177 protein-coding genes, 7 pseudogenes, 2 CRISPR repeat arrays and 1 riboswitch (1 of these 187 running past the window's edge) are annotated in these 216,979 nt (G+C 64.3%); of the genes and pseudogenes, 87 read left to right on the top strand and 97 right to left on the bottom strand.

The window, feature by feature from the left end:
- The 4 genes from AB0B25_RS07605 to AB0B25_RS07620 all read right to left on the bottom strand — a co-directional run.
- Positions 1–33: the 5' portion of a hypothetical protein gene (locus tag AB0B25_RS07605; protein WP_357176135.1), read on the bottom strand. It extends 345 nt beyond the left edge of the window; the window shows 33 of its 378 coding nt (coding positions 1–33); it begins with the start codon at positions 31–33; its stop codon lies beyond the left edge, outside the window.
- A gap of 575 nt (positions 34–608) precedes the next feature.
- The gene (locus tag AB0B25_RS07610) at positions 609–1,124 is read right to left on the bottom strand and encodes a hypothetical protein (RefSeq protein ID WP_357176137.1); all 516 of its coding nucleotides are present in this window, start codon (positions 1,122–1,124) and stop codon (positions 609–611) included.
- A gap of 828 nt (positions 1,125–1,952) precedes the next feature.
- A complete protein-coding gene (locus AB0B25_RS07615; protein ID WP_357176139.1) occupies positions 1,953–3,287 on the bottom strand; it encodes a tyrosine-type recombinase/integrase in 1,335 nt (444 codons plus the stop codon).
- A gap of 247 nt (positions 3,288–3,534) precedes the next feature.
- Positions 3,535–3,714, bottom strand: a complete 180-nt coding sequence (locus tag AB0B25_RS07620) for a helix-turn-helix domain-containing protein (protein ID WP_357176141.1) — start codon at positions 3,712–3,714, stop codon at positions 3,535–3,537.
- A 1,439-nt stretch (positions 3,715–5,153) separates the two neighbouring features.
- Between AB0B25_RS07620 and AB0B25_RS07625 the strand changes: the two genes are divergently transcribed.
- Positions 5,154–5,765: a hypothetical protein gene (locus AB0B25_RS07625; RefSeq protein WP_357176143.1), complete on the top strand. Its 612-nt coding sequence runs from the start codon at positions 5,154–5,156 to the stop codon at positions 5,763–5,765.
- Positions 5,766–6,045: 280 nt separating this feature from the next.
- Here AB0B25_RS07625 and AB0B25_RS07630 read toward each other — a convergent pair whose 3' ends face one another.
- On the bottom strand, positions 6,046–6,549 hold the full coding sequence (locus tag AB0B25_RS07630; RefSeq protein ID WP_357176145.1) for a hypothetical protein: 504 nt from the start codon (positions 6,547–6,549) through the stop codon (positions 6,046–6,048).
- An 847-nt stretch (positions 6,550–7,396) separates the two neighbouring features.
- On the opposite strand from AB0B25_RS07630, the gene AB0B25_RS07635 reads away from it, so the two are divergent.
- The 24 genes and pseudogenes from AB0B25_RS07635 to AB0B25_RS07750 all read left to right on the top strand — a co-directional run bounded on the left by AB0B25_RS07635 (position 7,397) and on the right by AB0B25_RS07750 (position 30,927).
- Complete coding sequence (locus AB0B25_RS07635) at positions 7,397–8,365, top strand: hypothetical protein (RefSeq protein ID WP_357176147.1); 969 nt, start codon at positions 7,397–7,399, stop codon at positions 8,363–8,365.
- Positions 8,353–9,174, top strand: coding sequence for a hypothetical protein (locus tag AB0B25_RS07640; RefSeq protein ID WP_357176149.1), 822 nt, complete (start codon positions 8,353–8,355; stop codon positions 9,172–9,174). The genes AB0B25_RS07635 and AB0B25_RS07640 overlap by 13 nt, the downstream gene beginning before the upstream one ends.
- A gap of 85 nt (positions 9,175–9,259) precedes the next feature.
- Complete coding sequence (locus AB0B25_RS07645) at positions 9,260–10,474, top strand: hypothetical protein (protein ID WP_357176151.1); 1,215 nt, start codon at positions 9,260–9,262, stop codon at positions 10,472–10,474.
- The gene (locus AB0B25_RS07650) at positions 10,462–11,214 is read left to right on the top strand and encodes a hypothetical protein (RefSeq protein WP_357176153.1); all 753 of its coding nucleotides are present in this window, start codon (positions 10,462–10,464) and stop codon (positions 11,212–11,214) included. Before AB0B25_RS07645 ends, AB0B25_RS07650 begins: the two co-directional genes overlap by 13 nt.
- A gap of 24 nt (positions 11,215–11,238) precedes the next feature.
- Positions 11,239–11,547: a hypothetical protein gene (locus tag AB0B25_RS07655; protein WP_357176155.1), complete on the top strand. Its 309-nt coding sequence runs from the start codon at positions 11,239–11,241 to the stop codon at positions 11,545–11,547.
- Positions 11,548–11,655: 108 nt separating this feature from the next.
- Positions 11,656–11,973, top strand: coding sequence for a hypothetical protein (locus AB0B25_RS07660; protein WP_357176157.1), 318 nt, complete (start codon positions 11,656–11,658; stop codon positions 11,971–11,973).
- Between the two features lie 5 nt (positions 11,974–11,978).
- Positions 11,979–12,230 carry a hypothetical protein gene (locus tag AB0B25_RS07665; protein ID WP_357176159.1) on the top strand — a complete coding sequence of 84 codons (252 nt, stop codon included), beginning with the start codon at positions 11,979–11,981 and terminating at the stop codon, positions 12,228–12,230.
- Positions 12,220–12,723, top strand: coding sequence for a hypothetical protein (locus AB0B25_RS07670; protein WP_357176161.1), 504 nt, complete (start codon positions 12,220–12,222; stop codon positions 12,721–12,723). The genes AB0B25_RS07665 and AB0B25_RS07670 overlap by 11 nt, the downstream gene beginning before the upstream one ends.
- A gap of 305 nt (positions 12,724–13,028) precedes the next feature.
- Positions 13,029–13,667 carry a hypothetical protein gene (locus AB0B25_RS07675; RefSeq protein WP_357176163.1) on the top strand — a complete coding sequence of 213 codons (639 nt, stop codon included), beginning with the start codon at positions 13,029–13,031 and terminating at the stop codon, positions 13,665–13,667.
- On the top strand, positions 13,654–14,583 hold the full coding sequence (locus AB0B25_RS07680; protein WP_357176165.1) for a hypothetical protein: 930 nt from the start codon (positions 13,654–13,656) through the stop codon (positions 14,581–14,583). Before AB0B25_RS07675 ends, AB0B25_RS07680 begins: the two co-directional genes overlap by 14 nt.
- Before the next feature lie 25 nt (positions 14,584–14,608).
- Positions 14,609–14,854, top strand: coding sequence for a bifunctional DNA primase/polymerase (locus tag AB0B25_RS07685; RefSeq protein WP_357176167.1), 246 nt, complete (start codon positions 14,609–14,611; stop codon positions 14,852–14,854).
- 136 nt (positions 14,855–14,990) lie between these two features.
- Positions 14,991–16,127, top strand: coding sequence for a site-specific integrase (locus AB0B25_RS07690; RefSeq protein WP_357176169.1), 1,137 nt, complete (start codon positions 14,991–14,993; stop codon positions 16,125–16,127).
- A 601-nt stretch (positions 16,128–16,728) separates the two neighbouring features.
- Complete coding sequence (locus AB0B25_RS07695) at positions 16,729–17,199, top strand: hypothetical protein (protein WP_357176171.1); 471 nt, start codon at positions 16,729–16,731, stop codon at positions 17,197–17,199.
- Entirely contained in the window at positions 17,180–17,953 is a 774-nt protein-coding gene (locus AB0B25_RS07700; protein WP_357176173.1) for a tyrosine-type recombinase/integrase, read from the top strand. Before AB0B25_RS07695 ends, AB0B25_RS07700 begins: the two co-directional genes overlap by 20 nt.
- On the top strand, positions 17,857–18,723 hold the full coding sequence (locus tag AB0B25_RS07705) for a bifunctional DNA primase/polymerase (RefSeq protein ID WP_357176175.1): 867 nt from the start codon (positions 17,857–17,859) through the stop codon (positions 18,721–18,723). Before AB0B25_RS07700 ends, AB0B25_RS07705 begins: the two co-directional genes overlap by 97 nt.
- A 578-nt stretch (positions 18,724–19,301) precedes the next feature.
- Positions 19,302–21,803, top strand: coding sequence for a DEAD/DEAH box helicase family protein (locus AB0B25_RS07710; RefSeq protein ID WP_357176431.1), 2,502 nt, complete (start codon positions 19,302–19,304; stop codon positions 21,801–21,803).
- 119 nt (positions 21,804–21,922) lie between these two features.
- Complete coding sequence (locus AB0B25_RS07715; protein ID WP_357176177.1) at positions 21,923–22,258, top strand: bifunctional DNA primase/polymerase; 336 nt, start codon at positions 21,923–21,925, stop codon at positions 22,256–22,258.
- Positions 22,177–22,593, top strand: a complete 417-nt coding sequence (locus AB0B25_RS07720; protein WP_357176454.1) for a hypothetical protein — start codon at positions 22,177–22,179, stop codon at positions 22,591–22,593. The genes AB0B25_RS07715 and AB0B25_RS07720 overlap by 82 nt, the downstream gene beginning before the upstream one ends.
- An 811-nt stretch (positions 22,594–23,404) precedes the next feature.
- Positions 23,405–24,927, top strand: a pseudogene (gene dprA / locus AB0B25_RS07725) (DNA-processing protein DprA).
- 145 nt (positions 24,928–25,072) lie between these two features.
- On the top strand, positions 25,073–25,309 hold the full coding sequence (locus AB0B25_RS07730) for a hypothetical protein (protein WP_357176179.1): 237 nt from the start codon (positions 25,073–25,075) through the stop codon (positions 25,307–25,309).
- A 121-nt stretch (positions 25,310–25,430) separates the two neighbouring features.
- Positions 25,431–27,110: a ParB N-terminal domain-containing protein gene (locus AB0B25_RS07735; protein WP_357176181.1), complete on the top strand. Its 1,680-nt coding sequence runs from the start codon at positions 25,431–25,433 to the stop codon at positions 27,108–27,110.
- 118 nt (positions 27,111–27,228) lie between these two features.
- Positions 27,229–27,777: a single-stranded DNA-binding protein gene (locus AB0B25_RS07740; protein WP_357176183.1), complete on the top strand. Its 549-nt coding sequence runs from the start codon at positions 27,229–27,231 to the stop codon at positions 27,775–27,777.
- A 1,081-nt stretch (positions 27,778–28,858) separates the two neighbouring features.
- A complete protein-coding gene (locus tag AB0B25_RS07745) occupies positions 28,859–30,439 on the top strand; it encodes a hypothetical protein (RefSeq protein WP_357176185.1) in 1,581 nt (526 codons plus the stop codon).
- A gap of 95 nt (positions 30,440–30,534) precedes the next feature.
- Positions 30,535–30,927 carry a hypothetical protein gene (locus tag AB0B25_RS07750; RefSeq protein ID WP_357176187.1) on the top strand — a complete coding sequence of 131 codons (393 nt, stop codon included), beginning with the start codon at positions 30,535–30,537 and terminating at the stop codon, positions 30,925–30,927.
- Between the two features lie 91 nt (positions 30,928–31,018).
- Here AB0B25_RS07750 and AB0B25_RS07755 read toward each other — a convergent pair whose 3' ends face one another.
- On the bottom strand, positions 31,019–31,852 hold the full coding sequence (locus tag AB0B25_RS07755; RefSeq protein WP_357176189.1) for a class I SAM-dependent methyltransferase: 834 nt from the start codon (positions 31,850–31,852) through the stop codon (positions 31,019–31,021).
- Positions 31,853–32,120: 268 nt separating this feature from the next.
- Between AB0B25_RS07755 and mobF the strand changes: the two genes are divergently transcribed.
- The 4 genes from mobF to AB0B25_RS07775 all read left to right on the top strand — a co-directional run bounded on the left by mobF (position 32,121) and on the right by AB0B25_RS07775 (position 40,521).
- Positions 32,121–38,138, top strand: coding sequence for a MobF family relaxase (gene mobF / locus AB0B25_RS07760; RefSeq protein ID WP_357176191.1), 6,018 nt, complete (start codon positions 32,121–32,123; stop codon positions 38,136–38,138).
- A 137-nt stretch (positions 38,139–38,275) separates the two neighbouring features.
- On the top strand, positions 38,276–39,049 hold the full coding sequence (locus AB0B25_RS07765; RefSeq protein ID WP_357176193.1) for a hypothetical protein: 774 nt from the start codon (positions 38,276–38,278) through the stop codon (positions 39,047–39,049).
- A gap of 12 nt (positions 39,050–39,061) precedes the next feature.
- Positions 39,062–39,853: an alpha/beta fold hydrolase gene (locus AB0B25_RS07770; protein ID WP_357176194.1), complete on the top strand. Its 792-nt coding sequence runs from the start codon at positions 39,062–39,064 to the stop codon at positions 39,851–39,853.
- Positions 39,854–39,918: 65 nt separating this feature from the next.
- Positions 39,919–40,521 (top strand): acetyl/acyl transferase, encoded by a 603-nt coding sequence (locus AB0B25_RS07775; protein ID WP_357176196.1) that lies wholly within the window; start codon positions 39,919–39,921, stop codon positions 40,519–40,521.
- Here AB0B25_RS07775 and AB0B25_RS07780 read toward each other — a convergent pair.
- On the bottom strand, positions 40,516–41,250 hold the full coding sequence (locus AB0B25_RS07780) for a glycosyltransferase family 25 protein (RefSeq protein WP_357176198.1): 735 nt from the start codon (positions 41,248–41,250) through the stop codon (positions 40,516–40,518). The genes AB0B25_RS07775 and AB0B25_RS07780 overlap by 6 nt on opposite strands.
- Before the next feature lie 11 nt (positions 41,251–41,261).
- Positions 41,262–42,458, bottom strand: a complete 1,197-nt coding sequence (locus tag AB0B25_RS07785; RefSeq protein WP_357176200.1) for a hypothetical protein — start codon at positions 42,456–42,458, stop codon at positions 41,262–41,264.
- Positions 42,459–42,833: 375 nt separating this feature from the next.
- On the opposite strand from AB0B25_RS07785, the gene AB0B25_RS07790 reads away from it, so the two are divergent.
- The 12 genes and pseudogenes from AB0B25_RS07790 (at position 42,834) to AB0B25_RS07845 (ending at position 53,099) form a co-directional block, all read left to right on the top strand.
- Entirely contained in the window at positions 42,834–43,613 is a 780-nt protein-coding gene (locus tag AB0B25_RS07790; protein WP_357176201.1) for an aspartyl/asparaginyl beta-hydroxylase domain-containing protein, read from the top strand.
- On the top strand, positions 43,556–44,479 hold the full coding sequence (locus tag AB0B25_RS07795) for a nucleotidyltransferase domain-containing protein (protein WP_357176203.1): 924 nt from the start codon (positions 43,556–43,558) through the stop codon (positions 44,477–44,479). Before AB0B25_RS07790 ends, AB0B25_RS07795 begins: the two co-directional genes overlap by 58 nt.
- Positions 44,476–45,078 (top strand): LOG family protein, encoded by a 603-nt coding sequence (locus tag AB0B25_RS07800; RefSeq protein WP_357176205.1) that lies wholly within the window; start codon positions 44,476–44,478, stop codon positions 45,076–45,078. The genes AB0B25_RS07795 and AB0B25_RS07800 overlap by 4 nt, the downstream gene beginning before the upstream one ends.
- The gene (locus AB0B25_RS07805; RefSeq protein WP_357176207.1) at positions 45,078–45,620 is read left to right on the top strand and encodes a phosphoribosyltransferase family protein; all 543 of its coding nucleotides are present in this window, start codon (positions 45,078–45,080) and stop codon (positions 45,618–45,620) included. Before AB0B25_RS07800 ends, AB0B25_RS07805 begins: the two co-directional genes overlap by 1 nt.
- A 32-nt stretch (positions 45,621–45,652) precedes the next feature.
- Complete coding sequence (locus tag AB0B25_RS07810; protein WP_357176209.1) at positions 45,653–46,297, top strand: HAD-IA family hydrolase; 645 nt, start codon at positions 45,653–45,655, stop codon at positions 46,295–46,297.
- Positions 46,298–46,459: 162 nt separating this feature from the next.
- Entirely contained in the window at positions 46,460–49,132 is a 2,673-nt protein-coding gene (alaS, locus tag AB0B25_RS07815; RefSeq protein WP_357176211.1) for an alanine--tRNA ligase, read from the top strand.
- 536 nt (positions 49,133–49,668) lie between these two features.
- The gene (locus tag AB0B25_RS07820) at positions 49,669–49,986 is read left to right on the top strand and encodes a hypothetical protein (protein WP_357176213.1); all 318 of its coding nucleotides are present in this window, start codon (positions 49,669–49,671) and stop codon (positions 49,984–49,986) included.
- Between the two features lie 78 nt (positions 49,987–50,064).
- Positions 50,065–50,450, top strand: a pseudogene (locus AB0B25_RS07825) (SIS domain-containing protein); the annotation flags it as partial.
- Positions 50,451–50,453: 3 nt separating this feature from the next.
- Complete coding sequence (locus AB0B25_RS07830) at positions 50,454–50,885, top strand: hypothetical protein (protein WP_357176433.1); 432 nt, start codon at positions 50,454–50,456, stop codon at positions 50,883–50,885.
- Positions 50,882–51,343 (top strand): hypothetical protein, encoded by a 462-nt coding sequence (locus AB0B25_RS07835; RefSeq protein WP_357176215.1) that lies wholly within the window; start codon positions 50,882–50,884, stop codon positions 51,341–51,343. The genes AB0B25_RS07830 and AB0B25_RS07835 overlap by 4 nt, the downstream gene beginning before the upstream one ends.
- Positions 51,344–51,643: 300 nt before the next feature.
- On the top strand, positions 51,644–52,276 hold the full coding sequence (locus tag AB0B25_RS07840; protein WP_357176217.1) for an HAD family phosphatase: 633 nt from the start codon (positions 51,644–51,646) through the stop codon (positions 52,274–52,276).
- A gap of 247 nt (positions 52,277–52,523) precedes the next feature.
- Positions 52,524–53,099: an NUDIX domain-containing protein gene (locus tag AB0B25_RS07845; protein ID WP_357176218.1), complete on the top strand. Its 576-nt coding sequence runs from the start codon at positions 52,524–52,526 to the stop codon at positions 53,097–53,099.
- A gap of 300 nt (positions 53,100–53,399) precedes the next feature.
- On the opposite strand, the gene AB0B25_RS07850 is transcribed toward AB0B25_RS07845, so the two are convergent.
- The 6 genes from AB0B25_RS07850 to AB0B25_RS07875 form a co-directional block, all read right to left on the bottom strand.
- Positions 53,400–53,789 (bottom strand): hypothetical protein, encoded by a 390-nt coding sequence (locus tag AB0B25_RS07850; RefSeq protein WP_357176219.1) that lies wholly within the window; start codon positions 53,787–53,789, stop codon positions 53,400–53,402.
- Positions 53,790–54,193: 404 nt separating this feature from the next.
- Positions 54,194–54,994, bottom strand: a complete 801-nt coding sequence (locus tag AB0B25_RS07855; RefSeq protein WP_357176221.1) for a murein transglycosylase — start codon at positions 54,992–54,994, stop codon at positions 54,194–54,196.
- A 54-nt stretch (positions 54,995–55,048) separates the two neighbouring features.
- Complete coding sequence (locus AB0B25_RS07860) at positions 55,049–56,116, bottom strand: hypothetical protein (protein ID WP_357176223.1); 1,068 nt, start codon at positions 56,114–56,116, stop codon at positions 55,049–55,051.
- A gap of 221 nt (positions 56,117–56,337) precedes the next feature.
- Complete coding sequence (locus tag AB0B25_RS07865) at positions 56,338–56,604, bottom strand: hypothetical protein (protein ID WP_357176225.1); 267 nt, start codon at positions 56,602–56,604, stop codon at positions 56,338–56,340.
- Between the two features lie 892 nt (positions 56,605–57,496).
- Positions 57,497–58,219: a hypothetical protein gene (locus AB0B25_RS07870; RefSeq protein WP_357176227.1), complete on the bottom strand. Its 723-nt coding sequence runs from the start codon at positions 58,217–58,219 to the stop codon at positions 57,497–57,499.
- 10 nt (positions 58,220–58,229) lie between these two features.
- The gene (locus AB0B25_RS07875) at positions 58,230–64,631 is read right to left on the bottom strand and encodes a PA14 domain-containing protein (protein ID WP_357176229.1); all 6,402 of its coding nucleotides are present in this window, start codon (positions 64,629–64,631) and stop codon (positions 58,230–58,232) included.
- A gap of 1,522 nt (positions 64,632–66,153) precedes the next feature.
- Between AB0B25_RS07875 and AB0B25_RS07880 the strand changes: the two are divergent.
- Positions 66,154–66,318 (top strand): annotated as a pseudogene (locus AB0B25_RS07880) (helix-turn-helix domain-containing protein); the annotation flags it as partial.
- Between the two features lie 234 nt (positions 66,319–66,552).
- The gene (locus tag AB0B25_RS07885) at positions 66,553–67,335 is read left to right on the top strand and encodes a hypothetical protein (RefSeq protein WP_357176456.1); all 783 of its coding nucleotides are present in this window, start codon (positions 66,553–66,555) and stop codon (positions 67,333–67,335) included.
- On the opposite strand, the gene AB0B25_RS07890 is transcribed toward AB0B25_RS07885, so the two are convergent.
- Positions 67,316–68,800, bottom strand: a complete 1,485-nt coding sequence (locus tag AB0B25_RS07890; protein ID WP_357176231.1) for a serine hydrolase domain-containing protein — start codon at positions 68,798–68,800, stop codon at positions 67,316–67,318. The two genes, AB0B25_RS07885 and AB0B25_RS07890, sit on opposite strands and share 20 nt — an antisense overlap.
- A 548-nt stretch (positions 68,801–69,348) precedes the next feature.
- Here AB0B25_RS07890 and AB0B25_RS07895 point away from each other — a divergent pair.
- Both AB0B25_RS07895 and AB0B25_RS07900 read left to right on the top strand, forming a co-directional pair.
- Complete coding sequence (locus AB0B25_RS07895) at positions 69,349–69,900, top strand: hypothetical protein (protein ID WP_357176233.1); 552 nt, start codon at positions 69,349–69,351, stop codon at positions 69,898–69,900.
- 602 nt (positions 69,901–70,502) lie between these two features.
- The gene (locus tag AB0B25_RS07900) at positions 70,503–71,429 is read left to right on the top strand and encodes a hypothetical protein (protein ID WP_357176235.1); all 927 of its coding nucleotides are present in this window, start codon (positions 70,503–70,505) and stop codon (positions 71,427–71,429) included.
- Between the two features lie 522 nt (positions 71,430–71,951).
- Here AB0B25_RS07900 and AB0B25_RS07905 read toward each other — a convergent pair.
- The gene (locus AB0B25_RS07905; RefSeq protein WP_357176236.1) at positions 71,952–72,149 is read right to left on the bottom strand and encodes a hypothetical protein; all 198 of its coding nucleotides are present in this window, start codon (positions 72,147–72,149) and stop codon (positions 71,952–71,954) included.
- 194 nt (positions 72,150–72,343) lie between these two features.
- Here AB0B25_RS07905 and AB0B25_RS07910 point away from each other — a divergent pair, with 194 nt between their 5' ends.
- The 3 genes from AB0B25_RS07910 (at position 72,344) to AB0B25_RS07920 (ending at position 75,771) form a co-directional block, all read left to right on the top strand.
- The gene (locus AB0B25_RS07910) at positions 72,344–74,707 is read left to right on the top strand and encodes a tetratricopeptide repeat protein (protein ID WP_357176237.1); all 2,364 of its coding nucleotides are present in this window, start codon (positions 72,344–72,346) and stop codon (positions 74,705–74,707) included.
- Positions 74,708–74,838: 131 nt separating this feature from the next.
- Positions 74,839–75,057: a GrpB family protein gene (locus AB0B25_RS07915; RefSeq protein ID WP_357176239.1), complete on the top strand. Its 219-nt coding sequence runs from the start codon at positions 74,839–74,841 to the stop codon at positions 75,055–75,057.
- Positions 75,058–75,234: 177 nt separating this feature from the next.
- Complete coding sequence (locus AB0B25_RS07920; RefSeq protein WP_357176241.1) at positions 75,235–75,771, top strand: hypothetical protein; 537 nt, start codon at positions 75,235–75,237, stop codon at positions 75,769–75,771.
- A 130-nt stretch (positions 75,772–75,901) separates the two neighbouring features.
- Here AB0B25_RS07920 and AB0B25_RS07925 read toward each other — a convergent pair whose 3' ends face one another.
- The 31 genes from AB0B25_RS07925 to AB0B25_RS08075 form a co-directional block, all read right to left on the bottom strand.
- On the bottom strand, positions 75,902–76,789 hold the full coding sequence (locus AB0B25_RS07925) for an integrase core domain-containing protein (protein WP_357176243.1): 888 nt from the start codon (positions 76,787–76,789) through the stop codon (positions 75,902–75,904).
- A gap of 38 nt (positions 76,790–76,827) precedes the next feature.
- Entirely contained in the window at positions 76,828–77,049 is a 222-nt protein-coding gene (locus tag AB0B25_RS07930) for a hypothetical protein (RefSeq protein WP_357176245.1), read from the bottom strand.
- 547 nt (positions 77,050–77,596) lie between these two features.
- Entirely contained in the window at positions 77,597–78,430 is an 834-nt protein-coding gene (locus AB0B25_RS07935) for an alpha/beta hydrolase (RefSeq protein ID WP_357176247.1), read from the bottom strand.
- Between the two features lie 24 nt (positions 78,431–78,454).
- The gene (locus tag AB0B25_RS07940; RefSeq protein ID WP_357176249.1) at positions 78,455–79,552 is read right to left on the bottom strand and encodes a cytochrome P450; all 1,098 of its coding nucleotides are present in this window, start codon (positions 79,550–79,552) and stop codon (positions 78,455–78,457) included.
- A 383-nt stretch (positions 79,553–79,935) separates the two neighbouring features.
- The gene (locus AB0B25_RS07945; protein ID WP_357176251.1) at positions 79,936–81,453 is read right to left on the bottom strand and encodes an NAD(P)/FAD-dependent oxidoreductase; all 1,518 of its coding nucleotides are present in this window, start codon (positions 81,451–81,453) and stop codon (positions 79,936–79,938) included.
- Positions 81,450–81,704: a hypothetical protein gene (locus tag AB0B25_RS07950; RefSeq protein WP_357176252.1), complete on the bottom strand. Its 255-nt coding sequence runs from the start codon at positions 81,702–81,704 to the stop codon at positions 81,450–81,452. The genes AB0B25_RS07945 and AB0B25_RS07950 overlap by 4 nt, the downstream gene beginning before the upstream one ends.
- A 57-nt stretch (positions 81,705–81,761) precedes the next feature.
- Entirely contained in the window at positions 81,762–82,196 is a 435-nt protein-coding gene (locus AB0B25_RS07955; protein WP_357176254.1) for a hypothetical protein, read from the bottom strand.
- Positions 82,197–82,444: 248 nt separating this feature from the next.
- On the bottom strand, positions 82,445–83,380 hold the full coding sequence (locus AB0B25_RS07960; protein WP_357176256.1) for a hypothetical protein: 936 nt from the start codon (positions 83,378–83,380) through the stop codon (positions 82,445–82,447).
- Positions 83,377–84,309: a hypothetical protein gene (locus tag AB0B25_RS07965; protein WP_357176257.1), complete on the bottom strand. Its 933-nt coding sequence runs from the start codon at positions 84,307–84,309 to the stop codon at positions 83,377–83,379. The genes AB0B25_RS07960 and AB0B25_RS07965 overlap by 4 nt, the downstream gene beginning before the upstream one ends.
- Positions 84,306–85,184, bottom strand: a complete 879-nt coding sequence (locus tag AB0B25_RS07970; protein ID WP_357176259.1) for a DUF4913 domain-containing protein — start codon at positions 85,182–85,184, stop codon at positions 84,306–84,308. Before AB0B25_RS07970 ends, AB0B25_RS07965 begins: the two co-directional genes overlap by 4 nt.
- A complete protein-coding gene (locus AB0B25_RS07975; RefSeq protein ID WP_357176261.1) occupies positions 85,181–87,058 on the bottom strand; it encodes a TraM recognition domain-containing protein in 1,878 nt (625 codons plus the stop codon). The genes AB0B25_RS07970 and AB0B25_RS07975 overlap by 4 nt, the downstream gene beginning before the upstream one ends.
- Before the next feature lie 43 nt (positions 87,059–87,101).
- Positions 87,102–88,346: a hypothetical protein gene (locus AB0B25_RS07980; protein ID WP_357176262.1), complete on the bottom strand. Its 1,245-nt coding sequence runs from the start codon at positions 88,344–88,346 to the stop codon at positions 87,102–87,104.
- A gap of 273 nt (positions 88,347–88,619) precedes the next feature.
- Positions 88,620–89,597, bottom strand: a complete 978-nt coding sequence (locus tag AB0B25_RS07985; RefSeq protein ID WP_357176264.1) for a hypothetical protein — start codon at positions 89,595–89,597, stop codon at positions 88,620–88,622.
- A 483-nt stretch (positions 89,598–90,080) separates the two neighbouring features.
- Complete coding sequence (locus AB0B25_RS07990) at positions 90,081–91,049, bottom strand: hypothetical protein (RefSeq protein ID WP_357176266.1); 969 nt, start codon at positions 91,047–91,049, stop codon at positions 90,081–90,083.
- Between the two features lie 32 nt (positions 91,050–91,081).
- Entirely contained in the window at positions 91,082–91,621 is a 540-nt protein-coding gene (locus AB0B25_RS07995; RefSeq protein ID WP_357176268.1) for a hypothetical protein, read from the bottom strand.
- Positions 91,618–92,073 carry a hypothetical protein gene (locus AB0B25_RS08000; protein ID WP_357176270.1) on the bottom strand — a complete coding sequence of 152 codons (456 nt, stop codon included), beginning with the start codon at positions 92,071–92,073 and terminating at the stop codon, positions 91,618–91,620. Before AB0B25_RS08000 ends, AB0B25_RS07995 begins: the two co-directional genes overlap by 4 nt.
- Positions 92,074–92,217: 144 nt before the next feature.
- Entirely contained in the window at positions 92,218–93,177 is a 960-nt protein-coding gene (locus AB0B25_RS08005) for a C40 family peptidase (protein WP_357176272.1), read from the bottom strand.
- Positions 93,178–93,369: 192 nt separating this feature from the next.
- Positions 93,370–95,013, bottom strand: coding sequence for a hypothetical protein (locus AB0B25_RS08010; protein WP_357176274.1), 1,644 nt, complete (start codon positions 95,011–95,013; stop codon positions 93,370–93,372).
- Between the two features lie 59 nt (positions 95,014–95,072).
- Complete coding sequence (locus tag AB0B25_RS08015; protein WP_357176275.1) at positions 95,073–96,545, bottom strand: SCO6880 family protein; 1,473 nt, start codon at positions 96,543–96,545, stop codon at positions 95,073–95,075.
- Positions 96,542–97,954: a hypothetical protein gene (locus tag AB0B25_RS08020; protein WP_357176277.1), complete on the bottom strand. Its 1,413-nt coding sequence runs from the start codon at positions 97,952–97,954 to the stop codon at positions 96,542–96,544. The genes AB0B25_RS08015 and AB0B25_RS08020 overlap by 4 nt, the downstream gene beginning before the upstream one ends.
- Positions 97,951–98,748, bottom strand: a complete 798-nt coding sequence (locus AB0B25_RS08025; protein ID WP_357176279.1) for a hypothetical protein — start codon at positions 98,746–98,748, stop codon at positions 97,951–97,953. Before AB0B25_RS08025 ends, AB0B25_RS08020 begins: the two co-directional genes overlap by 4 nt.
- 16 nt (positions 98,749–98,764) lie before the next feature.
- The gene (locus AB0B25_RS08030) at positions 98,765–99,397 is read right to left on the bottom strand and encodes a hypothetical protein (RefSeq protein ID WP_357176281.1); all 633 of its coding nucleotides are present in this window, start codon (positions 99,395–99,397) and stop codon (positions 98,765–98,767) included.
- 20 nt (positions 99,398–99,417) lie between these two features.
- Positions 99,418–99,609 (bottom strand): hypothetical protein, encoded by a 192-nt coding sequence (locus tag AB0B25_RS08035; protein ID WP_357176283.1) that lies wholly within the window; start codon positions 99,607–99,609, stop codon positions 99,418–99,420.
- 35 nt (positions 99,610–99,644) lie between these two features.
- Positions 99,645–100,646 (bottom strand): alpha/beta hydrolase, encoded by a 1,002-nt coding sequence (locus tag AB0B25_RS08040; RefSeq protein WP_357176285.1) that lies wholly within the window; start codon positions 100,644–100,646, stop codon positions 99,645–99,647.
- A gap of 3 nt (positions 100,647–100,649) precedes the next feature.
- On the bottom strand, positions 100,650–100,946 hold the full coding sequence (locus tag AB0B25_RS08045) for a hypothetical protein (RefSeq protein WP_357176286.1): 297 nt from the start codon (positions 100,944–100,946) through the stop codon (positions 100,650–100,652).
- Positions 100,943–101,593, bottom strand: a complete 651-nt coding sequence (locus AB0B25_RS08050) for a hypothetical protein (RefSeq protein WP_357176288.1) — start codon at positions 101,591–101,593, stop codon at positions 100,943–100,945. Before AB0B25_RS08050 ends, AB0B25_RS08045 begins: the two co-directional genes overlap by 4 nt.
- A gap of 3 nt (positions 101,594–101,596) precedes the next feature.
- On the bottom strand, positions 101,597–102,295 hold the full coding sequence (locus AB0B25_RS08055; protein WP_357176290.1) for a hypothetical protein: 699 nt from the start codon (positions 102,293–102,295) through the stop codon (positions 101,597–101,599).
- Between the two features lie 122 nt (positions 102,296–102,417).
- Entirely contained in the window at positions 102,418–103,878 is a 1,461-nt protein-coding gene (locus tag AB0B25_RS08060) for a cutinase family protein (RefSeq protein WP_357176292.1), read from the bottom strand.
- Positions 103,879–103,992: 114 nt separating this feature from the next.
- A complete protein-coding gene (locus AB0B25_RS08065; protein ID WP_357176294.1) occupies positions 103,993–105,135 on the bottom strand; it encodes a lipase family protein in 1,143 nt (380 codons plus the stop codon).
- The gene (locus tag AB0B25_RS08070) at positions 105,129–106,370 is read right to left on the bottom strand and encodes a cutinase family protein (RefSeq protein WP_357176296.1); all 1,242 of its coding nucleotides are present in this window, start codon (positions 106,368–106,370) and stop codon (positions 105,129–105,131) included. The genes AB0B25_RS08065 and AB0B25_RS08070 overlap by 7 nt, the downstream gene beginning before the upstream one ends.
- Entirely contained in the window at positions 106,367–107,200 is an 834-nt protein-coding gene (locus AB0B25_RS08075) for a hypothetical protein (RefSeq protein ID WP_357176298.1), read from the bottom strand. Before AB0B25_RS08075 ends, AB0B25_RS08070 begins: the two co-directional genes overlap by 4 nt.
- A 1,067-nt stretch (positions 107,201–108,267) precedes the next feature.
- Between AB0B25_RS08075 and AB0B25_RS08080 the strand changes: the two genes are divergently transcribed.
- Genes AB0B25_RS08080 through AB0B25_RS08095 form a run of 4 tightly spaced genes read left to right on the top strand, consistent with a single transcriptional unit; the run spans position 108,268 to position 111,321 of the window.
- On the top strand, positions 108,268–108,390 hold the full coding sequence (locus tag AB0B25_RS08080; RefSeq protein WP_357176300.1) for a hypothetical protein: 123 nt from the start codon (positions 108,268–108,270) through the stop codon (positions 108,388–108,390).
- A gap of 17 nt (positions 108,391–108,407) precedes the next feature.
- Complete coding sequence (locus tag AB0B25_RS08085; protein WP_357176302.1) at positions 108,408–108,764, top strand: hypothetical protein; 357 nt, start codon at positions 108,408–108,410, stop codon at positions 108,762–108,764.
- Positions 108,749–109,921: an MAB_1171c family putative transporter gene (locus AB0B25_RS08090; protein WP_357176435.1), complete on the top strand. Its 1,173-nt coding sequence runs from the start codon at positions 108,749–108,751 to the stop codon at positions 109,919–109,921. The genes AB0B25_RS08085 and AB0B25_RS08090 overlap by 16 nt, the downstream gene beginning before the upstream one ends.
- Positions 109,918–111,321: a cytochrome P450 gene (locus AB0B25_RS08095; protein ID WP_357176304.1), complete on the top strand. Its 1,404-nt coding sequence runs from the start codon at positions 109,918–109,920 to the stop codon at positions 111,319–111,321. The genes AB0B25_RS08090 and AB0B25_RS08095 overlap by 4 nt, the downstream gene beginning before the upstream one ends.
- On the opposite strand, the gene AB0B25_RS08100 is transcribed toward AB0B25_RS08095, so the two are convergent.
- A complete protein-coding gene (locus AB0B25_RS08100; protein ID WP_357176305.1) occupies positions 111,278–111,718 on the bottom strand; it encodes a hypothetical protein in 441 nt (146 codons plus the stop codon). The two genes, AB0B25_RS08095 and AB0B25_RS08100, sit on opposite strands and share 44 nt — an antisense overlap.
- Positions 111,715–112,350: an XRE family transcriptional regulator gene (locus AB0B25_RS08105; protein ID WP_357176307.1), complete on the bottom strand. Its 636-nt coding sequence runs from the start codon at positions 112,348–112,350 to the stop codon at positions 111,715–111,717. Before AB0B25_RS08105 ends, AB0B25_RS08100 begins: the two co-directional genes overlap by 4 nt.
- A gap of 555 nt (positions 112,351–112,905) precedes the next feature.
- On the opposite strand from AB0B25_RS08105, the gene AB0B25_RS08110 reads away from it, so the two are divergent.
- Positions 112,906–113,628, top strand: coding sequence for a helix-turn-helix transcriptional regulator (locus AB0B25_RS08110; RefSeq protein WP_357176309.1), 723 nt, complete (start codon positions 112,906–112,908; stop codon positions 113,626–113,628).
- 141 nt (positions 113,629–113,769) lie between these two features.
- A CRISPR array of direct repeats spans positions 113,770–115,935; the repeat unit is 28 nt; unit sequence GGCTCATCCCCGCGGGCGCGGGGAGCAC.
- Between the two features lie 40 nt (positions 115,936–115,975).
- Here the strand turns inward: AB0B25_RS08110 and cas2e are convergent.
- The 17 genes and pseudogenes from cas2e to AB0B25_RS08195 all read right to left on the bottom strand — a co-directional run bounded on the left by cas2e (position 115,976) and on the right by AB0B25_RS08195 (position 143,180).
- Positions 115,976–116,353, bottom strand: coding sequence for a type I-E CRISPR-associated endoribonuclease Cas2e (gene cas2e / locus AB0B25_RS08115; protein WP_357176310.1), 378 nt, complete (start codon positions 116,351–116,353; stop codon positions 115,976–115,978).
- Positions 116,347–117,297, bottom strand: a complete 951-nt coding sequence (gene cas1e, locus AB0B25_RS08120; protein ID WP_357176312.1) for a type I-E CRISPR-associated endonuclease Cas1e — start codon at positions 117,295–117,297, stop codon at positions 116,347–116,349. Before cas1e ends, cas2e begins: the two co-directional genes overlap by 7 nt.
- A complete protein-coding gene (cas6e, locus tag AB0B25_RS08125) occupies positions 117,294–117,980 on the bottom strand; it encodes a type I-E CRISPR-associated protein Cas6/Cse3/CasE (protein WP_357176314.1) in 687 nt (228 codons plus the stop codon). The genes cas1e and cas6e overlap by 4 nt, the downstream gene beginning before the upstream one ends.
- Entirely contained in the window at positions 117,977–118,684 is a 708-nt protein-coding gene (gene cas5e / locus AB0B25_RS08130) for a type I-E CRISPR-associated protein Cas5/CasD (protein WP_357176316.1), read from the bottom strand. The genes cas6e and cas5e overlap by 4 nt, the downstream gene beginning before the upstream one ends.
- Positions 118,681–119,793 carry a type I-E CRISPR-associated protein Cas7/Cse4/CasC gene (gene cas7e / locus AB0B25_RS08135; RefSeq protein WP_357176436.1) on the bottom strand — a complete coding sequence of 371 codons (1,113 nt, stop codon included), beginning with the start codon at positions 119,791–119,793 and terminating at the stop codon, positions 118,681–118,683. The genes cas5e and cas7e overlap by 4 nt, the downstream gene beginning before the upstream one ends.
- Positions 119,794–119,798: 5 nt before the next feature.
- Positions 119,799–120,455: a type I-E CRISPR-associated protein Cse2/CasB gene (gene casB / locus AB0B25_RS08140; protein ID WP_357176317.1), complete on the bottom strand. Its 657-nt coding sequence runs from the start codon at positions 120,453–120,455 to the stop codon at positions 119,799–119,801.
- Positions 120,427–122,085: a type I-E CRISPR-associated protein Cse1/CasA gene (gene casA, locus AB0B25_RS08145; RefSeq protein WP_357176319.1), complete on the bottom strand. Its 1,659-nt coding sequence runs from the start codon at positions 122,083–122,085 to the stop codon at positions 120,427–120,429. The genes casB and casA overlap by 29 nt, the downstream gene beginning before the upstream one ends.
- Positions 122,082–124,835 carry a CRISPR-associated helicase Cas3' gene (gene cas3, locus AB0B25_RS08150; protein WP_357176320.1) on the bottom strand — a complete coding sequence of 918 codons (2,754 nt, stop codon included), beginning with the start codon at positions 124,833–124,835 and terminating at the stop codon, positions 122,082–122,084. Before cas3 ends, casA begins: the two co-directional genes overlap by 4 nt.
- Before the next feature lie 1,492 nt (positions 124,836–126,327).
- Positions 126,328–126,905: direct repeats of the CRISPR family, unit length 29 nt; unit sequence GGGCTCATCCCCGCGGGCGCGGGGAGCAC.
- A gap of 441 nt (positions 126,906–127,346) precedes the next feature.
- The gene (locus AB0B25_RS08155) at positions 127,347–127,631 is read right to left on the bottom strand and encodes a hypothetical protein (protein ID WP_357176321.1); all 285 of its coding nucleotides are present in this window, start codon (positions 127,629–127,631) and stop codon (positions 127,347–127,349) included.
- Positions 127,632–127,633: 2 nt separating this feature from the next.
- Positions 127,634–133,051 (bottom strand): putative T7SS-secreted protein, encoded by a 5,418-nt coding sequence (locus AB0B25_RS08160; RefSeq protein WP_357176322.1) that lies wholly within the window; start codon positions 133,049–133,051, stop codon positions 127,634–127,636.
- Between the two features lie 12 nt (positions 133,052–133,063).
- Positions 133,064–133,666 (bottom strand): hypothetical protein, encoded by a 603-nt coding sequence (locus AB0B25_RS08165; RefSeq protein WP_357176324.1) that lies wholly within the window; start codon positions 133,664–133,666, stop codon positions 133,064–133,066.
- Positions 133,644–134,075: a hypothetical protein gene (locus tag AB0B25_RS08170; RefSeq protein WP_357176326.1), complete on the bottom strand. Its 432-nt coding sequence runs from the start codon at positions 134,073–134,075 to the stop codon at positions 133,644–133,646. The genes AB0B25_RS08165 and AB0B25_RS08170 overlap by 23 nt, the downstream gene beginning before the upstream one ends.
- Positions 134,076–134,234: 159 nt before the next feature.
- Entirely contained in the window at positions 134,235–134,429 is a 195-nt protein-coding gene (locus AB0B25_RS08175) for a hypothetical protein (protein ID WP_357176327.1), read from the bottom strand.
- Positions 134,430–134,695: 266 nt separating this feature from the next.
- Positions 134,696–134,836, bottom strand: a pseudogene (locus tag AB0B25_RS08180) (IS21 family transposase); the annotation flags it as partial.
- A 93-nt stretch (positions 134,837–134,929) separates the two neighbouring features.
- The gene (locus tag AB0B25_RS08185; RefSeq protein WP_357176329.1) at positions 134,930–139,816 is read right to left on the bottom strand and encodes an FtsK/SpoIIIE domain-containing protein; all 4,887 of its coding nucleotides are present in this window, start codon (positions 139,814–139,816) and stop codon (positions 134,930–134,932) included.
- A gap of 152 nt (positions 139,817–139,968) precedes the next feature.
- Positions 139,969–141,420, bottom strand: a complete 1,452-nt coding sequence (locus AB0B25_RS08190) for a hypothetical protein (RefSeq protein ID WP_357176330.1) — start codon at positions 141,418–141,420, stop codon at positions 139,969–139,971.
- Positions 141,420–143,180 carry a hypothetical protein gene (locus AB0B25_RS08195; RefSeq protein ID WP_357176332.1) on the bottom strand — a complete coding sequence of 587 codons (1,761 nt, stop codon included), beginning with the start codon at positions 143,178–143,180 and terminating at the stop codon, positions 141,420–141,422. Before AB0B25_RS08195 ends, AB0B25_RS08190 begins: the two co-directional genes overlap by 1 nt.
- A 424-nt stretch (positions 143,181–143,604) precedes the next feature.
- Between AB0B25_RS08195 and AB0B25_RS08200 the strand changes: the two genes are divergently transcribed.
- Positions 143,605–145,299 carry a TerD family protein gene (locus AB0B25_RS08200; protein ID WP_357176334.1) on the top strand — a complete coding sequence of 565 codons (1,695 nt, stop codon included), beginning with the start codon at positions 143,605–143,607 and terminating at the stop codon, positions 145,297–145,299.
- A 490-nt stretch (positions 145,300–145,789) separates the two neighbouring features.
- Here AB0B25_RS08200 and AB0B25_RS08205 read toward each other — a convergent pair whose 3' ends face one another.
- The 4 genes from AB0B25_RS08205 to AB0B25_RS08220 all read right to left on the bottom strand — a co-directional run bounded on the left by AB0B25_RS08205 (position 145,790) and on the right by AB0B25_RS08220 (position 146,864).
- Entirely contained in the window at positions 145,790–145,942 is a 153-nt protein-coding gene (locus AB0B25_RS08205; protein ID WP_357176336.1) for a hypothetical protein, read from the bottom strand.
- A 57-nt stretch (positions 145,943–145,999) separates the two neighbouring features.
- On the bottom strand, positions 146,000–146,134 hold the full coding sequence (locus AB0B25_RS08210) for a hypothetical protein (protein WP_357176337.1): 135 nt from the start codon (positions 146,132–146,134) through the stop codon (positions 146,000–146,002).
- Positions 146,135–146,271: 137 nt separating this feature from the next.
- Positions 146,272–146,514, bottom strand: a complete 243-nt coding sequence (locus AB0B25_RS08215; protein WP_357176339.1) for a hypothetical protein — start codon at positions 146,512–146,514, stop codon at positions 146,272–146,274.
- Positions 146,511–146,864 carry a hypothetical protein gene (locus tag AB0B25_RS08220; RefSeq protein ID WP_357176341.1) on the bottom strand — a complete coding sequence of 118 codons (354 nt, stop codon included), beginning with the start codon at positions 146,862–146,864 and terminating at the stop codon, positions 146,511–146,513. The genes AB0B25_RS08215 and AB0B25_RS08220 overlap by 4 nt, the downstream gene beginning before the upstream one ends.
- A gap of 614 nt (positions 146,865–147,478) precedes the next feature.
- Between AB0B25_RS08220 and AB0B25_RS08225 the strand changes: the two genes are divergently transcribed.
- Positions 147,479–147,598, top strand: coding sequence for a DEAD/DEAH box helicase family protein (locus tag AB0B25_RS08225; protein WP_357176343.1), 120 nt, complete (start codon positions 147,479–147,481; stop codon positions 147,596–147,598).
- A gap of 349 nt (positions 147,599–147,947) precedes the next feature.
- Here AB0B25_RS08225 and AB0B25_RS08230 read toward each other — a convergent pair whose 3' ends face one another.
- On the bottom strand, positions 147,948–152,207 hold the full coding sequence (locus AB0B25_RS08230; RefSeq protein ID WP_357176345.1) for a hypothetical protein: 4,260 nt from the start codon (positions 152,205–152,207) through the stop codon (positions 147,948–147,950).
- Positions 152,208–153,047: 840 nt separating this feature from the next.
- On the opposite strand from AB0B25_RS08230, the pseudogene AB0B25_RS08235 reads away from it, so the two are divergent.
- Positions 153,048–153,210 (top strand): annotated as a pseudogene (locus AB0B25_RS08235) (ATP-binding protein); the annotation flags it as partial.
- Between the two features lie 207 nt (positions 153,211–153,417).
- On the opposite strand, the gene AB0B25_RS08240 reads toward AB0B25_RS08235, so the two are convergent.
- The 3 genes from AB0B25_RS08240 to AB0B25_RS08250 form a co-directional block, all read right to left on the bottom strand.
- On the bottom strand, positions 153,418–154,218 hold the full coding sequence (locus AB0B25_RS08240; RefSeq protein WP_357176438.1) for an ATP-binding protein: 801 nt from the start codon (positions 154,216–154,218) through the stop codon (positions 153,418–153,420).
- Between the two features lie 71 nt (positions 154,219–154,289).
- A complete protein-coding gene (locus AB0B25_RS08245) occupies positions 154,290–155,489 on the bottom strand; it encodes an IS21 family transposase (protein ID WP_357176347.1) in 1,200 nt (399 codons plus the stop codon).
- Positions 155,490–155,533: 44 nt separating this feature from the next.
- Positions 155,534–155,824: a helix-turn-helix domain-containing protein gene (locus AB0B25_RS08250; protein ID WP_357176349.1), complete on the bottom strand. Its 291-nt coding sequence runs from the start codon at positions 155,822–155,824 to the stop codon at positions 155,534–155,536.
- 563 nt (positions 155,825–156,387) lie between these two features.
- On the opposite strand from AB0B25_RS08250, the gene AB0B25_RS08255 reads away from it, so the two are divergent.
- The 3 genes and pseudogenes from AB0B25_RS08255 to AB0B25_RS08265 all read left to right on the top strand — a co-directional run.
- Positions 156,388–157,380 (top strand): hypothetical protein, encoded by a 993-nt coding sequence (locus AB0B25_RS08255; protein ID WP_357176350.1) that lies wholly within the window; start codon positions 156,388–156,390, stop codon positions 157,378–157,380.
- On the top strand, positions 157,373–158,833 hold the full coding sequence (locus AB0B25_RS08260) for a hypothetical protein (RefSeq protein WP_357176352.1): 1,461 nt from the start codon (positions 157,373–157,375) through the stop codon (positions 158,831–158,833). The genes AB0B25_RS08255 and AB0B25_RS08260 overlap by 8 nt, the downstream gene beginning before the upstream one ends.
- 100 nt (positions 158,834–158,933) lie before the next feature.
- Positions 158,934–159,143 (top strand): annotated as a pseudogene (locus AB0B25_RS08265) (group II intron reverse transcriptase/maturase); the annotation flags it as partial.
- Between the two features lie 675 nt (positions 159,144–159,818).
- On the opposite strand, the gene AB0B25_RS08270 reads toward AB0B25_RS08265, so the two are convergent.
- Complete coding sequence (locus AB0B25_RS08270; protein WP_357176354.1) at positions 159,819–161,996, bottom strand: malate synthase G; 2,178 nt, start codon at positions 161,994–161,996, stop codon at positions 159,819–159,821.
- A 243-nt stretch (positions 161,997–162,239) separates the two neighbouring features.
- Here AB0B25_RS08270 and AB0B25_RS08275 point away from each other — a divergent pair, with 243 nt between their 5' ends.
- The 8 genes from AB0B25_RS08275 (at position 162,240) to AB0B25_RS08310 (ending at position 168,520) form a co-directional block, all read left to right on the top strand.
- Positions 162,240–162,980 carry a glucose 1-dehydrogenase gene (locus AB0B25_RS08275; protein WP_357176356.1) on the top strand — a complete coding sequence of 247 codons (741 nt, stop codon included), beginning with the start codon at positions 162,240–162,242 and terminating at the stop codon, positions 162,978–162,980.
- Positions 162,977–163,186 carry an alcohol dehydrogenase catalytic domain-containing protein gene (locus tag AB0B25_RS08280; protein WP_357176358.1) on the top strand — a complete coding sequence of 70 codons (210 nt, stop codon included), beginning with the start codon at positions 162,977–162,979 and terminating at the stop codon, positions 163,184–163,186. Before AB0B25_RS08275 ends, AB0B25_RS08280 begins: the two co-directional genes overlap by 4 nt.
- Positions 163,183–163,821 carry a TetR/AcrR family transcriptional regulator gene (locus tag AB0B25_RS08285; protein ID WP_357176360.1) on the top strand — a complete coding sequence of 213 codons (639 nt, stop codon included), beginning with the start codon at positions 163,183–163,185 and terminating at the stop codon, positions 163,819–163,821. The genes AB0B25_RS08280 and AB0B25_RS08285 overlap by 4 nt, the downstream gene beginning before the upstream one ends.
- 2 nt (positions 163,822–163,823) lie before the next feature.
- The gene (locus tag AB0B25_RS08290; RefSeq protein ID WP_357176362.1) at positions 163,824–165,113 is read left to right on the top strand and encodes an acyl-CoA dehydrogenase family protein; all 1,290 of its coding nucleotides are present in this window, start codon (positions 163,824–163,826) and stop codon (positions 165,111–165,113) included.
- A gap of 588 nt (positions 165,114–165,701) precedes the next feature.
- Entirely contained in the window at positions 165,702–165,836 is a 135-nt protein-coding gene (locus tag AB0B25_RS08295) for a hypothetical protein (RefSeq protein ID WP_357176364.1), read from the top strand.
- A 105-nt stretch (positions 165,837–165,941) separates the two neighbouring features.
- The gene (locus AB0B25_RS08300; RefSeq protein ID WP_357176440.1) at positions 165,942–166,436 is read left to right on the top strand and encodes an HNH endonuclease; all 495 of its coding nucleotides are present in this window, start codon (positions 165,942–165,944) and stop codon (positions 166,434–166,436) included.
- Positions 166,437–166,464: 28 nt separating this feature from the next.
- Positions 166,465–166,737, top strand: a complete 273-nt coding sequence (locus AB0B25_RS08305; RefSeq protein ID WP_357176365.1) for a WhiB family transcriptional regulator — start codon at positions 166,465–166,467, stop codon at positions 166,735–166,737.
- Positions 166,738–166,846: 109 nt separating this feature from the next.
- Positions 166,847–168,520, top strand: coding sequence for a VWA domain-containing protein (locus AB0B25_RS08310; RefSeq protein WP_357176367.1), 1,674 nt, complete (start codon positions 166,847–166,849; stop codon positions 168,518–168,520).
- Between the two features lie 73 nt (positions 168,521–168,593).
- Here the strand turns inward: AB0B25_RS08310 and gcvP are convergent, their stop codons facing one another.
- The 8 genes from gcvP to AB0B25_RS08350 all read right to left on the bottom strand — a co-directional run bounded on the left by gcvP (position 168,594) and on the right by AB0B25_RS08350 (position 177,117).
- Positions 168,594–171,404, bottom strand: coding sequence for an aminomethyl-transferring glycine dehydrogenase (gene gcvP / locus AB0B25_RS08315; RefSeq protein ID WP_357176369.1), 2,811 nt, complete (start codon positions 171,402–171,404; stop codon positions 168,594–168,596).
- A gap of 156 nt (positions 171,405–171,560) precedes the next feature.
- A riboswitch (glycine riboswitch) is annotated at positions 171,561–171,661 on the bottom strand.
- A gap of 100 nt (positions 171,662–171,761) precedes the next feature.
- Positions 171,762–173,141, bottom strand: coding sequence for a M14 family zinc carboxypeptidase (locus tag AB0B25_RS08320; protein ID WP_357176370.1), 1,380 nt, complete (start codon positions 173,139–173,141; stop codon positions 171,762–171,764).
- A 15-nt stretch (positions 173,142–173,156) separates the two neighbouring features.
- Positions 173,157–173,714 carry a MerR family transcriptional regulator gene (locus AB0B25_RS08325; RefSeq protein WP_357176371.1) on the bottom strand — a complete coding sequence of 186 codons (558 nt, stop codon included), beginning with the start codon at positions 173,712–173,714 and terminating at the stop codon, positions 173,157–173,159.
- Positions 173,715–173,899: 185 nt separating this feature from the next.
- Positions 173,900–174,373: a bifunctional nuclease family protein gene (locus AB0B25_RS08330; RefSeq protein ID WP_357176373.1), complete on the bottom strand. Its 474-nt coding sequence runs from the start codon at positions 174,371–174,373 to the stop codon at positions 173,900–173,902.
- 159 nt (positions 174,374–174,532) lie between these two features.
- Complete coding sequence (locus tag AB0B25_RS08335) at positions 174,533–175,336, bottom strand: MerR family transcriptional regulator (protein ID WP_357176442.1); 804 nt, start codon at positions 175,334–175,336, stop codon at positions 174,533–174,535.
- 91 nt (positions 175,337–175,427) lie between these two features.
- Positions 175,428–175,913 (bottom strand): FHA domain-containing protein, encoded by a 486-nt coding sequence (locus AB0B25_RS08340; RefSeq protein WP_357075405.1) that lies wholly within the window; start codon positions 175,911–175,913, stop codon positions 175,428–175,430.
- 169 nt (positions 175,914–176,082) lie between these two features.
- Positions 176,083–176,481, bottom strand: coding sequence for a glycine cleavage system protein GcvH (gene gcvH, locus AB0B25_RS08345; RefSeq protein ID WP_357176375.1), 399 nt, complete (start codon positions 176,479–176,481; stop codon positions 176,083–176,085).
- 42 nt (positions 176,482–176,523) lie between these two features.
- Positions 176,524–177,117 carry a CDP-alcohol phosphatidyltransferase family protein gene (locus AB0B25_RS08350; protein WP_357176444.1) on the bottom strand — a complete coding sequence of 198 codons (594 nt, stop codon included), beginning with the start codon at positions 177,115–177,117 and terminating at the stop codon, positions 176,524–176,526.
- Between the two features lie 220 nt (positions 177,118–177,337).
- Between AB0B25_RS08350 and AB0B25_RS08355 the strand changes: the two genes are divergently transcribed.
- From AB0B25_RS08355 to AB0B25_RS08365, 3 genes are all read left to right on the top strand, one after another.
- The gene (locus tag AB0B25_RS08355; protein ID WP_357176377.1) at positions 177,338–179,032 is read left to right on the top strand and encodes a GMC family oxidoreductase; all 1,695 of its coding nucleotides are present in this window, start codon (positions 177,338–177,340) and stop codon (positions 179,030–179,032) included.
- 49 nt (positions 179,033–179,081) lie between these two features.
- Positions 179,082–180,479: a DUF2252 domain-containing protein gene (locus AB0B25_RS08360; protein ID WP_357176379.1), complete on the top strand. Its 1,398-nt coding sequence runs from the start codon at positions 179,082–179,084 to the stop codon at positions 180,477–180,479.
- Between the two features lie 102 nt (positions 180,480–180,581).
- Positions 180,582–181,478 (top strand): nuclease-related domain-containing protein, encoded by an 897-nt coding sequence (locus AB0B25_RS08365; protein ID WP_357176381.1) that lies wholly within the window; start codon positions 180,582–180,584, stop codon positions 181,476–181,478.
- A 149-nt stretch (positions 181,479–181,627) separates the two neighbouring features.
- On the opposite strand, the gene AB0B25_RS08370 is transcribed toward AB0B25_RS08365, so the two are convergent.
- Both AB0B25_RS08370 and AB0B25_RS08375 read right to left on the bottom strand, forming a co-directional pair.
- Entirely contained in the window at positions 181,628–183,361 is a 1,734-nt protein-coding gene (locus tag AB0B25_RS08370) for an FAD-dependent oxidoreductase (RefSeq protein WP_357176383.1), read from the bottom strand.
- A 465-nt stretch (positions 183,362–183,826) separates the two neighbouring features.
- The gene (locus tag AB0B25_RS08375) at positions 183,827–184,201 is read right to left on the bottom strand and encodes a cupin domain-containing protein (protein WP_357176445.1); all 375 of its coding nucleotides are present in this window, start codon (positions 184,199–184,201) and stop codon (positions 183,827–183,829) included.
- A gap of 665 nt (positions 184,202–184,866) precedes the next feature.
- On the opposite strand from AB0B25_RS08375, the gene AB0B25_RS08380 reads away from it, so the two are divergent.
- Entirely contained in the window at positions 184,867–185,511 is a 645-nt protein-coding gene (locus AB0B25_RS08380; protein WP_357176385.1) for a phosphatase PAP2 family protein, read from the top strand.
- 123 nt (positions 185,512–185,634) lie between these two features.
- On the opposite strand, the gene AB0B25_RS08385 is transcribed toward AB0B25_RS08380, so the two are convergent.
- On the bottom strand, positions 185,635–187,566 hold the full coding sequence (locus tag AB0B25_RS08385; protein WP_357176387.1) for an acyl-CoA dehydrogenase: 1,932 nt from the start codon (positions 187,564–187,566) through the stop codon (positions 185,635–185,637).
- A gap of 101 nt (positions 187,567–187,667) precedes the next feature.
- Between AB0B25_RS08385 and AB0B25_RS08390 the strand changes: the two genes are divergently transcribed.
- The 4 genes from AB0B25_RS08390 to AB0B25_RS08405 all read left to right on the top strand — a co-directional run bounded on the left by AB0B25_RS08390 (position 187,668) and on the right by AB0B25_RS08405 (position 192,947).
- The gene (locus AB0B25_RS08390; protein WP_357176389.1) at positions 187,668–188,321 is read left to right on the top strand and encodes a TetR family transcriptional regulator; all 654 of its coding nucleotides are present in this window, start codon (positions 187,668–187,670) and stop codon (positions 188,319–188,321) included.
- The gene (locus tag AB0B25_RS08395; RefSeq protein WP_357176391.1) at positions 188,321–189,253 is read left to right on the top strand and encodes an ABC transporter ATP-binding protein; all 933 of its coding nucleotides are present in this window, start codon (positions 188,321–188,323) and stop codon (positions 189,251–189,253) included. Before AB0B25_RS08390 ends, AB0B25_RS08395 begins: the two co-directional genes overlap by 1 nt.
- On the top strand, positions 189,250–190,881 hold the full coding sequence (locus tag AB0B25_RS08400; protein ID WP_357176393.1) for an ABC transporter permease: 1,632 nt from the start codon (positions 189,250–189,252) through the stop codon (positions 190,879–190,881). The genes AB0B25_RS08395 and AB0B25_RS08400 overlap by 4 nt, the downstream gene beginning before the upstream one ends.
- A 158-nt stretch (positions 190,882–191,039) precedes the next feature.
- Positions 191,040–192,947, top strand: a complete 1,908-nt coding sequence (locus tag AB0B25_RS08405; protein WP_357176394.1) for a VWA domain-containing protein — start codon at positions 191,040–191,042, stop codon at positions 192,945–192,947.
- A gap of 30 nt (positions 192,948–192,977) precedes the next feature.
- Here the strand turns inward: AB0B25_RS08405 and AB0B25_RS08410 are convergent, their stop codons facing one another.
- Positions 192,978–193,832 (bottom strand): LLM class F420-dependent oxidoreductase, encoded by an 855-nt coding sequence (locus AB0B25_RS08410; protein ID WP_357176447.1) that lies wholly within the window; start codon positions 193,830–193,832, stop codon positions 192,978–192,980.
- Between the two features lie 233 nt (positions 193,833–194,065).
- Between AB0B25_RS08410 and AB0B25_RS08415 the strand changes: the two genes are divergently transcribed.
- From AB0B25_RS08415 to AB0B25_RS08430, 4 genes are all read left to right on the top strand, one after another.
- Positions 194,066–195,490 (top strand): threonine/serine exporter family protein, encoded by a 1,425-nt coding sequence (locus tag AB0B25_RS08415; protein WP_357176449.1) that lies wholly within the window; start codon positions 194,066–194,068, stop codon positions 195,488–195,490.
- 101 nt (positions 195,491–195,591) lie between these two features.
- The gene (locus tag AB0B25_RS08420; RefSeq protein ID WP_357176396.1) at positions 195,592–196,248 is read left to right on the top strand and encodes a biliverdin-producing heme oxygenase; all 657 of its coding nucleotides are present in this window, start codon (positions 195,592–195,594) and stop codon (positions 196,246–196,248) included.
- A 150-nt stretch (positions 196,249–196,398) separates the two neighbouring features.
- The gene (locus tag AB0B25_RS08425; RefSeq protein WP_357176397.1) at positions 196,399–198,099 is read left to right on the top strand and encodes a 5'-nucleotidase C-terminal domain-containing protein; all 1,701 of its coding nucleotides are present in this window, start codon (positions 196,399–196,401) and stop codon (positions 198,097–198,099) included.
- Between the two features lie 300 nt (positions 198,100–198,399).
- On the top strand, positions 198,400–200,433 hold the full coding sequence (locus AB0B25_RS08430) for an SDR family oxidoreductase (protein WP_357176399.1): 2,034 nt from the start codon (positions 198,400–198,402) through the stop codon (positions 200,431–200,433).
- A 48-nt stretch (positions 200,434–200,481) separates the two neighbouring features.
- Here AB0B25_RS08430 and AB0B25_RS08435 read toward each other — a convergent pair whose 3' ends face one another.
- The 9 genes from AB0B25_RS08435 to AB0B25_RS08475 form a co-directional block, all read right to left on the bottom strand.
- Positions 200,482–201,297 (bottom strand): SDR family NAD(P)-dependent oxidoreductase, encoded by an 816-nt coding sequence (locus AB0B25_RS08435; RefSeq protein ID WP_357176401.1) that lies wholly within the window; start codon positions 201,295–201,297, stop codon positions 200,482–200,484.
- Positions 201,298–201,348: 51 nt separating this feature from the next.
- On the bottom strand, positions 201,349–202,704 hold the full coding sequence (locus AB0B25_RS08440) for a cytochrome P450 (RefSeq protein ID WP_357176403.1): 1,356 nt from the start codon (positions 202,702–202,704) through the stop codon (positions 201,349–201,351).
- Between the two features lie 624 nt (positions 202,705–203,328).
- Positions 203,329–203,931, bottom strand: coding sequence for a hypothetical protein (locus tag AB0B25_RS08445; RefSeq protein WP_357176405.1), 603 nt, complete (start codon positions 203,929–203,931; stop codon positions 203,329–203,331).
- A gap of 199 nt (positions 203,932–204,130) precedes the next feature.
- Positions 204,131–205,027, bottom strand: a complete 897-nt coding sequence (locus AB0B25_RS08450; protein WP_357176406.1) for a hypothetical protein — start codon at positions 205,025–205,027, stop codon at positions 204,131–204,133.
- Positions 205,024–205,386, bottom strand: coding sequence for a hypothetical protein (locus tag AB0B25_RS08455; RefSeq protein ID WP_357176408.1), 363 nt, complete (start codon positions 205,384–205,386; stop codon positions 205,024–205,026). The genes AB0B25_RS08450 and AB0B25_RS08455 overlap by 4 nt, the downstream gene beginning before the upstream one ends.
- Positions 205,374–205,961 (bottom strand): YbaB/EbfC family nucleoid-associated protein, encoded by a 588-nt coding sequence (locus tag AB0B25_RS08460; protein ID WP_357176409.1) that lies wholly within the window; start codon positions 205,959–205,961, stop codon positions 205,374–205,376. Before AB0B25_RS08460 ends, AB0B25_RS08455 begins: the two co-directional genes overlap by 13 nt.
- Positions 205,962–206,515: 554 nt before the next feature.
- A complete protein-coding gene (locus tag AB0B25_RS08465; protein WP_357176411.1) occupies positions 206,516–207,013 on the bottom strand; it encodes an RDD family protein in 498 nt (165 codons plus the stop codon).
- Positions 207,014–207,627: 614 nt separating this feature from the next.
- The gene (locus AB0B25_RS08470) at positions 207,628–208,209 is read right to left on the bottom strand and encodes a hypothetical protein (protein ID WP_357176413.1); all 582 of its coding nucleotides are present in this window, start codon (positions 208,207–208,209) and stop codon (positions 207,628–207,630) included.
- A 65-nt stretch (positions 208,210–208,274) separates the two neighbouring features.
- Complete coding sequence (locus AB0B25_RS08475) at positions 208,275–208,751, bottom strand: hypothetical protein (protein WP_357176415.1); 477 nt, start codon at positions 208,749–208,751, stop codon at positions 208,275–208,277.
- Positions 208,752–209,405: 654 nt separating this feature from the next.
- On the opposite strand from AB0B25_RS08475, the gene AB0B25_RS08480 reads away from it, so the two are divergent.
- Positions 209,406–209,594, top strand: coding sequence for a hypothetical protein (locus AB0B25_RS08480; protein ID WP_357176417.1), 189 nt, complete (start codon positions 209,406–209,408; stop codon positions 209,592–209,594).
- A 158-nt stretch (positions 209,595–209,752) separates the two neighbouring features.
- On the opposite strand, the gene AB0B25_RS08485 is transcribed toward AB0B25_RS08480, so the two are convergent.
- A complete protein-coding gene (locus AB0B25_RS08485; protein WP_357176419.1) occupies positions 209,753–210,127 on the bottom strand; it encodes a hypothetical protein in 375 nt (124 codons plus the stop codon).
- A gap of 159 nt (positions 210,128–210,286) precedes the next feature.
- On the opposite strand from AB0B25_RS08485, the gene AB0B25_RS08490 reads away from it, so the two are divergent.
- The 7 genes and pseudogenes from AB0B25_RS08490 to AB0B25_RS08520 all read left to right on the top strand — a co-directional run bounded on the left by AB0B25_RS08490 (position 210,287) and on the right by AB0B25_RS08520 (position 216,504).
- On the top strand, positions 210,287–210,475 hold the full coding sequence (locus AB0B25_RS08490) for a hypothetical protein (protein ID WP_357176421.1): 189 nt from the start codon (positions 210,287–210,289) through the stop codon (positions 210,473–210,475).
- A gap of 892 nt (positions 210,476–211,367) precedes the next feature.
- On the top strand, positions 211,368–211,871 hold the full coding sequence (locus AB0B25_RS08495; RefSeq protein WP_357176451.1) for a DUF3558 domain-containing protein: 504 nt from the start codon (positions 211,368–211,370) through the stop codon (positions 211,869–211,871).
- 169 nt (positions 211,872–212,040) lie between these two features.
- Positions 212,041–212,262, top strand: a complete 222-nt coding sequence (locus AB0B25_RS08500; RefSeq protein WP_357176423.1) for a hypothetical protein — start codon at positions 212,041–212,043, stop codon at positions 212,260–212,262.
- A 12-nt stretch (positions 212,263–212,274) separates the two neighbouring features.
- A complete protein-coding gene (locus tag AB0B25_RS08505) occupies positions 212,275–213,402 on the top strand; it encodes a hypothetical protein (protein ID WP_357176424.1) in 1,128 nt (375 codons plus the stop codon).
- 1,494 nt (positions 213,403–214,896) lie between these two features.
- Entirely contained in the window at positions 214,897–215,562 is a 666-nt protein-coding gene (locus tag AB0B25_RS08510) for a YdcF family protein (RefSeq protein WP_357176426.1), read from the top strand.
- A gap of 335 nt (positions 215,563–215,897) precedes the next feature.
- Positions 215,898–216,329, top strand: a pseudogene (locus AB0B25_RS08515) (recombinase family protein); the annotation flags it as partial.
- Between the two features lie 94 nt (positions 216,330–216,423).
- Positions 216,424–216,504, top strand: a complete 81-nt coding sequence (locus AB0B25_RS08520) for a hypothetical protein (RefSeq protein WP_357176453.1) — start codon at positions 216,424–216,426, stop codon at positions 216,502–216,504.
- The last annotated feature ends 475 nt before the right edge of the window (positions 216,505–216,979 follow it).

Below are 216,979 nucleotides of genomic sequence, written 5' to 3' on the forward strand. Positions count from 1 at the left end.
CGGTGTGTATTCGGCCAAGGCGCTCACCCCCACCCGGCAGATCCCACTGACAGAGACCAACTAGAACGGCCTTTCCATCAGCAAACGATGAGCGCCTCACGGAACTCAACCTACTACCGAGTAGCTACTATCAATATCCGAGGTCAGTAGCATATTCTCCGAACTAGCGAATACCATTCACAGATTGCTCGACGATGACGAGTGGGCTACTATGCCACGATTAGCGCATTCTGGGAGCACGACGATCACCAGTGCGATCGCACACCGTAGCGGTCTACCGTCTGACGCGTGGCACGGCGGAGCAGATGTTCCCAGCCACCTCGACCAGCGTGCAGCCGGATACCCTCGGACGGCTGGAGGTTCGAACAACCGCGAGATGCCGAAACTACGCGGCCAGCACCTTTCGGCTTACGACTACCCGTGTAGCACTTGCTCCCGTAGAACTCCGCAGACGCTCGCAGGGCTGGTCAGCACACGCGCTGTGGAATCGGGGCGGCACATCACCGTACGAGATCGCGTGGTGATGTCACCGCGAATTCGCATTCGACCGGCGCAACCCGGCCGGAGAACTGTCGAGAGGCAGCGGTCTGTTCAACCGCTGAAAACGATCACGACTTCTCGGTGAACCGGTACCACTGACCCGCGAAAGTCTGGTACTCGATGCCGTGAGTGGGGGGTGCGCCGAGGTGAGGTGGAGCAGCAGCGTCGGAGAAGTAGGCGAATCCGCCTGTATTCGATTCGCCCGCTTGGGTATAGAACAGGCAACCGCCGTCACGGGAAGTGATGTAGGTGATGACGTAGACACCTAGCCGGGTGCGGTGACCGGGATTGACGCAGTCGGCTGCCTGATCCTCGAGAATGGCGCGCGACAGCCACCAGCCGGTGGTTTCCGGAATATCGAACCAGACCGACGCCAGCAGAACTGCGATGAGGGCGGGCGAGGCGAGACTATGGAAGACGGCGCGGTAGCGCAGCAGGCCGAGCAGTCCGAACAGCCACGCGATCGCGCTGAGCACACCGAGAACCAGCCACAGCACGACGATGGTCGGGAACGTTCCCGCAGCGGCCAGCTGCCAGAACAGCGCCAGACAGCACACCGCGACGAGCGCGATCAACAGCCCCATCCAAAGAACGAACCAACGAGGGATACGTGACCGTGTGCGAACGGGGCCGGTGGTGCTCACATGATCAAGATACGAGCTGGATCCGTTTCGCGGGGGGGTATCGAGCACGAAATCACCTTCTCCACGGACGATCACGAGACAACCGGACGTCGGCAGAAGCGACAAACGAGTAGGGCGAGATGCCCGCCGGCCGGTGTAATGCACAATTCCAGAAGACGGTCGTGCAGGCGATCAGATCGACAGCGGGAGCTTCGGCGTTGGACTGGCCACACAATCCGGCCACACGCGCTGTCGCCGCGCCCCCACCGCCTTGCAACCTGAATGCTTCGACACCGTTCCGCCCGAGCATGAACAGAAAAATCCCCCGGCCAAGAATCTGACCAGGGGATTCGACTATAGAAATCCATCGTTCACTGCACCACTCACAGCGGCGGGAAGCCCGCCGATCCGGTGGCCAGCCAATTCCAGAACATAGCTGCGCGATTGGCGAGCAGTGCCACGATGTCGAGCACAACGCTTCCCATGAATCTTCCTCACAAATTGAACGATCTCGTGCGACACCAAGAGTAACGGACTGATAAAGGGGAGTCGAAACTCGTCTGGCGCCGGAACGCGCATCTCCTGGCCCACCCCGGCCCACCAGGAAATGCGCGGCGCGGGACTACACGCAGGCCAGCGCCTTCGCCTCGCGGCGACGGCGATGCAGGATCGGCTCGGTGTAACCTCATGACTCTGTTTCCTCGCCTGACCTGCGGATTAACATAGCTTCAGATCTCCAGTGACCGTTTTGTGGCCGTTTTGGGTGGGTCAGCACCAACCACTTGCGCATCACCGGGCATCGGCGAGATCAACAACGTGGCGAGCCTCTGGGACGTAGTGCCTCGCGGTCACGGCCGAATCCACCTCGTGCCCCAGGATCAGCCGGGCAGCCGGAAGCCCGTACTTTTCGGCTACGCGCGTCGCACGGGTGGAGCGGAGCGTCTTTACCGTCGACCACTCGAGGTCCAGCCCCTTGACAATCGCCGCCCAGGTCTTGGACATCTGCTCCGACCGCACCACTTGGCCGGTCCGGCTTGGGATCACCAGTCGGTGACCGGGTGCCGCTGCTGTCTGTCGCCGGCGCAGCATTGCCATGCAGTCAGGGCCAACCTTAATCGTCCGCATCGATCGTGCGGTCTTCGTGAACGGCTGACGGTAGGCGACGCCGACAATGTCGTCATCGTCGTAGTTCGGCCACCCACGAGGCAAGACGATCTCGTCGTGAGGCAGCCGATACTGCTCGATGACTTCCTTGAGTTGCCGCACACGCAGTTCGGTATCGACGATAGTGCCAGAGACAATCACTTCATGCGTGTCGAAGTCGACGTCGTCGAAGCGAACGGACAAAGCCTCGCTCGGGCGAGCAGCGAGCTCGTACATCAGCTTCGTAAAATCCATGTATCGCTGTTCGAACACACGGGATTGGTTCGGGCGAGGGAAGTAGTCACGTTCAGCCTGCCAGTACCAGCTGAGCTCTTGGGGGGTGAACGGCTGCGGCTCATCGGGGAAAAACGGGTTGCGCACCTTTCTTGCGCGGCTTCCCGGCTGTTTGGCCCGACTTCCCTTGTAGCCCTTCACCGTGTCGACGGGATTGTCATCACGGAAGCCGTCGTCAACAAGCATCTGAAACGCGTTGCGCAGGATGGACTTCTGGCGGGCATTCTTGTACGAAAACCCGTTCAGTAACTCCAAGTGTATGCGGATGTGGAACGGCCTCGTCTCGGCCGCCTTCATCCTTCCCAGGACCGACCCAGCTAGCGTGATCTTGTCGGCTTTCGCTCGGCCCTTCGTGGCCGGTTCGATCTCGCGCCGATAATGCTTTGCGTTCTGAGGCCGCTTCTGCCTGTCGTTCTCATAGGTGCGGAGCCACGCTCTGCATAGAGCCTCGACGGTCACCTCCGGTGGATAAGTACCAACCGATTGGGCACGCGGTTTCCATGCAGCAAGCCGATTCTTGAGATTCGCAATGGCTTTCGGTTTGGTCTTTCCTGAGGCATGGACTTTCGATGGATCGCCATACGGCTCGCCAACGAGGCAATGAACCTGGTAGATCTTCCGAGCTTCGTTCCATTTGGGCTCGCTGAACCTCCCATGAGCTCCAGGTGTCAGCTCATACTGCGACATACGGCGCCACCTCGTTCTCGACCGCGCCGCCGACGTATCGCGGGCCTCCTCGTTCCGGCTTGTTTAGATAACCCAGCGTTAACTGTCCTCTATCCATATGCGTAGTCCTTCCTACTCGCTCGTTCTCAACCGCAGCGTGGCGCAATTCAGCTATGCAGCTCGGCGAGAAGCGTAGGAAATACCGAGGACAAGGTGAAGCCCCCTGACGGTAACTGATAGGTTGCCATCTACCTGGTGTGGTACAGCGTTACAGACTGCGGATCGTGTGCTCCTCCACAAACGTCCGCAAGGACTTCCACGGATAGAGAACTTTGCGGCCAAACTTCACGTAAGGGGGCCCGACGCCGAGATGCCGGTCGTTGGCGAGCTTGCCGACGGTGGTCCGCAAGTACTCCGCCGCTTCTTTCGGCGTTGCCAACTCAGCCATGGCGAGAACCTGCGATGTCGCGGAAGGGCACGCACATGCGCTGTGAGGCGCCAGATTCCATTGCCATCGCTGTGGAACCGCGTTCTGGCCGCACTCGCCATCGCGGGTGTGCCGGTGCGACAGCCGTTGTCACCGAAGCAGTTCCGATGGCATATCTGGCAGGTCGGCCGCTACAACGACACCCGATAGTCTCCCCAGCCAAGCGACCATCGCACCGATCGACGCTCACGCCGATCTTTCTCCCGGCACGGTCGTCTTCGACGACGCTGATCTGCCGACGCAGTTCGGCGATCTGAGCGTCGCGCTTGGTCTCGCATGCGGTGATCGCCTGCCACTCGGACAGATAGCGGCGCATCGCCGCGGCGATAGCGCGGTCGCGGGCGAGTTCACGGCGACGACGCACGCGCTCGAGTGAGCGTTGTACCCGCTGCGCCATTTCTGGTGACCGATCCGTTCGCGACGAGCGCGGCGGTCGACGTCCAATCATCAGCTGACCTCCAAGGTGCTGGCCAGCCTGCTGATCCTCCTAGCATAATGCTACTCCCTCGCCCACCCCTCAGCCCCGTCCGGGCAGTCCGTGGTCGAACGGCTCACGTTCGCAGGATCCCCTATCGGGGAGATACATAGCTAAATGCTTATAGCACAGTATCGCGATACTATGTCTGCTCGTATCAGCATTCCGCGCACATACGCGAATCACGGCCCACCCTCGTCGCGGAACTCTCTGAACATGCCTAGATACACGAACTCCGCATCCCGCCGCCCTGCTGCGATGGCGTTTCAACAGGTGCCGATTACGTCGACACTGAGGAGGCGCGTCTTAAACGGATTCACAGTGGTCTGAGAATCTCTGTCGATGCCGACTCGATCCGCTGCTGTTTCCGAGACCGGACGCGTGCACACGCCTTCCGACGCGGACGGAGCGCATCAGGACTTCACGGACTTGGCCATGCAGCTGTGCGCACGCGATCCGGCCCGTCGCCGCGACCCCGAGCTTGTCGCGCAGGCACTGGCACATCACCACCTCGACAGGTGGTCGACCACCCGAATCGCCCAGGAACTCAACAAAAGCCGATCGACAATCAGCCGAATACTCAGCGAAGCTGCAGCACTCAGAGACACGGGCGTGAGCCCGGAGGAGCACGCGTTGCGGAGCGAGGCTGATGCCAACGAATCGGACCACATCAGTGGCGAGGTCGCGGCCGTCCCTATGTCGGCGATGCGCTGTCTTCCCAGGCCGTAGCGCTCCCGTTGTCGACACTCACTAACCCTGTTAAGTCAGCTAGCTAGGCGAAAGGGACTGACCGATGCATCAGCTCACGACAACCTCTCGACAGCAGGTCACTGAAGGTGTTGGATACCCCACAGAGCTTTCGTTGCAGGTACCAGCACCACGGACACGCCACTACAGCACAGCGGCTTGGGAGGGGGACCCCCGCATGGACATCGGCATCGAGTGTCCGCACTGCCGCCAACTCGACTTGGTCCAGAGTGTGCCTGCCTTGCACGCGGATGGGGTATCGACTAGCTCCGAGACCAACGTCTATTCCGGCGTGGGAGTGGCTTCTACTGGCTTGTTGCCGGTCTACGGCATTGCGACGGTCGAACGCACTAACACCACCGCATTAGCGCGGAGTCTTGCACGCGAGCCCGCTCGTCGCCCTGTGGGACGGCTCACAACGCTCGGCCTGTTGTTGCTGCTGCCCGCATTGTTCGCCGTTGTGATCGGCGTTGCGTCCGTGGCCACGTCGGACAATCCTGAGACGACAAACTTGGGCATATTGGCTGGGGCGGCCTTGCTTGTTGGCGGGATCGCCGCGCCGGGCTTACTGGTGCTCGGTGTTGCTGCGTTTCGTGGCCGTCGCAACGGGCGCATTTCCCGTGGACGCCGCACCGCTCACGCTGTCTGGCATGCCGCGTTCTACTGCCATCGTTGTGGCGTGGCATTCTGGCCGATGTCTCCCGCACCGGCTATTCCCGGCAGGCAGGCGTTCGCACCGCAGCACTTCAGGTGGTTGGTGTGGAACGCTGGTGGTTACGCCAACATCTGACGTGGCCTGGGTTCGGCTGTCTGTCGGTGTCGTTCGCAATGTGCGTGCATTTCGACAACGGTGATCTCGTGCGCATCGGTAGCGGCGGGTTCAACGTGTTCCGCGTTATCGAGTCGGCGTGGACGGTGACCCCAGGCAAGACGTTGATTGAGGCGGTCAGGGATCCCGCGCCCGGCGTCTACCCGTGGCCGACCGAGTTGGCCTACCTTCTCCCCAGCGACCAACCTCACCCAAACCAGCGACGACAGCTCAGGGACTTCACTGCCACCGATCGCCTCTGCTACTCCGTCAGCCCTGGCCGGGGAGACTCGGCATCTTCTCGCTGTGCCGGAGGGTCTGGCGCGGGCGCGACTTGGCCGATTGATCTGCTCGTGGTTTCGGCCGCGGTTGTCGCTGAGCGCGCCGCGGTAATCAGTTGGCGCGCTTCTTTGAGAGTGATTTCGAGGAGTTCGGCGACATCGTCGTCGGTTTGATCCTGGTCACGGATCGTGGCGGCGGCCAGCGCCTGCTGAAGGCGATGGTCCGCGATGTCCTCGGCGGCACGCTCTTGCAGCACCGTGATCTGTTTGCGTAATGCCTCGATGTCGCTGTCTCGTCTGCGTTCCCGGGCCGCGATCACTTCCAAGGCCGCGAGGTATTGCTTGACCGCTGCGGTGATGGCTTGCTCGCGTTGACGGGCTCGGGCGCGTCGTGCCCGCACCCGCTCGCGCGAACGTTCCAGGCGTTCAAGGACTTCCGGGTGCTGTGGGGTGCGCGACGAGCGTTTCGAACCGGTGGTAGGCATAGCGGACTCCTCCTGCGGCCCGTCTGCCCGATTCTCCCGATCCCCAGCGTACCGAATCGGAGGTGTTGATGATCGCGACAGTTCGGACCACCAGCTACACGTGGTGGTGCGGCACGGGGGCCGCCGGCGCCGGATCAAGTGGAAGGGCTGGCGGGCGGGCGTGCGTCCCACCCTCCAGCCTGAGCTATTTGTAGCAGCACCGGGGTATTGGGCTGTCTCGGATCCCTGCCACTTGAAGGAGTTTTCACCGCCGCACCGAACTCGGTGTATCCCACGGTAGCGGCCGGGATCCGAGACCCGCTGGTACGGGCACGCCTATCAGCGGCTGCTCGTCCTTCACGACACCGCGCTCGCAATGACGACTTCGGTGCCAGACGGCGTGAGCAGGTTCGACTCGATCGATCTCCATCCATCCACAACTCAACCAACCCGCGGACGGGATTCGAACCCCCTGTTTCGCACAGGGTTCCGCCGTCATTGCCCACCCGTGGTTGATCACCCTGCGGCGGGCTTGTCGCGGTGATCCGGTGACGTAGCCGAACACCCTTTACTGACCGTGAACGCCAGGTCGGAGCGAAAGCTCTGGCCTGGCGTTCTTTCGTTCTGCGGAAGGTGCACTGCCATGCCCGGTATCGACCTCTATCCCCCATGCACGGTCTGCCGAACCCGCGATCCGGGTGACCGGTACCCGATCGAGGACCTGCCTGTGTGCGGCCGCTGCGTGCCGCTGCTGACGCGGTGCGGGAGCTGCCGTGACTTCGCGATCACAGTGACCGACACCGCCGACGATCAGCAGCTGTGCGGCCGGTGCATCGCCGGGTGGCGGCCGTGCGTGTCGTGTCGCAGGTTGACCGACCCGCAGGTGCGCACCAACACCGACGAGGCGGTGTGCCTGCACTGCGCTGCCGTCTTCTTCGACTTGTGCTTCCGGTGCAGCCGATACTGTGCCTCCAGCCGCTACGTTTCCGGCGGGCACCGCGCCTGCACACGCTGCGCCGAGCAGTTCGAGTCCTGCCCGGACTGCGGCACCCTCCTGCGCGGCGGCCGCTCCTGCGACTGCTGCGCTCGTCGCCCGCACGTGTGGAACTACAGCTACAAGCCCGACCCCCGTTTCCACGGGAAGGGTCCGCTGTATCTGGGGATGGAACTGGAGATCATCGTCCCCGACTACCGCTACGGCGAATGCGTGTCGGTCGCCGGCAACTACCTGGGGCACTTGGGCTATCTCAAACAGGATTCCTCGATCCGGCCCACCGGATTCGAACTCGTCACGCACCCCATGTCGTACCGGCATGCGATCGATCATTTCCCGTGGCCGCTGCTCGAAGCCCTCGAGGACCTGGACTGTGAAACCGATACCAGTGTCGGTTTGCATGTTCATGCCAGCAGGGCCGGGTTCGATTCCCCGGCGCACATCTACCGGTGGATGAAGTTGTTGTACCGCAACGAGTCCGCGGTCTCCACGATCGCGCGACGCCGCTCGCATTACGCACCGTTCGACCGGGCCGCACGCGCACGGGTCAAGGACACCTCCAAAGGCCCCCAGCACGCGCTCGGCCTGGACCGGTATCAAGCGATCAACCCTTACCCGCGCCAAACCCTGGAGCTGCGGGTCTTCGCCAGCTCCCTGAACGCCCAGCGAGTGCAGGCAGCGTTGGCTTTCACCGCCGCCTCCATCCACTACACCCGCACACTTCGCGTCGCCGATGTTCGCGCCGGCGGCTGGGAATGGGCGCGGTTCGCTGCCTGGGTGGCCGATCACCCCGACTACCAGCCCTTGTTGGCGGAGATGGAGGACCTCGCATGTGCCTGCTGACCTACTTCCCACCCAGTGTCATCCCTGACCCGGTCGCGCTGATGTTCGGGGCGTCGGCGAATCCGCATGGGCACGGTTTCGCGGTCATCGCCGGACGACGGATCCTCGTCGGCCGCGGGATGCGGGCGGCGACGGTGATCGACAAATTCACCCAGGTGCGCGACCGCTACCCCGACGGGGCGGCGTTGTTCCACTCCCGCTACGCCACCCACGGCACACACGGGCGCAGCAACTGTCATCCGTTCCGGGTCGGCGGAGACCCGCGAACGGTGTTGGCGCACAACGGTGTTCTTCCCAAGCGGGTGCATCCGGGCCCCTACGATCCGCGCTCGGACACCCGTATAGCCGCCGAGGACTATTTACCGCGCGAGCCGTTCGGGTCGATCGACACTCACCGGGGCGGACGGGGGCTGGCGTCGTGGCTGGGGTCGAGCAAACTGGTGATACTCACCATCGACCCCGCCTATCAGCATCACGCCTACCTGTTCGGGGAGCGGGCGGGGTGCTGGGTGGACGGGATCTGGTACTCCAACACCAGCTACCTGCCGCCGTCACAACGCTGGCCACCGCCGCGCCCGCGCCGGTATCTGTGCGGGCATTGCGAGCGCCTGGATCTGGACCACCAAGGTCGCTACTGCTCGCGCTGTGGCTGGTGCTTCGACTGCGAAACCGCCTTCCCCGACTGCGACTGCCTCACCAAACGCCGCAGTGCCTGCGGCATCTCATCACACAGCCCACCCTCCCTGATACCCGCCACGCGGCACCGCGCCGCACCAGGTAAGACGTCGCACCGCACGTCGACAAACTGATCTGTCCCTCGAGAACCCCGCGTCCAGCCCACCTTCGGCTGCGCGCGGGGTTCTTTTCGTTTTCACCGAAAGGTCGTGATCCGTCATGCCCACTTCCACGCTGATCGACCCTGCGTGCGAGGAATGCTCCGATCCCGTCATCGAGACCCGGGTGGTTTCCACCGTAGAGGGTGAGCGGTTGTGCCCGGCATGTGCCGAGAACCTGACTCGCTGCGATGACTGCACCGCCCCCACCCGCACCACAACCCGGACCGTCGCGGACACCTTCCTGTGCAGCGAGTGCTTGATCGGGTGGGAACAGTGCGGGGAATGCGACGTCTACACCCAAGACATCCACACCGTGATCGGTGCCGCCGACGTCTGCACCAACTGCGCCCAGGCCTACTCCAGCTGCGATGACTGCGGCCACCTGGCCGTGGACACCTACTCGGTCGATGGCGGCAACCGAGTCTGCTCCACCTGCGAGTACGACGACTACCGCGAATGCTCGGACTGCTTCACCCTGATCCGCCGCGAGGAAAGCTACTGCGAGTCCTGCCTGGACACGCATCCATCCCACGCCGGCGTGCACGACTACGACTACAAACCCGCACCCCACTTTCACGGCGACGGCCCGCTGTACCTCGGGCTCGAACTCGAAATCAAAACTCCCCCTCGCCAGTTCGATAACGCGGTCGACACCGCCCTCGCCCACCTCGGAAACCTCGCCTACCTGAAGGAGGACTCCTCCATCCGCCCGTGCGGGTTCGAATTGGTCACCCACCCTATGGATTACGCGTACGCACAGGCACGATTCCCGTGGCCGCTGCTGGGCCGGTTGCGGCTGCTGGGCTGCTACACCGATACCGACGTCGGCATCCACGTGCATGTCTCCCGTACCGGGTTCGACTCCCCCGCACACGCCTACCGGTGGCTGAAATTCGTGTACCGCAACGAGGACCCGGTCACGACACTCGCGCGGCGGCACTCCTCCCAGTGGGCGGAATTCTCCCCCTACGCACGCTCGCAGGCCCTCGACCACGCCAAGGGCGAGCGGTCCGCGGCACGCTACCAGGCCATCAACGTTCGCCCACCGGAGACCTTCGAGCTGCGGATCTTCGCCAGTTCCCTTGTCCCCCAACAAGTCCAAGCAGCACTCGCCTTCGCTGCGACATCGGTCGAATACACCCGCCACCTCTCAGCGGCTGATATCGCGCGCCGCCGCGGCTGGGAATGGACCGCCTTCACCACCTGGCTGCGTACCCGTCCGCAGTACTCGCCGCTTCTCACCGAAATGGAGGCCCTGAAGTGTGCATCCTGACCTTCGTCAAACCCGGCATCAGCCCCGACCTCGACGCACTACGTAACGGCGCCCTCGCGAATCCGCACGGACACGGCTACGCCCTCCTCACCGACGATCGCCTCACCGTCGGCCGCGGCATGGATGCCGCCGCGTTGATCACCGAATTCGCGCAGGTGCGTGAACGGTATCCGGATGCTCCGGCGTTGTTCCATTCCCGCCTGGCCACCCACGGACTGCGCACGACGGAGAATTGCCATCCCTTCACGGTCGGTGGGGACGAACGGACCGTGCTCGCGCACAACGGGATCCTGCCCGCAAATGTGCGCCCCGAGCCGGGTGACCTGCGTTCGGACACTCGTATCGCCGCCGAGGACTACCTGCCCACCGCGCCGTTCGGGTCGTTGGACTCCTGGGCCGGGCGGGAACGGCTGGAGCTGTGGCTGCGTAGCGACAAGATGGTGCTGCTGACCGTCGATCCCGCCTACAAGCACTCCGCCTACATCTTCAACGAACGTCACGGGCACTGGAGCGACGGAATCTGGTACTCCAACCGCTCCTACCTGCCTGACTCCTGGGCGGCCGAAGCGTACTGGGCGTACTGCGTGTACTGCGGCGAGTTCGACGACGCCGGCCTCGGCTCGCACTGCACCTCCTGCGGATTCTGCGCGGACTGCCTGCGCCCGTTTCCGAAATGCGAATGCCCGGCCTTCGACGGCGACGAACGCTACGCCGACCTGCTCGCCTACGAACACGCCTGACTCCCACCACACGACACCACGGCCGTGATCGCGTCGACGAAGAACTGCCACATCATCCCGAGAGGTCGAACACGCATCCCCTACACCTCGAATCTGGCCAGCATCCTCATCCGGCTGCGCGACATCGATGACCACCGGGTCATTGCCAGCACTGACGGTCACCGGGTCAGGCTGTTGATCCGCGATGCCGACAACCCCGACACCGACTGGCGTTACGCCGATCTCGACCCTGACGCCACCGACAGTCTCGCGGCTGCGCTGACGATCCGGCATCGGCCCCGCCCGATCCGGTGGGCTGCGCGGTGGTTGCCTGTGAGGAGCCTGCGCCGATGACCGACCCCACCAGCCCGACGCCGAGCGCGGGCACTGAGTCCGAACCGGAGTTCCTGCGCCGTGTCTTCGAGGGCATCGAGCGGAGGTTCGACGACGACACCAACCTCGATGACCTCGACCACTCCCGCGACCTGCTCCACCGCCGCATTGCCGCCCTCACCGCGACACCCCTATCGGGTGAAGACAGGGGGGATCAGCGGCGACCCGGTGATCGAGGTCATCGCCATGGAGCTGCACCGGCTGCGCCGCGTCGGTGCCGCGGCCACCATCCTCACCCGCGGCGGCTACCTCCACCAGCACGTGCGCGTCCACGCAGTGCACCGCCACCACACCGTGCTCGACAGCGACACCCATTCGACGGTTCTGCTGCCGTTGCGGTTCATCGAATCCGTGCAGCCGCTCGACACCCCGATCCGACAGGAGTGAGAATCATGAACGCTGCAGTACCCCTGGGCCGCGACGACATCGTCGCGGACCTGCTGCGTGCCCTCGGCCCGCACCTCGAGATGACCCACCGGATCACCGGCTTCGCCCAAGGCATGGCTGAGGCGATCGGCGGCGAACCCCGCACGGAGCTCAGCCACCTAATCGCCGAACACGAATCCGGCAACCGGCTGGTGCGGGTCTTTCACCGCGCACTGACCACCCCGCCGACGAGAAGCGGTGGCGCCGATGGGAACTGATTTCGACTCCTACACCGCCCGCCTACGCCTCGACTCCCGCTACGGGCCATACCTCCCCGACGCAATCGTGAGCACCGACTGTGTGCTCGTGGCCGGGTATCACGCCGCGTTCGCGACACCGCCCCGTCCCGGCACCGTGATTGCCGCCTTCCCCGGCATCAACCAGACGGCCGCCGCAGCGCGCGGGTACCCGGTGATGGCGTTGGTGCGCGTGGAGCACGCCACCCAGGTCGTCACCGTCCACACCGACGGCAGCCGCCAGATCAACTGGGAGACCGATCCTTTCGGTGAACTGCCAACCGGGATCGGATGGCGTTTGACCCCCGCCGCGGCGGACACGGCAGGCCGCTGGGTGATCACCGACGGCCGGTGGGCCGCCGGTGGCTGCGAAGCCGTGCTGGCGCGGTCGGTGACCGCCCAAGTTCCCGGCGCACCGGCGGTGGTCGCCGTGCATGAGCAGGACCCGCACACCAGGCGGCGCTGGCCATCGTGATCGGTCACGCCGCCGAGCTGGTGGCGTGGATCCAGGCGAACCTACCCGCGCTGGACGAGGACCGGTTCGAACCCTGGGTAGCTGAACCCCCAGTCCCCGGGGCGCTCTCGGCACGCATCGAGGTGTGCATCCGTACAGCCGGCACGCCCGACCGCGTCGTCAGCATCACCCTTGCCGCCGCCCCTCTCGAGGGCGATCCCACCAACTATCCGGAGCGGCTATCGCGCCGCCCTCACTGCTGATTCGAGGTGACCATGACCCGTTCGACACCCCTGCCCCCACGCCCATCGTCTGACCGTGTGCCGGTGCCGATCCCGCTCAGTCAGGCACCCCTCGCTCAGGGGATGGTGGTCCCGCACATCACCCTGGCTCATCGTGATCGGTCCCGCCCGGTCTGGGGAAAAATCGATCCCACCCGGCTGCTGGACACCTTCCAGCGCAAACTGTGCCAGATCTGCGGGCAACGTCTCGGTGACCGTGTCCTGCTCTACATTCGGCCCAGCGACTACCTACGCGGGCTCGCCGTCGAGCCTGGCGTCCACCCCGCATGCGGGTACTATTCGCGGCGCGTATGCCCTATGTTGGCCGGACGCGTCCACCGCTACAACCCCAACCCCAGCGACAGGTTCACCCGCTGCGATGATCCAAGCTGCGGCTGCGTGCGCTGGGTGCCCGCCGACCCTGATCCCCGTGAGGCACCGCGGTCGGGTAAGCCCGCCGATGCCTGGTACGAGGCATGGCTTGACCTCGACGACTACAGGATCGTCTCCGACCCGGGGAACGAACGCACCCCGGCCGCGGTCGGTGTCAACCTGCGCGACGCCCGGCTGCTGAAGCTGCGCAAGGTTCGTGATGCCGCCCCCGGCAGCGATCACCAGCAACCGGTGGATCTGCTGGCCGGGATCATCGCCGTACGCAAAATCTTCGGGGGTGATCGGTCGTGACCGCCTCGCGTGTCTGTCGGTGGAGCGGCGCGCGGCCTGTGTCAACTCGTTGTCGAGATACCTCAACTCCGTTCCGGTGCTCGGGTGGGTACGCGACCGCTACGACCATGCCGCGATCCCCATCAGAGTGCCCGAGCGCCGCGGTGCCGCCTGCGCGCACTACCAACCCGCCACCGCAGGGCACCGACCGCAGTTCTGCGCGGTCTTCTGCGAGCTGCTCGACGTGGTCATCAGCCCTGAACCCGAATGGCTGATGCGCACCACCCTCATCGACACCGGAGCCCGCCTCGGGCCCATCGCGCCGACACGGCAGGAAAGGCAGGTAGCCATGGATATCCTCGCCCTCACCCACGAGGTCGCCTCCGCGCTCGGGCCCGACTGGGTCGCCGACCGCGGATACATGGTGAAAGCCCATGCGGTGCTGTACGGACCCGACCAGCAGATCCTCTACGTCACCCACGACGACTCCCACCGCCGCAGCGACCACGGGGGCCTGCACATCCGCGCCGCCTACGGCGAGCTGGGCCGCAACCTCGGCCCCAGCGAGGGCAGCCACGTCATCAACATCGCCGCCACCCGACCCCCGGCTGCGATCGCCGCCGATATCACCCGATGGTTGCTGCCCGACTACGAACAAACCCTCGCGCTGTGCCGGACCCGCGCTCGCGCCGACACGCTACGGCTAGCCGAGCGTCGCCGGACCCTCGAAAGCCTGTGCCAGCAACTGGCTCCCGCGCAGATCCTGCGCGGTGACCGCGTCAGCTTCGGCCAATCCGGCGACCCCGTCCGCGGCGAGATCCGTATCCTCCACAGCGGCGAGGCCGAGCTCGAACTCCATGCCACCGGTGCGGCCGCGATGCGGCTGGCTCGGCACATCGCAACCCGCCGTTACCGTAGCGATCAGGAGCAGCCGTGAGCAGGACCCCCGCGCGGCCGACGGCATGCCTGGGCAGCCTCGCGCTCGGTCACGCCCGCCGCGGTTCCACATCTTCCCGCTGCACCCGGGCCCCAAGATCCCCGCGATCAAACAGTGGGAGAACGAGGCGACCTGTGACCAGGAGCGCGTCCAGCGCTGGTCGGCCCGGTGGCCCGAGGACAACCTGTTGACCGGACTACACGACGACACTCCGCGGCGAAGTAGCAGGTTGAGGCTGCGTTGTCTGTGGACCTTCTGCAATCCGCTTTGATCAGGAGGTTGAATGACAGATCCGCAGCAAGTCGACCGCTCCGATATCGGTGCGGTTGTCGTGCCTCGGTGGGGTCGGGTTGCGGCCAGTGGGCGGTGCCGTGCCGTGGCTGGTGGTCGATTCTGACGGTGTTCCGGTGGAGCCGATCCGCCGATTCCTCGCCGATTTCGTAGCTCGTGACAACAGGGCCGGTTCGGTTCGCAGCTATGCCTACGGTCTGCTGCGGTGGTGGCGGTGGCTGAATGCGCTCGAAGTCGCCTGGGACAGAGCCACTCCGGCCGAGGCTCGGGATCTGGTCTTGTGGCTGAAGCAGACAACCAAACCCCGAAAACGCCCGCGTACCACCTCAGCCGTGACAGCGGGCACGATCAACCCTGTCACCGGCAAGCAGCATCTCGATGACCGATACAAACCTCGCACGGTGCGCCACGGCAACGCGGTGGTGAGTTCGTTCTACGAGTTCTGGATGGAGATCGGCGAAGGGCCACTGGTCAATCCGGTGCCGCTCGATCGTGGCCGAGGTCGGCGTTCGAACGCCCATCACAACCCTCTCGAATCGTTCCGCCCGGAGGGTCGGGTCAAGTACAACCCGAAGGTTCCACGGCGCAAGCCTCGCGCAATTTCGGACGAGCAGTGGAGCGCCTTGTTCGCGGGGCTGCGTTCCAACCGTGATCGGGCGATCGTGGCGGTGGCCATCAGCAACGGGGCTCGAGCGGGCGAGTTGCACGGTGTGCGGTGCGGCGTCGATGTGGATTGGGGTGAGCAGCAGATTCGTGTGGTACGCATGGGCACCCAATGTGAGCAGTGGCTACCAGTGAGCCCGGAGGCGTTCGTATGGATTCACCTCTACCTGGCGGATCTGGGTGCGCCGTTGGAGCCGAACGAACCTCTGTGGCAGATGCTGCGCCGCCGTGATCATGGTGGCGGGCTGCGTCGGCATCCGTTGAACTACGAGGCACAGCGTGCGGTGTTCCGTCGGCTCAACGAAGCGCTGGGTACGAATTGGACGATGCACGACTTGCGGCATACCGCCGCGTTGCGGATGAGCAGGAATTCGGCCTTGTCGATGCGCGATGTCCAGGTCGTTCTCGGCCATGCGCATCTGTCAACTACCGCGGATATCTATCTGGTCGAAGACGACGCCCAGGTCGTTCGTCGCGTACACGAACACCTGTGCCGACAGCAGGAACAACTCGCGACTCCAGCTCCCGCGCCGGCGGCCGGATATGACGACCGCGATCTTGCCGTGCTCTTCGACGGTGGCATCCGGTGACCGCGGTCGAAGTGGATGCGGCTCAATCCGCTGTCGCTGCCACCGCCCCGGCAACGTCATCGTGCCCTGGTCACCCTCCGGGGCCGGCCGACCGGCAGCCTATCGAGGAGTCCCTGGACCGGCTGTTCGAGACTTCCAACTGGGACGACTGGTCGGACACCGCGCAACGGCTGCGTGTGCGAGGAGCGCACCGCGTGCTCACCTGGCTGCAATCGTTGCCTGGGACCGGCTGGCAACAACGATGGGCGGCTTCGGGCATTGATGACGGCGAAGACTGGGTCGGCCGACTAACAGCCACAGATCCGCGTTACGTCGGTATCAACCGTGACGAGCTGCGCTATGGCATGAACTGGCTGCTGCTCGCGCGTGTCGTGCAGCCCGGATATGGCTACTTCGTTCACAACAGATCGTTGTTCGTTTACCAGCACGCGCCGCGCATTATCAACCCTGAGATGTTCGCGGCGATCCGTCGACGATCCGCGGCCATGAACGTCAATGCGTCATCGCGTACGGGCGCCGAGAACGTGCTGGTCCGGGTCGCTCTGCACACCGGGAAGGGCGTTGACGCCATCACAGCCGAGGATCTGCTCGAGCTCCGCGAATGGCGACGCCGACGCGGTGGACAGCACGACAGCATTCGCCCCACGCTTCCGAAGTACTCGTCGAAGAGCTCGCCACCGGCAAACGCATCAACGTCAACCGCACTGAGGACGACGCCTTCTGGGCGTGGGCCATCATCGAAACCCTCCGCCACACCGGAGTACGGATCGAGGAACTTCTCGAACTCACCCACCTGGCCCTCACGTCCTACCAGCTACCCGACACCAGGGAATTCGTCCCGCTGCTGCAGATCGTGCCGTCGAAAACCAACGAGGAACGGCTGCTGCTTGTCAGCCCCGAACTCGCCAGCGTCCTGGCCATCGTCATCAGCCGCCTCCGCCGCACCAACGGTGGACTCGTACCGCTCTCAGCCCGCTACGACCCCCACGAACGCACCACCGGACCCGACCTGCCACATCTGTTCCAACGCCGCAACGCCCACCGATGGCAAGTTGAGCTACACGACAGTTAGCCAGCTACTCACCGAATCCGTGACACGCACCGGCCTGCGCGACGCAGCCGGGCAACCGCTCACCTACACCGCCCACGACTTCCGGAGAATGTTCGCTACCGACGCTGTCACCGCCGGGATGCCCGTCCACATCGCCGCCCGCCTGCTCGGCCACCGCACCGTCACCACCACCCAGTCCTACCTCGCGGTATTCCAACAGGACCTCGTCCACGCCTACCGAACCTTTGTCGATAACCGCCGCGCCTACCGGCCCGACACCGAATACCGCGAACCAACCGCCGACGAATGGCGCGAATTCCAGCAGCACTTCCACGCACGCAAGCTCGAACTCGGCGACTGCGGCCGCCCCTACGGCGCCGGCTGCCAACATGAGCACGCATGCCTGCGCTGCCCAATGCTCCGCGTCTCACCCGCACAACGCGACCGTCTACTTGAGATCATCACCAACCTGCGCGAACGCATCGATGAAGCCAAGATGAACGGCTGGCTCGGCGAAGCCCAAGGGCTCCAACACAGCCTTACCAAGGCCAAGGAGAAACTCCTCACGCTCGACCGCTGGCGGACGCCTCGCCAGTATCGCTCGCAAACCTCGGTATCCCCGTGCTGCGCACCCCACAACACGGGACACCAACATGACACCCGCGAAGGCGAAACGACATGCACCCCTATCACTTTCGCGATGTCGCGCTACGCGCGGCACGCTGCGGCTGGCACGTCTTGCCACTGCGACCCGGTTCGAAGATACCCGCGATAAAACACTGGCAGCGGGAAGCCACCATCGATGAAACGCAGATCACTGCCCTATGGCCCCGATACTCTGTGAGGAACGTCGGGATCGCCTGCGGCCCCAGTCGATTGCACGTCCTCGACCTCGATGAAGCCCACGGCCACTACTCGGCTGATCATTCCGGCACCTCTGCCAGTGGCCGCGCTGCCCTCTCGCAGCTCGCCGCAACCAGAGGGCTGCCTATGCCGCTACCGACCTATACTGTCGCCACTCCGTCCGGCGGCCTCCATCTCTATTATCAGACTTCCCAGAAACCGCTGTTGCGCAACAGCATTAGTCGCCTCGGCCCGCATATCGACACCCGCGGCGACGGCGGCTACATCGTCGCGGCCGGATCGGTCCTCACTACCGGCTGCTATCGGCTCATCGACGACCAGCCACCGATCCAACTGCCGGACTGGTTGGCCACCGCTCTGTGCTCACCCCCCAGGCAACAGCCGGTACCTCAAGCCACCACGCTGCACCATGCGACTGCGTACGCCACTCGGGCCGTCGATAACCAGGCTGCCCGAGTCCGAGCAGCAGCGACCGGCACCAGGCACTGGACGCTACTGCTGGCAGCCAACAGCCTGGGACGGCTCGTCGGCCGAGGCATCCTCAGCAGCCACGATGCCTACTCGGCCCTTTACAACGCCGCGAACATTCACATTGGGATCGATGAGCTCACCCACACCGAAGCCGATCGAACCATCCGTGACGGCCTCGACCATGGTGCGCGCCGCATCCACAAGAGATAACTCAGAAGGACCCGCCCCAGACGCTCCCCCATCAGCTCCGGTCCTTTGAGTCCGCTGAGTCCGCCGCCAGCGAGTGCCCAGATGTCAGGCGGAGCGGTCTACCAGGACATGGAGGTTCCGAGCGGCGGCCAAACCAGTTAGCGCCCCAGTTGCCGAGCCAGACACGAAGGCGACCGCGAGTGCAGGCGCGGTGCCGTAGCCAGCCGCGACCTTCAGTCCAGCAGCGATACCGGCGCCAACACCAGCACACAACCCCACCAGAATCGAAAGGCCGATGATCACCACGGATCGGACCGATATCAGTGCTGCGGCGCTATCGAGGGGCGCCTCACCAGGCCGGTCACTCGGTCTGCGGCGGAGCCCCGCTACTCTTGACATTCTCGTCCTTCCTTCTCAATCCAGGGGTTGCGACGAGGACGGCCCCTGTTCCCGCAGGGGCCGTTACCATTTCGGGCTCCAGCTCACCGTCCTCACCGCGATAGCCTCCTCGCCTCACCCGATTTGGTCAAGTCAAACAGAGTTGGCGATTTTCGCCAACAGGCGCTAGGGTAGCGTCCATGGCGAAGCAGGTCGGAGCGATGGGCCCTGCGGGGATCCGAGTCGGACAGCGGTTAAAGGATGTCCGACAGTCACGCGGCCTCACTCTGAATCTCCTGGCAACACGACTGAGTGACCTCGGTCGACCAATCGATCTATCCGCCTTGGCGAAGATCGAGAAAGGCCAGCGACGGGTTGACGTCGATGATCTGATAGCTCTCGCTCGCGCGTTGGACGTTTCCCCCAACTGGCTCCTCTTCCCTGAGACCGCCACCAACGACAGGGTTGATCTCACTGCCGCCTTCAGCATGGCGGGGCGGGAAGCGTGGCAATGGGCGGTCCGTGACCAGCCCACGGATATCGTCGTCGTAACAGCGCCCGCTACCGAAGTCGGCACGCAGCTTTCAAAGCGCTCCAACTTCTGGTTTCTCCAGGAGGAGTGGCCGGAACTTTACGATCAGGCTGTGCGCGCAGAGAACTGCGCCCACACCGATCCGCGAATATCGTGCGTCTACAGCCGATCGGCACTTGAGATGATGTTGACATTTCTCCACCACAACATTGGATCCGGCGACGAGCCCAAAGATGCGAACATATCTGCGATACTTTCCGACCCAGCCGTGGTCGGTGCGATTGGCCCCGTACACGCTTTGGCAAGAAAAATCTATCAACAGGGTAGTGCCGCTGTGCATGGGGCAGGGGCACTACCTCCCGCCGTTGGGCTCGCTACTGTCATCGATCTCTTTAATGTTATGAAATGGTTCGCTCGAACCTACACTTTTTACCCAGCCAGACTCCCAGACGTTGAATCCGATTTCAACTTCTCGGGCATAACTCAGCTCGATACAGCTAAAAATCAAACCCCCAGCCCCGTCGACAATACCGGGTTGCATGAATCTACAGATCTCACGAATTCCGGAAGAAAAGATTTCGAGCAAGTTCAAATCTTGACCGTAGATATAAATACAGGACCCGCATCCGAGAGGCAACGGAGCCGTGGCGATAGTGCATCTAGGACTATATTCGAGAGTCTTCTAGAAGAAACAGGGTGGACAGTGGGGCCGTCTTTGACGCGAGATTACATGCTCCCTGATTCCGAGGGCTCAGACCATCGTTTCGTTGATTACGTCCTGTGGGACGAAGATCAGAGTCCGCTTGCTCTTGTCGAAATAGACACGGATAATCTCGACCCCCAAGAGGCTTTTCGACAATTGCGAATGATCGCCAATGACTTAAAACCCGAATCTGATCGGTCACCGTCGCTCTTCTATGTCAACGGGAGCGAAGTGCTCATTTGGGATGAAATAATGTCCTCACCAAGACGAGTAAAAGGATTCTTCACGAAAGAAGAACTGTGGCGCAGGCTCGTTACACGCTCTCGCCGTCGAAACCTTAGCCAGACACCAATCGATGAAGGGCTCAAGCTACGCGATCACCAGAACAGAATCGTCCGCGATGTCTGCAACGCCTTTGAAATGGGGGGACGTCGCAATGCCCTCGTTAGTATGGCTCCTGGCTCAGGAAAGTTTGGCACCTACTCAGCTCTTGTTGAGCTTCTTATTCGTGCCGGCTGGGTTAGTCGCGTCCTTTTCCTCACAGATAGGCGAATTTTTGTAGATCAGGCGACCGAGGCACTCCGCCGATACCTTCCGAATCTGCCGATATCGAACGACTTGCGTGAATCCAATAGTGATGCCCGCATCTTCGTGGCATCTCACCATACGTTGACGTCAAAGGTCGGAGATGCCCACGAATTTGAGCACAGCGACTATGGCCATGCATTCTTTGATCTAATAGTCATAGATGAGCTTGCCTCAGCCGGCAATCGCGCATACTTTCGTATTATAGACTATTTTGACGCCTTGGTAGTCGGTTTTACCAGCTGGCCGACAGACGGCATTGACAATACGACCCTAGAACTTTTCACCGCTGAGGGTGGAGCAACAAGTATCTATAGCTTCCAGGATGCCGTCGAGAGTGGCCATGCCGTCGCCCCTGAAGTTATCAAAGTCAGGATAACGTCGGATAACGAAGATGGCGATCGCTCGGTCAGTTACCTCACAAGTGAAGATGCTGTGGATTCGGCGCTGAAGATCCTCCTAGAAAAGGGAATGAGCGCCAGCGACGGGCGGGTGGGTAAAACGATCATCTTTGCCCAGAATGCAGGTCATGCGCAGCTGATCGCGCATAGGTTTAGAATAAACTATCCGGATATGGAGAGCAACTTCCTCCTGCCCGTTACTTCCAGAACAACATCTAGGCATACTTCAGAAATAATTCAAGGATTTCGGGAGCCAGACGGCATGCCCCGTGTCGCAGTTTCGTCGGGCCTACTCGATACAGGCATTGACGTGCCGGAAGTTGTCAATCTTGTTTTCCTTAAGAGGGTGAACTCAACAGGAATGTTTTGGCGCATGCTCGCTAGAGGTGCACAACCCGCGCCGAACCTGCTTGTCGATGGCCATCCCAAGAATGCCTTTCGGATATTGGATTTTTGTGACACTACCAATCACCTATTCAATCCGATTCGAGGCACCGCCTAGGCCCATACATCGACGTAGTCGCCCAACTCTCCTTGCACGAACCAGCTACCCGGGTCCGCAACCAGTCTCTACCGGCATAGTCCAGAAAAAATATCGCTATCGCGAGCGGGCCCAGTGGTTTGCATGTACTGGACCTCGACACCAGCCACGGCCACCCCCCACCCGAACACTGGGGTCCGGTACGTAACGGCTGTGAGGTTCTGGCGCGGCTGGCGCAGGACGCGGGCCAGCCGCTGCCGGTACCGACCTTCGAAGTGTCCACGCCGTCGGGAGGTGTCCACCTGTATTACCGGGCACCGCGAAAACCGACCCTGCGCAATACGATCGCCCGGCTGGGCTGGCGCATCGACAGCCGCGGGTCGGCGGCTACGTCGTGGCTGCCGGGTCACAAGTACCCGAAGGCCGCTACCGCCGAATCGACGACCGGGCACCGATCCCTTTGCCCGACTGGCTGATCCACCTGCTGACCCCGGCCCGACCAGAACCGGACCGCCGTGGCGTCACCGCGGTCGGTCACCCCGACGCCTACGTCCAGGCGGCGTTGATCAACCAGAGCGCCCGAATCCGCGCCGCCTACACCGGCGTGCGCCACCGCACGGTGTTGCGGGCCGCCAACAGCCTCGGCCGCCTCGTTGGCGCCGGTCTGCTCGACCACGACCACGCCTACGCGGTCCTCTACTCCGCCGCACAGATCCATGTCGGCGTCGATGATTTCACTGCGGCCGAAGCCGACCACACCATCACCGACGGACTCACCTACGTCGCCGCGCGCACCACACGCCAGCTGTGACCTGGTCGTTGCGGGCTGATTCCTCCCCCAGGTTGACCGGTTGCGGGGAATTCTTCTCTGTTTTCCGTGGTTTCGGCGTGCGGGCAGCGTTAGGCTGCCTGGCAGGGTCGAGGGTTTGCGGTGGTCACGCACTATGTCCGTTCCCGTCGGTCGAACCCTGATGCTGCCCGCGTCGGTTGTTGCCCGCTGCATCAGCTGACGCCGAGGCGCGAGGTTGGATGCGCCCAGTAATCCCCTCCGGGCACATCCACCCTCCCCGTATACCGCGCTGTCCGCGCAACCCATATCCGACCGGCGCGTGCCGTTGTGGCCGCCACCGCGTCCGATATGCCGCTGCTGCGGCACCCGAGTTGTTGTCTGCGCCTGCCGGTCACGAGGACGCATACCCCCATGTGCCGTCTGTGTCAGAAGGTCCCCGTATCGTCTGCTGATGACCCTGGCCGGTTCATCGCTGAGGTGTTGGCGTGGCTCCCGAGCCCGCAGGGCCGGTCGTTGGTCGTGCTGGGGCTGCGCGAAGCGGCGTGCTGGCCCGATGCGTGTGTCGCGGTCGAACGGAATCGGCGGGAGGATCTGTATCTGGGATTGGCTTATCTGGCCGCCGTCCTGATCCTGGAACGCACGCTGCGGTGGTGCGCAGCACCACCCGGACGCGGTCGCTGTCGTGATAGTCAACGACCAGACTCCGGATCGGCGAGTAACGGGCGAGATGCACCGCGAACTGGTCACCCTGCTGCGAGATCGGTTGGCCGAGCACGGGACCGAGCTGATCTAGGCATGGGCGGTCACCGGCCGCGCGACGGGCCACCCGTGGGTGAGCCTATTCGGCACCGACAACGGTGTCCTGCCCTACCTGAGTCAGCGCCGAGGAGCTTCCGCTCGACCTGGTACCCGATACCGAACTGGCCTCCGACGTCGCCCCGCTGCTCACCGACCGCAGCACCGATACTTCCGGCCGAGCACGAGACCGGTTGCGGCAGCGACTGCGGTTGTTCTCGCGCAGGTGCGGGCGGTCCACGTCGAGGGCGCACTGTCGGCGGCCGAGGTGGCCGAGCTCGCCGACGCGCTGGCCGATGTCGTGGTCCGTGACAGCCTCTTCGCGTTCGCGTTCGTGATCGGACCGAACGGCCCAACTGCACAACAGTTGTGGGCGTTGCTCGTGCGGGCGTTGCCGTCGCCGCACCGGGCCAGCGATGTTGCTGGCGGTCACCGCTTACATCTGGCGCCGACCGCGACCGGGCCTTGCGGCGATCGCGATCGCTTTGACCGAGCAAATCCGGCAGGCCGAGCACGCCAGCCCTGGACGCTGGGATCGAGTACGCAGTCCCCATCGAGGTCTTTCGCGCCTCCATGCAGCTTGGGCGCTCGATCGCGGCCGAACTCGGCACCGACTGAACCCGCATCCGACGACCGCTTTGGAGGCGTCATGGATTCGTCAGCATCGCAGAGCATCTCGCGCCGTCTGGCGTGGGCGATCCTGGCGCGCGCCGCGCTCACCGCCGCACCGATGGTGCACGAGCTGATGCGCACGCTCGCGGTCGAGGAAGCCGCCGCCCGGCTCACCGCGGGCGAGGTCGCCGTCACCGTTCCGCGGGATCTGCGCGGGTTGTCCGCCCAGGATCTCGACCGCGCCGCCCACGTCGGCGCACGGCTGCTCACCCGTGATCACGCCGACTGGCCCGGCAGCGCCGGACTGTATAGCCTCGACGCCCCGGCAGTGGCGGCTGTCAGTCCGGTCGCGTTGTGGGTGCGTGGCCGTGCCCCGCTGAATCTGTTCGCGCAGTGCAACATCGCGGTCGTCGGTGCGCGCGCCGCTACCGACTACGGCGTGCGCGTCGCCTCCGACATCGCCGGGGATCTGGTCAAACGGAGCTGGGCGATCGTGAGCGGCGGTGCGTTCGGCGTCGATGCCGCCGCCCATCGTGCTGCCCTCAACCGCGGCGGCTCGACGATCGTGGTGGTCGCGGCCGGATTGGGTCACGCTATCCAGCCGCGCATCGCGAGCTGTTCGATCGGAGCGCCGAGCACGGGCTGCTCGTCTCGGAATACCCGCCGGATGTCCCGGCCGCCAAACGCCACTTCCTGCACCGCAACCGGCTGGTCGCCGCGTTGTCCCGCGCGGTCGTGATCCCCGAGTCCGGGCTCCGTGGCGGTACCCGCAACACCGCGGACTGGGCCCGCCAACTCGCCCGCCCGGTGTTCGCCGTGCCGGGCCCGATCCATTCGGTTTCCTCGGCGGGCTGCCACGAACTGATCCGCGACGGCTACGCCCGGCTGGTCACCAGCTCCCCACAGGTCATCGACGCCGCTCACGCCGCCCCCGAGACCTGGGTGTAGCCACCTGTCGCCCAGCGGCCGCCCTCGTTGTCGAGCAGTGGGTGTCCTCGTTTCCGGTAGCTGGTCTGTCCGGCTCCTTATCACCGCACCCACATGTTGCGGGCGGCGTTGCGTCCGCCCGCCCGTCCACAGGAGGTTGTCTGTCATGTCCGTGTCCACCGCCGCTGTGCAGTCCCTGACCCGTCCCGACTACGAGCGCCTCGCCCACCTCGGCTATGCCGGGGCCGCCCCGGCGATCCCGGATTCGGCGGTGCTGGATCGCTGGCGCGGCGACTACCCCGGCTGGCGGGGCCGGTACTGGGCGTTCCTCGACGACGAGCGCGCCGTGCTGCGGCTGCGTCCGGTCAACGTCGCCCGTCAGACCGCGCAGCGCGCTGCCTGACCGCTCAACCCCGTGGGCGTAGCACCCCGCGGTCCCGCACCCGCACCCGCACCCGTTCACGGCGCGGCGGCATCACTGCTGAGCGGTGATGTCGCCGCGCCGTCCATCGTTAGGAGCTGTTTTGAGTTCCACCACCCTCACCGTCGTCACCGACCCGGTTACCAATCCCGATACCGACCCCGCAGCCGTCGACGTCGACGAGACCGCTGAGACTTCCGGGATTGGCGAGCCGACCGCCGTCGAGGACACCGGCATTATTGACCTGCCTGAGCCCGAGGCCATCTATATGAACCCGGCGGAGTTGGTGATCGCCGACAATGTCCGCCGGAGTTTTGATATCGCCGACCATCCGAAGCAGGCCGACTCGATCCGTGAGTTCGGTGTGCGCGCTCCGGTGCTGGCCGTACGCGAGGCCGACGGATCGGTACACGTCTACGACGGACAGGTCCGTACCCTGATCGCCCGCGAGGTCGGTTGTCCGCGGGTGCCGGTGTGGATTACCGACGCCGACGCCGAGGTGGACGAAAAGGAACGGCGTATCGCGCGCACGATCGATCAGATCAACCTCAACGACCGGCGCATCCCGCTCACCGATTCAGACCGCGCCGCTGGGGTCGCACTCACGCTCGAGCTGGGTGCCTCGGCCACCCGAGTCGCGCGGGGGTTGCAGCGCAAACGCTCCGAGATCCAGAAGACCGCTGCCGTCGGCAAATCCGAGACAGCCAAGCAGCTGCTGGATGACGGTCAGTACAGCCTGGATCAGCTCGCGGTGATCGCCCACTACGAAAACCTCGGCGACACCGACGCCGTCGAGCGGCTTCTCGGGGTCGGTCGATGGAACTTCACCATGACAGCGAAGCGGATCGAGCACGACCGCGCCGAAACCCGCGCCCGCCTGGAAGCCTCGTTGCTCCACGGCGCGTACGGGTTCGGCGTTCTCGCCACCGAGCCCGACACCGCAAGCGCCGACCCTGAATACATTCCGGCCACCGAACTCGCCGCCATCGACGGTGCCCCAGTGAGCCAGGAGCAGATCTACACCGACCCGACCCGGTGGGTGGTGTACCTCGAGGTGGAAGAAAACGGCCTGCTGGTCGAGACCTGCAGCGGCGCGATCATCGACCCCCACACCATCGAATGGGACACCCAAGACAACACTGCGGCCGAACCCTCCGACGGGCTGCGTCACGCAGACCAGGTCGAACGGCGCGACCGTTGGACGCCTTCGTATTTCCTGCCTGCCGCGCTGCTCGCGGACAGCGGACTGCAACAGCGCACGCCCGACAACACCGACGACTCCGCGAATGCGTTGGCCGCCGCCGAGCAGGCGGCCAACGAGCGGGAGCAGGCGCGCGACGACCGGCGGCGGGTGATCGAGCTCAACAAGCGCGGTCAGGCGGCAAAGGAGCGTCGCGAGGAGTTCCTGATCAAGCTCGTCGCAGGACGCACCCCACCGGTGCAGGCCGCGGCGTTCGTCGGTGAGTCCATCGCCCGCAAGCTCGATCCCGCGGTGTTGCACAAGGTGACCAAGCTGCTGGGCGCCGGCGGGTCCACCGAGCAGTTGGTCGCCGCGATCCACGCCGCGCCGACCAACCGTGCCTGGATGATCGTGCTCGCCATGGAGATCGCCGCCGCCGAAGTCCCGATCGGTAAGAGCTTGTGGCGCGACGGATTCGGCTTCACCAAACGGTATCTGCATTTCCTCGCCGAGGTCGGCACCCGACTGGACTTCGCGCTGGTCGATGTCGAACAGGCTGCCGCCGCAGACATCGACTACCGCGACATCGACCTCGCCTTCTGAACCCCGCCCCGGTTATCAGGAGCTACTGACCACCTCTCGCCCGCCGGGCAGCCATGCCCGGCGGCAGCGGGGGCGCCGGTCCGTCCCCGTTCACCCACACCTGTGAAGGAGCACGCCCATGGCCGCAGACACGAGTATCTGCGTAATAGGAAACCTGACAGCCGACCCAGAGCTGAGATTCACGCCCTCGGGTCAAGCGGTCGCGAATTTCACCGTCGCCTCGACCCCGCGGTACCTCGATCGCAACACCAACGAGTGGAAAGACGGCGAAGCGTTGTTCCTGCGCTGCAACATCTGGCGCGACGCCGCCGAGAACGTCGCCGAATCCCTCACCCGCGGCGGACGAGTCATCGTTTCCGGGCGGCTCAAGCAGCGCAGCTGGACCACCCCCGAGGGCGATAAGCGCAGCGTGATCGAGCTCGAGGTCGACGAGGTCGGGCCGTCGCTGCGGTGGTCGACTGCCAAGGTCAACCGCACCAAACGCAGCACCAACGGCGGCAACGGCCAGTCCTCCGCCGCCGGTCGCCCCGACGGAGACGACCGCTCCCGGGAACTGGTCGGCGCGACCACAGTTGGTGGCGGGGATGCCTGGTCGGCCGACCCATGGGGTGTGAACACCGCGGGGTCCTTCGGTGGCAGATCCGGCGGCGACGAACCCCAATTCTGAATCCCCCGGCATCCCACATCAGGCTGGCGGGCTCGGCAACAGTCCTTGTCACCGAGCCCGCCGCCCGGCGCAGCCGTCACCACTTCCGCAGGTCGTAGCCCCGAACAATCGTTACCGGCACTCGCCGTTGAGCGGCCCATCGAACAATCAAGGAGCCGATGCGGACTCCGCGGACACCGCCATCGCACGGACTCTGTTCCTGACCGCGGTTGCCGACCGCGACGACCTCATCGACACCGACCCGAACCGGGCGGGTGCCGCCTTCCGGCACGCATCGAAACCGCTCGCCCCCGACGATTCGGCATTCCTCGTCCTCATCCACCGGGTCGTCGCACTCAGCCCAAATTCAGCACGGGCGCTGGTGGTCTCGATCGCACACTGCCGCATCGGCGCACCCGACACCGAACACGGCGAGATCAACGACGGCGATACAACGCCGACGCCGTCGAGGTACCGGTGGAGATCGAACTGGCCGTGTGGGCACGGACCCCGGTCCGTGAGCCCGCCGACGACCTGCACGTGCACGCGATCCCGACCGGGCCACCGACGAGGCGCGGATTACACCCGAAACGATCGCGCGCCGCAGCACCCGGCACACACCCCGGCCTGTGGGGCGGTGGTGTTGCGGCACTGCATCCGGAACGAACAGACCGCCGAACGCCGAAGCCGGGGCGATGCCGACGCCGACACCTACTTCGCCCAGCTCCCACAGTTGGTGGCCTGACCTTCTCGCGAAGGAGAAGAGAAAGCGGCTGGGTCGGGGTGTCCGGGGTGTTCGTCTGATCAGGCGCCCCGCCTTCCTGAAGGGCTACCAGGGTGGCGCCCGCCACGCCTGCGGGCCCGCGCCCTGTGCGTGCACGAATTTCCAGGCGCGACGACCGCCGCAGGGTGCGGGTTCGGTTGTGTGCGCGGGAAATTCGCGCCCACCCGTGATGGCGCGTTCCCTCCGGCGCGTCGTCACCACCCTGGTCGATCGCCCTTCAGGCGGGTCACCCGACCAGCCGCCCACCCCTCGTGCTGCGAAAAGCGCACGCTACTCCCGGGGTGAGTTCCTACTTCTTCGCGAGACAGGACATTCGTCATGACCGAACGCAGCGCCTTCCTCGACGCCCTCGCCCACCTCGACCGCATCCACCTCACCAGCCCGCAGACCGCACGCAAGCTCTTCCCCGATGTACTCGTCCTCGCCACACCGGACGAACGCGCGTTCCTCGACGAACTCGCCGACATCTTCACCCGCTACCCATTCGAGACCGCACATAAGCGCCTGGACGCGATGTGGAAAGCCCAGCCCGAACGCCGCGTGCTGATCAACGCGTGCGCCCCCGACACCGACCCCGGGCTGCATCACCGGGACCTGCCCGAGATCTTCGAGGTTTCCTATACCGCCGCCGAACTCCCGCCCATGCCGGTGCGCGACCGCTACCGGCCGCTGATCACCCAGCGAGTCCCCTCCCAGGCCATCGACGCCGCCCGCAACGACCGCGACCGGATCGCCGCACGCGCGCAGGCGCGGCCGGTGCCCGCGCCCGCCATCCCTGGTGATCACCGCAGCCACCTGCGGCCCTACGCCCTCGCAGTCGAGGCAATGGTCACCAGCTACGCGAACACCGCACTGTTCACCGACGCCACGACCGTGGCCGACTCGGACACGCAGCCCGAACCGTCGGCTGGCCGCGACCGTGGCGACGCCACCGCGCGGCCGGTGCGGCCACGTCCGCGCACCGGCCTGGTCCGTGACCACGCCGAGGCCACCGAATTGTGGGACCGCGCCTATGTCGACCACGTCGCCAACCAATACGACGACGACACCCGCGCCGCCTGGGACGACCAGCGCCGACACGATGCCGAGCACACCGACGACGGCGACGAGTCACTTGCCGAACGGACCCGCGACTTCTTCGACACCCATGACGACACCGCCGCCGCGCCCCGCACTCGGCGAACTCACCTACAGCGACAGGGAGTGCCCCGGCGGCGTAGCCGGATCACCGAGGCTGAACGTAGAGCCTTCGCCGAAGCCCGCACCGGGTTGCGGGTGCGTGACGACGCACGCCCCGAGATCCCCGAGCAGGGCAACGGATTGGACTACGACCACGCCGCAATGATCCTCGCGATGGGATGGCGGTGCGTGGGCTGCTTCATCGAACGCGCCATGTCCGACCAGCGACCCATCCACGCGCGCGGCACACAGTGGGTCTCCGACGACGGACTATGCGATTCGTGCCGCGCCGACGGACGCCCCGGTGTGCCGCCGCTGCCCGAACGGTTCACCGCCGAGCAGTTCGTCCACTCGCGCTGCGAATTCCTCGCCGCCACCTACCCCGCCACCGCGCACATCCTGATCACCGAAGTCTGGCATCGCGCGGCACCACACCCGGTCTGCCGCCACATCACGAAGTTCCTGACCCAGCATCCCGACCTGACCCCGAACCCGGTCAAGCCGCTGCAACGCGGCAGCGGCGCAGCCCCCGCCGACACCACGGGCCCGCGTCGCCGTGCGTCGGTGAAGTCGGGACGGGCGACGCTGGGCGCCGATCAGCGCCGCAGCCGCTGCGACGGCTGCACCCAGTACACCGTCATCAACACCGACGGCTACTGCCTCACCTGCCGGATCGACCTCGGCCTCGTCGCCGCGCGCCGCCGCCCGCAGGCCGCCTAACCGATCCCGCTCCGCCCCTGCGAACACCGGTCCGCCGTGGCAGCCTCGCGCCCACGGCGGACCGGTCCACCACCACCGCCTCGAGGAGCCCGCCGATGCACCGACCCCCAACCGGCCGCGCGCGATCCCTACTCACCCGCGCCACCCGAGTCTTCCTGACGCGCCCGCACAAAACCGTCACGGTCGCCGTATTCCTCAACACCGACCCACACGCCCTGCTCCACGGCTACACCCCCGGCACGCGACTGGTCCTCGCCTACGAATACACCCTCCCCGCCGCGACGGCCGGGAAGGACCCGCTCATGCTCGAACGCGTCTTCGCCGCGTTCAACGGATTTCCCGAACATCCCGACGACCACGCGCACGCTGACGCCTGGACCGCCAAGCGGCAGCGGTCGCTGTCGGTCGGCGACGTCGTTGCCATCGACGACCGCCACTACGCCTGCGAGTCCACCGGATGGGCGCGCACCTCAACCCCGCTCGCCTGAGCTTCCTCTGACCAACTGTCTGGCCGGGACCATCCCCAACGGTCCTAGCTCCTCACCTACCGCCTCGCACCACAGGAGCACCGTGCCGCTCTCAACTCTTCACTTCCACACCTGTCCGCACCTTCCCCATCCATCCACAGACCGCACTCCTCACCTTCTTCACTTCTTGTCTGCCGCCGCACGAACCTTGCGGAGCGGGGGCTGACATGCGGCCCGCAAAGTAAGTGCGGACGAAGGACATTCGGGTTGTTCGACCCTGGTTTGCGGAATGGGCGCCACGTCTGGAGGAGGCGTCGTAGACCAAGGTGTATCGCCAGAACAGGCGACGCCGGATTCGGGCGCCGGGCAGTTCCAGCGCGGCAGCGGCCCGGATGTCGGTCAGGGTCTCCTTCGGATCGGCGGTGGGTGCCGTCATGTGCGGGGGCGGCGCATCAGCGCGTGCCGGGTGCTTGACCAGTCCCATGACGGGGTTGGCGACTATGGCAGGTAGGTCGGCGAGCAGGTCGATTGGTCCGGCCTCGCGGTAGCAGCCGACCACCACGAGTCGCCCGCCCGGGGCGAGACAACCGCGCAGTTCGCGCAGAGTCGGCACCAAGGGGAGGTGATGCAGGACTGCGACGAGGGTGACGGCGTCCCAGCACCGCTGTGGGTCGCGCCCGGCGAAGTCGGCGTGAGTGATGGTCACCGCGTCGTCGTCGGCGAAGCGCTGCGCCGCCACGCGGACAGTCGCGGGGTCGGGTTCGAGCGCCGTGACTGTGGCCGCCCGCTGGCGCAGCCGGGCGACGAGGTTGCCTGTGCCGCACCCGACGTCAAGGACATGACGAGCTCCGGACGCTGCCACCTGGCCGACGACCCAAGGGCCGTAGTGGTCGTTGTGGCTCCACGGGTGTCGCTGGTTGAACCGGTTTAGTCGAGACAGCAGCATCACTCCATTCTCCCGGCATGGTCTAAGTCCTCAGAACCCGAAAACTATGTCCGAACTACGCAACCATCCACGAAAACTAGCCCCTAACACCGCAACCTATACTCGATCTACTCAGCCCACCTACTCCCCTTTCTTCCCTCTTTTCTCAAGCACACCTCTTGCATCTAGGGTAACTTTTCCGTAACGACCAGGGAGGTTGCGTCATCTAAACAAAAATAGGTAGTTGACGGCCCTGGAATCTTTTGCCACCTGGATGCTTGATAGATATATGACCGCGACTATCCATAAAGTCGTGGCAGGCAACGGATATCAGTACTATCTGCGCAATGTGGCTGCGCACGATGCCAGCACACGTGGCCGTTCCAGCCTGGCCGACTACTACTCGGCACACGGGGAAGCTCCCGGGTGCTGGCACGGCGCCGGGCTGGCCGCTCTCGGCATCGCCACGGGTGATGAAGTAACCGAAGAGCAGATGAAGTCCCTGTTCGGACTGGGTCGTCATCCCAACGCCGACCTGATCGAAACTCGGGTTTATGACGAGGAGATCCGGCTCGGTGCCAAACATAAAGATGCCGCGCGCGCGGCCGATCGAGCCTCACGTTTAGGCAACCCGTTTCGCATTTATGCCGAGGTTCCCAGGTTCCGGAAACGGTGTGCGGAAGCGTTCGAGCGACACAATATTGCGCACGGTGCAGATGCGCAGGACGCCATTCCCGATGCGGAGCGGGCGCGGATCCGTACCGGTATCGCGTTTGAAATGTTCACCGAACAGTACGGTCGCGCGCCTCTGAATGCGCGGGAATTGTCGGGGTGGGTGGCGAAGAATTCGCGCCCAAATACCACGGCGGTTGCGGGTGTCGACATCACCTTTTCACCCGTCAAGAGCGTGTCGGCGTTGTGGGCTCTCGCGCCGCGGGAGGTTTCGGACAAGATCGAGACTGCGCACCAGCGTGCGGTGCGCGACGCGCTGTCCTGGTCTGAGCAGCACGCGATCTTCACCCGATTGGGTCGCAACGGTGTGCGCCAGGTCGACGTGGACGGCATCGTCGCGGCATGTTTCACCCACCGTGACTCGCGTGCCGGGGATCCGGACCTGCACACCCACGTGCTGATAGCCAACCGGGTGCGCGCCCTCGATGGCAAGTGGCGCACCCTCGACGGTGCCGCGATTTACCAGGCCGTGGTCACCGTGTCGGAGGTCTACAACACCCGCTTGGAACACCACCTCGAAGATCTCGTCGGCGTGGAGTTCGCAGAACGCCCAACCAGTGACACGACCAAGCGACCGATCCGTGAGATTGTCGGCGTACCCATGCCGCTGATCGAGGCGTGGTCGCGGCGCGAAGCGGCGATCAAGATGCGCTTGGGCGAACTCGCCACCGACTTCCAACACCGCTTAGGGCGCGAACCGATCCCTGGGGAGATGTATGAGTTGGCCCAACGTGCCACCCTGGAAACCCGCCCGGCCAAACACCAACTACGGTCGCTGGCCGAACAACGCAACACCTGGCGGACCGAGGCGGTGGCGTTGCTCGGCGGCCGCGAAGCGCTGTCGCGGATGGTTATGGCGGCCTTGAGTCCGGTGCGTGCGCCCCGTGTTGCGGTGTCCGCGGAATGGATTGCGCGAACGGCCGCGCAGGTACTGGAGGTGGTGTCGGAGCACCGGTCAACCTGGCGGCGCAACAATGTGCGAGCCGAGGTTGAGCGGCAGGTGCGCGGCCGCATCCGAGGCCAGGATTGGGAACAGGCCACCGAAGCTACCCTGGCCGAAGCACTCTCATCGCCACAGTCGATTGAGCGCGGCGACCCCGATATCGCTGACGAGCCCGAATTGCGCACTGTGGGTGAGCTGTTGCGCCGTCGCGACGGCTCTAGCGCCTACACATCCTCCGGCTCGACGCTGTATACCTCGGCACGCACGTTGTCGGTGGAACAGGCCCTGATCGAGCTGTCAGCGCAGTCCGGTGCCCGCAAACTCCCACCCCACCTGGTGACGGCTGCGGTCAAAAACTACAACACTGCATTGCCGGACCGGCCGCTGAATGCCGGGCAGGTCAACCTCATCGAGGGCTTCGCCACCTCGGGGTTGCGGGTGCATACCGCCAACGCTCCTGCCGGTTCAGGGAAGACAACCGCGATGGCAGTGCTCACCGATGCCTGGCACGCCAGCGGCGGGCAGGTCCTCGGCCTGGCACCTACCGCGTCGGCTGCGGCGGTGCTGGGTGAGTCGATCGGGGCGCGGACCGAGACTGTCGACAAGGTCCTCGACGTCGTGGCGCGTCATACACCGCGCCTTGAGGATCCCGTTTTGGAGCGCGAGGTCCCGCCGTCGTTGCCGGAGTGGGTGCTGCAGATCGACTCCGACACGTTGGTGATCGTGGATGAGCATGTCAAGCTCGGCAACCTCAAACGCCTTCGGCTGCTGCGGTTTCTGGTCGATCGTGGGGCGACGGTGCGCTGTATCGGTGACGATCATCAGCTGCCCGCGATCGAGTCCGGCGGCGCAGGCGCCGACATGAATGCCGCCGCACTCGAACACGCCATCACCCTCAACCATGTCGTTCGGTTCGCCTCAGCAGCCGAGGCGACGGCCAGTTTGCAACTACGCGAGGGCGATCCCGCAGCGCTCGGTTGGTATCTGGACAACACTCGTGTGCATGCAGGCCACCAGGGCGCGACGCAAGACGACGCCTACACTGCCTGGAATATCGACCATCTCGCCGGCCGCGACAGCATCATGCTGGCACCGACGCACGCGATCGTTACCGCGCTCAACGCCCGCGCTCGCGCTGACCGCATCATCCGCGACGGTGGCGAATTGGACGCGGAATGCGTGCTCGCCGACGGTCTCGCGGCGTCGGTTGGTGACACGATCTGTACCCGCCGCAACAGCCCGCGACTGCGTATCGGCGCGCGCGATTGGGTACGCAACGGCTACACCTGGACCGTCACCGCCGTCCACGATGACGGCAGCCTGACCGCGACGCACCTGCGTTCCGGTGGAAAACAGGGCGATTGTGTGCGTCTTCCCGCCGAATATGTGGCCGCGCATGTGCGACTCGGCTATGCCACGACGATCGATTCCGCGCAGGGAATCACCGCAGACACCTGCCACGTCGCGCTCACCGGATCCGAGTCACGTCAACAGCTCTACGTCGCGATGACCCGCGGTGCGCACGCCAACCACGCCTACATCCCCACCGCGCTCGACGGCAGCGAAGGCTCATTTTGGAGCGAACCAGCGGTGTTCCCCCGCACCGCGGTCGAAGTGATGGTGCGCATCCTCGGCCGCGACGGCGCACAAAAGTCAGCGCACACGCACCTGCGTGACGCGCTCGACCCACACCGGCGGATCGGACGCGCGCTTGATATCTACCTCGACACAATCGGTGTCGCCGCCGAACACGCCCTCGGCCCCGACGGCCTGGATCGTCTCGACACCGCCGCGGAAACGCTACGACCAAACCTCACCGACAGCCCCGCCTACCCCGTGCTACGTCAGCATTTAGCGACGATCGCGCTATCGGGCCGTGACCCCATAGCTGCCCTGCACGCCGCCGCCAGCGCGCGGGAACTCGACACCGCTGATGATGTTGCCGCCGTATTGGACTGGCGTCTAGACCCTTCGGGTGCGCACTCGACCGGCACCGGACCGCTGCCGTGGGCGCCTGGCATCCCCCAAGGGCTGCGCGCCGATATCGACTCCACCGAACTCAAGCCACGCGCCCGCATCGTCGGCGACCTTGCGACCCAGATCGGCCGCGACGTTCAGTCCTGGACAGCAGTCACCGCACCACACTGGGCCCGCCCTCTGATCGGTTCCGATCCTGAGCTGCTCGGCGAGCTCGCGGTCTGGCGCGCGGCACTGCACATCGACGACCGCGATATGCGACCCACCGGTCCGCCCCGCTACAGCAGACTCGAACGTGACCACCAACATCAGCTCAACGCGCGGGTCACCGACGTGTTGGGCGATACTCGTCTGCCGGTCAATAAGTGGGCCGATACGCTCGAGCGTCTGGACGCCCGGGTCGTGCAAGACCCATATTGGCCGATCCTTGCCGACAAGATCGAGGTCGCATCCCGCGCCGGAATCGATATCGCGACCCTCCTCACCCACGCCGCCGCGCACCGACCACTACCCGATGAAATGCCGGCCGCTGCACTGTGGTCGCGGCTGGAACTGGAACCCTCCGCACTCGATGCCGGCATCGGACACCAGAAACTACGCCCGGACTGGATCACCGACCTGCACGCCGTACTAGGCGACGATGTCACCGACCGCGTCACCAGCGACCCCGCATGGCCGCGGGTTGTCGCCGCGATCGACCATGCAACCAGCACCGACTGGACACCACAGCAACTGCTGGCCACCGCCTACGAACTGCTCCTCGGCGCCCAACCCGACGACACATCAGGCCTACGCCCCGACCAACTCGCCAGCGCTCTCGCCTGGCGCATCGATGCACTCCTGCACCACACCCCCACTCCGCGCCACGGCAACGGCAACGGCAACGGCAACGAAACTCACATCGATACCCTGCCCGAACTTGCCGCGACACCCGGACCCGAACACGACCACAGCCCACACCTCAGGCCTGAACCTGCACAGATCCCGGAAGTCGAGCGTCGACTTGCGCACACTGACGCGGCCGCGGGCGACCTTTCCGAAGGCATCTGCGATGTGGCGCACCTGTTCCGCATCGGCCAAATCAGCGCTGCAGTCAGGGCGTTCGGCGACGTCACCGACATCGCCACCGAAGAGCAACGCGCAGTCCTCGAAGAAGTCGCGGCAACGCTCTACCGCCACAGCTTTCCCGTCGCACGCGCACGCCTACGTTGGGCCGGCGAACACTTCCCCCAGCACCGATCGCTCATCGAGTCGTGCACACCATCCGTCGATCCACACGTCTACCAACCCGACACCACCCCCGCCAAACCCGTCTACCGCCGCGACCGACGCCACGAAGCCGCCCGTGACCACCACAATCACACCGACCCGGCCGCACGCCACGACCCCCTTACCAATGCTCACATCGAGGCCCGCCGAGCCGAACAGGGATACCATGACACCCGAGCCGACGTCGACGACCAACCGTACGATAACCCGGTTCCTGACGGGGTCGGCCACCACTACGACCGCCCAGTGCTGCCCGACACCCGCCCGGCATACCGCCCACTCGACTTCGACTTCGCCGCTCTACCCGACGCCCGCGGACTCGACTGTGTCGCATGCGGCCTCGAACGGCCTCGCATCGACACCACTCCCATGCCGCCACGGCGCGCTGACGACGGGCTCTGCGGCGACTGCCGAGACAACCACAAACCCGCCATCCCCGACCACGATCCCGCCGACCACATCACCGCTCGCTGCGACCACATCGCGGCGACCAAACCTGCCCCCGCCGCCCGCGCGATGCTACGTCGCGACTGGCGCGCTACCCGAAACCCCGCGCATCGGGCCACGATCGAAGCCTGGATCAGAAACCACCCGCTGCCCGACACCGCGCAGGAGCCACGCTCCCACGACTCAACCGTCGCCGATCCAACCTCGAACAATCCGCTGTTCCTGCTCACCGACACCCAACTCGACGAGCACATCGATGAGCTTCACCAGCACCTCGCACTCGCCGACACAGACGCCTTCCTGTTCAACCCGCCCCAACACACCTCAAACAGCAAATTGGACGCCAACAATTTCATCCGCCAGCACACCGCAGCGCAACAGGCGATCCGCGACGCCCGCACCGCTGACCAACAACTCCACGCCGCCGCAAAAGCGGTCCACGCAGTCGCGACCAAACTCTTCGATGCCCGCGCAGCCCTCGATGCCACACCCAGCTACCGCCGCAACCAACGCCGCGAACTCCAGACCAGCATCGACACCCTGATCGCCGAACAAACCACCCTCAGCCGTGATCACAGCACCGCACGCGCCACTTCCCGCAAAGCCAACCGCGACGCCATCCTGGTCGCCGCAACAGCCGACGGCTGGGACCATCTGCTCGACACCGACCCCGAACAGGCGCCGGGCCTGCACCTCCCCCACACCGACGTGCGGCCCCGGATCGCCGAGGAAACCCGCACGCGGATCGCCGACACCCACCGACAACTTCACCAGTACCGCGCCGAACAACACCGCCGCCGCAACCTCAGCCCGGCACAGCTCGCGCACGAACAACAATTCCGACAGCACACCGAAGCCGCTGACGACACGGCGCATGCGGTCACCGACCAGCAGTCCGAGCCCCTCGACCGGCAGCCTGACAAAGACTTCGGACTATGAGACAGAGGCATCTTCGAGCACGCCACCACGAGTACAGCAGTTGGGTGTGATCCGCCGCGGCTAAAGTTGCAGGGCATGGACAGGATCCCATTGCTGATGCAGAGAACCTGGGACAGTCTTGCCATCCGGGAGTAGACGTGATTGATCAATTGCACGTAACGCGGCGCCGCCGGCCCGCCGCCGATGCGGTAGCCCTGGATCTTACGCAGGCGGTGTCCCCTGCTCAAGTCAGTCTAGCGAGACGTCAGCTGGGTCGGCGCGGTTGCGTGGTGGTGTCTGAAATTATCCCGCCATCGTTGCGGAATGCCGTTGTGACCGAGGCAGTTCAGTTGGCCGACGCGTTGGGAGTTCGACGAGACCTGGAGCTCGCGGAGACCGGGTTCAGCCCGCGTCGCATGTCCAACGTCATGCACGGCCTGATCGCCGAACAGGGCGTTGCGATTTCGCAGGTGTATGAGTCAGAGACGCTCCTTCATGTGCTTTCATCGATAGCCGGGGAGCCCCTCTTTCCCTGTCCATACGAACCCGAGCGGTTCGTGATCACCAGACTTGAGCATCCGGGCGATACGCACGGGTGGCATTGGGACGACTACGGTTTCGCGTTGGTCTGGGTTGCTGAGTGTCCCGATCCAGTGGATGGCGGGTTCGTCGAGAGCATCCCGGACACCGCCTGGGACAAGCAACGGCCGGGGATCGAGCAGATTCTTCGGGACCGCCGTGTGCATCGGCTGGACCTGAGCGCAGGAGATGTGTACCTCATGCGAACGGACACAACGTTGCACCGAGTGCATCCGATCCGGCGAGGCCGACGGACGATCGTGAATATGGCGTTCGCGCGACACGACGAGTTGTGTCGAACAACTACTCACGAGACGATGGACGCGTTGTGGTCGACGCCTGGGACTGAATGAACGGAGCGCCCGGTGGATCGTTTCACCTTGAAGTCAGTGGACGGCATCGAGCTCGACGCCGCTGCGCATTCCTCTCAGTCGAGTGCTTATCGCGGAGCCGTGCTGCTCGTGCACGGAATCACGGTCGACCTCGACGAAGGTGGAGGTATGTTCATCCGGCTGACCGAGCTGTTAGTCGCTGCCGGGTTCGACGTACTGCGGTTCTCCTTCCGTGGTCACGGGAACAGTGCCGGAACATCACGCGGAGTCACCTTGGCTGGTGAGTGCCTGGATCTGCAGGCGGCCGTGGAGGACATCCGCGGGCGGTTTCCAGGCCCGCTGTCCATCGTCGCCGCCAGCTTCGGTGCCGTAGCCACTGTTATGTCCCTCCCGTGGCTGGCTGGCAGCCTACATCGGTTGGTCTTGTGGAACCCAGTACTCGACCTCCACCACACATTCCTCGAGCCAAAATTGGACTGGGGTAGAGAGAACTTTGGCCCAGAGCAGCAGAAGTTCCTCGAGGCCAGCGGCTACCTCGTCGTCGACGGCACATTCGAGCTCGGTCGTGTGCTGTTCTGCGAGTTTGCCAACTACCTACCTCTCGATCACTTCGTGGCAAGCAAAATACGATCGCTGATAGTGCACGGGGACCAGGATTCAGCGGTGTCGTACGAGATCGCCGCTGATGCCGCGAGATCGCGCCCCGACACCGATTTGCACACGGTGGTCGGTTCAGACCACGGGTTCGACTCGCGTGAACGCGAGGACGAAGCGATTCACGCAACAGTTGACTGGCTGGTCGAACAGTCTGCACCCGGCTCGTGAATCCAGCCGATATGTACGGGCAGGTCCAATTCGGAGACGCCGTCATCGTGGGCGAGAATTGTGTCTTGGGCTACCCGAAGGAAGCCCGGCTGCGAGAAGCCCAAGGCGGGCGGCGAACAACGGGTGATACCGTCGTGCTCGGGGACCGCACGATGCTGTTCAACCAGGTGGTGATCCACGAAGGGACCACACTCGGCGCGGATTGCCTGGTCGAAGATCGCGCGCGCATCGGGTATGGGTGTGACATCGGCGAACGAACTCGCCTTGTCCACGGTGCCTACCTTTGCGACCGAGTTCGCATCGGAGTCGACGCCTGCGTGGCTGGATTCATCTGTGATGCGACAGCTATCGGGGATCGATCAACTGTGATGGGAGACTTGGTACACGAGTACACCCGCCCCGACCTTGGATGGTGGGGTGTCGATGAGGCACCGCCGGTCATCGAGTCGGACTCGGTGGTCGGGTTCGGGGCTCGTGTGGTCGGCGGCGTACGCATCGGTCCACGTAGCTATGTTGCCGCGGGAGCAGTCGTTACCCGCGACGTACCTGCTGAACACGTCGTGACAGGCATCAATACCCAAACCCCGATCGATAGCTGGCCCGGAAAGCGGCTAGCAGCCCTAATCCAGCAATGGACAAAGCCCCAAGGCGCCACGATCAGATCATGACCCAACGAACTGAGACTCCTCGGTATCGCTGCCAGCGTCGGCCTTGTCTCGTTGGGTAGCGAGGGGAGGATCGAACGCCAATGCGGCGAGTCTCGGAGGGAAGCGTCGCCGCATATCAGGGCGTGGGTGCGGCGCGTAGAGAGCCGGTAGGAACTCGTCGATCGGGACGATCGCCTTGGGAAGGTCGGTAGTCAGTGCGATGCGCAGGCCTTCGCGAGTGAGCAGGTAGGCGAAGCTGCAGTGGCTGTAGCCAGGCCGGACGATTCCGGGTACCGATGTCGGTGTGTCAGGATCGAGGCGGTATCGCCCAAGATAGAGCAAGTCGAAGGGCTCGTCGGAGTTGTTAAGTCGGCTCAGACCTTCCCGAAGGCGACTGCCTACCTCGGGAACGAGGAACGCGTCGTCTTCCAGAACAAGTACGTAAGGGCTGCTGCTGTTCTTTTCCGCATGCCGCCAGCAGGCGAGATGGGCAATGGTACAGCCGACTTCGCCGTACTTGAGAGGTCGATTCCACCAGGGATTGTCGGAATGGATCTGCCAATCGAACAGCGAGATGCCGAGGTCAGCGATGCCGGACCGGGCGATCTCGTGCCCGTCGATGGTTACGTCAAAGTCTGACGTGTAGGTGACCGGCGTACCAATCGGCAACCTGTGTTGGATCCACGTCCGCCGATCAACTCGGCGCGGCAGGTTCACTACATACGTGGAAATAAGGTCCGAGTCGATCACGATGCAACCCTCTACGAATACTGCCGGTGGCGGGTGAAACGTACGGTGTTGTCGACAACCACCTTCCAATGACCGCCGTATGGACGCGACATCAGGAGAAGCGGCTCCACGACGGCGAGATCGGCGACATCGGTGAGGCCACCGACGCGCCTGGTCTCCGTTACTACGACGAAGTCGTCGTCACCGGCGCGACCGGTGATGTAGTCCGCGTTTGTGGAGCCTCGGCCGGCATCTAGGAGGCAGCGTGCGGCACCGAGAACGCCGAGGGTCAGACACCCCCCGAGGAGGAACACAGTTGTGCCTTGCACTGTGATTCTGGTTAGGACAGCGAGGTCTTCGATCAACTCGCCGCCAGGAGTCCATCGTGGTGCCAGGGTTAGGTTGTCGAGATTCGGAACCACTAGTGGATCGTCCTCCCCCAGCGGATGCGAGTCGAAGCGAAAAGGCAACTGCGGCAGAAATTCTCGATACTTGGCGTTCCACGGCGGGCCCCCGATGACGACTAGTACGTCGGCATGGGTACCAAAGTATTCTGATGGAGCGAAGTCGCGTACGACCACATGGGGCGCCAACTGTGCGAGACGGGTACGGACGAAGATCAGCGTGTCGAGATCAGCGAACTTCGCGTACCGGAGGTAGTTCCGATCATGCGGCGATGCGTAGTCGGGCCGCTCTTCAGGTGGAATCTCCGAGCAAACGATATCCACACCGCCGCCACGCTTCAGACCCCAGAACCGATTAATCGACTCCTCGGCATTAGGTTGTTCCGCACCATGGGCCGATCGTTCAGGCTGAAGCTGTGGCGGGTTGGTCAACGAGGACGAACCGGTCAACAGCAGGTAGGCAAGGGTCTCCAGCGCGTAATCGGAACGCCGGCGCACAGTCTTGACCGCGCACTTCAACTGTTGGGCCAAGGATTCTTGCCGGTCGGTCAGCGTTGAGTACCTATGGTCAGGCCGCAGATTGAAGTCGACCTCGACGTAGATGCGCTCACTGTCAGACAACTGCTCGATCGTTCGACGTAGAACCCTCGCGAGGCATTCGACATGCCCCGCAGACCGGGGCTCGAACTCATAGCCGCGGGAAAGATAGGCCTGAACCGGATCGTCGATCGCCGTGAGAAGTGTCGTAGGGCGCGCCAGTCCCTGTCCTCGACGCAGCCGTTTGAGGCTGTCCTTCATCTGGTCAGCCGAGGGAGGTACGGGCATCTGTCCACCTTATGTCCACCAAAGATGGTTTCAACACCGAGTATTCGGCAGCGACGGCGACGAAGATGTCCAGAAATTGTCCTTTAGCGGTGGGGGGTCCACAAAAAGGGGACACGAGCGGGATGGCGGGGCTGCGGGACCGAGTGGAAACTCAAGCGTGAATCGAAGACCGGACGCCCAGGACCAAGGCACCTGGGCACATCGCGCAACTACTGCGGTCTAAGTAGAGGGACTTCGATGCGTTTGGCTCGCCCCGATTTTCCTCGGGGCCGAACGAGGAGGTGGATCGACATCCGGTCGATGACAGCAGGGAGCCGCACGTTGCTCGAACAGCTCGCATGCGTTCATGCGATCGACGGTCCAACCTTAGGCCGAATGCGACACGAGGCGCTGACCGTTCCGGCAGAGCGGCACTGGGTCGCCGAATACTCGCAGTATCAGTCAGGCGGTTGGTCCACGCTTTCGCTGATGAACAACTCGGGGTCGCCCACCGACGTGCGGATCGCAGATTGCGTCCCAGTCGAGACCACCTTGTTGCGGCAGATGCCGACCACGAGAAAGTTCCTGGCCTCACTCGGACTCCGGTACATGTGGGTGCGGCTCGCTCGACTCAGTCCGAATTCGTTTCTGTGGGAACACCGCGACTATGACGAGTTGGATGAGGTCGAGCGGCGGCGACTCCACGTCCCCCTGATGACCAACAGTTCCGCGACACTCGTGACCGGCGGCAAGCGTGTATGCCTGCGACCTGGGCATATCTGGCAATTGGCGCCGACTCACGTGCACGGGGCATGCAATCTCCTCGGGCCAGATCGCTATCACCTCCTGATCGACTGCTACTCCAACGACCGCCTGTCCGAACTCACCGCATCCAGGTGGCTCGACGATGCAGACGTCGTCGATCTACCCGTAGCGACGGACGATGAAATACAGCGTCACTTGGACAAGGCACTGACGCTAGCGCGCCTCGGCTACCTGCAGTCAGCGGAGAACTACCTCCTGCGGTTGTTCTATCAGCAGTCGCTGCCCGAGGGTCGAATCTATGACCTGATCGCTTGGTTGTACGACGAACTCGGTGACGACAGTGCCGCTCGTGAGTGGCGGGCAAACAAGATGGCGCGACTTGGAATCGACGGATCGAAGGGTGTGGCATGACGCTATCCGTGCTTACCAAGCTCGCTGAAGCGAATCGTCCTGAGCAGTTCGCGCTGCTCGAGCGTGTCGCGGAGAGACTGTCCAGCAGCGATGCTGTGACTGCCTTGCTGGTGCGAGGTTCCCTTGCCCGCGGAACGGCAGATCGACTGTCCGATATCGACTTCGTTGTCGGAGTCGAAGATTCGCGGTTCGAAGATTATGTATCGGTGCTCGATGCCCTGGCCACCACCGAACTCGGCAGCATTCTGCCGGGGTGGCGGGACTCCATCGTCGGCCACATGGGTGGGCTCGGCTTCGTCTACCTCATAGGGTGGGCGGGTCAGCTGCAGCAGCTGGATCTATACGTCGCTCCGGCGAGCTGTATCGGTCAAGTGCAGGAGCACACGGTCTGTCAGACGATCTTCACACGCGATCGGACCGCAGACTACAAACCGAAAGCCCAGACCACACGCTTTGTCTCCGACGAAACGAATCGACCGCGGTCATGTACAGATCTTTTGGTCGAAGTCATGGTCATCGGCTATTTGATTCGCAAACGGATTTCGCGCGGGCAACAGCTCATCGCTTACTCCGAAGTATTCCTGTTCAACACCGCGGCAAAGAACCTGATCAAGGCAGCACTGGCACCCAGGTCGACGTACTACGGTTGGTATCAACTCGAGGCGGAGGTCGGCGTGACTCCCATCGGGAGGGAGTGCCTTGCCCACCTCATGGCGTTGATCTCCGCACCCGGCATACCAACAGTCGCCTCGTTGACAGACGGCCTGAACCGAGTGTTCGCAGTTGCGGAAATGGCCACGCCCGAAGCGATCGGCACGATCAGAGATGCGATCGACGCCTACCGCCACTACCTGGAGCTGCCATGAGTCTTCAATCCGAAAAAACCAAAATAGCGAGCTTCTTCGGTGGCGTCGTACCGGCCTCCGAAGAAGAGGAAAGGCTGGCCAAAGACGTCGGGCGTGACCTGGCAGCAGCCGGGTTCGTACTACAGCATGGCGGCTACAACGGCTTGATGGAGGCCGCCGCGAACGGAGCATCTGGCGCAGGTGGTGAGGTAGTGGCTGTCACACTGTCCGACGTTGACTGGGGAGAGTTCAACCCCTTCGTTTCGCAGGTCGTCCGCCTACCCAAGATGGGCGATCGACTCCACCAGTTCCTTGACGATGTCGATGTGGTGGTAGCAATGGGCGGCGGTGTGGGCACCCTGCACGAAATTGCGGCCGCGCTCTGGTACGCAGGCAATATTCGCCCGGTGCCAGTCTGGCTAGTCGGCCAGACCGCCTTGCGACTGGCCGCCTTCCTGCGCTCGGAGCATTGGCTATTCGAGTCCCCTACGCGTCCGCTCGGCTTCCTCCGCGGAGTGGCCGACTCCATTGCGTTCCGCCGAGCACTTTCGGACTTGACTGACGATCGAGATACGAATCCGGCTGCAGTCAGAGGAGAGCCTCGAATGGAAGGCGACTAATGCTGCCGTTTGATCTGGCCGAACGCATCCGAGCAGCTGCAATCCAGCGCGGCAAGTTCATCTTGAGTTGTGGCGACACGCTCGATGAATATTTCGATGAGTACGGACTCGCCGCAGACCCCATCTTGCTGAACGATGTCGCCCACGCACTTGCCCGGAACCTTCCACGACGAACTGACAGCGTGGTCGCCATGGCGCTGGGCGGCGTACCCTTCGCGGTAGCTGTATCGGCAATCTCTGGCCTTCACACCAATTTCTTCCGGCCCTCACCAAAATCCTACGGAACGCGCAGACAGATCGAGGGCCGCTCAGTCGACGGTAGCAGAGTCGTTTTGGTCGACGATGTGGTCCGAAGCGGAGCTCAGGCCCTCCGAGCCGCAGAACTACTGCAGGATGCCGGCGCCACGGTCGTTGCGGCGTTGTGTGTGCTGGACAGGGAACTGGGCGGCCGGGAACGTTTGGCTCAGTGCGGAATAGAGCTGCACGCACTGCTGACACCGGCAACTCTCTATGCGCTGGGTTCGGAGAGGACAGCGAGTTGAGTTGGCGCAATCTACAGTCTCGATACTGTGCCGTGTTCGATCTGGACGGCGTCATTGTCGATACCCATGCTGTCATCAAGGAGGCGCTTCGAGCGCTCGCCTGCAACGCTGGAGTAACGATCGACCCGGACGTATTGGACGCCACTGTTCTGTTACCGCCGGTCAATGCCCTCCTCGCTCTCGGGGTCTCAGACGCACGCCAGATCTACGACAGCGACTACGACAAGGCCCTTTCGCTCGCGACCGGAGAGGTTCTGGTTTTCAACGAGGTCGTGGCAGGGATGGCGACTTTGGCGAAGGCTGGAGTCGGACTTGGCATCGTTACCGCCCAGGCCCGAGGTCGACTCCGCTACCTGCTCCCACCCGAAGTGGCGGAGTTGGTCGAAGTTGTCATCGCTCATGAAGACGCGCCAGCAAAGCCTGCCCCGGATGGAATCCTGGCCGCCTGTGCGCGTCTTGGAGTCCCCCCTGAAAGGGCCTTTTTCATCGGCGATCGAACTACTGATGTGAGGGCAGGGCGAGCAGCCGGAGTCACCACAGTCGGGGCAAGCTGGGGGATCGCCGGCGCGACCGCTCTTCAACGCGAAGGTGTCGACGTGCTCCTCGCTACACCTGACCAGGTTGGGCCCTCCATTCTCGCCCAGATCGACAGCCGACGCGGACATGCCGGTAGCTGACGGCACACCGGGAAACCCTGACCAGCAGAAAACCCCTGTTCGGGACACGTAAAAACCATTGGACCGACCAGCCTTGGCACTGACAGCATTACCCAGCATCCAAGGTTTCGGTGCTGCACCTATCGACTGCAGCAAACCCACACCCACCCTAGGAAGGCGTCCATGCATACGGCCGACATCAGTAGCCGTGCCCTTCGGTTCTTCGAGAATCGCGGTCACACGGTGGTGCCTTCTGCACCACTGATCGCTGAGGACCCGACCCTGCTGCTGATCAACGCCGGGATGGCACCGTTCAAACCGTACTTCCTGGGTGATGTGCCGCCACCGTATGCGCGGGCCACCAGCCTTCAGAAGTGTGTCCGAACCGTCGACATCGAGGAAGTCGGCAAGACGAGTCGTCACGGCTCATTCTTCCAGATGTTCGGAAACTTCTCCTTCGGTGACTATTTCAAGGAGAAGGCGATTCCGTTCGCCTGGGAGTTCATGACCACGTCGGCGGCCGACGGCGGCCTCGGGCTGCCCGACGACAAGCTGTGGGTGACGGTGTACCTCGATGACGACGAGGCCGAGCACATCTGGCGCAACGAAATAGGAGTGCCCGCTGACCGGATCCAACGCCTCGGCATGTCCGAGAACTACTGGTCCATGGGAGTGCCTGGGCCCTGCGGCCCGTGCTCGGAGATCTGTTTCGACCGCGGTCCCGCGTTCGGTCGTGATGGCGGCCCCGTCGCGAACGACGAGCGCTACCTGGAGATCTGGAACCTAGTGTTCATGCAGAACATCCGAGGCGAAGGACCCTCCAAGGAGGGATACCCGATCCTCGGGGATCTGCCCTCGAAGAATATCGACACCGGGTTCGGGCTCGAGCGTATGGCCGCGCTGCTCCAGGATGTCCCCACAATCTTCGACATCGACACGACCCGTCAAATCCTGGACCTGGCGGCTGCCCTCAGCGGCTCCGAGTACGGCGCCAGCGTCAAGAACGACGTCTCACTTCGCGTGGTAGCCGATCACATCCTTACCAGCGTGATGCTGATCGGCGATGGCGTCACACCGTCCAACGATGGCCGCGGATACGTTCTTCGGCGAATTCTGCGCCGCGCGGTCCGCATGATGCGTCTGCTCGGCTCCGCCGACCCTGTGGTCGATGAACTCGTCGCGAAAGCCATTCAGGTCATGGGACCTACCTACCCAGAACTCATCGGCGAGCACGAGCGAATCGACCGTATCGCTGTGGCCGAGGAAGCGGCGTTTGTCCAGACCTTGAAGGCGGGGACCACCATCTTCGATCTGGCGGCCTCCGAAGTACGCAACAGCGATCGTCTTGTCCTGCCAGGCGACAAGGCCTTTCAACTCCACGACACTTACGGCTTCCCGATCGACATAACCATGGAGATGGCGGCCGAGGCGGGCTTGTCGGTCGACGAGACAGGCTTCCGCAAGTTGATGGAAGAGCAGCGTGCGCGAGCCAAGGCCGACGCGGTGAGACGAAAGACTGGTGGACAGGGCGACAGCGGTGTCTACCGCGATCTGCTCGCCCTCGGCTCCACCGAGTTCACCGGCTACACCGAACTCGAATCCGAGGCTGTCGTCCGCGGCCTGGTCCGTGACGGCGAGCGTATTCCTGCGGCTACCGAAGGGGAGATTGTCGAGATCGTTCTCGACCGCTCACCGCTCTACGCTGAATCCGGCGGTCAGGACAGCGATGCCGGCCTCATCGTTGCCGACGGCACCGACCTGGAGGTGCTCGACGTACAGAAGGTCGCCCGCAAACTGTGGGTCCACCAAGTACGTGTCCGAAGCGGCGCAGTGACCGAGGGACAGAACGTCCTCGCCAAGGTCGACCCAGAGTGGCGCATCGGTGCCCGCCAAGCTCATTCTGGGACGCACATCGTTCACGCTGCGCTTCGCCAGGTCCTCGGCCCGACCGCGTTACAGAGCGGCTCCTATAACAAACCCGGCTACCTTCGACTGGACTTCTCCTGGACCGGAGCTCTCTCACAGGAGACCCGCAGCGAGATCGAAGAGGTGTCCAACCTGGCGGTTCGCCGAGACCTTCCGGTGGCAGTCGAGTACATGCCCCTGCCCAAGGCCCGCGAGATGGGCGCGCTCGCGCTGCTCGGCGAGGCCTACGACGAAGCCGTCCGCGTGGTGGAAATCGGCGGGCAGTGGTCTCGGGAGCTTTGCGGCGGAACGCATGTGACACATTCATCGCAGGTAGGTCCGCTGACACTGATCAGCGAATCATCGGTAGGCTCGGGTCTTCGGCGCATCGAGGCCCACGTCGGCATCGACGCGCTCCAATTCCTCTCTGCCGAACGGGCTCTCGCGGTCTCGGTGTCTGACCTGCTTCATGTACCCACGACCGAGATCGCCGATCGAGTATCGACGCTACTGAATCAGCTCCGAGACGCTGAGAAGGAAATTGAGCGTTTTCGCGCATTTCACCGCCGTCAGCAGGCGATGCAGTACGCGAACGATTCCGAGACCATCGGCGGCGTCAGCGTGGTCACCGAGGATCTGCCGGATCCAGCAAACGGCGAGGACCTCCGAAGTCTTGCGCTCGAGATTCGCGATCACATGGAAGGTCGACCGGCTGCGGTGATCTTGACAGCACTCGCCAACGGCAGGCCGATCGTCGTAGCCGCAGTGAGCGAACAAGGTCGTCAACGTGGGCTGAAGGCCGGAGATCTCGTTCGGACAGCGGTCAAAATCATGAAAGGTGGTGGAGGTGGTAAGCCCGACATCGCGCAGGGCGGTGGCACCGATCCGCTCGCCACAGCATCCGCGCTGCAGGAAGTTCGCCGTTTTATCGGTCAGATCCTCACGCCGTAGCGTGCACAGCGGAGTATCTCGACCGGACGTATCCACTCAACAGCCTCGAACAGCGCCTGCGCGTCCAGGGGGCTAACCGATCCGCCAGCAGGTTCTCAGGTCGGCTATATCTTGCCCGCGCGCCGACCATTTGCGTTTCCGGTTTGTCTAAAGGCGGCTACACCCGGGTTTGTCTCACGGCGTGCCGCATTTCCTAGAGGGAATCGGTCGGCCTCCCAGGCGGTGCGCGTCACCTCACATGGTCTTGAGTGCGAGCGAAACACCTGTCCGTTGGCCGGGCGGTTCTCCTCGTGGCGATTGCTTCGTCGACTGGTGAAAACCACACCAGGCGCTCAGTCGGGTTGACGGTGTCGGGATCGACGATGGGAGCCGGGTCGTGGGTCCTTGCGACCCGCGCGAATTGCCGTCGGCGTTGATCGCCCATCGGTGCGTCGTCGACTCGATCACCACGGGTCCGTCGCCGACGCGAGCGACGCTCAGCGCACTAATCAGGAGGTGGAGATGACGAGACTTGTTGATTTCAGACAGGACTGACGATGGACCGCGAATCGTCGTTGATGTTCGGGCACCTGCGCAAGGAACTGCTCGGCGACCACCAGACCGACGTCAAACGGCGGCTGCGCGATCTCGCCGGCCTGAGCGGATTCGACCTCGCAAATATCTTCTGCGAGACGGGCGTGGGAACCGGCGCACTGTGGCAGTTGACGCAGGCGATCGAGTCGACCTGCGCCCGCGACATCGTCGTCCCGTCCGAAGTTCACTTGACGGCGGGCAGAGATCTGGAGCGGGAGAGGTTTCTCCGCGACCTCGACGCGATCGAGGGTCTGCGGGTGTGGGCGCCTGGACCTGAGTAACCGATCGGTGATGTTGAGCGGATATCGACGCAGCATCGTTCTTAGCTTCAAATCAACTGACTTGCAGGGAGATTCGCTATGGATGATCGAGCTGGACAAACGCGCATACGGGAATCCGGTTTCGATCGGGTCGCGGCGTTGGCCGCGGCATTAGAGCATGCAGACCTGGAGAAAGTCAGGTTGTGGGGCCAGTTGCTGGCCAGCCGGTTACCGCAAGGCGGGCGGGTGCTGGTGGCGGGGAGCGGCGGGTCGGCGGCCCAAGCGCAGCATCTGGTGGCCGAGCTGGTGGGCCGGTCCGAGCAGGAACGTTGGCGGCGTTGGCGTTGACCGCCGATTCAACGGTAGTGACCGCGATCGCCGACGACGCCAATGGGTTTGACGAGGTTTTCGCGCGGCAGGTGCGCGGACACGGCCGCGAAGGTGATGTGCTGATGGCGATCTCAACATCGGGGCGCAGCAGCAACGTACTGGCCGCGGCGGTCGAGGCGAACGCGCTGGGGATGCTCACCTTCGCTTTGACCGGGCCGACCGGAAACGCGCTGGCCGAGGTATGTGACGAGGTGGTGGCCGTCGATGCTCCGACGACCTCGACAATCCAGGAGTGCCATCTGTTGATCGCACACGAACTGTGCGCGGCCATCGACGCCGCCATAGCTGACAATGCGCCAGCGCCGGGCGCAGCGCGGGCAGACGCCGGGGTGGCGTCGCCGCCGAATCGGGCTCGGCACCTGATGGTCAGTGACGTGCTCGCCGATGGAGAAATGCCGGACAAGAACCCTCCGTCGCCGCGAAACCTCGTCACGACTGTTCTTCTGGTCGTCGAGCTGTTCCTGCTGCTCATCAGGTCCAGGGGCAGGGTGAACGATTTGCGCTCGGCCCGATCCGGAGGCGAGCGGTGACGACCACGGTGTCTGCGGCTGACATGGTTCACGAGCTGGCCGCTCGTTACCAGGAGATCAATGGCATGGGCAGTGTCGAGGTCGCCTTCGGCGACGACCGGATCATCCTCCGCGCTGGAGCGGTCGCTGGGATTCGCATCCTTCGGCCCCTCGCCGACCTCGTCCGCGAAGAGTTGCGGCGGCGTGACCTCCGCACCCCGACGATCGAGCATGTGCGGACCGGGTCTTTGATGTTCATCACCAACGCCGCACCACCCAAAACCCCCTGGGACAACGCACTGTTCAAGCACTTCGCGGCGCGGACAGTGATTGGGTCGCTGATCGCGCTACCCGGCCCTGGAGATGAATTGCGCAACTGGCTCGACGCGTCGGACGGCACCCTCCGGGTGGATTTCGATGACCTCGCCCGGATCACGATCGAAGCGACTGCGACGGGGCGACAGCATGGAGGGCGATGAACCGAACCGCAGACCGCCGGATGACCATGTGCGTCAGTCGATCCGTCGCCGGGATTCATCACTTGAACAGTACGAACGAGACACCAGTGCGGGAAGCTGTCACCCACGTCGCGGGACACCGCTACCTGCATACCTACGGCGGCGCCATCGCAATTGCCGCAGGTGCCAAAACCTAGTTCTCCGCCGACTCATCGCCGCACAGGCCGGCAAACCCGACGAATAGGATGGAGTGATCTTCCCGTGCCTCGACAACATTCGAGCCGCACTCAGCGCTGGAGCAAATCTGGCTCGGTAAGTCCAATGACGCAATCCATCAGCTTCTTCCGCCAGGTCCTGACCGACCGGGAGGCAGTAATTCTAGACTGGGACGGCACCATCGTCGACAATCAGCTGCGGAATTACCGAGCAGTGTGCGACGCGTTGGCTCAACACCAGGTCACTATGGAACAAGACTGGTATCGCCGCCATTGCGGACTGCCGATCTACGAGTTGCTCACCCGACTCCCTAGCGCCGAGCACCTGCCGCTCCAACAGATCATCGCGGACAGCCGCCGGGCGCTACTCGCATCGACAACACCGGGCACGCTCAGACCGAACACCGCCGTCATCGGTCTTGCCGAATACGCCAACAGCATCGGCCTCCGATGCGCAATCGCATCCGGCGCGTCGTCCGTGCTCATCAACGCCGGACTCGACGCGCTAGCCCTGCGCGATCTCTTCCACGCCATCGTCACCCGCGACGACGTCGCACACGGCAAGCCAGCCCCGGACACGTTCCTCGAGGCAGCTAGACGACTCGACGCCAACCCTGCGGCTTGCCTCGCCGTCGACGACGCCTCTGACGGCATACAGTCCGCCCGAAACGCAGGGATGCAGGTCCTGACCGTCGGCGGCAACAACGAACTTGCCGAAGTTGCCCCCGTCGATGGGTGAACCGCAGATTTCCGTGATCGCTCTCCCCTCTCGTCTCTTTCCTCTCGATCCGAGTATTGACTCGGTCAACTCGCCGAGCACTTGGCGCGACGGCCAGAGGTTCTCACTCATGCGCTGGTCAAGCAATGGACGCAACGGGCGGACATCAACGAACTCAGTGAGGTTGTCGCGCACATTCGTCGGGTGATCGAGACCGGATAGCTGGCCCTTCGGAAGTTGTCAGACCCGACGTCTATGGTCCTGGGCCATGGAGCCCGCCACCGCTGTCGTCGCCGAGATCGTCCAGGGCATCACGCCGCTCGACGCTCTCGAACGGCAGCATCGCGATCACACGCTGGCTTGGCTCGCCGCGACCGACGACATCTTCCGGCGCCACAAACCCGCGACGCCGTCACCGCATTTGGTCGCCTACGTCGTCCCCGTCGACCCGAACGGTCGCGGAGTCCTCCTTGGGCGACACCGGCTTTCGCAGCTGTGGCTGCCACCTGGTGGTCACGTCGATCCCGGTGAGCATCCGCTAGCGGCGGCCCAGCGTGAGGCGCATGAGGAGATGGGCGTCGAAGCCGACTTCAGCATTGTCGGCACCGATCCGGTGTTGTTGACCGTGACTTCGGTCTTCGACAACCACGACGGCCACGTCGATATCTCCCTCTGGTACGTGATCCGTGGTGACCGCACCCAGGATTGCGACTTGGATCCGCGCGAGTTCGACGGCGGGCGCTGGTGGGACATCGACCGTTTCGGCCTACCGGAATCCGATCCGCATTTCGCACGATTCGTGTCCAAACTCGAAGCCGCACTTGCGCTGCGGACCACACGGTGATGCCGCTGGTCGTAATCCAAGGCACGATTGCCGCTGCCGCAACCGAACGCGCGTGCACGTCCAACCCAACGCTCGTACGCTCACTAAACACCGGGGCCTCCCACCACTGTCGGAAAGACCGGGCAGGCAACCTACCACTCGGTAACCCACGAACATGGGTGAGTGAGGCCCCAGCCCAACACCGGCAGCCATCCATACCGTCCAGCACCGGACTGACTCGATATCGGGGCCTCGCCACAAATGCTCGAGCAGCGCCGAGCGCTGGTTTGGGCGCTCCTCGTCGTCGGAGCGCCCAACCAACTACTTCACGCAGCCGGGTGTGGTTGGCGTGACGACACACAATGCGGAACTCCCAGTGCCCGCGCTGCCAGTGCCCGCGCTGCCGGTGGACAGCGGGGCCGCGGCGACGGGGCCGACGCCGACTGTGGCACCGCCACTGAGCGACGAGCCGGTCCCGGACGAACCAGCGTTGGACGAACCCGTGTTGGACGCAACGTTTTCCGTTACGGTCTTTGCCCCGTCAGCGCTTCCGGTGGCGAGCAGGCCGATCAGTGTTTTCGCCGAGCCGGTGCTGACGCTCGGCGTGGTCGGCGCCGGTTCCGCGGCCGAGGCCGAGGCCGCACCCGCTACACCGATCATCAGACCTGCCGCCGCCACAATGGCAGCGCCGACCATACGAAACTTGTTCATGAAATTTCTCCTCATCAAGAATGTCACGATCCTTTGGTCCCCACCGACGATCGCGACCCGGGAAATAAACGCTCCGGCAGTAAATTTCTAACACGATTCCGGGCGGTTGACAAATCAGACAGAGTGAATCCGCTTCACAGTCCAAAGTTTTTCGTAAACCGGTGGAAAACACTTCACATATAGTTTTACTAAACTCATGCGGCGATGCTTCGAACGAGGAAAGCCAGCAAGATGAACGGCCCTGCCTGATTCGATAAATCAGCCAGGTCGAAAACCCACGTCTCTTCGAAGATAGCGAGAGAGGATGTCGAATTCATCAGTGAGATGACGCTATGGCACCGCCGATCGTGGCGGTCGGCTCAGGGTTGTCGCTGTCAGGCGGTGGAGCGGCAGACTTTGCGGGGTCATCTGGTGTAGCTGGTTGCTGCTGCGTGGACTTGGCGGACATAGGTGGTGGAGTGGTTGTAGGCCAGGATGGCCTTTCGCCAGCCGCTTGAGGTTGCCAGGTCACCTCCGGCCGCGCAGAGGTAGCGGCCCGCCGCCAGTGCGGCATCGTCGATGTTGTCCGGGCTGCCCGATAACTCGCGCGACACCACAGGTTTGGCGTTCTTTACGGTGTTAGCCAGGGTTCGGTAGTCGGTGTCGGCGCGCACGCCCCAGCGTTTCCAGGTGTCGGGAATGAATTGGAACGGCCCCGCTGCCCGCGCGTAGACGGTGTGTCCGGTGCTGGCAGTGGCGTCGCGATCGACGATTCGTGCGGTGCCGTTGGTTCCATCGAGCGCGATACCCCGGATCGGTGGCGCCACCATACCGCCGGTCGCGATCGTCGCGCCCCGGTGTCGGCCGTGGTCACTCTCTACCTGGCCGATCCCGGCGAGGGTGGTCCACCCGAGGTGACAGGTGGGTTGCGTTCGCGCCAAGACCACCGCCGCGTATCCGTAGGCGCGCAGCGCCCGCACTGGAATCCCGTACTTGTCGGCGCGGTGCTGCGCCCAATCCCCGAGCGGGTCCGAGTGTCGATCGTCGGCGAGGAGTTGGATAGCCGGCAGCGGTTCACCGGCACCGGGCGGCTCCAACCCGGCCTCGTGATCCGGCCCGCCGCAGCCTACGACGGCAACCACCGCGAATGCCGGCACCAGCAGCGCGATTCGGGCTGCACTTATTCGCCGCCCACACGTGCCGGGCGTGTATGCGCTCTGCATCATCCCTCGAATCTCACCGTCGCCACCATGACAGGGCCGGCAGTTCACCTGCATCAGCTACCCACATGGGCGGACCGTCGTCGTGGTGGTCGGCCTTTTCGACGTCGGTGGTGGCGTCGTTGTGCGCTGTGGACGTGTCGTTGTCGGTGGATGCGCGATCGTCGTCGTCGAAGGGGGTTTCGTTGTCTTGGTGGTCGTCGTCGGACGACATCCAGGCGGCCTGGATGTCGGCGGCTTCGTCGGTCGTGGTGTCGTAGTGGCAGGCGGGGCGACCACGGTGACGGTGGACGGTTTGCCAGGCGTGACGACCACGGTGACAGTGGACGGCTGGCCCGCCGTAGCCTGCGAAGTATCCGGCTGGGCTGCTTGCACCGAGACACCACCGTTGATCGAGATATTGGGCCATTGCCCTGCGGGCGGCGTCTCGGTGATCGTGGTGGGAGGGCTGGTCTCGGTCGAAACCTCGGTGGTGGTCTCGGTCACGACCGGGTAGTCGCTGCCGGTCTCGACTGGGACCGTATCCGTGACCGTCACGGTGGTCGGGGAGATCGGCAACTCGAGATCACTGAACGCGGCGTTCGGGTCCTCACCCGGAAGAGGTACATCACTCGGTATCTCCGAAACGGAACTCGTCTCGCTCGTCGGAAGCGACGTAGTCTCACTCGAGCCGCCCGTCAACAGTTGCGAGATGTCGTCGAAGCTCTGCGTCGCCGACACTTCCGACGACGACGCGGCATCACTCACAGCGTCGGTCTCTTCCGTTCTGTTCACCGTCGCGAGCCACACCCCGACCACCGCGGTGATCACGACTGCCGCAACTGCTGCGTAAGGCAAGTGCCGACGCACATCACCGGTCGTGATATATGCGGTCAGGCGCTGCCATCGTCGGAGGAGCGGTGACAGCACCTCCTCATCGGAAGTCTCGTCGACATCGGAGACCTCGTCATCCGAAACCTCTTCGTCGTCATCGTCATCGTCATCGTCATCGTCATCGTCATCGTCATCGTCATCGTCATCGTCATCGTCATCGTCATCGTGGAAGGCATCTTCGGGGATGCTGATGGCTGTGGTCGCCTCGGGATCGTCGCAGGCGGGTTCAGGTTCGTTGTTATCGGATGGTCGCACTAGGTGTTGCTTTCTTCTCGGAGACGAGCCACTCCGCAGCCCGATGGCCTGCAAGGAGGGACCTGTCGTCGGCCCACACGGGCGTGTACTACAAATGACGAACTGACTGGTGTGCTGCGGCTCCGCGCAGCCATTCCGCTCAACGTGGTCGTTACACCGCCGGCTGCTCGCTTGCGGTCAGCCCCTGACAAACACCCCACGCAGTGGTGATGGTTCGGATATCAGGAACCGGTCACGACACCGCGGATGATCCGGCCGAAGAAACCGCCGACGGCACTTTCCACCGATCCACTGCCCTGCGCTTCGTCTTGCGACCCAGTGTTCAACGAGCCCGACGACCCACTGGTCGACGAACCCGAGAACCCCGGCCCGGAGAACGACGACCCACTATCCACCGGACCGGAATACGCGGACCCATCCGAGCCGTGATCGACCGGCTCCACGTAGGAGTGCTGCGTGAGCGGAATAGGTTCCGCAATCGCGGACATAGCCGGCAACCCAAGCGTTCCGAACAAAGCCCCAGCCACAATTCCGGCCGAGAATGCACTAAACTTGCCCATTGAGCGAACAAACCTTTCATAACAACCACGGCGCTACAACACCGGGAATATAGTCGTTGCCTGTCTGAAACGTAATTTACCGCTCCGGTATTCGCAATCCAGATCATCGACGAATCCAGTTATCGACACAACTACTCGGCCAAAACGCGAACGGGTCCAACAGAATTTCTGTCAGTCTTCGACACCGGAAGGTCTGGGATTATTCGGCACAGCTGCGAGTTATTCGCTATGCCACATAGGAGCTACTGAATGCATTAAGGTTGGCATAACCCCGTTCATCCAGATTGCCACTGACGAAGGGCTGACTCATCATCGTCAGCTATTGTCGAAAAACATTTTTGTTTCCTCGTTGAACCCGCCCACTCCAGACTGCTGAAGGAAAGTCTTCCGCGCCGACTTCTTCCCATCGATTAGGTCATCGTGGTGATAAGGATCTCGAATTAGTGCTGGGTATCCCCAAAGCGCGCAGACGGATCCCTCCATCCTCTCGACTGCGGCGAATTCCCATCCCGAAGGAATTTCACCATCGACAACAACAAATAGCTCCATGGGATACCATGTGGGCCACCCATGTTTGCTTACTACCATGACTGCCAAGCCACTAGTCCACAAGGCCATTGCTCGTACGGTGTACCTGGCACCGACGACAACCGAAAAAGCGGTGCTCGGTGTATTTCCAGAGTTTTGAATCCTTCTTTCTGGAAGGTCGCTGCCGAGCGACCCGATGCACATGACCTTCATCGCTTCTCACCCTCTCCTTGAGTGACGTCCCTCCGAGGCGCGTTCCTGGTGCACCGATGCCAGAACGCCGCACGAAATCTCACTCGCGATCCATGAACTCGAAGCTACTGTAGATGCCAGTCCGCGGATGGTAGAGATAGCGGATGATAACAGCTTCTTCCACGTACTCCATCCTGACCCATCCGTCATTCATAAAGGAATTCATAATCCCCATAACCACCGGGACTTCTTCCCCTCTATCCGGATGGGATTTGATCGAGTCGAGGGCGCCCTGTTCGGTAGAATTATTTGGCGTAATTCGACCCATTGGGTGTTTCACCGGAACGCGCTCCGGCATTCCGCCGGTCGCTCCTTGTTGCGTAATATCTTGAAACTCGGCTAGAGCATCTCGGATATCATCTGCAGGACATCCCGTACGATATAGCGCTTCGCTGTCTCCCAAGGCATGGAGAGCTGCGTCCAGCAAGGCTGGCCATATGTTCGCGATATACTCGGGCACATATCTCACAATATCGCCAGTGGGGTCTATTCTCCCCGCTGCGGCGGTGGTTCGCCCCTGTGGCATAGGGTCAAAGATCTCCTCAGGTACGATAATGATTCGTGCTCGGCTTTCCGGTCCGAGCGCTCCCGGCATTGACCGGGCGAGTCGCATTAGAAAATCCCTGGTCTCAGTATTCCAGCCTAGCTGGATTAGAGGCTCGGGCCGAACTTCGTCTAGCTGCCACAGAAGCTGTCGAATTATATTGAAGGATTTAGGGGTTAAAACAAATTCCCGATCGGACTGGTCTGGAACCATCTCCATCTCCTTAAGGTTATTGCAGTACATCCGTGAACCAGTCGTGCCCACCCTTTGGGGTAAATACACTTCCCCCTCCGTCTGGATGTTCCAGAACAACGGCGTCAGTATTGGGATCCCAATACGCAGACCGACCTTCATCCAGGTTGTGCCTTTCCTCTGTTTTAATCTCCCGATTCAGGACCTTATCAACATATTCGGGGAGATCCTCAGGTTTCACTCCGCGCACGTAGTGTGAGCCCTCTCCCTGTGCGGCTCGTTCATTCGCGTGGTCTGCGATTCTTTGCGCTTGCGGGTCGATTTGCCTCGACGTTGTAGGTGCTGGTGATTGCGCTGGCGGCGGTGGCTGGTCAGGCTGGGATTCGCTGTGGAACTTGGGCGCCCCCCCAATGCCCAATGTTCCTAGGATGCCGGCACCCACGCCTAAAAGGCTCGGAAGCAACATCCCCGCGCCGCCGCCCCCGCCGCCATTCTCATTGAATCCCGGGTGGGGTGTAGCCACTTTCCCCGTGAGGTCGAAGGTGTTAATCGGGTCGCTGTTGGCGTAGTCGTAGCTGTTGGCTGACCCGCCAGGGATGGGGTCGGTTTGGAGGAACCTGCCCAGGATTGGCAGGTAGGTGCGGGCTCCCATCTCGAGGGCTTGCTGGGTGGCGATGTGTTCGATTGGGATGGTGTGCTGGCCGAGGTATCCGAAGTCCATGCCGCCCTCGGCGGTGGCCGGGATGGGGATATCCGCAAAGGTGCCGGTGACGGGGTCGATGTTTTGGCCGTAGGGGTCGTAGAGGTGGATGGGGCCGGTGCGGGTGGCGGTGCCGTCGGCGGTGAACAGGATGTCGCCGTGGATATTGGGGTAGGACCAGTTGGTGGTGTTGTTCTGGGCGTAGTTTTTGGTCAGCACTGCACCGCCGGGCAGTTTGAGTACACGCTGACGCAGGTTGGCGGAACTGTCGAGGACGAAGTCGGGGCCGCCGGAGTCGAAGGTGTAGCCGTAGCGGGTCACCTCGGAGGGATTGGCGTTGTCCTTAACTGACCGCATCATGATGCGGTCAGTGATGTCGCGGGTGTAGGTGACCGAGCGTCCTGCAGTGGTGGTAGTGGTCATGTGCCGGAGGGTTGAGTCGTAACCGAGGGTGTCGGTGCCGACTTTGGTCGCGTTGCCGTAGTTGTCGTAGGTGAACGACAGGGTGGTGGCTCCGCTGGTGGACAACAGCCGGTCGGCGTCGTCGTAGCAGTAGTTGGTGGTGGTCGCTGGGGCACCGTCGAAACTGTCGGTGGAGGTGGTGCGGTTGGTGTTCGACCCTGCTTTCTTGTTCGGTCCGCAGCCGTTGTCACTGGCGAAGGTGTAGGTGAGCTGGTGGTGCGGGACGGTGGCCGCGACCAGGCGACCGATACCGTCGTAGGCGTAGGCGGAGTTGTAGTTGGGGCCTCCGTTGGCGGTGTCGGTGATGGTTTCGTCGGTGATGCGTTGATCACGGGAGCGGGTCACCGCACTTGTGACCGTGGAAGCGGGCACCTGCCAGGTGAAGGCAGCCGTCGAGCCGGCGTCGTTGTGGGTGATCGCGAGGTTGGATCCGTTGCCGTAGGCAACGCTCTGGAGGATTCCTGCGTTGTACCCGGGGGTGGCGACGGTGGCCCCGTCCAGATCCAGGCGGGTGAGGCGGGACGCGTCGTCGTAGTGGTAGTTCAGTGTGGAGGTGACACCTTTGATTGTGGTGGTTTCACTGGTCTTGCGCCCGGCAGGGTCGTATCCGGTCGCGGTGGTGATGCTGTTGGCGTCGGTGTAGGACGTGGTCCGGCCGAGCAGGTCGATCACTTTGGTGGTCGATCCGCTGTCGTCGCTGACCTTCAGTTTGAGTGGATCACCGTTGACGGCGTGGTCATAGGTGATCAAGCGGGCTGGTTGGTCGCCCATCGCTGGGAACGACTTCTTGACGGTGCGGCCACGGTTGTCGTAGCTCTCACATGACCACGGCTCAGTGTTGGTCCGAGTGGCGACAATACGTCCTGCGGCGTTGTACACCGTCTCGAGAATGTTGGCCGTCCCGTCTGCGTTCTTGGGCCCGCGGACGGTCTTGACCCGGCCGCCCTGATGCACGGCAGCTGAGTTCGTGTCACACGGGTTCGCGCGGGTTTCGCTGTCCCCGTAGTAGGTAGAGGTGCCGCGGTTGTCGGGGTTCGCGAGGTCGCCAGCGGGCATCGCTGCGGCCAGTTGGCGGAGGAACCCTTGGCCGGGCCGCTCGAACAATGCGCGGCTGTTCAGATTGATGCCGCCCGGGTCGGCTGTCTTGGATACCGCCAGCCCGAATACGGGGTCGATCCCGTTGGTCGGGTCGGAGTATCCGGTCGTGATCGCTTTCGACGGTGCGCGTTCGACATCGCCACCAGAGGTGTTTTCGCCGACCAGGCTGGTTTCGAGCCCGTAGCGGGGTGCTAGGTTCTGGCCCGGCACGGTCACAGTGGTGCCGGTACCCGGTGGTGTCCAGGTGAAATCGAGTGCACCGGTCGTGCCGCTGCGGTTGTAGTAGTCGACCCGAATGCGATGCCAGCTACCGGCTGCGGCATTGGTGTAGGCGCCGATAACGGCGGTGGTTGCCTTGTCGGTCCAGCTGTCCACGATCAGCACATCATCGATCCACAACCGGACACCGTCGACGACGGTAAAACCCAGCTTGTACTCACCGGAGTTGGGGAACTTGACCTCGCCGATGAATCGGCCTGACCAGCCACTGCTGTTCGCGACCGGCGGGGTCGCTCCCCAGACACGTGTCAGGCTGCCGTCGGCGGAGCCGACACCGGTTGACCATTCGTTCGGGACACCCGCCAGGAATGGGTTGTCATAGAAGGCGGTTTCCAACCCGACCAGGTTCTCGTCATACCCCTTGTGGGTGTGCGGCATAGTCTGTGCGCATTCCGGCTTCGGCAGTTGTCCGTTGAAACAATCGCCCGGAGCGGGACCATACCCGTCAGTCGGCCGGTCCGCGTGGTCGTAGATCACCGTCGACCGGCGCCCGGTCGTGTCGACGCTGGCGGTCAGCTTGTCTTTCGCATTCCACTCGGTGCGGACGGTGTCGGCGACGGCGTCGGTCGAGGTGAGTTGGCGACCGGCATCGTCCCAGGTCGTGGTGCGGACACCGACCTTATTGATCCCGGCGACATCGACATATGCCGTTTTGCCGGGGATGTCGTAGCGATAGCTGTGTGCGACTCGTGGTGCGGCGGTGCGGCCGTCTGCCGACGGTGCGGTGACTCGGATCGCTCGGGAATGTGGCGGTCTTTGGGGGTCGTCGACGAAGGCGTCGTAGTCGATGAGGGTGCGTTCGGTGTTGCCGGAGAACGATGCCTGCGTGGCTCGCCAGTCGACAGCCAAGCTGTCACGAAGCTCGTTGAGGGACCCGACCCGGTCCATGGCCTTCTGTTTTTTCTCGGTGTCGTTGCCGGCCTGGTCGTAGTCGAGTTTCGCGGCATCTAGGTTCAGGTAGCTGTAGTCGCGAATTTCTGAACCGGGGTTCTCGATTCGACCGAGAGCGCCGACGATGTACCAGAGCCGGGTTTCGGTGCCGTCCCAGTACTTGATTCGGCATAGTTTCTGAGCCGGCGCCGGATATGTACCTGGTGGGAAGGACGCCCCGCCATAGCAGTTGTTGCTGTTGTCGGTGTTGTAGTAAAGGGTGTGCGCACGGCCCGATACCGGGTCCTTGATCTGGGTCAACCGGGCTGGTGTGCCGCTGTAGAGGTACTGCAGTGATGCTGGTTTCTTGCTGTCGGCCACCGTCGATACCGCGGCGAGGGTGCCGTCGACGTTGAATACCGACACCACGCCGTTCTTGGTGACCGAGATCCGGCCACCGGCATCGATAGCGAGAACTCCGTCCTCATCCTTCGGTGGTGTGTAGCCGCCGGCCGAGGACTTCGCCCAGGTGTGTTTACCGCCCGAGGCGTCGGTGAGCACGACCGACCCGTCGAGCATCTCGGCGTCGGTGTAGTCGCTGCCCATCAACCCCAGCGTCCATCCGCCCGGCAGCGGCGCCGGGTCCTGGGCGAACAGCCAGTCCGTCGGCACGATCCGGGGATTCAGGTTGAGGGTGCGCTGAGTGCTGGCACCGGTGGTGCTCTTGGCCCACAACACCATTTGCGGCTTGCTGGTCGAGCGGTGATACAGCTCGATCTTGATCGGCACCCGCTGCCCAGCGGTCAGCGACACGTCGGTGCTCTTCTTGGCAGTTGCCTGGGCGAAATCGGTGCTGAGGGTGGCGGTGTTCGGGTTGTCGTAGACGAGGTTGTTGTCGATCCAGATCTTCGCGCCGTCGGCGTGTGAGCCCGCGAAGCTGAAGTCCCCGGTCACCGGTGCCCGGAAGTAGCCTTCCCACCGGACGACGAACCACTGCTTGTCCAGCGCGGCCGGCATCGGATCTTCCTTCCAGGGAAGATTGTCCGACACGTCGCTCCAGATATTGCCCCAGTCCAGATTCACCTGCGCTTCGCTGCGCACCATCACCGACGTCGGATCCGCGGCACCGTTGTGGTCGGCGTCGTTGAAGTAGGACGCCCGCACACCGTGCGCGTCTGCCGCTTGGCGGGAGTTGTACGCGAACGTCACTCCCGCGGAACCGCCGAGCGCTTCGAACACCGGCCCTGCGGCCTCGGTTTTGAGGTTGCCGTTGAACAGGTTGACCGTGACCGGCCCTACCGGGTCGGTCGGTGCGGGCCCCGCTTGACCGATGCGTTTGTTGACGGTGAAGTGCCCGACCCAGTTCGACGGTGTGGGAGTTGCGCCGCCGGATGGCACGGTCGCCGCGGTCCAGCTGTAGCGGCCGCCGTCGTGCAGCACGTACTCAGGAACCGTCCACTTCGGTGTGCTCAGGCAGCCGGAGTCGACCACGCTGCCGGAGCGGCCGTCGAAGCCGGTAGAAATCTTGAAGCAGTACAGGGTGCCAGCCGCCGCAGAACTGGCCTCCAGCGTGGGAGTGTCGGTCGCGATCACTGAGTCGTCGGTCGGGCCGACGAGGTTCACCTGCGGACCAGGGGTGGGGTTGGCGCCGTCGCTGTAGTCGATGATCAGCGCGGCTTGCAGCTGTTTGTAGGAGTAGGTGTCGGTTTCGGTGCCACCCGCCATGAACCAGACGTTCTTGTCGGTGGCTGCGGCACGGTCACTGACAAGCTTGGTCAGTGCCGGCGTAGCCAGGGAGCCGTTTTCGCCGATACTGGCTGAGGCCAACTCCGGGCCGAGCGCGCCGTAGCCGAGGGGGCTGGTGGCCTGGTAGAGGGTCAACTTGGAGGCGGGCTTCATCTCCGCCAGCGGGGCCAGCAGTCTCAGGTCCAGACGGGCGCCGGTGACAGTCTTGCCGGCCAGCGGCGCGAGGTTGTAGCGGATCGCCGAGCGCCAGAACGCGTTCTGGCCCAGTGCGGTCCTCGCGTTACCGGTCCGGATACCGCAGTCGTCCTCGACCGTGCACGCGGCTGCGCCCTGCCGGTAGGCGATCGCCTCGGCTTGCAGACCGAATCCGAACGTGTAGGTCGGATCGATGACCACCGGGAACTTCCGGGCAGGGTCATTCAACCATTTCTTGTCGACTGTCACCGTGAGCTGCCATGCGTCACCGTCACGGGTCAGGGCGTAGGCGCCGCCAGTACGTGCCGACGGCTTCATGTCCTTGGTGTTGCCGGAGGAATCCCACACCTGGATCGGTGGCAGCGAAGCCACCATTTTTCCGGATTTATCGGTGATCTTCACGGCATCGCCCACCACTGTCGGTGTCAACGCACCGGTGTTCAGTGTGAACACCCAGCGTCCTTCACCGACCGCAGACGCGGACTTCAGAATGATCGACTCTTTGATCGCTCCGCCGGAAACCTCGTAGGTCAGATCCGCGGCAGGCAGCGCGTCCGGATAGGTCGCGGTCGACCCGGTGACCTTGCGGCCGGCCTTGCCCGCCCCCCTCAACTGGAGCGTGACCGGGGTGCCGTTCTGGTTCACACGGAACAAGCCGGGGTCGTTGGCGTACTCGGCGAAATCGATCCCGACCCCCACCCGTGCCGCGGCGACCCGCTTGGAATCCTGCTGCGCCACGAGCCGGGTGTCGATCGGATCCCAACCACCACTGCTGTTGCGCACACTGATCGGTACCTGCGACAGCACCATCGTCTTGCTGCCATTGCTGTTGGTGAATTCGACCGAATTCTCGGTTCGAGCCGACTCCTTCGACGTCTTCGGATCGAGACCACTCGCCCCGGCAGCCTTAACAGGATCGAGCAATGGTGTGAAAACTGCTTCCGGAGCCGGTGACTGCTTGGCATTCACGGGAGTCTTCGAAACAGCCTTCGACAACATCAGCGGCATATCCCGAGGATTTTTCGCTCGCGGCGCCGCGGCGGCCTCCGGCGAACCAATCACCTGCGTCAGCGTTGCGATCAATGCCACAACTAATACAGCTGACCACGCAACCGCACGCAGGCAATGCCAACAAAAAGGCAGCCAACGCATCAAAGCGCGGCCGCTATGGCGAAACCTCATCACACTCCACCAATCCCGAGCCCACCAGTGGGCGTCACAAATCGGGCAAAGAGTAGCAACGGGACAAATTAGCTCAAGTTCAAGCGATTTATACCGGAGACAATCGCTATGTTAAATGCGTCACAACCGACGGACTCCTCCGCCCCTACCTGGACTCCCGTTCAGGATTGATTCTCCACTTTGACACCGGGGCAACCTGATTGAGGTTCGGTACAGCGCTGACATCACGGCTAGTGTGCGAAATTGTATGCAGCCCATCAAGATTCAATTAATTCGCCATCGCCCATGTAACAGCCCAAGGCGCTATGCGAGTGAAATGGTCCAATTCGCAGGACATCCCCCACCGACAGTCGCATGGTCAAGTGCGGCACTTGCGTCGAAGGTGGGCGTATGCGTCTGCTAGGCAGCTTCGATTTCGCAAACTGCACTTCACGCAAGATGGACTGAAGCGCATTCAGTCAGTGTGATTGCCTGAAATAAAACGACATTGAGGCGGTAGCGGCCATCCGGATGCAGTCCAATTTTGCTCTGATGCTGCGGAACTTTTCATAGGCACCTCAACCCCGGCTAACCTGCAGCGACGGTCGGCGACCCGGCTCTACAGTTACCTGCGACCGGGCGTCGGGGATGATTGTGATTGCACGATCGATTGCGGGACAACAGTTCTGGCGGCATGCCAATCGATGCAACCGGCAAGCACACGACTCAATCGGGCCGGCCGCACTACCGCCGGCTCCGCCGAGACTCATGACCCACCCGGTCGCCGTACTGGACCGATCTACCACACAGACAGGCCCTGGCGTAGCGCAATGTCGCAAAGTCTATGTATCGCAGGATATTAGGCGGATCCCGGCCTTCGGCAGCACTTGCGGGGCGAGCGCGGATACCTTGGTGCTGATGATTCCTATTACGCATGTGAATCACAGCAATCTATTCGCAAACCATGGGATAGATCACAGTTGCTGGGCGCTCCGATCGGCCTCTCAACGTGTGTCGCGACCCCTTGGAACCGGCGTCAGTCGACTGCCGGGACGATGCGATGGATTCGACGACCCGCCTACAGATAGCCTTCAGCAGCATCCATCTCGGGTTACTCGCATGCCGCCGATCTGCGCGGGCCGAGCCAATGAACACCCCGATTTGACCCACCTGCCAACTCCGCGGGCACTATGCCGCGTCCTCGAGCGACTCCAGGTCACTTCGAGGAGCAACCGCTGATGTGGGTCCATCTGCGCCAGTTTCGGTGGTTTGAGCTGCCCGCTGCTCCCACCCCCAGCTGCCGAACGTGGCGGTGGTCGATGGAGGCCCCTGGACGACGTCGATGACCAGTTCGTTAAGTACGGGCTTCTCCCCCCAAAAAATTCGGCCTGCTACACAGCCATGATCGTTGGTGCGCTGCGTCTTACCAGGTAATAATTGCGAAGTGGGTGTGGCCCTTCATCGATTCGATCCACGGGAGACAGCAGAGGCGCTGTTCGGAGCCGAGCTGCGCGCCCGTCGGAACGCAGCCGGCTTCTCGTTGCGGCAGCTTGCCCCGCTGCTGCTGGTCAGCCACGACCTTTTGGCGAGGATCGAGAAGGCCGAGCGTCGTCCTCAGCCCGACTTCATCGATCGGGTCGACCTGGTACTCGGCGCGGATGGTGAGCTGAGGAAGCTTGCTGAACCCTTTACTCAGGTCGCACGACAGCGAACGCTGCCGACATCGCTGGATCCTGATCGTGCTGGGCCGTCGCTCCGAGGTCTCATCGCCGATGTTCGCGCAGCAGACCACACCATGGCGGCCAAACAGCTTGACGAGCTTGTCGCGCACGCGGACGCTGCAGAGGCAGTGGTTTCGAAGGTCGAAGAAGCCGAGCGGACGTTACTGTTGCGCGCTATCGCCGAAGCGCATCAGCTATCCGGGTGGATGCTGTTCGATCGAGGCAGCGTCACGCTGGCCGAGCGCTCGTTCACCAGCGCTCGACGGATCGCGAATCGGGCTGGGGCATTGGATTTGGTCGCATTCGTCGGCGGTCCGAACAGTAGCTTCATGAGCACCTGGAGCGGTGATCCAGCCCAGGGCGCCGAGCAAGCCTACGCGTCGCTGTCGTGGGCACGTCGTAGCGGTAATCGGCGCTTGACGGCATTCGTGACAACGATGGCAGCCCGCGCCCACGCCCGAATGGGCGAGGCCGCGCTCTGCGAGCAGATGTTGGCCGAGGCAGAAACCGAGCTGTCTCGCCATCGTCCTGGCGAGCCGGACCCGGAGTGGCTGGAAGTATTCGACGACTCAGCTCTCGCCGGACACCGCGGCTCGTGCCTGTTGGATCTCGGACAACCACGGCAAGCGATTGCATCACTGCGGGAGCAGGACTCGGCCAGCCCGACGATGTTCGTGCGGAACCGGACGATCTGGCAGCTCGAACAGGCCGAGGCGCAGCTCCGAATGAGCGAATACGACGTGGCGGCAGCGATCGTAGAGCAGGCACTGGACTATGTGGCCGTCGACTCGATCACCCCGCGAGTTGCGCGAATGTTTCGCTCAATCGACCTCGAGTTGCGTGGCTGCGGCGACCCTGTGGTGTCTGTGACCACAGATCGACTGGAGGCATTCATCGAGGCATGCGCGTGAGCGGGTAAGTTGCCCAGCGCATTTCGATTCCCTTCGTGCCTTCGCTTACCAGGAGCACTTCGCCTGCCAGCCTGCCGTCAACGGCGCGGAACCGTCCGGAGGCTTCGGCCGCGAAACGCGTGTCGCTGTTGGCCGGGTCGGTGGCCAAGCTGGCGTGAAGGCCGTCGTGTTCCCATCGGAATACTGTCTCGTCGGCTTCCGCCCACCAGCTTCCAAGAAGCGGCCGGATCTCTTCCGGGCAGATGGGTGCGGGCTCCCAATGGCGGGGCGGTTGGGGTGGCAGGGAGACGAGGACTTCTTCGATGAGCTCGCCGGCGAGGTCAGCGAGCATTAGTCCCCGGGTGACGTTCGCCAGCGCCGCGACAACAACCGTGCTACTTCGATGCACGAACAGTGCTGACTGGAAGCCCGGCATCGCGCCGGTATGCCCGGCCAGCACACGGTCGCCGCGGCGTTGCAGGATGAGTCCCAGACCCCAGCCACGCGTCCACGATGAAGTGTCCGCCATAACTTGCAGAGTGTGCATGCTGTCGACGACAGCGACCGGAAGTACGTCGGGTTCGCCTCCGGCTAAGGCGTGTCCCCAACGCAGAAGGTCGCCTGGAGTGGACCACATCTGGCCACCCACACCGATCGCCGCCTGATCCATCACAGGCTCTCGATGTACGGCGTCGATGTGTGGATCGAGCCTGTATCCGACAACTGCATTCGCTGGTGGCGTCCAACTTGTTTGGCTCAGATCGAGCGGGCCGAGCACCGTTTGTTCGATCAGTTCTTGGCAGGGCTGTCCGCTGACGCGTTCCATGATCTGGCCGATCACGGCGTAGCCAAGGTTGGAGTAGTGCCAGCGCTGACCGGGCTCGGCGATCAGTTCGACGTGTTGGAAGGCTTCACGTAACTCGCTAGACGAAGGTCCTTGCATGCTCTCCCACATGTCCAGTGGGGCTTCCCGCTGTAGGCCGCTGCTGTGGGATAGCAACATCCGTAGCGGGATGTGCCCGAATGGCGTGCCGGGAAGGTACCGATCGACGGTCGCATCGAGGTTCAGCACGCCGCGCCGGGCCAACAGAAGCGTGGTCGCCGCGGTGAACGTCTTGGTAATGGAACCGATCCGGTAACGGCTGTGGTCCGTCGCCTGCGTCCGGTTCTCGACGTCGGCGTAGCCAGAGGCCGCGATTGCCATCGGGACGCCACTGAAGCCGACCGCGACGGTCAGACTCGGAATCCGCGCGGTGCTTTGTGTGTGCGCGACACGGGCGGTCAGCGCCGTCTGGAAGTCGGTATCCATGGCCCCTCTCCGTCCTGACCAGCATTCCACACAGCATAGGTGCTTCCTGTGGACAGATCTTTTGTCAACATTCAACTCCTTCCGCTCGTCATCGTCGCAGGCCAGGCTTGAATCGCACCTGGCGCCCGCCGTTGGACTTCGATCTGAGGCACCACGAATCCAGGCGGTCTCCCCCATCCGACCGGACCACAATCACGATGACTCTGGTCCAAGAGGGCGAGACCACCGCGTCGCCGGGCTGCCTAGAGACAAAGGAGGCGTTCTGATGCGCGACCTGCGAGCACCGCAGTCCGAGCCACTTAACGAGCCAGTTGCCGTACTGGAACCTGGGCCGGCACTAACGGCAGCAACCGCCCGCGAGGTGCTTACCCAGCAGTGCGTAGTGCCAACGGAGCTATGGGCGCACGCTGCGGCGCTCTTGTCCGCTGGACTCGACGACGACTAGCAGAGGTGGATGGGATGTGGTTTGGCTACGCCCGCTGTGAGTTGAGTCCCGACCAAGCGTGCGATGAGGTCCGCGCGGCGATGCATGACTACGCGTCAACGCTCGATTTCGTTCCTGGGCAGGTGTTCTTCGAACCCACCGCCCCGAAACAAGTACTGCTTTCGCTGCTCGAAGAAGTCGATGCTCGCGACCCAGTCCTTACATTCACACGTTGTACCCTGTCCGCGCAGTACAGAGCCCCTACGGGGACGGTCTCCGCCACATTCCCGGCTGTGCCGTGATGCCCAAAGCAACCGATCTCGACAGTCCGGTCACGGCCGCGACGGTGCTGCGAATCCAAGGCGGGTATGCAGTCGGTCCTGCGGAGTTGTTGTCGCCCGAGCAGCTGTTGACGGCGATCGCGGGGCACCTAAAGCATGGGTCGGCGTTGATTGGGTGGGCACGGGAGCTGGGTGATCTTCACGCAGCCTTGATTCCCGGGCATGTGGACCCAATGAGGCGTGCGACCGACTCGGACGAGGCCTCCATCCGCGCAGAGATCACGCGGCTGATCGGGCAGATCGATTCGTGGGCGGCGTTCCACCTGTCCCGTAATACTGCCGCGCGCAAACACACCCATTCTCTGGGGGAGGTAATCAGTCATGTCGCCAAGACATACGCCGACGCATGGTGGACGGTCCTCCACATTACAGACGAGCAACTACAGCACGAGGCGTGGTTTCACCTGGGGCAGGTCCGCGAAGGCTACGCCGACCTCATCGAGGATGTCCGCGCTTGCCGTGTGCAACTGCCGCTGGGATGGCGCGGGATCGGGAGCGTATCCGCAACGTGACGAGTCCGCCCACACACAAATGCCGATACGGCGACGGGAGCACGTCAGCCGTTTGCTGTGTGTCGCCGCCGGGTCTGCACGCCCGAGTCGAACGTGTAGCCGACATGCGACAGCTGCAGTGCGACAGAGAGGCAGTGTTCGGACAAGTGTGATGTTTCAACGACGCACAGTAGGTGGCGATTTCGGGGGTCGATATGAAACAGCCCACTGATGTGGAGTGGGGTGAACAGCTTCATCGATGGCGCGCGGAGCAAAACCTCTCGCAGCCGGAACTGGCTGAGAGGTTAACGGCCGCTGCGGCAGCGACCGGGGCGCAGATGGTCTGTGATCCTCGGATGATCAGGCGGTGGGAAAAGGGGGCGGTCCTGCCGCGACCCACATATCGTCGGTTACTGGCAACCGTGGGGGCGCCGGTGCCAGCTCAACAGTTGCGGAGAACTCATTTGGAGGAAGTCGATCCGATGCGCCGCAGCGCGTTTCTGGTCGCAGTTGCGTCCGCAGTGGCAGGGTCCCACGAGACATTGCGCGCGTGGCAGCCGAAACAGACAAGGCTGAGCTGGGGGCCCCTCCCAGAGCGTGTCGGCGCCGAGGAAGTGCGGCAGGTGCGACATCTGACTACTCACCTGCGCGACCTGGATAGTGCGTTCGGTGGCGGCGTCGCAGTGGATCCTGCCTCCGCAGCACTGGATTGGGGAATCGGGGCACTGAACCGAGGCGTCGGGCGCACTGTGCAACCTGATCTGCACGTCGCGCTGGCCGACTTGGCGAAGGTTGCCGGGTGGGCGCATCACGACAGTGGTCAACAGAGCCGGGCCCGCGAACGCTTGGCGCAGGGTCTGGAGTGGGCGTTGTTGAGCAGCACACGGGAAGGGGCCAGTTTGGCGGGCAACATGGTATTCGCGCTGGCGCGCGTTGCGCTTCACCAGCACGACCCTGTGTCGGCGCTGAAGCTAGTGCAGTTCGGGCAGATTCCTGCTGCTGAGGCCGGTGATGTCGGGGTGCGTGCACAGTTGCAGGCGACAGCCGCGTGGGCGTACGCGATGATGGGTCGACCTCGTGAGATGGCTGACAGTCTCAGCCGCGCGGAGCATGATATGCAGCTAGCTGCTGCGAACGAGCCGAGTGATCCGTGGATGCGAGTGTTCCACTGTCAAGGCGATTTTGCTGGCCACAAAGCGCTTGTGCACGGTGTAATGGCCGCGCACACCACCGACCGGGTTCTAGCGGAATCCAGTGCGACGACCGCACTCGAGCTGACCGATATGTCGTTGGCCGAATCCTCGCCGGATCGTCCGGTGCGGTCGCTAATATTCGATCGGATCGTGGCTGCGCAGAGCGCCTTTCGGACGGGTGATGTGGACACCGGTGTCAAAATGGCCGCCGAGACGCTGAGCGAGACGAGGGTGATCTCGAGCCGAAGGGCAGTCGAGCGACTGCCCCAGATCACGGCGGCGGCTGCACCGCACACCCGATTCAGCGCGGTCGCTGACCTTATACATGAGTTCGATCTGGCAGTAGACAGCGTCTAGATTCTGCCATTGTCGGATTCACGGGCTCGGAGTTACGTGCAGGATTGGCTGTGGTCTGCACAAGTCGGATTGGATCCGTCGGGTGCGAAGCTGATCAAGTGCACCAAGAGCACGGCAGACGCCTGCACACGCTGAGCACTGGAAATCATACCGGGTTGGCAGCCTCACCAGTAGCCGCGAGGGACAGCCTGGCGGCCGACCGACGGCGGAGGCGGACACCACCAAACGCCGCACACCGTGGGCACGGTCACCATCCTTGTAAGCGGACATTGTCGAAACCTCCTCCTAGTACCGAATTCAGCGAACGCGACGACAGCCCTCAACGATCTTGACGGACGACTGACTACCTGACCCTGGCATGCAGCGGAATGCGCCGCCGAAGACGGAGGGACCAAGGACTGCTGCACGATTAGATGACCGGTGCTGCGATGAAGACGGGTTCCACCAGCCCATCTAGCGGGTCAGTCCAGCACAAGCCAACGACGTCGCCGTCGTGTACGAACTGTGGGCTTTAGATCCCGATCACAGCACACCGAGGTGATCCAACAGGAGGATGGTGAGGCCGACCGTGCCGGCGAATCCGACTCCGCCGTCGCGGATTGCGGCGGCGGGGTGGGCGCCGCGGGAGTGAGCAAGTAGGGCGGTGAGAATGCCGCTGATGATGCCGAGCAGGACGGCGATCGTGATCAGCAGGGATTTGGTGATGTGGTTGTCGTGCATTGTGTTTCGCCTTCGCTCCGATGGGACTGGTGGGTTCCCATTGCGCCAGATCGGCGGGTGACTGAGGTCGGACGGCTCCGCTATTGTGCGTATGTGCGCATGTCAGAGCTGGTGTGGCGACTTTGGGACTCGCCGCGACTCCCGATGGTCGAGGGCGTCGGTCGGGGCTCGGCGCGGTGACTGGCGGGCCGGGAATGACGAAGGAGAGCTTTTTCGAAGAGCTCGATTGCCTGCACGTGGAGGCGGGGTCGCCAAGTATGCAAAGCATCGCCCAGTGGACAAAGCTCAACCATCCGCCGGGCGTCGCGCTCAGGACTCTGTCGGGGTGGTTCGCTGGCGGTGCGCGCAGGCATGTGCCGCGGTCGGGGTCGGAGAAGGACTTCGCCGTGGTCGTGGAGTGCCTAAGCGACCGCGCCGGCAAGACAACCACGATCAACGCCGAGGTCAGAAAGTGGGTTAGATGGCTGAACGAGGCGAATAAGACTCGGACGGCTCCGAATGTGGTAGTGGTGGGCAAGATCCCTGCCGAAGCCGCGTATTTCGTGGATCGCGATCAGCTGCGTCGGCTTGCCGATGCTTTGACGGGCTCGCGGGTGGTGGTGGTCGTCACCGGGATGCGGGGGGCGGGTAAGACACAGTTGGCTGCCGCGTATGCCCGCCGAACAGATGCCGCTGTCGTGGGGTGGGTCAACGCCGCAACTGACGGCACCCTTTTGGAAGGACTGGCGGTCATAGCCGAGCGGCTCGGCGTCGCGGATCCTGAGGGGAATTCGCAGCGTTCAGCGCACCTGCTACGGGATCACCTCGCCTCCCGCGCCGAGGAGGGCTTGCTGGTGTTCGACAACGCCAGTGACCCAGATCGGGTCAGTGAGTTCATTCCCACCCGGGGCGGCACACGCGTGATAATCACCAGCACCGACCTCGACTTCACCACCTTGGGCACCCGGGTGGGCGTCGAGGTCTACAGCCGTGCGGAATCGGTCGGGTTCCTCACCGCCGCAACAGGGCTCGTCGACGACCATGGCGCGGATCAAGTGGCAGAGGATCTGGGTGATCTGCCGCTGGCACTGACGCAGGCCGCAAATACCATCACCACCCTCTGTCCGCCAGATTACGCCAGCTACCGGCGATTGCTCGCCCAACCGTTGCCGCAAGCCTTCACCCGCCGGGCCGGTGAAGGCCACCCTCTGGTGGACAAGGCGATCCTGCTGTCGCTGGAATCCACCGAAGCTTCCACTGGGGATCCCGAACTCGATACTGCGGTGCGGGAAATACTCGAGATCATGGCGATGCTCTCACCCGCCGGAGTTTCGGTCGCAATCCTGCCCGATAAGACGGGGCGTCTTCGTGAGGCTCTGGCTCGGTGTGTCCGAGGATCACTGCTGACGCGCTCGACGACCGGCGAGTCGGTCGCAATGCACTGCCTTATCGCCCGGGTCCTACGTGAACGAGCCGGAACCGATTATGCATTGTCACAGCTTGCTGCCAACGCGCTCACGGTCATCGATGACAACCTGTTCGATAGAAGCCAAGCGTGGCAGCGTCGTGCAGAAGGTGCGCATCTCATCGACCAGATCGACGCCATCTGGAAAACCGAAGCACACACCACCAGCACAGAAGTCACCACACGGTTGTTCTTAGCACGCACCTGGGCCGGCCGTCAGTTGTGCGCAGCGGCGGACATGGCACGCGCAGTCACCTACGACAATCGCACGCTGACCGACGCCGAGCAATGGCTCGAACCCGACGACCCCCTCACTCTGGGCATACGCAACAACCTTGCCCACTCTTACTTCTCCGCTGGACGATTCCGGAAAGGCATTCGGCTATACAAACGCAACCTCAGCAAGGCCAAGCGCATACTGAAAGCCAACGACCCCCACACCTTCTGTGCCCTTAACAACCTCGCCGAGGCGTACCGATCGGTGGGCCGAGTTGCCGAGGCGATCGCGCTGTACGAGAGCAATCTCCCCAACGTTGAGCATCGGCTTAAACCCGGTGACCACAACATCTTCACCACCCGAAATAATCTCGCCAGCGCCTACGAATCCGTCGGACGATTCCCCAAAGCCATCTGGCTGTACAAACGCAACTTCGCCGAGGCCGAGCATTGGAGCATGACCGACAACCTCGTTACCCTCAACAACCTCGCGGGCGCCTACACACTCACTGACAATCCGCTTCGGGCCATCCGGATCCTCGAGCAAGCTCTCGTCGACGCCGGGCAGGTACTCGGACCAGACCACCGCGATCTTCTCACCATTCGTCACACCCTCGCCAACGCCTACGCATCTACCGAACAATTCCCCGAAGCCATCCGGCTCTACAAGCAGATCCTCCCCGAGCTTGAGGAGACGTTCGGAGCCAACCACCCCCGCGCCCGCACCACACGCGAAAACCTGGCCAAGACCTACGGAATGGTGGCCGAGGCCATCGACCGGTACGAACAGATCCTCACCGATCGCCAGCGGGTACTCGGACTAGAACACGCCGACGTCTGCGCCCTGCGTGACATTCTCACCACCCTCCGCAGAAGCCAGGACGACGAGTGTCGCTAAACGGTGGCGGGGTCAACAGTCAGTGCATCATCCCGTTCAGATGCTCAGCGTAGACCTGCGCGGGGCTGCGGTAATACGAGCAGCACTGGGCGCGCTGGTTCTGCGCATCGCAGCACACTGGCTCGACCTCTGTGCCCGGGCTCGCGGCCAAATCGATTGTCGACATCCTGTTGGTCATCCCGGACACCGCCGATGAAGAAGCATACGTTCCCGCTCTCGACGCTGCTGGGTACACGCTGCGCATCCGGGAGCCGGACTGGCACCAACACCGCTGCCTTATCCGGCGGACAGAAGATGGTGCACTGTCTTGCGTCAACCTCTTGGCAGGATCTAGCTGGCCGAAAGGATAACGCCCCGGATGGCAAGGTCACCTGAGACCGCACGGTAATGCCGACGTGAGGGCGGATCAATCAGACCCGCTCCAGATCGTGTGGCTGGCAGGCGCTCGGACGGATCGAAACCGGGTGGCTGACTGCCGCCGGTCGATGGCATGATCCAGCACGGCTGTGGACGGAACGGACGGTGGCTTGTTGGTAGATCTTGATCTGGACGCGATTGAGCGGTGGGCCGCGGAGGTTTCCGTCGCAGCAGACCAACACCTGTTCTCCCGGCATATCGATGAATTCGGGCTCAGCGTGGAGAGCTTGCGGAATCCCGCCCGGTTACTCGGGAGCAGCGCGAGCGCCTTTGACGCACTCTGTAAAGGTGTCGACTGGCCGAATCGGGCGGGTATCGCCGCCAGCCTGATCGTTCCTTTGGAGGAAACACATGCGCTGCCTTCACCGAAGTCCCTGCGCGCCGGGATCGACTTCCTGCGGAAGCATCTGCATCGGAACGAACCGCCCGGCCTCTACCTTCTGCCTGCGGGGAGTTTTAGCCAATGGTCGGATCACGACGAGGACTACCGATTCCCCTTCGACCCTCAAAGTGTTGTCGACATTCCAGTCGATTCGGCATTCGTCCGATACAGCCGGAGCGACGACGACATCTCGAACGACGACGTCTACTCCGCGGCAATCTATCTGATCCGATCACCCTCGGCGCAGCCGTCGTCGAGCGGGTAGCGACGTGGCTCACCCTCGCGCGAGGCAGCCGCCGGGCGGCACCGGTCAATCCGGAGATCCACTGATCGCCGTCGAATAATGGGTCGGGTGGCCCTAGCGACAACGCAAATGCCGCTTATCGGGCGCTTTTCTACTGGTCACGATCGGTGTAGGCCGTACTGGGTGTTCGATCGCCGAGCGCCTGGTACGGCCTGATCGCGTTGTAGATGATCCGGAATCCATGGATCTCCATGTCCAGGACGTCACCGTCGGTGATCATGCCGCGGAATAGGTGCTCGTATTTCAAAGTTCCGAAGAACCGCTCGATCACACCGTTCGTCTGGGGTGCCCGGACCCGGGTGCGGACGTGTCGCAGCAGCGAATCCGGTCCGGCGAACGCGGTCTTGAACACTTCCCTGCGGAAACACGACCCGTTGTCCGACACCACCGCGATCGGCTCGCGCACCATGCCGAGCACCTCCCCGGCCGGCTCGAGCACCTCGGCCAGCCCGCGATCCGCCCGCAAATCGTCCAGGTCGAGAGCCCGTTCGGCATCGGTGACCGCAAGCCGTAGGCGGGCCAGTGCATCGACACCGCGGGCCGTCGGCGTCACAGTGACGGCCAGGCAGTACTTCGTCGCATAATCGATCACCGCGCAGATTCGCCAGATCCCACCGCCGATCGTTTCGAATTCGCTGAAGTCCGTTTGCCACACACGATTGCGGTGCGCCGACGGATCGCGAAACACCTTCCGCCGCAACATTGCCCACGACTTGCGGTCAGCGCGATACCCACGCGGCAACAACAGGCCGCGCCGCCGCAGCGCTCGCTCCACGGTGGAGGTAGAAACCTCGTAGCCGTCGGCGCGCATCAATGCCGCGATCTTGCGATGTCCCCACGCCGGCCACTCCTCGGCGTACTTGGCCGCGATCGGCTCGAACCGCTCCACCTTCGGCGACGGCCACGGACCCTGAGGCAGCTCCCCGTGGCGAAGCCGTGCCAACCGTCGCTGATAGCTGTGCTCAGGGATGCCGGCCATTCGAGCGAACCTCGAAACCGGCAGTCCCTCTGCCGCTCTCAGGGCTTCGAGGTCATGGAAGGGACCTGATCCACCAGCGCGGCGCCGTGCTGCCACACCCGCAACTGCACCGTGGCCTCGGCCAGTGCCAGCTTCAGCTGCTCGTTCTCCATCCGCAACCGCCGCTGTTCCGGCGCGCCTTGGGCCCCGGCCGCGCCACTGGGAATCTCATCCAACGCCTTGGTCCCGGCCTCCAGGAGCGCCTGCTTCCACTTACCCACCGACGCCGTACCAACCCCACGCCGCCGCGCGGCCCGCAGCGCTCATCTCCCCGGACAGCACCACCCGCACCTTGTCCTCGACCGGAATCGTCAACCGCCGTGACCTCGCCACAGACTGGCTCCTTCCTGGCTCGATGTGCTCGGAGCGTAAACCGAGCAACCCTGCCAGAAAGTTTGACGCGCTAGAACGTGAAATACTCGAAACTATGTTCGATAGCCCGCGTCCGGTGTACCGGCTCAGCGACGGCCGGGTCGTCGAACCCGGCCGCTTATACCGCCTGCACAACGGAAAGTGGGCCGAACCATGGCCCTGCCGCTGCCCACAATGTGGGCAACAGTTCGGCCCGAAACAGATGCTCGTCGGATCGTTGGCCTGTCTACACGCCGGCGGCCTTCATCGCCTCCACATCTGCAGCGCCTGCGGCTATGTCATCTACACGCCGCCGATCACGCCGGACTGTCTGCACCCGACTACGTAGTCGATCTGGCCTGCGGCCTGGGCTGGCTGGAGGGCGAACATCTGGTTCCGACCGGATCGAACCCCATCTCAGACACCATCGGTGAAGGCGAACTGCTCATCCAGATGCCGCGCGACCGCCTCGCACTGTTCGAGGGCGGCGGAGTGGCCCGCGTGCTCGATCCTGACGTGGCGGCCGTGGCGGCCGACTGCGTTAGCGATGTTCTCTCCAGATATGTCGCCTGGGTAGGCATGGTCGTCGTCACCCCCGATTGCGAGCACTGGCACGGCGCAGTTGTGCAATTTCTCGACGATGCGCGGGCGGGTGATGACGCCGTGGCTGGCGTCGCCGATGCTTTGATCAAGGCAGTTGATGACTGCCCGCCAGGTGGTGGTGAGCGAGTGGTTGTTCTCCAGGGTCCAGTCGCTGAACATGATGTTCAGGATGGGGTCGACGACCTGCGTCGGACCGTGTGCCGTGAGGTGATCGACCAGCGGTTCGTAGTCGGCGCGCTTGTATTCCTCCTCCGCCGATGACCCGATTGCGGTGACCGTGCTGACGAGATCGGGTCGGAGCGCTGCCAGCCACAACGCGACGAAACCTCCGAGACTGGCACCGACGAAATGGCACCCTTGCAGCCTGTACTGCTCGATGAATGCCGCCGCATCCTCAGTGAGGGTGGCGATCGACAGATCTTCCCGCACTGCCCGCGCGCTCTCGCCTTGGCCTCGATGGTCGTAGGTGTACACAGGGTGACCGAGCTCGGCGTATCGCGCCATGAGCTCATACCACTGGGTCCGGTTGAAAAACAGCGGATGTGAGAACACCACTGGTCGGCGACGCCCCTCACGTGGGCCAGCCTGCGTGTAGGCCAGCGTCGTTCCGTTGACCGGGGCCTTGCCGTGAATCAGTGCTGTTGACATGACAATTCCTCCATTGGGTGTCCCCTACCTGAAGGTCAGGGGTGGGGATTCGGGAAAAACAACCGGTAGGGCCACGAGGGCGCGGTGGAAAGGTCCGGGCCGCCAAGACAATTCGTCGGCTGAGCAGGCAAGCCGCAGTTCAGGGAGCGCGTCGATCAGTTGGTCGATGGCGTTCTGGGCGATCAGGTACGCCGCGGCCTGGGCTGGGCAGGCATGTGGTCCTGCGCTCCATGCCAGGTGCGATCGGTTGCCGGTGTGATCCCCAGCGCTGATCGCGGGGTCGTTGTTACAGCCGGAAATGCTGATGACCACTGGCTGATCCGCGGGCAGCCAGACACTATCGATCAGGATAGGCTGACGCGGATAGCTGACGCAGTGGTTCGCCAACGGCGGGTCGGCAAACAACACGTGATCGAGCGCCGCGCGCGTCGTGAGGCTGCCGCCCAGGAGGTCACCAGCGAACCGTTCATTGGTGAGCATCAGGAGCAGGGAGTTGGCGATCAAGTTCTGCAGCGGCTCGATACCGCCGGCATACAGCGTGAGAAGTTGATTGACGAGCTCAGTATCGTCAAGCTGGGCTGGGTCTGCCAGCAGGCGCGAGGTAATGTCGTTGCCGGGCTCGACCCGCTTGCGGGTGATCAGGTCGAACAACGCAGCACAGAGGTTCGCGTCGACCGTGTCGGCGTCTTTTCCTTCGAACATCGCGGCAAACGGACCTACCAATCGCTGACCGATATCCGGTGGACAGCCCAGCATGGCGTTGAGCACGGCGAACGTGAGTGGGAAGACGTACTCGCTGATCAGTTCTGCCGAACCCCACCCACAGATGGCGTTGACCAGCGAGACAGCGATCTCCCTAACTGTGTAGTCCAGCGCATGCAGATCAACCGCACCGATGGCTGCGGTGTTCGGACGTCTGTAGCGCGCGTGCTCTTGTCCCGCGCTGCGCAATGCGTTCGGTCGCGCCCCTAACATGGGCAGGATCGGGCAGTCAGCTGGCATGTTCTGCTGCCAGCGGCGTGGATCAGCGGGAAAGTGCTCGGGGTCAAACAAGATTCGCCGCGCGGTGTTGTATCCGATCACCAGAGTGGCCGGAACACCGACCGCAAGATCCACCGGCACCAACGAGCCATACCGACGGCGCATCTGCCGATATGCCCGATGCGGGTCCGCGGCGAACTCCGAGGAATGCAGCGCAACGCGGGGAGTGTCGGTGTAGAAGGGCGACCCATGCGCCACAGGGCATGTTATGGATCGTGCGATGTCCGGTGGTGTGGTCAACGAAGTGACTCCAGAATGGAATAGAGATCGATGGGCGGATGCCCTTCTGAGAATGTCGAGCCGCCGCACAGCGGAGAAGGACATATCGACCGGACATTTCAACCGGACGTACGTCGAACACCGGACATTTCAACCGGACATTCACCGGAGTTTGCGATAGTCGCTTTCCTGTTGCGTCCGCGTCGGCAACGCATGTACTGACGAGGCCTGGAAGGTCTTCCCGTTCACGGGACCGCGCGGAAGCAGTCGGAGGGCGGGTGGTGGCGCAGAATTCGCTCGTAGGTCCGCGCGGAGGCGGGCCAAGGGTTGGTGATCGCCCCGCTGGAGTGCTTGTACCAGCTGGTCCCGGCGATGGGCCACACCGTCTTGCCGATTGCCTGCTCGAGCCATCGCTGGTGGAATCGCATCGCCTGCTCAGTGACTTCTATTGCGGCAGCACCGGTCCGCTCACGCCAGCGTAGGCACTTGATGATCCAATCGATTTGGTGTTCCTTCATCGCCGGATTGCTACCTGCCGGGTTGAAGGAATTCGGTCCCGCGATGAGGAACGCGTTCGGATAGCCCGAGACCGCCATCCCCAGAAAAGCTGTGGCACCTGCGTGCCATTGATCATGCAGCTGGACTCCCCCGCGACCACGCACGATGACCGGCATGAGGAACTCAGGTGCCTTGAAGCCGGTGGCGTAAATGATCGCGTCAGCGCTGTGGTGGCCGCCGTCGGCGGTCATGAGCCCATCTCTGGTGATGCGAGTAATCGGTTCGGCTATCAGCTCGACGTTCGCATGTGTCAACGTCCGGTAGTAGTCATTGTCGAGGATGATGCGTTTGCCGCCTATCGGATAACCGGGAGTGAGTTTGGCGCGCAACACGGCGTCATCGACCGCGCGACGCAGGTATCGGCGAGCGACCCATTCGGCAGGATGCGCCGACCAGCCGCGACGCATGATCGGGGCAAACAGAGCGTCGGCGCCGTAGTAGAGCGCTTGTCGGTAGATGTGATGAGCGCCCGGCGCCAGCAGCGCTGTACGCGCGAGCAATCCGAACTCAATGGTGGGTTTCGGAAGTACCCAGTGTGGTGTGCGTTGGAACACCCGCACTCGAGGCGCGGTCGCCGCGAGGGTAGGCAGGATCTGGGCCGCGCTGGATCCGGTGCCGATCATCGCTACATCCAGGCCGTGCAATTTCGTCTCGTGGTCCCATCGCGCAGTATGGAATGAGGGCCCGGCGAAGTCGGCTCGCCCGGGGATCTCGGGGAGGTTCGGGCGATGTAGCTGGCCGACGGCGAAAATTACGACATCGGCGACTACGCGCTGCCCGGCGGCGGTGATCAGCTCCCAACGTCCCTCGTCCTCGATGTAGGTGGCTTCGCTGATCGCCGTATCCAATTGGAGATGCGGTGCGAGACCCCGTTCGTCGGCGACGCGACGTAGATACGCGAGGATCTCCCGCTGTCCCGGGTATCGCGTGTGACGGTTGCGGTAGGGCGCGAACGCGAACGAGTACAGGTGCGAGGGGACGTCGCAGTTGCAGCCCGGGTAGGTGTTGTCCCTCCAGACGCCGCCGACCTCAGTGCTCTTTTCGTAGATCGCGAAGCGGTGGATGCCCGCGCGACGCAGCGCGACGCCCATTCCGATGCCACCGAACCCCGCACCTACAACGGCCACCTGAAGATCACGGATATCGGGGATCGGCGTGGTGACGTTCCTTTTTAACAGGCGCGCGGGGTTCTTTGGGGTGCTCATTGGTTCACCGCCTGGTCGAACAGGGTCTCCTTGGGTGCGGCTGTGACGACGGATATGTCGATGTGCATGCGGCGGTCTAGTGGTGCGCCGCGTTTCCCGATGTCGTTGGACTGGAGGTGGTTGCGTACGGCGCGGCGTGCGTACGGCAACCTCGCGAGGTAATGCCGTCGGCTGAATTCACGCAGCTCGGCGGGGCTACTGGCGGGGCGGACCTGGAAGGTCCCCCCGCCGGATCGGGGGAATGCTTGCATAGTTGTCTCCTGTCACAGTGGGGAGGCGAAGTCAGTTGATCGCGCTGGGTGCGCTGACTATTCGGGCTGCCAGACCAGTTCGCCGCAGGGACTGGTGGTGACTCGGCCTAGTTGGACGTCGGCGAAGTGCACTCCGACGCCGAGCGTGTCGTGGACGGCGAGGTCGTCGATCAGGCGGCGGCAAGTGGCTACGGATGCGGCCGGATCGTCATCAACGGCGGAGATCAGTTCGGGGTGGGTGATCTGCGACGGGGTCCGCATGGCGTCGCCGAACGAGATCAGCCGGGCGCCGGGCGAAGTGATGGTGTAGGCGAGGTAGCCGTCTGGGTTGATCAGATGGAGGTGTTCGGCCCAGACCTGGTCGGAGCCTGGCAGCCAGGCGCGAGGTTCGAGCAGCGCGGCGCCGTCGGGCAAAGAGGTGATGCGGTGATCGCCTAGTTGGTGGCGGCGGGACGCGGCGGGACGGGCAAAGTGATCGAGGCCAATGGCCATGGTCGGATCTCCAGATCTCAAGGGAGGCCGGGGACGTGCTTGGCGCCGCAGGTCGCTACGACGCAGCGTCTGCGGGCGAAAGTTGGGCGGGATGAATCGCGGCGGCTGGGCACCCTGGTCATAGCGGAACATGCATTTCGCTGTGATCGCCAGAGGTTGTGACGCGGCAACAACAGATACGCCGGGCTCGGGCGGATGCATAGACTCCTCGCACTGAACGCTGGAGGGGCAACAGGGTTCCCGGTCGACTACGGATCGGGCCCAACATCCGGGTACATTTCGGCGGCGGAATGGCCGCCGTGAACTTCCGCTGACATGTCCCAGCCGTGGGCCATCGCGTCCGGGATTGCGGCGGTAACTGCTGCGGCGATATCAGTTCCCACTTGGGATCCTCTGGCGCCTGCCGGGTTCAGGGCGTCGCGGGCTCGTTCAATCAAGATCTTCGGTCTCGGGGGCTGTTCTGCGTCGGAGTCCGCGGTGGTGATGTCTGCGCGGCGGCCAGCGCGGCGCAGGCTACCCAGCGACCGCCGCACACTGGCGGCGATGGTGGGGGTGGTGTAGCTGCGCCACTGCGCGTTGAGGTCGTCGAGGCTGTAGTGCAGGTAGGTCTCGACGCGGCGTTCGACGTCACTGCTGGCGGCATGGAACAAGCGGGCGCGTTCATTGCGGCCCATTCCGATCGACGTGGCGGTGGCCGCAGCGCGCGTCCACATCGCCTCCATGTTTCGTCGAAGCTGCCCGGCAGCAGCAGGTTCCGGCTCTGCGGTGACACCGTAGGTAGCCAGACAGTTCTCGCGAGCGATGGTGATAGCAGCCATGTCGGCCATCTGGCGGGTGTCATCGAGAACCCGTTTGGTATTTCGGCGGCTCGCCCGCGGGTGAGGTGCCATGAGCAGCAGCTCGTCGGTCCACGCCCGGCCGGATTGCCCAGCCGCTCGCGCCTGGTCGACCCAGGATCCGGGCACGCCGCCGCCACGGGCTGCGATCTCAGTCAAGTCCCGATTACGGCTGACCTCGCAGATCTGGTCGAGGATTCGCGCGCCGTCCGCAGAGCGCGGGCTGCTCGCCCGCATCGCCTGACGCAGCAGGGTCTCGCGCGCGGCCAGCTCGTGGATGCAATGTAGGGACGCGGCCTGCTCGGATGGGATATCACGAATTCGCAGCGGCGAGTTGAGATCGGTCATAGCTCGATCTCCTGCCAGAACGACAACGTGGTGTGTACACCAGTCGGTGACGGGTCGCTGGTCCAGAGGTCGTCATTACAGGGCGCGTCACTGAATGTCGGTGCCTCGATGACCGTTTCGACATCGACGCCGTAGGGCAGACTTGCGGCGCCGATCGCGGTTTCGATTTCGGGCCCCGGCGCGACGGGTGACTGGAACAGCGGTTGCGGGGGTGTGAGCGCGGCACTGATCGGGGGCCATAGTTCCTCATGCGATGGCAGTGCCACCGCGTCATCGATCGCGATTCCCGCCTCGGCGAGCGCCGTAGCCTGTAGTGCGTAGGCGCGGGTATCGTTGTGTGCTGCCTGACGCCAGCGTTGCGCAAGCCCCTCGATCGGAACACCGTCGACTATCGCCACCCCGACAGCCACCCAGTCCTTTTCGGTGCCCCACAACTGTTGGCCCTGCTCAGTGTTGAGGCCCAGCAGGTTTGTTACGCCTGCGGTCCGTGCCCGCAATATGCGCAAGTTGCGATCAAACGCGGCGCTGGCCCCGTCCTCGGCTCGCGCAGCGATCGGTCCGTAGGCCGCGGCAAGGGCGGTCCAAGCGCGCAGACGCTGCACCTGCGCGTCGAGGCCGCCCAGGATCTCGTCCCAGTTCAACGGCTCGGGAGTGCGTAGGTAGAGGTCCGGGTTCCAGTGCACTGCGCGGGCGCCGCGCTCGCGGACATGATCGATCCACGTGCGCGGCACTCCGCCGGCGAGTGCGACGTTGGTCAACTCTTCACGCAGGATCGCCCGGCTATGGAAATCCTCGTACCAGGACTGCGGCGGGCGCTGCCCGGTCTGCTGCTGGTGTCGGGTTGCGGTGGCCAGCATGCTGGTGACGGTCACCGACTGGTTCTGTAGGGATTTCAGCACCTGTACCTGCGTGCGCGTGGGCGTAATCACAATCCCGACCCTCCCGTCGCACCGTTGCCGAAGGCTCGGAAGTCGGGCCCGAATCCAAGGTGCTCGGTCAACGTTTTCGCGCTAGAGGCGCCGAACCATGCGGTGGGGATCGGTGCGGCCGGGAGCCCCGGGATCTCGAGGTGTTGGTCGAGCGTGCAGCGGTGCAGGGGGCCGTTGGCGGCGTCGAGGATAGAACGCATATGGGGATCGATGTGGCGGACGAACAGCCCGCTCATCGCGGACTTGTCCTCGGCGCGGAGTGCTGCTTCGAATACCGCGTGCAGGGCGGCGAAGCGGACCGCCACCGCGTGGTGGCGCCACCACTGCCGACACCACGTGTACTGGCCTTCGCGGTTGTTGCCAGCGATCCGAACGGCATTGACCGGTAGCAGCCAGTCCTGCACAAAGTCGCTGTAATGGGCGAACCGTGGCGGCTTCTTCGCCTCCTTCTCGCTCTCAGGTGCGGTACCGGGTGGACGGTTCGCGGAAGTGAACCACCCAAATGGGACGGGATCGAACGGCAGTGTCGGTGTGCTGATGTGGGTGGTGCGGGTGCAGCGGTGCAGTGGACCGTTGGCAGCGTCGAGGATGACTTTGAAGTGAGCGTCGACGTGCGAGAGCAGGAAGGTGCTGAGGCCGCTGCCGGTCTGTGCGCGGCGTTGGGCTTCGAATGCGTTGTGCAGGTGCGCGATTCGGACAGCGACGGGCCGGTGTGCCCACCACTTGCTGCACCAGGTGTAGGTGTTTTCCCGGCTCGCTTCGGCCAATCGGATGTTGATCGTGGGCAGCAGCCACTTTTCGGTGAACTCGGTGAAATGATGGTATGCCGCTGGCATCGGCGGCTTCTTGGCCGCCGATGCGGTCGGTGCGCTCATGATTGCTGACCACCGGTCGCCGCGTCGTCGTCAGCGGCCTCGGTGGGCAGCGCGATCTGGTGGGAGGCTTTCTCGAAATGCGCCAGCGATGTCCGGATGAGGGATGCGTATTCGGTGTCCTGCCACCAGATTTTGCGGACTACCACCGGCCCGTAGTTCGGGAGTCGCACCAGGGCTCGGTCTTTGGGGAGCGCGGCGAGCACGGCGACATCGAGGATAGGTTCGGCGCGCCAGGTCAGGGTGCGGTTGGCTCCACCGGCGCCGTGGCTGCTGGAGCGGTCGGCCACATCATGGGGGCCGGTCATCGCCGACCAATGTTCGAGGTAATCGACCGCAGCGATGCCGCCGCCGTAGACCTCGATCGACTGGGCGCGCATAGTCTTGAGACCGTTTGCTCCCCAGAGGTCTTCGCCTTGTTCTAGGACCTGCAAGATGGTCATGAGGACGATCCCGCAACCCCCGGCGTAGGTGTAGTAGCTCGGCAGTTCGGAGATACGTGCGCAGTTCGCTGCCTCGTCGAGCACCCCCAGCAGCGGCACCGCCAACCGCCCATCCGGCCGCGCTCGCGCCGCATCTAGAGCGGCTTCGAGAATCTGCCCGACCAGCGCCGAGGTCAACGGTGTGGCGCCGTCGGGTCCAGTCATCGACAGCGCATACAGCGTGTCCGGGGATGTCACGAACTCCGCCGGCGTGAACTCTGGCAGATCGTGAGTCGGGCCTTGTTCAATTCTCTCGACCACGACTCGGGTTCTGCCACCCTTCTTCTCTGCTTCCTCGTGCACCCCCAGCAGCCAGCGCCGCGGCGGGGTGACCATGCGCGCGTAGCCCTCATCCGAGAGCACGTTCAGGAACCGACGCGCCATATCGAACAGCCCGTCACGCTGCCGCGCATACAGAGCTTGGGACTCGAGGATTCGCTCGGCTGACCGGTGGTGCCCGCAATGGCGCAGGATCAACGCAGGGGTTTGGTCCTGGTCGCGGCCAAGCCATTCGGCCACGTGCAGCAGATCCCCACCCACGCACGCCGCCGCATACATGTACAGGCTCAACAGTTCTTGAGCGCCGCCGTCGAAATAGCTGTCGACCTTGGCATTGGCGGCCTGCGACGCCGACCCGGAGGCGGCAGAGACGAAGAACCCGGCCAGCTTGCGAGCCGCGGGCAAACCCGTGACCTGGGTGAGCAGGTTGACCCAGAACCCGCACTCCACCTTCCCGGTGACTGCTTGCAGATCGCACAACCAGATCCGCCCGCGCTGTTCACGCCCGTACATGGTGTGCCGATAGAGGTCCGGTTTATTCGAGGTAGCCAGGCACGGCCCCCATGCCGACAACACTGCCGGGATCGCCCATGCCATCGTCTTTCCGGTGCGGGTGCCCGCCGCGATCGTCACCCCCAGCTCGGCGGGCACGAACAACTCCACACCACCGATCACCGTCTCCCCGAGTGGCGGGCCTTTGCAGGCTTGAACTTCAGGGTCGGCGTCGCGCAACAGCCGCTGGTTGGCTAGCGCGTTGTCGCGGGCGCGGGCCATCCGAATCGCCGCCGGGCGTTGCATCGTGCGCGCTGCAGCGTCGATCTCACTGCCCACAGCAGCTGCCTTCCAGCACCCGACCACCAGCACAGCCCCCGAGGCGGTGAAGGCGATAGCCAGAACGCTGGCCTGCCATGGCCAGGGGTGCCGACCAGCAACCACCGTGAGCAGCGCGGTCACCGGATGGCTGGTGACTGGCAGACCAGCCCACCAGCTACCCAGACTCAACGCCGCCCACAACGCCAGCCCCATGGCCACCAGGCCTAGAAACGCCAGCAGCAGTTGCGTTTCCTCGCCCAGACCACGTTTGGTGCGGCGGCGCGTCTCTCGTGTCGAGAACATGATCACCTCCAGATAGGTGTGAAAAGTTGGGCAGGATGGGCTTTCACAGCGAAACCTCGGCGTCGACGACGACCTGACTGGATGCCATCGCGGGGGTTGCTTCGATGCCGTCGGTGGAGCTCCAGTCGCGGAGGTCGGCGTCGGGCAGAGCCGCATCGATGGCCTCACAGATATCGGCGCCACTCTGATCCGGAATCGGTTCGACCGGTTCGCGAGAAGGAGATGGCTGGCTCAGCTCCACCTGCGAGGTAGGCGGGGATGCGAGTTGGCGTAGATCCGCGACGACTTCGCGCAAGGTGTCGGCTTCTTCATTAGCGCGGTCTCGCTCTTCGACCAACCGCGCGATTCGACCCTGATGCGGGTTGCCGGGCTCTTCGTGCCAGTAAGTGCCATGGCGTCCAGCGCGGTAAACAGCCTCGATGTCAGACATCGCCACACCCGCTTGGGCTGCGTCGACACGGTAGGCGCGGGAGGCGTGGAGCAGGGATTCCAGGCGCGCGAGCTGCGCCTGATCGTGCTCGGGTGAACCCTCCCACCGCTCGGCCAGCCGGGCGTGCTCGGCGGTCAGATCTTGGAACTGCCGCAGTGCCGCGATCTGGCAGGCTTCGCGGTCGGCTTCGGCACTGTAGGTGTAGCCCACCGGAGCTGAGCGCACACGCTCGGGCAACAGATCGGCGTGCTCGTCTGCGCCGGTGTCAAGGTCGCCGAGTTCATGCTCGGCCGCCAGCAACCGATCGGTTTCTGCGATGATCGCATCGAAGTCGGCCACGCTGGCCAGTTCCGGGCCGCGACCGCCAAGAGCTCGGTCCAGTAGGCTGGCACGCTCGGCGTCCTTTTTGGCGGAGCGGTCGGTGGGGCGCCAACGCGCAGCGTCTTGCTCGGAGCCGGTAATGGTGGTTTCTATGTGTCCGGTGACTTCGGCGGCTTGGCGCAGGTTGCGCCATACCACCGCATCGACGGGGACGTCTCCGTCGACCTTGGCTTGGGCGATCCGGTCGTAGGCAGCTCGGGTAAATTCTGGGCGTAGTTCCCACCCGGAGACCGCGGCTTGCAGTTGCTCCCACAGTCTGCGGTGCTCAACGGATTCGTGGCGGCCCCACCGTGTGGCCAAAGCATCGGCCTGTGTGGTGAATTCCTTCTTTTGTATGGGTGTTTCAGCGAACGGTGAAAACAGTCGCAGCTGGTAGTAGCGTGTGAAATCCGCCCGTATCGAGGCTTCGGCGCTGCTGGCGGCGTCGTGGTAGTAGGCGGGATCGGTGGCTCCGCGTCGCGGGTCGGGCCAGCTCATAGCTCGGCTCCCCGGTCGCTGATGCGGCAGTGGGAGGGTTGGCGGTACTGCGAGCAAACGGGATCAGGTGTAGTGCTGGACATCGTCGACCTCCGGTAAGTGAAGGCGTCTGCCACGCACCGTCATCGACGGTGCGGCGTGATTCGGATGTCCCCTGGCAGTGCGGTTTCGACGTCCCGGTCAGTACCCGTGACCAGTGCGTCGACAAAGTGTGTGAAGTGAGCCGTCAGATGGGATCAGTAGCAGGCGATCCGTTCCTCTCACGCCATTTGGCTAGTACGCATCTGTGTCGAGGTCGATCGCGTGGTGCGGGTTCGTGGTGTAGGCGGCATAGTCGGGCTCGCTGTCCCAGCTCTGCTCGCCCGCGGGCAGGGCGGCGTCGATGGCCACGGTTATGGCGGTGGGATCGCCGGCGCGATCGAGTTCGCCGCCGCGGCCGATCGCGGCATCGACGAATTCCGCGCGCAGGGAAGCGGTTGCGGCGGCGATCATCTGTTGTGGTGTCGGTGGAGTGACCTCAGCGCGAGCGATGGGCGTATTGGTATCGGGGTCGGTGGGGATGTAGGGCGGGACCGCAAGGTCGCTGCGAGCAGTCGCATAGGAGTTCCATTCGTTGCCCAGTGCCAGTTCGTCGTAGGTTTCGAGGTGAACTGCCTGCTGTCGCCTCTCACCTTCCACACCTGCACCCCACAGCAGGTCGGCTTCAGTAGTGGTGATCTGTGCGGCGTGCGCGAGTACGGTTACGCGCTCGTGGTACAGCTGCATGTTCTTCGTGAACAGCGCTGCCGCGGCGTGATTCGTGCCGAAGCTCCACCGCCCAGTCGCGATGCGGTCCGCACGGGCGGCTGAGATAGCAGCCATCCGCTCCAGATGCCACATGTCCAGGGACAGCATGTCGACGTAGAAGTCCTGGGCGGCGTTGTCGCGAGACGGGTTCTGCCGCAGCCCAGCATCGACGCGCGGGCGGGTGCTGCGGCTGCCGAGCTCGCGAGCGTCCTCGATCCAGGCCGCCTCGATACCTGAGGTCAGCGCGGCCTGTTCGGCCTGCTCCCGTTGGGCCTCCAACCCATCCAAATGCGATTGCCAGGCCATCTGCGGACTGTCGTCTGCGGTTAGGGCCTCGAAATTTTCCCACCCCGCGTCCAGGATGCGGGTGTGTTCGGCAGCCAGCAACCGGATGCGCAGCAGCAGCTGCGCTTGCCATTGGACCACCGTCTGCGGTGGCGAGAATTCGGATTCGGGAGTCGTCATCGTCATTCTCCGTCACGGCTCGCGCACCGACGAGCCGGGTTCAGGAGGGCGGACATCGGGTTGGCTGTCCCAGGCCGCGGTCTTCGGTGCGGTCGGTGGCGCGGCCACATAGGTGGGTGCGCCAGGTCTGCGTCGGAATTGTCCCGACGTCGTAATGCAGCTGATGCGTGGGATAGCCCTGCAGCAGGACGCAGGCGCAGTCGGTCGAAGTGTCTTGGATACCTTCGAGCAGCCGCAGCTTTCAGCTGGCAGTTCCTCCAACTGCCGTGAATATTGCCTCATGGCTTGTCCGTCCTCTCGTGGAAGCTTCGTACGGCGGTAGGCTTTGATGTCCGGCGTGGCCGGATCACTCGAGGTGCTGGTGGTTGTCGTAGGCGCAGATCTAGACGGGTTTGAGCATGCGCACGTTTAACAGGGGCGGTACGTCCAACTCACCCGCCCCAGCTGGGGGGTGTCGCGGCACTGGCGCCCTGGTTTCGCTGGTCAGGGCTCGACCTCCAGATCCGGCGCCAGGGGAACGTGAAGCAGCGGTGCGTCGGCATCCAGGCCGAAATCCGCAGCCTCGAAAAGGCTTTCGCTGGTGACTCCGGTGGCGTCGATCGTCTCGCCGATCAATACCCTTTCGTCGGGGTCGTCGTCCGCCTCGCCTGACAGATCAGCGAACTCGTAGGTGAGGTGAGTAACGAAACTGAGCTCCTCGGTGAGACCGACGATGTCCTCGATCGCCACCAATGCGCTGGCCTGCTTCGCCATCCCCGCGTCGAGGTCATCCAGGTCGCCGAAGCCATCGACAGGGGTGGCGTCAATAGCATCGGTGAAGTCTCGGCCGGAGTCTTCGGCGAAACGCTCGGCGTAGTCATCGGCTGCGGCGGCGTGCTGCTCACACAAGCCCTCCGCCCCCTTCGCCGCGGCGAACGCGGCTACCGATGCCATCGCTTCGCCGGATCCGCCATGCGCGCTCAGGGTGTCACTGAAACCCGCTGCACGGCGGCGGATTTCAATCAGCAATTCTTTGAGTTCGACGTCGAATTCATGCAGCGCAGCAGCTCTGGCCTCCCGGTTCGTGTAACCGTCGATCTGTAACTTGTGGACTTCGATCTTGTGTTTTCGCTCGAGCTTTCCTGCCTCGTCTCGGCGGGCCAGGTCGGCATCAGCACGTTCCATCTGCCGGTTCTTCTGCTGCTGCTCCAGCTCGTGCAGTTCACCGCCGCGCTCGATCCGGGCACGAACTTCGTCGACTTTGGCAGCGTTGAGTTCCCGCGCGTGGCCCGCTGAATCCACAGCGTCGATCACGCGGAGTCTGTGCTCGATGAAGGAGCGCTGCTCTTTGCCTGTCGCATGACGCATCCGCTGCTCGGACTCCGCCTTGGACCGCGCTTCCCCGCCGCGCCCCCGCATCAGGGCTGCGGTGGTGTGCGAGGTCTGCAACGCCTGAACGAACCCGTTGCGCATCGCCTGACTGGACTCTTCGACAGGATCACCACTCACGACAGCACCTCCATTCCAGACAACAACCACGCCGAGGCGGCGTTTGCGCGGGTTGCGCGGGTGTACACCGCCCAGCTGATCGGGGGTTGGTCGCTGGGCTCGAGTTCGATGGCCAGAACGCGGCTGGCAGCGGTTGCGGTATCGGCGGGATGGTCGTCGCTGGTCACACGAGCGGCCGCGGTGATCGTGGTGACGTTGGTGCGCCACTGCTGCCACTGCGTGGCGCTCACCGGAGCCCACACCAGGGCCGCGTACTCGGCGTGCTCGGCGAATCGTGAATCCATCAACGGACGCGCGGCCCGGAATGACCCACGCTGATCGGCGCTGTCACTCGGCCGATAACTGAACACCGCGGACACCGCCACTGTCAGCACTGCTTCGACAGAACATGAGTCCACCTCGCCGAAAGACGGCACAAAACTCGTCGCCCGGCAGTGCTGTTCAGCGCTGGCCGTTGGAGACGGCGTATTCGTGGCACATCCTGAAGTCACGGCGGCGAGAGCGATCATGGTGGTGAGGAATGTCGTTCTGGTCATGCAGAATCCTGATGGTGGTGCAGCAGGTCGCCGAGGTCGGTTGCGTACCAGTCGATGGCGTCGCGACGGTTGCATTGCTCGGCACCCGGGCTGTGCATCGGGTCGATGGCGACATCCAGCACCGGCGCGGCGAAGGTTTTGACGTCGATGCCACGGCTCCTGGCCAGGGTCAGGTACAAGGTGGCCCATTCGGCACCGCACCCGGCCCGGACTTGCCTGGCTGACCAGATCGGATATCGCGTCGAGGTTTCCCCACTCGCCGAACCGCTGTCGAAGACGGTCTCTTCGGGGAGCAGGTTCTGCCAGATGACTGGTCCGCCCGCACGGCAGACGATGAAGGTGACCATGGTGTCTGCTGACCACAGCTTCAAGAGGGCCCCGAGAGCCGCCATCGCCGACAGCCGCCGGTACACGGTGTGGCCGTGCGCCCTTGGCTTGCCGCAGACCTTCATAGCCGATCCCGGCTTCGATCAGTGTGCTTAGATATTCCGCTGTGGTGGACGCGTCAGTGAACCTTTGCACCTCGGCTACGCGGATGCACACGACCATCTCGGGCGTGACGCCGGAAGGCGGGGCTGCAACGGTGGGTGTGATTCTCATATGCGGCTGCCTGCCATGCTGATGTCCGGGATTGGGATATTGGGGCTGGTGTAGCGGCGGACATCCATGCGTTCGCCGTCCCAGGCGCTCAGCGGAGTGATGGTGATGGTCTGGCCGGTTTGCGGTGCATGCAGCAGCAGGTCGCGGCCCTGGGAGTCGCGACCGGAATAGATGCCGACGTGATGCGAATCCGTGTCGCCCGGCGCGGTGAAGAAGATCAGATCCCCAGGTGCCCGCTCGGCGAACGGCACCATTTGCGCGCTGGGGTGGTCTTGTTGGGCTTGGGTGTAGTGCGGCAACCGGATCCGCCCGCCGGACGCGTGATAGACGGCGTAGAGGGTCAACCCGCTGCAGTCGAATCCGCCGCCGGTCGGGCCGCTGGTGTCGCCGCCGCCCCACACGTACGGGGTGCCGATCCAGCGGCCGGCCTGCTCGATCACCGCGCGTCCGAACCCACTCTCTTCCGCCGGCAACGGCGTCCCGGACTCGAGCGGCCCACACCCGGCCGCCGGTGACCCAGCCGACGTGCGGTGCATCGAGGCGACGTCGATGTCGGCGAACAATGCGTACAGTCGCTGCGCCAACTCCAGTTGTGCCCCATAGGCGTTCGGCAACGAGCGCTCGATGGCTTGAGCGAGCTCGGCCGGCGACATCTGTTGCGCTGCACCACTGAGCTGTTCGGCGTGATCGTAGAACCAGTTGATCTGGTAGATCGGGTCCATCAAGGTGGCGATGCCGACGGATCCCCAGACGCTGGCGCGCATCTGATGCGGGCCAAGCGAGTCGTGGTCGTAGCCGAGTCCATCGTTGATGTAGTTCAGCGATTGGGGCACCGCCGGGTTGGCCAGGTTCCTGAAGGTCGATTCGGTGGCTTGGGCAGCCAGTTCGGCGATGATCACTGACTGACGCATCCGGCGTTGTTTGCCGATCGCGACCCCATTGCGTGCCAGCTGCAACTGCCGCTCCGACAACCCCGCCACCGATTGATCGGTCGGGCCACGCACCCCGGTCACACTGCCTGCTGAGAGCGAGCTCGTGCAGGTCAGCGTCGGCTCGGCACCGACGATTACCAGCAACAGCAAGATCAGCGCCACCGGAAGACCGAGTGCCGTCGCCACCACAACCCGCGAGGAAGTGCCCATTGGTCATCACCTGCTCGCTTTCCCTGCTGCAGGCAGGTTGTCGAAACGCCGGTTGGTGTTGTGGACATCTGCGGCGCGCTCGGTCGGCGTGAACACCAGCCGGAACGGGATGCCGGGTTCGTTGGCTTCGCCGGTCTTGAGGAGAAAGCACCCTGTGCCGGGAGGGGTTTCGCGGCGGGAAGGGTCGAGGTCGTCGTCGCTGGGTGGTCGTGGCGCCGCCCAGGAGGTCACGAGGAGTTTCTCGGTGTCGGTGACACCCACCGCAGCACGAATGCGGTTGATCTCCTCTGGGCCGACCGGTCCGATCAGCTTTGCGCGAGCCCGTTCGAAGAACCCGAGGGCTTTGGCTTGAGCGGCAGGTGAGTCGAAACTGGCAAGGTCCTTAATGGTGTGGCTGCACATGATCAGCCCAGTACCCAACGTGCGATTCAATCGGGTCAAGGCGTCGACGCGGTCGACCATGAACTCCCCCACGCCGAGTACACGCCAGATTTCGTCCATGACGACCTCAAATGTGCGCGGCGGCGCGAGCCCGGCGTCGGCGAGTGCGTGGGCGGCGGCGACCGCGCCGAACCCCTCGCTCCAACAAACCATGAGGACAGCAGCCAACAGTTTGGTATCGCCTTCGGGGATACGGGAGACGTCCACGCATACCGCAGGACTGACGAGGTCGAGACGGGTGGTGGTCGGTCCGTTGAAAATCGCGCCGAACGGGCCTTCGACCAGGGCGCGCAGGGAGCGGCGCAGGGTTTTGGTGCTGGCTCGATAGCTGGCCTCGTCTTCCTCGGCAAACTGGCGCAGTTGTTCGCCGCCGCCGGAAATGACCTCCAGCAGGTTCGACAGCAGCGGCGGATGTTCATAGCTGAATCCGCCTGAGGGGCTGGAGAGTTCGCGCAGCCCGGCGGCGAGGAGGACTTCTTCGTAGTCGGCCACCCGCGACCCACGCACCAACTCGATCAGACCGGCGACGATGTTGACCTGCCCGGCTTCGACACGGGCGGTGACCTGACGTCGCTGATCGCGGTCGGTGAGCCGTTCGACGACCGCCCCGAGGGCGCCGACGTCGAGGGGGTTGATGGTGCCGTGTCCGTAGCCGACATCGACTACCTGACCACCGAGCCTGATCACCAAGTCGCGGTAGTCGGGTTTGGTGTCGCCCATGCACAGCACTGTTTCCCCCGACGCTACCGCGCCGGTGACCATCCGCCGGATCAGGCTGGATTTGCCGAACCCATTGAGTGCCAATACGAACGCGATCGGGGCGGTGATGAAACCACGCAGAAACCACGACATCGGATCGAAATGCACTGGTGCGCCTGTGATGTAGTGCGTGCCGACCGGCGTCCCGACCGTGGGAGCGCTGGCACCGACGGTGAACGGCCACAAGCCGGCTACCTGCACGGTGGTCGCCCGCCACTCAGGCGTGCTGGGCACCACCGTGGCGCGGCCGCCGCCGAACTCGCGATATCCCCGGTCGGTCAGTTGCAGCATCGGTCGGTCGAAGCCATCGTGGCTGCCGTCCTCGGCACGCTGCGCGGCGCTGGCCAGGCGATGATTATCGCTCGATATCGCCAGCCGTGCCCGCCACCCCCTCAAACCGGGCTTGGCGGCGTTCGCCTCCTCAGCGGCTCGCCCCTCTGCCGTCAGCACTCGCACACCTGCAACCGTTTCGGTGCGTGCGGACTGAGAAGGTTTGGCGAGCCGGGTGTTCATGCCGAGACCCGCTTCGAGATGGAGGTGTGTTCGGGCAGGATCAATCCGATCCCGAGGCTGGCGGCGAACGCAGCAGCTTGGGTGCCATAGCAGCGGCGCACCCCCAGCCGCGACGCGGCAGCCATGCCCTTGACTGACGCCTCAATCCCTGGCAGGTCCCCATCGAAGTGATCGGTGACCGTGATCAGCGCCCCGAACCGTGTAAGCCCCGCGCCGCGGGCTTGTTCTTCGCGGGCGGCTTGGGTATTGCCGATGCGGATACGTGCTGAGGCGGTGGCGATGCCGCGTTCGGTTTGCTCGGCGGCGATGGCGTCGCGAAAGTCGGAGTCGACCAGGGTGGTCGCCTCGGCCGCCGAGTGCAGCCGGTACACGATCGCCACGCGCTTGCGTGGCACGTCCGCGCGGGGTCGCAATAGCTCCTCGAGCACGGTCTCCATGACTGCGCCGCGCGGAGCGGCGTCCATCTCCCAGGTGATCGAGCGGGCGCCGTCGTGCACGTAGTGATCCCACCGGTCCTGATGCGCGATGGGGCCGACTGAGTCCCACGACTGGGTGTCGGTTATGTCCGAGTCCGCGGCTTCGACGTCGCGTTGGGATGCCAGGTCGTAGCGGCTGCGTACCAGGCCGAGGATTTCCCACGCTTGCAACGGCGTTGCCGGTAGACCGGCGCGGGCAAGCTGGGAGAGGACTCCTTGGAGACGTTGCCCGATCTCGCGAGCCTGCTCGGCCTCATCGCGGCGGATTCGGCCTTTGCCGATAGCACGGTAGGTGATGGCGATGCGCGCCTCGATCCGCACGCCAACCCCGCCGATATCGGCGGCGGCTTCCCGCATCACCGCCTGGGCATAAGTCGGGGCGTCGGGCCGAACCAGCCGGGCGACCTCACCGGCTTGCTTGAGGTGCGTTTCGACGACGTTGTCGAGCACCGCGGTCACCGCGACGACTTCCCCACCACGGCTCTGGGCCGCTAGGAACTCGCCGTATCCCTCTACCCAGGAGTCGATCTGGGCTTGGTCAACGAGTTCCTTGCCACGTGGAACCACCCGCAACACTGCGGTGTAGTGATCGCCGCGGCGGATATGGATCATGGCGAACCGTTTCCCGCCCGCCGTCTCGTACTCTGACAGCCGCGAGTCCGCCAAAAGACCGGGCAATTTGGCAATGCCGGGGATCCTGGAGAACCGGCCGGCGCGGTAGACGTGCTCCCCGCGGGCGCGGGCGGCGGCGAACTGGACGCGCAGCAGGGCGATTTCCCAGCCTGTGCGGCCGTTACGTGTGATCGCCAGCGGCGTGAACACCAGCGCAGCAGCCGCGACCAGGCTCGTGGCGACCGATATCGATCGGGTGGTCATGAATCCGACCATCACGGCGACGATCAGACAAAGCCCGAGCATCGACACGCCCCAGGTCAAACCGAAGAAGCCAGCGGAACGGGGGCGTTCCCAGCGGCCATACATCCGAGCAGTCATCGCCGAACCTCCCCAGGACCCAACGCATCCGGATCCAACCCACCTGCGGTCGCATCCTCGGTGTGGCTTTCGAACGCTGAAATACCCTGCTGTGCAAGACCTGTGGCTATCTGCGCGCCCATCGCGACTGAACCCCCGCCGCCAGCAGCGCCGGCTGCCTCACCACCGCCGTCCGCGCCAGCCGCACTAGAGGACTTCGGCGCTCCACCGCCAGTCGCGGCATCACCTGATCCAGCGCCGCCGGTCACCGGACTACCGACCACTGCTGTCCCGGTGCCGCTATCCCCGCCACCGCGCATCAGACGGCCGCCGCCGACACTGGGCGATCCGCCAGGCGTTGGTGGTGATCCGCCGCCGGGGTCATTCTCGCCTTCGCTGAACTTGCGTCCTCCCGAACGATCGCCCATCGCCGCCATCGCCACACCTGCCGCACCACCGGCCAGCACGGCCGCACCACCGCCGCCGCCACCTAGGGTCGCTACGGCGGGTGCGACCAACCTGATCAGCGCGGGCAGAACCACCACGCTCATCACCAACAGGATCAGTCCCAACAGGACCAGCTGCGGATCTCGTTGTTCGTCCCGCCCGATCACGGTGAACGCCATTGCGTAGACGAGCGCGCCAACCGGTTTGAATAGCACAAACGCCAGTGACCAGCTCAACAGCCTTTTGTATCCCTGCGAACCCGGCCCGGTTCCCGAGGCTGCTGCGGCCAACGGGATCACTGCCACGACCAGGATCAGCAAGGCGTGACGGACGACCAGCATCACCAGTTGGATCAAGGTGCTGATCAGACCGAGCAGACAAACCAGCAAGAGCAACCCGGTCCCCAGCCCGGATCGAGTGTCCGCGTCGAACCCGATCAGACGGTCTACTACGCCGTCCAAGTCGCCACGGCTGGCGTCGAAAAGAACCCAGTTGGCGAAACTATCCCCGGCACGTGTTCCAGCGGCGATCACCACAGCGAAGGCCATTGACGCGAACACCGCCCGTGCCAGCATCAAAAAGCTCTCTTGTGCCTCGCCCGCGACCCCGCCCCTTTTGGCCAGTGCCAACCGCGCCGCGGCGAACATGATCCCGGTCGTCAGAAACAGCACTTGGAGCCCGCCGCTGTATTCGCGAATCGACGACAGCGCTTCGCCCGGCTCGCCTCCCGCGCCCGTCAGTTGTGGTGAGGGAATCGTGGTCCACCAGGTCATGGCAATCCGTAGAGCGTTGGTCAGACCTTCGAGAAGGGTGTCAGCGAAGTCATCGAGTGCAGAGCTTGCCGCCCTGGTTGCGGCCTGACCGAGTTGTTCACATGCCTGTTGGGGTCCCAGCGGCATATCGCAAACATTCGGGATGGGCAGCTGTGCCACCCACATCCTCGTGGCGGCGACCAGATGATCAGCGAGGGCAGTTTCGTTCATGACGCGGCCTTCCATGATCCGAACCCCGCCAAGTAGGAGGCGGAAGTGCCTGGGCCCCAGAATGTTTCGAAATCGCTTGGGACTCGGACGTGCCAGTCTCCGTCGATCCACGTCATCGGCCAGGTTGAAATCGTGTAGCCGATGTCGTCGTGGGTGGCGAACTGCACCAAGGCGAGGTCGTCGCGGTAGTTGGGCTGAATCCGGACGCCGTCAGGGACCACGATGTAGCGAGCGGCGTCGCGGGTGCGCATACGGGAGCGGGCGAATCGATCGAGTAGCGCCTGGCCGCCGCCGTAGTAGCGTTCACGTACCGCCTTCTGCCACACGCCGTCGGGCGCGGCCATCGCACGGGCGAGCGCGTCGGACGCGGCGAGGGCCGCGCCTTGCGGAGTGCGGGCGAATCCGCTTGCTATTCCATCGTGAATGCGGGATGGTCCGTCGCTGCCCGAAATCGGTAGTGCAGCGCCGCCCCAACCACGCTGCCACTGCATACGCGCGGGTGGGGTCGCCAAGTAGTCCGGACGGGCAGGGTCAGGCCGAGTGCCGGCGTCTTGGGCAAGAACGACACCGGATTCTTCGGACGGCACTTCCAGTCGGTTGCCGAACAGGTCGGTCATCGGTGGTAGCGGGGTCGGCGTCAGGTCGGGGAACGAGTGCTCGGTCGGCTGAGGGGTTCCGCCGGTATCGACCGGGAGGTCGCGAGGACCGTTGTCGGTGATGGTCAGCACGAATGTGGCGATCACAACGGCGGTGATGATTGCGAGCAGAATGATCAGCAGGCGATAGGATTTCATGATCGGATGGGTCTCCTCAACGCGGTGTGAGCGCGACCAACTCGGCCGGGGGCACTGAGACAGTGGTGACTGGGGCGGTGGTCGGGTTGTCGGGCAGATGCAGGCGCCAGTCGTCGCCATGCCAGAGGACGTGGGTGCTGTTGCAGGTGATGGAGTCATCGGAGTGGATGGTGTAGATGTCGACGTCGGTGGCGTCGAGGCTGTAGCGGGGAATCACGTAACCGAGGACTTTCGGCGCGGCGCTGGTGATCGGGGCAGTGATCGAAATTCGGACGCGGGCGGTGGCCCAGCTGTCACGGCCCGGTCCCGGCGCGAGCATGCGCTGTCCCACCGTGGGCCATTGGTTGTCGGTGGCGATCGACATCCGCACCGTCGCGTGGATCGCGGCAAAGGCGGCACCTGCCGGTGACCGGTCGAAGCCGCTGGCCACCGGTCCCTCGGTGCGGCGTGGGCCTTGGTCAGCGACCGGGAGGTCTACACCTTGGAAGGACTGCCACCGCAATCCGATAGGCGCGGTGGCGGTGGCGCTAACCTGCGCCGATTCGCTGGTGTTGGCTACGCCGCAGCCGAGCAGGCCAGCCGCAGCAATCGGACCGCTGAATGCGAGCACAGCCACCGAGCTGATGCGACGTACACAAGAGACGTTCACGTAGGTCTCCTCAACAAGGTTCAGGTGGGCAGAACGGCGATAGCAATGGAGCTGGCCGATCCGAGCAGGGCTGCGCCCGCGAGCACGCCGAGAAGTCCTTCGACGCTTTCTTCGCGGTACATTCGGATCGCCAGCAGCCCGCCGATCCACACCGCGCGGGCAATGCACAGGAGCAGAACGAACCACGCCAGGTAGCCCAGCAACTGGGTCAACGGCGAAAGAACCTCCGCAGGAAGCATTTTGGGATTCACAGCGGTCCGCCGTCCCGCTGTTGGGTGTGGTATGCGACCTCGAGTGCAGCCAGAATCGGCTCGGATGCCTTGGCAGGCTCTACATACGGCAGGGAATGCCCGGCGGCAGGGACGCTGTCGTAGTCACCCCAGATGCGTTCGGCCAGATGGTGGGATCTGCTCGGCGCAACGACTGGGTCGAGTTGACCGGTCATCACCCAGGTCGGGATGCTGCGCATGACGGTCGCCGTCTCGCCGTTGAGAGCAGCGCCACAATATGCGGCAAGGGCAGCCAGGGCTGTGGGGAGGTTGTCTCTCCGCACCCTGCGCCGGACGGTGTCGAACAGGCTTCGGCGCGGCAATCCGTAGTGGGATGGCGACTCGTAGAGGTAGGTGCTGAGACCCTCGACGAGCTGACGCTCGCAGACACGCGATCGTCTCCCAGCGGTGCGGGCATCGGAGCTTGGAAGCCAGGGGAATTCGGAGCAGCCGTTGAACAGAACGATGCCCGTCAAAGCTCGGGCACGGCATGGGTACTGTTGGACCCATGCCCCCACCAGCAGCGATGCTACCGAATGCGCCACCAAGACGACCGCGCCGTGGGTGTGCGCCAAGACCACGTCGAGATCAGCGACCAGCATCGGTAACGTAGTTCGGACCCCTGGCTGTGAATGCTCGGAACTGCCGTGCCCGCGCTGGTCGTAGACGATCTGGGCGATACCACCGTCCAGATGTTGGTGTAGGTGTTCGGTCAACGGCGTCCAGTAGGTGGAGTCGGTGAGCATGCCGTGGACATAGACCACGCTCGCCGGCGGCGACGTAGGGCCGAGGCGTGCAGCCGATATCCGGATCCCGTCCGAGGCGACGACGGTGAACGGGCTCAGGCCAGAGTGGCTGGTCGTGCACCTGCCGAGCGGAGCAATCCGTGCAGACGGGAATCCACTCTGCGCGGTCCAGGCATCAGGACTGCCGGTCAGTGTGACTGCGGAAATTTGAGGGTGAATTCGGAGGCGGCGCATGGACTATACGCCTCCAGTGACAACGGCGTTCATGATCGCTCCAGCGCTGGTGGCGATGATGCCGCCCACCAGCGCGCCGAGGATGATCTTTGGTGATTCGACCGCGCCGCCATGGAATCGCTCCCACCCGAACTTGCCGCCGGCGTAGATCAGAGCCGCGATCCCGGCGAGCATGACGATCCAGGACAAGTAGTTGACGAGATTGATCAGTTTGTCCGCACCCGGCGGTGAGATCGGGGTGATCATTATTTCCTGGGCGAGCACGGTAACCGCCTCGCCGACCACGTAAGCGGTGATCATGGCGTTTGCTCCGAATCATGTTGTGCCGCAGCACTGCTGTAAGAGTCTGCGAGGCGGGCGATGATCTGAGTTCCAGCACGATGGACGTCTGCGGGAACCGCCTCACATAGCCGAGATCGGCGGCGTGGGGCAGGGTCGAACGGCACATATTCGGCGAGTTCGGCGAGTTCACAGACGACAAGTTCGTCGTGCCAGCCGATGTCGTAGATGTGGTCGACCAACTCGGCGACAACAGCGCGATACCGCCGCACCATCGCGGGAACCCTCCCCGGGCGCGACTCCGTCAGCACCAGCCCTATCACCGTCACGCCGTCGGGTGCCAGTCCTGCGTGCCATTCGCGTAGCCGATCGGCGGCCGCCGCCAGGCCGGACATACAGAGCCGGGCGGCGACGATCACCTGTTGGGTGGTGAGGGGTGAGCCTGGCCAGGCCAGACCGCTGTCAGCTGCCGGGGCCCACCAGCGCGCCAGTGTCGAGGTACCGGCGCCGCCATGCGCACCGAGCACGGCGAACAGCGGGGGATGCGCTCCCGTGGTCGGCAACGGCGTCTCCCACACCTGCGCCAACCGTTCCGGCGGGGGAACGGCAACAGTGCCCGGGTCGAGGCGGTGTTCTAGGTCTTGGTGCGAGTGCAGCGGTGCGGCCATCGCTCAGCCCTGCTTCTGGATGTTGGTGATGACGGTATTGCTGGGGTCTTGGCGGATGTTGATCAACTGCAGGTAGTCGATGCGCAGTCCGTCGGGGTGCCGCTCGACCAGGTGCACCTCAGCGGCGCCCTCGGCGATCGGGGTGATCCCGACACAGTGCGTGGTGCCGGTCGGGATGGAGGCAATGCCCGCTGACACGGCCTCGGAGGAGAGACCTGCCTCGGGGGCAACCAACTGCATCGCGGCCTCAGAACTGCGCTGCACGTAGTAGGCGTGCTCGAACGCCGCGATTACACCGGCCATGCTGTGCGTGTCGCCTGCGGCGTAGGTGACGGTATGTCCGGACAGCCCCGCACACGCGCCGCCCGATGGTGGTGTTGGAGGGCCCGCGGTCAGGGTCGGGATCGGCATGGCGGTGTCTGGGCGGTCGGTAGCCGAGTTGATTCCCGCGCCTATGAGCACGGCGGCCACCACGAGTCCGGCAGTAAGCCCGACCCATACGCGCCGAGGCACCTGCGAGCGTCCCGATCTTGTGGTGGACGGGGGTGGTTGCGGTGTGATCCACTGCCATCCGATACCGCCGTCGAGGTCCGCATCGTCGGTTACAGGCGGGACAGGTTGCAGGGCAACGGGTTGTGCTGGATGTAGCCAGCCTGAGCCGTGCTCACTGTTGATGTCGGGTTCGGCTCCTACATACGCCATATTGTGTTCTCACCTCCTCGGTGTAGTCGCGGAAAGTGCAGGCCCTTCGGGCGGGAGCGCCAGGGGAGAATCAGCAGACAGGTGTGGGTACATCTGCGGAATCGGGCTCCGCCCGAAGGGGTCTAGGGACCGTCGCTCGACGACGGGGCCGTCGGCGCGGCAGGGCCGCTGCGGGACCTCGCGGTGGGTACTGCAGTCGACGAACTCGTGACGGAAGATGTTGGGGCCAAGGATGGCCCGTTGGTAGCGAGGTCGCGGGCGAGCGCGGTGAACCAGTCGGCTACAGCGGAGAGGGCTGAGCGTCCAGTCGGTGTAGCGGGCACAGTGCGGTAGGAACCGTGGCGGCCGGAGGTGTCGCTGTACTGAGCAGAGCTGGCCAAGGTGTAGAGCTCGCTGCGGTTGGTGATGGTGCTCGTGATGGCGTCGAAGGCTTGGTTGATCCATCGGCTGGTTGTCTGCGGCGGCACCAGCTCGACGACAGCGGTCGCTAGCTTGGTGCCCAAAGTCGCGACCGCCGCCCACGGGTTGGCCATACCGACGGTCGCCAGTTCGGCAATCGTGGTCGGGGTGAACACCTTCTGCACAACCGATACCACCGCGTTCAAGCCGATGGTGCCGAGTTTGAACAGCGCCGCGAGAGCATCGTTCGGGCCGGGAAGGGCGGATTTCGGGTCGGAGGCTTCAGCCAAGCGCTGCCCGAGTGGTTTGGAAGGCTGATAGGACAGCTGATCGAGGCTGGTGCCGGTCAGGTCCCCGTTGACCACGTTCACCGCGGTGGTGTAGACCGTCGCCGACAAGGCTTGGGCAATCGTTGACACCGCCGCGATCGGGTCACGCAGATCTGAGCGGCCGGCGATATTGGCGGCAATGGTCGCCAGAGAACTCCCAGCCGGGGCATCACAGATCGCATCGCCCGCGACGCAAAGGTCAGCGACTCTGCCGGTCAATGCCCCGAAGCCGCTCGACGGCAGCGAGGTAACGGCGATCCCAGCCCCGGACAACATCGGGTTGAGCAGCGAGATCATGGCGACCTTCTCCCCCGAACTACCGGGTGCAGCCGACGGAGTCGTGCTGTTGGGGCGGCCGGGCAGCACTGTGGTGTCGACCCCACGGTTCGGGTTGGCCAGCAACGCGATTCCGGCGACTTGATCGGCGCCGATTCGTGCGTTCCCGGCTCCAACCCGATCAGCGAACCGCGAGACCGCCGATGCGCCGTGGGCGTATCCGGCCGCGGCGATTTTCGTGTTCGGGCATCGAAGTACAACCTCGGTGGCCATCTGTTCCAGGCGCTCGGTGGCGGCGACAATCGCGACGTCATATGGCAGTTTCGTCCCGTCAGGTGCGCGGCCGTAGGGGACGTAGGCGCGCTGCACGAGATCCCCTGCTGCGGCGGCCAAGGCGCCGAACATTTGCCCGAGTGCACCGGAGTCGCTGGTGATCATGGCGTCAGAGGTGGCTTCCTCGCTGCCCTGCACCCCCAGCACATACAGGCTCGGGCACTTCGCGCCGAGCGGGACGTCGACGTCTGCGTGCACGGTGCTGACACCTGACATCGACACAATGACCAACGCCAGCACCGTCACAGTGACGCGCCTAGACGTCCGAGTCCGGGCGGTGTTGGGATACATCGGATTCACCTCGATTTGGTTCGGGGCCTGCCCGCACCACGTCGGGGGTTCGTGGTGCAGGCAGGCGATTCAGGTGGTCTCAGGACTTTGTGGTGTCCATCTGGCGGCGACACCGGGTCGGCGCAGCAGGTAGCTGGCCAGCCGGGCGACAGCTTCGGCGGCACCGTCGGCCACGGCACCGTTATGGCTGGTCGAGTATTCGCGCCAGCTCGCATCGATTCCGAGCGACCGGTATCCGGCGAACAACCCGCGTCCCATCGCCACCGGCACGAGGGCGTCTTCGGTGCCGTGATAGAGGTGTATTGGCACCTGCGGGGCTACGCGACCGCAGGTCTCGTTGGCCAGGATGTACCGCCAGAGGGGGTCGTTCCACGGGTCGGACCGCTCGCACCAGCATCCCAGCGGCTGGTCGCGGTAGGTGACCAGCAGCGCCGCCGCGTCGAGTTCTTGGGCTTGCTCGGCAGTGCGGTGGCCGTCGGCGGTGAGGATGTGGCCGACCGGCAAATGCGCATAGGCGCGGTTCAGTCCGATCAGCCCGGCCAACGCCAGTCCTGACCATGGCCCGCCATCGATCTCAGTTATCAATGCACCCGGGTCGGCGACGACAGCCCCCGCGGCGACCCCCCGCAGATCCAGATCTGGGGCATACTGCGGCTGTTGTTCGGCGGCCCAGACCGCGGCGCGTCCGCCATCGGCATAACCCCATACCGCGCATGGCGCCTGTGGCGAGTCCAGTTCCGGCAGCGCGCGCACTGCGCGAGCGAGGTCGAGCACCGCGTGCGCGGCAGCACGGCCGGCCAGGAACTGGTGCGGTCCCAACCCTGTCATGCCCAGGCCGTGCCCGTCGGGCACGGCCACCGTCCACCCGTGTTCCAGAGCGGTGGCGATTAACCCGATTTCCGGTTCGGTCCCCTCCCCCGCTAGCAGTTGCGACGGAGCACAGCGACCGCCGAGGCCGTGAAATGCAGTGCAGTAAACCAGGATAGGACTCGGTCCGGCGAATTCCGTCGTGTGCGGAGTGATCACGATTCCGGAGGCCGGGATGGGGGCGCTAAACGCAGTCCGGCTGGCGTAGGCGAGCTGCCATGCAGGGCCGCTATGTAGACGCGGGGCGGAGACGGCACGGCAGCGCAGGATATCCCCCGGACGCGGGGTGAAGTCGAGCGCGGGGCTTCTGTAGAAGTGATCAAGGGCTGCGGGATCGGTCACCATCGGCTCCCGGCGATGTCGTGCGCGAGTGCGACCATCCAGGCGATGCCGGAGTTGAGCTGGCCGGTGATGGCGTAGTTGTTGTGGCGAGCAACGGTGTCCGCGTAGTGCAGCCAGATCGCGGGATCGAGTAGGTCGGCGTTGTCGGCAACCAGCTGCCCCCACGCTGCACCCAGTTGTCCAGCAAGTTTGGGCAGCAGCTCAATCGGGTTCGCGATGACGGTGGTGGTGATCTCGTTCCACCGCGCTGCCGCCGCACCGATCTCCTCGGAGCCTGGGACGGGGATGCGAGGGTCGGCCGCGTCGATCAACCGACCCGCCAAACCCAGCTGCGGGGCATAGTCGACCTTGCCGGCGCTGACCTGGAAGTCATTGAGCACCAGCGTTGTCCAGGCATTGCCGAGGGCGGCGGAAAGTAGGGCGTTGAGTGATCCGATCGCGACCAGGGGATCACGTAGGTCGGCTTGGGCGGCGATCTCCGCACCGACCCGTAGCAGCGCGGCCCGCGTCGGTGCCGAACAGGCCAGATCCCCGTCAGCACATATGTCGGCAACCCGGCCCGTCAGCACCCCATAGCTGGTCCCGCCGTCAGCGATGCCCCCGCCATCGGCAGGAAGGTTGCCGATTCGCACGGCCGACACTGCAATCCCACCAGTGCCTGGCGCAGGGTCTGGGACCGTCTGGCCCGGCCGGCCGGGGAAGATCGGTGAGCCGACTGCACGGTCCGGGTCGGCGTACAGCGCGATTCCGGCGATACGCTCCGACCCAACCGGACCGGAGCCTGCACCCACATCGTGTGCAAACGACGACATCACCTGCGCACCTTGGGAATACCCAATGCCCGCGATCATGGTTGCGGGGCAGGTGTCGGCAATCTCGGTGACCGCGGCGTCAAGCCGGTGGCGGGCGGCGGCCACGGACACCACATACGGATCCGTGCCACCACCTGGAACCGCACCGCCGAAACCAGCGCCATAAGGGATGTAACTACGCTGCACAATGTTGGGGGCTGCGGACAGAACCGGAGCGACCAGCGCGCCGACGACGCCGGTATCGGCCAGTGGATCAGCGCTCGGTGACGACTGGCCAGTGCCCTGAATACCCAACACATAGAGCGCGGGGCAACCCGGCCCGATCGGCACCGTCTCCGCACTACCGATTCCCGCTGTTCCGCCGACTACTACGGTCGAGACCGCGACGGCGGCCGCGACGGTGCGCGCCTTGGTCGAGGAGGTCATGGCTGGCCCACCCCCACGCCAGCGCCGAATCCTGCACCGACCGCGCCACCGGCAACCGCGCCGGCAACCGCCGCCGGGACACCGAGAAGAGCCGCACCCGCCGCGGCTCCCACGGTGGCGCCGATTGCGGTTCCGGCAACGCCAGAGGTGACCGTGCCGATCACGGGTACGGGTACGACCGTGCCCAGAACGGCACCCACGATCCCGCCGATCGTTCCGCCGATCAGTCCACCGACCACTGCTCCGGCCACCGCGACCGGAGCACCCGCGACCGCCGCGCCCGCCGCCCCACCGATACCTGCGCCAGCCAACGTGGCTCCGCTGACACGGTCGGATCGACCTGCGGGGATGCCGATCGAGTCCAGTGCAGTGGCGACTTGGGCTTCACCGCCGGCGGCGACGTCGTTGATCGCATCCGCGCATTCCGGGGGTAGCCACTCCGGTCGCGGGGCCTGCCACTGCCCGATGCGAATCATGTTTTCCGGGACCTCGATCGGTGCGACCGACGGCACTGGTTCGGGCAGATGCAGCTCTTCGAGGTGGATCGGCTCCACCGGCAACTCCGGAGGCGGCGCCGGACGCGACGACGCCTCGTTGCGGATCTTTCGCGGCTGCTCGTAGTACACCGCCTCTGATGCAGGAGAAGTTCCGAGTTCTGGGGACGGTTGTGGCGCGGTCGTGCCGGGCTGGGCGGGACTGGTGATGCCGGGCTGATCAGCGACCATTTCGGGGGAGGCGGCATCGGCCGCTCCAGCTGCGGCGATCACCATTGCCACCGGGACCGCCCCTGCCAGTAGCACGCGGCTGCCGCGTCCGATGGCAGGAATCAAGCAGATTCTCCAATTTGCGGTCTTGTGGCGCTGCTTTTCGGAACCAAAGGCACCGATCGGGCAGATGTCAGCCCTTCTCGATTTGGGCATACCGAATAAACCTTTCGGCCTGAAGGAAGAAATGGAGATAGCGAATGGGGACGGCTACCGAGCCGGGCCGAGAGTCTCCCAGAAGCGGGGTTACTCCTGGGAGAACGCCTCTCAGGGCGACTGCGTCAGATGAAGGGCAGGATGAGGGTCAGGGCCTGCGCGGCCACAGACAGGCCGTGAGACAGTATCGACAGACCGGTATTCACCCAACCCAGAATCACAAAGGGGTCCAACGCTTCTTCCTTTCAATAGTTTTGGACTTGCTCCCCCATCCAAACTGCGAAACATGCAGGAAAGCCAGAGTTTCGACTCATCTAGTTTTATGTACATACAGAATCGTGAGATTGCCAATTCCCGGCTGAACAGGGAGTTTGTTGGCGGGCTAACGAAAAAATATTCACAGGATGCCCTTGCCGGAAGCCGTTGCTCTACAGTCACTTCCATGTGTCACCCGGCCACACGCGCCCGACCGGCGGCCAGCTACCTGCGTGCAATCGCTGACAAGATCGACTTTGCCGTCTCGCGCCCGCTCCAGTAAGAACGGATCAGCCGGGCTGGCGGTCCCCTGGCCCGCTGGACCAGGCCCATGGACAGCTCGGGCGATCTCCGGTCGACGGGGCTCGAAGTGTCGGTGTCTTGGACTGCGCCTGAAGTTCTATGCGGCGACATGCGGTTTTGGATCCGTCGCAGAGGGCGTCGCGTGAGGGTGTGGGTTCGATCTGAGACGCAGCTTCTTCGCGGGCAGAATCCCCACGAGCCTTCAAGGGAACCGAATCGCCCGCCGCGACGTCCAACTCTGTAGGCGCCTACCTAAGTGGCGATAAATTTCGGCGAAACACTAAATGACACTGGAGGAATCATGCCACCCGTGCAAGGTGATCAACCGCGACGCGACTCGGTGCCCTCGGCGTCCTCGACTGAGTTACGTCGTGGCTCTGCTCAGACTTCGAGGTTTGCCGCGAGGTGATGGAGTGTGGATGACTCGACCCGACGAGTATTCGACGCACGAGCCGAAATTGCGCACCTGGTTCCGTCGCCCTGGAACCGGGAGAGGTTTCTGGCCGCGCTGGGAGCATGGCGAGGTCGTCGGCTTCAGCTGATAGCGGTGGAATCCAGTGTGCTGCCTGATGTGCGGGATCTCGGGCGAGGTGCCCCCTGCGGATTGTGGCTCGACACCGACGACGGGGATGTGGTGGCGTACGCCGCCGGCACCACCGATTTCCATGTTGATCAGATCCTGTGGCACGAGGTTGGTCACATGGTGCTCAACCACAACGCAAGCGCCGGAGACCTCGCTGGCTTACGTCTGCTGTTGCCAGGAATCGACCCCGCTACGATCCGGCGGGTGCTGGGGCGGGGCGAGTTCGCAGACAGCCAGGAGGATGATGCGGAGGTGTTCGCCGATCTGATGCTGTCAAGCACGTCGCGGTGGCGGGCGAGCGCACCGATGACGTCACTGTGGGGCGAGCATTGACCTCATCGGCACCAGCGCCAGTCGCTTGGACGGTCCTCGCATTCAGTCTGGTGACGTTGATGTTTCGACTGCTGTGGTTTTCGTTTGGTGCAAGACCGAGTGAACGTCTGATCACTTACGGCCTACTGTTCGGAACGGCGTCGGGGTTGCTGCGTGAGCATGTGGTGCAGGACTGGTTCGCGCAGGAGGGCGTGTTCGACGTCGCGTTCACCCGGCAGTTGTCAGCGGCAGTCATGGTGGTTATGTTCGCGCCGTTGCTGCTGCTGGTGGCCTCATGGTCGGAGCGCACGTGGGCGTATGCTGCCCGTTCGAGCCGCCTGGTGTGGGCCACCGTCTGCGTGTCGGCTGCGCTGATGCTGGTTGTTGGGACTCACTCGCGGGCGTTGGGTGATTACATCGATCGAGCTGAGGGCTGGCAGACCCCGCTGTACTTCGTGATTTTCTCCACCTGGTGCGGCGTGCCCGGCATACTGATGGTGACGACGAGTGTCAAGGAGCTGCGAGCCGGTGATCTTCGGCCGATGCACCGGCTGACTTACCTGATGATCGTGATCGTCGGCGCCTGCGCGGTGGAAGAAGCGCTGTTGATCGTTGTCTCCTCAATGTGCGCGGCGACCGGCACCGGGAGTGCTTACGTCGAATTCCGCATCCGGGCAAACGAAAACAACTACACCTACATACTTGGAGGCGGTGCCCTCGTCGCTGCGGCCGGCGTGGCGACCGAGTTCATGCGGCGGCTTCGGCTCGATCCCGCCTCGCGGGCAATTCGGCACCTGACTCCGATGTGGGAAGAGTTGGTCTCGGCATGTCCAGAAATCCCGCGCCCGACAAGGCAAGACGAAAACATGAACCCTCGGCGGTACGTGCACCGGATGACCGTCGAGATCAGAGATGCGCTTCTGGTGCTCGGGCGCTACGTCGGGCCAGGCGCCGATAACGCTACTGGGCCAGCCGGTGAGTCGCTTCAGATCGCACGGGCTCTGCACCGCAAGCAATCCGGTGCTCAGGCCGGGCAGTACCGTCGGCTGCAAGCATCGGCGCCGGGCAGCGACATCGTCGATGAGACCCGCGCCTTGCGCAAAATCGCCTCCCACTGGGAGGAGTCACGGAGCCACGTGCAAGCCACCCCGCTATTGGATGGAGACCCAGCAAAGTGACAACAACACCGGCCCTACCGCGGATTCGATCCAGTGATCGGGTGCTTCCGCATCCGCCGTACCGGATCCCGTTCCTCGGCGATGTATGGGATCTGCACGTGACGGATTCAAGCCAGTGGGGTATGCGTGGTGCGCAGCGCTATGGCGATATCTACGAGCGGAATATCTTCGGTACACGGGTAACCTATGTGTGCGATCCGGAGCTGCTGCGCGAGATCAACGATGACACGCAGTGGGCCAAATTTCTCGGCGTCCCGATCGGCACACTACGGACGGTGGCTCGCGACGGGCTGTTCACCGCATTCAACAGTGAACCGAACTGGGCCAAGGCACACGCGATCTTGGCACCCTCGTTCACTGCGACAGCGATGCGCAGCTACCACGCCACCATGCAGGATTGCGCGAACGAGCTGATCAAACACTGGGCAGGCCGCAGCGATACGTGGCTCGACATCCCCCACGACATGAACAAGGTTGCACTCGAGGTCATCGGGCGCTGCGGCTTCGGATATTCCTTCGGTTCGTTCGATCGCACAGACCCCCATCCGATTGTGGCCGCAATACTGCGAATTCTCACCTACGTCAACCGCTCCGCCTACAGCCATCCGCTTCTGGAGCGGACGCTTCACCGGGAACAGCGGATTCAGCATCTGGGCGACATCGACTACGTCAACCGCGAGGTTGACTCAGTGATCGAGCAGCGGCAACGAGAAAGCGCCGGCGAGCACAGCGACCTGCTGGACCGGATGCTCATCGCAGCCGACCCTGAGACCGGTCAGCGACTGGACCCGGAGAACATCCGCTATCAGATTCTCACTTTCTTGGCGGCAGGCCAGGAGACCTCGGCGGGGGTCCTGGCCTTCGCCCTGCATTACTTGTCGATTCATCCGGAGATCGCCAACCGCGCACGCAAGGAGATCGATCAGATTTGGATCGGTGACGAGCTGGCGTTCGAGCAAGTCGCCAAACTGCGCTACGTGCGCCGAATAGTCGACGAGACCCTGAGGTTGTGGCCCACCGCGCCGGGTTATTTCCGCAAGGCCCGCCGGGACACACTATTGGGCGGCAAGTACCCGTTCCAGCGCGGCGAGTGGGTGTTCATCGTGCTGTTGCAGTTGCACCGCCATCAGCTGTGGGGCGATGACCCGCAGAACTTCGACCCCGACCGGTTCCTACCCGAACGGGTGCGTGCCCGCCACCCGGAGTTGTACAGGCCGTTCGGGGTAGGGATGCGTGCCTGCATCGGCCGCCAGTTCGCCTACCACGAGATCGTGCTCATGCTGGCTACGATTCTGCGCAACTACGACCTCACACCTGACGCCGCCTATAGGCTGAAAATCAAGGAAACGATTACCCTCAAGCCGGATCGGTTGCGCCTGAGGGTATCTCAACGCAGCTAACCTCGATCTCGTGCCATTGGCACATACCTAGCGACTCGGTCAGCGCTCTTCGGTCGGAGGTGCCCGGGCTACCGCGCAGGCGGACCCGACGCACTCCGGCCTCACGCAAGGCTCGCAGCAGTTCCAGCTGGACGTACGCGTCGACCACTCGTTGAACGTCCCCGGAATCGGTCAGATACCACGATTCCTGGTTGAAATGCTGGGCCACCGAGGTGAGCACATCCGGTGACGGCACGGGGCCAGCACCGGCACGCAACGCGGTCAGGTCGTCGGCTGACACCGCGATACCTCGATCACGCAGCGCCGCGGCAACGAACTCGACGGTGGGTTCGCCTTCGTCGGGGCTGTGCAGTGCACGGAATAGCACATCGACACGTTCGGCCAGCGACAGATTCATGTATCCCCCTCTGCCAAACGAGTCTCGAACCGCTGTCTCATCGACTTATCGAGGTCGAGATGTAAGCCAGCCAGCCACCGTCGGTACAACGCTTCCTCCTCGTCATCACCCTGGTCGATTACACGATCCAGAAACGGGCCCAGAACCGCCACCAGCGGACCCAACGCCCCACCTTGTCGGCGGTTGGCCTCGAGCAGTTGGGTGACGTAGCGGGCGTACAGCGGCTGAATCGCAGCGTCGAGTCGCCCGGACGCCGCCCGCATGGCCGGAGAGGCCGATTCGGCGAGATCGCCGATTTCATGCGCGACGGAAATCAGCTGAGTAACGACTGGGCCCTCGACAAACACCCCGCGAGGACCGATGGCGATCCCCGATCTGCCCGCCACCGGTCTGGGCTTGCCGCTGTTGTAGTAGACGTCCTCCGCCGATCCAGGCTCCCAGTCCAACCCAATGTTGAGCTTCCGCAGTGTTTTCGGCTTCACAGTCCGAGCCTCAGAACGCTCGATCGCGAGCAGGGTCGGCTCGGTCGGACCGCCGTGCAGGTACACCTGCCTCCGCGATCGAGATGGTGTGAACTCCGCCATGCGCGCGAGCACCGCATCGGCCAACCGCCTCGCACACGCGTCATCCATCGAGCCACCTCCCGAGGTAGGAGCGTACACAGACACCGGCGCCATAGGAATACAAAATTATGCGCAGACTATCAACACGGTTAGCGGCATAGCATCCGAATGCTGCCTCCTACAAAGCTATTTAGCGCGCAGCGGCTTCGGACAGCTGTTGACTCCGTCTCAATTTGCGTATAATTTTCGTATAGTTGCGACCGGGTAGAGCATCGCCGGACGTTCGTTGGCGGGAGTCTTACCGGCGAGAAGGGGGCCAGGACAGTGATCAATGGGAGGGACATGGTTTCCGCTTGCGCTTGTTGAGCTCGCCAGAACGAACAGAGGTCGGTGTTCACCCGCCATGCGCAGAAGGAGGATTGCGGCACCTCCCGCGCCATCGCCACCAACAGCGTGGAGGCACAAGGGGCTTGAAACCGTCCAGAACGCGACGGTCGTCGGCCAGCAGAAATCAGGAGAAAGGGGGGAGCCCGATTGCGTCGGAATCCCACAAACCGTCCGTCCGACCACTTCAAACCCGGGCCAGCAGTCCGCATCCCGAAGCTCTCCAGCACCTGCCGATCGATGAGAGAAGACCTAGGCCTATCCAGAGCTGAGGCAAGAGACCGGACCGGGCTCAGCGAGGGCTACCTGTTCGAGATCGAACGAGGCAAGCACGTTCCCAGCCTCGAGGCGCTGGAAAAGCTAATCACCGGCTACAGCCTCAACCTTATGCAGGGACGCCATCTCCGCGAACTACGCGCTCCTACCCAGGATCTCCTCCCGACTGCCCAGCTGCGAGAGTCCCTCATTACGAACGACGTCCTGATGTCGTACCTTCAAGCGCTCGAGAAGCGGGGAGTGCTCGGAGCCTACACAGACCCGGTATGGAACGTGCTTGCCTCCAACGATTCTTTCAGAGCCGCTCTGCCCAGCTTAGAAGAACACGGCGAATCCATCCCGGCCTGGTTGTTCAGTCCGACCGCCAAACCCATCGTCATCGAATGGGAACGAGAAGCCGCCCACGCCGCAGCGATACTGAAGGCGATCTTCGGCCGCTACCGCGCCTCCGAGCAAGTCCGAAACCTCATGCGACGCCTGCGCCCCAACCACGACGCCGAGCAGCTATGGGGATCTAGCACCAACGTCGCGTACGGGCGCGACGCCAGCGATCCGCTGCACTGGCGAAACCCCTCCTCCGGCCAGCCGAACTCTTACGTCATGACAGTCTCGGGGGTGAACCAGAACCAGGACGCCCTTCTCGTCACCGCACTACGGAGGCCTTATTGCGGGCCCAATATCGCCTAGCTACACCATGATTCGTTGCTACGAGCCCTGGCACGCCGAACCAGCCGCTGGCAGTGCGTTCATTCCGTGTCGTCCCACCAGATTCAAATGCCGCGGGAGCGGGGAGCACAAGCCCACGCTGTATCGCGGTAGAGTCAATGCGGGCTCACCTCGGCACCCGCGGGGAGCACGCCGTGGTTTTCGTACTACCAGCTTGCTCGTGGGGCTCATCCCCGCAGGCGCGGGGAGCACCTCTGACTGATCGCGATGCGGCGGTTGCGCATAGGCTCATCCCAGCGGGCGCGGGGAGCACCGGTTGAAGCCGTCCGGCTTTGTCCATGTCTGGGGCTCATCCCCGCGGGCGGGGGGAACACCATCGAGGAATCGCGGAGATTCCGCGAAACCCGGGCTCATCCCCGCGGGCGCGGGGAGCACATGGCCGACCTCGCGGAGTCGATCGGCGGCATGGGCTCATCCCCGCGGACGCGGGGAGCACGGTGGCGCCGCGTTCGCGGGCGGCGGCGAGGAGGGCTCATCCCCGCGGGCGCGGGGAGCACCTGGATCCGATGCTCTGCTGACTCGATGAGGTCGGCTCATCCCCGCGGGCGCGGGGAGCACGCCTCGACGCCGATGGGCAGGGTGATCGCGGTGGGCTCATCCCCGCGGGCGTGGGGAGCACCTCGGCATCGGCATCGGGCTGGCTGCTGAGAAGGGCTCATCCCCGCGGGCGCGGGGAGCACACCGGCGAATGGCCCGCACCCGATCCCGAGACGGGCTCATCCCCGCGGGCGCGGGGAGCACGTCCCCAGGGGGCTCGTTTCGGCCCCCTGGGGGGCTCATCCCCGCGGGCGCGGGGAGCACGCGGCGATGAACAACCTGCGCAACAGCGTCGGGGGCTCATCCCCGCGGGCGCGGGGAGCACGGGCTGAAGGTTACCCAAATGCCGAACGGTGAGGGCTCATCCCCGCGGGCGCGGGGAGCACTGCGTTGCAGTCCTTCGACGTCACCCTGACTTGGGCTCATCCCCGCGGGCGCGGGGAGCACCCGCTGCACACACAGCACAGCAACCACGAACTGGGCTCATCCCCGCGGGCGCGGGGAGCACGTGAGACCACCGGTCACCGGCTCGGCCTCGATGGGCTCATCCCCGCGGGCGCGGGGAGCACATCGCTTCCCGGATTTGCACGTCGGACGCGCCGGGCTCATCCCCGCGGGCGCGGGGAGCACCCAGTTGCTGGGGTGTATGCCGGTGGGTGGGTGGGCTCATCCCCGCGGGCGCGGGGAGCACCCGTTGTCGTCGACACCGATCGGTACCCGCTCGAGGGGCTCATCCCCGCGGGCGCGGGGAGCACGCCGAACTCGCCTCGAGCGTGACTGGGTTGCCGGGCTCATCCCCGCGGGCGCGGGGAGCACCGGATGGAAGGGCGCTGGAGATGTGCCCGTGCGGGCTCATCCCCGCGGGCGCGGGGAGCACTCGTTCCATTGGAAGCCGGCGACCGATACCGAGGGCTCATCCCCGCGGGCGCGGGGAGCACTGCTCATCGGCGCCGGCCTCGTTGCCGGGTTCGGGCTCATCCCCGCGGGCGCGGGGAGCACCACACCCCCCGAGCTTTCACAGCACCAACGCAAGGCTCATCCCCGCGGGCGCGGGGAGCACGCCCACCGGCCCGACCACCCCGCCGCCCCCTTGGGCTCATCCCCGCGGGCGCGGGGAGCACGAGCGTTTGGACTCGCTCCCGGCCTTCGTCGTGGGCTCATCCCCGCGGGCGCGGGGAGCACTCGTCCAGGCCGCGCTGCTCGTAGTCGGCCATGGGCTCATCCCCGCGGGCGCGGGGAGCACCGAGGCCGGGACCAACTACTGCACGCACAACCTGGCTCATCCCCGCGGGCGCGGGGAGCACGCCATACGTGGTAGGCGGCAAGCCGACCGGTGTGGCTCATCCCCGCGGGCGCGGGGAGCACTGGGTGTTCAGGTTGATCTCGGCCATCGAGTCGGGCTCATCCCCGCGGGCGCGGGGAGCACCGGAAGTCCCCGGAGCCGATGTGCGGCCCGGCGGGCTCATCCCCGCGGGCGCGGGGAGCACCCGGGCAGCCGTGAGCCGTGCCCGATCTATCTGGGCTCATCCCCGCGGGCGCGGGGAGCACCTTCGACGCCAAGCTCAAAGATCGGCGTAAGCGGGCTCATCCCCGCGGGCGCGGGGAGCACGACGACACGATGGTGAACAGCACCGCCTGGTAGGGCTCATCCCCGCGGGCGCGGGGAGCACTCCTTCGTAGATCTGGGTGATCTGTCAGCCGTGGGCTCATCCCCGCGGGCGCGGGGAGCACACTTTTCGACCTGCGGGTTCTTGAGCAGATCAGTCGATTTTCATTCACTTTCGTTTGACTGTTCGTGGGTGCGGCGTTGTGCTGCGCGGTGGTATCGGCTGGCTTTACTCCATCCGGCGCGGGCTGCTCCTGGCTTGACGTCGCTGGTATGCGGTCGGCGCATCAGGTGGATACCGTCGAAGTCGGTGGGTTGCCAGTCGTGGCGGTGAACTTTGAATGCGAGTCTCTGTTCGCCTCTGGTGGAGTGGATCATGATGGCGCGGCCGTCTTTTGAGAGCTCAACGACTCGTTGCCAGGCGAGTTCGCGGACACGGGCGCTGGCGATCCCGACGAAGACTCCCGGGCTTATTTCGAGGAACCAGCGGGTGAGGTGTCCGCGGAGGCCGACGGGGCACGCGCTGAGTACGAGTATTACCACGGCAGTTCCTCATCGCTGTAGGAGGTGCCGCCTGCCACGTTGCCTTTGCGGTCCCACAACTCCACGATGTCTGTGTCCCATTCTGCGGCACCGTCTGGTTCGTCGGGTAGCAACAAGGTGTAGATGTCGGCACAGCAGCGTTCAAGGAGGTGGCCTGTGTGGACTGCGTCTCGGACTGCTCTTCGGGTCGTGGCGGGAATGTCGTCGCCGCCGTCGGCTGCGGCGTCGAATGCTGCGGGAATGGCGAATTCGGCCTTGTAGAGATCGGCAAGGTCGAACACGAAGGACCGTTCATGTCCGGTGTGGACGAATCCGAGCCCGGGTGAACAGCCGAGCGCGACGATCACTGCGTGCACGATCCCGTACAGACAGGTGGTAGCGGAGGAGAGTGCTTGGTTGACCGGGTCGCCTGCGGCGAAATCGGTGGGGTCGTATTGCCGTCGGTTCCATTCGATGCCAGTACGTTCTGCGTGGATCCGGTAGAGGCGTCGGATGCGTGCGCCTTCGCGCCCGCGGAGTTGTTGCATCGTCAATCCGGCGACATCTTCTCCCGGGAACCGCATTTCATACATCGCCCGCGCCACGCGCAGTTTGGATGTCTGGTTGGTGACGGCGGTTGCTTGTGCTTCGAGCAGGCGTGAGCTTCTGGCCAGGCTGCGGCCGTGTGCGTAGTAGCGCACCCCACGTTCGCCGACCCACACCGCTGTGGATCCGCTCTCGGCGAGCAGCATCATCGCCTGGTGAGTGACCCGTGTTCCTGGTCCGAGCAGTAGTGCTCCGATGGTGGCGGCTGGGATGTGTACGACGCCGCGTTCGTCGGTGGCGGTAACGGCGTTGCCGTCGCGGTGCACAGTTGCGCGTTCGAGGTAGATGAACGACAGCCGGTCGCGGGCGCGGACGAGTTCGCCGATGCGGATCGGGTGCGCGGCAGGTGTGTCAGTCATGTGAGTGGGGCGAGGGTCAGCAGGCCGCAGCCGTATCCTTTCGCTCGACCGATTCCGTTGGTCAGTGCGCTGCGTAGTTTCTGGGGATCGGTGACCTCGAGGATTCCTTCGTAGGTGGCAGTCGACAGGGTGATTGTCGCGGGGCCGCGCCGGAATCGCAGGGTTGATCGATCGATGATCGTGGCGTCGGGGACTTCTCCTTGGGGACTGCGGCAGACTCCGAGCCGGAAGCCGTTGTCGTCGGATCTCCGATGCAGCCATGACATTTGGTCGGCCGGGGTGAGTCCGCTCGGTTTGCCGCGGGTGAGGGGAACGTCAGCGGTCCTGTCCATCGCGGATCGGATGGGATTGGCGGTCAGCCGAAAGTGCCACTGCTGTTCGTCGGCTAGGGTGTCGAGCAGGGGAGAATATTTCCGGGTTGCCCATGCGGTCGTGGTCGGCCAGCCGGCTTGTTCGACGATGTGGGTGAAGTCGGGTTCGGCCGGGCTCACCACGTACAGGTCGATGGCGGTCTCGCGGCGGTCGATGCGCCACAGCACTCGACCGGATCCGTTTTCCGCCGCCGTGATGTGTTCGGGCGGGAAGGCTGCCATGACCGCAGCGTGGCCAACCTGAGGAGACGCCAAAACCTTTTTGGTGCCGACTCGTGCCGGGTTGAGGGGCACACGTGACAGGAACATCATTCTCCTCCCAGTGCCGCCAGGGGCTGGTGGCCTGTGCGTCCGTCTGGGTTGGTCACCGTGGTGAAGTCCTCGACCACTGTTCGCCAGCCGTATTCGCGGCGTACCGGGTCGAAGCTGAGCGGCAGGTCGCGGACCCGCTCACGAAGTTGCCCTTCTGGATCGTCATCAAGAAGGTCGCGGTAGATCGGTAGGCGCACCCGCGTGTGCTGAGTGTGTCGATACCAGCACGCGGCTTGCCAGTGGGTTTCGTGCAGTGCCTCGCCGAGGGCCTGTTGCGATGGTTCTCCCACGATGAGTGGTTCGGTGACCGGGCAGGAGCGGCGTCCGAGATACAGCGGGAACTCGGGTCGGCGCAGGGCTTCTCGAATGCCATCGATTAGTTGCTGTTCTCCCTCGACGGCGGCAAGAAACACCGCATCGGCCAGGTAGTAGCGCTGCGACAGCGGGAATTGCTGCTTTTTGTCGATGCTGAGGGCGACTTGGAAGTCACGGACGAGTCGCCCAGGCTGGTCGATGCGTACTCCGAACGCCAGTCCCTGCAGTGCCTCTTCTATCGGGTCGGTCCTGCGGCGTCCCTGAGCAGCGGCGATCAGGCCGAGGATTCCGCTCTTGGACGGGTACTGCTGTGTTTCCCGGCGAGCGAACCGGCTGGCGACACCCCACGACTGCAAGGGTGCGGCCAGCCTCATCAACAGCACCGTCACGACGAGACACCCAGCGCGGCGCGCACACGCCCGGACACGCCATCAACGGCGGCAGCGAATGACACCGGCGTGGCGATCTCACCGAGAGCGTCGGCGCCGTCGCCGGTGCCGACCACGAAGTTCGTTGTGCCACCATCGCCGAACGCGGACTCGATCGCAGAATAGCGGCTGACAAGCGCTTTGGCGGCTGCGGTGGCGCGTACTGCGCCGAGGGCTTCGACCGGTTCCTCGAAGGCTGTGACGAGGTTGACCGGTTGGTCGGTGCGCACGCTGAGCACGACAGCATCGGGGAGGGTTCGGTTGGCAAAGGTGTTCTGCTTGCCGCTGGGCATACTGCGCACGAACGCCTTCAGGAACGTCTCGATGGCGTGAACAGTGGCGGTCCGATCGCCGAGGTTCTTCTCGAGCATCCCGACATTGACGGTGGCGTATCGATAGAGAGTGGAGGAGTTGAACTCGACAACGCCGATCATTCCCGCACCGGCGTTGTCTTCGGGGGCGCGGTCGTCGACGGCGGTGTAGTAATCGAATTCGTTGTTCACCGCGTGGACGCTGATCGCATGCGCGACTTGCGCAGCGGCATCGACGTTGAGGTCGGCCGAATCAGCGACCATCCGCCCGAACAACGCCACATCGATGCTGTCGGCGCCGTTTGCGGCGGCTTTCGCCGCACTTTTCTCGACTTTGGCGCCACCGACTGTGGCGACGGCCAGCTGCGCGAGCCGATCTATCTGGTTGGCGCTCAGAAACAGCAGGTACTTGGATTGTTCGACGGCGTCGTCAGCGTCCTCTTTGCGTTTTCGCGGCTTCTCCAGGACGATGCCGGCGTCTTTCAGCACCTGGATGGCTGCCGCGTGGCGGGCGTCGACGTCGGGGATGGTGCTTCCGATTCGTTCGGCGATGAGTTCGACGACGCGCTTGGTCCGTACACCGAGGCTTGCCGGGTCGATGAGTTCACGGAATTCCGTGCGGGTGGCACGTTTCCATGCCTGGCTGGACACGCGTGCTCGACGCACGCCGCCGTAGACGGCGGTCTTGGGGCTGCCGGTGTCATCTCGGTTGATGTTGCTCGGCGGCACGGTTTGCAGGACGTGAACATCGATGAACATTCTGGTCACAGCGGGTCTCCTGGTGCAGGTGCGGTGTTGTCAGTGTTCGAGGTGGTGGCGGGTCTTCGGTGGTAGTCGCGGCCCCATGCCAGCAACACCCGGTCGGCGTAGGTGCCGTCGTCGAGTCGGCAGAGGTCTACAGCGAGGCGGGCGTAGTCGAGGGGAATGTCGTAGCCGCGTAGTTGCGAGATGAGGCCTCGCAGGTGGATCAGCCGGGCGTCGTGATCGGAGGCGGTACCGAGGGCATGGAATCTGGCGCGTACGGCGTCCTGGGCGCCGGCTCGCGCGCCGAGCACGGCGGTCGCCGTCCCGATCGTGGTTCCGCGGCGGTGCATGCGGTCGCTGCGGGATTGTTGGTGCAGGGCGTGCAGGGTGATCGCGTCGTAGGCCGCGCGCTCCCATACCGTGGACGCGCCGTCGCGCTCGTCACGGGTCATGACCTCGCGCGCGGTGATGTGCTCGGGCATCTCGGCAAGGGTCAGTCCCCACAGTGCGGGATCTGTTCCAGGTTTTCCGCCGACGCCGCGGCGCAACTTTGCCATTGCCGCCAACGCTGCACTGTCACGGCGCCGATACCGGTCCTGCAATTCTGCGACCTTGTCGCCTACATAGTCGGCGAGCGCGGTTTCTCGTTCACCATGCGACGTCGGCGCGTTCGCCATCCGTTGTTTCCCCTTCCTGGGTGGGAATTCGCTGAGTGAAAACCGACGGCAGCAGGTTCCGCAGCCGCTGGAAGAAGCGTTCGTCGGCGAGGCTGGTGTCCATCCATCGCTCGCGCACTGGGCGACCGACCCAGGCCTGCTGGCCGGCCGAGGCGATCAACTCGTCACCGAGGCGACGGACGATCGTGAAGACCGTCTGCTCCCACTGGCTGGACGACGGGTCGTAGTCGATAGCTTGTGGGTCGAGGCCGCGCAACCAATTCCGGTAGGGCGCTTCGAGTGCGAAGAAACCCTCCTCGCGCGCTCGCCCGCGTGCGCCATCGGGTACGCCACCAGACGCCAGGGTGATGTTGGCTGCCAGCGCACCCAACTCGTCCACGACGGCCTCGGCGACCTGGATAGCGTTGACCGCACACACCCGCAAGCGAGGATCCGAAGCCAGCAACGCTACCGAGAAGCCGATGACGTCATCGACGATGTCACCGACGATCGACTGATTGTTGATGTAGTGCATCCCGACCGCGTGCAAACGGATCGGATGACCATCCAGTAACGCCCCCCGGTCGAGGAGCGTGCCTACCCATTCGACAACACCCGGGGCGATCCCCCGCCCGCCCGTCGGTGAGGAGCTGGCAACGTCGCCGAGAAGAGAACGCAATCCACGCCACAACGCCTTCTCCGGGTCATGCGCCGTCGGATAATGCCGCGGCTCTCCCGACTTCTTCGACTGAACCTCGCTGTAGCGCCATCCGGTCATCGGCTCAAGCAGATGCTTGTTGAACGGTTCGAGTGCATCCCCGTTGCACAGCACGACACCGGTCACCTCACGACTCGAGGCGACGAGGCGTATGCGTCGGCTCTGCCAGGTGAACAAGTCGACCGGTCCGCTGGGGCTGTTGACGTCGCGGATGCCCGCCCTGTCGGGATCTCGTTCCCACGGTGGAAGGTCTTCGCTGCTGTAGCGAACGTTGTTGGGGTCGGCGAGAACCAGGTTCAGCAGTAGCGTTTCGCGCAGATTCGCGCCTTCTAGATACACCCCGCCGAGCCCACCGGCCCACGCAACCCCGATCGGGTACCCTCTTCCGCCTTTCACTCGTGCGTCGCCGTTGGCGCCGGTCTTGATTCCGGACGGGTCGAAGGCATGCGCATGCACCAACCACCGGGCTGCCTCGGCGAAGCTGATCCGCTCTATTCCACGCCCGGCGCGGGTGGCGAAGTATTTGGCGCCGTTGGGGACATCGGCGATGAGCTTGTCCAGCGAGCTCACCGCGTCCTTTTCCGAGCGTAGGCCGGGAACCTGGAAGAACGGTGTCGCGGAATGGAACAGTTGGAAGCGGTCGCGGTGCTCGACCAGATAGTGATCAATGCCCTCGCCCGGCCATTGGTCCCACAACTGGGACCAGATCTCGACCGCGGTTCCTCGCCGGTGTTGGATGCTGCGGTGCAGGATGGCCAGCAGCAGCCGCAAGATCGCGAACTCCTGGGTCGGCACCTCACCACCCAGCGCCGCAAAGCTGTCCGCATGGGCGAACACCTCACGCAAAGACAGCTCCTGCGCGACCCCGGAATGGTCGGTGACCGTGATCCATTGCTCGTCGAGCAGGTCGAAAGCGGGTGCGGTTGTGGTCATTGCATGTCCCGGGTCGATGTCACCAGCAATCCCAATCGAGAGTCATATTCCAGGTCGTGCCCGGCCAGGCTCGTACGACCTTCCTCGTTCAACTCCAGCACCAATTCCCCAGCCAGCCAGTGCGATTGCTGCCAACCCGGATACCAGGTGTCTTCTAGCGCACGAATTACCCGCTCCTTGCGGCCATACCGCGTCAGATGCGCGGGCAGGCGGATCATGCAGGCCGCCACCTGCTTCGCCAGCTCCGGCGGTGGCTCGATCTCGGTCGGCACGACCATTCCTCCGATCTCAGGAATATCGGCAAGTACGCGTACTTCGTCACCGCAGCGTTGGACGACGATTGCTTCGATGGTGTCCTCCGCATCCCGCACCTGCGCCTGCCCACCGGCACCGTCGGCATCCTCAGGAATCCCCGCCACCAGCCATCCTTGTAAGGTCGGGTTCTCGCTGTCGGGGGCCGACAGGAGATACGACTGCGCCCTCCGCTGCTGATCGTCGACGTGGGCTTGCCACTCGTTGTCGGCAACATCCAACGCAGCCGCCCACGAGCCGGGCACCGTGATTTCCTCACTGTATGCCTCGGCGACCAGCCCCGGCACGTCGTCGGGCACAGTCACAGTCGATCCCTTGCGTGCTTCAAGTACCGCAGCCGACCGCAGCAGACGAGCACGGCCGTACACTGCTTGCGATCCGGTCACCGGCTGCGGCGGCACAGCATCCCAATCGACTCCCCGAAGCAAGCACCGGGGTGCGTCAACCAGTGCCGGACGCTGCTCTCGCTGGTGCCGGTGCAGGCGCCCGATCCGCTGAAGCAACAGATCCATCGGCGCCAAATCGGTCACCAATAGATCGACGTCGATGTCCAGTGACTGCTCGATCACCTGGGTACCCACTACGACAAATCGCTCAGGCCGCACGCTCGTCGTCGGCGGTCCCAGCGCTGACCGCAAGCGTGACTCCAGCGCCATCCGATGCGTGGCAACGAAACGCGAGTGCACGAGCAGCAACTCGTCGTCGGTGAACCCAGCTCGTGTCAGAGCCTCGAAAATTTCCTGCGCGCGAGCGACTGTATTGCATACCACTCCCACCACTCCCCCACCCGGAACCACTGTCCCTGCAATCGTGCGGGCCAGCCCATCAGGGTCGTCACAAATCTGTCCGATCTCGATCCCGTCGATCACACGACCCGACGCCGCCACCGATACACCAAGCTGCGGACTCGGCCACAGCGTGATGGACGGATACCCGCCACCAGCCGTGCAGGCCGTGTCATCGCTGTCACCGCGGCCTCGACGGTACGCCTCGACCAGCAACTCACGCTGTGCCGGCGGCAATGTCGCGGACAGCAACACGACAGGAACACCGTATGCAGCAAGCCATTCCAGGCTTCGGCACAAGTAAGTGGACATGTAGCTGTCCGCAGCGTGCACCTCATCGATCACCACGACCTTGTTCGCCAACGCCAGATGCCGCAGCATCACATGTCGCGTCTTCAAGGCCAACCGCAGCACCTGGTCGATGGTTCCGACTACGACATTCGCCAACGGCCCTTTCTTCCCGACATACCACGCATGCGCGGCGACGCCGCTGTCGGCGCAATCGGCGCCGATCGAGTCGAAACCTCTCCGCCGCAACGCGGCGAATTCCGGATTCAACGACGCACGACCATGCGCGAGGAACATCGACGACGGCGAATCCGGCAGATTCTCCACCCACTGGCGCACCCGAGCGAACATCGCATCCGAAGTTGCCATCGTCGGCAACGCCACAAACACACCACCGAATCCGAATTGCTGCGCCAAGACCTCCGCCGCAGCCAACGCCGCCTCCGTCTTCCCCTCCCCCATCGGCGCTTGTACCACCATCAATCCCGGCACATCGATCGTCGCGGCAACCCGCACACACTCCAACTGCAGCGGACGAACCACCGTCGACTCCGGCCACCCGAAACGACCACGCACGAAATCTCCCCGTGCCGAATCACTCGAAACAGCAACCAGTGTCGGCTGCCAAGGACTCGGCAGCCCCAACAGGTTCCACGCCGCAGGCGCCGTGACGCTCGATACCCGGTCCTCGTCGAGAGGGAACAGCTCCTGATTACTCGCGATCCAATCCGTCACGATCACCGCAGCCGTCAACAAGCTCTGCTGCACCAGCGACAGTGACACAGCCTGCCAAGCGCCCAACCGAGCCACCGCACCGGTCCGCTCAGTCACGAAGGTCAACAGTTCCTTGCGTGAGTTCTCCCACTGCCCCAACCCGAGCAAGGTGGTCTGGGAGTCAGCATTGCGAGACTCGAGAACGGTGGGTGGTACGCCATGATGACTTCCGACCACCACTGCATATGTAGCGGCGACCTCGCGTTCCCAGCCAAGTCCGACGAGAAACTCGATGACTGCCAATTGACCTGCGAGATTGTGAGGCAGCATCTTTCGATTACCCACCGCACTCGGAATACGTAAGCCTCTCGCATGCATGGCATCCGCTAACACCGCCACTTGGCACGCAAACGCCGGCGTCAGCTTCCCGACATCATGAACAGCGGCCAGCCAACACAGCAACAACCGCCCATCGCCCTCGCCACCAGGAAGCCCATGAGAGATCACTTCCCGTGTATGGCGCGGCAACCACCGATCCCACACAGACTTCGCAACCTCAGCAGAATCAGCCAGGTGGCGAAAGAGGGACAGACTTCCGCCATCACGATCGCTTTTCGCCCACGCAGACAACGTTGCCGTACTCAGCACCACGACCCCCGCAAAAGATCAGCTCCTAGACGCGCCGAACGATACAACCCACCACCGACAACTTTGGCCACCCGAACCCCGACGCCGAGCTACACCCATACCGAAGGTAGCAACCCTTACCCACTTTCGCGGCACTTCAAACCTTTTCGTCGACTTCGCGGCGGTCACTCGACACCCAGCAACAGGTCACTCAACGCGACTTAAGACGTCCTCGTCGGAGAGGCGCAGAGGCGGATGGCCTGCTATACCGCTCCCTCTCCGACTGGAGCGACTGCGTCCCCATCCAAAGCCCTGACTACCGAGATCCCGCCCCACGGCGTCCATACCTACCAGTCGGCTTCCAATTTACCTGCAGCTCATCGCCTTTCGTGATCAGCCCATTGGCGGCACATCCATTTGCAAGTTATAGTCGAACAGCCCTATCCGATAGCTAAGACAAATTCTAGGGAGCCTGAGTGCGGCCCAGCATCCACGTCGATGAGAGCAAGGGCCGCCCTTTCCTCTTGGTCGCAGTCATCGTCACACCCCAGCAGCGACCTCTGGTTACACGCATCCTGCGAGCCCTACTGATGAGGGGGCAACACCGTGTGCATATGAGCAAGGAACAGTCGCAGCGTCGGCGACAGATCGTCACCACCCTCCTCAGCCTCGGTGTGACATGTGAGATCTTCGAATCCAACTCCAGGTCAGACCTCGACGCCCGAACCCAGTGTCTCTGTCAGCTCGCCAAACGCGCAGTCGTGCTGAGGGCACAGGCAATCCACATCGAACGGGACGACTCAGTCGTAGCGTTCGACCGCGTACAACTCAAGTCCGGACTCGCGGGAACCGACATCGAATACCGGCACCCCCGGGGACGAGAAGATCCCCTGCTCTGGATCGCCGATGCCGTCGCCTGGTGCTGGCAACGTGGCGGTGACTGGCGACGTCGGATCCAGCCGATCGTGTCCCGAGTTCATATCATCGCCCCACACGGCTCGATCGATGAGCCTGACAACGATCGAGTTGCATGATGCCAATACCCGTCTCGTAGCGTCGTTTACGAGAACATTTCCCCGCAACTGCGGGGATGAGCCCAGCCCGATCCGATAGCTGGAGAATCGGCTCACCCCCTCCCCGCGCTTGCGGGGCAAGGGATAGCAGGGGATACGTCTGTAAACATCCCCTGCTGTCCCCACCAAACCCCACCAGCTCAGGGGCGAATAGAGTCTCGTGTCGCATTTGACATCTCGAAACAACACGAAGAACGTCCGCAGTCACACCTTCTGCTGACAGGCCACCAGACACGCGAAACCCGGCTCACCAACCGTCCGGATGGCTGCCGGGTTCACTTCAGAGGCGCTACTGCACCTTGCACCGACCAGTCTGCCGCAGATGCCAGCGCCAGTCCAATGCAGACCGCTGTATGCACCGAGGCGCACGCAGTCACCAGCAGTGACCCTTTGGCGGGTTCGGCATCTCCCCGCGCAAGAAGAAGCAGCCACGGGTACAAACCAGGCGCACCCTTGCAGGCGCGGGAAGCACCTGCAACAGGTACGCGACCGATTGCAGCCGCTGGGCTTATCCCCGCAGGCGCGGGGAGCACGTCGATCCGCTCGGCGGCTGCCATCCGCCGCGGGGCTCATCCCCGCGGGCGCGGGGAGCACCTGGGCCGCGCGCACTCGCACCCGGTCTTGCGGGGCTCATCCCCGCGGGCGCGGGGAGCACGCCGACGGGCCGGACTTGGGTGACCACCCGGAGGGCTCATCCCCGCGGGCGCGGGGAGCACTGGAACACCTTCTCGAAGAACTGGTATGAGGTGGGCTCATCCCCGCGGGCGCGGGGAGCACCCTTCCCCGAGCGTCAATCCGTAGCCGAAGTCGGGCTCATCCCCGCAGGCGCGGGGAGCACCTCCGGCACGTCGATGCCGAAGACCTTGCACAGGGCTCATCCCCGCGGGCGCGGGGAGCACATTTTTCACGGTGTGTGCGCGTGCGTATCGGGGGGCTCATCCCCGCGGGCGCGGGGAGCACCATCCACCGCGACAGGTAGTAGCGTGCGGGAAGGGCTCATCCCCGCGGGCGCGGGGAGCACACTTTTTGACCAGCGCGTTTTGGCTGGGTGAGCTGATTTCCATTCACTTTCTGGAGTGGTCGATGGTGTATCTTGAGCGCGGCAACTATCCGGCGTCTGCCGGCCTTGCATCCTTGGCATACTCCATCGACCTTCTTTCCGGACAATCGGAGCAGCCTATAGGACACATTTGAGGTAAAATGTCTACGCTCTTCAACACGTCACGCTCGGTCATGCAGGGCCAACTCGGGACAAGTGTTTCCCCCGGCTGAATCGTGGAAGTGCTGCAGAACGCCGTGGTACTCGGTCAGTTACTGAGCGAATTCGGTGACGGGCTGGCCATATCGGTCACTTCTGGGCACGCCGCGAGGAGTTCGCAAACGCGAGTAGAACCCGGGAAGAACTGCCGAGCAGGTCATGATCCACGTTCGAGCGCTGAATCAGCGCTACGCCGCTATCGGCTCATGGTCGTGGCTCTCGTGCCCGTACCCACTGCTGTTCGAACTCTTCCTGTGAGATGTGTACGGCCTCGAACTCGGGCTGGCCTGCTATCTCTTCGGGAGGTGCGATCGGTATCTCGGCGACGCCGGCGCTGGCTGTTTCGTGGGTTTCGTCGGCCCATTCGGAGTGGCCGTCGCGATAGGTTTGGACTCGGCGTGTTTCGTAGTTGTCGTCGCCGACTTCGTGGAAGTAGTAGACGGGCTCGTCATCGAAGTCGTGGTGCCAGGTGACTTTCACGTACCGCATGCTCAGTTCCTTCCCGATCGGATAACCCGCCCCGCGAGGTCGAGGGGTTCGGTGTTGGGGACTACGAAGACGCCAGGTCTTCCTTGGACGACAGTGAGTCCGGAGACGTCGATTTCCAGGAAGTGCGAGAACTTCTGCCCGGCCCACGGTACGCGCAGGAAGGCTGCGGACAGTTGGGCAGGTGTGCGGGTCCCTGGCTGGATGTCGGTGAGGTATTGGCCATCACCGTATCGGGCGTCTTTCGGGTTGTGTTCGCGCAGCGATGGGCGCAGCTGTTGGCTTTCCACGATCGCGTCGTGGCCGTCCTGATTGGTGTAGTGGTAGAGGCTTTGCGGAGGCGCTCCCCCGGGTTCGGTGCCGGCGGGTGCTGGGTTTTGAGGGTTGCTGGTCGGGGTGTTTGTGCATTCGTTGGGGATGAGGCCCAGAGGGTCGGACCAGGTGGTGGGGTTGTGGGGGTAGGTGCTGGGGTTGGGTGAGGCGGCGAGCCCGAGGGGGTCTTGGGTGAGGAAGCGACCGGTAGCGGGGTCGTAGGTGCGATGGAGGTTGTAGTGCAAGCCGGTTTCGGGGTCGTGAATCTGTCCGGGGTACCGCAGTGGCGTGTTTGCTGGTCCACTCCAGTGGGTGTGACCCCATAGATCGGTGGTCGCGGTGGCGACGGTGTCGGTGGTATCGGGGTCGATAAGTTCGGTGGGGGTGCCGACGAGGTCGGTGATGATGGTGTAGAACTCGCGGTCGACCGTGGCTTGGTCGGTGGTTTGGGTGATCGGGGTGTGTGAGTTGGGTTGGTGTTCCCAGCGGGTGGTGGATTCACTGGTCGTTTGTTCGATGAGTCGGGTGTTTTCCCAGGTGTAGTCGGTGCGATCGAGGACGGTCCCGTCGGTGTCGAGGCGTTGTTTGGTGGTGCGGCGCCCGAGAGCGTCGTAGGTGTAGTGCCACCATTGATGATCAGGAGTCCCGACATCGACGAGCTGGTCGAAGCTGTTGTATCGGTAGTGCCAGACATCGGGTTTGCGAGAGAGCCGGGTGGTGGTCTTGCGGATCAGCCGACCGGCCTCGTCGTAGTGGTAGCGGGTGCGGCCATCACGAATGAGGAGGTTGCCGCGATACTCTCGTCCCACCGATTGGTCGGCAGGATATGACGGGGTGGCTGGTGATGCCGCGACTACAGACGGTGCGGGATCGGCGACGCCTTCAGGGTGGGATCGCGGTGCGCTGGTGATGTTGCTGAGCGGATCGTAGGTGTATTGCTCGGCGATCGTGTCGTCGCGGGTGATCGAGGTAACTCGCCCCATGGGGTCGAGGCCATAGCCGTAGTGTTGCGGTGCTTCTGCGGTGTGGTGGAGGGTGTGGTTGGTGAGGTATCCGTCTGGGCGGTAGGTGTATTCGTCGAGGCGCAACAGCCGAGGATTTGGTCGTGTTGCTCCGACAGGACCCAAGTCCAGGGAGGTGCTCGGGAATCCTGTCACCGCTTGGTGGGCGAGACGACCGCCGGGAGTGAAGTCGAGCGAGACCGCAATTTCGCCTGTGTGCCAGCTGGTGAGACGGCCGAGCTGGTCGTAAGAGAAGCTGAGGGTGTGGTTGCCCGTTGTGAGGGTGCGCACGCGGCCGATGAGATCGTGCGTCCAGCTTGTTGTCGCGCCGGTCGGGCTGATGCGGCGGACTCGGTGACCGAGTTGGTCGTATTCGTGACGTGTGACCGACTGGTCGTCGACCCGTTGAGTGGCGAGTGCACCGGTCGGGGTGTAACCGAACTCCAGTGTGTGGATGGTGTGTTCGTTCGAGCCGGTGACTGCGGTGAGGATTCTGCCTGCGGGGTCATGGGTGTAGCGGACCCAGTCGCCGGAGTCGGAGGCGATTTCGGTGAGGCGACCGAGTACGTCGTGGGTCTGGTGCCGGGTGACGCCCGTTGGGGCGATGATGGTGGTGACGCGCCCTGCTTTGTCATGGGTGTATCGGGTGGTGGCGCCGCTGTAGTCGGTTTCGGCGACCAGCCGTCCTACACGGTCGTAGGTGTAAATCCATGATTGGCCGAGTGGGTTGGTGACGGTGGTGAGTCGTCGTTCGGTGTCCCAGGTGTAGTGGGTAGTGGACCCGTCAGACTCAGTCCTTGTCGCCAGCAGGTCGAACGCTCCGTAGGCGAACCGCGTGATGTCGCCGGCACGATTGGTGTGGGCGAGGACGTTACCTTCGCCATCGTAGGTCCAGGCGTCAGTGTGGCCGTCGGGATCGGTGCGTTGGAGTAGCTTGCCTTCCGGTGACCATCGGTAGTGGGTAGTTCCCTCGAGAGAGTCGGTCACTCGCGTGGGGCGTCCGAAGTCGTCGCGGTCGATACGGGTGACCGTGCCGTGCGGATCGGTCACTCGTATGGGAAGTCCAGCAGTGTCGACTTCGATGATGGTTCGGGCGCCACTGGGCTGTGTGACCGTGGCGAGCGCACCGTTGGGGTGGTAGCAGTATTCGGTGCGATTGCCGGCCGGATCGATGGTGGCAGCGAGATTGGCGTTACGGTCCCATTCCTGCCGCCACACCGTGCCGTCCGGGCGGGTGATGATGGTCGGACGGTTGCGCCACAGATATTCGACCGTGAGGGATCGCCCGTCCGGACGTATCGACTGCGCGATGTCGCCATCAACGGTGTACCGGTAGCTGGTCTTCCCGCCGTCGGCGGCGGTGACTTGCAGGGGTTTGCGGTCGGCGTTGTACGCGATTCGGGTGCGGCCACCTGCCGGGTCGATCAGGTCTCGTAATTGCAGGTCGCGGTCGAAGCCGTGGCTGGTGACCGCACCGAGGGAGTTGGTGACGGTGGTGAGCCGACCGGTGCCATCGGCGAAATCGAGGTAGGCGAAATCGGTGTTCAACACCGCTCCGGTGCCACGCTGGAAGATCACGCGCCCAGACTGGTCGTAAGTGTTGACCATCTCGTTGCCGTTGGAATCGGTCCACGATGTCAGGCGGTGGGCGCCGTCGTAGATGTATCGCATCGTCGCGCCGACACCGTTGGTCACGGCGACCAGGCTCCCCGCCTCATAGACGAACCGCCTGACACGCGTCGCCACACCGTCGGCAGTGATGGCGTGGACTGATAGTGCAGTGATTCGCCCGGCAGTGGTCTCGATCTCGATCTGGTAGCCGCCCGAATGCGACACCGCGACCGGTTCGGCGTCGGTGTTGTAGTGGAAGCGAATACGGTTCCGGTGGCGATCGGTGATCGCTGAGATGGCGTAGTTGCCGAGCCGCGACTCCAAGCCCGCGAGGACCGGCTCACGTGCGAAGTGCCATATCAGTTCTCGCCGCTGATCGTGGACACGATAGCCGCCGGTGTCGGTGCGTGTCAGCGTCCAGCGTTGTCCGCCAATGACCGGCTCTACCGCGACGCCGGGTTCGGCATGCGGGTAGGCGAGCATAATCCCGTCCTCACCCACAAAGGTGACACCCTCGTGTTCGGCGACGATCCGCATGTCCAGGGTCGATGACCACGACGGGCCGAACCAACGACCGAATCGGTAGTTTGAACGGTGCGTTCGTCGCAACACCATCGGTAGCACGCCGGGTAAGTCGACATCGGTTTCGGGCAGCAGGAACTCGCCGGTGGCGATGTCGACTGGGTCGTCGGTACAGGTCTTCTGTTCAGGTGTCCGATCGGAATCATGGCTGGAGTCCTGCGCGCTTTCATAAGCGTCATGATCGGCTGCAGCCCGCTGCTGCGGTGTCGGATCCCCAGGGGTGCTGTCGTGGGGTTCGTTGTGGGTAGGTGGTTGGTCGTGGCCGCCGGGATGGGTGTCGGTGTCGCCTACCTGATCGGCGGGTGTCGGTGATTCATTGTGCGGTGCTGGAGGGCTGGTGTCGGAGTCAGGATGGAGACCCGTCTCTGGATCCGGGTGCGCCGTTGGGGGCCGATCCGAGGTGGTGGGTGCCGGGGTGTCGGGGTTGGCATGCTGTGGTGCGGGATCAGAGTCCGGGTGCGGCGTAGGCGCGGAATCCTCAGCTCGACGTGGAACGGAGGAGCCGGTGTCGTCAGGGTGCGCGGCGGGATCCGCGTTTCGGTCGGCGCGCTGCGGCGCAGCGTTGGTGTCCGGTCCGGTCTCTGTGTCCGGATGTGGCTGCTGCGATGGCGCTTCCGGCTGTCGAGGTTGGGCCGACATGTCGGTGGGGCGATCACTCGCGGTGTGGGGTCCTGGCGCGTCAGGTTGGGGGTGGGGTGTGGTGTGGGTGTTGGGTGCCGGTGAGTCGTGGCCCGGGGTGGGGATCTCGCGGGACGGGGTCGTTAGTCGGGGTGTATGGGTGCCGAGTTCGGTGGCGCGGTCTGTGATCCGCACGGCGTCTTCGACTTTGTTGATCGCGGTCGCAGCTGTTTTCGCGCCGCCCGCGCCGCCGGTCGCGACGGTCAGCAACGCATCACCGGTGATGCTGCCGGCAAACTCGAACGGACTCCTGCGTGCGTCCGCCACAACCGACGACACGACCGCGCCCGGATCGGCCGCGGCTACGACCAGACCTGTACCCAAACTCGACATGCTCGACAGGTATTCGGCAGGATGCGTCAAATTGTAGGTATCAGCCGGATTAACCGCCCGTACGAATTGCACCATAGAGGTGAAGCTTGTCAACAAGCCGGAGCCGAAGCTCTCCTTGCCATGTTGATAAATGTCGGCGAGATCGCTCAGATTGTCCGACCAGCGTTCGGTGAACGGCGGCTCCGTGGGCGCAACCGAGGCAGCCTCGAGAAGGCTGTCAGCTGCAGCGGCCGCCGCGTTATCGCGTTGCGAACGTGCACCGCGCAAAATATCGCGGGCAGCATTGCGGATCGGGGTCCAAGTGTCAGTCAGTGTTCGGCCGGATTTTGCTCTGTCCGACAGTGCATTCCACTCGTCCTTCTTCCTGCGTTCCTCGGTGTCGGCGTCGTCCCACGTCGCGATCGCATCGGCGGCTTTGCCCTGCGCGGCAACGACTTCGCTGTACCAGCTCTCCAACGCGGTCGCGGCCTTACCCATCGCGTCGGCGCCGTCCCACCACAACTTCGGCTGCCTGTCGAAGACCGCGTTGAAGCCATCCGCGGCAGAACCGGTCCAGTTCGCGGTGTCGATCGTGCGCAACGCATCACCGGTGGAATCTATGTTGGTGCCCATCGTACGCAACGCTTCGGCGGCGTCGTGGATAGCGGCGGGCTCCCCGCGTATCAGTTCTTTCGGATCGTGGGTTTCACCCAGTTCACGCTCATCGACGTGGCCACCTGTCGCCGCAGCTATCCGGTCACCCAGATCATCGAGTGACTCAGCCACACCATCAGCGCCGACAGTGAGCGCACCGGCGGCGAGCGCGTCCAAACCGGCGTCGGCGGCTTGTCCTGCCGCCTCGACACCGGATTCGACGACACCCTCGACCGCGTTGCCGACGCTGTTAATGAAGTTGTCGAACCCCATCCCCACCTACGATCATCCCCCTGGTTGCGTGATGGCAGCAGCCTGCTGCGCAGCACCGGTATTCCAACCGGCCTGTTGACCGGTGCCGTAGTTGCCGAGATTCGCCAGAGCCTGCGGCCCGACCGCTCGAACGACCTGCATATTCGTTCCCATCGCGGCCATAGCCTGATCGAGCGAGTCGCTCGAGTAGTCGGCGTTGCAGATCTGATTGATCCCGTTGTCGGCCAAAGTGTCTGCCCACGACCGCGACGTGATCTCGTCTCCCGACAGATGTGGATTGCCCACCAAATTCGTCCACGTCTGCTTCATCGTGTCCGACGCCAGCTGATCCATAATGTGATACCTGCCGGCGGCCAAACCCAGCACCTTGGCGATCTCATTGCCTGCCTGCACCAGATGCCGAACACCCCACGACCAACGTTCCGCGAACCGCTCCATCGCCTGCTGCACGTTCTGCCGACCGGCCTCCAGCGGCGACAGCGCAAACAACGAGAACCCGCGGCCGGACGCGCCGGTTTCCTTCACCCCCAGATCGGATAGCTCGCCGATGATCCCGCTAATGCCGTTGGCTGCCTTCACCAGCACCTGCGGATCAACGTCCAGGTTGTCGCTCACTACCCACCTCTTCCCTGTCAGGTAGGTTCGGCGGGAACGCTATCGGCGCTACACCTGCGATGTCGATGGCTATCCCCGTCGGTCGCGCACACCTCGCCGTGATCTCGTCCATGATCCGTCTACCCAGCAGTGCGTGGTAGCGGTACTCACCGTCCAGGGCCACTCCCCGCGCGACTTGGTAGTGCGCAAACTCCTCAACGCTGGTGAACGCACACACCCAATCCACACCGCCGAACTCACTGACGAGCAACCGATCATCATCAGTTAACGCCACAACAACCACAGCATCCGAGAAGGCCGCCATCAACGCTTCGGGTTGCCCGAAACCTGCATAGAACGCAGCGATCTCCGATCGCAAAACCGCACAACGGTCCGCCACCGCTGGCACAAATGGGGTCGCATTGCTCACGGCGATACGGCACCCTCATCCGAAAATCCTGTGATGGGCATATCAGTCCACTGATCTTGAACGCGATAAGTGGACTCGCGCCACGCCCTGCGTGGTCCTCGGTCGATCCGCAGCTTCCAGGACACGCCATCACTCCTCTCGGTCCCGTTGACGGATTGCCTACGAACTATAGGACGCGCCGAAGACCCCACCGGTTCCACCGAAGACGACCTCGCCGAGCGGACGCCGCGTCCAGAACCGATCGGGCTCGGCCCATACTCCGTTGATCTCCCACGGCACCAGCTGATGGCCGGCGGCGGCGCTCGTCAGGCGCCGGAAGTCGGCCATGCCCTCGCGTTCTTGCTCGGCCGGCACCACACTTACTTACGTCCGTGCATCCATCGAGTAGTCACCGCCGTCCTCCTGACCTGCTAATCACACGCCCTTGCGCCTACACGAAAGCTCTTGCGCTGCTCGCACGTTCACAGTCAGCCAGTCTGAAAGATTGTCCGATCCAGTCGTCATCACGACGGTCGACGCCAGCAGCATTGATTGACCAGCACCTCATGGTGAGACGCGGGAGAAACTCGCCCACAGCTCCCGCACGTGCGCCTCGAACGCCGACGGCCCGACACCCGCGAATACTTCGGCGGCGACTCCGCCCGCACCGCCCGTGCCACCATGTCCCGCGAGAAACCCGTCCGCCTCGCGATCGCCCTGATCGACAGGCCCTCGCTCTTGTGGAGATACCGAATCTCCGCCCAGTCCTGCAACTTGATCACCCGTCCAATACTGGTTGGGTGGCCTACTTTTCAAAGAACGCCAATGGCCGGGTTTTGGAAGAGCGCCGACACAGCCGCGGTCTTCGGGCCTGGTCAGCTCCCGTCGTAGGCAACCTGCAGTCGTATGGTGCCCTTGGCGGTGTGCAGGAAGGCGTCGCCTTGTCCGGCAAGAGCTTCGGCTCCGGTCTCGTCTAGAATGATGCGGCTGTCGGTCGCGGTCTTGACCCGCAGGGCGAGTTGGGCTGGGAAGTTGGAGCGGATAGTCGTCGAGATAACGTCCGCGCTCGGGCGCTGGGTGGCTGCGATGACGTGGATGCCCGCTGCGCGGGCCTTCTGCGTCAGGCGTTTGAGTAGCGCTTCGATGTGCTTCTTCTCGTCGGGATCGCTTGTGAGGTCGGCGTACTCGTCCAGGACGATGACGATCCAGGGCTTTCGGTCTGCTTTGTCGACCTTGGCGTTGTACTCGACGAGCTTGCGTGTGCGGATCGCCTTCATGTCCTGGTAGCGCACAGCCATCTCTTCGACGGTTTCCTCGAGAATCTCGATGGCGTCGGCGGCGTCCATGCCGATCATGCCATCAAGGTGAGGGTCGTCCTCGAAGTCGACAAGCTCGGTGCCCTTGGGATCGACGAGGCGGAGTCGCAGGGTGTTCTTGTCGTACCGGACCAAACCCTTGAGGATCGTGTCCAGGGCGACGGACTTTCCTGATCCGGTAGTGCCGGCCACCAGCAAGTGCGGTGAGTCTGCGGAGGACAGGTCAATGGTGACTGTGTTGCCCTCGATGTCGGCGCCCAGCGGGGCGATGAGGCTCTCGGGATCTGCCGGGCACCGCTGCCACAGCGCTTTGGCGTCGACCCCGTACTTCTCGTCGTCGATCTTGGGGATCTCGAAAAGCACGGAGCCGCGGTCGCTGCGGGTGCGAATGCTGAACCCCGAGGGCAGTGCCAGGGCCAGGAAGATCTCGTCGCGTCGGTTGATCAGCTTGTCTACGGTGACCCCGGGATTGGGGATAAACCGGAAGATGTAGAAGCCGGGTCCTTCCTGCCACTTGTCGACCTCCGGTGCGGTGACCGCGACCTTGTGGTGGGCGAAGACGTCGATGACCTTGTTGTATCGAAGCCTCAGCTCCTCCTCGGGGAGCCCACCGTGGTGAGCCTTCAGAAGGACAAGATCTACCTCTGCGGCAGGGTGACGGGCAGCTACCGCTCTCGGCGCGTTTGTCGCAGCGGTCGCTCCGAAAACCTCGACAGGTGCCGTCGTTACTTCCGCAGTGGGCAGTTCGGCGGAAATGCCTGCTGAGGAGGTCTTGACGACAGTGTCAGGAACCTTCACGGTCCCACTGAGGCCCCCAGAGACAACAAGGGGGTCGGCAGTGCTGGGGTCATGGTTGGCGCGCAGAGCGCCGATGAGGTTCAGCAGCTCGTGCTTGTTCAGCCTCACCAGGGTGTGCTTGCCGAGGCTTCCGACCGCAGGCGCTGACTGATCGTCCTCGGCTGAGATGGCCACGGCAACGCCGGTGACTTGACCGAGCTGGACCTCCTCGGAGCGCAGGGCGTCAAGGACCTTTGCCTCGACCTGACGGTGGTCGTCGTTGCCGATCATGGTGCGGGCTGGAAGGTCTGCGGCCTGTAAGGCATTTCCACTGGTCTGAGTGATCGCGGCGGCAAGCTCGTCCAGCCAGAAGGGACGGTCATGGCGAGCCTCGCCGTCCGAGCGGAAGGCATCCGCGCACAGATCGGTGGTGCGATTGAGTTGTTCCTCGGCCGAGCCGACGTCGAAGGTCTGGCGGAACTTGGACTCGGCGACCAGGACATCCAGTTGGACCGTGCCGTCGTCCTGGACGGTCAGCACGAACCGGCCCAGATCGGCACGGGTTTTGTGTCCTCGGCCGAACCAGCGGTGGTGCTCGTCGAAGCTGATCCAGGTGACCAGGCTCATGCCCTGCTGAGGGACGGGGAACTGCTGGTCGATGACAAACCGGGTGGCGACCAAGCCCACGACTTCGTTGACGGTGGTGCCGATGCCGAGGGAGCGCAGCACGGCGCCAGGGGCCACATTGCGGCCGACCTCGTAGATCCGCTTGGCAGTGCCTTCGGCGTCCTGCGGGGTGACGACCCCGATCTGCTCCAGCCGACGCCGCAGTCGCTGGACGACGAACTGCTGACCGGTTTGCGAGCTGACAATGAGCGTGTAGGACTCATTCTTGCCGACATTGGGCTTGACGAGGATGACGTCAGGGCGGTTACGCAGCGCATCGATCTGCTCACGGCCGATGAAGCTGTCGAGGGTGACGACCCAGTGGGCCACGCAGTGCAGGGTGGTGAACAAGTCCTGGTGCTGATCGAACTGCACCTGCATCTCGAAGTAGTCGATGCCGTCGACGCTCTCCCGGGAAACCGGGGAACGGCGGTCGTAGCGCACGCACAAGGTCGACCAGGACTCGAGAGTCTCGTCAGCGGTCTCGGGCAACAGTGCTCTTACGACGTTCTCGCTGGTCTGAGCCAGGTTGTGTGAGGCCGGGTGTTTCCAGGAGTTGAAGGAGCCGGACAGGGATTCCTTCTTGGTGCTCTCCTTGATACTGGTCTGGGTGCCGAACAGTGCAGGAGCCAGAGCGAGGTCGATGGTGTCTTCCAGCCCTGACAGGTCTGCTTCCTGGTCGGGCTCCCATGCCTGCAGTATGAGTTGGACGTCGGGCAGGAAGCTGTCCTCGGACATCTCCGCGCCGGAGAACTGCAGGTCGAAACCCTGGATGATCTCGTAATGGGTGGATTGGGGAGCCAGCACGACCAGATCAACCTTCAGGCGAGGGTTCTTGGCCCGCATCTGCTTTGCCACGCGCATGGGCAGGACAGGGTCGCCGTTGCGGTCCAGAAGCAGTACGCGTAGGCCGTCGAGCTTGTGGGGGTAGGTCGTCAGGTATTCGGTGATGACGCGGACCATCTCATCGATCGCGGTCTCGTCCACGCTGGAGAGCCAGTCCTTGGACTCGTTGCCGCCGTAGCGGACCGGCACGTACTCCTCGTGCCCGGCCGATTCCCGCATCGGAATGGCGATCGTTCCGCCGGGCCCGACGAGGACCGCCGGAGTCCCATGGGGGGAGATACGGTCGATGGCGTCGAAGAAGAGGTCCTCGTTCTCCTGATTGAGGCTAAGACCTCCCTCCTTGTTCAGGGCGGTCTCGATGCTGCCGGCGGCCTCCTCGTAGTTCTTTGCCAGCCAGCGCAGCTTCAGCGGGTGGGTGGCCAGCATCATCATGCGGTGATCGGCCAGTCTGACGACATCGGTCAGCACGACGGACTCGAGGTCTGCGTTCGGAGCGTTGTCGGGAACCAGGGTGGTGCGAACTTCGCGGAGAATGCTTTCCCACTCGCGTACATAATCTTTGATGTTGCCGGCGTCAAGCCCGTCGGAGAATCGCTCGAAGTGCTCCAGCTTGAGGCGCTCCAGCTGGCCGGCGAAATGTGATGCGGGGACAGGCGGCACAGGTTCGACTATCTGCCACAGCCGAGGGTCATTGAACTTTGCGAGGAAGGTGTCGAAGGTCAAATTGCTGGCATGGCCAGGTGGGTTTCGCCAACCGTGGATGAGGGCCGCCAGTGCGATCTGTCCGGGGATGCCCAGGGGGTCCCAGCGAAAGCGTCGCTGGGCGGCGCCGTCCATCTCGACCAGGATGCGCAGCGAGGCCCACTCGGCGTTCGGGTCAAACGGCTCGTCCTCCTCCGGCAGGGGCGGCTTTGTCAGGTCCAGTAGGCAGTTCTTGACCTCCAGGGTCAGCCGAAGTCCGGTGGAGTCCTGGACATCACGCAGGGTACGTGCGTACAGGAAAGCGAACAGCCATCGGCTCCACCGCCCGGCTTCCTGGTTGCCTTCAAGTCCGACGACGACGGAGCCTTCCTCTTCGTCGGCGAAGTAGGTCAGCTCGCGCAGCAGGGCCCGCAGTGGGTCCCGGACGAACTGTGAGTCCGGAAAGGCAAGCTTCTCGACTTTGCGCCGCGACCCTTTGGACAGCAGGTCTGCCAGCGCTTCGGCCCCATCGGCGGGAGCCTCGTCAAGGAAGCGCTGCGCGGATTCCTGATCTCCACGGTCGAGCGCGTCTTCGATCAGCATGGCGTCGAACTCGTCGACCCGGTCTGTGGCGGTCCTTTCGATCTCCTGCCGGACCTGCTGGCCCAGGCCGATCTTTGTGGACTTCTGCTCGAATACTTCAAGCCAGAGAGTCAGGTCCTGCTCGCAGCGCAGCTGACGAGGATCCTGCGGGTTAGCACCACTGCGATTGAGGTCGAGTACGAGGCTGCGCATGCGCGTTTTGGCAGTCTCGGAGTCCGTACCGATGTGGTCCAGGGACTCCTCGCTGAACTCGGTCGTGGCGATGCGGTCTATCAGATCGTCTTCGGTGATCTCCTTGCCGGTGGGCTGTTTGAAGGCACTGACCGAGACGTTCTTCTTGATCCGGGCGGGCAGCGCGGCGGGTTTGATGAAGAGTCCTCGGTCCGGGAAGAGGTCAAGAGCGGGCAGGGCTGCAGAGATCTCGCGGTAGACCACGTCAGGGGTATGGACCTGAGTTGCTGCCACCTTTTGCGCGGTCTCGACCAGGAATGCTGCCCAGCGGTGCAAGGACCGGGGCTCCTCATCGGTGATGGCACACCAGATCTCCGGCAGAAGTTTGGCCATCAAGGCTGGAACGGTGCCGATGCCACCTGCCTCCTTCCATACTTCTGCCATGAATCTGTCGAACCCGCGCTCGCCGGCGGCATCGTGGTAGTCGCCAAGGATTGAGGCATCGTCAAGGGCGTTCATGGCCGCCAGCCCCTGTGCGTCTGGCGACTCCCCCCACTCGAAGAGCAGCACCGCCGTACCCTGTCCCGAATTTCGCCACTTGGTCAGCTGGTCCTGCGGATCCAGCAGGTATTCAATAGGTACGCCTTCGATCGGCTCTGAGGTGCCGACCTTGACGACAACGTGAAGGTCCGGCGACTCCAACAGACTCTGGGCCGTCCGACGGAGAGCCTCGGCTACAGTCAGCTGATCGAACCCGCTGACTCGCAGGACGGCACGGGCTCCGCTGATCTCAGTGACCTTGCGGAGTGCTTCGTCGGCGACGAACCGACCGAGGGCTCGGACACTGCTGACGGTCACTGGGGCTCCCCTCGGACCATGCTGGTTGCATCTGAATATTGAGTGAGCAGACCGATAGCGGCCAGCTTTTGCCGGAACGCCTTGCCGTTGTGGTCAAGAACCGATGGGTCGACCTCGTAGGCCAACGGGCTCGCAGCCGCGACCTTGTTTTCCACCACGAGCCCGTACTTCTCGTACAGCAGTGCGCAGAACTGGTCGAACTCCATCTCCGTGCCCTGCGGGACGGTGGCAGATACCAGGCCCTCGAGCATCGGGGGCTTCATGGTGAAGTGTCGACGCCCTACCGTCGCGTTCAGGGCTCCCACAGCAGCGAGGGTCTCGCTGAAGAACGCTCGGGGCGAGACGACCGCGTTGCCGACCTCCTTGGTGAATCTCTCGTAGCGGCGCTTCTTGACCTCGTCGCCTTCGGCTTCGATTTCGCCGATCATTTCCCGAGCCTGGACGTTGATCGCGTTGACGATGTCATTGCGGCAGCTGGTGAGGTTCTTCTGCGACTCTCTGCGCAGCGGGGTTGCCTCGTTGCCGAAGTCCAACAGGATCGACTCGCGCTCGGTAGCGCCGAGCTTCGTGCGTGCCAGGTGCAGCTGGTGGCGTGCCAAGCAGTAGGGAACCCAGTGCATGAGGCTCTCGGTGCGCTTGGCCCTGGGGACCGTCGCAATCCGAGTGACGACGTTGCGGGTCCCTGCCCTCAGTAGATCAGGCCACGGGCTGATATCCCCGTGCAGCTCGATTCCTGCGTCTGAGCCCTCCACGGGCGCTTCGTCGTAGTCGAAGTCGTGCGCGCTGAGTGCCTTGGCAAGGTTGCCCAGCGGGGTGCCGCTGTCCTGTACTAGGTCGGTCAGGCCCTGTCGGGTCGCTTCCTTGCGGTCAGGATCAGGGTCGCTGCGCAGGACTTTGTAGGCCCAGCCCCCACCATCGCGAAAGAGGTAGCGCTCGATACTCGGAGCATTGATACCAGCAGTGACCTTGCTGGCCTGCGTGCGCTTCTTGGCGCTCTTCTTGAGGGAAGCATCGCTTTGCTTGATTCGTCGTTCGACTGCGTCGTAGTGGATGAGTTCACCGACGAACGGATAGATGTGCGCGCCGAACCAACTGGGTTGGCTACGACGGCCAGGGATCTCGACCAACAGGGACGAGAACAGGGCGTGGAGCGTTTCCGACGTCTCGGGAGAGTCAAGCTCGACGGCCTTGCCGAGTTCCTCGTCGCCCTCGACGATGCGGGTCTCGGTCGCGATCCGCCGGGCCAGGTCGTGCGAGATCCTCTTGTAAGCCGTGTCGGCTCCGTCATCCAGGAGTCCTGCGAACTTCTCCGGGTCTTCCTGATGCGCCAGGTAGACGCCGCGGGCGATCGCGAGCATCTCGAGCGTTACGTAGAAACCGCGGCCTTGCTGTTCGAGATTCACCCCGAAGAGGCGAAGGACGACCTCGGCCTTGGAACGATCAGCCATCACGCACGCACCGACCTGATCTTGTCGCCGACGTCGATCATGAGCTTTCTCATGACGTTGCCCACCAGCACCTGGATCTCGTCATCCTTGTTCGACGAATCAGCCAGTTCCGCCAAGGATCCACTCAGGCCGCGGATCTCCGCCTCGTGCTGGACCTCGCTACGCAGGCCCGCGGCCCACCGAGTCAGCAACTCGAAGCGCAGAAGGTCCGCCTCCACCGAGACTGCGCCACGGTCAGGGGCGACGGCCGGGATTCGGATGTAGATGGCCCGGTTGAGCCACTCGACGGCGTTCTGCATCTCGGGGGTGACGCCCGTCCGGCCTTCCTCCTGCCACTGGGTGACCTGGTCGACGACCTCGACACCCTTGCTGGGCACGCGCCGAGAGATCACGGCCGCGCGGGCGCGGTGGGTGAAGAAGGCCGGGTCAAGTACGAAGAAGTCAGGGTTGCTCCCCGCCCGGTGGATGCCCTGGACGGCTTCCAGGCCCTTGAGGAAGCGGTCTCGCACCCTGGTGTCTGCCAGGTCCCGGTTCTTGTCCTGGACACTGACGAAGTCGTCTCCGGCCTGCAGGCCCATGCGGGCGAACCGGTCCTTGTTGTCGTCGCAGTTGAAGAAGTCAGCTCGGCGCAGGAACGTGTACAAGCCCCGCAACTGTTCGGCCTGCTTCTGAACGTCCCGACTCGTACGGACCTTCTGCAGGTAGCTGCTGGCGTCCGTGGGAGGGAAGTCGCCAGCCGTGTCCGGGTCCAGTCGGTCGTCGACCTGGCGACGGGAGACCTTGCCCGGGTCCAGCTTTCGTAGCGCGAAGAAGGCGGGAACCAGGTGACGCTGTTGCTGGGTCAGCCGGTCACCGAAGAGAGCCTGGTGGTACAAGTGGGGAGCCTGCCACAACCTGTTCGAGTGCGACCGCCGGTATTTCTCATGGACGTTCTCGCAGGACAGGCCACCCGTGAGCATGTAGCTGGTCACCGACAGCGCCTGACGGGTCGTGACTACAGCCCCGGTGCGCTCGGCCGCGGCGAACACGTCCCGGATCGCGGCCCGCCGCTGAGGCCCGCAGGTGGGATCGCTTAATTCGTTGCGGTTGGCCAGGATTGGGCAGACCTTCTGTGCATCACAGGCCTCGCAGGGCTTCCACCGCGACCATTGCGTCGTCGTCCACTGCTTCAGGACCCAAGGGATGAGGCCGCCGTTGGGGCTGTCGGCCGCTACGGACTGGTAGTTGAGGTTGATGACAGTGACCGTGCCATCGGGGTCGCTCACCTGCCCGCGGACGATGCCGTCCGCGAGAGTTGTCACCAGAATCTTGGCGCGCCCGGTGCCGCCTTTGTCAAGGTTGTCGTCTTCGGCGACGCACTTGCGTAGCTGGCCCTCGTTTGCGCAGATGATCGCGACGCCCTCGTCCGGAGGATCAAGCAGCTCCACGAGCTTGTGAGCGCCCGCCGGCACGCTGAACTCGCTGAGATCCCTGATGATGTACAGCGGGCGTCCGCTACGGGTCCGGCCGATAGGACGGCTGGCGTTGCCGGCGTCGGACAGCTCGCGAAAAACTGCCTTCCGGACATCTGGTGTGTCCGACTCGGCATCGATCCGCAGCGCGGTCAGAAGGCTGGCGCACAGGCTCGTCTTGCCATGCCCGGCGTCCCCGGTCAGGACGATGGTTTTCGTGGTCGGTCGCTCAATGGCCTCCAGCAGGTAGCTGAGCGTCACGACGGGGAACAGTGACTGCGTCCACTCTGCCTGCAACTCGTAGATCATCTCAGAGGTGTCGACATCGAACGGCTGGTAACGGCGTATGCGTTGGACGTGTTTGTTGACCTCTAGCGGCATACTGTTGCCCTTCGTCGACCGAGTCGGGAGCGCTGCGAAATTCTAGCTGTCCGCGCCCTGACGGAAGATCAAATTCCTTGTCACAGCGCTGAAGTGAGCCTTTCCGAGCAGCGGTCTGCCATGACCGACGTGGTTCTGACGACTTGATGATGTAGCAACAGCGTGGGCACTGCTGTCGAAGCTGGACGGCCGAACCTGGGAGAAAGCCGCGACGCACGTAATCGTCCTCTGACGTCATGGGCAAACCCTGTAACGGTCCCGTGGGCAGGTCGATATGGTGAGGCAGTTCAGGGTTGGAGGAGAGTAGCGTGGTCGAGCCAAGATCAGTCACGGGCGTGACAGGCGCGAATACATGAAGCTGACACCGGGGGCCAATGCCTTCGTACCCACATCGGAAATGGCCGTCACCCTCACGTGGTCCGCGGAATGTGCGGTGGATCCACAGGCACTCCTGGTCACCGAGACGGGCAAAATTCGCGACGACAAAGACTTCGTGTTCTACAACGCACCCCGCCATCCTTCCGGAGCGGTGTCGCTCGCTGAGGGGGCGGCGGTTCGCGCGGATGTGACTGTCGCACTCGCCGACGTCGAGCCGGAGATCTCTCGGATCGTGATCACCGGATCGGTTGAAGAAGGATCGTTCCGCGATATCTCTGGACTCACCGTATCTGTACGAGAGCAAGGCAGCGGAAATGTGTCTCTCTCGTTCGACGTCAACCAGACCGAAGCCGTGACCGCGATCGTCCTGGGCGAGTTCTACCGGCGAAACGGCGGGTGGAAGTTCCGCTGCGTGATGCAGGGATGGAGCAGCGGTCTTCGTGGACTCGCTGAGGAGTTCGGTGTGCAGGTCGACAACGAGCCCGAACCGCCGCCGGCTTCCGCGCACGTCCCGGGGCTGGCGGCGTCTGTCGCGCCCGCGCAGCACGACCGTCCGTCAGGTGCAGCCTCCTCGAGCGCGCCTCCCGCTCAGCCGAATATGAAACCCGGCTGGTACGCCGACCCGGACCGCCCTGGCTGGTACCGATGGTGGCAGAACGGCTGGAGCGAGGACCGTCGCCAGATATTTCCCGCTGGACAAGGGGTATGCGAACGATGCGGGCGTCCTGTCCAGCAGTCTCGGTTTCGCGGGACTCGGCCGTGCCGCTGGTGCGAGAACGATGTTTGGCAGATTATGCAGGGCTGGCGCGCCCAAGCATCGCAGGTACTCACCACAACTGGACCTCACGGGCCGGAGTGGGACACGCTGTGGGTTTCGCTGATGTTCCACCAGGTGCATGCGGGTACCGGCAGGGAAGCGTTGACCCCGTTGGCAATTGCATACCTCGAGCGTGTAGTGACTTTCGCGTTCGCCGACAGCCAGATCGAGGAACGCGAACTCGACGAGTTCGAACGTGCGGTGGCCACGCTGAGCGCCGTGACCAACCTAGGCACCGCACAGCGCCATATCGACGAGCTCCGTCGGCGGATGCTGCGCGGCCGATCCCTTACGCAGGTGCGGGCCGGGGAACTGCCTCGGGTGCAGTCGCCGCGCGTACACCTGGAAGCCGGCGAGTTCATCTACCTCGAAGTCGACGCCTTGCACGTCAAGTATCTAGCCAACGGTCCTAAGCGCACGCCTGGGCGAATCATCGCGAGCAACAAGAAGGTTCGGTTCGTCGGTTCCGGCGCGGGCAGCGAACTCCCGTGGGCCAAGATCGTGTCGGTCACCAGCGAGTACGGCAACGTCATCGTGTCCGCGACGACCGCCCGCGGGGGCGGTACCTACCAAGTACACGACCCCGAATGGGTCGCCGCGGTTCTCGAGGGTGCGCTGCGCGTTGCCAAACGCTTGGTCCTCGCACCCGGGCAACGCGACAGCCGCTCGATCCCGCCGCACGTCAGGGCCGAGGTCTATCAACGCGACGGCGGCAAATGCTGCCAATGCGGAGCCATCCACTATCTGGAGTTCGATCATGTGATCCCACTCAGCCGTGGCGGGGCCACCAGCGTGAACAACCTGCAGATTCTCTGCCGCCAGTGCAACCTCGAAAAGGGAGCACGGTTGTAGAAGTCGGCAACGATAGGACGGGACCGGGTTCCCGACTGTCCCGCCGGCGTTCTGCTCCGGGAGGCAGCCCCGGACCGGTTTCCCTGGGATTGACTGTATGCCCGGTCGCGTAACTTGGCGATTCGGTATTCGACCGTCCGGCGGGTGTTTTGGGGGGCTTGTGTCACCGACATGTCACCGGGACGACGCCCCAAAGTGGGCACAAGTGTGGTGGCGAAAGGCGCTCAAGCGAAATGAGCGCAGCCAATTCCAATGCCACGGCATCGGCGGTCAGCGCGCCGACCTCCAACGCGGTCCCGAGTCCGGCGATGACCCGGTCGTGGGCATGTGCCGATGCGGAAGTAGCACCTCGATGAGGGCGCGGGTGCCGTCGCGGTCGCCGTGGGCCTTGCGGGCCGCGGCCCACCACGCGTCATGCGCGATTGTGAATCGGCCAGCTGCGCGAGCTTGTTCCAACGCGGTCGCCCCAGCCAGTGCGCCGGGCTTGCGATCAGCCCTTCCAGGTAGTGATCCAGGTCCATGCGGTCTGTGCCTTGCCCGCGATCCGTTCGTGCCGGGCGACTTCGGTCCGGCGGTCGTAGACAATCAGCACCGACGTGTGCAGCAGCACCCGCAGTTGGCAGCCGATCAACCGGATCGGCACGCTGTAACGATTGGTGCGAACCGTGACCAGTGAATACCTATCGACTCGCGGGGTGAATCACAGACCGGTCTCGAATTCCTCGTCCGGCAAACGCTTCAACAGCGCCCTCTCGACCTCGAAATGCTCCCCGATCGTGCGGGCCCGGGCACCGATACGGCGCGCGTCATCGGCGTCGTCGAACTCATCGATCATCGCGTCAGCTCATCGACCGAGTTCACGCGAGGCACCGGCACAAGGTGGTTGCGGCGGAAGAAGCCGATATCGCCTTCCACGCCGCCCTTCTCGTGAGCCCCGGCTTGTCCTGGCTGGCAGTAGAAGACATCCAGGTCTCAGTGAGACCGGAACGCCGTCCACCGATCGGTCTCGACCCGCAGACGGGACAACCCGATCACCCGCGCGACCGCCGCGTTCAGATTATCGTAGCGCACCTTCCCGAACGGCACCCCGCCCAGCCGCCGGAACGCATGAACGTGCCCCTCGAAGAACGCCTCCTGCCCATCCGAGGTGGACATCCGGTGAATCGCTCTGCCGGAGAACGAGAACCGCAACGAGAACAAGAACATCGTGATCATCTCACCGCGCAGCTCGACGGCGACTTCCCCGAAGTCGACCTCCGCTTCTTCACCGGGCCGGTGGGTCTGCGGAATGAACACTTCGGCCGGGCCGCGGCCGGCAGCGACACGGATCTCCGGCTGCGCTTCGACACGTACTCGCGCACGGTCTCGTAGCTGACATCTGTCATGCGCTGCTCGTCGATCAACCGGGCGAAGATCCGCCGCACCGTGTGCCGCTGCTTGTGCGGAGCGTCCAGGTCCGCCACCAACCACTCATCGATGACCGGCTTGAACTCATCCAGCTTCGACGCCCGCGACGGGTACTTCTTACGCTCGGCCGGCCACGCCGACCGCAACGCCGCCCTCACCGTCTAATACCCGACGTTATACTTGCGCTGCAACTCCCGGCCCGACAGCCCCGTCCGCGAATCCCGCCGGATGGCGGCATACAGCTCCACCTTGGACTGACGACGCGGCGGCAACGCGGCTCCTACAAGACAGGTTCCGGGCCTCGGACAGAGGACACAGAACGTTGCGGCGCAGCCTGCCACCATCACGACCAGGTGACGCCGAAATTCCTCTGTACCAACATCTTCGGATCAGAAGCGATGTCCAGATCCATCTGTAAGTGGTGTCGCAGATGACCTGTAGAACCAGGCAGATGCTCCAGATCGCACAGTCACCAGGAACGATGCGAACAAGTTCCTCGCCGATGTCGCTTCCGGACTTCTCCTTCCGACTCCTGATCGCCACTAGCGACAAGCTGCACCACATAGCTCGTCGAACGACGATCAACGACCAAGAAAGGCATGTCAGCTTTGTGGGTTTGAGTGACCTGCTGACATCAGAGGTGAACTGGCCGAGTCGACGAACCCGCGGCCCTCGCCACCGTCCAGGCTGGCCAAGCCGCGTGACTACCAACGGGAAGCGATAGGCAACGTCGTCAAAGGCTTTCAGGCTGCCGACAGGGAGGCCGCTCATCATGGCGTGCGGCACCGGCAAGACCCATACGTATTTGTTCATCAAGGAGGAGCTCGATGCCGAGCGGACCCTCGTCCTGCTGCCGTCGCTGTCACTGCTCAAGCAGACGATGCAGATCTGAAGGGTCCATGCCAAGAAGTCGTTCGAGTCCCTGCCGGTCTGCTCCGACGAGACCGTCGCCCAGAATGCCGACGAAGCGGTCATCCACACGAGTGAGCTGGGTGTGCCCGTTACGACCGAACCCATCGAGATATCGGCGTTCCTGCGTCGGCGGTCGGCACCGCGTGTGGTCTTCCCTGCCTATCAGTCATCTCCGCAGATCGCCGCAGCCTTCGCACTCGGCCGCCTGTCCGCGTTCGACCTAGTGGTCGCCGACGGGGCAAACCGGGTCGCCGGCGACAACTCCACTGTTTTGCAACGGTTCTCGAAGCTGACGCCATCAAGGCAGTGTGTGCTCCATGTCTCCGGGATTACTCGCGTTCGCAGTCATCGGCGTCTGCGGTCGGCGTCGCACCGTCGTGAGGTAGTTCGGTGTGCAATTCGGACGGCATCCTCGCGGGCTGGCGTACTCGCAGGTGCGGTTTGGTGCAGCTCAGCGATTCCCCCGGAGACACCCGTGCGACATACCAGATGTCCGAGGAGACAACGCTGTCGCGGTCGTCTCCCCGCTGCACGATCTTTTCACTCAATGTGCCGATGATGAGTTCGGAATCTAGTTCACGCAGACGCTCGTCGAGCCAATCCGGGTCCACGAGCAGGACATCCTGCCCGTTCTCCCCGTCATCGATTTGAATTGCCTTGGCTACGACAGTGTCTCCTTCGCGCCATTCCGCAGTATGGCCCTCCCACACCGCAGAGCCGAGCAGTTCTGCTGTCGGAAGATGGAAACTCACCGATTCATCGAGTGAGCAGTCGAGGGTGCTGCCCTCCCACACGTACTGCTCGATCGCGGGCCGCACCTCAAGGGCACGCTTCCTCAGCTCGTCTGGAATATCGTGGTCGCTGGCCTCCGGAACCGCGGTGGACACGATCGGCGCCCAGCCCTGCTCGCCGAGGTATTGGGTATAGGGGCGGCCCTTCGGGTCGGGCATCCATCGCCCGCTCAGCCCGCGCTCTGCCAGATAGTCATAGACGTGGATTCCGTGGTCGCGGGGAGTGAGCCAGGAGAATTGGAGAAAGAAGACGTCCAGTTCCCGCTTGGTGATCCCTCGACGCCGAGCATTGTCACGATCCCAGGTGGAGTAGCGCTGTAGCGCGATCCAGGCGCGCCCCTCGGCATCCGTCGGAGCGAACAGCTCAGTAGCGCCCGGAAGGTCACTGAGGTCTGACACCCACTCGTGCCCCGGACAGGAAGGGTCCAGAGCGGGCGAGTTCAGGGCCGCCCAGCCGTCGAATTTGCTTCGCGCCACCGTGCAGATGTTCGACTCGTCCTCGCGGACGCTCGGCGGTAGGGTGGGGTCGAAATCGCGGCCGTACCACGACCAGGGGCCTTGGTAGGTCATCGAATCTGAATTCCACGTCTCGTAGGCGGGGTGACGATTGTCCGCCAGGCGGGCGAGCAGTTCGTGCAGCGCGATCCACTGATACTTCTTCCCGAATCGCTCGGCTTTGTGCGCCTCTCGGCCTTTACGTAGATCGTGGAGCTGCTCGAACTCCGCGAACCGCTCAGCCGTCCAGCCGAGTCTGATAGCGCGGTAGGCGATCCACCGGCCAGCCCAATCGGCCTCAACGACGCCTTCGGGGTCGCGGTATTTCTTCGCAGCCGGCGCGGGCCCTGACAGCGGGTAGCCGCTGAAGAATCCCACGTCGGATTTGACGACGTACTTGTTGAAGTCACCCATCCAGTCCAGGCAGGACAGCAGGATCGTCTCAGCTCGCCAGCCACCGATGCCGTCGCCGCCTTCGATGTGGCCGTATCGCTGCTGGAGTTCCTCGGCAGTGGGTGGCTCGTCGGGTGCCTCGGTACCGTAAGGTGGCGCGAAATGCTCTACCAGCTCCGCTGTCGCTCGGCCCCGACTGCAGGCCCACGCCACGGTTCCCCGCGCCGAGTCACGAGCGATGTCATGGACCGGAAGACCACTATCGAGCCAGCCTTCCAGCGACCCCACGATCTGTCCCACTGCATCGAGATCGTTGTCGCCGCCCACTATCACTGCGCCGTAAATAGAGGTCAACATCCGTTCCTGTACGTAGAGGTCGTCCACCTCCCGGGCTGCGGAAATAAGCGGCACTGCTGCGGACAGATTGCGTGCCAGCAGCGCGGCCAGGCATTTACTCGACCGGTCGCGCAAAAACCGGTTGGGTGAGGTCAGCAACCACATCAAGGCCAATCCAGCGAGCCGCACCTGTTCAGCGCTCGCCTCAGCAGCACCGCTCTCTGCCCACGCGGCAAGGCGCGCGAAAGCCGCGGAATAGTCGTCGACGTTGAAGGTGTCGATCGACCAGGACGCGTCGCGCTCGGCCATGGGAATCGCCACCAGTCGCTTGTGGAGCCAGTCGGCGTTGGCTGGGTGATCCACCCGGGGCGCCAGCGACAGCACCGCATCCATCCACTCAGGCTCCCGGGTGCGGATGCCGGCGTCGAGGAGCTCGAGCGCCCGCGGCCCGAACGACGCGGGCGTGCGATCGATCAAGCTTTCCCGGTTTGCCTCACCAAGCAAGTATTCGTCCGCGAGCTCCGGGAGCAGATCGATGAGCTCGACCTCGCCGCGTTCGGGAAGCAACACACTCATCGCCGACCACAACCATGAGGCGTCACGAAGGCGCCGGACGAGCGCTCGTTTCCGGTGCACGCTTTCACGCTGCAGAACTCGCACGATCCACGAAGGGCGCTGACCATCGAGGACTTTCAACATTCGTGCTGCGAGTAGCTGCTCCGAGTAGGCCTGGAAAGGGAATGCGACTGACTCGATCCTGTCATAGTTCGGCTGCACTTCGAGCAACCCTTCGCTGACGAGCCGGTGAAACAACGTCTCGGGCCACTGTCGGCCGGGGACCAACTCGTCGATCACAGGCTCGACCTCAGCACGAGGTACCGCTCGCCCATCGTTGGCTAGCAACCGAACGGCCATCAGATCGAGCGCGTCGGAAACTACGGCGGAAGTCGGTGGCAGCCCCATGCGATCGCGCACCTTCCGGGACTGCATCTCGGCGAAACGCGCGAACAGAGACGTGCGCGTGGGCAACTTCGCCACCTTGTCAGCACTGTCGGCGGCGACAGCGCAATACATGCGCAGGAACAGGCCGTTGCTGAACGCCGAATCGAGCTGCGCGTGCGCCGGCACCGGAATCCTGTACAACGCGCAGTAGGCCGTCAACGCTTCGGCTTCGCGACCAGCGAGCCCGGGATGCACCACACGCGCCAAGTCCTGCGGTGCCGCGATGATCTCTCGGTAGTCCGTGCGATAGGACACGATCAGCGCGATATGCCGGTACTTGCGTACCTGCGTCAGCAGCGCGGGCAGTTCCTCTCGCCACATCTGTGGGCGTTGTGCCTCGTTCAGGGCATCTACCAGGATCACCGCGCGACACGACTTGGCCTCGGCAAGCGAGTCCAGCGCCTGAAAGAACTCATCACACGTAACGGGCAGCCCACCAAGCACGTCGGTGAACGCGGCCCACCAATTCGTATCCCGGACCCGGGGCCCCATGATCGCAATCGCTGGCACGCCCCGGTCCAACAGGATCTTTGCCGCGTGCACCAACGCATGGGTCTTTCCCTGCCCCGCGACGCCCTCGATCGCGACAGCACGAGCCTCATATACGTCGCGCAACCGGCTCATCGAGAATCCGAGGAGCGCGTCCACTGCCGACATAGCGCGGCCATGCCCTCGCCTCTGATCGGACCTAGAACCAGGCCAGCGCTGTTCCGCCAGCGTGGACAGGGCCTTTGTGGACTCGTGGATTTGCTCGAAGTCGATGTCGAGACTCGCTAGGTGCAATATCTCGCTCCCCGCTGACCCGATGGACTTCTCGCGCGCAGCTTGCAAGGTAGCGACGTGTTGCTGCACTTCCGCGAAACTGTCATCCCACATCCCGTGATCCTGCAGGCATGCGATGCCGGTCTTCGAAATAAGCGAATCGAGGTTGTCCAAGAACGGGCTGGCGCCGCACACGGCGTCGAGGACTGGTTGGATTCTCGACGCCACATCGGCCTCCGGCGTGTAGCGGTCACCAGCTACATTGCGGGCTTCCTCCCACCGTTGAAAGAACCAGTCTTCGGTGAGCTCAAGGGCTCCGAACCAGTATGCACGTCGACCGACATGCTCCGGGTGCATCAGCACATCGACTACATCACCAGCACGTATCACAGCGAAGGTGAGGCGATCGGCTCCGACGATGTCCGTCTTCCAGCTCGCGACTGCGTCGTCCCAGCGATCCTGGTCGGACTTGGACTTAGCCGACGCACCGTCGGTGAAATCGTAGGGAACGACGAAGGTGAGACGAGTCATCTGCGAGCGTTTCGTCGCGACCGCTTTTACCGATTCCCGCATCCCGCCAAGAGCATCCGCGAGGTTCGCGTTGAACTTGGCTTGAAAACCTTCTTGGTGGCCGTCGTCGTACAACTCATACCACTCCACCCCGCCATCGGGCGCCCGCGTCTTGCGGGTCTCGACATGGCCGGGATCCGTCAGCGGCCGCAACTGGTAGGCGAGTTCCTCCCAGGCGCGCGCTTGATCACCCTCGTGTGGTCGAATCTCGCGGAGCCGCACCTCAGTTCCCGAACTCACCGCTGCTCCACTCCTCCAGTACCGTCACCACTGCAAACGCTGGCCCAACCACCCCTACTGCTGTTTGCACCACGGACGGCAAGAAATACTAGCCCCTGCGAACCCGTGCCGAGGGACTGTCGGAACTCCGGCTCTGGCTCAATTCCGGTGATACAGCGTGACCGGGTGAGGGCACGATGCCTCGAATGGGTGAGGCGAATGTTGCTGTGGATATGATGTTCTCGGGTTTGTCAGCGCTGGCTGCCGACGATGTCATCGATGAGGGCTTGCCTCAACGCGTCCTTGTAGGCGTGCTTGACTCCGATGAGCAGGCCAGCGCCGAGCCTGAACGCTCGGCGAGGATCTCATCATCGCGACGACACTCCCGGCTCGCCAAGCCCCGGATCTGGTGGCCGGGATGTGGTCGTTGATCGAGGGGCAAGTTGGGTGCGGTGCCGCGACGACTGTTGTGGAACAACGAGTCCGGAATTGGCCGCAGCGGCCGGTCGGTGGCCGGGGTGGTCGGGGTCGATCGGGATGATCGCGACCCGGATGGTTGCAATGCCGCCCGTATAATCCAGAGTCCAAGGGTATCGTCGCACGCGCCAATCAGTCTCTGAAATCGTCGTTTCTGCCCAGTCGCTGGTTCACCTCACCTGCTGATTTCAACACCCAACTGGGTGACTGGCTGCAGTAGGGGAACTGCCCGCGGGTTCGCAGCATCGAGGGGTCCGGGCCGAGTTGGTCGGCCCCATCACCCGCAGGTAGTAATCCCGCGGACCCCGGGTCCGCGTGCCGAACCCGACCGTCGGGGCTATCGACGGCAACCCGCCCATCGCCACACGATCCGCGGGCAAAGCCTCGACGATCATCACCAGCAACCGGGAAACCCCCCGAGATCCTGACCATGATGGCCGACCCGCTACTGGCCCAATCCGCGATGGACCGGCTGCAATCGGCGGCCTACGGACTCGTCGTCGAGGGCGAGTCTTACCGGCAACGGCAGAAACCCCGCCGCGGCTAACCAGCCGAGCCAGCTGGCTCGGTTTGACCCAGCGGTCCAGTGCTGGGCACCATCACCACACGGTCTGCCCCCAGCACGAGCTGATCACTGTGATGGCACAGCTGCGGCACCGACCGGGGAAGGGATACCGACCGGGGAAGGGATGAAGACCACGATGCAGCGCCGCTACAGCACCGACACAGCCGATCAATGCGCAGGATGGTCGTACTACGGTGCTGCCCACCGATACGACATCCACGACACACCCGAGTCCACCTCGGCCTGCACGCAGGCAATGGACCGGCTCGAAACCGCCGCCGATGAGGCACGGTTACGCGAACTCGCCCACGACGGCGACCGATGCGCCTTCATCCGGTTGATCGAGATCATGGTGGACGCAGATCGTGTCGATGACCAACGGCTCCTGGCATGCGGCGGGGATGACCGCGCGTTCGCGACACTCATGGAATATCTGGTCCGAACCAGGTGGCGTTCGACGATCAGCTCGTAGAAATCGCCTGTCTCGACCGCTTCGAGCCGGTGCAGAGCCAGGTCATCGATGATCAGCAGGTCGACGCGGTGCAGTTTGCGCATCTCGTCTTCGTAGCTGCCGTCCAGGCGTGCACCACGCAACCGTTTGAACAGTTTGTCGGCGCGCTCGGTGTGAACGGTATGGTGGCGGCGGACCGCGATGTGTCCTAATGCGTTGGCCAGGAACGTCTTTCCGACCCCGACCGGCCCCATCACTAGGATGTTGTAGGCGTCGGCGAGGAACCGCAGCGAGGTCAGCTCGGCCCAGAGTTCACGGTCGAAGGTGACCGCTGTCGAATCGTCCCATGCCGCCAGGTGCATCTGCGGGTCCAGATGGGCCGTCTTGGCGCGGCGTTGCTCGGATTGCCGGTCACGGCGGGCGACCTCGTCGGCGAACAGCATCTCCAGAAAGTCGTGGTGCGGCAGCCGATTCGACCTCGCCAGGGCCAACCGTTCCGGGAGGGTATCGAGCAACTGGCCGAGCTTGAGCCGCCGCATCAGCGACTTCAACTCCGGGGTGACCTCGATCGGTTTGACCGCCGGGGACGCAGCGGGACGACGGGTGGTGCTCACGAGGGCCTCCTGACAGAGAAATCGGTAGTGGAGCGGACGAACCGGGACGGTGCAGGCGGCGGCAGCAGCGTCAGCTGCTGGCCGCTGGTGCCGCGGGCGAGCATGCGATCGATGACACCGACGTCGACGACCTCGGCGTCCAGAGCACGGCGGCAGGCATCATCGACCGCGCCGGCGCCGTGACGGCGCACCAGTCCCAGCAGCCGGTAGACCTGCCGCATCTTCGTCCAGGGCAGCGGATGCTCGAGCACCGCCGCGGCATAAGCGCCGACATGCGGGCCGTCAGCTTCTGCCTTGCGCTGCAACGTATTCAGATCCCGCATCGCATAAGCGGTCAGCTCACTGGGCAGATCCGCCGGATCGGTCTGCCGACGACCGGCCTCGACCCGGGCATGAACTTTGATCAGCTCACCACGGAAGTAGAGCTTGACCGTGGCCGTGTCGATGCGGGCGGTCAACCGCTGCCCGACCAAATCGCCGGGAATGCTGTAGAGGGCCTTGGCGATCTGAACATGCCGATCCGGCGCAACCTTTGGATTCGCCCAGGCCGGGACATCGAATACGGTATCGGGTAACGGTTTGAGTTTCGGACGCTCGTCGGTGGCGAACACTTCGGCCGGACGCAGCCGCGTGGTGCCATGTATTCTCATCCCCGCGGTCTCCCGGCACCACCGCTGCGCGCGTTCCCGGCAGTCCTGAAGGTCCCGGAATTGTTCTCCGGCAAAGAAATTCGACCGTGCATAAGGAACACAGCGTTCCACGCGCGGCTTGTCCTGCGGGATGCGGACCCGGGCCGGATCCACCACGAATCCACGAGACTCGGCATATTCACGGAACGATTCGTTCAACCGGGGATCGGTCGCGTTCGCGCGGTCCACGATCGCCTTCATGTTGTCCGGAATCGCGACGGCGAACACGCCATCGAAGAACACCCACGCGGCTTCGAACCCCGCGATGACGTCGTTGAGTGTCTCCCGGTAGGTCGGGAAGACGAACATACGCCGCGAATACACCGCGGTGAAGATCAGCCCCTTCACCACCCGCCGCCTGCCCTCGACATCGGTCAGCAGGCCCAGCCGACCGAAGTCGACCTGCACCTCCGCGCCAGGTTCACAGTCGGCCACCCGCACGGTCGTGCGCCGCTGCCCGAACCCCAATTCCGCCTGCGCATAACGGTTCAACGTCCGATACGACACCACCACACCACGGCGGGCAAGCAGAATATGAACCTTGGTCAGGGTCAGGCCTGCTTGATCTGCTCGGACTGACCGGCGAGAGTCTCCCACACATCGCTCTTACCATTCGGTCGAGACCTACGAACCCCGGCGATCACCGCCGCCAGCAGCTCATCGGTCAACTGCTCCACACCCTCGTCGCGGTCCACGCCACACGACTGCGCTCTGTCGATATACCGGCGCACCGTCTTGCGGTCAGTGCCCGACAGCCGGGCCACCTCCCGCAAACCGCGACCCTGCAGCCATAGCCGCAGCATCTCCCTGATCTCGATCACCGAAACCTCCCGGTAGCTCATCTGGCCAATACAGCGGCCGAGCAACCGGAAACCCCGAAGCCACACCGGGTGGTCCCATAACTGGCAAAACCGCTAGTCAGGTGGTCCCATCAGTGGCAAACGGGTGGTCCCATCCTCATGGCAAAACCGGCTCCGAAGTGGTCCCATCCCCCTGGCAACCGACACCGAACTCGACAGCGTCAACACCCTCGCCTCCGCGATCCTCAGCCCTGCCTCCAGAGCACAGAGCCTGCCCAACGGTTGATGTGGTTCGGTTCGCTGCTGAAAGTATCGACAGCTCAGGGGGTTCGGGCCTGTTGGTGGCGGGGTCGCTCGGATCCTGGTGGGAGTGTGGTCGGGGTTCTATTGTTGCGGCGGTGTATATCTCGATTCGTTCGTAGGGCACGCCCGGCGGGGGCTGGCCCTACGAGGGGGAGCCGTGGAGCGGATTAGCAGAGGCACTCGGTGAGTCAACCCGGGGGCCGCCGCCCTGGGTGGATCGGCGTGTGCATCCCGTCCAATCTGTCACATGTGGTCGATTTTCTCCGTTATGTAGTTGAGCCGCAATGGTCTTGGAGGGTGCGATGGTAGAACAGCTCAACGTAGGCAACACCAAGGAGGGCATCGGCAGGACCGTCGACGGGATCGGCAAGGCAGCGCGAACCGCTTCATCACAGTTCGCCGGGCAGGTCGGCAACGTCAAGGACGCTGCCAGAGGCAGAGTCGAGAAGCTGACCGCGAAAGGGCCGGACCCCTACGAAGCGGCCGTAGCGGAATACAACAGCGTCTTCACGGCGATGGCCGACAAGGGCCAGTCTCTGTTGCGTCAGCGCGAACGCTCGACGGACCTGATCGAGCTGGTCGAGCAGTTGGTGAACAGCATCGCCAACACCCCGAAATCATTCGATACCGACTTCGACGAGATCGAGGTACATCGGAAACGGTTCCTGAACGCGGAGGATTTCGCTCAGAAAGAGCTGGAAGCGGCGCGGTTGTCGGCTGCCGGCGCCGGCGCCGGGTTCGCGGCGGGCACCGCGGTAGCGGGCCTGGCGCCGTCGGCGGCGATGTGGGTCGCCACCACCTTCGGGACAGCGTCGACCGGCACCGCGATCTCGGCTCTTTCCGGGGCGGCAGCCAGCCAGGCAGCACTGGCGTGGCTCGGTGGCGGCGCACTGGCCGCCGGTGGCGGCGGCACTGCGGCAGGCACCACACTGCTCGCGCTTGCCGGCCCGATCGGCTGGACAATCGCGGGCGCAACCCTACTCGCGTCGATCGCCCTGTTCGCGAAGAAGAAGTTCGAGAATCGAGAGGCGAAGCACGAAGCGCTGACTGCGATAAAGCACAACACCACCCTCGTCAAAGGCATGGATGCTCAGATCGACGACCTTCTCCAGCGAACGACCTCGCTCCGCGAAGGGCTGGTAAAGAGTTACGGCGAAGCCTTGGTGCACTTCCGCGCCGATTTCCACGCGCTCGCCCCTGCCGAGCGGTCGACACTCGCTACGTTGGTGAAAAACACGAAGTCGTGCGCGACCATGCTGAGCATGCGCATCGAACAGGATGCCGATAGTGAGTGACGCTGCCGAGTTCGTCACGGGCACCCAGGAGCAGGCAGTTGCTTCCTGGGTGAGCTATCTCAACCAGCTCCGCATAGACAACCTTCTGAGCGTGCTCGGCCGGCAGGACGAGCACCTTCGGGACGCGCTCACCAGTGTCGATGAAGCCGTCGGGAAGATCGATCTCGAGGTGGTCGCCGCCAACCGCGGCGGACAGCATGGCATGCACGGCTTCATCGCCGAGATCGCCGAGGTCGGGATTGGCAACGCCCGAAAGCAGATCCTTGGCGACGAGGCCGACTACCAGTGGGTCAACGACAACGGACCCGTCGACCTGATGCGCGGAAGTGTCGAGATCCAGCAGAAATTCGTCGCAGCGGGTGGCCGCTTCTCGCTGGGCGCGATCGCCGAGCACCTCCAAAAGTATCCCGAATACGTGCGCAACGGTGGGAAATACCAGATCCCCCGTGACCACTTCGAGGTGATCCAGCGGCTACATGCCTTGTCGCCCGAGGAAGCGAGCAAGCTACTGTCACGCAGCGGCGACGGACCTTCCCTCAGAAACTGGCAGCGGGTCCAAGCGTTCTTCCAAGACAGATCGGTCGGCTTCGAATCGCTCGAACCCTCGACGCTCGAATACAACGAAGTGCAGCGCGATGTCTACACCTCGACCATGGCGGCCGAAAAGGGCTCGCTCCACGCCACAGACCGGTCCCTGCGCGACGATGCCTACCAGCGTAGCCGTCCGACGCTGCGAGAAGGAGGCACGGCCGCACTCACGGCCGCCGCGACCGCGGGCGGGACCGCGTTCGTACTGGCCGTGGTCGCCAAGCGTCGGGAAGGCAAGCGGCTCAACGAGTTCAGTGAGCGCGACTGGATCGACCTCGCAGGCGAAGCCGCCTCAGGTTTCGGCAGGGGTGGCGTCCGAGGACTGAGCATCTACGCACTCACGAATTTCACCGCGACCTCCGCAGCCGTCGCCAGCTCGATCGTCACCACATCCTTCAGCATCGCAGAGCAAGCGAACAAGCTCCGCCGGGACCAGATCGACGAACTCGAGTTCATCGAGAACTCCGAGATCATCGCCTTGCAGGCCGCAGTACGCGCGCTGTCCTCTTTCGTCGGCCAGGCGACCATCCCCATCCCGGTCCTCAGCGCCGTCATCGGCACCACGGTCGGCACTGTGATGTACAAGGCCGTCGCATCATCGTTGACGAAGCGAGAGGCGGCGCTGATCGAGCGTTACCTCGACGAGCAGCGCACCCTCGACGAGCAACTCGCCGCAAAGTACCAGGCGATACTGGAAAAGCTGGACCAGAGCATGTCGGACTATCTCGGGCTGCTCGAACGAGCCTTCTCGCCTGACGTACAGGTCGCGCTCGTCGGATCGGTCGAGCTAGCGGTGGAACTCGGCGTGGCTTCGGACGAGATCCTGGAATCCGATGAGAAGGTCGACGCCTACTTCCTCGATTAGCTAGAGGGAGGCCACAGCCGACACGGCAACCTATCCCCCTCAACTTGCGTCTGCCATCTTGCTATGGAATCCGTGCCAGCCCAACTGGACCGCGACCGATCGGGTCTGAGTAGTTGTCCGCTGGTGGAAGCGGCTGCACCGCTGGAGATGGAAGGACGTCCACCGACACCTCGCCGACCACACCGGTCGGTGGCACAAACCATCGGCGGACGGGATCGAACTGTTCAACCTCGCCAAGGTGCCGATCACACGATATCGGTATCGCGGCAACACGATCCCCAACCCCTGGACCCTGGCCGACCACGCCTAACGGCAGACACCGTGGAGAGCCCGGTGCATGGAGACACGCATGCCGGGTTCGGCGAGCGGCTCGCAGAAACGGACCGGTGGCAACACCACACCGCGCTGCGGGCCGACTCAACCAAAGCTCGCATCCGGCCAGACTGATTCGCCGAGTGGTTGCTGGACCGGCAAACTGGCTGGCGTGTCGGTCGGGGACACGCCGAGGCGGCCATCGCTGCGAACGTGCTCCCAAACATATCAATCCTGAAGGTCCGTGCAGCCGACCTCTGCAACGGTCGGGATCCTCGACATCACAGCGATGGTCGAAATCTCGCAATCGCTTGCGACCACGATCGCGCCGTCTCGACCTCCGCAGACCGCTGGGCGTAGCTCGACATGACGCCGGGCCCATAGCCAACGCGAAGATTTTGGTCGGCGGCCTCCTGATTTATCACGACACTTTGTGTCCGCACGCCACGACCGTACTCATCAAGGAGGCAGCCATCGGCGCTGGTAGGGCATCGTTTTCTGACACCGACTGCATTTCTCGCGTGTGACCGTTTTTGTGACCGTTTTGACCGTGACGGGCCGGTATCCAAGCTGATCTTCAGTGATTACAGAGGCCCCTCGCCTGGTGTTCCTGGTGAGGGGCCTCAATTCGAAAAGAGCTGTCAGAAGCTACTTTTCAATCACTGAACATCACTCACTTGTACGTGCCCTTGGCCTCCCGACGCCGCCGGTGCAGGATCGGCTCGGTGTAGCCGTTGGGCTGCTTGGCGCCCAGCAGGATCAGTTCCTTGGCCGCCTGAAAGGCAATGCTGCCCGGGAAGTCCGGTGCCATGGCGCGGTAGTTCGGATCACCAGCATTCTGCCGGTCCACGACCGGCGCCATCCGCTCCAGACTGGCCACCACCTCGTCGGCGGTGACGATGCCGTGACGCAGCCAGTTGGCCATCAGCTGGCTCGAAATACGCAGGGTCGCACGGTCTTCCATGAGCGCGACGTCCTTGATGTCGGGCACCTTGGAGCAACCGACGCCCTGGTCGATCCACCGCACGACATAACCGAGGATGGATTGCGAATTGTTGTCCAGTTCCTGACGCTTCTCCTCGTCGGTCCAGGTCGGCGCGGCGGCCAGCGGGATCTCCAGGATCTGATCGACAGTGGCGCGACGACCGCCCTTGGCGATCTCCTGCTGCCGTGCGAACACATCGACCAAGTGGTAGTGGGTCGCGTGCAGTGTGGCCGCGGTCGGCGAGGGCACCCAGGCGGTGTTGGCGCCCGCCTTGGGGTGGCCGATCTTTTGCGCCAGCATGTCGGCCATCAGGTCCGGCATGGCCCACATCCCCTTGCCGATCTGCGCCTTGCCGGGCAAGCCCGCGGCCAGACCGGTGTCGACGTTGCGGTCCTCGTAGGACAGGATCCACTGCTGGGACTTCATGTCGGCCTTGCGGACCATCGGCCCGGCCTCCATGGAGGTGTGGATCTCGTCGCCGGTGCGGTCCAGGAAGCCGGTGTTGATGAAGACGACGCGCTCGGCAGCGGCCGCGATGCATGCCGCGAGGTTCACTGTGGTGCGTCGCTCCTCGTCCATGATGCCGACCTTGAGCGTGTTGCGCCGCAGTCCGATCACGTCCTCGATCCTCGCGAAAAGCTCGTCGGTGAAGGCGACCTCGTCCGGGCCGTGCATCTTCGGCTTCACGATGTAGACCGAGCCGGTGCGGCTGTTCTTCAGCACGGTGTCGTCACCGAGACTGTGCTTGGCGATCAGCGAAGTGATCAGGCCGTCCAGGATGCCTTCGGGCACCTCGTTGCCCTGAGCGTCGAGGATCGCGTCGGAGGTCATCAAATGACCGACGTTGCGCACGAACATCAGCGAGCGGCCGTGCAGCACGAGTTCGCCGCCGTCCAACCCCGTGTACACACGGTCGGGGTTCATCGTGCGGGTGAAGGTCTTCTCACCCTTGGTGACCACCTCGGTCAGGTCACCTTTCATCAGTCCCAGCCAGTTGTGGTATCCGAGCACCTTGTCCTCGGCGTCCACGGCGGCAACCGAGTCCTCGAAGTCCATGATCGTGGTGACGGCCGATTCGAGTACGACGTCGCGCACACCGGCGGTGTCGGTGCTCCCGATCGGCGATCGTGGGTCGATCTGGATCTCGATGTGCAAACCGTTGTGCTGGAGCAGGACCGAACTCGGAGACTCCGGGTCGCCGAGGTAACCGACCAGCTGCGAGGCGTCGGCGAGGCCGATGCTGGTGCCGTCCTCCAGGCCGACCTCCAGTTCACCGTCGACGATCTTGTAGAACGTCGAACCGATGTGCGATCCGGTGATCAGGGTGACCGAGTCGTCGAGGAAGTTGCGCGCCCACTCGATGACTTTGTCTCCACGCACCTTGTTGTAGCCGGCGCCCTTCTGTGCGCCGTTCGCCTCGGAGATGGCGTCGGTGCCGTACAGCGCGTCATACAGCGAGCCCCAGCGGGCGTTCGCGGCGTTGATCGCGAAGCGGGCGTTCATCACGGGCACCACGAGCTGCGGGCCCGCGGTGGTGGCGATCTCGTCGTCCACGTTCCGCGTCGCGATCTGGAACTCGCCCGGCTCGGGGCGCAGGTAGCCGATTTCGGTCAGGAACTGCTTGTAGGCGGCCCTGTCGTAATTCGCGCCGGGATGCTCCGCGTGCCAGGCGTCGATCTTGCCCTGGATCTCGTCGCGTTCGGCCAGCAGAGCACGATTGCGCGGCGCGAGATCGGCAAAGATCTGCTCGGCGCCCGCCCAGAACCCGGCGGAATCCACGCCGGTACCGGGAAGCGCCTCGTTCTCGATGAACTCGTGGAGAACGCTGGCAACCTGCAGCCCGCCGACCTGAATCCGCTTTGTCATCTACTGCCTCACTTCTGAGAAAGCCGGGTGGAAAGACGCAACCATGTTACCCGTCGGTAGATAAGGTCCGCGTCGGGCCGACACCTCGTCTGCCCATTCTGTGTCGTGACGCCGTTCGTGAGCTGGTCGTTCATCCGGCGGATCGTGTAGGTGTCGGCGGTCGGCCGGACAACCCCTTGATCGTACCGCGCGGTACGTTTAATGTACTGATCGGAACATTTCCGACGCGCAGCGGGAGTCCGGGTGTCGCTCACAGACAAGGTCGTCGTTGTCACCGGAGGTAGCCGGGGCCTCGGTAAGGAGATGGCGCTCGCCTTCGCGGCGGCCGGCGCGGATGTGGTGATCGCCAGCCGCAAATTCGACGGCTGCGCCGCCCTCGCCGAGGAGGTAACGAACCGGCACGGACGCCGCGCCCTGCCGATAGCCTGCAATGTCAGCGACTGGTCGCAGTGCGATGCGCTGGTCGAGGCCGTCTACAGCGAGTTCGGCCGGGTCGACGTGCTGGTCAACAATGCGGGCCTCTCGCCGCTGTACCCGAGCCTCGACCAAGTCACCGAGGCGTTGTTCGACAAGGTGATCGGGGTGAATCTCAAAGGACCGTTCCGGCTCTCGGCGCGGATCGGCACCCGCATGATGGTCGACGGCGGCGGCTCGATCATCAATATCTCCTCGATCGAGGCCACCAGACCGGAACCATTCGCCATCCCCTACTCCACCGCCAAGGCGGGACTCAACGCGCTGACCGGCGGGCTGGCCCAAGCGTTCGCGCCGACCGTCCGGGTCAACACGATCCAGTGCGGCCCGTTCGCCACCGACATCGCCAGAGCCTGGCCGGATGGACTCCGCGACGCCCTCACCGAACACAACGCGCTACACCGGGTCGGCGAACCGGACGAGATCGTCGGCGCCGCACTGTTCTTCGCCACCGATGCCTCGGCGTTCTGCACCGGGTCCACTCTCGCAGTAGACGGCGGCTGGCGATGAAAGCACTGACCGACGCAGGCCTCCGGCAGATTTCGTACTCCACCCGTGCCGCACCCACACTGCCCGGACCCGACGGCGCGACCATCCGGGCCACCGCCGCGGGCATCCGCGGCGACGATCTGCACATCTACGCCGGACAAGCTTTCGCGCCGTGCTGGAGCCACACCGGACACGAGGCGGTCGGCGTTCTGGATCCGGCGCGATGATCGCCCCGGGCCGTCGACGCGGTCGCCCGCCCGCCGCCGAGTCGACCGCGGGCGACACCAGGCGACGGATCGTTCGAGCCGCGATCGATCTGTTCGCCGAGAAGGGCTTTCACGGCACCGGCGTGGCCGAGATCGGCGAGCGCGCCGACGTGCAGCGTGGCGCGCTGTACTACCACATCGGCTCGAAGGAAGAACTGCTCTGGCAGATCCTGCGGGACTACATCGCACTGATGCTGGTCGAGGCCGAGCAGATCGCCGAGGGCGCCGACGATCCGGTCACCAAGCTGCGCACACTGATCCATAGCCATGTCCGGCTGATCATCCGTCACCAGCGCGAGGTCACCATCCAGTTGCGCGATGTCGGCGCGCTGACCGGCATGCGCGAAACCGAACTGCAGGACCTGCGCGACCGGATCCAGTACTGCTGGCAACGTGTCCTCGACGCGGGCCATGCTGAAGGATTGCTGCGCACCAACGACCATGTGGTGACCAACGGCATGCTCGGCATGCTGAACATGGTGACGTTCTGGTACCGCCCGCACGGCGGCCACTCCCCCGGCGAGATCGCCGAGATTCTCGCCTCCACACTCCTCGACGGCGTCGTGCGCGCCACCGACCGCGGCATGGAAGGCTGACCATGGCTTGGGATTTCGAAACCGACCCCGAATACCAGAAGAGGTTGGACTGGGCGGCGGAGTTCGTCCGGACCGAGGTGGAACCGCTCGACCTGCTGTATCCGAATCCCTACGACCGCACCGACCAGGAAGCCATGGCGCTGATGCGTCCGCTCGCGGAGCAGGTCAAGGAGCAGGGCCTCTGGGCCTGTCATTTGGGACCGGACCTAGGCGGTCCCGGCTACGGGCAGATGAAGCTCGCACTGCTCAACGAGGTATTGGGTACCTCGAAGTGGGCGCCGTCGGTATTCGGCTGCCAGGCACCGGATTCCGGCAACGCGGAAATCCTCGCGCACTACGGCACGCCGGAGCAGAAGGCGACCTACCTGGCGCCGCTGCTGGCCGGGGAGATCGGCTCCTGCTATGTGATGACCGAACCGGCCGGTGGCTCGGACCCCACGCTGTTCACAACTCGCGCGGTGCGCGACGGCGACCACTGGGTGATCAACGGAGAGAAGTGGTTCAACTCGAACGCGCAGTTCGCCGCGTTCCACATCGTCATGGTGGTGACCGACCCCGACGTCGGTCCCTACCGGGGCATGTCGATGTTCATCGTGCCCGCCGGCGCCCCCGGCCTCGAGATCGTGAAAAACTTCCAGGTCGCGGGCTTCAGCGAGCACGAGGGCCACCTGCGGTTCACCGACGTCCGCGTTCCCGCCGACCATCTACTCGGCGCCGAAGGGCATGGCTTCGTCGTCGCGCAGACCCGTCTGGGCGGCGGCCGAGTTCATCACGCGATGCGATCGGTCGCACTGGTGCGCAAAGCGTTCGACATGATGGCCGAGCGCGCGGTATCTCGTCCGATGCGCGACGGCCCGCTGGCCGGGCTGCAGATGACCCAGGAACGCATCGCCGACAGCTGGATCGAGATGGAGCAGTTCCGGCTGCTGGTGCTCCGCACCGCGTGGCGCATCGACAAGGAGCAGGATTATCGCAAGGTGCGCAAGGACATCGCTGCCATCAAGGTCGCGATGCCCAAGGTGATGCACGACATCGCCCAACGCGCGCTGCACCTGCACGGTGCGCTCGGCGTCAGCCAAGATCTGCCGTTCGTGGACATGCTCGGTTACGCCGAGGTGATGGCCATCGCCGACGGCCCGACCGAGGTGCACAAGATCACCCTCGCGAAGGAGGTCCTGAAGGACTACACGCCTGCCGACCCGGTGTACCCGAGCGGCTATCGCCCCGCTCTGCGGGAGAAGGCGCGTGAACTGGTCGCCGAGCGCTTGGAGCGCATCGTCGGGAATTTGTGACATGCCGTTTCGCCCGCGCGCCAGCTACCGTCTCGCCGGTCGTCGTGCCCATCGATACGCGCACACCGGCGGCTGGCGCACTGAGCGATGACTGGCACAGGACAACTGGGGCGTCGACAACGAGCTGTCCGTCGATCGGTACGCGAGTCTGCCCCTCAGCCGCAAGACCGCTACGGCGGTCGGGTTCTGCGCGGATACGCACCGATCGATGGACACCGTCGCCGCGTGCCGCACTCGTCCGATCGAGGTATGTAGCCCGTCCCGGGCCGCGACCGCTCAGTACCGCTACCGACGACTTCCCGAGTGGGGCCGCGGCGTCCACAGACACGATCACGCATGGACCGACCTCGGCAGCCCGAGCACTCCGTCCCCGGTCGATACCGATGGCGCAGCTCACCGGCGGCGCATCCGATGCGATCTCTTGTTCGACGCGGCAGCACTACGACCGAGTCGGTCCGCGATCGGCGGGTCTGGTCATCGCACCGCCGAAAATGACCCGACAGCGACGGGGGCGTTGTGCCACCATGTGATTGACGATGACCATCGCATCGAAGGTGGTCGCCCGAGCAGTGGAGAGGAGGGGCGGCAGTGCTTCCGGAACAGACGAATCGAAGGTATCCCGACATGGCGCCGTGGCTGTCGACCGCGGGCGACGCGTTCGGCACGCAGTTGTGCGTCATGCACGACGGGCCGGACGACAGCCGCCTCGACGCCCTCGGCTGATACCGCCGCCGTCCCCCTCCTCACTCACTTTCCGTACGAAACATGGTGACTCCCATGCCGTCCCGCCGTGCCACCGATCAGGTTGTGCCGACCACCGACAACTGGATGAACACCGGAGTGGTCGTCCTCAACGCTTCCTACGAGGCGCTGGATGAGATCACTGCCGACCGGGCCGTCGTCCTGCTCATCGCCGGTGCGGCGGAGACGGTCGTGGTCCGCGATCCCCGCTTCCCGATTCGGTCACGGCACCTGGAACTCGCTCTGCCGGAGACGATTCGGTTGCTGCGCTACGTGTATATCGAGCACAGCCCGCTGCGGTACGACGATAGTCGCGCGACGCCGGCCGGCGTGCTGCGCCGAGACAACCACCGGTGCGGCTACTGCGCGCGGTGGGCCCGCACCGTAGACCACATCCGGCCGCGATCACGGGGCGGCCCGAACACCTGGAGCAATCTGGTGGCCTGCTGCGCGCCGTGCAACACGGCCAAGGCCGACCGCACCCCGGAAGAGGCGGGCATGCGCCTGCTCTGGGAGCCGCGGGCGCCCAACCACCGAGTCAGGCAGCAACGGCGAATCTGGAAGCAACTCGCCGCCACCTGACCACGATCCGAGGAAGGAGAAGATCGCGATGACCTACACCGAGACCACCACCGTCGCCGAGTCGACCCTGGCCGACCTGCTTCCACTCTCGGATTCCCGAGCGTGGCACCGCGCGGCCTGCCGTGGCGACCCGAACCACGATGCCTGGTTCCCGTACCCGTCGCAGGATTTCGACTACGCCCGCGCAGTCTGTGCGGCCTGTCCGATCCGAGACGCGTGCGGCGAGTTCGCCGCCCACACCGGACAGTCCGGGGTCTGGGGCGGCCACGAGTTCGACCGGGGACGCGTAATCCGCCAGTGACACTCCGCCCGCGCACGACAGCAGGTACGCCGATGAGCCGCGCACCGACCGACTGGCGGAACAGGGAGCCTCGCCGAGCCCGCCTCGCCGAGGACCATACACTGAGCGCGTGGGCACTCATCGCAGCGGAGCCAGGTCCCGGGGCGTCAGCAAAGGTCCGGTTATCGCAGTGGTTGTCGTTGCGTTGTTAGCTGGGATCGTTGTCGGCTGGTTTCAACTGCGCGATCGGGCAGCCCATCAGGACAGCGCTGCGGCGGCCGAGTGCGTGGAGGGGCCCGCGACGCTGTACGTGACCGCCGATCCGGAGATCGCGACGCAGGTCAGGGCCGCCGCGGACGGCTACAACTCGACCAAGCCTCGGGTGCGCGACCACTGCGCGCAGGTCGCGGTGACCACGCAGCCCTCGGCCGCCGTCGTCGCCGCGTTCACCAGCGGCAAAGCCTGGGAACCGGCGCTCGGCCCGCAACCTGCGCTGTGGATCGCCGATTCGTCTCGCTCCATCGAGGCGATGCGGGTACCCGGGCTGATCGAGGGCACTCCCGCGCCGGTCGCCGGGAGCCCGATCGTGCTGGCAGTGCCGGAGGAATTGCGCCGCGCGCTGGAGCAGGCACAGATCAGCTGGGCGGATCTGCCACGGCTGCAGCAGGGCTCGCTCGGCGAACTCGGACTGACCGGTTGGGGTGGCCTGCGAATGGCGCTCCCGCTCGGGGACGCCACGCTCGCCGCGGCCACCTCGGTCGGCAGCATGGTGTCGGGCGCGGATCCGCTCACCACGGCGGAGGCGCAATCCGGTCAGGTGGTCGCCGCCGTCTCGGGGCTCGCCGTGGGTGCCCCCGAGGCGTCCGACACCGCTGCCGCGCTGTCCGCCATCGCGGGGACGCGACAGGCATCGATTCATGCGGTAGCTGCTACCGAACAGCAAGTGAAGACCCGGCCCGAGGTGACCGCGTTCCGTCCGACCGGGGCCGCGCCGACAGCGGATTACCCGGCCGCACTGATGTCCGGCCCATGGGTGGACAAGACTCAAAATCTCATCGCGGGGCTGTTCCGCGATTATCTGCGTGCCCCGAGTCAGGCGCAGAACTTCCTCGCCGCCGGATTCACCACCGCACCGCCCGACGCGGTCGCCGCGCCACCACGCGCCGCCCTCGACAAGGTGGTGGCCACGCTCGCAAAGCCCGTTCTCGGCGTGCAGTCCACGGTTCTGATCGACGTCTCGGCCTCGATGGCGACCGCCGAGGGTGCCACGACACGGCTGACGAATGTGATCGGCGCTCTGAACTCCACAATGACCGTCATGCCGCCCGACTTCGGCCTCGGTGTCTGGACCTTCGGTAAAAACCTCGAAGGCACCACCCCGTATCAGGTGCAGGCCGCCACTGCGCCGCTCACCACCGACCAGCGCACACTGATCAGCACCGCCCTCGGCGCCGTCCACGCCGGCGAGCCACGGGCCGATCAGGCATACCCCTCGTTGATCGCCGCTTTCAAGAGCGCTATCGCTGGATACAAGCCTGGCCTGACCAACTCGGTGCTGCTGATCACCGACGGACCCGATGACGATTCCACGGTCACCGGAGCCGAACTGGCGGCCGACATCACCGCCGCGATCAACCGCGACCGCCCCGTTCGGATCGACATGATCGTCATCGGCGGCAATGGCAGCAGCAACCAAACCCTGCAGGACCTGACGCGGCAGACCGGAGGCAGCTACACCCGCGTAACCACCTCCGACGACATCAGCTTCGGCTCCGCCGTCGTCAAGGCACTCACTACTCCCTGACCGACCGTGCCAGCGCGAGCGGGGCGGGCTCGATGCCGACGTCGCGCCCGCGGACGGTGCGAGCCGGCCATGGTCAATCGGCGTAAGCCTCCAGCGGCGGGCACGCGCACACCAGGTTCCGGTCGCCATAGGCACCGTCGATCCGGCGTACCGGCGGCCATACCTTGGCCCTGGCATGCGCGCGGCCGCGTGGATAGACGGCGATCTCACGACTGTAGGGATGCTCCCATTCGCCCACCAGTGATGCCGCGGTGTGCGGCGCACCGCGCAGCGGGTTGTCGGTCACCGGCCACACGCCCGTGTCCACCTGATCGATCTCCGCGCGGATGGCGATCATCGCCTCGATGAAATCGTCCAACTCGGCCAGATTCTCGCTTTCGGTCGGCTCCACCATCAGTGTGCCTGCCACCGGGAAACTCATGGTCGGCGCGTGGAAACCGTAGTCCGCGAGTCGCTTGGCCACGTCGTCGACCGTGACGCCGGTCCGTTTGGTGATCTCGCGCAGATCGAGTATGCACTCGTGCGCGACCATGCCGTGCTCTCCGGTGTAGAGCACCGGGAAGTACTCATCCAACCTGCGGGCGATGTAGTTCGCCGACGCGATCGCCGACAGCGTGGCCCTGCGCAAACCGTCGGCGCCCATCATGCGGATATAGGCCCAGGTGATCGGCAGGATCGACGCCGAGCCGTACTCGGCCGCCGAGACCGCGTGCGATCCCGCCTGCAACGGATCGCCAGGCAGATACCGGGCCAGATGCGCGCGCACCGCGACCGGGCCGACACCAGGACCACCGCCACCGTGCGGAATGCAGAAGGTCTTGTGCAGGTTGAGATGACTCACGTCGCCACCGAACCGGCCCGGACGGGCGAGGCCGACCAGCGCGTTCAAGTTCGCGCCGTCCACATAGACCTGACCGCCCGCATCGTGCACGAGCGCGCACAACTCGGCGACCTCGTGCTCGTATACGCCATGCGTGGACGGGTAGGTGATCATGATGCAGGCCAGCCGGTCGGCGTGGTCGGCGATCTTGGCGCGTAGGTCGTTCAGATCGACGTCCCCGTTGTCGCGGCACTTCACCATTTCGACGCGCAGCCCGGCCATGGCCGCGGAGGCCGCGTTGGTGCCGTGCGCGCTGGACGGGATGAGGCAGGTGTCGCGGTGACTGTCGCCGCGGTCCAGATGGTAGCGGCGGATCGCCAGCAGGCCGGCGTACTCGCCCTGGCTGCCCGCGTTGGGCTGCAGACTCACCGAGTCGTAACCGGTGATATCCGACAGCCAGCCCTCCAGATCCGCGATCACCTTCAGCAGACCAGGCGCGTCATCGACCGGCGCGTACGGGTGCATACGAGCGAAGCCGGGCCAGGTGATGGCCTCCATCTCCGCGGTGGCGTTGAGCTTCATGGTGCACGAGCCGAGCGGAATCATGCTGCGGTCCAACGCGATGTCTTTGTCGGACAGCGAGCGCAGATAGCGCAGCATGGCCGTCTCGGTGTGGTACTTCGTGAACGCGGCGTGGTTCAGGAACTCCGATGTCCGGGTCTCTATCGCGGCGACCGGAGCCGGCGCGCCCTGCTCGGAGGACATCGCGGTGCCGAAGGATTCGAGCACGGCCGCGACGTGCGCATCGGTGGTCGCCTCGTCACAGGCGATGCCGACATGGTCGGCGTCCACCAGGCGCACATTGATCCCGCGTGATTTCGCCTTCGCCACCACGGCTTCCGCGCCACCGGGCACATGGGCGAGCACAGTGTCGAAGAAGGCGTCGTGCACGACGGCGCCGTCCAGCCCTGCCGCGATCGCGGTGGCATGCCGGTGCACCCTGCGAGCGATGGCACGCAAGCCGTCGGCACCGTGGTAGGACGCGTACATCGCGGCCACGATCGCCAGCAGCACCTGCGCGGTGCAGATGTTGGAGGTCGCCTTCTCACGACGGATGTGCTGCTCGCGGGTCTGCAATGCGAGCCGATAGGCCACGTCGCCGTCCGCGTCCACCGAGACGCCGACCAGGCGACCGGGTAGCTGACGGGCCTGCTTCTGGCGAACGGCCAGATACCCGGCGTGCGGGCCACCGAAGCCGAGCGGAACACCGAAACGCTGGGTGGTGCCGAAGCACACGTCGGCGCCTTGCTCGCCGGGCGGCGTGATCAGTGTCATGGCCAGCAGGTCCGCCCCCACCGCAACCAGCGCGCCGCGCTCGTGCGCCGCGCTGATCAAGTCGGTCCAGTCCACGATGCGGCCGGAGGCACCGGGCGTCTGCGCCAGCACACCGAAGAACTCACCGTCGGGCAGCGCGTCCGCGGACAGGTCCGCCTCGACGATCTCGAGGCCGAGCGGCTCCGCCCTGGTGTACAGCACGGTCCTGGTCTGCGGGAACAGATCGGTGTCGATCAGAAGGCGCGTGGACTTGGACCTACTCGCGCGATGCAGCAGCGTCATCGCCTCGGCCGCAGCCGTGGCCTCGTCCAGCATGGATGCGTTGGCGACATCCATCCCGGTCAGCTCGGACACCATGGTCTGGAAGTTGAGCAGGGCCTCCAGCCTGCCCTGGCTGATCTCCGGCTGGTAGGGGGTGTAAGCGGTGTACCAGGCCGGGTTCTCCAGCACATTGCGCACCAGTACCGGCGGGGTCAGCGTGTCATAGTAGCCGAGGCCGATCATCGAGGTCGCCACGGTGTTCGCCTGGGCAAGCGCCGCCAGTTCGGCGAGTGCCTCGTGCTCGGTGGCCGCTGCGGGCAGTCCGGCCAGGCCGGTGCCGTCCAGGATGCTGGCCGGCAACGCCTTCGCGGCCAGCTCATCGAGCGACGGTACGCCGATGACGTCCAGGATCCGGGCGAGTTCGCCTCGGTCCGGTCCGATATGACGATCGGCGAATGAGCGTGTCACGACAAAACTCCCAAGGTCGGGCGGGGTCGACCGCGTGGTCGACGAGTACCGGCCCTCCCCCTCTGTCGTGGCGCCTGAGAGATTCGGGTGCCGCGACCGACGCGAACCCTTTCCCCATGGGCGGGCAGCTCGAAGCCACCGCTTTCCAGAGGCGTCGAAGCCCGTACGGTCCCTGTTGCCTGAGAGATTGACGGGGAGGTGCTGCTCCTTCGGCGCCCGGACTCATGTCGAGACCGGGACTCTCCCGCACGGCGGCGACGCACCGTCAGTTTATGCCGACACCACACCGCAGCGCGCCGCGAGACCCACGCAGCGCCATGTCGTTCTCGTCACTCGCCGACCGCCCGCAATCCGGCATCAGATCGCCAACCCATCGCGCAACCGGGTCGCCGCGAGCATGATCACCTCCGCTTGGATCCCGACCAGGCGCGGAAGCGGCACCGGCGCGCCGGGCGCGTTGTGCTCGATCTCGGCGCACCACCCGTCGAAGACCGCGGCGAACCGGTCACGTTCGGCCGCCAGTACCGGCGATCCGACGCGCCGATATTCCGTGTCGAGCAACCGCAACAGCATGCCACCGAGCCGCAGGCGCATCATGGCCGTCCAGTCGTACTGGTGGACGAAGATCTCGCCGCGGGTCGCGATCCGGTTCCGGCTCGCCACCACCTGCCTGCTCACCGCGAGACCGGGAAGCCTGGCGACCAACGCGCGTACCGACCGCTCGAACGGGCTGCTGCCGCTCAGCCAATCGGAGACCCGGGCAAGCACATCGGCCACGACGTCGGCCAGGGCGGCGAAGTCCGCGGCCGTGGCGTCGAGCAGGTCACCCAGAACACGATCGCCCGCTGCGCCGTCGCCGATCCGCGGATCGACCCACAGTGGCAACTCGCACACCAGAATCGCCGTGCCGTAGCGCGCCACGTAGTCCCGGCAGCCACCGCCCCCCAGTGCCGCGACCGCGTCGACGCCCTGTCCTGCTAGTCGGTCGGCCATCGCGTCGAACCGCGGCAGTTCGAAAACGCCGCGCGCCAACATCCGCGCACCTGGTGTGTCGGGCTGGCCGCAATAGATCGGCACGTCCGAGGCCTCGAGTCGGTCGGTCAGCCCCGACCAATACTCCGGGTCACCGCCGGTGGTGTAGAAGAACCCCCCGCCGAATTCGGCATTGTGTAGCGAAACGATCAGAGCGGGCCGAGTGCGGTCGATCAGCGTCATCAGCGCTCTCGTCTCCGGCAGGGGTACGCCGACTCGAATGCCACGCCACGCGGTCGGAAAGCACCACTCCGGCTGTTCTACCGCGGGCGGGCGGTAGAAACCGCGCGCAACACCCGTTCTGGTGTGCGGACCCGCGAACCAGCCTTCGTTGAGCCGGGTCCCGTCCGGATCGACACACAGCACGAAGTGCCAGGTGGCATCGACCGTGCTGGCATCGTCGCGCGCCATTCTGCCGAGCAGATGACGGATCGTGGCCATGCCGATCGGCTCGTTCGGGTGCGGATTGCCGAGCACCAGGATGTGACGCGGTCCCGATCCGACCAGCACCTCGCGGATCGGATCACCGCCGCGTGATCGCCCGATCTCGGTAATCGATATTCGGCCCGGATGAGCGGCGGCCAGCACGTCAGCGAATCCGTTGAGTTCGTCGACCGTCGGGAATGCTTCGATGGGGTCGATCGGCCCCACCAGCCCGGCGATATCGTGGCTGCCTTGCACGGCGCGACGCTGTATCGCGCTCATCGAGCAGCGGTCGACCTAGCCCGTTTTCCGATTCATCCGCGCCTTACGACGGAAAGACAGCTCGTCCTCCGGTCGTTCGGTGACAGCCGACGCCCGTTCGGCCGGGAAGTTGGCGATCGCGCCGGTCAGCTCACGCATGGCTCCGCTGACGGCGATGCCGAAGACCCCTTGTCCGCCCTGCAGTAAATCGACGACCTCTTCGGGCGAAGTGCACTCATACACGGAGGTCCCGTCGGAGAAAAGGGTGATGCCGGCCAGATCCTTCACGCCGCGGCTGCGCAGGTGATCGACGGCGATACGGATGTTCTGCAGCGAAATGCCCGCGTCCAACAACCGCTTGACGATTTTGAGGACCAGGATGTCCTTGAACGAATACAGCCGCTGACTACCCGAACCCGCCGCGCCGCGGACCGAAGGCACGACCAAACCGGTGCGTGCCCAGTAGTCGAGCTGCCGGTAGGTGATCCCGGCCACCTGGCATGCGCTGGGGACGCGATAGCCGACTAGGTCGTCAGGCACCGAGTCGTCCGGGAACAGGCCTGGCTGTACCACATCCTGCGATTGCTCTGCCACTGACCACTCCCTTGCTTCGCCGACGCATTCAAAGCCTCATCGATGACCCGGCTCCGTTGACCGAACCGTTGGCGGATTCGGCCGAAACGGGCGTGGCCCAACTGTCGAGATTACTCCCCTCGATTGTCCAGGGAGCGCCCTCATCGAGCCAAACGCGACGCGCGGTAAAAGTCTCGACCTCTACTTCAGCTATCGGTTGCCTTGAAGTCGTCGGGGGATACCGACTCGAGAAATTCCTTGAACTTTTCGACCTCGTCCTCACGCTCGTCCGGCATGACGAGCCCCGCTTCCTCCAGCACCGACTCCTCGGCGTAGATCGGGCAACCCACCCGCAAGGCTATCGCCACCGAATCGGACGGGCGTGCCGAAATCCGCAAATCGTTGTCGAAAACCAAGTCCGCGTAGAAGGTGCCCTCCTGGAGATCCACGATCCTGACTTCCTTGAGCGTGTGTCCGAGTTCGGTGATGAGAACCTTGATCAAGTCGTGGGTCAACGGGCGGATCGGGGTCACCCCCTCCTGCTCGAGCACGATCGCTGTCGCCTCGGCCTGCCCGATCCAGATCGGCAGATACCGGTCTCCCGCCACCTCGCGGAGCAACAGCACGGGCTGGTTCTGTGGCTGTTCGACACGGATGCCGATCACGCGCATTTCGCTCATCGCACTGCCTCCCATACTCGCCGGCAGCCCGACATGACCGCTGCAGAACTCGCCGTACCACGAGTCTAGGCGAACCAGCACGGGTCCAGCGATCGGTGTGCACCGCCGCAATCGGCGTGTTGGATCGACGAAACCTACCGGCCGCGAGCCACCAGAGGCTCAACCCCCCAGCGAACTCCGGACCGAAGCCTTCACCAGACAGGTGTGCAGTGTCAGCGACAGCGCCGCGAGTTCACGCACCATCTCCTCGGCACGAGCCCGGGCCCCCGCATCGCGGCTCTTCGCGATCGGGGCGGCAATCTGCGCGACGAGCGCGGCCTCCCGATCGGCGGCCAGCTTGAACGCGCGCAGATGCCGTGCCTCCAAACCGAATTCGGCCATCGCCCGCGCGGTCTTCGCCAGAGTGACCGCGTCGGCGTCGAAATACCCTGCGGCACCTGGCGTGATCAGGTTGGCGCGGATCAGATCGTTGAGGAACCTGTCATCGATCTGGGCCTGGTCGAGCAGATCCGACCGAGTGAGCCGGATTTCGTGATCGAATCGCAGATCATCCGGAGAGACCGCACTCGGCACGACACCGAGCCGACGCGGCGGCGCCACGGGGCGCCCGCCGCGTTCGGGACCGGCGGCGGACTGCTCGGACTCCACCGGAACACGCGCGGATTCCGCGACAGCGCCGTGACCGGGGTGCGCTCGGGCACGGGCTTCCCGCACACCGAGCGTTGCCGCACCGCTGTCGATCGCCTCGAGTTGCTCCTTGATCACCTTCAGTGGCAGGTACTGGTCGCGTTGCGCGGTCAGTACGAACCGGAGCCGTTCCACATCCGCGACGGAGAACCGACGGTAGCCCGAGGGCGTCCGCTCCGGCCGGATCAGGCCCTCCGCTTCCAGGAAACGGATCTTGGAGATGGTGACGTCCGGAAAATCGGGACGCAGCAGGTCGAGTACGGAGCCGATCGACATGCCTCCGCGAGCCCACTGCGCCGCACCGGTCACAGCGCCAGGTCCTTCATGACCCTGAGCCTTTCATGAGTGAGACCCAGCGCCGACGTGGTCATAGACTGCCCGCACCCGCCGACGTATCCGTAACTTGTGCGCGCGGTCCCGTGAGGAACACCAGCCGGAACTTGCCGATCTGCACCTCGTCACCATTCTGCAACTCCGAGGAGTCCACCGGCTCCCGGTTCACATAGGTGCCGTTCAGGCTGCCCACGTCGACGACCTGGAACGAATCGTCGTCCTGACGGAACTCGGCGTGCCGACGACTGACGGTGACGTCATCGAGAAAGATGTCACTGTCGGGGTGACGACCCGCCGACGTGGTCGGCTGATCCAGCAGGAACCGCGAGCCCGCATTCGGGCCGCGCTTGACGACCAAGAGGGCCGCGCCAACGGGCAGACCCTCGACCCCTTGGACCGGCTGCTCGCCGGTCGGCTCCCCGGAGCGCGACGCGTCGACCTCGTTCAGGAAATCCGCGCGGAAGACCGACGTTGTCTCGGCCGCGGTCTCCCCGTAACCCGGGTCTTTGTTCTCGCTCACCGTTTCTCTCCTCCTCGAACCTGATTATCACATGCAAGCAGGTGATGTTTGTGACATCACGACCTGCCGTCGAGTCCCTAGATTCCCGGCACAACCGCCGGGTGCATCTGTTGGCATTGACCGTACCCTGCCAGGCCGCACCCGTGCAGGTGGAACTGGCAAGGCTGCTTCAGCCCCCGATAACTGCTTGATAACCTGCGGCATCCAACAGTTCATCGAGCGTCGCATCCAGGCTCACCGCGTCGCTCACCTCCAGCTCGAACAGCCATCCCTCACCGTAGGGGTCGGTGTTCAAAGTCTCCGGCTCCGAGGTCAACTTCTCGTTCACCGCAACGACTTTCGCGCCCATCGGCGCGTAGATGTCGGACACGCTCTTGGTCGACTCCACCTCCGCGATGCTGGCCGAGGCGACCACATCCGCGTCCGTCTCGGGCAACTGCACGAACACAACGTCACCGAGTTGAGACTGGGCGTAGTCGGTGATGCCCACCCGGACCCGGGTCGGGGCGATCCGGCGCACCCACTCATGCTCCTCGGTGTAGCGCAGATCCTCGGGGGTCTGGGTCACAGGCCGTCCTTTCGTTTGAACGTTGCAAGCAAACTCTATCGGCTATGCCGTTCGGTGTGACACTGCCGGTATCGCTCTCGCGACCGCGACGGCTCTGCCGGTGTACAGCATGCCGGTCCACACGTAGACCGCCGTACCCCAGACCAGTAATGCCCCGCCGAAGGCCCGCCCGAAACCGTCGCCCGCCCAGTCCATCTGCCCGGCCAGTAGCCAGGGCAGCGCCGACATCAACGCGAAGGTGGCGGCCTTGCCCAGGTAGATCACCTCCGGCGGGGGCAGGGCGCGACGTTTGTACACCGACAGCGTCACGGTGAGCACGACGTCTCGCCCGACCAGGATCACCGCCACCCACCACGGGATCAGTCCGCGGATCACGAAGGCAGCCAGCGTCGTGACCAGAAACAGCCGGTCCACGAACGGATCGAGCAGCGCGCCCAGTCGCGAAGACTGGTCGAGCAACCGCGCGAGTTTGCCGTCCAGGAAGTCGGTGACGCCGCTGGCGACCAGCAGTGCGAATGCCCAGCCGTCGGCCCGCTCGACCAGCAGTAACCACAGGAAAAGCGGAACGCCGAGCAGTCGCAGCACGCTGAGCACATTCGGCACGGTCAGGATGCGGTCGGCAAAGATACCCTGCAACGCGCCGTCGGCGCCGGCGCGCTCCCCGGGTTCCGTCGTGCCCGATTCGGTTGTCACGACCCCGTGCATACCGCACCAACCCGGCCGCCGCCATCTCCGGCGCCGATTTCCGCGCGATCCGCGCCCCGGACGCCCTACTCGAATGGTTTTCGCCACAACCCGACAGTGACAGAATGAGTATGAAATCATCTCACCCATCGCGGGTGTGCGAGAGGAAGTCATGTCCACATTCGACTATGACGTGGTGGTGATCGGTTCCGGCTTCGGCGGCAGCGTCAGCGCGTTGCGGCTCACCGAGAAGAATTATCGGGTCGGCGTGCTCGAGGCTGGTCGGCGGTGGAACGACGACGACATCCCCGCCACGAACTGGAATGTGCGTACATCGATCTGGGCGCCCCGGCTCGGCTGCACCGGGCCACAGCGGATCAGCCTGCTCGGCAAGTGCGCCGTATTCTCCGGGGTCGGCGTCGGCGGCGGCTCGCTCATCTATGGCAACACCCTCTACGAACCGCTACCGAACTTCTATACCGACCGGCAGTGGAACCACATCACCAACTGGCGCGCGGAGCTGGCGCCGTACTACGACCAGGCCAAGCGCATGCTCGGCGTTGCGCCCAACCCGCGCATGACCCCGGCCGACGAGGTGATCCAGCAGATCGCCGAAGACCTCGACGTCGCCGACACCTTCCACCCCACCGACGTCGGTGTGTTCTTCAACGAGAGCAATCCGGGCACGGAGGTCGACGATCCCTACTTCGGCGGCGCCGGGCCGCGCCGCAGCGGCTGCGTGCACTGCGCACGGTGCTTGACCGGCTGCCCGCACAACGCCAAGAACACGACCACCACCAACTACCTCTACCTGGCCGAGCAGGCGGGCGCTCAGGTGCATCCATTGACCACCGCCACCACCGTCCGCCCGCTGCCCGACGGCGGCTACGCGGTCGAGACCCAACGGTCCGACCGCTGGATCCGCAAGCAGCGCAGGACCTTCACCGCCGAGCAGGTGGTACTCGCGGGCGCCGCCCTCGGCACCCAGAAGTTGCTGCACAAGATGCGCGACGACGGCGTGCTTCCCCGCCTGTCGCCCCGACTCGGCGAGCTGACTCGCAGCAACTCCGAGGCGATCCTCAACGTGGTGAGCCGCTCACGCAACGATTTCGCCGAGGGCGTCGCGATCACCTCCTCGATCCATCCGGAGGCCGACACCCACGTCGAGGTGTGTCACTACGGGAAGCGGCAGAATGCACTGTTCCCGATGTCGGTGCCGATCGTCGACGGCGGCGCGTTCCGCTTCCTCCGGTTTCTGCTGGCAATCCTGCTGCACCCGCTGGTATTCCTCCGCAGTCTCAACGCACGGCACGCGTCGGAGAAGTCGGTGATCCTGCTGATCATGCAGTCACTGGACAACTCCCTGACCTCGTTCCGACGGCGCGGACGACTCGTGACCAGGCCGGGTACCGGTGCGCCGAACCCGACCTGGATCCCGCTGGCACACGACATCGGCCGCCGCTTCGGCGCGAAGGTCGACGGCGACACCCACGGCCTGATCATGGACGTGTTCGGCATCCCGGCGACCGCTCACTACATCGGCGGCTGCGTCATCGGCGACAGCCCGGAGACCGGTGTGGTCGACCCGTATCAACGGGTGTATGGGCATCCCGGCCTACACGTCGCGGACGGCTCCGCGGTGACCGCCAACCTCGGCGTGAACCCGTCGCTGACCATCACCGCGCAAGCCGAGCGCGCGATGGCGTTCTGGCCCAACCGGAACGAGCCCGACACCCGGCCGGAACTGGGATCGGCCTACCTGCGCATCGCACCGGTGCCGCCGGCCCGCCCCGCGGTGCCTACCACCGCGCCCGGTGCGTTGCGACTACCGATCGAGCCCGTCCTGCCCGCGATTCCCGCCGAGTGAGGCCGACGCCACATCGGTTTCCGCCCGCCAGCCGCTAGCGTGATTCGTCATGTCCGACAGTGGTATCGACCTACGCTCCTATGCACCCGCGGAGCAGATCCGCGCCAGGGGGCGCGCGCTGCGCCAGCGGGTGGCGCCCCTCGCGCGTGACCGGGAGGCGACCAGTGCGCACCGTCCCGGCGTACAGGAGTTCGTCGAGGCGAGCAACGCGGGCAGACTGCCGCATCTGAGGCCCCTCCGTGTCGGCCGGATGATCGCCTCACCGTTCACCTTCTACCGAGGCGCGGCGGGGTTGATGGCGGCCGATCTCGCGGGTGGCCCGCACAGCGGGCTCGCCGCCCAGCTGTGCGGCGACGCGCACGCCGCCAACTTCGGCCTCTACGGCACCGCGCGCGGCGAAATCATCATGGACATCAATGATTTCGACGAGACCATCGCGGGCCCGTGGGAGTGGGATCTGGAGCGACTCGCGGCCAGTCTGGTGCTGGCGGGCCGCGAGGGCGGTGCCGACGAGGACGATTGCCGCGCGGCGGCCCGCGACGCGGTGCGCGCCTATCGCGTGGCGGTGGACGAACTGGCCGCCATGCCGTTCCTGGCATCGTGGACCGCGCTACCCGACGAGTCGGTGATCACCCAGGCCAAGGCCGAGGCCCTGCTGGACGATTTCGAGAAGGCCGCGAAGAAGGCCCGCAAGAACACCAGCGCCAAGGTGGTGGCCAAGTGGACCGAGCACCTCGACGACCAGGAGAACGGCATCCCCAGACACCGATTCGTCAGCGACCCACCGATTCTCACCGCCGTCGAGGACCGCGTCGCCGCGGCGGTGATCGGAGGACTGGAGCGCTACGCCGAGACCCTGCGCGAATCCCGGCGCAACCTGATCGCCCGCTTCGCGGTGTCCGACATCGCGTTTCGCATTGTGGGTACCGGAAGTGTCGGGCTGCACACCTACCTCGCGCTACTGCACGGCAACGACGGTGAGTCGCTGATCCTCCAGGTGAAGCAGGCCACCCCCTCGGTACTGGCCCCGTATCTGCCGACGACCACCACTCGGCACGAAGGGGAACGGATCGTGCAGGGCGCCAGAATCGTTCAGTCCGAGACCGATATTCTGCTGGGTTGGACCTCATTGGACCCGACCGGCGTCGGCGCCGAATTGCCGTTCATAGTACGGCAATTCCGCAATTCGAAGGGCCGCATAGACCCCACCGGCTTGCCCGCGGACGATCTCGACGACTACGGAAGGTTGGCGGGCGCACTGCTGGCCAGAGCCCATTCGCGTTCCCTGGATCCACGACTGCTGTCGGGGTACCTGGACGGTGACGAATGCTTCGACGACTCGGTGGCGAGTTTCGCGGTGCGCTACGCCGACCGTACCGAGGCCGACCACGCCGAGCTGGTCGCGGCGGTCCGCGCGGGCCGGATCGCAGCCGAACAACCGGATTAGTTCCGCCCCCAACACGCCCATTCTTGGCGTGGGCGCGGCGAACTCGGCGCGCGACCTCGTATCCTGTCCACTGTCGAGTATCGACGTGAAGGGCGGTCGCCAATGCTCGTACGAGTTCAGAACGCCGCAGGCACCAATGCCGAGCGGGCTCTGATCGATTGGTTGCGCGCCTGGAAGGATCCCACGAGTCCGCACGGCGTCGCGACCATCAACTGCAGCCTGTTCCACCAGGACAAGCTGCACCAGTTCGACGCGGTGGTGTGGACGCCGACCAGTTGCGTGGTGATCGAGACCGAGGCGCTCGTCGCCCGGCAGGACGGCGTCCTGGAGGTCCCCCTCAACGCTGGGTGGACGATCAACGGTGAGCCTGCCGCGACAGAACGCCGTGACCGCGGCACACCGCTGGAAAGGTCCCGCGACCACACCTTCGCGCTGCAGAGCTGGCTCGCCGCCCGTGGACTCGGGCAGCGCGTAGTGCACGGTGTCGCGCTGATCGTCCCGCTGCGCGGCGCCCAGTTGAAGATCGAGCAGGCGTGGACCGATCCGAGCTTCGACGTGATCATCGGCGACGACCCCGGTCGGCTCCAGCACTACTTCGACTCGCTCGCCGAGCAGGAGAGCTTCCTGTGGACGGCCAACGATATCGCCGTCGCGTTCCGTGGCCTCGGCATTCTGCCCTATCTGCCAGCGCCACAGGAACTACTCAACGAGGGTTTCCTCGGTCCGATCGACATTACCCTGTGGCACGGCGGGCCGAATCAGGCGCAGGCCGAGGCCTACGCCCAGGAGTTGGCGCAGGCCGAACAGGACGCGCAGAACTCCCCCTTCGCCATCGAAGCGCCGTGGTACAGCCCGTGGAAGCTGTATCCGAGGGAATCCGGCGACCTCGATCTCGGCCGCACGTTCATGCGCACCGTCCTGGCGATCGGCATGATGATCGGCGCCGCCTGGATGCTGTGGTTCGTGGTCACCGCGATACTGACCTACGGCCCGGGCTGATCGGCCGAAGCGGGCGGACCCGCTGCTACCGAGCCGGTTTCGCCCCGAGGCGCCAGCGCGTAGCAACGAAGGGCGCGGGCCGCGCAAGACCCGCCGGCGCTACCACCACGCGGGCGCGCTTACGCTGTGTCTTGTCCCGTTCATTCGACTCATTCGACCAGCTTGCCGGCAGTGGAGACCTCCCGCATGAGTCGGGCGATGTCGTCAGGGACCTCGGGGATGCCCTCCCGTTCGATCCGACCGGGCCCGGACCACACCAAATTCACGCGCAGGTCGGGATCGAGTTCGGGGTAATCGGAACGGTTGTGGCAACCACGCGTTTCGCGTCGTTCCAGGGCAGCCTCCAGTGTGGCGCGAGCGGCGATCGCCGACGATCTCAGGTCGAACGCGTGCGCCAGATCCTGGAAGCCCGCGGGGTCTGGATGTACTCCGATGTGGGTCATCCGTTCCTCGATCCGATCGAGATCCGATAGTCCGGTTCGAATTCCGGCGTCGTCGCGGACCACACCGGCGTGCTCGGTCATCGCGTCGCGCAGGGCGCGTTGTAAGGCGCGCACGTTCTCCTTGCCGTCGGTGGCCAATAGTTCGTCCACCTCACTGCGAGCGTCGGCGAGCGCGCCCGGTGACCGACGCTGGGCGGACAATTCGGCCGAGTAGCGCGCTACGGCCTCGCCGACGATCCGGCCGTACACGAACAGTTCGATCAGTGAGTTGCCGCCGAGCCGGTTGGCGCCGTGCAGACCGCTGGACGCCTCGCCGATCGCGTAGAGGCCTTCGACGTCGGTTCCGTGGTCGTGCGACCGTACCCACACGCCGCCCATCGAGTAGTGCGCGGTGGGCGCGATCTCGATCGGGTCGCGGGTGATGTCGAGCATCTGTAGTTCCAGCATGGTCTGGTAGACCCGTGGCAACCGCTGCATGATCGTCTCGCGCGGTAGATGCGACACATCAAGCCAGACACCACCGTGCGCGGTGCCCCTGCCCTCCTTGATCTCCGTGTAGGCGGCAAGCGCCACCCTGTCGCGGGTCGACAGTTCCATCCGCTCCGGGTCATACCGGGTCATGAATCGCTCGCCTGCCGCGTTCCGGAGGATCCCGCCTTCGCCCCGTGCGGCTTCCGACACCAACGTGCCTGCGGCGTTCTCCGGCTCGATGAGCCCGGACGGGTGGAATTGCACGAGTTCCGGATCACGGATCCGACCACCGGCGAGCAGGGCGAGCCGAAACGAGTCACCGGTGTTCTCATCGCGCCTCGACGAAGTACGACGCCAAATCCGGGTATGCCCGCCGGCGGCGAGGATGATGGCATCAGCGTGAAAAACGTAGCGTCGACCGTTGTCGAGATCGAACCCATACGCACCGAACACAACGTTGTCGTGCACGAGAATTCGCGTCACATAACAGGTATCCAGTATCTGTACACCGAGCTGAGCGGCACGGTTCACGATTGTCCGCTGGATCTCCAGGCCGGTGTAATCGCCGGCGAATGCGGTCCGCCGGTAGGTGTGCGCACCGAAGAACCGCTGGGAAATACGCCCATCCGATTCCCGAGCGAACGGCATTCCCCAGCGCTGTAGGTCGTCGATGCCGCGAGCGGCATTCTCGGTGACGATCCGCACGGTCTCCGGGCGGGCGAGAAGGTAACTCTCCTTGATCGTGTCGGCCGCGTGCTGCTGCCAGGTATCTTCGGGGTCCATGGTCGCCAGTGCGGCGTTGATGCCGCCCGCCGCCAGCGTGGTGTGTGCGTCCCCCTTCGCTCGTTTACCCACCACCAGCACGTCGACGCCCCGCTCGGCCAGTTCGATCGCTGCCCGTAATCCGGCCCCACCGGTGCCGATCACGAGCACCGACGTCGCGATCTGGTGTTCGCTCGAATAGTCCATCAATGTTCCCTTCAAGTTCTTTCTCTTCACGATCCAAGCGGTCGCGTAGCCACGGTCACGTGGGTAACTGCCGGCCCACCCACGTGACCCGTCTGCGGCGGACAAGCCGATCCCACCGCTTCGTCCGCGCGAACTGCACGCCCCCCAGCGAGCCGCCAACCCCCTCCCGCCGAAGTATCTCGACGGTGGCCGGCGACCGCCGCACCCGGATCGAGACTCGTCGTCGCTCCGGACGAAGCCGCGCGCCACCATGGAACACGTTCTGGGCTCACGACATCGACAGCGCCGTCCACCGAAGCGCGCGGTCAGCCGACTGGCCGCCGCCGACGTCAGCCGCTGGGATTGCACCCGGCGCCGACAACCGCTCCGCACCGTTCGGGGTCGAAGAGCCCGAAACACAACCAGACGTACCTACTGGCGCGCACGAGCGGTACAGCCGGCTAGCTCAGGCGCGTGAGTAATCCGCTATGGACGCTGTGCCCGCAGGTGGCTGCGCTGTGCGAGTTCCTCGGCGCTCACCGGAATCAGCATCGGCTGGCCAGGGGCGCAGAACATGGTCACGACAAAGGCCGATTCGGCGTCGTCGAGGTTGTTCCCGTCTTGGTAGTGGATGACATCGCCACCAGGCTCCCAGAACGTCTCACCGGCCGCGACGACTCGTTGCGGCTCGCCTTCCAATTCGAAGATCATCTCGCCCTTGACGACGTAGCCGTATGCCGGACCGGAATGCCGATGCGGCGGCGACCCCGCAGACCGAGGGGGGAGTTTGACCAGGATCGTCATAGCTTCGGCGCCATCCGGGATTTGCGGCGCTCCCGGAACAGACCCGATCACCTCGATTTCGGGAGGGTCCGTCGTCGCGTCCGGGTTCTCGAGGTGGTGCGTGTGTTGTGTGGTCACGGTTCTTCCCTTCGAGCGAACTACCTACCGAGTGAAGACGGGGCAGCTGGGGAATCTGTGACACCTCCACTGGTTGCCCTCGGACGGCTAACCAGCGGATTCTCGTTCAACCGAGTGAGCAACGCCACGATATCCATGGTCGGGAACGGCTGGGCCGTAGTGGCGACCCTTCCTGGTCGCTCTCCTTCCAAGACACGTCCACAACTTGCCGATGCACCGAAGTCGAGCCGCATTTCGTCGGGTCGGCTGCGGCACCGTTTAAGCGTCTTCAGAATTACACCGAAAATATCGTACTGTTCCGAGGATCTCGCAATCATTTTATCAAGCCGGCCCTCATCTGAGCCGACCGAGAACTATTCGCAACATGGACAACCATCACGAACACCGACCCGCTCCGCGTCCCGACCGATCGCAAAGCGGCAAATATCCGACACAGAATGAATAAATAGTTTTGATTTCGATGAATACATACAATCAGTTCGTCGCCACTGGTCGTCGTGCCTATGGTGGACAACACTCCGGCCGACTCGGGCGTCCCGGCTCAGGTGTCCATCGCGTGCCACCAGCAGTGCGCTGTCCGGTATGCCGGTGACTATCGTCGAGCGGTGCTCGCTGTTCGGCAGAATTCCATCCCACGACATCGCGCTCGCCTCGGCGTCGCCGCGACCGGGGCGGCCGTCACCGTCGCAGTGCCATTGACCCTGCCGGCCGATGGCGGTTCATCCTCGGTCGATCGTGCGATCGCCGAACCACTGCACTCGGCGTGGATCACGCGCTCCGGCATCTGCGAGGCGCTCGTGCTCCCGAGCAACGGCTATCTGCTGATCCCGGTGCTCGTGCTGGCCAGCGCATGGTTCGCGCACCACGGTGACCGGCGACGGGCGGTAACGATGGCCGTGGTCCCGGAACTCGCCGTCGCGATCAACACCTGGCTGCTGAAACCGCTGTGGGGACGGCAGTTGCACGACTATCTCGCTTACCCGAGCGGACACACCGTGCACTTGGTGGCCATTGCCACCGCCTTCATGCTGCTGGCCGGCGCGCCCCACGCGCGGTATGCGGTGTGCGCGGTGGCCAGCATGGCGTTGGCGGCGACCGCCACGGGAATGATCGGCCTGGACTACCACCATCCGACGGACATCCTCGGCGGCGCCGCGGCGGCGATCACGATGGTGACGCTGCTGTGCTGGGCGGCCGAATCGCTACCCCACTGGCACAGCACTGCCCGAACCAGCAGACTCGGCACCTGAGTTCGTGACCACACCTCGGCCGATCGGCGATTGAACCGTGGGCGACGCGGCAATTCGGTTGCCGACGATCAGCCGAGCACCCGGTGGACGCGGCGACGAGGTACGCGGTCGACGTTTCCGCGACTACGTCCGGTCGAACACGCTCGCGTCGTGGAGCATGGCGGCGCGCAGCATCGTCTCGGGCACGCCCATGGCCTCGACCAAGGTCTGCGCGTGTGGACGCAGCCGGTCGACCAGCTCGTTCACGCCGCGACGTACCGCCTTCGCTCGTTCGACCGACATGAACCGATGCATGATGTACCAGGCCTGGTTCTCCTCGATCGTCGAGTAGACGAATAGATCGCACATCGCGTCCGCCAGCGCACGCGCCTCCGGGTCGTGGATGCCGGCGATGCCCTCGATGAAGGCCTCCAACACCAGGCGGTCGATGTGGGCCGAACCAGCAGCCAAGATGTGGTCCTGGGCGTTGTTGAACGATTCGAACGGGCCGGTGTCCTGCGCTCGGGCGCGCAGCCGGTGCCCCGCGGTGCGGACCAAGTAGTCCTCGCGGTCGGCGAACAACTGCAACTGCACCGCACGACGGGAAAGGTCGCCTTCGTCGATGGACTCGTCACCCCGGTCTTTGAGAGTCTGGATCAGCTGGCGCACACCGGATCGCTTGCGCACCACGTCACCGGCCATGGTCGCGGCGAAACGCACCCACCCGAGCGCATCCAGGTCCCGCACTTCGTCGGCATACGCGGTGAGCAGTTCCTTGGCGACCAACTGCGTGAGCACGACGTTGTCGCCCTCGAACGTGGTGAAGACATCGGTGTCGGCCTTGAGCGTGACCAGACGGTTCTCCGTCAGATAGCCTGCACCGCCGCATGCTTCACGGCATTCCTGAATGGCGCGGGTGGCGTGCTCGGTCTGCGCGACCTTCAGTCCCGCCGCGCGCTTCTCCAGAGCGCGTTGCGCGCCCGGCTCGAGATCCTGGCCGGTCTGCACCAGGTGCATCCGCCGCACCAGGTCGTTCTGCGCGAAGGCGAGCGCGTAGGACTTCGCGACCAAGGGCAGCAGCCTGCGCTGGTGGTTGCGGTAATCCAACAGGACTGTCTCCACACCGGTGTCCGGGTCGGCGAACTGGCGACGCTGCAGTGCGTATCGCACCGCGATACTCAGCGCGACCCGCGCACCGGCCGCCGCGGCGCCGCCGACACTCACGCGGCCGCGCACCAGAGTGCCGAGCGTGGTGAAGAACCGTCGGCTCGGGTTGTCGATCTCGGAGCTGTAGGAGCCGTCCGGGGCGACGTCGGCATAGCGGTTGAGCAGGTTCTCCCTGGGAATCCGCACCTGGTCGAACATGATGCGACCGTTGTCGACACCGGGCAGTCCGCCCTTGAGTCCGTCGTCGTAGGTGGTCACGCCGGGCAGGTCAGCGCCGTTCTCGTCGCGGATCGGCACCAGCAGACAGTGCACGCCGCGGTTCTCGCCGTCGGTGATCAACTGCGCGAAAACCGCCGCTATCCTGGCGTGTTCGGCCGCGCCGCCGATGTAATCCTTGCGTGCCGACGGTGTCGGCGAGTGCACGACGAACTCCTGGGTCTGCGGATCGTAGGTCGCCGTCGTCTCCAGGTTCGCGACGTCGCTCCCATGCCCGGACTCGGTCATGGCGAAGCACCCGAGCAGATCCAACGAGATCAACCGCTTGATGTACTCCCGGTGCCGGTCGGTGCCGAGGTTCTCCACCGCACCACCGAACAGACCCCACTGCACTCCGGCCTTCACCCACAGCGACAGATCCGCGTAGGCGAGCATCTCCAGGCCGACCACCGCCGCCCCCGGCTCGCTGGTCCCACCGTTCTCCCGCCGGAACCCCCGCTCGGCGTAGCCCAGGGAGGCGACGGCGCGCATCTGATCGAGCACCCGCGCGCGCGCCGCCTCGAAGTCGAGCGACGGATCTCCGGCGAACTCGTCTCCGGCCAGCTGGATACGGGCCTCTTCCCGGATACCCGCCCAGGGTCCGTCCAAGGCAATACGTAGGTGATCGGCCGTGGTCGCGGCGCCGGTAGTCATGACCCGACGATAGTCCGGCGCGTGGACGGCACACCGTTGACGTAACAAGTCGCACACTGCCCCTTGCTAGACTTTGAACGCACGTTTAATATACTGAACATGTGTTTAGCAAACAGCCCGTTTCGCAAGGATCCGCCGACGATCTGACCACCGCGGCCCGCATCCGCGACGCCGCGATCGAGGTATTCGGCGAACACGGATTCCAGGTCGGAGTCCGCGCGATCGCCGCGGCCGCCGGCGTCTCCCCCGGGTTGGTGAACCATCACTTCGGTTCCAAGGACGGCTTGCGCGCCGCCTGCGACGACCGAGTGCTCTACGTGATCCGGGACGAGAAGATCAAGGCGACCACCGCGCCTTCGGTCGCGAAAGGCATGCTCAACGCCCTCGCCGAGATCGAGTCGTTCGGACCGCTCGTCGCCTACATGGTGCGCAGCCTGCAGGCGGGCGGGCCGCTGGCGGAATCTTTGTTCGACCATATGGTTTCCGACGCGGAGGAATACCTCCAACTGGCGGTCGAGGCGGGCACGGCAAAACCGAGTCGCGACCCGGCAGCGCGCGCCAGATACCTGACCCTGCTCAATGTCGGCGCCACTCTGCTGTATATGCAGATGCGCCAGCAACGCGGCGGAAAGATCGACTACCGCAAGGCAATTCGAGAGTTATCCGACGAGATCACCCCTCCGGCCCTCGAGTTCTACACTCAGGGCCTGCTCAGCGATTCAACGATCTTGGACACATTCACCAAGGAGACCTGATGTCCGGCATCATCGAAGTCCACGATCTCCGTAAAACCTTCGGCCATGTCACCGCGCTCGATGGACTGAATCTCGTGGTGACTGAGGGCGAGATCCACGGATTTCTCGGTCCCAACGGCTCGGGCAAGTCGACCACTATCCGGGTGCTGCTCGGCATCCTGCGCGCCACGTCGGGTCGAGCTCGACTCCTCGACCGAGATCCGTGGGCCGACGCCGTCGCCCTCCACCACGAACTGGCCTATGTCCCCGGCGATGTCACGCTGTGGCCGTCGCTGTCGGGCGGCGAGACCATCGATCTGCTGGCCAGGATGCGCGGCGGCAGCAATCAGGCACGCCGCGCGGAACTGATCGACCGCTTCGACCTCGACCCGCGCAAGAAAGCACGCACCTACTCCAAGGGCAACCGCCAGAAGGTCGCGCTGATCTCCGCGTTGGCCTCGGACGCGCGCCTGCTGCTGCTGGACGAACCGACCTCCGGTCTCGACCCGCTGATGGAGCAGGTCTTCCGGGAGTGCGTGCACGAGGCGCGGCAGCGCGGCGCCACTGTCCTGCTGTCCAGTCACATCCTCTCCGAGGTCGAAGCGCTGTGCGACCGGGTGACCATCATCCGGTCCGGGCGAACGGTGGAGAGCGGCTCACTGTCGGACCTGCGCCACCTCTCACGCACCTCGATCACCGCCGAATTGCTCGGCGATGCCGGCGATCTCAGCCGTATCCCGGGCGTGGAGGATATCGAGTGGGACGGCTCCACCCTGCGCTGCCAGGTCGACAGCGAGCACCTCGGCGAACTGATTCGGGTACTCGGCGACACCGGGGTGCGCAGCCTGACCAGCAAGCCGCCCACGCTCGAAGAACTGTTCCTGCGGCACTACCACGTCGACGGCCGGACACCCGAGTCCGCCGCGACCACCGGGGAGAGGGTGCGAGCATGACCACCACCGCCGACCGATTCACCGCGACACCGACATTCGGCCTTTCCGGCAATTTCGCGGGTACCGGCAGCCTGCTGCGGCTATTCCTTCGGCGGGACCGGATCGTGCTGCCACTGTGGACATTGCTGATCGGTCTGATGCCCGCCATCCAGATCGCCAGCATCAAGGATCTGTACAGCTCCCAGGCCCAGCTGGACAGCTTCGCGACGACCACGGCCCACAGCCCGGCGCTGCTGGCCATGTACGGCCCGGTGTTCAGCTCCGAGCTCGGCTCGATCGGCACCTGGAAAGCAGGCGCCATGTACACGATCATCGCGATCGCCACGGTGTTGACAGTGATCCGACACACCAGGGTCGAGGAGGAGACCGGTCGCGCGGAACTGGTGGGCTCGACGAGCATCGGTCGCTATGCCGGGCTCACCGCCGCACTGATCATGACCTATGCCGGCGCGTTGTTCGCCGGAATCGTGTGCGCGTTGTCGCTCGCCGGCAACGACCTGCCCGGCGCGGGCTCACTCGCGTTCGGCGCGGCGCTCGCCGCCTCGGGTCTCCTCTGGGGTTCCCTCGCCGCGGTGGCCGCCCAGGTGAGCACGAGCGCACGGGTTGCCCGTGGCGTGGCGTTCGGCACGCTCGGCGCCACTTTCGCACTGCGGGCGGTCGGCGACGCCGGAAATGGTGTGCTGTCCTGGTTTTCGCCGATCGGATGGTGCCTACAGATCCGGCCGTACGCGAACGAACGCTGGTGGGTGCTGATCCCGCTGTGCGCTGTCGCGGTACTCGGGACCGTCGCCGCGTACGCGCTGCTCGGCAACCGCGATACCGGCTCGGGACTGCTCGCCGAACGCCCTGGGCCGCCGTCCGCGACAGCCGGCCTGTCCGGCCCGCTCGGACTGGCCTGGCGGCTACAGCGCGGCACGCTGCTGGCCTGGACGATCGGATTCGCGCTCTACGGTCTGCTGATCGGCGGTGCGGTCAACAGCGTCGGTGACATGCTCGGCAGTAGCGACACCATCCGTGACGTGGTCACCAGGATGGGTGGCTCGGAGCAATTGCAGCAATCGTTCATCACCTATGCCATCACAATGCTCGCGGCGGCCGCGTCCGCCTACTCGATCTCCGCCGCGTTGCGGCTGCACGACGAGGAGTCCAGCGGGCGGGTCGAGGCGACCCTGTCCGGCGCCGTCGGCCGCGCCCGATACACGCTCAGCCATATCGGTTTCGCGCTCCTCGGTCCCGCGGCGGCGCTGCTGATCGCCGGCACGGCGATCGGTGTCGTGTACGGCGCCGCCACCGGCGACCTGGCTGGGAAATTGCCGCAATCACTCGGCGCGGCGGCCGTGCAGCTGCCGGCGGTCTGGGTGCTCACGGGCATCACGGTGGCGCTGTACGGTCTGGCACCGCGATTCACACCGGTCGCGTGGGGTGTGCTCAGCGCCATGGTGGTGCTCTACTTCGTCGGCTCGCTGGACGGGCTGCCCCAGTGGATGGTGGATCTGGTGCCGTATGTGCACCCGCCGAAGGTGCCCGGCGCCCAGTTCCGAGCCCAGCCGGTGCTGTGGCTACTCGGCATCGCCACGCTCCTGATCGGTGTCGGCGTCGCCGCGTTCCGCCGGCGTGACCTGCGCTGATTCGCCAGGTTCGGTGGCCCGCGCGAGCACGTCGCGCGGGCCACTTCTCGTGGTGGGGCAGTTCCGGGTCGCGCCAGGAAGTAGTCAGGCAATACGGTCACCGGGAACTGATCTGGATCGCGCCGTGCGATACCGGCAATACACCATTGACGAGGACCATGCCGAGATTCATCACACTCACCGCCATGCTCACCACCTGCCTGATCGGTGCACTGCTCGTCGCTCCCGGCGCATCGGCACAGCCGAGTACCTCCGAGCAGACCCCGCAGTATGCACCGACCATGCTGATCCTGGACGCCTCCGGATCGATGCAACGACCGGACCCGGCGGGCACCATGATGGATGCCGCCAAGACCGCGGTCCGCACGTTCGTCGACGCCGCACCCACCGAGTCGAGGGTCGGGCTGGTCACCTACGGCACGGGTACGGGCAACTCCGAGGCGGAAAAGACCGCGGGATGCCGGGACGTGCACGTGCTACACCGCCCGGACACCCTCGATCGGACGGCGCTCACCTCCGCGGTCGATCGGATCGAGGCCCGCGGCTGGACCCCGATGGCCACCGCCCTGCGCCAAGCTGCTGATGCGCTCCCGAGTTCCGGCCCGCGCTCGGTCGTGCTGGTCTCCGACGGAGACGACACCTGCGCCCCGCCGGACCCGTGTGAGGTCGCGCGAGAAGTAAAGCAGCGCGGCATCGACCTGATCATGCACGCGATCGGCTTCGCGGTGGACGCCAAGGCCCGCGCCCAGCTGACCTGCATGGCGCAGGCGACCGGAGGCACCTACACCGACGCCGCCGACGGCCGCGCACTCGAACGCATCCTGCCGCGCGTCAGCGCCGCCGCCTTGCGCAACTACCAAGCCGCGGGAACACCCGTCACCGGCACCGGCGGCTATCAGACCGCCCCTGTGGTCACACCCGGTCAGTATCTCGACACCATCGGCCAGAAGGAGAAGCGATACTGGGCGGTGGACGTGCCCGCGGGGGCGACCGCCTATTTCAGTGGCACCGTATCGTTTCCGCGTCTGCCGAACATCTCGGGGACCGAGGACCTGAATACGCTCCAACTGCGCGTCTACGGCGCGGACGGCGAGGACTGCCATGTCTTCGAATCCGAATTGAGCACCAGTTCCAGTGACGGTGTGGCACTGACCGTCGCCAAGACCTGGGACGGCGCGACCAAGGAGCGCACCGGCAGCGCGAACTCCGACAAGTGCCGCGGCGGCGGCCGCTACTATTTCGCGCTGACCTGGGACAAAGTCTCCACCGGTGTCCCCGAGCGGCTGCCCCTCGAGCTGCTGGTCGGAATCGAGCCCACCGCAACCGATCCCGGGCCTGCCGCCACTGCCCCGCCGACGGCCTTCGCCGAGCAGACCGGCTCCGGCACGGCGGTGATCGGCGGCGGTTCGTTCAATGTGGCGACGCCGCTCACCGGAAGCGGGCGGTATACCGACACTCTTCGGCCGGGCGAGTTCGTGTTCTACCGAGTCCGGCTGGATTGGGGTCAAGGCCTCGCCTACCAGGTGCGCTTCGGCGGCAACGGCGCGCGCGGTCTGGACAACGTCTCCAATATCCGCACCGCGCTCTACAGCCCGATCCGCCAGGAGATCGACTCGGACTTCGGCGCCTACACCGGCACCGATCACGTCCTGCCGTCGAACAAGCCGATGACAACGGTCCCGATCCGCTACGCCAACCGGACCGCCACCGGCCTCGACGCCCGCAAAGAGTCGGTCGCCGGCTGGTACTACCTTGCGGTGAAGCTGGGTTCCACCTTTACCGAGAAGGGCGACGCCGCACCGGTGCCCATCCAGTTGGATCTCACCGTCGGCGGTGCGCGCGAGAACGGACCGGTGTACTCCGCCGGCATCGACGACGGAGTCTTCGGCGAGAAGGCCAGCGGCGTGGGCAAAGCGAACGGTGGTCTGCACACCGCGGCGGCGCCGACCGACGATGCGACCACCCGGCCGGCGACGAAATGGCTTCTCGTCGCCGGGCTCGGCGCGGGCGCCGTCGTCGTTGTCGGCGTGATCGCGGGCCTGGTGGTGGCCCGCAGGCGAGGCTGACGTGCGAATCCCGGTGGTGCACTCAGCGCGTCACCGGGATGTCTCGATCCCCAGTTCTGCCGCCAGCTGTGCGAGGTAGGCCCGGACGTCGTCGGTCGAACTGTCCGGCAACCCGAAGAGCACCTCGGTGACACCGAAGTCGGCCCAGCGCGCCAGCTGCGCCGCGTCGTGCTGCGGCGCTAGCGCGAGAATCTCCGGCGTGTCCGCGCGATCGTATTCGCGCCACATCCGGTGCAGCAGGCCGATTTTCCCTTCCAGATCGTCCTCGGTAGGAGTCGTGATCCACCCGTCGGCGTTCTTGGCCAGCCACCTGAAGGTTTTCTCCGTGCCCGAGGCGCCGAGCAGCACCGGGATCCGCTTGCGTACCGGCTTCGGCCACGACCAGCTGGCGCCGAAGGTGACGAACTCTCCATCGAAACTGGCTTCATCCTCCGTCCACAAGGCGCGCATGGCGTCCAGGTGCTCGCGCAGTACGGTCCTGCGCTTGCCCGCGGGCACACCGTGGTGGGCGAGTTCGTCGGTGTTCCACCCGAATCCGACACCGAGGCTGACTCGACCGCCGGACAGATGGTCCAGTGAGGCGATCGTCTTGGCCAGCGTGATCGGGTGATGTTCGGCGGGCAGCGCCACAGCCGTGGCCAAGCCGATGCGACTGGTCACGGCGGCCGCCGTGCCGAGCGCCACCCAGGGGTCGAGGGTACGCAGGTACCGGTCGTCGGGCAGGCTCGCGTCACCGGTGCGCGGATGCGGTGCCGCGCGGACCACCGGGATATGGGTATGCTCGGGCACATAGAACGTGTCGAAGCCGACACTCTCCGCGGCCACCGCCGCATCCGCCGGGCTGATCCCCCGGTCGCTGGTGAACAATACGATTCCGTACCGCACGGTACCCACTCCCATCGCCGAAATTAGAACAAGTTCTACCACGAATACCGGGGCGGCCCAAGAGTCTGGGCTGCATCGACGCACCGGGCCGGACCCTGCGGATGCCGAGTGCCCGCCGGGTGACTAGGTTCGCGCCCATGGGTCCTGACACATTTTCGGGAGGCGACGTCACCGCCGAGCGGGTGGATCACCTCGGCTGGCGCCGCGGGCTGCGACTGCGGCGGGCACGGCGGATTCCGGTGGTCAGCCAGGCCGTCGGACTGCTCGTCGCGGACCGCCAGGCGACCGCGGACACCATCGTCGCCGCGCCGACACCTCTGCAGCCGATCGATCTCACCGACGACGCGCGCGTCGCCGAGGTCCTCGATCTCGCGGTCCGGGTCGGCGAAGTGGTGCTGGCCTCCGGCACCGGCGTCGTCGACACCACGACCACCGTGCGGTTCATCGCCGCCACCTACGGCCTGTCGCGCTGCAGCATCGACGTCACCTACGACGCCATCAGGATCTGGGCCGACCGCGGACCGCAACTGCCACCGGCCAGCACCATGCGGATCGTGCACTACCGCGCCCTGGATTTCACCCGGCTCGCGGCGGTGGACCGGCTGACCCGCCGGATCCGAACGAAAGTGGTCCCGCCGGACCAGGCACGCGCGGCACTCGACGCGATCACCTCGGCGCCGCACCCGTATCGGCGGTGGACCGCCACCCTCGCCTGGTCGCTCCTGGCCGCGGCGATCGCCGCGCTCCTCGGCGGCGGCGCGATCGTCGCCGCGATCAGTTTCGCCAGCACCGCGGCGATCGACCGCACCAACCGCGTGCTGAATCGTTACGGCCTACCGTTCTTCTTCCAGCATGTGGTCGGCGGCGCGATCGCGGCCGTGCCCGCTCTCGTCCTGGCTACGCTGGCCGTGCGGCTGAACATCGACGTCGACCCGACCCTGATCATCGCGGCCGGAATCACTGTGCTGCTCAGTGGATTACAACTGGTCGGCTCGGTGCAGGATGCGATCACCGGCGCCCCCATCACCGCGACCGCCCGCATGCTCGAGGTGATGATGATGACGGGCGGCATCATCGCGGGCATCGTGCTCGCGCTGCGCGTCGCCGATCTCGTCGACGCCACCGTGCCGCCGGTTTACCTCACCTCCGCCCACGACATCACCGACCTGCCGATGAAGATCGTGGCGGGCGCCGTCGCGGCCCTGGCGTTCGCGCTCGCCTGCTATGCCGAACGCCGCGCGCTCGCCGCCGCCGCGGGCAGCGGCGCCGCCGGCACCATCTGTTTCCTGCTCGCCCAGCAAGCCGGGTTCGGTCCGCTGATCTCTTCCGGCGTCGCAGCGACCTTGGTCGGCTTGGCCGGTGGCCTGATGGCACGCCGGGCACTGACTCCGCCCCTGGTCGTCGCGGTCGCGGGCATCACCCCGCTACTACCGGGACTCAAGGTGTATCGCGGCCTGTACGCCCTGCTCAACGACGAACTGCTGATCGGAGCCAATCAGCTGCTCGCGGCCTTCGGCGTCGGCTGCGCGCTGGCGGCTGGTGTCACCCTCGGCGAGTGGTTCGACCGGACCGCCCGTCGACCACGGATACTCCGGCGGTTCGGCTCGGTGCGGCGCCCGATCGTGCGGCGTCGCCGCCGGTCGGTACCCGTCCGGTGACCGTGCGCGGCAACATCCCGCGCGGCCCCCTGTCCACCCGGTACCCTCTTATCGCGTTGGTCGAGGTAGCCCACTCCGGTATGAGGTGAGGTGGTTCGGGCATGGCGGAGGCAGTACCGTTCTCGACGCAGATCCGCAGCGCCACCGAGCGGCAGCACGCGGAGGCGGAGAACTCACGGTTCATGAGTGACATGCTCGGTGGAGCGCTCGGCGTCGACTCGTATCACCGCTACACCAGCCAACTCTGGTTCATCTACCGGGCGCTGGAGGGACGCTGGGACCAGTTGGTCCGCGACCCGCTCGCCGGACCTTTCATTCGGCCCGAACTCGCCCGAACTGCTGAATTGGAGTGTGACCTCAGCCATCTACTCGGCCCCGATTGGCGCGACGGTCTCGAACCGCTGCCCGCGACCGTCGCCTACGCCGCGCGCATCGACGAGTGCGCCCGTGACTGGCCGGCCGGCTACATCGCCCATCACTACACCCGATACCTCGGTGATCTGTCCGGCGGACAGGTCATCCGCTGCACCGCGGAGAAGCTGTGGAACCTGCCACACCGCGGCGACGGTGTGCGCTTCTACGTTTTCGATGGCCTCGGCAACCCGGCGGCGTTCAAACGCCAGTACCGCGGCCTGCTCGACCGCCTACCGCTGGACGATCTGGAACGCCGCCGCGTACTCGACGAGGGACAGCGAGCGTTCGCGCTGAACACCGCGGTCTTCGATGAACTGGCCGAGGAGTTTCCCGCCGCCCAGTAGGCACCCGCAGCGCGGCGGCACGATCAAAACGCCCTCAGCGAGCCGCCCGATACAACAGCGAACCGCAACGCCGCCAGATCTCGTTCGGCGGGTGCAAGATTCGGACGACCATATCATGCGGCAATGGACGGGGCGTGAGACAGTCATGACATGAGGGCGCGCCGTCGCATCGCCAGTGTTCTCGCCGGTCTGGTCGGGGCGGCGCTGCTCGGAGGGTGCGGTATCCCTGATCCAGGCGGCGGCCCTGCCATCTCGACGACGCCGAGGGTCGCGCCGTTGGTCTCGACGAACGACCTGCCTGTGACGCGAGCCGATGAGGTGCACCTGTTCGGATTCAACGACTTGCACGGGAACTTATCGCCTCCGGGCGGATCGACCGGGCAGATCGCGGGGCACGACGCGGGCGGGGCGGCCTATCTCGCGACCCACCTCGCTCGGTTGAAGACCGCCTATCACGCGAGCGCGGTGGTGGCAGCCGGAGACAACATCGGAGCCAGTCCCCTGGTCTCCGCGCTGTTCCACGACGAGCCGACAATCACCCTGTTGAACAACATCGGGGTGGCCGCTTCCTCGGTGGGCAATCACGAATTCGATGACGGAATGCTGGAATTGACTCGCGTCCAGCAGGGCGGCTGCGCCATGGAGGGGTGCTCGCCCGGCACGCCGTTCACCGGCGCGAGGTTTCCCTATCTGGCCGCGAACGTCGTTGACGCGCAGGGCAACGCCCCGCCCAGGCTCCGCCCATGGGTGCTACTCGAGGTGGGCCAGCACAAGATCGGCATAGTGGGGACCGTCACCACCGACACGGCGAATATCGTTTTGCCCACCGGCATTCGCGGCTACCTTTTCAGCGACGAAGCCGCCGCGGTCAACCGATACGTGCCCGATCTGAAGGCGGCAGTCGCGGAGGCGATCGTCGCACTGGTGCACGATGGCGGCGCCCAGCGGCCCGAGCAGGGTACGCCGCTGGACTACAACGGGTGTGCCGACATCACTTCGAACGTCACCGAGTTGGTCGACCGGCTCGACCCCGCGGTCCGCGCGGTGATCACCGGTCACAGTCATCAACCCTACGTGTGCACGATCGGGGGCAAAGCTGTTACGCAGGCCGCCTCGTATGGACGGCTCATCACCGACATCAGCTTGCGCTTCGGCGCCGATGGCGTGCGAGCTTTCGCGGTCAATCGAGTAGTGACGCGCGAGGTGACACCGGACGCCACGACGACCGCACTGATCGATTTCTTTACGGAGCAGTCCCGCCCGCGCGCAGGCCGGGTGGTCGGCGCGAGCGCGGACGCCCTCCCGCGCGAGCCGAGACCGGCCGGCACCTCATCATTGGGCGACTTGATCGCCGATGCCATGCTGTCGACAACCGCGAGCCCGAGCGCGGCCGTCGCGAGTTTCATGAACCCTGGCGGTGTGCGCGCCGACCTGAGGGCGGGCCCGATCACCTATGGCGACCTCTTCACCGTTCAGCCGTTCGGCAACCAACTGGTCACTCTTACGTTGACCGGCACACAAATCCTTCGCCTGCTCGAGCAGCAGTGGGCGGATGCGAGCAATCCCACCCTGCTGTCCCCCGCCGGCCTCACCTATATCTATTCCCGGACGGCCCCCGCCGGCTCGAAGGTGATCGCGGACAGCGTGCGTGTCGCGGGACAGCCGCTCGACCCGTTCGCCCGCTACCGCATCACCACCAATAACTTCCTGGCCTCTGGCGGCGACGGTTTCACGGTCTTCACCGACGGCGCCGGTACCACAGTCGGTCCGATCGATCTGGACGCCTTCGAGGCGTTCCTGCGCGACAAGCCCACGTTGCACGCACCGTCCACCCGCGTAGAGCACAGGTAAACCGCCGAATGCTCACCGGTTACTGGAATTTCGACCGAAATGCCGGTAACTGGAAATACTTGTCACACACACCCTTTGACCTGCACAGACGGTGACCATCGCCACAACTCGAACGGATAACGATCGCTTGCCGGCGTTCCACAGTCTCAGTTACTCTTCAGTAACAAGTCAGGACGAAGAGGTTCCTGCTCTCGGCCCGACGGACTGTCACCGGGGCTGATTCGACGCTGTCCGCATCCACCGCCGCATGCCGGATAACTTGTGCGACAACACGATTCGAGTGAACGGCAGGAGAGTGCGATGGTTTCCTACATCGTGACGGGCGGTACCGGATTCTTGGGCCGACGGGTGGTGCAGGACCTCCTGGATCAGGATCCCGAGGCGATCGTGCACGTGCTGGTGCGCGAGACGTCGCTGGCGAAATTCACCGAGCTCACCACGAGATGGCGCGGCGGCACCCGTGTCTTCGCGCTGATCGGCGACCTCACCACCGACGGGCTGGGCCTGGCCCGCGAAGCACCGCAGGCCGACCACATCATCCATCTGGGCGCCGTCTACGACATGACGGCTGATGAGGACACCGCGCACGCCGCGAACGTCGCGGGCACCCGCTCGGTCCTGGCACTGGCCCGCGAGTTGGGCGCGGTGCTGCACCACACCTCCTCCGTCGCCGTGGCCGGCGATCACAAAGGCAAGTTCTTCGAGGAGGACTTCGACCTCGGACAGCAGCTGACCTCCCCGTATCACCGGACGAAGTTCGCCGCTGAGCAGCTCGTCCGGGAGTCGCGTGGCGTCCGCTGGCGGGTGTACCGGCCCGCGATCATCGTCGGCGATTCCCGCACCGGCGAAACGGACAAGATCGACGGCCCGTACTACTTCTTCGCCGCCATCGCCAAGCTCGGCGCGCTACCGGCCGACCTACCGATGCCGCTGCCCGATCTCGGTGCGACCAATATCGTTCCGGTCGACTACGTCTGCGCCGCCATGGTCCACCTGATCCGCCGCCCCGGCCTGGACGGAGGCACCTTTCACCTGGTCAACCCGGACCCGCAGCCGTTCAGCGAGGTGTACGCCGCACTTGCCGCGGCAGCGGGTGCACCGACCGGCACCGGCACGGTGCCCGGCAGCGGACTCGCACTCAGCGGACTCGCGCACCTGCCCGGTGTTCCTGCTGTGCGCGATTTCCTGTTGGCACAACTCGGCATTCCAGCCGAGGTCGCCCCGCACACGTCGTTCTCGGCCGAGTTCATCAGCGACTCGACCCGCGCCCAACTGCGTTGCGCGGGCATCACCGTGCCGTCGTTCGACAGTTACGCCGAGCGCCTATGGCAGTACTGGCGCAACCATCTGGATCCCCAGCGTGGCCGCGTATCGTTCGCCGGTGATCGGCTCGCGGGCCGGGTCGTCCTGATCACCGGCGCCTCTTCCGGCATCGGGCTGGCCACCGCACACGCGGTCGCCCGCCGCGGCGCCACCGTGCTGATGGTCGCCCGCGGCCACGACGACCTGGCCGCCGCCGCCGACGCGGTGCGCGCGGAAGGCGGTGTGGCACACACCTATCCATGCGACATCACCGACTCCGAGGCGGTCGAGAAACTTGTGCGATGCGTCCTCGACGACCACGGCCACGTCGACTACCTGGTGAACAACGCGGGCCGCTCGATCCGCCGCTCGGTGCTCAACTCGACCGACCGAATGCACGATTTCGAGCGCACCATGGCGGTGAACTACTTCGGCGCGGTGCGGCTCATCCTCGGGCTGCTTCCGTCGATGCGGGAACGCCGCTTCGGGCACGTGGTCAATATCTCCTCGATCGCGGTGCAAACCAAGGTGCCCCGATTCGCCGCGTACGTGGCGAGCAAGTCTGCGCTGGACAACTTCAGCGAGATCGCGGCGGTCGAGAACCGCGATGCCGGAATCACCTTCACCTCGGTACGGATGCCGCTGGTGCGCACGCCGATGATTGCGCCGACCGATTTGTACCGCGCGCTTCCGGTCCCCGACCCGGACCAGGCCGCCGCCCTCGTGATCCGCGCGCTGGAGGACCGCCCCCATCGCATCGATACCCCGGTCGGCACCTTCGCCCAAGCGGTGGAGCTGCTCATGCCGTCGGTGAAACGCCACATCATGCACCAGGGTTTCCGCCTCTTCGGGGAATCCCCTGCGGCGCAACGCAGCACGAACTCCGCGACCGTTCATGAGGCGCCCGCCAGGCCGGATGCACGGCAGATGCCCAGTCCCCTCGCTGCGCTCGCCCCGGTGATCATGCCGCTTATGGCCCTCCCCGGGCCCGCGGCGCGCATTGCGCGCGTAGTGCCGGGAATACACTGGTAGATCCGCGATGATCGGGCGATGGCCGACGGACGAACTACAGCCGAAGTGCTAGACGTGGTTCTTCATCTGGGCGGAGATGATGCGCTGATATCCGGACCCGAAAAGTCGGGGAAGCCAGTTGATCACTTTGGCGTCGGCGCCCACCAAGATGGTCGCGCGATCTTTCCGAATGCCATCGATGATGGTGGTTGCCGCTGAATTCGGGGAGGTCTTCGCCAGCCGGTCGAAGTTGGCTGCCAGGGCATCGCGGTCATGGTCCTTGCCGGCGCGTGCTTTCCAGGCGATTCCCGTCTTGACCATCCCGGGATGCACGCTGCTGACACCCACCGGATGGCCGGCGATTTTCATCTCCTGCCGGAGAGCTTCGGTGAAGCCGCGAATACCGAATTTCGTCGCGCAGTACGCGCTTTGACTGGGGCAAGCGGCGAGGCCGAACATACTCGAGATATTGGCGATATGCCCGTCACCGGAGGCGATCACGTGCGGCAGGAAGGCCTTGGTTCCGTAGATCACGCCCCAGAAATTGATATTCACAATCCATTCGAAATCCTCGATGTCCAGCTCCGCCACATTGGCAGTCATCGAGACCCCGGCATTGTTGACGACCAGATTCACCGCGCCGAAATCGGCCAGCACCTGATCGGCATGGGTGAATACGGCCGCGCGATCGGTGACGTCGACCTGATAGGCACGCGCTTTCGCGCCTTCCTTCTCGCAGAGCGCGGCGGTTTCGGCCACATTGGCGATACTTCGGCCGGACAACGCCAGCCGGGCCCCTTGGCGCGCCAGTTCCACCGCCATGGATCGGCCGATGCCCGCGCCGGCGCCGGTAATGACCACGGTCTTGCCCGCGAAATTTTTCACGTCGATACGTCCTGTGTCTCGTCGAATGCGCTCTACGCCTGGCGGGATCGGTCAGCTTCGGCGGCGGTACCGCACGGCGCACGGGTTGGCGGGCCATTTGGTGGTGCCCGCGCCGGACATCGGCTTCGGCATGCCGTGCACCAGCTCCAATTCGAATTCCGCGACCAGTCGCGCCACAATGATCTGCATTTCCAGATAGGCGAAATGCGTACCCAGGCAACGGTGCGCGCCCGCGCCGAAGCCGATGAGCGAACCCCGGGCCGACCTGCCACCGGGCTGGGAGTATCGGTCCGGCCAGTAGGTCTCGGTCGCTTCCGGATAGGTCTCCCGCAGTCGATGGCTGATGGCGGGGCTGGTGAAGACGAACGCTCCGCGCGGAATCGTATAGCCGTCGATGTCCAACTCTTCTTGCGCCTGCCGGGCGAGGATATAGGCCACCGGGTGCAGACGCTCGGTTTCGTGCAGGCAGTCATAAGTGAAGCGCATGCCTCTGACCCCACTCAGATCCACCTGGTCGGCGGCCAGCAAGTGCTCGGCCTCGGCCCGCACACGACGGAGTTCCGAGGGATGTTCGATGAGATCGGCCAAGGCCCACGACAAATGCCCGGTGGTGGTCTCGTGCCCGGCCCAGCAGAACATCAGCACGAAATTGACCAGGACATTGTCGGGCACCCGGGTGCCATCGGCATAGACGGATTCGACCAGATGCTGCAAGAAGTCCGGCGGATCGATCGGAGCGCGTCGCCGTTGCTGAATCATTTCGCCGAGCGACTGCCGTAGCCGGTCACGAGCTCGATTGCTCTTGACGGTACGCGGAACAGGCAGCCAGTCGGGGAGGAAGAAGCTCATCCCCATACTGAACTTACGGAATTCCTCGAAGAAGTCGCCGGCCACCAGATCGTCGGCGATCGCCGGCCCCAAAAAGGCGTGGGCCGCGATGCGCATGACCAGGACGCCGAACTCTTCGGTCAGATTGAATTCGCCTCGGTCGCCCAGTGATTCGACGAAGCGAGCGGCTTCCTGGTCCATGACCTGAATGTAGTCGGCGATCTGCCCTCCCTGAAATCGAGGAAGGACCACGTCACGCTGCTTCTTCCATTGTTCGACGCTGCCCATGAAATAGAATTCGGAGCCGAACATTCGGGTGAAGAAGGGGTAGGCATCCGCGATCGAAAGGCGCTTGTCGGTTTCTTTGAAGAAGAACTCACTATTGCGCTTGCCGAGTAACACGACGACATCGGCACCCGGCACAGCGAGCTGAAAGATATTGCCATGTTGGCGCTGACCGCGCCAGAGCACGCGCTCGGGCGCCAAGAGGAATTCGGGAAGATGACCGACGAGCGGCTGTTTTCCAGAGACTAGGGGCGGGCGCCCGGGGGCAATTTTCGTTCGCTGGAGCGTGGTCATAGCGTGTGCACGGTCCCTTTCTCACCTACCGACACCAACCATCGGCCAACCGACCAGTAGGTTCGACCGAGGATCTTAGCCGGGATCGGCGATTCCGCCACCGGGAACGATCGCGGTCGTGGCCACCAGGGCCGGTGGCCACATCGTCATGTCGGACGCCGAGATAGGTCGCGGAAACCGCCGTCGCCGGTGATGGCGGGACGGTCGAGATCCTCGGCGACCCTTACCGCTGCTCTCCCGACCGTGGGTCGCGCTCGCGCCGCCGTGTCGGATGTGCCGTGCCCCAAGCGCCCTCCGTAGTCCCGCCGTAGCTGGTCTCTCCTGCGTTCCCGGTCAACGCCTGCATGTCCCGCGCAGGTGAATCGGCGCTCCGGCAACGCAGCGATAGGTGCGCACTGGTTGATCTGCGGGTCGGCTAGCTCATCGCCGTCGCCGACGGTATGTCCTGAGTGCACGTCAATCCAGCATCCGCTGCCGCGACGTCATCGAAGAAGGACCACTGGTGCCGCTTCCACGCGTGTCACCGCCTGAATACCGCGCACCACAGGCTGTCGCGCACGGGCGGCGGCAGGCATGTCGACGCGTCCAACCCGCCTGGCCGAATGCCGCTTCGACAATGGCGGCTCAGTCGAGGATGTTCATCACCACCCCGAACACCATCAGAGCGATCAACGCGCCGAAGACCACCCAGCTGAAGCGGATCCAGTTCAGTCCCGGCCACCTCGGGGGGTGCGGGGCGATCGCGCCTGGCAGGAGATGGAACCCTGGAGAGCGATAGTGGACTTGTGTTTGATATCCGGGTTCGACTGGGACGACCGTCTCGGCTGGTCCCATATCGGAATACCACGACTTGAAGAAGATTCGGAAGAACCAGTGCGGTCGCCGCGTCAATACTTCGACACGGTAGAGCCCGGGAATGACGGGTACGTGTGTGACGCCCCAGGATGTGTTCGGTACTTCATTGCCGTTCACGTAAATTCGCGGCCCGGCCGCCGCGTAGGCGGGCGCTAGGACCCACCACCGGAAGTAGGAGGCGTAGACCATAATTCCGGTTCGACCTGGCTCAGGCCGATAAGCGTCTACCGGGTATCGCTCGGCGTCCTGCGCGAACCGAAGTCTCGGCATCCCGACGGTGCGCAGTGGCGGTGGCACGTAATGAGCCGTGCCGCGATAGACGTAGACCTCGGGCGCACCGGGCGGCTGTGGTTGAAATGTGTTGTTCCGCATCGGTCCGCCGTATTCGTGCGGCTGTGGCGGACCACCGACGCTCGCGTGCCCAGCCGGTGGCGGCGACGCGCATGACCGGTTCTCGGGGGCGCCGACATGTGCGTTCGGCCGTTGCTCATTGCTCACGATGTGCAGTCACTCCTCAGTAGGCGCCGGCGATTCGCAAGAAATTGCCCGTGCGAACCGCTCAACGCAGATGTCACGCTTGCGCGGGCTGGTTCTGCTTACCCAGGACGGCGTAGATGACAGCGGTAACAGCCTGGGCGAGCGCATGCACATCCTTGAAAGCTCCAGCCATCTCGACCAGCAACGCAGAGATTTTCATACTGTCGCGCCCGAATCTGAGCAGCACCGCACTGACGACATGGGGGGCCGCGGTGCACGCGGTCAAGGCGAGCTCGATGGTGTACCCGATCAGCGCCCCTACCAAACTGGTCAGGATGTCCTGCACCAGTTTTCGGAACGCCTTGACGATCTTCGACACGATTTCCATGGTCTCGCCGAGACTTGCCGCTACCCCACCTGCCCCAGCGATCTGATCGATCAGATCGCCGGCACGGCTTCGGTAGGCGTCGCCAGCTTTACCGGTCCACGTCGCGATATCGGCCTCGACCCCCGACTGCCACGTCACGCTCATGCCGGTCAGCTCTTGGGCGATCCTGCCCCAGGTTTCGGAGTACGCCTGCACCATCTTGTCGTTTCCAGCGAACGCGTCCAGAACTTTCCGGTACGGCTCGGCGTGCGTGAGCATCCATCCGGCGATCAGGTCGCCCGCGAACCCGAATGGATCGTAGCAAGCGTCGGATGCGGTCGCGCCTACCTCGATGCCACCCATGATCGACTCGAATGTTTTGGCGTTCCGCAGATTCGCGTACGCCTCCCAGGCGTCACCCGCAATGGTGCCGGACAAGAATCCGGGGAGACCGGTCTCCTCATCCCGTTTCAGACCGATGTCATGCAGCCAGAAGACGGTCTCCTGGAAGTACTCGTCCCGGTAGTCGGTCCCGTCGGCGATCAGCGGGTTGCCCTCGGGCTTCTTCCGATCGTCGAAGCCGGGAGTGTTCTCGTTGATCCAGTTACCGATCTGCGTGCTCACTTGGAACCTCCGGACGCGTCGGCGATCCTCCCGTGCAGTTCGGTCAGCGAGGCGCCGAAGGCGCCGTCCTTGTCGTCGAATGTCGTCGCGACGGTGATGAGTTTGTCCGGCAACGCCGCTACGTCCTCGGCGAGTTTGCGGATCACATCGATGGTGTTTCGGTGATCGTCGTCCAGCACCATCTTCACCCAGGGCCGCGGGATCGCTCCGAAACCATCGTCTGCGGCGCCGAGGTAGCTGGCGGCTTCGAGCGACAGCGTCAAGCTGTGCATGAGTTTCTGCAGGTTCGTCGCGTGATTGCGGACTTCTTCGGGATCGACCGAGATCGCGTCAGGATTGCCCATGGTCAGATCAGCCAAGACTTCCGGTTGTAGTACTCGTCGTCCGCGTCCGGTTCATCCGGGACGACGATCTGGTCGCGGTCAGGTTTGCGATCGCGCGGCCGCGACGGGCTCGATTCCGAAGCTGTCGGCGGCTGCGCCGGGGAGGATGCGGGCGGTGCCGATGGTGGGGTGTTGCCCGACGACGGCGATGCGGAGTACTCGGACGGTGCGACCGGGTCCGACTCTGGATCGGGAAACCGCTGGGCAAACTGATCGATGATCGCGGCACCCGCCTCGTCCGCGCCGACGGTGCGCTGCACGAGTTCGGTGACCTGCGTACGCAATGTCGATTGTGCCTGTCGCATACAGGACATGATCTCGGCGGACAGCACCGCCGGATCCTGCCCGCGCGACCTCGCTGACAGGTTGATCGCAGTCGGAACACCATTGCTGTCCACGGTGACACTCACACGACCGCCCCCACTGGACTCGGTGATCGTGAGCGCCGTCATCCGCTCCTGCAACTGCTGAAACCGCCCGGCCCGGCGCTCGAAATCTTCTGCCAGCTGCGCAAAGCTCTCCGCAGCACGGCTCGGATCTAATTCGGCCACAACACCTCCCATTTCGCGACTGCCCACAATCGACCACCCGCCGAAGAGCCTGACACTGCGCCGATCACACAGCGACCGCCTTCGCCGTCGTTCTTTCATCTGTTCTGACGCAGTGCGGGGCTGATCGGTTCCCTCCGAATTCTGCGACAGCCTCAGGTACCACTCGCCCGGTCGAACGGAGTTCGGCACGCGCCGTTCCACGAAGCTCAGAGCTACCGGGACCGCTCGCGCAGCCGAGTTCGACGCAGCATATACGTTGTCGCACAGTGCCTTCAGATGTCTCGCTGCGCTGCTGGATGGCAATCGCGACACGTGTGACCACGACCCGGTCGGTTGGTCGGATCGCGACCGCCCGAACCGAAGCCGTATCCCAGATCGCCGACCTCGGACCGCACCTCCGGCGAATCCATCGAGCCCTGGAAGCGTTACCCACCGGGCCGCATCTGCCCGACCCGGTGCAGGTTGCGCTGGGACAAGAATGGCCATAAACCCTCCGGGGTGTTCTACGGCCTTCGTCCGGAAGTCACCGGTGCCCTGCTGGCTGTGCGATGAGATCACGCCTTCGTACTGCGGGGCAGGAAGTAGTCGCTCAGGCGGTCCGGACTCGGCCCGTCGCCTCCGAGCAGCGCCAGGGGCAGAATCAGAGCGAAATACAAGTCCATGAACCACACTCTGGTCAGTCGGCCGTACGACGGGAAAGTGCCGTCGTCAGGGCGCATCACGCATAGACCGAAGAGAGCCTTCCCGGCGGTGGTATGCCATGCTCCTTGGACGAGGACTCGATCAGCGAAAGAACTTGCCAGCCACGCTCCGACGGCGATGCCGCCGAAAGCCGGCATATTGCCCTTGCCCAGAACGAGGATCGCCGCGGCTATTCCGAAATGCAATGCCCAGTCGATCGCGAAGGCGAGTGCTCGGCGCAGCCTGCGAGGCGACGGATACCTCGGGTCACCCTCGCGGCCGTGGCGATCTGCATCCGCCGCCGCGGCCGCGGGCCGCATCAGCACGTGACCGCGCCCGTCTCGCGTCGAGTCGAAACTCCCTGCCGGCACCGATCTGCGAGCATCAGTCGAAGAAGGAGCATTGAATGCGTATTGCGTGGGTTTTCGCCGACGTGATACGTATGCGAATCCGAGGTCGGCTCCGCCCCGCCTGGAGATCACTCCACATTCGAGGGGATCACCCGCGAACCAGATTTCCCGAGTGCTGTGGTCGACGAGCTTTCCGATATCCTTCGTCCATGTGCTGAGAAGTAGCGTCGAACCGATCTCACCCTGCTGCCCGAGAAGAGTCACCCATTCGTACCTACCCGCTCTGATATAGGTGATGCGCCGGAGAGTCCACGGATGACGGCGTAAGACCCTCCTGCGTCGGTGATTCATCCAGACAACGACAATCCCGAAAATTGTGCCCAATATGGATACGACACCCGATACTTGGGCGGCGAGCGAGCCGAGCTTGCGCAAGCCATGCGTACCAGGCTTGTCGTAAAGGTTCAGCAGCGCAACGGTCACCGGCATACAAATCAAGCCGACCAGCAGAACAGCCCAGCTGTAGGCGGTATTTTTCCGCAGCTCAGCCCTGGTAGCCGGCCAATCCGAAGCACGCGTCGAGGTACATGCAGCGGATTCGGCCTGCTCGCTCAAGCCACTGCCGACATCAGCTGTCATAGATCCAGACTCCCCGATCCGGAATCCGACGCTCTGAATTCGAGTGATGCGGCCATCGCCAATACCATCGAGCGATACTCGGGACCGTGCGACACCGAGGCCGTCGAGAGTTCGACCGCGGCGATACTCGTACCGTCCTCCGACGGCAGCAGCACCTCGATCTGAAAGGGCGAGACGTTATCGCCTTCTGCCCGCGCAGCTGGGATATCCGGTGCGGGATAGGTTCGTATACTCTCGGAGAGCAGCGCGGGACGCCCGGCGATATCAATAGGCTCCACAACCCACGGAATTTCCTCCGATAATCTCGACTGCGCGAGTTCACGAACGACCAGGCGCGGATTCTGTGCTGCGCCATAATTCAATGACGAAATCGTGAGCCATGAGGTTGCGGGTTGGCCGTCGATGGAAACATGTCTGCCGATCCCGCAATATACAGCGTTCTTTGTCGCCAACGTTTCGAGCAGGTACTTCAGTGTCCCGATCAACTGCGGTACACATTCCTTCAGATCGTCGGCGACTACTGCCCTGATTGCCGATTCCGACACTGTCATTATGCCGTCGATATCGGACAGCGGCATGTCATGATATCCCGCTGGTATGTCAGCCGCGATCATGCGCCTGGGGCCGGGACTCGTCGAATTCATCATGAAATCAGTCCCTCGATACCTGAACCGACAAGTCCCGTTATGGACGTTTGTGCCCTTTTGAACACAGTCAGCGCGACAGCGGGATCGGGAATGCCGTGCGCTCCTTCCACCCCGGTGAGCTGCAGCAACCGGTGCGTCCCCGACGTCAGTCCCGTGTTGTTCAGGACGTCTGTCACGTTGCCGATGTTGTGTTCTGTCACGAACTTATCGACGATTCCGGGGTTGTGCGCCGCTTCGGTCCATGCGCGCGCCATGCCCTCGAGTCTGCCCACGTCGCCCACAGCATCACCGAGTGCTGCCACTTTCCCGACCTTGCCCAGTGCTCCCGCACCGGGGATCAAACCCAACGCGTCGCCGGACATCGTCATCCCAGCACTTAATTTCTCCGGCAAGCTGCCATGCAGGAGATCGTTCCTCATCTCCGCATCGGTCAGGTCGAGCGCGAGCGCCCCAGCCCCCGCGACGAGCGCCACCCCTAACGCTATTGCGTCGATCGGTGGCGGAGTGACCGCCGCCAGCAACCCGGCGATAGCGGCCGTGTTGGCGAGGATGTCATGGATCCCCTTGCGATGCTCGTCGATCCGTCCCTGAACGGCTGGGCAGATCGGTCCACGCCGACCTCGCTGAGCAATACCTACTCGGACCCGTCATCGGCCACGGTTCCGGCCGCTGGACGCTCCTCACCAGACCCGATCACAACACACTCGCCAGCGACGGCGACATCTTCATCGCGCTACTGCGGGCAGCCGCAACGATCGTCCCGGACGGCGGCGAGATCGTGCTGCCCTCCCCCGGCGACGAGAACACCGGATATCGACGATGGGTCGTCCCACCACGCGATACGTTCCGTCCGTACGTCAGCACCGTTGTGCAATCGATCATCACCTGCGCCGGAGCGCCGGAACCCGCCGGAACTCGTCGGCGTATCGGTGGGCCAGGCACGGAGCAACGGCTTGCCGCTGACCGGCGGGAGGATGATCCGGACATGTGAACGTCGGGAAGGACGCACCCTCCCGACACCGAAGCGACAAGTTTTCGGCGCCGTGGGATGTCCTATGGCGGCAGTGAAGGTGAGCGCTTCGGCTGGTTGCTCGATCTAGTGACGTTCGGTGGCGGGAGTTGTTGGCGTGGCCGGGTTTTCGGGCAGCGGCTGCCGCTCGGCCGTGGAAATCCGGCCCCCTGCGACTCCCGCCGAACGCACCCCACCGAACCCGATGACGCTCGGCTCGCACACGAGGGTGCGCGGCCGGGCGGTGATGGCCGTCACCGATCTAGAGCGGGCAAGGGACTTGCCGGCCGACATGATGCCCGGCTGACCGAGTCGTACTACGTGAGGAGGCCGCCCGAAATCTCTGATCCAGGGGGCTTGACAACGTCTCCAGCTACCCTGCTAGAAAGATGCCTGTGAGCAGAGTGATGAGACGTCGTAACTAGGATGGTTGACGACGTTACCGGTAATCCCCTGCTACGCGCATTAGGTGAGGCAGCTCACCGCGTGGTCAATGCCGCGATAGAGGGAGCGCGCACAGTTGCCACACATTATCAGCGACACTCCCGCACACTCGACCTGGGCGTCGTCCGCCACGTAGTCGACACCGATCGGGACTCTGCTGGAGCGTTCGATGTGCACAACAGGGCTGGGCCCGACATCAACGATGAGCCCCGCTATGGAGATCTGGGCGCCAAGGGCTTGTACCCGCCGGGCGAAAACACCTTGGATCGACCGCTGCTGACAACCGAGATGCACCGCCGATACCTCGGTGAGGAGCGCCCAGGACGACTCCTGCCCCGACTCCTGCCGGGCATACGGTACTACGACGAAGAACAACGGAAGCAGTTCCTTGTCCACATTCGCGAAGGTCGGCTGTACAACGCGAAGGGCGAACTCCTCGACACACGAAGACCAGGCCGTAACCGCTTGGACAGGCGACGTAGAGCGATCTGGGTTATGGATCATGAAGGGAACCTGCTGGTCACGTTACCCGGAACGGACATTCATCATTCGAGCTTGACCGCCGGAGGAGCGGTCGCCGGCGCCGGGAGCCTCAAGGCCACCATGGGCAGACTCGACCTGCTCACCGATGTCAGCGGACATTATCGCCCCGATCGCAAATACACCCAACAGGTGGTGGACCGACTCCGAACCCGCGGCCTGCCCCTTGATCCGGATCAGATAAAGCTGACGTCACGGAAATGACGGCCGACAGACGCTCGAGCGATGCCGGCACGACAGCGACCGCCGGTCATGACGTTGGGTGACGCCCAGCCGGTTCTGCGAAATCCGAAATCCGTCGCGGCAAGACCCGGCGACCATCCCAGACGAGGACGAAGCCGATCTCGTTGCTACCCTCTCGAGCCATCCCACACGGTATCGGCACAAGTCGCGGCAGTCCGCCACATGGAAACGGGCAGCACACCGACTTCTACTTACCAACCGAGCAATCCGACGATCGGGCTCGACCATCGCGACCCAGATCGCTGAGCGCCGGCAGGGACGGGTGCGCTTGTGGGCGAAGCGAGTTCGGCGCAGGTTTCGCACCAGGCGTGAGAGCGGCAGCAGGAACCGTTGTCGAACAGCAATCGTCGCCGCACCGGAACTCCCGCCGTAGCTGGACCAGACCCGCGCCATCCCAGCGCTCTCGCCTCCTGAGCGCTGCATTGCTGAACATAGTGTTATGGCTGTTGCTCTGTGCCTAACGACCACCATTTGACTGTGCACGGACGGAAACGCGACGCTGGAGGTCGCGATCTGGGTGGTCTGGCCTGGCCTTTGGGCATCGCTCCTAAGGAGAGTTTTGTAATCGCGGCAGTGTCGCACGGATATCTGAGAGCCACGAATGCCTCGTTCCGCCTGCGATTCCCGCGAGTCGTCACGCCTGACCTGTTATGTCCTGGTGCGCGAAGAGGGCGTTCCACAAGCCGGTCGCGGGGCAGACTGTGGAAGTACCCGGTGCACGACCAGGACCGAATCCGGTGGAACCGACCCGCGCCTCAGTGCGTCATAGACTCAGGGACTATTTGACGGCCCAGATCGGGAGGCATCGGTGGGACGACGGACGACGGCTACGGTTGCGGCGCTCGCTGGGGTGGTGCTCGTTGCCGCTGGATGCGGAACGGAGACGCGAGGGATGACTGCTCCGAGCACGACAGCTGACATCTCAGCGCCTACGGCTGCACTCTGGGATCCGTGCACGCAAGTTTCGGATCAGCAACTGCAACAGATCGGCGTGGTCTCATCTACGAAGAAATCAGGCGTTGCCGGTGTCGAAGAGCCGGGGTGGAAGGTCTGTTCTTGGCACGATAAGCCGTCTCAATGGGATTATTCTCTCGGGGTGTGGTCCACAAACCATTCCGCTGACGAGATAAAGAACAAACCCCAAAATATCGATGTCATTGAGATTAATGTCAGTGGGCGGCACGGATTTCGTTTTCGAAAATCCTCCGATACGGATGCCGAAGACTGTGATCTAGTCTTCTCCGCCATCCAGGGTGCACTGCAAGTAACTGTATTCAACGCTTCACCGAAGAGCATTCCTCCATGCGACCGAGCTATGAACGCTGCAGAAGTGCTGGTTTCAGCATTTCCGCGCTGACCGGAAAGGCTTCGCTATGTCGATAGGTGAAGAGGTGTCACGATGACGGTATCTCGCCGACGAGGCCCAGGCCGGCCGTCTCTGTCTAGACCGGTCAGTCGCAATAGGTTGCCGCGATGCTTGCAATCGTCAGATCGATCTCTACGTCACCCTGCGCGAAGATCTGAAGATGGCGGCGCGAGTAGGGGGCTTCGGCAAGTTCGACTGCGCGGACGAGCTGGCGAAGATGTTAGGCGCCAAGGCAATCGGTGGCGACGGTGACGTCGACTCAGCACTGAAAGAGCACATCGAGATACTGACCCTCATGCGCGACACGATCCAAACCTCAGTGGACCGGATCAGCGCCCAAGACGAGGTCAATGCACAAAACACGAGCAATCTGTCGAACTGATCGGGGAATACCGTGGGCCTACCATTGTTGATCGCGGTCGGCGCCGCACTGTACGAACAGTCGAAGTCCGGCCCACCCGACAGCGGCTCGCGCGACGAAAGCCCGGACGCGTCCATCGCACGGAACCGCATCGGTGAAATCATGCGCGGTGGAACCGAATTGCAGACCCAGTCCCCGAAGGTTCCGGAGAACGCGTACAAGAATCCGGAAGATATCGATGACCTCTATCAGCGAGTGCAGGCGATGTCGGTCAACGATGTTGTCGCACTACATCAGCGGTGGGAGTCCATTCGCAACCGGCTGGAGCAGGGCTTTCGGGGTTTCACGCCGGAAATCACCCAGGCCATGGCGGGGAAATGGGAAGGGGCGGCGGCGAAGGCCGCCGCGGAGGGGATCAAGGAGTACGTCGACAAGTCGAGCGGGCTGATCGCCTCGGTGCAAATCGTCGCGGAGAAGGTGAAGATCATCCGTTCGGGCATCGAGGTCACCAGGCCCGCCGTGTACGAGGCGCCGGCACACACGTGGACCAGCGGCGCCGCGGGTTGGTTACCCGGCCCGACATGGAAGTTGAACCAGCACCGCGATGATGCCGCGCGCGATGCCACCGTGAACGTCGTCAAGAATGTCTTCTATCCCGCGGTCAGGGAAGCCGACTCCGGCGTTCCACTGGTACCCAGACCATATAACCCCGTACACAATCCCAACGACCAGATGCCCGTCCCGGATCGCGGCAGGCAACCACAGCCGACCAGCACAACTCCCGGCGACAGACCCGCCGCGATGGCCTCGGCACAGCCGTCGAATTCCGAGCAGAACCCGCAGAATGCCAGTCCGGATTCCACGAATCCGGCTGCTGCGCAGACCGATCAGACAGCGACGACGCCCACCGGCACGAACACGGCGACCCAACCGGCGAGCACCACCGCCAACACTGATCCGTCACCGACCCGCGGCGGCACACCGACCCCCGGTACTTCCGGCACGCCGAACCTCGGCGCACCCGGCCTCGGAACCCCAGCGCCTGGCCGCAGCATCAGTGGCAACCCTGGCCTCCCATCGGCGCGCCCGCCACGACCACGCGTCCGAGCGCGGGCCGTCCTGGTTTGTAACACAACAACTCTCAGCAAACAAACCACCTGATGCGCACTGCACCAGCAGCTTCCGTCAGGATCGGATCCCCGGACCTGAGCATGGTCGTGTACCAGCCTGTGCGGGCCGGCCGGGCGTAGCCACCGCACCGATCTTCGGTCGCGCACTGAGCAGCGGCGCCGAGTTATCGCACTGTCGCACACCTGTTGTCGTCGCATCGGAATTTTCCAGCAGCGAGGCGCCGGGGGTGCGGCGTCCCGCAGATACAGTGATGAGCGGTTCCCCTGCTCTGAAAGGACGAGTCGCATGCTCTGTCGGTAGATTCTCGGTATGCACCCGCTGCTCGCGCGACTAGACCAATGGCTCGTAGCGAATCGACTGACGTGGGTCGAACAGAGCCCCGAGATTTCGAGGATCCGTGGTGGGGCACCGATTGGGTCCCGTTCCTGGAACATATTCGATGACCACCTGTGCATCGATCTACAGGGCGCCTTCGGCGGCAAACCTGCACAGCTCGTCGAGTTCCGCTGCAAGACAAGTCCGGGAATATCCCTACCCCTGCCTGGAAGCATGGCTCGAAACGCTTGTTACAGTACTCGACGAAACAGGGATGTTCGAAGAAAGCGGAGAGGACCGACTCGACTGCTGGGAACCCGTCGACTGTCAAGTCGTATGAGGCGTTTGTCGCCGGACGCAACCCCCGGATACCCCATCCGAAGCATACCTTACCCGATCACCCGACGATATCCGGGATGAGTCCTCTTCCGATTTCTTCTGGGAGACAACGAGCGCCGCGCCCTGTCGGCGCTGTTCTGATCCAACATCAACCCCTACGGACGGTTCCTGCTGGACATGAACCGTCGCCTCGACCTGGCCAGGCAAGCCGTATAGTGGGGCACCGTAGTACTCAGGAAATTTCGGGCGGATATGTGGCTGAGTAGGTGCCTCAGGGAGGTGCGTGCGCGCGACCGGATCCGCCGGTCTTGTGACGCAGGGCGACGCCAACGAGCTGATCGGCTTGCGGGACAAAAACATAGCAGCGTCCACGCCCGTCCGGCGAGCAACGACCTCGGCCAGATCCTGCGCTCGCTTCAGGCTGCGACACCGGTGCCGAACTGCGCGGCTGGGCGTCGCCTTGGCGGTCGATGCTCAAAAACCCCGTCCGCAAATCCGTTCTTGCCCAGGTATTTCTGGGTCTTCGTCTCGTTTAGCATCGAGCGTCGGTTGTGCTCGTGATGGCTACGAAAGGAAAGGGTGACCGAGCCGTTCGGGCCAGGTGTCGGTGAGGCAGCGGCTGCCGCTGCGCGAGAGGTCGCCGAGCGGACGGCGCGAGCGCTGACTGCCGGTGCATCCGGCATCAGCAGAGGCTGGCATGACCTGGCGAGTGGGACCCGGGAGTCTGCCGGGTTTTTGGTCCACGTCGACCACAGGAACACGATACCTATCAATTCAGCCGGTCGCGCTCTGATCCGCGACGATCAGGTCGTCGGGGGACGCGCCGAAGCCGCGTACACAACATGGTTGCGGGAACTGCGGGATCGGGGTGTGGACACCGATCGAGCGATGTCGGATCTGGGAACCGTGTGGGATTATCTGCGTCACGACCCCAAGTGGGCGTTCGATCCGGAACGAAACTACGGGGGCATCATCTTCTTCGGTAGCCGTGACATCGGCGGGTCGTCGGTGATCGCGAACCGGGTCCGCGACCGTGGCCTTGGTGACGTGCCCGTAGTGTTCTCCGGATACCGGGGCGAGGCAGCCAAGTTCCGGCTGGCCGCAGAGAAGCTGAACCTCAATCCGAGACAGATCATCGAGGAACCCTTCGCCCAGAACACCGGCCAAAACGCGGTCTACTCGGTCCAGATGCTCAAGCAGCACGGCCGCGACGTCAGTTCCGTAATCGGAGTGTGCACTCCCTTCCACACACGCCGCGTGTGGGGCACGCTCATCAAACAGTGCCCGGACGTCGAACACGTCTCCATACCCGCCGCCGACGTCTCACTCGAGAACTACATGAAATACGGGAACCGCGCCGACACGACAGCCGCGCCGCACCCGAAATCGATCGTCGCCATCACTATGGGCGAGATCAAACGCCTGGACGAGTACCCCCGCGAAGGCCACATCATCCAAGAAGACATCCCAGCCGACGTGCGCAACGCCTACGACCGACTGAGCGAGACGTTCCGCCCCGCCGACCGCAGGTTCTGACGCGGTTCAGATCATCGATCACCCCGGCCTGCATCCTTGGAAAGCCGCCGATCGGCCCTCGTCCTTCTGCAGGCACGAAGAGTTACGCGCTGACGACGTGGATACACCCGAGTCGTCGATCTTCACCACACCCCAAACCAGGCCAGTACACACGATCTCGAACATCGGTACACACGACTTCGAATATCGACAGCTGGAGTGGTCGTCCCGATATCGGTTGAATCCGGGACGACCGTCGCGCTGTCGCGAAGGCCCACGACAGGCCGTCCCGGAATACGTCCCGCAACCGGGTGTCCGCCTTTGAGTTCCGGCACAGTTTGCGGGACGATCCGGGGATGGCGCGCACCAACACCGTCCGGATCGGCTACGCCAGGGTGTCCGGACGATCACAGGATCACCAGCTCCAACTCGACGCACTGGACGCGGCCGACTGCCGCGAGGTCATCGTGGAGACCGCCAGCACCCGCGGCGACCGGCCCAAGTTGCGCACGACACTGGCCATGCTCGAGCCCGGCGACACACTCGTGATCTACAAGCCGGACCGGGTCGCGCGCTCGATGAAGGAACTCCTCGTCCTGCTCGAGGACCAACTGCACGCCCGCGAGGTCAACCTGCACATCCTCACCGGTATCTGCGCCGGCCTGCACAAACCCAACGGCCAGACCATGGCCGAGAAGATGCTGTTCATGGTCGCGGCCATGGCCGCCGAGATGGAACGCGAACTGATCCGCGAGCGCACCCTCGACGGCCTGGCCGCAGCCCAGGCCCAAGGCCGCAAAGGCGGACGCCCCTCAGCAGTGGACCCCGACACCCTCGCCATCGCCGTGGGCCGCCGCAAAACGCGGCGAGTCGGTCACCGCCATCGCCAAACACCTCGAGATCGGCCGCTCCACCCTCTACCGCGCCCTCGAGCCCCACCTCCCTGACACGCCAACCATATAACTGACATTTGGCTAACTGGCCAGGCGCTACAACAAGCCCCGCAGGCTTCCCCTGTATCCCGGCTGGTCCCGTTCGACTTCGGCACTGCGCATCCCCCCAATTCGCCACCGCGAATGACACTGTCGATCAACGCCACCGCCGAACACCGACACATCTGCAACCCCGAACCAACCAAAGCGCCGGATCTACTTTGCGGCTTATGACAGCTTCAGGATTCCTGGGCCTTCTCGGCCAGCCAGCCGAGCGCGTCCGCCCTTGCCCGCATCGCCGTCGGCGCCAGACCAGGTCGAGGCCTTCAACCAGATCGCAAAGCGGATGATCCGGCATGATCCCCGTGCTATCGAGGACCTGTTCGAGTTGATCACCACCCCTCTTCGGGGGGGACTGTCAAATTAACGGTGTAATCGGTTGATTTGTGGTTACTTTCGTCCGGCGGACAGGCGGCCGTCGAAGGTGATCTCGAAGGCGTTCAGGG

The organism is Nocardia sp. NPDC049190 (assembly GCF_040648115.1).
GTDB lineage: Bacteria > Actinomycetota > Actinomycetes > Mycobacteriales > Mycobacteriaceae > Nocardia.

Coding starts and splice junctions, on each gene's coding strand:
- AB0B25_RS07610 (WP_357176137.1), bottom strand. CDS start 1,124: ATGGGGCTGTTGATCGCGCTCGTCGCGGTGTGCTGTCTGGCGCTGTTC.
- AB0B25_RS07615 (WP_357176139.1), bottom strand. CDS start 3,287: ATGTCGCAGTATGAGCTGACACCTGGAGCTCATGGGAGGTTCAGCGAG.
- AB0B25_RS07620 (WP_357176141.1), bottom strand. CDS start 3,714: ATGGCTGAGTTGGCAACGCCGAAAGAAGCGGCGGAGTACTTGCGGACC.
- AB0B25_RS07625 (WP_357176143.1), top strand. CDS start 5,154: ATGGACATCGGCATCGAGTGTCCGCACTGCCGCCAACTCGACTTGGTC.
- AB0B25_RS07630 (WP_357176145.1), bottom strand. CDS start 6,549: ATGCCTACCACCGGTTCGAAACGCTCGTCGCGCACCCCACAGCACCCG.
- AB0B25_RS07640 (WP_357176149.1), top strand. CDS start 8,353: ATGTGCCTGCTGACCTACTTCCCACCCAGTGTCATCCCTGACCCGGTC.
- AB0B25_RS07645 (WP_357176151.1), top strand. CDS start 9,260: ATGCCCACTTCCACGCTGATCGACCCTGCGTGCGAGGAATGCTCCGAT.
- AB0B25_RS07660 (WP_357176157.1), top strand. CDS start 11,656: ATGACCTCGACCACTCCCGCGACCTGCTCCACCGCCGCATTGCCGCCC.
- AB0B25_RS07665 (WP_357176159.1), top strand. CDS start 11,979: ATGAACGCTGCAGTACCCCTGGGCCGCGACGACATCGTCGCGGACCTG.
- AB0B25_RS07670 (WP_357176161.1), top strand. CDS start 12,220: ATGGGAACTGATTTCGACTCCTACACCGCCCGCCTACGCCTCGACTCC.
- AB0B25_RS07685 (WP_357176167.1), top strand. CDS start 14,609: ATGCCTGGGCAGCCTCGCGCTCGGTCACGCCCGCCGCGGTTCCACATC.
- AB0B25_RS07695 (WP_357176171.1), top strand. CDS start 16,729: ATGGCGACGCCGACGCGGTGGACAGCACGACAGCATTCGCCCCACGCT.
- AB0B25_RS07705 (WP_357176175.1), top strand. CDS start 17,857: ATGCACCCCTATCACTTTCGCGATGTCGCGCTACGCGCGGCACGCTGC.
- AB0B25_RS07710 (WP_357176431.1), top strand. CDS start 19,302: ATGGGCCCTGCGGGGATCCGAGTCGGACAGCGGTTAAAGGATGTCCGA.
- AB0B25_RS07730 (WP_357176179.1), top strand. CDS start 25,073: ATGTCCGTGTCCACCGCCGCTGTGCAGTCCCTGACCCGTCCCGACTAC.
- AB0B25_RS07740 (WP_357176183.1), top strand. CDS start 27,229: ATGGCCGCAGACACGAGTATCTGCGTAATAGGAAACCTGACAGCCGAC.
- AB0B25_RS07745 (WP_357176185.1), top strand. CDS start 28,859: ATGACCGAACGCAGCGCCTTCCTCGACGCCCTCGCCCACCTCGACCGC.
- AB0B25_RS07750 (WP_357176187.1), top strand. CDS start 30,535: ATGCACCGACCCCCAACCGGCCGCGCGCGATCCCTACTCACCCGCGCC.
- AB0B25_RS07755 (WP_357176189.1), bottom strand. CDS start 31,852: ATGCTGCTGTCTCGACTAAACCGGTTCAACCAGCGACACCCGTGGAGC.
- mobF (WP_357176191.1), top strand. CDS start 32,121: ATGACCGCGACTATCCATAAAGTCGTGGCAGGCAACGGATATCAGTAC.
- AB0B25_RS07785 (WP_357176200.1), bottom strand. CDS start 42,458: ATGCCCGTACCTCCCTCGGCTGACCAGATGAAGGACAGCCTCAAACGG.
- AB0B25_RS07790 (WP_357176201.1), top strand. CDS start 42,834: ATGCGACACGAGGCGCTGACCGTTCCGGCAGAGCGGCACTGGGTCGCC.
- AB0B25_RS07800 (WP_357176205.1), top strand. CDS start 44,476: ATGAGTCTTCAATCCGAAAAAACCAAAATAGCGAGCTTCTTCGGTGGC.
- AB0B25_RS07805 (WP_357176207.1), top strand. CDS start 45,078: ATGCTGCCGTTTGATCTGGCCGAACGCATCCGAGCAGCTGCAATCCAG.
- alaS (WP_357176211.1), top strand. CDS start 46,460: ATGCATACGGCCGACATCAGTAGCCGTGCCCTTCGGTTCTTCGAGAAT.
- AB0B25_RS07820 (WP_357176213.1), top strand. CDS start 49,669: ATGGACCGCGAATCGTCGTTGATGTTCGGGCACCTGCGCAAGGAACTG.
- AB0B25_RS07840 (WP_357176217.1), top strand. CDS start 51,644: ATGACGCAATCCATCAGCTTCTTCCGCCAGGTCCTGACCGACCGGGAG.
- AB0B25_RS07845 (WP_357176218.1), top strand. CDS start 52,524: ATGGAGCCCGCCACCGCTGTCGTCGCCGAGATCGTCCAGGGCATCACG.
- AB0B25_RS07850 (WP_357176219.1), bottom strand. CDS start 53,789: ATGAACAAGTTTCGTATGGTCGGCGCTGCCATTGTGGCGGCGGCAGGT.
- AB0B25_RS07855 (WP_357176221.1), bottom strand. CDS start 54,994: ATGATGCAGAGCGCATACACGCCCGGCACGTGTGGGCGGCGAATAAGT.
- AB0B25_RS07865 (WP_357176225.1), bottom strand. CDS start 56,604: ATGTCCGCGATTGCGGAACCTATTCCGCTCACGCAGCACTCCTACGTG.
- AB0B25_RS07870 (WP_357176227.1), bottom strand. CDS start 58,219: ATGGAGATGGTTCCAGACCAGTCCGATCGGGAATTTGTTTTAACCCCT.
- AB0B25_RS07890 (WP_357176231.1), bottom strand. CDS start 68,800: ATGGGGGAGACCGCCTGGATTCGTGGTGCCTCAGATCGAAGTCCAACG.
- AB0B25_RS07895 (WP_357176233.1), top strand. CDS start 69,349: ATGCCCAAAGCAACCGATCTCGACAGTCCGGTCACGGCCGCGACGGTG.
- AB0B25_RS07905 (WP_357176236.1), bottom strand. CDS start 72,149: ATGCACGACAACCACATCACCAAATCCCTGCTGATCACGATCGCCGTC.
- AB0B25_RS07910 (WP_357176237.1), top strand. CDS start 72,344: ATGACGAAGGAGAGCTTTTTCGAAGAGCTCGATTGCCTGCACGTGGAG.
- AB0B25_RS07925 (WP_357176243.1), bottom strand. CDS start 76,789: ATGGCCGGCATCCCTGAGCACAGCTATCAGCGACGGTTGGCACGGCTT.
- AB0B25_RS07935 (WP_357176247.1), bottom strand. CDS start 78,430: ATGTCAACAGCACTGATTCACGGCAAGGCCCCGGTCAACGGAACGACG.
- AB0B25_RS07945 (WP_357176251.1), bottom strand. CDS start 81,453: ATGAGCACCCCAAAGAACCCCGCGCGCCTGTTAAAAAGGAACGTCACC.
- AB0B25_RS07950 (WP_357176252.1), bottom strand. CDS start 81,704: ATGCAAGCATTCCCCCGATCCGGCGGGGGGACCTTCCAGGTCCGCCCC.
- AB0B25_RS07955 (WP_357176254.1), bottom strand. CDS start 82,196: ATGGCCATTGGCCTCGATCACTTTGCCCGTCCCGCCGCGTCCCGCCGC.
- AB0B25_RS07960 (WP_357176256.1), bottom strand. CDS start 83,380: ATGACCGATCTCAACTCGCCGCTGCGAATTCGTGATATCCCATCCGAG.
- AB0B25_RS07970 (WP_357176259.1), bottom strand. CDS start 85,184: ATGAGCGCACCGACCGCATCGGCGGCCAAGAAGCCGCCGATGCCAGCG.
- AB0B25_RS07975 (WP_357176261.1), bottom strand. CDS start 87,058: ATGTTCTCGACACGAGAGACGCGCCGCCGCACCAAACGTGGTCTGGGC.
- AB0B25_RS07980 (WP_357176262.1), bottom strand. CDS start 88,346: ATGAGCTGGCCCGACCCGCGACGCGGAGCCACCGATCCCGCCTACTAC.
- AB0B25_RS07985 (WP_357176264.1), bottom strand. CDS start 89,597: ATGACGACTCCCGAATCCGAATTCTCGCCACCGCAGACGGTGGTCCAA.
- AB0B25_RS07990 (WP_357176266.1), bottom strand. CDS start 91,049: ATGCGCAACGGGTTCGTTCAGGCGTTGCAGACCTCGCACACCACCGCA.
- AB0B25_RS07995 (WP_357176268.1), bottom strand. CDS start 91,621: ATGACCAGAACGACATTCCTCACCACCATGATCGCTCTCGCCGCCGTG.
- AB0B25_RS08000 (WP_357176270.1), bottom strand. CDS start 92,073: ATGAAGGTCTGCGGCAAGCCAAGGGCGCACGGCCACACCGTGTACCGG.
- AB0B25_RS08015 (WP_357176275.1), bottom strand. CDS start 96,545: ATGACTGCTCGGATGTATGGCCGCTGGGAACGCCCCCGTTCCGCTGGC.
- AB0B25_RS08020 (WP_357176277.1), bottom strand. CDS start 97,954: ATGAACGAAACTGCCCTCGCTGATCATCTGGTCGCCGCCACGAGGATG.
- AB0B25_RS08025 (WP_357176279.1), bottom strand. CDS start 98,748: ATGAAATCCTATCGCCTGCTGATCATTCTGCTCGCAATCATCACCGCC.
- AB0B25_RS08040 (WP_357176285.1), bottom strand. CDS start 100,646: ATGCGCCGCCTCCGAATTCACCCTCAAATTTCCGCAGTCACACTGACC.
- AB0B25_RS08045 (WP_357176286.1), bottom strand. CDS start 100,946: ATGATCACCGCTTACGTGGTCGGCGAGGCGGTTACCGTGCTCGCCCAG.
- AB0B25_RS08050 (WP_357176288.1), bottom strand. CDS start 101,593: ATGGCCGCACCGCTGCACTCGCACCAAGACCTAGAACACCGCCTCGAC.
- AB0B25_RS08055 (WP_357176290.1), bottom strand. CDS start 102,295: ATGGCGTATGTAGGAGCCGAACCCGACATCAACAGTGAGCACGGCTCA.
- AB0B25_RS08065 (WP_357176294.1), bottom strand. CDS start 105,135: ATGGTGACCGATCCCGCAGCCCTTGATCACTTCTACAGAAGCCCCGCG.
- AB0B25_RS08070 (WP_357176296.1), bottom strand. CDS start 106,370: ATGACCTCCTCGACCAAGGCGCGCACCGTCGCGGCCGCCGTCGCGGTC.
- AB0B25_RS08080 (WP_357176300.1), top strand. CDS start 108,268: ATGACTCGACCCGACGAGTATTCGACGCACGAGCCGAAATTGCGCACC.
- AB0B25_RS08100 (WP_357176305.1), bottom strand. CDS start 111,718: ATGAATCTGTCGCTGGCCGAACGTGTCGATGTGCTATTCCGTGCACTG.
- AB0B25_RS08105 (WP_357176307.1), bottom strand. CDS start 112,350: ATGGATGACGCGTGTGCGAGGCGGTTGGCCGATGCGGTGCTCGCGCGC.
- AB0B25_RS08110 (WP_357176309.1), top strand. CDS start 112,906: ATGAGAGAAGACCTAGGCCTATCCAGAGCTGAGGCAAGAGACCGGACC.
- cas1e (WP_357176312.1), bottom strand. CDS start 117,297: ATGACTGACACACCTGCCGCGCACCCGATCCGCATCGGCGAACTCGTC.
- cas6e (WP_357176314.1), bottom strand. CDS start 117,980: ATGATGTTCCTGTCACGTGTGCCCCTCAACCCGGCACGAGTCGGCACC.
- cas7e (WP_357176436.1), bottom strand. CDS start 119,793: ATGTTCATCGATGTTCACGTCCTGCAAACCGTGCCGCCGAGCAACATC.
- casB (WP_357176317.1), bottom strand. CDS start 120,455: ATGGCGAACGCGCCGACGTCGCATGGTGAACGAGAAACCGCGCTCGCC.
- casA (WP_357176319.1), bottom strand. CDS start 122,085: ATGACCACAACCGCACCCGCTTTCGACCTGCTCGACGAGCAATGGATC.
- AB0B25_RS08155 (WP_357176321.1), bottom strand. CDS start 127,631: ATGCGGTACGTGAAAGTCACCTGGCACCACGACTTCGATGACGAGCCC.
- AB0B25_RS08160 (WP_357176322.1), bottom strand. CDS start 133,051: ATGGGGTTCGACAACTTCATTAACAGCGTCGGCAACGCGGTCGAGGGT.
- AB0B25_RS08190 (WP_357176330.1), bottom strand. CDS start 141,420: ATGGCTGATCGTTCCAAGGCCGAGGTCGTCCTTCGCCTCTTCGGGGTG.
- AB0B25_RS08195 (WP_357176332.1), bottom strand. CDS start 143,180: ATGATCTACGAGTTGCAGGCAGAGTGGACGCAGTCACTGTTCCCCGTC.
- AB0B25_RS08200 (WP_357176334.1), top strand. CDS start 143,605: ATGAAGCTGACACCGGGGGCCAATGCCTTCGTACCCACATCGGAAATG.
- AB0B25_RS08210 (WP_357176337.1), bottom strand. CDS start 146,134: ATGATCGATGAGTTCGACGACGCCGATGACGCGCGCCGTATCGGTGCC.
- AB0B25_RS08215 (WP_357176339.1), bottom strand. CDS start 146,514: ATGATCACGATGTTCTTGTTCTCGTTGCGGTTCTCGTTCTCCGGCAGA.
- AB0B25_RS08225 (WP_357176343.1), top strand. CDS start 147,479: ATGGCGTGCGGCACCGGCAAGACCCATACGTATTTGTTCATCAAGGAG.
- AB0B25_RS08240 (WP_357176438.1), bottom strand. CDS start 154,218: ATGCGGCGGCTCAAGCTCGGCCAGTTGCTCGATACCCTCCCGGAACGG.
- AB0B25_RS08250 (WP_357176349.1), bottom strand. CDS start 155,824: ATGAGCTACCGGGAGGTTTCGGTGATCGAGATCAGGGAGATGCTGCGG.
- AB0B25_RS08255 (WP_357176350.1), top strand. CDS start 156,388: ATGGTAGAACAGCTCAACGTAGGCAACACCAAGGAGGGCATCGGCAGG.
- AB0B25_RS08270 (WP_357176354.1), bottom strand. CDS start 161,996: ATGACAAAGCGGATTCAGGTCGGCGGGCTGCAGGTTGCCAGCGTTCTC.
- AB0B25_RS08280 (WP_357176358.1), top strand. CDS start 162,977: ATGAAAGCACTGACCGACGCAGGCCTCCGGCAGATTTCGTACTCCACC.
- AB0B25_RS08285 (WP_357176360.1), top strand. CDS start 163,183: ATGATCGCCCCGGGCCGTCGACGCGGTCGCCCGCCCGCCGCCGAGTCG.
- AB0B25_RS08290 (WP_357176362.1), top strand. CDS start 163,824: ATGGCTTGGGATTTCGAAACCGACCCCGAATACCAGAAGAGGTTGGAC.
- AB0B25_RS08300 (WP_357176440.1), top strand. CDS start 165,942: ATGAACACCGGAGTGGTCGTCCTCAACGCTTCCTACGAGGCGCTGGAT.
- AB0B25_RS08305 (WP_357176365.1), top strand. CDS start 166,465: ATGACCTACACCGAGACCACCACCGTCGCCGAGTCGACCCTGGCCGAC.
- AB0B25_RS08320 (WP_357176370.1), bottom strand. CDS start 173,141: ATGAGCGCGATACAGCGTCGCGCCGTGCAAGGCAGCCACGATATCGCC.
- AB0B25_RS08330 (WP_357176373.1), bottom strand. CDS start 174,373: ATGAGCGAAATGCGCGTGATCGGCATCCGTGTCGAACAGCCACAGAAC.
- AB0B25_RS08335 (WP_357176442.1), bottom strand. CDS start 175,336: ATGTCGATCGGCTCCGTACTCGACCTGCTGCGTCCCGATTTTCCGGAC.
- AB0B25_RS08355 (WP_357176377.1), top strand. CDS start 177,338: ATGTCCACATTCGACTATGACGTGGTGGTGATCGGTTCCGGCTTCGGC.
- AB0B25_RS08360 (WP_357176379.1), top strand. CDS start 179,082: ATGTCCGACAGTGGTATCGACCTACGCTCCTATGCACCCGCGGAGCAG.
- AB0B25_RS08365 (WP_357176381.1), top strand. CDS start 180,582: ATGCTCGTACGAGTTCAGAACGCCGCAGGCACCAATGCCGAGCGGGCT.
- AB0B25_RS08370 (WP_357176383.1), bottom strand. CDS start 183,361: ATGGACTATTCGAGCGAACACCAGATCGCGACGTCGGTGCTCGTGATC.
- AB0B25_RS08385 (WP_357176387.1), bottom strand. CDS start 187,566: ATGACTACCGGCGCCGCGACCACGGCCGATCACCTACGTATTGCCTTG.
- AB0B25_RS08395 (WP_357176391.1), top strand. CDS start 188,321: ATGTCCGGCATCATCGAAGTCCACGATCTCCGTAAAACCTTCGGCCAT.
- AB0B25_RS08400 (WP_357176393.1), top strand. CDS start 189,250: ATGACCACCACCGCCGACCGATTCACCGCGACACCGACATTCGGCCTT.
- AB0B25_RS08405 (WP_357176394.1), top strand. CDS start 191,040: ATGCCGAGATTCATCACACTCACCGCCATGCTCACCACCTGCCTGATC.
- AB0B25_RS08420 (WP_357176396.1), top strand. CDS start 195,592: ATGGCGGAGGCAGTACCGTTCTCGACGCAGATCCGCAGCGCCACCGAG.
- AB0B25_RS08425 (WP_357176397.1), top strand. CDS start 196,399: ATGAGGGCGCGCCGTCGCATCGCCAGTGTTCTCGCCGGTCTGGTCGGG.
- AB0B25_RS08430 (WP_357176399.1), top strand. CDS start 198,400: ATGGTTTCCTACATCGTGACGGGCGGTACCGGATTCTTGGGCCGACGG.
- AB0B25_RS08440 (WP_357176403.1), bottom strand. CDS start 202,704: ATGACCACGCTCCAGCGAACGAAAATTGCCCCCGGGCGCCCGCCCCTA.
- AB0B25_RS08445 (WP_357176405.1), bottom strand. CDS start 203,931: ATGCGGAACAACACATTTCAACCACAGCCGCCCGGTGCGCCCGAGGTC.
- AB0B25_RS08470 (WP_357176413.1), bottom strand. CDS start 208,209: ATGCCGCTGTCCGATATCGACGGCATAATGACAGTGTCGGAATCGGCA.
- AB0B25_RS08500 (WP_357176423.1), top strand. CDS start 212,041: ATGGCGGCGCGAGTAGGGGGCTTCGGCAAGTTCGACTGCGCGGACGAG.